The organism is Pseudomonas sp. R-28-1W-6 (genome assembly GCF_009799925.1).
In the GTDB taxonomy this organism is placed as follows: domain Bacteria; phylum Pseudomonadota; class Gammaproteobacteria; order Pseudomonadales; family Pseudomonadaceae; genus Aquipseudomonas.
Map to the genome: position 1 here is coordinate 675,302 of NZ_WELK01000001.1, position 221,101 is coordinate 896,402.

General features: G+C 66.3%; 215 protein-coding genes and 4 tRNA genes (2 of these 219 cut by a window edge). 112 read left to right on the plus strand and 107 right to left on the minus strand.

Annotated features, from left to right (window positions below; all coding sequences use genetic code 11):
• Window positions 1-328: the 3' portion of an orotate phosphoribosyltransferase gene (gene pyrE, locus F3I62_RS03040; protein WP_160488199.1), read on the plus strand. The gene continues 314 nt to the left of window position 1, outside the view; 328 of the gene's 642 nt are visible here — the last part of the coding sequence; its start codon lies beyond the left edge, outside the window; its stop codon occupies window positions 326-328.
• 33 nt (window positions 329-361) lie between these two features.
• Window positions 362-949 (plus strand): DUF4124 domain-containing protein, encoded by a 588-nt coding sequence (locus tag F3I62_RS03045; protein ID WP_160488200.1) that lies wholly within the window; start codon window positions 362-364, stop codon window positions 947-949.
• Window positions 950-996: 47 nt separating this feature from the next.
• On the opposite strand, the gene argB is transcribed toward F3I62_RS03045, so the two are convergent.
• From argB to coaBC, 4 genes are all read right to left on the minus strand, one after another.
• The gene (argB, locus tag F3I62_RS03050) at window positions 997-1,896 is read right to left on the minus strand and encodes an acetylglutamate kinase (protein ID WP_160488201.1); all 900 of its coding nucleotides are present in this window, start codon (window positions 1,894-1,896) and stop codon (window positions 997-999) included.
• A 23-nt stretch (window positions 1,897-1,919) separates the two neighbouring features.
• Complete coding sequence (gene algC, locus F3I62_RS20210; RefSeq protein WP_218572731.1) at window positions 1,920-3,317, minus strand: phosphomannomutase/phosphoglucomutase; 1,398 nt, start codon at window positions 3,315-3,317, stop codon at window positions 1,920-1,922.
• Window positions 3,318-4,533: 1,216 nt separating this feature from the next.
• On the minus strand, window positions 4,534-4,989 hold the full coding sequence (gene dut, locus F3I62_RS03060) for a dUTP diphosphatase (RefSeq protein ID WP_160488203.1): 456 nt from the start codon (window positions 4,987-4,989) through the stop codon (window positions 4,534-4,536).
• A 29-nt stretch (window positions 4,990-5,018) separates the two neighbouring features.
• Window positions 5,019-6,227, minus strand: coding sequence for a bifunctional phosphopantothenoylcysteine decarboxylase/phosphopantothenate--cysteine ligase CoaBC (coaBC, locus tag F3I62_RS03065; protein ID WP_160488204.1), 1,209 nt, complete (start codon window positions 6,225-6,227; stop codon window positions 5,019-5,021).
• A 205-nt stretch (window positions 6,228-6,432) separates the two neighbouring features.
• Here coaBC and radC point away from each other — a divergent pair, with 205 nt between their 5' ends.
• Window positions 6,433-7,107: a DNA repair protein RadC gene (gene radC, locus F3I62_RS03070; RefSeq protein ID WP_160077803.1), complete on the plus strand. Its 675-nt coding sequence runs from the start codon at window positions 6,433-6,435 to the stop codon at window positions 7,105-7,107.
• A gap of 3 nt (window positions 7,108-7,110) precedes the next feature.
• On the opposite strand, the gene F3I62_RS03075 is transcribed toward radC, so the two are convergent.
• Window positions 7,111-8,685, minus strand: coding sequence for an ABC transporter substrate-binding protein (locus tag F3I62_RS03075; RefSeq protein ID WP_160488205.1), 1,575 nt, complete (start codon window positions 8,683-8,685; stop codon window positions 7,111-7,113).
• A gap of 345 nt (window positions 8,686-9,030) precedes the next feature.
• Here F3I62_RS03075 and rpmB point away from each other — a divergent pair, with 345 nt between their 5' ends.
• A complete protein-coding gene (gene rpmB / locus F3I62_RS03080) occupies window positions 9,031-9,267 on the plus strand; it encodes a 50S ribosomal protein L28 (protein WP_039806568.1) in 237 nt (78 codons plus the stop codon).
• Between the two features lie 10 nt (window positions 9,268-9,277).
• Window positions 9,278-9,433: a 50S ribosomal protein L33 gene (gene rpmG / locus F3I62_RS03085; RefSeq protein WP_160077807.1), complete on the plus strand. Its 156-nt coding sequence runs from the start codon at window positions 9,278-9,280 to the stop codon at window positions 9,431-9,433.
• A gap of 88 nt (window positions 9,434-9,521) precedes the next feature.
• Here rpmG and F3I62_RS03090 read toward each other — a convergent pair whose 3' ends face one another.
• On the minus strand, window positions 9,522-10,046 hold the full coding sequence (locus F3I62_RS03090; RefSeq protein WP_160488206.1) for a DUF962 domain-containing protein: 525 nt from the start codon (window positions 10,044-10,046) through the stop codon (window positions 9,522-9,524).
• A 94-nt stretch (window positions 10,047-10,140) separates the two neighbouring features.
• On the opposite strand from F3I62_RS03090, the gene F3I62_RS03095 reads away from it, so the two are divergent.
• Entirely contained in the window at window positions 10,141-10,830 is a 690-nt protein-coding gene (locus F3I62_RS03095; RefSeq protein WP_160488207.1) for a Crp/Fnr family transcriptional regulator, read from the plus strand.
• 183 nt (window positions 10,831-11,013) lie between these two features.
• Here the strand turns inward: F3I62_RS03095 and F3I62_RS03100 are convergent, their stop codons facing one another.
• Together F3I62_RS03100 and F3I62_RS03105 are read right to left on the minus strand one after the other, a co-directional pair.
• Window positions 11,014-12,228 carry an HDOD domain-containing protein gene (locus F3I62_RS03100; RefSeq protein ID WP_160488208.1) on the minus strand — a complete coding sequence of 405 codons (1,215 nt, stop codon included), beginning with the start codon at window positions 12,226-12,228 and terminating at the stop codon, window positions 11,014-11,016.
• 76 nt (window positions 12,229-12,304) lie between these two features.
• Window positions 12,305-12,928 carry a TetR/AcrR family transcriptional regulator gene (locus F3I62_RS03105; RefSeq protein ID WP_160488209.1) on the minus strand — a complete coding sequence of 208 codons (624 nt, stop codon included), beginning with the start codon at window positions 12,926-12,928 and terminating at the stop codon, window positions 12,305-12,307.
• Between the two features lie 90 nt (window positions 12,929-13,018).
• Here F3I62_RS03105 and F3I62_RS03110 point away from each other — a divergent pair, with 90 nt between their 5' ends.
• Together F3I62_RS03110 and F3I62_RS03115 are read left to right on the plus strand one after the other, a co-directional pair.
• On the plus strand, window positions 13,019-13,759 hold the full coding sequence (locus F3I62_RS03110) for an SDR family oxidoreductase (protein WP_160488210.1): 741 nt from the start codon (window positions 13,019-13,021) through the stop codon (window positions 13,757-13,759).
• Window positions 13,760-13,924: 165 nt separating this feature from the next.
• Window positions 13,925-14,521, plus strand: a complete 597-nt coding sequence (locus F3I62_RS03115; protein ID WP_160488211.1) for a 2-hydroxychromene-2-carboxylate isomerase — start codon at window positions 13,925-13,927, stop codon at window positions 14,519-14,521.
• A 263-nt stretch (window positions 14,522-14,784) separates the two neighbouring features.
• Here the strand turns inward: F3I62_RS03115 and gabT are convergent, their stop codons facing one another.
• From gabT to speB (F3I62_RS03160), 9 genes are all read right to left on the minus strand, one after another.
• Complete coding sequence (gabT, locus tag F3I62_RS03120; protein WP_160488212.1) at window positions 14,785-16,065, minus strand: 4-aminobutyrate--2-oxoglutarate transaminase; 1,281 nt, start codon at window positions 16,063-16,065, stop codon at window positions 14,785-14,787.
• 201 nt (window positions 16,066-16,266) lie between these two features.
• The gene (gene gabD, locus F3I62_RS03125) at window positions 16,267-17,718 is read right to left on the minus strand and encodes an NADP-dependent succinate-semialdehyde dehydrogenase (RefSeq protein ID WP_160488213.1); all 1,452 of its coding nucleotides are present in this window, start codon (window positions 17,716-17,718) and stop codon (window positions 16,267-16,269) included.
• Window positions 17,719-18,178: 460 nt separating this feature from the next.
• A complete protein-coding gene (locus F3I62_RS03130; protein ID WP_160488214.1) occupies window positions 18,179-19,618 on the minus strand; it encodes an aldehyde dehydrogenase family protein in 1,440 nt (479 codons plus the stop codon).
• 47 nt (window positions 19,619-19,665) lie between these two features.
• Window positions 19,666-21,267: a 5-guanidino-2-oxopentanoate decarboxylase gene (locus F3I62_RS03135; RefSeq protein ID WP_160488215.1), complete on the minus strand. Its 1,602-nt coding sequence runs from the start codon at window positions 21,265-21,267 to the stop codon at window positions 19,666-19,668.
• 4 nt (window positions 21,268-21,271) lie between these two features.
• The gene (locus tag F3I62_RS03140; protein WP_218572688.1) at window positions 21,272-21,994 is read right to left on the minus strand and encodes a class II aldolase/adducin family protein; all 723 of its coding nucleotides are present in this window, start codon (window positions 21,992-21,994) and stop codon (window positions 21,272-21,274) included.
• On the minus strand, window positions 21,994-22,725 hold the full coding sequence (locus F3I62_RS03145; protein ID WP_218572689.1) for an amino acid ABC transporter ATP-binding protein: 732 nt from the start codon (window positions 22,723-22,725) through the stop codon (window positions 21,994-21,996). The genes F3I62_RS03140 and F3I62_RS03145 overlap by 1 nt, the downstream gene beginning before the upstream one ends.
• A 10-nt stretch (window positions 22,726-22,735) precedes the next feature.
• Window positions 22,736-23,476: an amino acid ABC transporter permease gene (locus F3I62_RS03150; protein WP_160488216.1), complete on the minus strand. Its 741-nt coding sequence runs from the start codon at window positions 23,474-23,476 to the stop codon at window positions 22,736-22,738.
• A gap of 161 nt (window positions 23,477-23,637) precedes the next feature.
• On the minus strand, window positions 23,638-24,453 hold the full coding sequence (locus F3I62_RS03155) for a transporter substrate-binding domain-containing protein (protein WP_160488217.1): 816 nt from the start codon (window positions 24,451-24,453) through the stop codon (window positions 23,638-23,640).
• 104 nt (window positions 24,454-24,557) lie between these two features.
• A complete protein-coding gene (speB, locus tag F3I62_RS03160; RefSeq protein WP_160488218.1) occupies window positions 24,558-25,517 on the minus strand; it encodes an agmatinase in 960 nt (319 codons plus the stop codon).
• 178 nt (window positions 25,518-25,695) lie between these two features.
• Here speB (F3I62_RS03160) and F3I62_RS03165 point away from each other — a divergent pair, with 178 nt between their 5' ends.
• Window positions 25,696-26,589 carry a LysR family transcriptional regulator gene (locus F3I62_RS03165; protein WP_160488219.1) on the plus strand — a complete coding sequence of 298 codons (894 nt, stop codon included), beginning with the start codon at window positions 25,696-25,698 and terminating at the stop codon, window positions 26,587-26,589.
• Window positions 26,590-26,597: 8 nt separating this feature from the next.
• Here the strand turns inward: F3I62_RS03165 and F3I62_RS03170 are convergent, their stop codons facing one another.
• On the minus strand, window positions 26,598-27,608 hold the full coding sequence (locus tag F3I62_RS03170; protein WP_160488220.1) for an AraC family transcriptional regulator: 1,011 nt from the start codon (window positions 27,606-27,608) through the stop codon (window positions 26,598-26,600).
• 170 nt (window positions 27,609-27,778) lie between these two features.
• On the opposite strand from F3I62_RS03170, the gene F3I62_RS03175 reads away from it, so the two are divergent.
• The 4 genes from F3I62_RS03175 (at window position 27,779) to F3I62_RS03190 (ending at window position 29,919) form a co-directional block, all read left to right on the plus strand.
• Entirely contained in the window at window positions 27,779-28,849 is a 1,071-nt protein-coding gene (locus F3I62_RS03175; RefSeq protein WP_160488221.1) for a fatty acid desaturase, read from the plus strand.
• Window positions 28,850-28,898: 49 nt separating this feature from the next.
• A complete protein-coding gene (locus tag F3I62_RS03180) occupies window positions 28,899-29,624 on the plus strand; it encodes an NAD(P)H-dependent oxidoreductase (protein ID WP_160488222.1) in 726 nt (241 codons plus the stop codon).
• Window positions 29,621-29,785, plus strand: coding sequence for a rubredoxin (locus F3I62_RS03185; protein ID WP_160488224.1), 165 nt, complete (start codon window positions 29,621-29,623; stop codon window positions 29,783-29,785). Before F3I62_RS03180 ends, F3I62_RS03185 begins: the two co-directional genes overlap by 4 nt.
• A 57-nt stretch (window positions 29,786-29,842) precedes the next feature.
• A tRNA-Arg gene (locus F3I62_RS03190) sits at window positions 29,843-29,919 on the plus strand.
• Window positions 29,920-30,252: 333 nt separating this feature from the next.
• Here F3I62_RS03190 and F3I62_RS03195 read toward each other — a convergent pair.
• The 3 genes from F3I62_RS03195 to F3I62_RS03205 form a co-directional block, all read right to left on the minus strand.
• Window positions 30,253-30,687, minus strand: coding sequence for a DUF4399 domain-containing protein (locus F3I62_RS03195; RefSeq protein WP_160488225.1), 435 nt, complete (start codon window positions 30,685-30,687; stop codon window positions 30,253-30,255).
• 62 nt (window positions 30,688-30,749) lie between these two features.
• A complete protein-coding gene (locus tag F3I62_RS03200; protein WP_160488226.1) occupies window positions 30,750-31,262 on the minus strand; it encodes a DUF523 domain-containing protein in 513 nt (170 codons plus the stop codon).
• A gap of 11 nt (window positions 31,263-31,273) precedes the next feature.
• On the minus strand, window positions 31,274-31,888 hold the full coding sequence (locus F3I62_RS03205) for a 2OG-Fe(II) oxygenase (RefSeq protein WP_160488228.1): 615 nt from the start codon (window positions 31,886-31,888) through the stop codon (window positions 31,274-31,276).
• An 85-nt stretch (window positions 31,889-31,973) separates the two neighbouring features.
• Between F3I62_RS03205 and F3I62_RS03210 the strand changes: the two genes are divergently transcribed.
• Complete coding sequence (locus F3I62_RS03210) at window positions 31,974-32,708, plus strand: DUF2059 domain-containing protein (protein WP_160488229.1); 735 nt, start codon at window positions 31,974-31,976, stop codon at window positions 32,706-32,708.
• Here the strand turns inward: F3I62_RS03210 and F3I62_RS03215 are convergent.
• The gene (locus F3I62_RS03215) at window positions 32,705-33,643 is read right to left on the minus strand and encodes an alpha/beta hydrolase (protein ID WP_160488431.1); all 939 of its coding nucleotides are present in this window, start codon (window positions 33,641-33,643) and stop codon (window positions 32,705-32,707) included. The genes F3I62_RS03210 and F3I62_RS03215 overlap by 4 nt on opposite strands.
• A gap of 84 nt (window positions 33,644-33,727) precedes the next feature.
• Here F3I62_RS03215 and F3I62_RS03220 point away from each other — a divergent pair, with 84 nt between their 5' ends.
• Both F3I62_RS03220 and F3I62_RS20475 read left to right on the plus strand, forming a co-directional pair.
• Window positions 33,728-34,327 carry a DUF6436 domain-containing protein gene (locus tag F3I62_RS03220; RefSeq protein ID WP_160488230.1) on the plus strand — a complete coding sequence of 200 codons (600 nt, stop codon included), beginning with the start codon at window positions 33,728-33,730 and terminating at the stop codon, window positions 34,325-34,327.
• Between the two features lie 917 nt (window positions 34,328-35,244).
• Complete coding sequence (locus tag F3I62_RS20475; protein ID WP_160488432.1) at window positions 35,245-36,027, plus strand: methyl-accepting chemotaxis protein; 783 nt, start codon at window positions 35,245-35,247, stop codon at window positions 36,025-36,027.
• Here F3I62_RS20475 and F3I62_RS03230 read toward each other — a convergent pair.
• Entirely contained in the window at window positions 36,024-36,779 is a 756-nt protein-coding gene (locus tag F3I62_RS03230) for an NRDE family protein (RefSeq protein ID WP_160488232.1), read from the minus strand. The two genes, F3I62_RS20475 and F3I62_RS03230, sit on opposite strands and share 4 nt — an antisense overlap.
• Window positions 36,780-36,947: 168 nt before the next feature.
• Here F3I62_RS03230 and F3I62_RS03235 point away from each other — a divergent pair, with 168 nt between their 5' ends.
• Genes F3I62_RS03235 through F3I62_RS03245 form a run of 3 tightly spaced genes read left to right on the plus strand, consistent with a single transcriptional unit; the run spans window position 36,948 to window position 39,335 of the window.
• Window positions 36,948-37,730, plus strand: a complete 783-nt coding sequence (locus F3I62_RS03235; protein WP_160488233.1) for a sulfite exporter TauE/SafE family protein — start codon at window positions 36,948-36,950, stop codon at window positions 37,728-37,730.
• A 10-nt stretch (window positions 37,731-37,740) separates the two neighbouring features.
• Entirely contained in the window at window positions 37,741-38,541 is an 801-nt protein-coding gene (gene lgt / locus F3I62_RS03240; RefSeq protein WP_160488235.1) for a prolipoprotein diacylglyceryl transferase, read from the plus strand.
• Complete coding sequence (locus F3I62_RS03245) at window positions 38,541-39,335, plus strand: thymidylate synthase (protein ID WP_160488236.1); 795 nt, start codon at window positions 38,541-38,543, stop codon at window positions 39,333-39,335. The genes lgt and F3I62_RS03245 overlap by 1 nt, the downstream gene beginning before the upstream one ends.
• A gap of 86 nt (window positions 39,336-39,421) precedes the next feature.
• On the opposite strand, the gene F3I62_RS03250 is transcribed toward F3I62_RS03245, so the two are convergent.
• Window positions 39,422-40,342, minus strand: coding sequence for a LysR family transcriptional regulator (locus tag F3I62_RS03250; protein ID WP_160488237.1), 921 nt, complete (start codon window positions 40,340-40,342; stop codon window positions 39,422-39,424).
• An 89-nt stretch (window positions 40,343-40,431) separates the two neighbouring features.
• On the opposite strand from F3I62_RS03250, the gene F3I62_RS03255 reads away from it, so the two are divergent.
• Window positions 40,432-41,316 (plus strand): DMT family transporter, encoded by an 885-nt coding sequence (locus tag F3I62_RS03255; protein WP_160488238.1) that lies wholly within the window; start codon window positions 40,432-40,434, stop codon window positions 41,314-41,316.
• A 26-nt stretch (window positions 41,317-41,342) separates the two neighbouring features.
• On the opposite strand, the gene F3I62_RS03260 is transcribed toward F3I62_RS03255, so the two are convergent.
• A complete protein-coding gene (locus F3I62_RS03260) occupies window positions 41,343-42,716 on the minus strand; it encodes a DUF3482 domain-containing protein (RefSeq protein ID WP_160488239.1) in 1,374 nt (457 codons plus the stop codon).
• The gene (locus tag F3I62_RS03265; RefSeq protein WP_160488433.1) at window positions 42,709-44,097 is read right to left on the minus strand and encodes a DUF2868 domain-containing protein; all 1,389 of its coding nucleotides are present in this window, start codon (window positions 44,095-44,097) and stop codon (window positions 42,709-42,711) included. The genes F3I62_RS03260 and F3I62_RS03265 overlap by 8 nt, the downstream gene beginning before the upstream one ends.
• Window positions 44,098-44,239: 142 nt before the next feature.
• Between F3I62_RS03265 and F3I62_RS03270 the strand changes: the two genes are divergently transcribed.
• The gene (locus F3I62_RS03270; protein ID WP_160488240.1) at window positions 44,240-44,752 is read left to right on the plus strand and encodes a dihydrofolate reductase; all 513 of its coding nucleotides are present in this window, start codon (window positions 44,240-44,242) and stop codon (window positions 44,750-44,752) included.
• 148 nt (window positions 44,753-44,900) lie between these two features.
• Window positions 44,901-45,548, plus strand: a complete 648-nt coding sequence (locus F3I62_RS03275) for a YitT family protein (protein WP_160488241.1) — start codon at window positions 44,901-44,903, stop codon at window positions 45,546-45,548.
• Window positions 45,549-45,650: 102 nt separating this feature from the next.
• On the opposite strand, the gene ilvD is transcribed toward F3I62_RS03275, so the two are convergent.
• Complete coding sequence (gene ilvD / locus F3I62_RS03280) at window positions 45,651-47,489, minus strand: dihydroxy-acid dehydratase (protein ID WP_160488242.1); 1,839 nt, start codon at window positions 47,487-47,489, stop codon at window positions 45,651-45,653.
• A gap of 236 nt (window positions 47,490-47,725) precedes the next feature.
• Window positions 47,726-48,922 carry a class I SAM-dependent rRNA methyltransferase gene (locus F3I62_RS03285; protein ID WP_160488243.1) on the minus strand — a complete coding sequence of 399 codons (1,197 nt, stop codon included), beginning with the start codon at window positions 48,920-48,922 and terminating at the stop codon, window positions 47,726-47,728.
• A gap of 328 nt (window positions 48,923-49,250) precedes the next feature.
• On the opposite strand from F3I62_RS03285, the gene F3I62_RS03290 reads away from it, so the two are divergent.
• The 4 genes from F3I62_RS03290 (at window position 49,251) to F3I62_RS03305 (ending at window position 52,009) form a co-directional block, all read left to right on the plus strand.
• Window positions 49,251-50,063: an HDOD domain-containing protein gene (locus F3I62_RS03290; protein ID WP_160488434.1), complete on the plus strand. Its 813-nt coding sequence runs from the start codon at window positions 49,251-49,253 to the stop codon at window positions 50,061-50,063.
• Window positions 50,064-50,131: 68 nt separating this feature from the next.
• A complete protein-coding gene (gene mutM, locus F3I62_RS03295; protein WP_160488244.1) occupies window positions 50,132-50,944 on the plus strand; it encodes a bifunctional DNA-formamidopyrimidine glycosylase/DNA-(apurinic or apyrimidinic site) lyase in 813 nt (270 codons plus the stop codon).
• A 64-nt stretch (window positions 50,945-51,008) separates the two neighbouring features.
• Complete coding sequence (locus F3I62_RS03300; protein WP_160488245.1) at window positions 51,009-51,587, plus strand: lysophospholipid acyltransferase family protein; 579 nt, start codon at window positions 51,009-51,011, stop codon at window positions 51,585-51,587.
• An 83-nt stretch (window positions 51,588-51,670) separates the two neighbouring features.
• On the plus strand, window positions 51,671-52,009 hold the full coding sequence (locus F3I62_RS03305; RefSeq protein WP_160488246.1) for a multidrug transporter: 339 nt from the start codon (window positions 51,671-51,673) through the stop codon (window positions 52,007-52,009).
• A gap of 58 nt (window positions 52,010-52,067) precedes the next feature.
• Here the strand turns inward: F3I62_RS03305 and ggt are convergent, their stop codons facing one another.
• The 6 genes from ggt to F3I62_RS03335 all read right to left on the minus strand — a co-directional run bounded on the left by ggt (window position 52,068) and on the right by F3I62_RS03335 (window position 58,485).
• Window positions 52,068-53,738, minus strand: a complete 1,671-nt coding sequence (gene ggt / locus F3I62_RS03310; protein ID WP_160488247.1) for a gamma-glutamyltransferase — start codon at window positions 53,736-53,738, stop codon at window positions 52,068-52,070.
• Between the two features lie 71 nt (window positions 53,739-53,809).
• On the minus strand, window positions 53,810-54,061 hold the full coding sequence (locus F3I62_RS03315; RefSeq protein ID WP_160488248.1) for a YfhL family 4Fe-4S dicluster ferredoxin: 252 nt from the start codon (window positions 54,059-54,061) through the stop codon (window positions 53,810-53,812).
• A gap of 117 nt (window positions 54,062-54,178) precedes the next feature.
• Window positions 54,179-54,655, minus strand: a complete 477-nt coding sequence (gene coaD / locus F3I62_RS03320; protein ID WP_160488249.1) for a pantetheine-phosphate adenylyltransferase — start codon at window positions 54,653-54,655, stop codon at window positions 54,179-54,181.
• A 198-nt stretch (window positions 54,656-54,853) separates the two neighbouring features.
• Complete coding sequence (locus F3I62_RS03325) at window positions 54,854-56,446, minus strand: GMC family oxidoreductase (protein WP_160488250.1); 1,593 nt, start codon at window positions 56,444-56,446, stop codon at window positions 54,854-54,856.
• A 32-nt stretch (window positions 56,447-56,478) separates the two neighbouring features.
• Window positions 56,479-57,030, minus strand: a complete 552-nt coding sequence (locus F3I62_RS03330) for a twin-arginine translocation pathway signal protein (RefSeq protein ID WP_160488251.1) — start codon at window positions 57,028-57,030, stop codon at window positions 56,479-56,481.
• Window positions 57,031-57,054: 24 nt separating this feature from the next.
• On the minus strand, window positions 57,055-58,485 hold the full coding sequence (locus F3I62_RS03335; RefSeq protein WP_160488252.1) for a coniferyl aldehyde dehydrogenase: 1,431 nt from the start codon (window positions 58,483-58,485) through the stop codon (window positions 57,055-57,057).
• A gap of 146 nt (window positions 58,486-58,631) precedes the next feature.
• Between F3I62_RS03335 and F3I62_RS03340 the strand changes: the two genes are divergently transcribed.
• The 5 genes from F3I62_RS03340 (at window position 58,632) to F3I62_RS03360 (ending at window position 65,213) form a co-directional block, all read left to right on the plus strand.
• A complete protein-coding gene (locus F3I62_RS03340) occupies window positions 58,632-59,306 on the plus strand; it encodes a TetR/AcrR family transcriptional regulator (protein WP_160488253.1) in 675 nt (224 codons plus the stop codon).
• Between the two features lie 81 nt (window positions 59,307-59,387).
• Window positions 59,388-60,782 (plus strand): diguanylate cyclase domain-containing protein, encoded by a 1,395-nt coding sequence (locus tag F3I62_RS03345; protein WP_160488254.1) that lies wholly within the window; start codon window positions 59,388-59,390, stop codon window positions 60,780-60,782.
• Window positions 60,783-60,785: 3 nt separating this feature from the next.
• The gene (locus tag F3I62_RS03350; RefSeq protein WP_160488255.1) at window positions 60,786-62,114 is read left to right on the plus strand and encodes a glycosyltransferase family 2 protein; all 1,329 of its coding nucleotides are present in this window, start codon (window positions 60,786-60,788) and stop codon (window positions 62,112-62,114) included.
• Window position 62,115: 1 nt separating this feature from the next.
• Complete coding sequence (locus F3I62_RS03355) at window positions 62,116-64,182, plus strand: TolC family protein (protein WP_160488256.1); 2,067 nt, start codon at window positions 62,116-62,118, stop codon at window positions 64,180-64,182.
• Entirely contained in the window at window positions 64,179-65,213 is a 1,035-nt protein-coding gene (locus tag F3I62_RS03360) for an HlyD family secretion protein (protein ID WP_160488257.1), read from the plus strand. The genes F3I62_RS03355 and F3I62_RS03360 overlap by 4 nt, the downstream gene beginning before the upstream one ends.
• On the opposite strand, the gene F3I62_RS03365 is transcribed toward F3I62_RS03360, so the two are convergent.
• Window positions 65,150-66,187: a hydrolase gene (locus F3I62_RS03365; RefSeq protein WP_160488258.1), complete on the minus strand. Its 1,038-nt coding sequence runs from the start codon at window positions 66,185-66,187 to the stop codon at window positions 65,150-65,152. The two genes, F3I62_RS03360 and F3I62_RS03365, sit on opposite strands and share 64 nt — an antisense overlap.
• Before the next feature lie 205 nt (window positions 66,188-66,392).
• Between F3I62_RS03365 and F3I62_RS03370 the strand changes: the two genes are divergently transcribed.
• The gene (locus tag F3I62_RS03370) at window positions 66,393-66,797 is read left to right on the plus strand and encodes a ribonucleotide reductase subunit alpha (protein ID WP_160488259.1); all 405 of its coding nucleotides are present in this window, start codon (window positions 66,393-66,395) and stop codon (window positions 66,795-66,797) included.
• A 43-nt stretch (window positions 66,798-66,840) separates the two neighbouring features.
• On the opposite strand, the gene rsmD is transcribed toward F3I62_RS03370, so the two are convergent.
• The 3 genes from rsmD to F3I62_RS03385 are packed head-to-tail and all read right to left on the minus strand — an operon-like array spanning window position 66,841 to window position 70,279.
• Window positions 66,841-67,443, minus strand: coding sequence for a 16S rRNA (guanine(966)-N(2))-methyltransferase RsmD (rsmD, locus tag F3I62_RS03375; RefSeq protein WP_160488260.1), 603 nt, complete (start codon window positions 67,441-67,443; stop codon window positions 66,841-66,843).
• Window positions 67,443-68,918, minus strand: a complete 1,476-nt coding sequence (locus tag F3I62_RS03380) for a pitrilysin family protein (protein WP_160488261.1) — start codon at window positions 68,916-68,918, stop codon at window positions 67,443-67,445. Before F3I62_RS03380 ends, rsmD begins: the two co-directional genes overlap by 1 nt.
• On the minus strand, window positions 68,915-70,279 hold the full coding sequence (locus tag F3I62_RS03385) for a pitrilysin family protein (RefSeq protein ID WP_160488262.1): 1,365 nt from the start codon (window positions 70,277-70,279) through the stop codon (window positions 68,915-68,917). Before F3I62_RS03385 ends, F3I62_RS03380 begins: the two co-directional genes overlap by 4 nt.
• Window positions 70,280-70,417: 138 nt before the next feature.
• Between F3I62_RS03385 and ftsY the strand changes: the two genes are divergently transcribed.
• The 4 genes from ftsY to rpoH all read left to right on the plus strand — a co-directional run bounded on the left by ftsY (window position 70,418) and on the right by rpoH (window position 74,605).
• Window positions 70,418-71,962, plus strand: a complete 1,545-nt coding sequence (ftsY, locus tag F3I62_RS03390; RefSeq protein ID WP_160488263.1) for a signal recognition particle-docking protein FtsY — start codon at window positions 70,418-70,420, stop codon at window positions 71,960-71,962.
• Window positions 71,959-72,627, plus strand: a complete 669-nt coding sequence (gene ftsE / locus F3I62_RS03395) for a cell division ATP-binding protein FtsE (RefSeq protein WP_160488264.1) — start codon at window positions 71,959-71,961, stop codon at window positions 72,625-72,627. Before ftsY ends, ftsE begins: the two co-directional genes overlap by 4 nt.
• Window positions 72,627-73,637, plus strand: coding sequence for a permease-like cell division protein FtsX (gene ftsX / locus F3I62_RS03400; RefSeq protein ID WP_160488265.1), 1,011 nt, complete (start codon window positions 72,627-72,629; stop codon window positions 73,635-73,637). The genes ftsE and ftsX overlap by 1 nt, the downstream gene beginning before the upstream one ends.
• 113 nt (window positions 73,638-73,750) lie before the next feature.
• The gene (gene rpoH, locus F3I62_RS03405; RefSeq protein WP_160488266.1) at window positions 73,751-74,605 is read left to right on the plus strand and encodes an RNA polymerase sigma factor RpoH; all 855 of its coding nucleotides are present in this window, start codon (window positions 73,751-73,753) and stop codon (window positions 74,603-74,605) included.
• Window positions 74,606-74,839: 234 nt separating this feature from the next.
• On the opposite strand, the gene mtgA is transcribed toward rpoH, so the two are convergent.
• A complete protein-coding gene (gene mtgA, locus F3I62_RS03410; RefSeq protein ID WP_160488267.1) occupies window positions 74,840-75,577 on the minus strand; it encodes a monofunctional biosynthetic peptidoglycan transglycosylase in 738 nt (245 codons plus the stop codon).
• A 70-nt stretch (window positions 75,578-75,647) separates the two neighbouring features.
• On the opposite strand from mtgA, the gene F3I62_RS03415 reads away from it, so the two are divergent.
• The 5 genes from F3I62_RS03415 to F3I62_RS03435 all read left to right on the plus strand — a co-directional run bounded on the left by F3I62_RS03415 (window position 75,648) and on the right by F3I62_RS03435 (window position 79,378).
• The gene (locus F3I62_RS03415; protein ID WP_160488268.1) at window positions 75,648-76,019 is read left to right on the plus strand and encodes a DUF423 domain-containing protein; all 372 of its coding nucleotides are present in this window, start codon (window positions 75,648-75,650) and stop codon (window positions 76,017-76,019) included.
• A gap of 122 nt (window positions 76,020-76,141) precedes the next feature.
• On the plus strand, window positions 76,142-76,342 hold the full coding sequence (gene thiS, locus F3I62_RS03420; protein WP_160488269.1) for a sulfur carrier protein ThiS: 201 nt from the start codon (window positions 76,142-76,144) through the stop codon (window positions 76,340-76,342).
• Window positions 76,343-76,362: 20 nt separating this feature from the next.
• The gene (locus tag F3I62_RS03425) at window positions 76,363-77,154 is read left to right on the plus strand and encodes a thiazole synthase (RefSeq protein ID WP_160488270.1); all 792 of its coding nucleotides are present in this window, start codon (window positions 76,363-76,365) and stop codon (window positions 77,152-77,154) included.
• 9 nt (window positions 77,155-77,163) lie between these two features.
• Window positions 77,164-77,883 carry a tRNA (guanosine(46)-N7)-methyltransferase TrmB gene (trmB, locus tag F3I62_RS03430; protein ID WP_160488271.1) on the plus strand — a complete coding sequence of 240 codons (720 nt, stop codon included), beginning with the start codon at window positions 77,164-77,166 and terminating at the stop codon, window positions 77,881-77,883.
• Between the two features lie 151 nt (window positions 77,884-78,034).
• Window positions 78,035-79,378: a DUF1329 domain-containing protein gene (locus F3I62_RS03435; RefSeq protein ID WP_160488272.1), complete on the plus strand. Its 1,344-nt coding sequence runs from the start codon at window positions 78,035-78,037 to the stop codon at window positions 79,376-79,378.
• Between the two features lie 66 nt (window positions 79,379-79,444).
• Here F3I62_RS03435 and F3I62_RS03440 read toward each other — a convergent pair whose 3' ends face one another.
• Both F3I62_RS03440 and yrfG read right to left on the minus strand, forming a co-directional pair.
• Window positions 79,445-79,921, minus strand: coding sequence for a hypothetical protein (locus F3I62_RS03440; protein ID WP_160488273.1), 477 nt, complete (start codon window positions 79,919-79,921; stop codon window positions 79,445-79,447).
• Window positions 79,922-80,236: 315 nt separating this feature from the next.
• The gene (yrfG, locus tag F3I62_RS03445; protein WP_160488274.1) at window positions 80,237-80,899 is read right to left on the minus strand and encodes a GMP/IMP nucleotidase; all 663 of its coding nucleotides are present in this window, start codon (window positions 80,897-80,899) and stop codon (window positions 80,237-80,239) included.
• Between the two features lie 107 nt (window positions 80,900-81,006).
• Here yrfG and nudE point away from each other — a divergent pair, with 107 nt between their 5' ends.
• From nudE to F3I62_RS03460, 3 genes are all read left to right on the plus strand, one after another.
• Entirely contained in the window at window positions 81,007-81,573 is a 567-nt protein-coding gene (gene nudE / locus F3I62_RS03450; RefSeq protein WP_160488275.1) for an ADP compounds hydrolase NudE, read from the plus strand.
• Window positions 81,570-82,391 (plus strand): 3'(2'),5'-bisphosphate nucleotidase CysQ, encoded by an 822-nt coding sequence (cysQ, locus tag F3I62_RS03455; protein ID WP_160488276.1) that lies wholly within the window; start codon window positions 81,570-81,572, stop codon window positions 82,389-82,391. The genes nudE and cysQ overlap by 4 nt, the downstream gene beginning before the upstream one ends.
• Window positions 82,392-82,463: 72 nt before the next feature.
• On the plus strand, window positions 82,464-82,913 hold the full coding sequence (locus F3I62_RS03460; RefSeq protein ID WP_160488277.1) for a thioesterase domain-containing protein: 450 nt from the start codon (window positions 82,464-82,466) through the stop codon (window positions 82,911-82,913).
• A gap of 52 nt (window positions 82,914-82,965) precedes the next feature.
• Here F3I62_RS03460 and F3I62_RS03465 read toward each other — a convergent pair whose 3' ends face one another.
• The 3 genes from F3I62_RS03465 to F3I62_RS03475 all read right to left on the minus strand — a co-directional run bounded on the left by F3I62_RS03465 (window position 82,966) and on the right by F3I62_RS03475 (window position 88,204).
• Entirely contained in the window at window positions 82,966-84,849 is a 1,884-nt protein-coding gene (locus tag F3I62_RS03465) for a beta-ketoacyl synthase (protein WP_160488278.1), read from the minus strand.
• Between the two features lie 176 nt (window positions 84,850-85,025).
• Complete coding sequence (locus tag F3I62_RS03470) at window positions 85,026-86,399, minus strand: sigma-54 dependent transcriptional regulator (RefSeq protein ID WP_160488279.1); 1,374 nt, start codon at window positions 86,397-86,399, stop codon at window positions 85,026-85,028.
• On the minus strand, window positions 86,396-88,204 hold the full coding sequence (locus F3I62_RS03475) for an ATP-binding protein (RefSeq protein ID WP_160488280.1): 1,809 nt from the start codon (window positions 88,202-88,204) through the stop codon (window positions 86,396-86,398). Before F3I62_RS03475 ends, F3I62_RS03470 begins: the two co-directional genes overlap by 4 nt.
• Before the next feature lie 499 nt (window positions 88,205-88,703).
• Between F3I62_RS03475 and F3I62_RS03480 the strand changes: the two genes are divergently transcribed.
• The 3 genes from F3I62_RS03480 to F3I62_RS03490 are packed head-to-tail and all read left to right on the plus strand — an operon-like array spanning window position 88,704 to window position 91,794.
• Window positions 88,704-89,906: an integrase arm-type DNA-binding domain-containing protein gene (locus tag F3I62_RS03480; RefSeq protein WP_160488281.1), complete on the plus strand. Its 1,203-nt coding sequence runs from the start codon at window positions 88,704-88,706 to the stop codon at window positions 89,904-89,906.
• 57 nt (window positions 89,907-89,963) lie between these two features.
• On the plus strand, window positions 89,964-90,596 hold the full coding sequence (locus F3I62_RS03485; protein ID WP_160488282.1) for an ApaLI family restriction endonuclease: 633 nt from the start codon (window positions 89,964-89,966) through the stop codon (window positions 90,594-90,596).
• Entirely contained in the window at window positions 90,586-91,794 is a 1,209-nt protein-coding gene (locus F3I62_RS03490) for a site-specific DNA-methyltransferase (RefSeq protein WP_160488283.1), read from the plus strand. The genes F3I62_RS03485 and F3I62_RS03490 overlap by 11 nt, the downstream gene beginning before the upstream one ends.
• Window positions 91,795-92,013: 219 nt before the next feature.
• Here F3I62_RS03490 and F3I62_RS03495 read toward each other — a convergent pair whose 3' ends face one another.
• From F3I62_RS03495 to F3I62_RS03505, 3 genes are all read right to left on the minus strand, one after another.
• Window positions 92,014-92,376, minus strand: a complete 363-nt coding sequence (locus F3I62_RS03495; protein ID WP_160488284.1) for a hypothetical protein — start codon at window positions 92,374-92,376, stop codon at window positions 92,014-92,016.
• 607 nt (window positions 92,377-92,983) lie between these two features.
• Window positions 92,984-93,667: a hypothetical protein gene (locus F3I62_RS03500; protein ID WP_160488285.1), complete on the minus strand. Its 684-nt coding sequence runs from the start codon at window positions 93,665-93,667 to the stop codon at window positions 92,984-92,986.
• 5 nt (window positions 93,668-93,672) lie between these two features.
• Window positions 93,673-94,305, minus strand: coding sequence for a DUF5681 domain-containing protein (locus tag F3I62_RS03505; RefSeq protein WP_160488286.1), 633 nt, complete (start codon window positions 94,303-94,305; stop codon window positions 93,673-93,675).
• Window positions 94,306-95,484: 1,179 nt separating this feature from the next.
• On the opposite strand from F3I62_RS03505, the gene F3I62_RS03510 reads away from it, so the two are divergent.
• The 12 genes from F3I62_RS03510 (at window position 95,485) to F3I62_RS03565 (ending at window position 106,578) form a co-directional block, all read left to right on the plus strand.
• Window positions 95,485-95,676 (plus strand): AlpA family transcriptional regulator, encoded by a 192-nt coding sequence (locus tag F3I62_RS03510; RefSeq protein WP_160488287.1) that lies wholly within the window; start codon window positions 95,485-95,487, stop codon window positions 95,674-95,676.
• 17 nt (window positions 95,677-95,693) lie between these two features.
• Window positions 95,694-97,949, plus strand: coding sequence for a DUF3987 domain-containing protein (locus F3I62_RS03515; RefSeq protein WP_160488288.1), 2,256 nt, complete (start codon window positions 95,694-95,696; stop codon window positions 97,947-97,949).
• Between the two features lie 16 nt (window positions 97,950-97,965).
• Window positions 97,966-98,997: a hypothetical protein gene (locus tag F3I62_RS03520; protein WP_160488289.1), complete on the plus strand. Its 1,032-nt coding sequence runs from the start codon at window positions 97,966-97,968 to the stop codon at window positions 98,995-98,997.
• A 309-nt stretch (window positions 98,998-99,306) separates the two neighbouring features.
• Window positions 99,307-100,749 carry an integrase family protein gene (locus tag F3I62_RS03525; protein ID WP_160488290.1) on the plus strand — a complete coding sequence of 481 codons (1,443 nt, stop codon included), beginning with the start codon at window positions 99,307-99,309 and terminating at the stop codon, window positions 100,747-100,749.
• A 3-nt stretch (window positions 100,750-100,752) separates the two neighbouring features.
• Entirely contained in the window at window positions 100,753-101,070 is a 318-nt protein-coding gene (locus tag F3I62_RS03530; RefSeq protein WP_160488291.1) for a hypothetical protein, read from the plus strand.
• Window positions 101,071-101,163: 93 nt separating this feature from the next.
• Window positions 101,164-101,352, plus strand: coding sequence for a helix-turn-helix domain-containing protein (locus tag F3I62_RS03535; protein WP_160488292.1), 189 nt, complete (start codon window positions 101,164-101,166; stop codon window positions 101,350-101,352).
• Window positions 101,353-101,357: 5 nt separating this feature from the next.
• Window positions 101,358-103,358 (plus strand): bifunctional DNA primase/polymerase, encoded by a 2,001-nt coding sequence (locus tag F3I62_RS03540; RefSeq protein WP_160488293.1) that lies wholly within the window; start codon window positions 101,358-101,360, stop codon window positions 103,356-103,358.
• A 219-nt stretch (window positions 103,359-103,577) separates the two neighbouring features.
• A complete protein-coding gene (locus F3I62_RS03545; protein ID WP_160488294.1) occupies window positions 103,578-103,865 on the plus strand; it encodes a hypothetical protein in 288 nt (95 codons plus the stop codon).
• Window positions 103,866-104,262: 397 nt separating this feature from the next.
• A complete protein-coding gene (locus F3I62_RS03550) occupies window positions 104,263-104,640 on the plus strand; it encodes a hypothetical protein (protein WP_160488295.1) in 378 nt (125 codons plus the stop codon).
• A 96-nt stretch (window positions 104,641-104,736) separates the two neighbouring features.
• The gene (locus tag F3I62_RS03555; protein ID WP_160488296.1) at window positions 104,737-105,204 is read left to right on the plus strand and encodes a hypothetical protein; all 468 of its coding nucleotides are present in this window, start codon (window positions 104,737-104,739) and stop codon (window positions 105,202-105,204) included.
• Window positions 105,201-105,662: a hypothetical protein gene (locus tag F3I62_RS03560; protein WP_160488297.1), complete on the plus strand. Its 462-nt coding sequence runs from the start codon at window positions 105,201-105,203 to the stop codon at window positions 105,660-105,662. The genes F3I62_RS03555 and F3I62_RS03560 overlap by 4 nt, the downstream gene beginning before the upstream one ends.
• Window positions 105,652-106,578 carry a hypothetical protein gene (locus tag F3I62_RS03565; RefSeq protein WP_160488298.1) on the plus strand — a complete coding sequence of 309 codons (927 nt, stop codon included), beginning with the start codon at window positions 105,652-105,654 and terminating at the stop codon, window positions 106,576-106,578. Before F3I62_RS03560 ends, F3I62_RS03565 begins: the two co-directional genes overlap by 11 nt.
• Window positions 106,579-106,705: 127 nt before the next feature.
• On the opposite strand, the gene F3I62_RS03570 is transcribed toward F3I62_RS03565, so the two are convergent.
• Window positions 106,706-107,029: a hypothetical protein gene (locus F3I62_RS03570; RefSeq protein ID WP_160488299.1), complete on the minus strand. Its 324-nt coding sequence runs from the start codon at window positions 107,027-107,029 to the stop codon at window positions 106,706-106,708.
• A 251-nt stretch (window positions 107,030-107,280) separates the two neighbouring features.
• Between F3I62_RS03570 and F3I62_RS03575 the strand changes: the two genes are divergently transcribed.
• From F3I62_RS03575 to F3I62_RS03590, 4 genes are read left to right on the plus strand one after another with little or no spacing between them, the layout of a single operon-like run.
• Complete coding sequence (locus F3I62_RS03575; protein WP_160488300.1) at window positions 107,281-107,700, plus strand: hypothetical protein; 420 nt, start codon at window positions 107,281-107,283, stop codon at window positions 107,698-107,700.
• Complete coding sequence (locus F3I62_RS03580) at window positions 107,697-107,936, plus strand: hypothetical protein (protein WP_160488301.1); 240 nt, start codon at window positions 107,697-107,699, stop codon at window positions 107,934-107,936. The genes F3I62_RS03575 and F3I62_RS03580 overlap by 4 nt, the downstream gene beginning before the upstream one ends.
• Window positions 107,936-108,313: a hypothetical protein gene (locus F3I62_RS03585; RefSeq protein ID WP_160488302.1), complete on the plus strand. Its 378-nt coding sequence runs from the start codon at window positions 107,936-107,938 to the stop codon at window positions 108,311-108,313. The genes F3I62_RS03580 and F3I62_RS03585 overlap by 1 nt, the downstream gene beginning before the upstream one ends.
• Window positions 108,306-108,533 carry a hypothetical protein gene (locus F3I62_RS03590; RefSeq protein ID WP_160488303.1) on the plus strand — a complete coding sequence of 76 codons (228 nt, stop codon included), beginning with the start codon at window positions 108,306-108,308 and terminating at the stop codon, window positions 108,531-108,533. The genes F3I62_RS03585 and F3I62_RS03590 overlap by 8 nt, the downstream gene beginning before the upstream one ends.
• Before the next feature lie 40 nt (window positions 108,534-108,573).
• Here the strand turns inward: F3I62_RS03590 and F3I62_RS03595 are convergent, their stop codons facing one another.
• From F3I62_RS03595 to F3I62_RS03665, 15 genes are all read right to left on the minus strand, one after another.
• Window positions 108,574-108,756 (minus strand): hypothetical protein, encoded by a 183-nt coding sequence (locus F3I62_RS03595; RefSeq protein WP_160488304.1) that lies wholly within the window; start codon window positions 108,754-108,756, stop codon window positions 108,574-108,576.
• Window positions 108,757-108,962: 206 nt separating this feature from the next.
• Window positions 108,963-109,484, minus strand: a complete 522-nt coding sequence (locus F3I62_RS03600; protein WP_160488305.1) for a hypothetical protein — start codon at window positions 109,482-109,484, stop codon at window positions 108,963-108,965.
• A 51-nt stretch (window positions 109,485-109,535) separates the two neighbouring features.
• Window positions 109,536-110,039 (minus strand): hypothetical protein, encoded by a 504-nt coding sequence (locus F3I62_RS03605; protein WP_160488306.1) that lies wholly within the window; start codon window positions 110,037-110,039, stop codon window positions 109,536-109,538.
• A gap of 8 nt (window positions 110,040-110,047) precedes the next feature.
• On the minus strand, window positions 110,048-110,899 hold the full coding sequence (locus F3I62_RS03610; RefSeq protein WP_160488307.1) for a TIGR04255 family protein: 852 nt from the start codon (window positions 110,897-110,899) through the stop codon (window positions 110,048-110,050).
• 452 nt (window positions 110,900-111,351) lie between these two features.
• Window positions 111,352-111,427, minus strand: a tRNA-Thr gene (locus tag F3I62_RS03615).
• A gap of 289 nt (window positions 111,428-111,716) precedes the next feature.
• On the minus strand, window positions 111,717-112,922 hold the full coding sequence (locus F3I62_RS03620; protein ID WP_160488308.1) for a methyltransferase: 1,206 nt from the start codon (window positions 112,920-112,922) through the stop codon (window positions 111,717-111,719).
• A gap of 58 nt (window positions 112,923-112,980) precedes the next feature.
• A complete protein-coding gene (locus F3I62_RS03625) occupies window positions 112,981-113,670 on the minus strand; it encodes an ABC transporter permease (protein WP_160488309.1) in 690 nt (229 codons plus the stop codon).
• Window positions 113,667-114,362 carry an ABC transporter permease gene (locus tag F3I62_RS03630; RefSeq protein ID WP_160488310.1) on the minus strand — a complete coding sequence of 232 codons (696 nt, stop codon included), beginning with the start codon at window positions 114,360-114,362 and terminating at the stop codon, window positions 113,667-113,669. The genes F3I62_RS03625 and F3I62_RS03630 overlap by 4 nt, the downstream gene beginning before the upstream one ends.
• A gap of 58 nt (window positions 114,363-114,420) precedes the next feature.
• Entirely contained in the window at window positions 114,421-115,173 is a 753-nt protein-coding gene (locus tag F3I62_RS03635) for an ABC transporter substrate-binding protein (protein WP_160488311.1), read from the minus strand.
• A 13-nt stretch (window positions 115,174-115,186) separates the two neighbouring features.
• Window positions 115,187-115,960, minus strand: coding sequence for an ABC transporter ATP-binding protein (locus tag F3I62_RS03640; protein WP_160488312.1), 774 nt, complete (start codon window positions 115,958-115,960; stop codon window positions 115,187-115,189).
• Window positions 115,961-116,340: 380 nt separating this feature from the next.
• A tRNA-Phe gene (locus tag F3I62_RS03645) sits at window positions 116,341-116,416 on the minus strand.
• Between the two features lie 127 nt (window positions 116,417-116,543).
• The gene (locus F3I62_RS03650; RefSeq protein ID WP_160080139.1) at window positions 116,544-116,816 is read right to left on the minus strand and encodes an oxidative damage protection protein; all 273 of its coding nucleotides are present in this window, start codon (window positions 116,814-116,816) and stop codon (window positions 116,544-116,546) included.
• Entirely contained in the window at window positions 116,813-117,880 is a 1,068-nt protein-coding gene (gene mutY, locus F3I62_RS03655; RefSeq protein WP_160488313.1) for an A/G-specific adenine glycosylase, read from the minus strand. Before mutY ends, F3I62_RS03650 begins: the two co-directional genes overlap by 4 nt.
• Window positions 117,877-120,102, minus strand: a complete 2,226-nt coding sequence (locus tag F3I62_RS03660) for an AsmA family protein (protein WP_160488314.1) — start codon at window positions 120,100-120,102, stop codon at window positions 117,877-117,879. Before F3I62_RS03660 ends, mutY begins: the two co-directional genes overlap by 4 nt.
• Before the next feature lie 51 nt (window positions 120,103-120,153).
• On the minus strand, window positions 120,154-121,254 hold the full coding sequence (locus tag F3I62_RS03665) for an NAD(P)/FAD-dependent oxidoreductase (protein ID WP_160488315.1): 1,101 nt from the start codon (window positions 121,252-121,254) through the stop codon (window positions 120,154-120,156).
• Window positions 121,255-121,355: 101 nt separating this feature from the next.
• Between F3I62_RS03665 and F3I62_RS03670 the strand changes: the two genes are divergently transcribed.
• Window positions 121,356-122,564 carry a sterol desaturase family protein gene (locus F3I62_RS03670; RefSeq protein ID WP_160488316.1) on the plus strand — a complete coding sequence of 403 codons (1,209 nt, stop codon included), beginning with the start codon at window positions 121,356-121,358 and terminating at the stop codon, window positions 122,562-122,564.
• A gap of 63 nt (window positions 122,565-122,627) precedes the next feature.
• Here F3I62_RS03670 and F3I62_RS03675 read toward each other — a convergent pair whose 3' ends face one another.
• On the minus strand, window positions 122,628-123,026 hold the full coding sequence (locus tag F3I62_RS03675; RefSeq protein WP_160488317.1) for an acetyl-CoA sensor PanZ family protein: 399 nt from the start codon (window positions 123,024-123,026) through the stop codon (window positions 122,628-122,630).
• Between the two features lie 145 nt (window positions 123,027-123,171).
• Here F3I62_RS03675 and hisB point away from each other — a divergent pair, with 145 nt between their 5' ends.
• The 7 genes from hisB (at window position 123,172) to F3I62_RS03710 (ending at window position 128,252) form a co-directional block, all read left to right on the plus strand.
• Window positions 123,172-123,765 carry an imidazoleglycerol-phosphate dehydratase HisB gene (hisB, locus tag F3I62_RS03680; RefSeq protein WP_160080151.1) on the plus strand — a complete coding sequence of 198 codons (594 nt, stop codon included), beginning with the start codon at window positions 123,172-123,174 and terminating at the stop codon, window positions 123,763-123,765.
• Complete coding sequence (gene hisH, locus F3I62_RS03685; RefSeq protein ID WP_160488318.1) at window positions 123,766-124,404, plus strand: imidazole glycerol phosphate synthase subunit HisH; 639 nt, start codon at window positions 123,766-123,768, stop codon at window positions 124,402-124,404. It begins immediately after the preceding gene.
• Window positions 124,404-124,661 (plus strand): DUF2164 domain-containing protein, encoded by a 258-nt coding sequence (locus tag F3I62_RS03690; RefSeq protein ID WP_160488319.1) that lies wholly within the window; start codon window positions 124,404-124,406, stop codon window positions 124,659-124,661. The genes hisH and F3I62_RS03690 overlap by 1 nt, the downstream gene beginning before the upstream one ends.
• 38 nt (window positions 124,662-124,699) lie before the next feature.
• A complete protein-coding gene (gene hisA / locus F3I62_RS03695; protein WP_160488320.1) occupies window positions 124,700-125,437 on the plus strand; it encodes a 1-(5-phosphoribosyl)-5-[(5-phosphoribosylamino)methylideneamino]imidazole-4-carboxamide isomerase in 738 nt (245 codons plus the stop codon).
• Window positions 125,438-125,522: 85 nt separating this feature from the next.
• Window positions 125,523-126,293 carry an imidazole glycerol phosphate synthase subunit HisF gene (gene hisF, locus F3I62_RS03700; protein WP_160488321.1) on the plus strand — a complete coding sequence of 257 codons (771 nt, stop codon included), beginning with the start codon at window positions 125,523-125,525 and terminating at the stop codon, window positions 126,291-126,293.
• 287 nt (window positions 126,294-126,580) lie between these two features.
• Complete coding sequence (locus F3I62_RS03705; RefSeq protein ID WP_160488322.1) at window positions 126,581-127,336, plus strand: ABC transporter substrate-binding protein; 756 nt, start codon at window positions 126,581-126,583, stop codon at window positions 127,334-127,336.
• A gap of 157 nt (window positions 127,337-127,493) precedes the next feature.
• The gene (locus F3I62_RS03710) at window positions 127,494-128,252 is read left to right on the plus strand and encodes an ABC transporter substrate-binding protein (protein ID WP_160488435.1); all 759 of its coding nucleotides are present in this window, start codon (window positions 127,494-127,496) and stop codon (window positions 128,250-128,252) included.
• Window positions 128,253-128,447: 195 nt separating this feature from the next.
• Here the strand turns inward: F3I62_RS03710 and F3I62_RS03715 are convergent, their stop codons facing one another.
• The 3 genes from F3I62_RS03715 to gpmI form a co-directional block, all read right to left on the minus strand.
• Entirely contained in the window at window positions 128,448-129,755 is a 1,308-nt protein-coding gene (locus F3I62_RS03715) for a S41 family peptidase (protein ID WP_160080161.1), read from the minus strand.
• A gap of 38 nt (window positions 129,756-129,793) precedes the next feature.
• Window positions 129,794-131,035 carry a murein hydrolase activator EnvC gene (locus F3I62_RS03720; RefSeq protein ID WP_160488323.1) on the minus strand — a complete coding sequence of 414 codons (1,242 nt, stop codon included), beginning with the start codon at window positions 131,033-131,035 and terminating at the stop codon, window positions 129,794-129,796.
• A gap of 108 nt (window positions 131,036-131,143) precedes the next feature.
• On the minus strand, window positions 131,144-132,679 hold the full coding sequence (gene gpmI, locus F3I62_RS03725; protein WP_160488324.1) for a 2,3-bisphosphoglycerate-independent phosphoglycerate mutase: 1,536 nt from the start codon (window positions 132,677-132,679) through the stop codon (window positions 131,144-131,146).
• Window positions 132,680-132,821: 142 nt separating this feature from the next.
• On the opposite strand from gpmI, the gene F3I62_RS03730 reads away from it, so the two are divergent.
• The 3 genes from F3I62_RS03730 to secB are packed head-to-tail and all read left to right on the plus strand — an operon-like array spanning window position 132,822 to window position 134,012.
• On the plus strand, window positions 132,822-133,235 hold the full coding sequence (locus F3I62_RS03730; RefSeq protein WP_160488325.1) for a rhodanese-like domain-containing protein: 414 nt from the start codon (window positions 132,822-132,824) through the stop codon (window positions 133,233-133,235).
• 1 nt (window position 133,236) lies between these two features.
• The gene (gene grxC, locus F3I62_RS03735; protein WP_160488326.1) at window positions 133,237-133,491 is read left to right on the plus strand and encodes a glutaredoxin 3; all 255 of its coding nucleotides are present in this window, start codon (window positions 133,237-133,239) and stop codon (window positions 133,489-133,491) included.
• A gap of 35 nt (window positions 133,492-133,526) precedes the next feature.
• The gene (gene secB / locus F3I62_RS03740) at window positions 133,527-134,012 is read left to right on the plus strand and encodes a protein-export chaperone SecB (RefSeq protein WP_160488327.1); all 486 of its coding nucleotides are present in this window, start codon (window positions 133,527-133,529) and stop codon (window positions 134,010-134,012) included.
• A 132-nt stretch (window positions 134,013-134,144) separates the two neighbouring features.
• On the opposite strand, the gene trmL is transcribed toward secB, so the two are convergent.
• Window positions 134,145-134,606 carry a tRNA (uridine(34)/cytosine(34)/5-carboxymethylaminomethyluridine(34)-2'-O)-methyltransferase TrmL gene (gene trmL / locus F3I62_RS03745; RefSeq protein WP_160488328.1) on the minus strand — a complete coding sequence of 154 codons (462 nt, stop codon included), beginning with the start codon at window positions 134,604-134,606 and terminating at the stop codon, window positions 134,145-134,147.
• Window positions 134,607-134,719: 113 nt separating this feature from the next.
• On the opposite strand from trmL, the gene F3I62_RS03750 reads away from it, so the two are divergent.
• A complete protein-coding gene (locus tag F3I62_RS03750) occupies window positions 134,720-135,310 on the plus strand; it encodes a hypothetical protein (RefSeq protein WP_160488329.1) in 591 nt (196 codons plus the stop codon).
• 412 nt (window positions 135,311-135,722) lie between these two features.
• Here the strand turns inward: F3I62_RS03750 and ntrC are convergent, their stop codons facing one another.
• From ntrC to F3I62_RS03780, 6 genes are all read right to left on the minus strand, one after another.
• Window positions 135,723-137,156: a nitrogen regulation protein NR(I) gene (gene ntrC / locus F3I62_RS03755; RefSeq protein WP_160488330.1), complete on the minus strand. Its 1,434-nt coding sequence runs from the start codon at window positions 137,154-137,156 to the stop codon at window positions 135,723-135,725.
• A 2-nt stretch (window positions 137,157-137,158) separates the two neighbouring features.
• Window positions 137,159-138,238 (minus strand): nitrogen regulation protein NR(II), encoded by a 1,080-nt coding sequence (gene glnL, locus F3I62_RS03760; RefSeq protein ID WP_160488331.1) that lies wholly within the window; start codon window positions 138,236-138,238, stop codon window positions 137,159-137,161.
• A 193-nt stretch (window positions 138,239-138,431) separates the two neighbouring features.
• Window positions 138,432-139,055, minus strand: coding sequence for a DUF4124 domain-containing protein (locus F3I62_RS03765; RefSeq protein ID WP_160488332.1), 624 nt, complete (start codon window positions 139,053-139,055; stop codon window positions 138,432-138,434).
• Window positions 139,056-139,088: 33 nt separating this feature from the next.
• Complete coding sequence (locus tag F3I62_RS03770) at window positions 139,089-139,646, minus strand: DUF4124 domain-containing protein (RefSeq protein ID WP_160488333.1); 558 nt, start codon at window positions 139,644-139,646, stop codon at window positions 139,089-139,091.
• Window positions 139,647-139,778: 132 nt separating this feature from the next.
• Entirely contained in the window at window positions 139,779-141,185 is a 1,407-nt protein-coding gene (glnA, locus tag F3I62_RS03775; RefSeq protein ID WP_160488334.1) for a type I glutamate--ammonia ligase, read from the minus strand.
• Between the two features lie 103 nt (window positions 141,186-141,288).
• Window positions 141,289-141,519, minus strand: a complete 231-nt coding sequence (locus F3I62_RS03780) for a hypothetical protein (RefSeq protein ID WP_160488335.1) — start codon at window positions 141,517-141,519, stop codon at window positions 141,289-141,291.
• On the opposite strand from F3I62_RS03780, the gene thiI reads away from it, so the two are divergent.
• From thiI to cptA, 5 genes are all read left to right on the plus strand, one after another.
• Window positions 141,518-142,975 (plus strand): tRNA uracil 4-sulfurtransferase ThiI, encoded by a 1,458-nt coding sequence (thiI, locus tag F3I62_RS03785; RefSeq protein WP_160488336.1) that lies wholly within the window; start codon window positions 141,518-141,520, stop codon window positions 142,973-142,975. The genes F3I62_RS03780 and thiI overlap by 2 nt on opposite strands.
• Before the next feature lie 129 nt (window positions 142,976-143,104).
• A complete protein-coding gene (gene typA, locus F3I62_RS03790; protein ID WP_160488337.1) occupies window positions 143,105-144,916 on the plus strand; it encodes a translational GTPase TypA in 1,812 nt (603 codons plus the stop codon).
• 180 nt (window positions 144,917-145,096) lie between these two features.
• Window positions 145,097-145,744, plus strand: coding sequence for a DUF1326 domain-containing protein (locus F3I62_RS03795; RefSeq protein ID WP_160488338.1), 648 nt, complete (start codon window positions 145,097-145,099; stop codon window positions 145,742-145,744).
• Window positions 145,741-146,520 (plus strand): DUF2182 domain-containing protein, encoded by a 780-nt coding sequence (locus F3I62_RS03800; RefSeq protein WP_160488339.1) that lies wholly within the window; start codon window positions 145,741-145,743, stop codon window positions 146,518-146,520. Before F3I62_RS03795 ends, F3I62_RS03800 begins: the two co-directional genes overlap by 4 nt.
• Window positions 146,521-146,633: 113 nt before the next feature.
• Window positions 146,634-148,400, plus strand: coding sequence for a phosphoethanolamine transferase CptA (cptA, locus tag F3I62_RS03805; protein WP_160488340.1), 1,767 nt, complete (start codon window positions 146,634-146,636; stop codon window positions 148,398-148,400).
• Here cptA and F3I62_RS03810 read toward each other — a convergent pair whose 3' ends face one another.
• From F3I62_RS03810 to F3I62_RS03820, 3 genes are all read right to left on the minus strand, one after another.
• Window positions 148,401-148,802 (minus strand): YkgJ family cysteine cluster protein, encoded by a 402-nt coding sequence (locus F3I62_RS03810; protein ID WP_160488341.1) that lies wholly within the window; start codon window positions 148,800-148,802, stop codon window positions 148,401-148,403. It lies immediately after the preceding gene.
• A 351-nt stretch (window positions 148,803-149,153) separates the two neighbouring features.
• Window positions 149,154-150,194: an AraC family transcriptional regulator ligand-binding domain-containing protein gene (locus F3I62_RS03815; protein ID WP_160488342.1), complete on the minus strand. Its 1,041-nt coding sequence runs from the start codon at window positions 150,192-150,194 to the stop codon at window positions 149,154-149,156.
• Between the two features lie 10 nt (window positions 150,195-150,204).
• Window positions 150,205-151,122, minus strand: a complete 918-nt coding sequence (locus F3I62_RS03820) for a GGDEF domain-containing protein (RefSeq protein WP_160488343.1) — start codon at window positions 151,120-151,122, stop codon at window positions 150,205-150,207.
• Between the two features lie 357 nt (window positions 151,123-151,479).
• On the opposite strand from F3I62_RS03820, the gene F3I62_RS03825 reads away from it, so the two are divergent.
• From F3I62_RS03825 to F3I62_RS03855, 7 genes are all read left to right on the plus strand, one after another.
• Complete coding sequence (locus F3I62_RS03825; RefSeq protein ID WP_160488344.1) at window positions 151,480-154,005, plus strand: TonB-dependent receptor; 2,526 nt, start codon at window positions 151,480-151,482, stop codon at window positions 154,003-154,005.
• A 136-nt stretch (window positions 154,006-154,141) separates the two neighbouring features.
• A complete protein-coding gene (locus F3I62_RS03830) occupies window positions 154,142-156,079 on the plus strand; it encodes a phytase (protein ID WP_160488345.1) in 1,938 nt (645 codons plus the stop codon).
• 83 nt (window positions 156,080-156,162) lie between these two features.
• Entirely contained in the window at window positions 156,163-156,870 is a 708-nt protein-coding gene (gene tolQ / locus F3I62_RS03835; protein WP_160488346.1) for a protein TolQ, read from the plus strand.
• A gap of 10 nt (window positions 156,871-156,880) precedes the next feature.
• On the plus strand, window positions 156,881-157,324 hold the full coding sequence (gene tolR / locus F3I62_RS03840) for a protein TolR (protein WP_160488347.1): 444 nt from the start codon (window positions 156,881-156,883) through the stop codon (window positions 157,322-157,324).
• On the plus strand, window positions 157,321-158,121 hold the full coding sequence (locus F3I62_RS03845; protein ID WP_160488348.1) for an energy transducer TonB: 801 nt from the start codon (window positions 157,321-157,323) through the stop codon (window positions 158,119-158,121). The genes tolR and F3I62_RS03845 overlap by 4 nt, the downstream gene beginning before the upstream one ends.
• Before the next feature lie 44 nt (window positions 158,122-158,165).
• Entirely contained in the window at window positions 158,166-160,118 is a 1,953-nt protein-coding gene (locus F3I62_RS03850; protein ID WP_160488349.1) for a PhoX family phosphatase, read from the plus strand.
• A 199-nt stretch (window positions 160,119-160,317) separates the two neighbouring features.
• On the plus strand, window positions 160,318-160,707 hold the full coding sequence (locus F3I62_RS03855) for a hypothetical protein (protein WP_160488350.1): 390 nt from the start codon (window positions 160,318-160,320) through the stop codon (window positions 160,705-160,707).
• Between the two features lie 201 nt (window positions 160,708-160,908).
• Here the strand turns inward: F3I62_RS03855 and F3I62_RS03860 are convergent, their stop codons facing one another.
• Entirely contained in the window at window positions 160,909-161,469 is a 561-nt protein-coding gene (locus F3I62_RS03860) for an NADPH-dependent FMN reductase (RefSeq protein ID WP_160488351.1), read from the minus strand.
• A gap of 287 nt (window positions 161,470-161,756) precedes the next feature.
• Here F3I62_RS03860 and F3I62_RS03865 point away from each other — a divergent pair, with 287 nt between their 5' ends.
• The gene (locus F3I62_RS03865; protein WP_160488352.1) at window positions 161,757-161,948 is read left to right on the plus strand and encodes a hypothetical protein; all 192 of its coding nucleotides are present in this window, start codon (window positions 161,757-161,759) and stop codon (window positions 161,946-161,948) included.
• Window positions 161,949-162,107: 159 nt separating this feature from the next.
• Here the strand turns inward: F3I62_RS03865 and F3I62_RS03870 are convergent, their stop codons facing one another.
• From F3I62_RS03870 to F3I62_RS03885, 4 genes are all read right to left on the minus strand, one after another.
• Window positions 162,108-162,539 carry a PaaI family thioesterase gene (locus F3I62_RS03870; RefSeq protein ID WP_160080221.1) on the minus strand — a complete coding sequence of 144 codons (432 nt, stop codon included), beginning with the start codon at window positions 162,537-162,539 and terminating at the stop codon, window positions 162,108-162,110.
• 30 nt (window positions 162,540-162,569) lie between these two features.
• The gene (locus F3I62_RS03875) at window positions 162,570-163,457 is read right to left on the minus strand and encodes an alpha/beta fold hydrolase (protein ID WP_160488353.1); all 888 of its coding nucleotides are present in this window, start codon (window positions 163,455-163,457) and stop codon (window positions 162,570-162,572) included.
• A complete protein-coding gene (locus tag F3I62_RS03880; protein WP_218572693.1) occupies window positions 163,447-164,046 on the minus strand; it encodes a TetR/AcrR family transcriptional regulator in 600 nt (199 codons plus the stop codon). Before F3I62_RS03880 ends, F3I62_RS03875 begins: the two co-directional genes overlap by 11 nt.
• Window positions 164,047-164,242: 196 nt before the next feature.
• Window positions 164,243-165,136: a LysR family transcriptional regulator gene (locus F3I62_RS03885; RefSeq protein WP_160488354.1), complete on the minus strand. Its 894-nt coding sequence runs from the start codon at window positions 165,134-165,136 to the stop codon at window positions 164,243-164,245.
• A 144-nt stretch (window positions 165,137-165,280) separates the two neighbouring features.
• Here F3I62_RS03885 and F3I62_RS03890 point away from each other — a divergent pair, with 144 nt between their 5' ends.
• Together F3I62_RS03890 and speB (F3I62_RS03895) are read left to right on the plus strand one after the other, a co-directional pair.
• Window positions 165,281-166,354 carry a polyamine ABC transporter substrate-binding protein gene (locus F3I62_RS03890; RefSeq protein WP_160488355.1) on the plus strand — a complete coding sequence of 358 codons (1,074 nt, stop codon included), beginning with the start codon at window positions 165,281-165,283 and terminating at the stop codon, window positions 166,352-166,354.
• A 58-nt stretch (window positions 166,355-166,412) separates the two neighbouring features.
• Complete coding sequence (gene speB, locus F3I62_RS03895; RefSeq protein ID WP_160488356.1) at window positions 166,413-167,366, plus strand: agmatinase; 954 nt, start codon at window positions 166,413-166,415, stop codon at window positions 167,364-167,366.
• 76 nt (window positions 167,367-167,442) lie between these two features.
• Here the strand turns inward: speB (F3I62_RS03895) and F3I62_RS03900 are convergent, their stop codons facing one another.
• Window positions 167,443-168,372, minus strand: a complete 930-nt coding sequence (locus F3I62_RS03900) for a LysR family transcriptional regulator (RefSeq protein ID WP_160488357.1) — start codon at window positions 168,370-168,372, stop codon at window positions 167,443-167,445.
• A gap of 97 nt (window positions 168,373-168,469) precedes the next feature.
• Here F3I62_RS03900 and F3I62_RS03905 point away from each other — a divergent pair, with 97 nt between their 5' ends.
• Window positions 168,470-170,269, plus strand: coding sequence for an alkyl/aryl-sulfatase (locus F3I62_RS03905; RefSeq protein WP_160488358.1), 1,800 nt, complete (start codon window positions 168,470-168,472; stop codon window positions 170,267-170,269).
• Window positions 170,270-170,322: 53 nt separating this feature from the next.
• Here the strand turns inward: F3I62_RS03905 and F3I62_RS03910 are convergent, their stop codons facing one another.
• The 6 genes from F3I62_RS03910 to rpsU all read right to left on the minus strand — a co-directional run bounded on the left by F3I62_RS03910 (window position 170,323) and on the right by rpsU (window position 180,524).
• Window positions 170,323-172,089 (minus strand): diguanylate cyclase, encoded by a 1,767-nt coding sequence (locus F3I62_RS03910; protein WP_160488359.1) that lies wholly within the window; start codon window positions 172,087-172,089, stop codon window positions 170,323-170,325.
• Between the two features lie 255 nt (window positions 172,090-172,344).
• A tRNA-Ile gene (locus tag F3I62_RS03915) sits at window positions 172,345-172,421 on the minus strand.
• 16 nt (window positions 172,422-172,437) lie between these two features.
• A complete protein-coding gene (locus F3I62_RS03920) occupies window positions 172,438-176,169 on the minus strand; it encodes a bifunctional diguanylate cyclase/phosphodiesterase (RefSeq protein WP_160488360.1) in 3,732 nt (1,243 codons plus the stop codon).
• Window positions 176,170-176,266: 97 nt separating this feature from the next.
• Window positions 176,267-178,111, minus strand: coding sequence for an RNA polymerase sigma factor RpoD (rpoD, locus tag F3I62_RS03925; RefSeq protein ID WP_160488361.1), 1,845 nt, complete (start codon window positions 178,109-178,111; stop codon window positions 176,267-176,269).
• Window positions 178,112-178,178: 67 nt separating this feature from the next.
• A complete protein-coding gene (gene dnaG / locus F3I62_RS03930; RefSeq protein WP_160488362.1) occupies window positions 178,179-180,155 on the minus strand; it encodes a DNA primase in 1,977 nt (658 codons plus the stop codon).
• 153 nt (window positions 180,156-180,308) lie between these two features.
• The gene (rpsU, locus tag F3I62_RS03935; RefSeq protein WP_021702507.1) at window positions 180,309-180,524 is read right to left on the minus strand and encodes a 30S ribosomal protein S21; all 216 of its coding nucleotides are present in this window, start codon (window positions 180,522-180,524) and stop codon (window positions 180,309-180,311) included.
• Between the two features lie 202 nt (window positions 180,525-180,726).
• On the opposite strand from rpsU, the gene tsaD reads away from it, so the two are divergent.
• Window positions 180,727-181,752, plus strand: coding sequence for a tRNA (adenosine(37)-N6)-threonylcarbamoyltransferase complex transferase subunit TsaD (tsaD, locus tag F3I62_RS03940; protein WP_160488363.1), 1,026 nt, complete (start codon window positions 180,727-180,729; stop codon window positions 181,750-181,752).
• 19 nt (window positions 181,753-181,771) lie between these two features.
• Here the strand turns inward: tsaD and plsY are convergent, their stop codons facing one another.
• A complete protein-coding gene (plsY, locus tag F3I62_RS03945) occupies window positions 181,772-182,341 on the minus strand; it encodes a glycerol-3-phosphate 1-O-acyltransferase PlsY (RefSeq protein WP_160488364.1) in 570 nt (189 codons plus the stop codon).
• A 76-nt stretch (window positions 182,342-182,417) separates the two neighbouring features.
• Between plsY and folB the strand changes: the two genes are divergently transcribed.
• Both folB and folK read left to right on the plus strand, forming a co-directional pair.
• Window positions 182,418-182,771 (plus strand): dihydroneopterin aldolase, encoded by a 354-nt coding sequence (gene folB / locus F3I62_RS03950; protein WP_160488365.1) that lies wholly within the window; start codon window positions 182,418-182,420, stop codon window positions 182,769-182,771.
• Entirely contained in the window at window positions 182,768-183,301 is a 534-nt protein-coding gene (gene folK, locus F3I62_RS03955) for a 2-amino-4-hydroxy-6-hydroxymethyldihydropteridine diphosphokinase (protein WP_160488366.1), read from the plus strand. The genes folB and folK overlap by 4 nt, the downstream gene beginning before the upstream one ends.
• Window positions 183,302-183,365: 64 nt before the next feature.
• On the opposite strand, the gene F3I62_RS03960 is transcribed toward folK, so the two are convergent.
• The 11 genes from F3I62_RS03960 to F3I62_RS04010 form a co-directional block, all read right to left on the minus strand.
• Entirely contained in the window at window positions 183,366-184,598 is a 1,233-nt protein-coding gene (locus F3I62_RS03960) for a multifunctional CCA addition/repair protein (RefSeq protein WP_160488367.1), read from the minus strand.
• A 97-nt stretch (window positions 184,599-184,695) separates the two neighbouring features.
• Window positions 184,696-186,261: a SpoVR family protein gene (locus tag F3I62_RS03965; RefSeq protein WP_160488368.1), complete on the minus strand. Its 1,566-nt coding sequence runs from the start codon at window positions 186,259-186,261 to the stop codon at window positions 184,696-184,698.
• Between the two features lie 11 nt (window positions 186,262-186,272).
• Complete coding sequence (locus F3I62_RS03970) at window positions 186,273-187,541, minus strand: YeaH/YhbH family protein (protein ID WP_160488369.1); 1,269 nt, start codon at window positions 187,539-187,541, stop codon at window positions 186,273-186,275.
• Window positions 187,542-187,614: 73 nt separating this feature from the next.
• Window positions 187,615-189,537 carry a PrkA family serine protein kinase gene (locus F3I62_RS03975; RefSeq protein WP_160488370.1) on the minus strand — a complete coding sequence of 641 codons (1,923 nt, stop codon included), beginning with the start codon at window positions 189,535-189,537 and terminating at the stop codon, window positions 187,615-187,617.
• 276 nt (window positions 189,538-189,813) lie between these two features.
• On the minus strand, window positions 189,814-190,143 hold the full coding sequence (gene glpE, locus F3I62_RS03980; protein ID WP_160488371.1) for a thiosulfate sulfurtransferase GlpE: 330 nt from the start codon (window positions 190,141-190,143) through the stop codon (window positions 189,814-189,816).
• Window positions 190,140-190,964 carry a symmetrical bis(5'-nucleosyl)-tetraphosphatase gene (locus F3I62_RS03985; RefSeq protein WP_160488372.1) on the minus strand — a complete coding sequence of 275 codons (825 nt, stop codon included), beginning with the start codon at window positions 190,962-190,964 and terminating at the stop codon, window positions 190,140-190,142. The genes glpE and F3I62_RS03985 overlap by 4 nt, the downstream gene beginning before the upstream one ends.
• Complete coding sequence (gene apaG / locus F3I62_RS03990; RefSeq protein WP_160488373.1) at window positions 190,964-191,344, minus strand: Co2+/Mg2+ efflux protein ApaG; 381 nt, start codon at window positions 191,342-191,344, stop codon at window positions 190,964-190,966. The genes F3I62_RS03985 and apaG overlap by 1 nt, the downstream gene beginning before the upstream one ends.
• A gap of 31 nt (window positions 191,345-191,375) precedes the next feature.
• Entirely contained in the window at window positions 191,376-192,188 is an 813-nt protein-coding gene (rsmA, locus tag F3I62_RS03995) for a 16S rRNA (adenine(1518)-N(6)/adenine(1519)-N(6))-dimethyltransferase RsmA (protein WP_160488374.1), read from the minus strand.
• 98 nt (window positions 192,189-192,286) lie between these two features.
• Window positions 192,287-193,288 (minus strand): 4-hydroxythreonine-4-phosphate dehydrogenase PdxA, encoded by a 1,002-nt coding sequence (gene pdxA / locus F3I62_RS04000; protein WP_160488375.1) that lies wholly within the window; start codon window positions 193,286-193,288, stop codon window positions 192,287-192,289.
• Between the two features lie 122 nt (window positions 193,289-193,410).
• Window positions 193,411-194,709 (minus strand): peptidylprolyl isomerase, encoded by a 1,299-nt coding sequence (locus tag F3I62_RS04005; RefSeq protein WP_160488376.1) that lies wholly within the window; start codon window positions 194,707-194,709, stop codon window positions 193,411-193,413.
• Window positions 194,684-197,455 carry an LPS-assembly protein LptD gene (locus F3I62_RS04010; RefSeq protein WP_160488377.1) on the minus strand — a complete coding sequence of 924 codons (2,772 nt, stop codon included), beginning with the start codon at window positions 197,453-197,455 and terminating at the stop codon, window positions 194,684-194,686. Before F3I62_RS04010 ends, F3I62_RS04005 begins: the two co-directional genes overlap by 26 nt.
• Before the next feature lie 127 nt (window positions 197,456-197,582).
• Here F3I62_RS04010 and F3I62_RS04015 point away from each other — a divergent pair, with 127 nt between their 5' ends.
• The 3 genes from F3I62_RS04015 to F3I62_RS04025 are packed head-to-tail and all read left to right on the plus strand — an operon-like array spanning window position 197,583 to window position 200,042.
• Window positions 197,583-198,608: an aminoglycoside phosphotransferase family protein gene (locus F3I62_RS04015; protein ID WP_160488378.1), complete on the plus strand. Its 1,026-nt coding sequence runs from the start codon at window positions 197,583-197,585 to the stop codon at window positions 198,606-198,608.
• Window positions 198,605-199,276 carry an N-acetylmuramate alpha-1-phosphate uridylyltransferase MurU gene (gene murU / locus F3I62_RS04020; RefSeq protein ID WP_160488379.1) on the plus strand — a complete coding sequence of 224 codons (672 nt, stop codon included), beginning with the start codon at window positions 198,605-198,607 and terminating at the stop codon, window positions 199,274-199,276. The genes F3I62_RS04015 and murU overlap by 4 nt, the downstream gene beginning before the upstream one ends.
• A gap of 1 nt (window position 199,277) precedes the next feature.
• Entirely contained in the window at window positions 199,278-200,042 is a 765-nt protein-coding gene (locus F3I62_RS04025) for a TerB family tellurite resistance protein (RefSeq protein ID WP_160488380.1), read from the plus strand.
• Window positions 200,043-200,188: 146 nt separating this feature from the next.
• Here F3I62_RS04025 and F3I62_RS04030 read toward each other — a convergent pair whose 3' ends face one another.
• Window positions 200,189-201,199, minus strand: coding sequence for a DUF3530 family protein (locus F3I62_RS04030; RefSeq protein WP_160488381.1), 1,011 nt, complete (start codon window positions 201,197-201,199; stop codon window positions 200,189-200,191).
• Between the two features lie 136 nt (window positions 201,200-201,335).
• Between F3I62_RS04030 and F3I62_RS04035 the strand changes: the two genes are divergently transcribed.
• The 12 genes from F3I62_RS04035 to trpC all read left to right on the plus strand — a co-directional run bounded on the left by F3I62_RS04035 (window position 201,336) and on the right by trpC (window position 214,767).
• Window positions 201,336-203,735: a PAS domain S-box protein gene (locus F3I62_RS04035; RefSeq protein WP_160488382.1), complete on the plus strand. Its 2,400-nt coding sequence runs from the start codon at window positions 201,336-201,338 to the stop codon at window positions 203,733-203,735.
• Window positions 203,732-204,361 (plus strand): response regulator transcription factor, encoded by a 630-nt coding sequence (locus F3I62_RS04040; RefSeq protein ID WP_160488383.1) that lies wholly within the window; start codon window positions 203,732-203,734, stop codon window positions 204,359-204,361. The genes F3I62_RS04035 and F3I62_RS04040 overlap by 4 nt, the downstream gene beginning before the upstream one ends.
• Before the next feature lie 227 nt (window positions 204,362-204,588).
• Entirely contained in the window at window positions 204,589-205,698 is a 1,110-nt protein-coding gene (locus tag F3I62_RS04045) for an ABC transporter ATP-binding protein (RefSeq protein ID WP_160488384.1), read from the plus strand.
• 44 nt (window positions 205,699-205,742) lie between these two features.
• Window positions 205,743-206,783 (plus strand): ABC transporter substrate-binding protein, encoded by a 1,041-nt coding sequence (locus F3I62_RS04050; RefSeq protein WP_160488385.1) that lies wholly within the window; start codon window positions 205,743-205,745, stop codon window positions 206,781-206,783.
• Window positions 206,784-206,900: 117 nt separating this feature from the next.
• Window positions 206,901-208,148: an ABC transporter permease gene (locus F3I62_RS04055; protein WP_160488386.1), complete on the plus strand. Its 1,248-nt coding sequence runs from the start codon at window positions 206,901-206,903 to the stop codon at window positions 208,146-208,148.
• A gap of 16 nt (window positions 208,149-208,164) precedes the next feature.
• Window positions 208,165-208,992, plus strand: a complete 828-nt coding sequence (locus tag F3I62_RS04060) for an ABC transporter permease (protein ID WP_160488387.1) — start codon at window positions 208,165-208,167, stop codon at window positions 208,990-208,992.
• A 201-nt stretch (window positions 208,993-209,193) separates the two neighbouring features.
• The gene (rpe, locus tag F3I62_RS04065; RefSeq protein ID WP_160488388.1) at window positions 209,194-209,868 is read left to right on the plus strand and encodes a ribulose-phosphate 3-epimerase; all 675 of its coding nucleotides are present in this window, start codon (window positions 209,194-209,196) and stop codon (window positions 209,866-209,868) included.
• A gap of 44 nt (window positions 209,869-209,912) precedes the next feature.
• Complete coding sequence (locus F3I62_RS04070; RefSeq protein ID WP_178122491.1) at window positions 209,913-210,704, plus strand: phosphoglycolate phosphatase; 792 nt, start codon at window positions 209,913-209,915, stop codon at window positions 210,702-210,704.
• A 93-nt stretch (window positions 210,705-210,797) separates the two neighbouring features.
• On the plus strand, window positions 210,798-212,279 hold the full coding sequence (gene trpE, locus F3I62_RS04075; protein WP_160488390.1) for an anthranilate synthase component I: 1,482 nt from the start codon (window positions 210,798-210,800) through the stop codon (window positions 212,277-212,279).
• A gap of 13 nt (window positions 212,280-212,292) precedes the next feature.
• The gene (locus tag F3I62_RS04080) at window positions 212,293-212,886 is read left to right on the plus strand and encodes an aminodeoxychorismate/anthranilate synthase component II (protein ID WP_160488391.1); all 594 of its coding nucleotides are present in this window, start codon (window positions 212,293-212,295) and stop codon (window positions 212,884-212,886) included.
• A gap of 1 nt (window position 212,887) precedes the next feature.
• Window positions 212,888-213,934, plus strand: coding sequence for an anthranilate phosphoribosyltransferase (trpD, locus tag F3I62_RS04085; protein WP_160488392.1), 1,047 nt, complete (start codon window positions 212,888-212,890; stop codon window positions 213,932-213,934).
• Window positions 213,931-214,767, plus strand: a complete 837-nt coding sequence (trpC, locus tag F3I62_RS04090; protein ID WP_160488393.1) for an indole-3-glycerol phosphate synthase TrpC — start codon at window positions 213,931-213,933, stop codon at window positions 214,765-214,767. The genes trpD and trpC overlap by 4 nt, the downstream gene beginning before the upstream one ends.
• A gap of 88 nt (window positions 214,768-214,855) precedes the next feature.
• On the opposite strand, the gene crp is transcribed toward trpC, so the two are convergent.
• Window positions 214,856-215,500, minus strand: a complete 645-nt coding sequence (gene crp / locus F3I62_RS04095) for a cAMP-activated global transcriptional regulator CRP (protein ID WP_160083001.1) — start codon at window positions 215,498-215,500, stop codon at window positions 214,856-214,858.
• A 241-nt stretch (window positions 215,501-215,741) separates the two neighbouring features.
• Here crp and F3I62_RS04100 point away from each other — a divergent pair, with 241 nt between their 5' ends.
• Together F3I62_RS04100 and speD are read left to right on the plus strand one after the other, a co-directional pair.
• Complete coding sequence (locus F3I62_RS04100) at window positions 215,742-216,179, plus strand: OsmC family protein (RefSeq protein WP_160488394.1); 438 nt, start codon at window positions 215,742-215,744, stop codon at window positions 216,177-216,179.
• Window positions 216,180-216,396: 217 nt separating this feature from the next.
• On the plus strand, window positions 216,397-217,191 hold the full coding sequence (gene speD, locus F3I62_RS04105) for an adenosylmethionine decarboxylase (protein ID WP_160488395.1): 795 nt from the start codon (window positions 216,397-216,399) through the stop codon (window positions 217,189-217,191).
• Window positions 217,192-217,243: 52 nt separating this feature from the next.
• Here speD and coq7 read toward each other — a convergent pair whose 3' ends face one another.
• A complete protein-coding gene (gene coq7, locus F3I62_RS04110; RefSeq protein ID WP_160488396.1) occupies window positions 217,244-217,891 on the minus strand; it encodes a 2-polyprenyl-3-methyl-6-methoxy-1,4-benzoquinone monooxygenase in 648 nt (215 codons plus the stop codon).
• A gap of 232 nt (window positions 217,892-218,123) precedes the next feature.
• Window positions 218,124-218,462, minus strand: a complete 339-nt coding sequence (locus F3I62_RS04115) for a histidine triad nucleotide-binding protein (RefSeq protein WP_160488397.1) — start codon at window positions 218,460-218,462, stop codon at window positions 218,124-218,126.
• 88 nt (window positions 218,463-218,550) lie between these two features.
• Here F3I62_RS04115 and F3I62_RS04120 point away from each other — a divergent pair, with 88 nt between their 5' ends.
• The gene (locus F3I62_RS04120) at window positions 218,551-220,032 is read left to right on the plus strand and encodes an AAA family ATPase (protein ID WP_160488398.1); all 1,482 of its coding nucleotides are present in this window, start codon (window positions 218,551-218,553) and stop codon (window positions 220,030-220,032) included.
• A 129-nt stretch (window positions 220,033-220,161) separates the two neighbouring features.
• Here the strand turns inward: F3I62_RS04120 and F3I62_RS04125 are convergent, their stop codons facing one another.
• Both F3I62_RS04125 and F3I62_RS04130 read right to left on the minus strand, forming a co-directional pair.
• The gene (locus F3I62_RS04125; protein WP_160488399.1) at window positions 220,162-220,956 is read right to left on the minus strand and encodes an SDR family oxidoreductase; all 795 of its coding nucleotides are present in this window, start codon (window positions 220,954-220,956) and stop codon (window positions 220,162-220,164) included.
• 27 nt (window positions 220,957-220,983) lie between these two features.
• A protein-coding gene (locus F3I62_RS04130) for a DUF805 domain-containing protein (protein ID WP_160488400.1) crosses the window boundary here: on the minus strand, window positions 220,984-221,101 show its 3' portion. The gene runs 857 nt beyond the window's last position; the window shows 118 of its 975 coding nt (coding positions 858-975); its start codon lies beyond the right edge, outside the window; its stop codon occupies window positions 220,984-220,986.

Here is a 221,101-nt window from a genome sequence, read left to right on the forward strand (position 1 = left end):
CGGCGAGGGCGGCACCCTGGTCGGTGCGCCGCTCACCGGCCGGGTGATGATCGTCGATGACGTGATCACCGCCGGTACCGCGATCCGCGAAGTGATGCAGATCATCCAAGCCCAGGGCGCCCAGGCGGCCGGCGTGCTGATCGCGCTGAACCGCCAGGAGCGCGGCCAGGGCGAGCTGTCGGCGATCCAGGAGGTCGAGCGCGACTATGGCATGCCGGTGGTCAGTATTGTCTCGCTGGAGCAGGTGCTGGATTATCTGGCCGGCGATGCCGAGCTGAAGCAACACCTGCCGGCGGTCGAGGCGTACCGCGCGCAATACGGCATCTAGCATCCTCCATTACCTGCACAGGGTGTTCTGTTCATGCTCAAACCGGTTGCGCTGCGCTGTACGTTGTTCCTGGCCCTGGGGATGCCGATCCTGGCCGGGGCTGCGGAGATGTACCGCTATGTCGATGAGCGCGGCCTGACCGTGGTCAATCGCCTCGGCGTGCCGCCCGAGTCCGTGGCCAAGGGCTATGAGGTGCTCAACGAGCAGGGCCGGGTGGTCCGCGTGGTGCCGCCGGCGCCGAGTGCCGAGGAGCGCAAGCGCCTGGCCGAGGAGAAGGCCAAGGCCAAGTCTGATGCCCAGCTGCTGCGCATCTACTCCGAAGTCGGCGATGTCGACCGCGCGCGCGATCGCAAGCTGGCCGAGCTGGACGGGGTGATCGGTGTGGCGCAGGGCAACCTGCAGTCCCTGCGTACCCAGCAGGACAACCTGCAGGCCAAGGCCGCCGAGCACGAGCGGGCCGGGCGCGCGGTGCCCGAGCATCTGCTGGTGCAGATCGAGAACCTGAAGACCGAGCAGGCCGGGGTGGAGAAGGACATCCAGCGCTACCGCGAGGGGCGGGCCGCCGAAGAGGCGGCCTTTGCCGCGGATCGGGCGCGTCTGCTGGAGTTGCGCCAGCGCTGAGCGCCGGCACGGCAGGTGTGAACCAGCCGTGCCGGCAGTTCCGCCGCTTACTTGCTATTGCTGATCAGGGTGCCGACACCGCTGTCGGTGAAGATTTCCAGCAGCACCGCATTGGGCACCCGGCCGTCGATGATGTGCGCGCTGGTGACGCCGCCTTGCACGGCTTCCAGGGCGCAGCGGATCTTCGGCAGCATGCCGCCGTAGATGGTGCCGTCGGCGATCAGCGCATCGACCTGCTCGGTGGAGAGGCCGGTCAATACCTCGCCCTGCTTGTCCATCAGGCCGGCGATATTGGTCAGCAGCATCAGCTTCTCGGCCTTCAGCGCCTCGGCGACCTTGCCGGCGACCAGGTCGGCGTTGATGTTGTAGGACTCGCCATTGGCGCCCACGCCGATCGGCGCGATCACCGGAATGAAGTCGCCCTTGACCAGCATGTTGAGCAGGTCGGTGTTGACCCCGACCACCTCGCCGACATGGCCGATATCGATGATTTCCGGCTGGGTCATTTCTGGCGTCTGGCGGGTGACCTGCAGCTTCTTGGCGCGGATCAGCTCGGCATCCTTGCCGGTCAGGCCGATGGCGCTGCCGCCATGGCGGTTGATCAGGTTGACGATGTCCTTGTTGACCTGGCCGCCGAGCACCATCTCCACCACGTCCATGGTCTGCGCGTCGGTGACGCGCATGCCATCGATGAAGTGGCTCTCGATCGACAGGCGCTTGAGCAGATCGCCGATCTGCGGGCCGCCGCCGTGCACCACCACCGGGTTGATGCCGACCGCCTTCATCAGCACGATGTCGCGGGCGAAGCCTTCCTTGAGCTCCTCGCTTTCCATGGCGTTGCCGCCGTACTTGATCACCAGGGTCTTGCCGACGAAGCGACGGATATAGGGCAGCGCTTCGGACAGGACCTTGGCGACTTGGGTGGCGGCATCACGGTTGAGGGTCATTGCGCAATGGGCTCCAGATGGGATCAGAACGGCAGGTTGAGGTCGGGGGCGACGCTGTAGAGCTGGGCACGGAAGACTTCTTTGATCCGCTCCAGTTCCGCATCGGTTTCCGCTTCGAAGCGCAGCACCAGCACCGGCGTAGTGTTGGAGGCGCGCACCAGGCCCCAGCCCTTGGGGTAGTCGACGCGTACGCCGTCGAGGGTGGTCAGGTTGGCCTCGCCCCAGACACCGTCGCTTTGCAGCTGGTCGATGAGCTGGAACTTGTTCTCGTCGGTGACGGTGATGTTGATTTCCGGGGTCGAGATGTCCGCCGGGAAGGCGGCGAATACCTGCTCCGCGTTGCGCTTCTCCTGGCTGAGGATCTCCAGCAGGCGCGCGGCGCTGTAGATGCCGTCGTCGAAGCCGAACCAGCGCTCCTTGAAGAAGATGTGCCCGCTCATCTCGCCGGCCAGCAGGGCGCCGGTTTCCTTCATCTTCTTCTTGATCAGCGAGTGGCCGGTCTTCCACATCACCGGGCGGCCACCGTAGCCGCTGATCAGCGCGCCCAGGCGGCGGGTGCACTTGACGTCATAGATGATGTCGGCGCCGGGATTGCGCGACACCACGTCCTTGGCGAACAGCATCATCAGGCGGTCGGGGAAGACCATGTTGCCGGCGTTGGTCACCACGCCGACGCGGTCGCCGTCGCCGTCGAAGGCCAGGCCCAGGTCGGCACCCTCGGCCTTGACCCGGGCGATCAGGTCGACCAGGTTTTCCGGCTTGCCCGGGTCCGGGTGGTGGTTGGGGAAGTTGCCGTCGACCTCGCAGAACAGCGGGATCACCGTGCAGCCGAGGGCCTCGATCAGTTGCGGGGCGATCACCCCGGCTACGCCGTTGCCGCAGTCGACCACCACCTTGAGCGGTTTGGCGATGGCGATGTCGCCGACGATCTGCTTGAAGTAGGGCGCCAGGATGTCGACCTGCTCGACGCTGCCGACGCCGCTGGCCAGGTCGTTGCTGTCGATGCGGGCCTTCAGTGCCTGGATCTGCTCGTTGGCCTGGGTATCGCCGGCGATGACGATCTTGAAGCCGTTGTAGTCCGGCGGGTTGTGGCTGCCGGTGAGCATCACCCCGGACTTGCCCTTGAGCACGTGGGTGGCGAAGTACAGTGCGGGGGTCGGCACCATGCCGACGTCGCTGACCTGGCAGCCGCAATCGAGCAGGCCCTGGATCAGTTGCTGGACCAGTTGCGGGCCGGACAGGCGGCCGTCACGGCCGACGGCCACGCAGGGCTCGCCCTTGGCCAGGCTTTCCGAGCCGATGGCGCGGCCGATCCAGTAGGCCGCTTCGGTGGTCAGGGTATCGCCAACCACGCCGCGGATGTCGTAGGCGCGGAAGATGCTGGCGGGCAGCTTCGGTGGGGTTTGCTGGGCACTGTCCATTGATGTTTGCTCCAATCCCAGGAGGTCCTGGTCTTCGTCGAGAATGTCGATATCGAGGATATCGGTGTCTTGGAACGGCGATTCGGCCGGGCGGGCCGGCTTGTTCGCGAGTTCCGCCTTGGCAGTAGCGGGTGGACTGCCGGCCTCGTCGGGCGAGGCTTCTTGTTTGCGGCGCGGCAGGCGCGCCAGGGTCTGGGCCAGGCCGTCGAGAGCGGCCAGGCTCAGGCTGAAGGCTTTGACCGACTTGCCGTTGGACAGCTCCTGGAGCATCTGCCCGAGCTGGCGCACGTCGCTGCGCAGGCGGCTCTGCAGCTGGCTGTGCAGCAGGACCAGGCCGCACAGGGCGCCGGCGGCGGCAAGCAGGGCGGCCAGGCCCAGCAGGGCGGGCGACAGCGCCGGCGCCTGCAGGTTCGGCCCCGGGGCGAAGCTGAGTTGCCAGTTCGGGTTGCCGCTGGCGAACGACTGGGCGCTCTCGCCGGTCGGCTCGCCACGGACGCTGAGCAGCTGGGCGGCGGTGTCGCCGAACTGCTGGCTGAGCTGCATCTGGCCGATGCCGGCCGGCAGCGCGGGCAGGCTGTTGAGCAGGCGCTCGAGGTCGACCACCAGCAGCAGGGTGCCCTGCAGCTGGCTCTGGTCGGCGCTGCGCAGCGCCGCGGCGCTGTACACCAGCCAGCGCTCGCCGATCTTGTAGGCCTCGGCAGCCGGCACCTGGCCATTCTCCAGGCGACGCAGCAGGTCCAGGGCGGCAAAGTTCATCGGTCCGTTGCGGCCGATATCCAGGCTGGCCCTGCCCGGGGCATTGAGGTGCACGTCGACCACGCCCTGCCAGTGCTGCTGGCTGCGCTCGGCGGCGGCGATGAGGCTGCGGTCGCCGCTGCGCAGGGCTTCGAGCAGCGCCGGATTGCCGGCGACGGCCTGGGTGTCGGCCTGCAGCTGCTGCAGGGCGTGCTGCAGGGCGCTGGCCTGGCTGCTGCCCCAGGCCTGGACCAGTTGCTGTTGCTGCTGGCGGTCGCTGCCGCTCAGGCTGAGCCAGAGCAACAGGGCGGCAGCCAGCAGCCCGCCGAGGGCGACCAGCGCCCCCGGCAGCAGGGCCTGGCGGCTGGTGCCCGCGGCTGGCGCCGCGGGGCTGAGCGGGAACGGGCTGGCGTCATCCTTGGCTGTGCGCTTGAACAGTTTCACGCAGCGTCTCCTGAGCGGTTCGTCCGGGTGTGGCGGGTCAGTGGCTGCCGGAATGGCCGAAGCCGCCGGCGCCGCGCTGGCTTTCGTCGAACTGCTCGACCAGCTCGAAGTGCGCCTGCACCACCGGTACCAGCACCAGCTGGGCGATGCGCTCGCCAACGGCGATGGTGAATGGTGTCTGCCCGCGGTTCCAGCAGGACACCATCAGCTCGCCCTGGTAGTCCGAGTCGATCAGGCCGACCAGGTTCCCCAGCACTATGCCGTGCTTATGGCCCAGGCCCGAGCGCGGCAGGATCAGCGCGGCCAGGCCGGGGTCGCCGATGTAGATCGACAGGCCGCTGGGGATCAGCAGGGTCTGGCCGGGTTCCAGCACCGTGTCCTGCTGGAGCATGGCGCGCAGGTCGAGGCCGGCCGAGCCGGGGGTGGCGTACTGCGGCAGGGGGAAGTCGCTGCCCAGGCGCGGGTCGAGAATCTTGGCTTGCAAAGCGTGCATGGCGGGCCCTGTGAACGGTCGGAAGTGGGTCAGGCGCGGGTCAGGCGCTCGGCGATGAAGCTCACCAGCTGGCGGGCGATCTTGCCCTTGCTGGTCTGGGCAAAACTGGTCGCCTGCAGCTCGCGGTCGATGATGGTGATGGCGTTTTCTTCACTGTTGAAGCCGATGCTGGGGTTGGCCACGTCGTTGGCGACGATCAGGTCGAGGTTCTTGTCCTGCAGCTTGCGCGCCGCATAACCGAGCAGGTTCTCGGTTTCTGCCGCGAAGCCGACGCTGAACGGGCGGTCTTCCCGGCCGGCGAGCGTGGCGAGGATATCCGGGTTGCGCACCAGCTGCAGGAGCAGGCCGTCGCCGGTGCTGGGGTCTTTCTTCATTTTGTGCGCGGCGACCACTTCCGGGCGGTAGTCGGCCACCGCGGCGGAGGCGATCAGCAGGTCGCAGGGCATCGCGGCCTCGCAGGCGGCGAGCATGTCGCGGGCGCTGATCACGTCGATGCGGGTGACCCGGTCCGGGGTCGGCAGGTGCACCGGGCCGCTGATCAGGGTGACCTTGGCGCCGGCCTCGACCGCGGCCTCGGCCAGGGCGAAGCCCATCTTGCCGGAGCTGTGGTTGGTGATGTAGCGCACCGGGTCGATGTTTTCCTGGGTCGGCCCGGCGGTGATCAGCACGTGCTTGCCGCTCAGGCTGTGGCGCTGGAAGCAGTCGGCGGCGCGCTGGGCCAGTTCCTCGGCTTCGAGCATGCGCCCGGGGCCGACGTCGCCGCAGGCCTGGCTGCCGGCAGCCGGGCCGAACAGGCGCAGGCCGCGGCTTTCCAGCAGTTGCGCATTGGCCTGGGTGGCCGGGTCGCGCCACATGGCCTGGTTCATCGCCGGGGCCAGGGCCACGGTGGCATCGGTGGCCAGCACCAGGGTGGTCAGCAGGTCGTCGGCCACGCCCTGGGCCAGGCGCGCCATCAGGTCGGCGGTGGCCGGGGCGATCAGCACCAGGTCGGCCCACTTGGCCAGTTCGATATGGCCCATGGCGGCTTCGGCGGCCGGGTCGAGCAGGTCCAGGCTGACCGGGTGGCCGGACAGCGCCTGCAGGGTCAGCGGGGTGATGAATTCGCGCCCGCCGCGGGTCATCACCACGCGGACTTCGGCGCCCTGGTCGCGCAGGCGACGCACCAGTTCGGCGCTCTTGTAGGCGGCGATGCCGCCGCCGACGCCGAGGACAATGCGTTTCCGATAAAGCCGCTGCATAGGCCTGCCTTGATCAGTAGGGTTGTGTGGGGGTGCTGCGGCGTTGGCGTTCCCTCCCCAGGGCCAGGCGCCGGCCAGGGTGCGCCGCGGAGCTGCCGAGGTCGCTACTGCCCGCCGATTTGCCAGGCAAACGCCGCGAAAAAGCCGGGCTAAGATAGCACAGGGCCCGCGCCGGAACAGCGGGCCGGCTCGACAGGGAGATGTCATGAGTATTCGCGACTGGCCCGCGGCGGAACGCCCGCGGGAGAAACTGCTGGAGATGGGCGCGGCCGCCCTGACCGACGCCGAATTGCTGGCGATATTCCTGCGCACCGGGGTCACCGGGCAGAGCGCGGTGGATCTGGCCCGGCATCTGCTGCAGGACTTCGGCAGCCTGCGCGCACTGCTCGAGGCCGACCTGGCCTGCTTCAGCCGGCGCCTGGGCCTGGGCCCGGCCAAGTATGCGCAGCTGCAGGCGGTGCTGGAGATGGGCCGGCGCCACCTGGCCGAACGGCTCAAGCGCGAGTCGGCGCTGGAAAGCCCGCAGGCGGTGCGCGACTACCTCAAGGCGCGCCTGCGCCACGAGCCCCACGAGGTGTTCGGCTGCCTGTTTCTCGATGCCAAGCACCGGGTGATCGAGTTCGAGGCGCTGTTCCACGGCAGCATCGACGGCGCCAGCGTCTACCCGCGTCAGGTGGTCAAGCGGGCGCTGGCGCACAATGCGGCCGCGGCGATCCTGGTGCACAACCATCCGTCCGGAGTGGCCGAGCCCAGCCAGGCCGATCGCGTGCTCACCGGGCGCCTCAAGGAGGCGCTGGCGCTGATCGAGGTGCGCGTGCTTGATCACTTCATCGTCGGCGATGGCGAGCCGTTGTCCCTGGCCGAATACGGCTGGCTGTAGCGCTCAGTCGAGCCGCGCCCGGGCAAAATCCTGGCGGCCGAAGGGGTTCACCCGATAGCCCTGCACGTTGCTGCGCAGCAGGGCGAAGGCGGTCGGGTGGGCCAGCGGCAGCCACAGGGCCTGCTCCTGGATGATCGTCTGCGCCTGCTGGTACAGGCCGCTGCGCACCGTCTGCTCGGCGCTGAGCTTGCCGGCGGCGATCAGCTTGTCCAGTTGCGGGTCGCAGAAGCGCGCGAAGTTCAGCCCGGACTGCAGCGAGGCGCAGGAAAACTGCGGGGTGAGGAAGTTGTCCGGGTCGCCGTTGTCGCCAGCCCAGCCCATGAACAGCAGGTCATGCTCGCCGGCCTTGGCGCGCTTGATCAGCTCGCCCCACTCGATCACGCGGATCTCGGCGCGGATGCCGACCTTGGCCAGGTCGGCCTGCAGCAGTTGCGCGCCGAGGCTGGGGTTGGGGTTGAGCAGGCTGCCCGACGGGCGGGTCCAGAGTGTCGTGCTGAAACCCTCCGCCAGCCCCGCTTCGGCCAGCAGCGCCCTGGCCTTGGCCGGATCATGGGCGTAGCCGGGCAAGGCCTTGGCATAGCTCCAGGTGGTCGGCGGGTAGGGCCCACTGGCTGCGGTGGCGCTGCCCTCGAACACCGCCTGGAGGTAGCTGGCCTTGTCGAAGGCGAGGTTGATCGCCTGGCGCACCTGCGGTTTGTCCAGGGGCGGGTGCTGGGTGTTGAGGGCGACGAAGGCGGTCATGAAGGCCGGCGTCTCGCTGATCCGCAGGGCCGGGTCCTGGCGGGCCGCCTGCACATCCAGCGGCTTGGGCGACAGGGCGATCTGGCACTCGCCGCGGCGCAGCTTCTGCAGGCGCACGTTGGCGTCCGGGGTGATGGCGAAGATCAGGCCGTCCACCGCGGGCTTGCCGGCGAAGTAGTCCGGGTTGGCCGTGTAGCGCACCACGGCATCCTTCTGGAAGCGCTTGAGGATGAACGGGCCGGTGCCGACCGGCGCGCTGTTGAGCCGCTCCGGCGTGCCGGCCCGCAGCAGCTGCGCGGCATATTCGGCCGAGTAGATGGAGGCGAAGCCCATGCTCAGGGTGGCGAGAAAGGTGGCGTCCGGCTGGTTGAGGGTGAAGCGCACCTGCAGCGGGGTTGGCGACTCGATGTGCTTGATCAGCGCGGGCAGCTGCATCGACTGGGCGTGCGGGTAGCCGCCGGGCGCGCTCTTGTGCCAGGGATGGGCGGGGTCGAGCATGCGCCGGAAGCTGAACAGCACATCCTCGGCGTTCAGCTCGCGGCTCGGACTGAACCACTCGGTGCGCTGGAAGCGCACCCCGGGGCGCAGCTGGAAGTCCCAGACCAGGCCGTCGGCCGACACCGTCCAGGCGCTGGCCAGGCTCGGCTGCAGCTGGCCGCTGGCGGCGTCGAAGTCGACCAGGCGGTTCATCAGCACGTCGGCCGAGGCATTGGTGGTGGTCAGCGCGTTGTACTGCACCACGTCGAAACCATCCGGGCTGGCCTCGGTGCAGACGCTGAGCACGGCGGCCTGGCTCAGCAGCGGGGCGAACAGCAGGGGCAGGGCGGCAAGGCGCATGGGCGGGATCTCCGTGGGACAATGGGCGGCAAGGGTCTACCCTAGACCAAGGGGCGCAGCGGAACAATCAGCAGGCGGCGACGAGCGGTCAAGCCGGTGCGGCCCTTCAAGCCCGCCGCAGAGCGCGCCGTGCCAGGTCACTCTGCGGCTGGAAAGACATGCTCAACCTTGCGAGTGCCAGGGTGTTCTGGTATAAAGCAGCGCTCTTTTCTAGGGGCCCGCCTCCTGCGCAAGCAGACAAGCGCGGTAAGACCCCCGAGAAACGTGGCGCTGAGCGCCAAATGACTATTGAGTTCAAGCGGCCAACCCATGCCGGGTTGGGCATGTGGTTTAGAGGGCTGAGGCATGTCGAGAGTCTGTCAAGTTACCGGTAAGGGTCCGGTAACCGGGAACAATATTTCCCACGCAAACAACAAAACCCGTCGTCGTTTCCTGCCGAACCTGCAGCATCACCGCTTCTGGGTCGAGTCCGAGAAGCGTTTCGTGCGTCTGCGCGTTTCCGCCAAGGGCATGCGTATCATCGACAAGCGCGGCATTGACGTAGTGCTGTCCGAGCTGCGCGCTCGCGGCGAAAAGGTCTAAGGAGCAAATCATGCGTGAACTGATCCGTTTGGTGTCCAGCGCCGGTACCGGCCACTTCTACACCACCGACAAGAACAAGCGCACCACCCCGGACAAGATCGAGATCAAGAAATTTGATCCGACCATCCGCAAGCACGTGATCTACAAGGAAGCCAAGATCAAGTAATTGATCGGCGACCACGAAAAAACCCGCCTTCTGGCGGGTTTTTTCATGCCTGCGGAAAAGCGCCGGCGGGCGGCGCCCACTGCCGGGTTCAGACGATGGCGTTCTTCTGGCGGATGCGCGTCGGTCCGGCGCGGCGCTCCACCGCCTCGCGCAGTTCATGGCGCAGGCCGCAGAGAAAGGCCAGTTCGGCGACCACGAACAACGGCCCGACCACCAGGCCCATCAGGTCGTCGACGAAGGCCGGCTTGCGTCCTTCGTAGTAGTGGCCGATGAACTGGATCACCCAGCCGACCACGAACAGGCCCAGGCCGCCGCCCAGCCAGGCCGCCGTGCCGGCCTGCGCCAGGGCCATGCCGGCCCACAGGCACAGCGCCAGCAGGGCGCTCATCAGCAGGCCGAAGCGCAGGTCCAGGCGCAGGTAGAACAGGCCGGCGGCCAGGGCCGTGAGCAGGGCCGGCGACAGCCACAGCCCGGCGACTTCCAGGCCGGGGCGCGACAGCAGCACGGCGACCGCCACCACGATCATCGGGATGCCGATGAAATGGCTGAAGATGTTCCGCCGGTCGCGGTGGTATTCGGCGTACTGGCTCAGGTGATCAACGAGGGACTTCATCGGCTAACTCCGCAATAATTCAGGCAAGTTGTCCGATAATGGTCCGCCGCGCGTGCCGGCCTCTGTCGCCTAGCCGACAAACCCAGGAGATGCCATGTCCGCCCCCGCAAGCCTGCGCCAGCAACTGCTGGCCGGGCACTGGTTCAGCCACCTGCCCGCGGCGCTGCAGGAGGAGCTGCTCGGCCAGGCCGGCCTGCGCCAGCTGGCGGCCGGGCAGCGCCTGTTCAGCCGCGGTGATCGCCCGTGCGGGCTGTACGCGGTGCTGCAGGGGGCGATCCGCATCGGCGCGGTCGACCGAGAGGGCAAGGAGGCGCTGCTGACCCTGGTCGAGCCGCCTCACTGGTTTGGCGAGATATCCCTGTTCGACGGCCAGCCGCGCACCCACGACGCCTTTGCCGAGGGGCCGACCCAGCTGCTGCAGATCCCCCAGGGCGCGCTGCTGGAGCTGCTCGACCGGCAGCCGCGCTACTGGCGCGAGTTCGCCCTGCTGATGAGCCAGAAGCTGCGCCTGGCCTTCATCGCCCTGGAGGCGATGAGTCTGCTGCCGGCGGCGCCACGCCTGGCCCGGCGCCTGCTGCTGATCGCCGAGGGCTATGGCGAGACCGGCCCGCGGCGGGTGATCCAGCTGGCCCAGGATCAGCTGGCGCTGATGCTCGCCCTGTCGCGGCAGACCACCAATCAGATCCTCAAGGACCTGGAGGCGCGCGGCGCGCTGCGCCTGACCTACGGCGAGATCGAGATCCTCGACCTCGACCTCCTGCGCCAGATGGCGCGAATCGACTAGTCGGTTCAGGCAGGTTCCGCGTGGCCAGGTTGGCGCGTAGCCAATAGGCAAGATCGTTCAGCCGGCCTGCGTTTCCCAGGTTAGGGTGTCGTGCAGGCGGCTTGCCGTTCGCTGGTTGCAAGGGGGGGCTGGTGCGGCGGATCGAGCCGGCGGACTCGTCGGGAGAGGCGTGAGTGCTGCCGCTCAGTCGCGCCTGAGCAGGCTCGCCGGCACCTGCCCGAGCAGCGAGGCGGACAGCCGCAGCATGCTCGCCGCGCGGCACTCGGCGACCTGCTCCGGCCCCTGATCGGCCGGCAGGGCGAGCAGTTCGGCGCTGAGGTTGAGAACCAGCGCCTCGCGCGAGAACACCCCTTTGCCCAGGCCGTAGTACGCGGCGATCAGTTCGCGCAGGCCGAAGGGCAGGCGCCAGCGAATGCGCAGGGCCGAGCCGTAGCTGGCAGCGCGCTGGTGCAGGGCGCTGTCGATCTGTTCGCTGCTCAGCTCGCCGCCGGCATCCAGCCAGTCCTGCAGGCTGCGCAGCAGGGCCAGTTCGCCGATGTTGTGCAGCAGGCCGGCGGTGTAGCACAGCTCGGCATCCAGTCCCAGGCGCCCGGCCAGCCAGAAGGCCAGTTCGGCGCTGTGCTGGGCCTGCTGCCCGGTGTGCCCGGCCAGCTCGCTCAGGCGCGGGTCCTGCAGGCGGGCGTTGCGCTGGATGGCCAGGCCCAGCACCAGGTTCAGGCTGCGCGCCACGCCCAGCCGGTGCAGTGACTGGGCCAGGGTCTGGCTGGCGGCGCCGCGGTGTTCCGCCGCGCTGTTGGCGGCGGCGATCAGGCGCGCGGTGATCTGCGGGTCGCGGGCGAACTCCTGCTCCAGTTCGCCCAGGCTCGCCTCGCTGGCCTGCAGGCTGCGGGCCACCGCGTCGCGCAGGTCGCCGAGCAGCGGCGCGCCCTGGCCGGCTTCACGGACGTCATCCAGGTATTGGTTGAGGTCGCTGACCAGCAGCGCCGGCGGGTAGGCCGGGGCCGGCCCCGTGCCTTGCAGCAGGCCCTGCAGGCGCTGGCGCAGCAGCTCGGCATTGAACGGTTTGGCCAGGTAGGCGGTGGGCGCCAGCGGCAGGGCGGCGCGCACGCTGCGGGCATCGGTATGCCGGCTGATCAGGATGAACGGCAGCGCCGGGGTGCGCGGGTGGCGGCGCACCTGGCGCAGCAGCTCGACGCCGTCGAGGAGGGCCAGTTCGCCATCGGCGATCACCAGGTCCGGCAGCTTGCGCCGGCAGCGGGCCAGGGCCGCCTGGCCATCGGCCACCGTGGTGACCACGGCGTCGCGGCGCACATCCAGCACCAGCTGGGTCAGCAGATCGGCTGTCCAGGGGTTCGCTTCGGCAATCAGAATCTCCGGAGCGGCAACCGGGGCAGTCATGGAAACCTCAACGACAGTGGCGGAGTAGGGGGTGGGCGAGCGGGGCAATGCGCAGATAGTTGATTGCCGCGACAGGTTATCCCTGCGGCGTCTGGATGGCGATAGCCGCCGTCTGGGTTTCGTCGCTTTCCGGCCCTTGCGGGGCGCGACCGACTGTCGCAGCCAGCAGCGCCTTGCTGGCCTCCAGCACCTCGGCCTGGCGCTGCTCCGTGGCCAGCATGCGCGCTACCACCAGCGCGCCGACGCACTGGGCGAGGATGGCCCAGGCCAGCTCGCCACTGCCCAGCACCTCGCTCCAGGCCTGCTGCAGGCGCACCAGCCAGTGCTCGGCCTGCTCGCGCACCTTGAGGTCGGCGCGGGCGATCTCGGCACCCAGGGTGGGGATGGCGCAGCCGCTGTCCGGCTGCTGCACGTGGGCCATGCTCAGGTAACGCTCCAGGCAGCGCTGCAGCTTGGCGCGACTGGCATCGTCGCCCTCGCCAAGACGCTGCAGGCTGTGGCTCAGCTCGCGCTCGACGATGGCGCTGAACAGGTCGTTCTTCGACGCAAAGTGGCTGTAGAAGGCGCCGCCGGTCAGGCCGATGGCCTTCATCAGGCTGTCCACGCCGGCCGCGGAAAAGCCGCCCTGCTTGGCAATGGCGCCGCTGCTGTGCAACAGCTTCTCGCGGGTCTGGGCCTTGTGTTCGGCCGAATAGCGCATGGGAATCTCCGCTGCTAAACCTGCTTGACGATGCCGCAAGCGTAGCATAACGTTCGTTTAGCTAACGATCGTTTAGTAAAGGTGAAATCCATGAACCCGCAGAACAACGACAACAAGGTGGTACTGGTGATCGGTGCCGGCGACGCCACCGGCGGCGCGATCGCCAAGCGCTTCGCCCGCGAGGGTTACATCGCCTGCGTGACCCGGCGCAGCGCCGACAAGCTGCAGCCGCTGGTGGATGAAATCCGCGCCGGCGGAGGCCAGGCCCACGGCTTCGCCTCGGATGCGCGCAAGGAGGACGAGGTCGCCGCACTGGTCGAGCAGATCGAGAGCAGCATCGGCCCGATCGAGGCCTTCGTCTTCAATATCGGCGCCAACGTGCCGTGCAGCATCCTCGAAGAGACCGCGCGCAAGTACTTCAAGATCTGGGAAATGGCCTGCTTCTCCGCCTTCCTTACCGCCCAGGCGGTGGCGCGGCGCATGGTCACCCGCGGCCGCGGCACCATCCTGTTCACCGGTGCCACTGCCGGCCTGCGCGGCGCCGCGCACTTCGCCGCCTTCGCCGGCGCCAAGCACGGCGTGCGCGCCCTGGCGCAGAGCATGGCGCGCGAGCTGGGCCCGCTGAACATCCACGTCGGCCACGTGGTGGTGGATGGCGCCATCGACACCGCCTTTATCCGCGACAGCTTCCCCGAGCGCTACGCGCTGAAGGAGCAGGACGGTATCCTCAATCCCGAGCATATCGCCGATAACTACTGGTTCCTGCACGCCCAGCCACGCGATGCCTGGACCTTCGAACTCGATCTGCGCCCCTGGATGGAGAAGTGGTGACGTGAATCGACCCGCTGCGCGACGTTCAGGCTAGGCGGCGAAGCGGGGAGAAAGCGCAGTTGGCTGCTGCCAATGAGCATTTCGCACCGCTTCGCCAACAACGCCTGGGCGTCGCTCGCTGGGTCGCGAAATCTGGTTAAAACAAGCACAAGAGAGCATTCATCGATGAGTAAATCCGTCGAGTTCTACTTCGACTTCGGCAGCCCCACCACCTACCTGGCCTGGACCCAGTTGCCGGCGATCTGCGCCGCGGCGGATGCCGAGCTGGTGTACAAGCCGATGCTGCTCGGCGGCGTGTTCCAGGCGACGAAAAACGCCTCGCCGATCACCATCCCGAGCAAGGGCCGCTTCATGCTGCAGGACCTGCAGCGCTTCGCCCGGCGCTACCAGGTGCCGATGCAGTTCAACCCGCATTTTCCGATCAACACCCTGGGCCTGATGCGTGGTGCGGTGGGCGTGCAGTTGCACATGCCGGAGCGTTTCGACGCCTATGTGAGCGCAATCTTCAAAGCCATGTGGGTCGATGCCCTGAACCTCGGCGACCTGGCGGTACTGGGCAAGGTATTGAGCGAAGCGGGGTTCGATGCGCAAGCGCTGCTGGCGCTGACTGCCGAGCAGGAAGTGAAGGACCAACTCAAGGCCACCACCGAGGAAGCGGTCAAGCGCGGTGTATTTGGCGCACCGAGCATGTTCGTCGGCAACGAGCTGTTCTTCGGCCAGGATCGTCTGGACTTCGTGCAGGAAGCCCTGCAGGCCAACTGACAGGCAAAAAAAGACCCGCTTGCGCGGGTCTCGAAGAAACGCCCGGCCTGGTGAGCCTCAGGCGGATTCGGTGATGCAGTGTCTGCCGAAGAGCTTGCGAGCTAGAGGCAGACAAGGCGCAACGACCAACGGGAGTAACAGCCGTAGGCTGGCCCGCTGGGTAAGCGCCAGCGAATCAATCGGGCGAGGGCGCGGAGTTTACGAGCTGTAAATGAGCAGCCCGAGCCCGATTTCAACGCCGGATGACCGACGCGCAGCAGCTCTTACGCCAGTTCGTCGAAGCACTCGGCGACGATGGCAATGCCTTTTTCCAGCTGGGCGTCCGGGATGGTGACCGGCATCAGGAAGCGGATCACGTTGTAGTAGGTGCCGCACGACAGCAGGATCAGGCCCTTGTCGCGGGCGCGGGCGACGATCTTGCCGACCAGCTCGGCCGCCGGCTTGTCGTGATCGCCGTTCTCGAACAGTTCGATGGCGACCATCGAACCCAGGCCGCGCACGTCTCCGATGACCTTGTGCTTGGCGGCGATCTCGCGCAGGCCGGCCTTGAGCTTCTCGCCCACCGCTTGCGAACGCTCCAGCAGCTTCTCTTCGTCGAACACTTTCAGCACGGCCAGGGCCGCGGCGCAGGCTATCGGGCTGCCGGCATAGGTGCCGCCCAGGCCACCCGGAGCGATGGCGTCCATGATCTCGGCCTTGCCGCACACGCCGGAGATCGGGAAACCGCCGCCGACCGACTTGGCGAAGGTGGTCAGGTCCGGGACGATGCCCAGCTGTTCGGTGGCGAAGAAGGTGCCGGTACGCCCGGCGCCGGTCTGCACTTCGTCGGCGATCAGCAGGATGCCGTGCTGGTCGCACAGGGCGCGCAGGCGCTTCATGAAGGCCGGCGAGTTGACGTAGAAACCACCTTCGCCCTGGACCGGCTCGATGATGATGGCGGCCACGTCGCTCGGCTGTGCGTCGTTCTTGAAGATGCGCTCGATGCTGGCGATCGACTCGTCTTCGCTGATGCCGTGCAGTTCGCACGGTGCCAGGGCGCGGAATACGCCGCCCGGCATCAGGCCCATGCCGGCGGAGTAGGGCACGACCTTGCCGGTCAGGCTCAGGGTCATCATGGTGCGGCCGTGGTAGGCGCCGGTGAAGGCGATCACGCCGGCACGGCCGGTGGCGGCACGGGCGATCTTCACGGCGTTCTCGACCGCTTCGGAGCCGGAGGTGACCAGCAGGGTCTTCTTGGCGAAGTTGCCCGGCACGCGCTTGGCGATTTCTTCGCACAGCTCGATGTAGGGCTCGTAGGCCAGGACCTGGAAGCAGGTGTGCGACAGCTTGGTCAGCTGTTCCTGCACGGCGGCCACCACTTTCGGGTGCAGATGACCGGTGTTGAGCACGGCGATACCGCCGGCGAAGTCGATGAACTCGCGGCCCTCGACGTCCCACACGGTGGCGTTCTCGGCGCGTTCGGCGACGATCGGGTGGATTTGACCTACACCGCGCGGAACAGCGGCAGCACGGCGTTGCAGAATGGATTCGTTGGTCTTGCTCATGGTTTCCTCATCGGCCGCTGGGTTGGTGCGGCTTGGTCCAAGGATGATGACGATGGGGCGGGGCTTGGCAGCTAACGATGATCGAACTGCCAGGCTCCTGCCGATTCGTCTGCAGGGTTCGCCGGTGCCACCACCGGAAACGCCGACGCCGGGTGGCTACGACTCCTGCCTGCCACCCGACACCCACGGAAATCAGTTAAATCAGATGCCGCCCAGGCACAGGTATTTCAGCTCGAGATAGTCCTCGATGCCGTACTTGGAGCCTTCACGACCCAGGCCGGAGGCCTTCACGCCGCCGAACGGCGCCACCTCGGTGGAGATCACCCCGGTGTTGATGCCGACCATGCCGTACTCCAGCGCTTCCGCCACGCGGAACACGCGACCCAGGTCGCGGGCATAGAAGTAGGAGGCCAGGCCGAACTCGGTGTCGTTGGACATGGCGATCACTTCGGCCTCGTCCTTGAAGCGGAACAGCGGCGCCAGCGGGCCGAAGGTCTCTTCCTTGGCCACGGCCGCGTTGTTCGGCACGTCGATCAGGATGGTCGGCTCGAAGAAGCTGCCGCCCAGGCTGTGCGGCTTGCCACCGGCGACCAGCTTGGCGCCCTTGCTGAGGGCGTCCTCGATGTGTTCCTGGACCTTGGCCACGGCCTTGTTGTCGATCAGCGGGCCGGTGGTGGTGCCGTCTTCCAGGCCGTTGCCGATCTTCAGCTTGGCCACGGCGGCCTTCAGCTTGTCGACGAAGGCGTCGTACACGCCGTCCTGGATGTACAGGCGGTTGGCGCAGACGCAGGTCTGGCCGTTGTTGCGGTACTTGGAGATCAGCGCGCCTTCCACGGCGGCATCCAGGTCGGCGTCGTCGAAGACGATGAACGGCGCGTTGCCGCCCAGCTCCAGGGACACCTTCTTGATGTCCTGGGCGCATTCGGCCATCAGCTGGCGACCGATTTCGGTGGAGCCGGTGAAGGTCAGCTTGCGCACGATCGGGTTGCTGGTCAGCTCGCCGCCGACTTCGCCTGCGCTGCCGGTGACCACGCTGAACACGCCGGCCGGAATCCCGGCCTTCTCGGCCAGGGCGGCCAGGGCCAGGGCGGAGTAGGGGGTCTGCGAGGCGGGCTTGAGCACCATGGTGCAACCGGCGGCCAGGGCCGGGCCGGCCTTGCGGGTGATCATCGCCGAGGGGAAGTTCCACGGGGTGATGGCCGCGGTCACGCCGATCGGCTGCTTGAGCACGATGATGCGCTTGTCCGGCTGGTGGCCGGGAATGGTGTCGCCATAGATGCGCTTGGCTTCTTCGGCGAACCACTCGAGGAAGGAGGCGGCGTAGGCGATTTCGCCCTTGGCTTCGCTCAGCGGCTTGCCCTGCTCGATGGTCATCAGGCGGCCGAGGTCGTCCTGGTTTTCCATCATCAGCTCGAACCAGCGGCGCAGGCGGTTGGCGCGATCCTTGGCGGTCAGCGCGCTCCAGGCCGGCAGCGCGCGCTCGGCGGCTTCGATGGCGCGACGGGTCTCGGCGCGGCCCATTTTCGGCACATGGCCGATGATCTCGCCGGTCGCCGGGTTGTTCACCGCGATGGTCTGGCCGCTGTCGGCGTCCAGCCACTGGCCGTCGATGTAGGCTTGCTGGCGGAACAGCTGGGCGTCTTTCAGTTGCATCTTGTTCTCCTGGTACGGTCGCCGAGGGGGCAGGCAGCAAAGCAGGGTGTCGCGCCGACGAGGTGCCGGCGTTTGAAATGTCAAACGAATGCTAGGGCCGGCGTCGGCAAAGGGCAAGAGCTATGTTCGATAAAACCAACAAAATAACCAAAAAGTATGAGAGGCCACCGGTGCCCGGGGCTTCCCCTTGTTTTCCGTTGGCGCTCAGTCGCCTCCAGCCCTCCAGCGGCGCCGGCATGAGTCGCTGCAGCGACAGCCATGTTCGATATTAAGAACATTCCTGACGCGCCGGTATGTAGCGTTTTCCAGCCCGCGCTACAGTGCCTGGCGCGGCTGTCGGCAAGCCGAGCAGGCAGGCCACTTCGTTGATCGAGCAGCCGGCCTCGCGGCCAAGGCATGGCGGACAGTGCGCCAGGCGGCAGACATTGCTTCGGGACGAGCCTATGGCCCGTCAGGCGGGCTAGCAGTCCACACTGGGCACGGTAATGTGCTTGACCTGCTGAAACGCCGATAAGCCCCAGGGGCCGAGCTCGCGGCCGATGCCGCTGGCCTTGCCGCCGCCCCAGGAGGTGTGCGGGTAGATGACTTGCACCGAGTTGACCCACACATGCCCGGCCTCCAGGGCCGCGGCCACGCGCATGGCGCGGTTGCGGTCGGCGCTGACCACGGTGGCGGCCAGGGCGAAGTCGCAGTCGTTGGCCTGGTGCACGGCGTCGGCCTCATCGCTGAAACGCCGGCTGCAGAGTACCGGGCCGAAGATTTCCTCGCGCCACAGGCGGCTGTCCGCCGGCACATCGGCGTAGAGCGTGGGCGCCACGAACCAGCCCGGGCCCGGCAGTTGCCGTGCGCCGCCGAGGCAGTGCAAGCCTTCGCGCTCGGCTATGGCGAAATACTCCAGCACCTTGTGCAGCTGCGCCTGGCTGGTCATCGGCCCCATCTCGCAGCCTTCGCTCAGCGGGTCGCCGACCTTGAGCGCGGCCAGGGCGCCGGCCAGCTTGTCCAGCAGGGCGTCGGCGATGCTGTCCTCGACCAGTAGGCGCGAGGTGGCCGAGCACATCTGTCCGGCGTTCCAGCAGATGCCGGCGATGATCCATTGCACCGCCTGGTCCAGGTCGCTGTCGGCGAAGACCAGGATCGGCGACTTGCCGCCCAGTTCCAGGGCCACCGGCAGGGTGCGGGAGGCGGCGGCCTGCATGACCTTGCGCCCCACGGCATTGCTGCCGGTGAACGACAGCTTGGCGATCTGTGGGTGAGCGACCAGGGCCGCGCCGGTGGCGGCATCGCCGGGAAGCAGGTTGAACACCCCCGCCGGCAGGCCGATGGCGCTGGCGATCTCGCCCAGTTGCAGCTCGATCAGCGGGGTCAGTTCGGATGGCTTGAGCACCACGCAGCAACCCGCGGCCAGAGCCGGGGCGAGCTTCCAGGCGCTGGTCACCAGAGGGAAGTTCCACGGCACGATCAGCCCGACCACGCCGAGCGGCTCCAGGCGGGTGAAGGCCTGGTAGCTGCTGTCCGGCAGGGCCACGGCGGCGTTCTGCCGGGCGTCCAGGCCGTCGGCCAGTTCGGCGTAATAGGAGAAGGTGGCGATGGCGTCGGCGATATCCAATTCGGCCTCATGCCGTGGCTTGCCGCTGTTGCGCATCTGCAACTCGATCAGCGCCTGGCTGCGCGCCTCAATCTGCGCGGCGAAGGCGCGCAGGTACTCGGCGCGTTCACGGGCTGGGCGCTGGCTCCAGGCCGGCAAGGCGCGCCGCGCCGCCTGCACCGCCAGCTCGACATCCGCGGCCGAGGCGCAGGCAACGCTGGCGATCTGCTCGCCAGTGCTGGGGTTGAACACCGGCAGGCGGTTGGCGCTGCTGGCGCTGAGCCAGGTGCCATCGATAAACAGTTGTGCGGTCATGCATCACCTTGGACAGAGGGGCGGCCCTGGCGCGCCAGGGCAAACAATTAAGGATGGAAAGGCGCTTGTTCCAACACCTCGATGATCAACGGGCGGTCGCTCGGGGCGCTGCGCAGCAGTTCGGCCAGATGCGCGTGATCGCGGGCGCGTTCGGCAGTGCAGCCGAAGCCGCGGGCGATGGTCAGGAAATCCGGGGTGTAGATATCCACGCCGATCGGGGTGATGTCGCGGCGTTCCATGTAGCGCTTGATCTCGCCGTAGCCGCTGTTGTTCCACAGCAGCACGATGATGCCGATGCCGGCTTCCACCGCGCTGGCCAGCTCGGGCAGGGTGAACTGCAGGCCGCCGTCGCCCATCAGGCTGATCACCGGGCGACCCGGCTCGGCCAGCTTGGCACCGAGCGCCGCCGGCAGGCCATAGCCGAGGGTGCCGTAGCCGGTGGAGGCGTTGAACCAGCGCCGCGCGCCGTCCAGCTCGACCAGATGGTTGCCGCTGTACACGGTCTGCGTCGAGTCGCCGACAAAGCGCGCCTCCGGCAAAGCCTCCAGCACGGTGTCGAACAGCGCGCGGTAGTGCATCCAGCCACTGAAGCCTTCGGCCAGCTGCGCCTGTACGGCGGCGGTGCGCCGCGCGCCGGGGCTCTCGGCGCTTGGCTCGCGCGGTTGCAGCTCGGCCAGCAGCATGCGCATGGCCAGGCGCGCGTCGCCCTGGATGGCCAGGGTCGCCGGGAAGTTGCGATGCAGCTGCTGCGGGTCGATGTCGATGCGGATCAGCCGTCCGGGCAACTGGAAGTTGCCGTCGAACACCACGTCGTAGTCGGTCTCGCCCAGCTCGGTGCCGATGGCCAGCACCACGTCGGCCTCCAGCGCCAGCTGGCGCACCGGCACCAGCGCCTGGTTGCTGCCCAGCAGCAGCGGGTGGCCCGGTGGCAGCAGGCCCTTGGCATTGATGGTCAGCGCGGTCGGGGCGTCCAGCGCGGCAGCCAGGGCACGGGCTTCGGCCTGGGCCGCGACGCAGCCGCCACCGAGCAGCAGCAGCGGGCGCTGGGCACCCTTGAGCAGGCCGGCGGCCTCGCGCAGCAGGCTGCGATTGGGTGCCGGGCGGGCCTGGCGCGGCTTGGGCTGCACGCGCATATGGCTGGCGTCGGCGGTGATGATGTCCAGCGGCAGCTCGATATGCACCGGGCGCGGGCGTTCGCCCTCGAACACGGCGAAGGCGCGGGCCAGCACCGCCGGCAGTTCCTCGACGCTCATCAGGGTATGGCTGAAGGCGGACACGCCGGCGACCATCGCGCTCTGGTTGGGCAGCTCATGCAGGTAGCCGTTGCCGTGGCCGAGGCGGGCGCGTTCGTTGACGCTGGAGATCACCAGCATGGGGATCGAGTCGGCGTAGGCCTGGCCCATGGCGGTGAGGATATTGGTCATGCCCGGGCCGGTGATGATGAAGCACACGCCCGGCTTGCCGCTGACTCGCGCATAGCCGTCGGCCATGAAACCGGCGCCCTGCTCGTGGCGCGGGGTGATGTGACGGATCTGGCTGGCCGGCAGGCCGCGGTACAGCTCCACGGTGTGTACGCCGGGGATGCCGAATACGGTGTCGACGTCCCAGGCTTGCAGTTGTTTGACGAGAAACTCGCCGCAGGTGGTCATGGCATCAGTCCTTGTAACTGGGGTCGAGGCGGTCGAGTTTGCGCAGCCAGGCCTGCCACAGCAGCGGGCGTTGCCATTCGCAGCCCTGGAACTGGCCGCAGGCGTGCTGGCTGAGGGCTTCCGGCATTTCGCGCACGCCATCGAGCGCGGCGGCGGCCAGCTGGATCTCGCAGGCCTTGTTCAGGTAGTACATGACGTAGAAGGCATCGGCGACGCTGGCGCCGACGCTGAGCAGGCCGTGGTGGCGGAGGATCAGGGCGATGTTGTCGCCCAGCGAGGCAACCAGGCGTTCGCGCTCGCCGAGGTCGAGGGCGATGCCCTCGTAGCCGTGGTAGCCGACCCGGCGGTGGAACTCGGCGCTGATCTGGTTGAGCTGGGCCAGGCCGTTGTCCGCCGCGGCCACCGCCATGCCCGCCAGGGTGTGGGTGTGCAGCACGCAGTGGGCATCGCCCCGGGCCATGTGCATGGCGCTGTGGATGGTGAAGCCGGCGATGTTGTAGTCGGCTTCGCCTTCCAGCACGCGGCCTTCCATGTCGACCACGATCAGGTCGCTGGCGCGTATTTCCTCGAACAGCAGGCCGAAGGGGTTGATCAGAAAACGCGGGGCGACACCCGGCAGGCGCACCGAGAAGTGCGTGTAGATGGTGTCGTCCCAGCCGAACAGCGCGGCCAGGCGGTAGGCCGCCGCCAGGTCGCGGCGCAGGGTGGCTTCGCTGGGCATGTCCATCAGTGGCGGATCTGCGACAGGAAGGCGCGGCTGCGCGGGTGCTGCGGGTTGTCGAAGAACTCGGCCGGGCTGGCGGTCTCGACGATCTGGCCGGCGTCCATGAACACCACGCGGTCGGCGACCTTGCGGGCGAAGCCCATCTCGTGGGTCACGCAGAGCATGGTCATGCCGTCCAGGGCCAGCTCGGTCATCACCTCCAGCACTTCGCCGACCATTTCCGGGTCGAGCGCCGAAGTGGGCTCGTCGAACAGCATCACCTTGGGGTTCATGCACAGCGCGCGGGCGATGGCCACCCGCTGCTGCTGGCCGCCGGAGAGCTGGCCAGGCTTCTTGTGCGCCTGGCTGCCGATATGCACGCGGCTGAGGTACTTCATCGCCAGCTCCTCGGCCACCTTGCGCGACAGGCCGCGCACCTTCATTGGCGCCAGGGTGCAGTTGTCCAGCACGCTCAGGTGGGGGAACAGGTTGAAGTTCTGGAACACCATGCCCACTTCGCGGCGCACGTGGTCGCCGCCGGCCTTGGTCGAGACGTCCTGGCCTTCCACGGTAATGGTGCCGGTGTCGTGCGGGTTGAGGCGGTTGATGCAGCGGATCAGGGTCGACTTGCCCGAGCCGGAGGGCCCGCAGATGACGATCTTCTCGCCCTGTTCGACCGACAGGTCGATGCCCTGCAGCACTTGGAAGCTGTCGTAGCGCTTGCCGACGTTGTGCAGACGGATGATTTCGCTCATGACAGGCTCCTCAGATACGGCGCATGCGCGCCAGGGTACGTTGCACCAGGCCGGCCGGGGAGGCGGCGACGGCCACCGAGTCCCACGACAGGCGGCGCTCCAGGCCACCCTGCAGCCAGGTCAGGGTGTAAACCATGGCCAGGTAGTAGACCAGGGCGACGGCGTAGTACTCGGAGAACTGGAAGGTGGTGGAGACCGTCTGCGAGGTCACCGCCATCAGCTCCTGCAGGGAGATCACCGAGGCCAGGGAGGTGATCTTGAGCAGGGTGATGAATTCGTTGGAGGTCGGCGGAATGGCGATCCGCGCAGCCTGCGGCATGATCACGTAGCGGAAGATCTGCCAGCGCGACAGGCCGAGGGCGTGGCCGGCGGCGTACTGGCCGCGGTCCACGGATTTCAGCGCGGCGCGGTTGATCTCCACCTGGTAGGCCGCCTCGTTGATCGACAGGGCGATCCAGGCGGCGAAGAACGGGGTGAACCATTCCTCGCGAAAGATCGGGAAGAACTGCGGCAAGGCGTTCCACACGAACAGCAGCTGCAGCAGAGTCGGCGCGCCGCGGAACACGCTGAGCACGCCGCGCAGGGCGGAGCGCGCCGGGTTGTTCGGGCCGTCCAGGGCCAGGGCGGCGGGAATCGAGATAAGGATGCCCACCGAGTGCGCCAGCAGGGCCAGCAGCAGGGTGATACAGGCGCCCTTGAAGAAGTGATAGGACGTCAGGGCGTCCCAGAAGACGGCAACATCGAAGTTCATGTGCGTGTCCTGCATGAAGGGAAGCAGGCGCCCGCCGTGTCGGCCGGGTGCGGTCAGCGGGGCAGTTGTAGGGTGGATCGCGCCTCATCGATCCACCGCGCGGGGGCATGGTGGATGAAAACTGCGTCATCCACCCTACGTCTGCCGGGAGAGGGGAGTCGTTACTCCGCGGCGGTTTGCAGGTTGGCCGGGTCGAGCTTCCACTTCTCGGCGATGGCCTGCAGCGTACCGTCGGCCTTCAGCGCGTCGACGGCGGCCTGCACGGCGGCCTTGTCGGCGGCATCCGGACGCAGGTAGGCGCCGAAGATGTCCTTCTCCGGGAAGCTGTAGAGGGTCTTGAACTGGCCCGGGGTCTGCAGTTCGCGGTAGGCCAGCTCGGTGTCCTGGCTCAGCCCGGCGGCGGCGCGACCGACCAGTACCTGCTGGGCCACGTCGCTGCCCTTGGGGTAGGTCTGCAGGGTCGCCGGAGTCTTGCCGGCGGCCTTCAGCTGCTCGTTGAGCTTCTCCATGATGGCCACGTACTGGGTGCCCGACTGCACGGCGACCACCTTGCCGGAGAGCTCGTCCAGGGTGTTCAGTTTGAACTCGCTCTTGCCGCTGCCGAAGACGATGGTGGCGGTGGCCAGGTAGGGCACGGCATTCAGCTTCTGGGTGCGCTCCGGGGTTACCAGGGTGCCGCTGATCACCGCGTCGCAGCGCTTGGCATCCAGGCCAGGCAGCAGGCCGGTGAACTCGGTGACGATAAAGCGCGGCTGCACGCCCCAGTGCTTGGCCAGGGCGCGGATCAGGTCGGTGTCGAAGCCACTCGGCTCCTTGGCGCCGGCCTGCTCAAAGAACTCCATCGGCGGGTAGGTGGGGTCGGAGCAGACTTGGAAGCTGCCCGACGCGACGAAGGACGGCTTGTCGGCGGCCAGCAGGCCGGTACTCAGAGTGGTGGCCAGGACGGCGGCGGCCAGTTGCAGCGGACGGTTGATCATCGGTAACTCCTATTCAGGCTAGGTGCATCGTTTATTGGCAATACGTGGGGAAAGCCGTTTGTTGTTATGCAGCCTCAGGTACGCCCTGAGTGGCGATGGGGTACTCAGCGATGTTGCACGCCCGGCAGCACGCAGAGCATTTCGTAAAGCAGGTTGGCGCCCAGCAGCGAGGTGTTGCCGGTGGTGTCGTAGGGTGGCGAGACCTCGACCAGGTCGCAGCCGATGATGTCCAGGCCCTGGCAGCCGCGCACGATTTCCATGGCCTGGATGGTGGTCAGGCCACCGATTTCCGGGGTGCCGGTGCCGGGCGCCCAGGCCGGGTCGATGCCGTCGATGTCGAAGGACAGGTACACCGGGCCGCCGCCGACCTTGGCGCGCACCTCCTCCATCAGCGGAGCGAGGGATTTGTGCCAGCACTCTTCGGCCTGGACCACGCGAAAGCCCTGCTTGCGGCTCCAGTTGAAATCCTCGGCGGTGTAGCCCTGGGCGCGCAGGCCGATCTGCACCACGCGGTCGCAGTCGAGCAGGTCTTCCTCGACTGCGCGGCGGAAGGTGGTGCCATGGGCGATCTTCTCGCCAAACATATGGTCGTTCACATCGGCGTGGGCGTCGATATGCACCAGGCCGACCTTGCCGTGTTTCTTCTTGATCGCCCGCAGGATCGGCAGGGTTATGGTGTGGTCGCCGCCCAGGGTTAGCGGCAGGATGCCGTGGTCGAGGATCTTGTCGTAGGACTCCTCGATGATGCGCACTGCATCGAGCAGGTTGAAGGTGTTGATCGCCACGTCGCCGATATCGGCGACGTTCAGCGAGTCGAACGGTGCGGCGCCGGTGGCCATGTTGTACGGGCGGATCATCACCGACTCGGCGCGGATCTCGCGCGGGCCGAAGCGGGTGCCGGAACGCAGCGAGGTGCCGATGTCCAGCGGCACGCCGATGAAAGCAGCATCGAGTTTGTTGAGTTCTTCGTCGGTCTGAATATGCGGCAGGCGCAGCATGGTGGCGATGCCGCCGAAACGGGGCATTTCATTGCCGCCCAGGGGTTGGTGCAGGATCTTGTCCACGGGGTGGCCTCAGGGTGTTGTGGTTGTAATAGGGCCGCGGGGATCGAGCCCGGCGGCCAAGGCGTGGGGCTGATTCTTCTGCCGAATCGCCACGGGAAGAATCGCTGGCGGCAAATAATTAGTTCAGAAATTTCTGAACTAATGGCAGCCTGAGCCTGTATGCCATTCGGAAACTGCCATGAGCCTTGCCCTGCCCGATATCAAGCTGCTGCGCATCTTCGCCACCGTGGTGCGCTGTCAGGGATTCGCCGCCGCCCAACAGGAACTCAACCTGTCGACTTCGGCGATCAGCACCTATATGAGTCAGCTGGAAAGCCAGCTGGGCCTGAGCCTGTGCCATCGCGGTCGCGGCGGTTTCAGCCTGACCAGCAAGGGCGAACTGTTCCACCAGGAGGCCTTGCGCCTGCTGGCCGAACTGGAAGGTTTCGAGCGCTACTCGGCGGCACTTAAGGGCGAGCTGCGCGGCACCCTCAATGTCGGCGTACTGGACTCCACGGTGAGCGATCCGGCGCTGCCGCTGGCCGAGGTGATCGGCGCACACAGCCAGGAACACCCGGCCGTGCACCTGCACCTGGCGGTGATGAGCCCGGCCGAGCTGCAGCTGGCGGTGCTGGAAAACCGCCTGGACCTGGCCATCGGCGCCTTCTACACGCGGATGAACGGCCTGGTCTATCAGGCCCTGTACCGCGAGCAGCACTGGCTGTACTGCAGCGACCGGCATCCGCTGTTCGACCAGCGGCGTATCCCCGCCGAGGTGATCACCCAGCAGCGCATGGTCGGCCGCGGCTACTGGAGCCAGAGCGAGCTGGCCCGGCATGGCTTCAAGCACAGCGCGGCGACGGTGGAATCGATGGAGGCGCAGCTGATTCTGGTGCTTTCCGGCGCCTATATCGGCTACCTGCCTGAGCATTACGCGCATCCCTGGGTCGAGCAGGGCCGGCTCAAGGCGCTGCTGCCGACCACCTTCGGCTACCAGGCGCCATTCTCGCTGACCCTGCGTCGTGGCCGCTCGCGCGAGCCATTGATCCAGACCTTTCGCGACCTGCTCAAGACCCAGCTTAATCCGGCGTAAGCGCTAGTTCAGCCAGGCTTCAACCCGTCGCGGTACTGGCTCGGACTCTGCCCGCTCCAGCGCTTGAAGGCGCGGCTGAAGCTGCTGCTGTCGGCGAAACCGAGCAGGTAGGCGACCTCGCTGATCGAGCAGTCGGCTTCGCCCAGGTGCTGCAGGGCCAGGGCATGGCGGGTTTCGGCGAGCACCTGTTCGTAGCTGCTGCCTTCCTCGCTGAGGTGGCGCTGCAGGCTGCGCAGGCTCAGGTGCAGGCCGTGGGCCAGCACCTCGGCGGACGGCTCGCCATTCGGCAGGCATTGTTCCAGGGCACGGCGCAGGCGGCGGCCGACGGTATCCGGCTGCAGGGCTTCGAGGCGTTTGCGCAGCACCGCCTCGTTGTGCGCGGCCAGCTCCGGGTTGCCGTCGTCCAGCGGGCGGTCGAGGTCGGCACGGGCGAAGCACAGCACGTCCTCGCGCGCGGCGAAATGCACCGGCGCGCGGAACACCTCCAGCCAGGGCTGCGGATCGGCCGGCGGCGGCCGGCGCAGGTGCACGGCCAGCGGCGCGTAGCTGCGCCCCAGGCGATTGCGGCAGGTGCGCACGTAGATCGCGGCGAACGCATCGATGGCCTCGGCGGCTGGTGCCGAGCCGCCCGGCGGCAGGCGGAAATGCAGCTCGCAGCGGTCGCCAACATCGCGCAGCTCAAGGCTCAGGGCATCGCTGACCACCTGGTGGTAGCGCACGATGCGCTCGAAGATCTCGCGCAGGCTGCCGCTGGCCATCACCGCCATGCCGAGGGCATGGAAGGTGGTCGGCGCCACGTGCCGCGAAGTGTTGAGGCCCAGCGCCGGGTCGCCGCTGGCGGCCACCGCCAGCTGCCACAGGCGGGTGGTGGCCGACAGCGGATAGCGCGCATTGGCGTCGTCCAGCAACTGCGGGTCGAGGCCGGCCTCGCGGCACAGCGCGGCGCTGTCCAGGCCGAGGCCGTCGAGTTGGCGGCGCAGGGCGCGGGTCCAGCTGGCCAGGGTGGAGGCTTCAGTCATGCAGGTTGGCATTCTCGGTCAACAGGTTGGCGTTATGGGTCAGGCGAGGGCGGCGTCAGGCGCGCACAGTAGCCTGGACGATTTGCCACAGACGTTTTCCCACAACAGTCCGCATGCCGACCCGCTGCCCCGCATGGCAACGCTCGGCGAACAGAGAAGAGGATGCGTGCATGACCCCGACTCCTGCAAGCCATGGCCTGCACAATGACCAGCAGCGCTCCGCGCATATCCGCAGCCAGGTGCTGGCCCGTGGCGCAGAACTGCGCCAGCGCTACCCGATCCTGCAGCACCAGGACGCCCTCGGCGCCGGCATCCTGGCCTTCGCCCTGGCGGGGATGCTCGGCAGTGCCTGGCTCTACCTGGACGGCGCCATCGCCTGGTGGGCGTGCCTGCTGGCCAACGCCTTCTTCGCCTCGCTGACCCACGAGCTGGAGCATGACCTGATCCACTCCATGTACTTCCGCAAGCAGCGCGTGCCGCACAATTTGATGATGGCCCTCGTGTGGCTGGCCCGACCGAGCACGATCAACCCGTGGATCCGCCGCCACCTGCACCTCAACCATCACAAGGTGTCCGGCAGCGAGACCGATATCGAGGAACGCGCCATCACCAACGGCGAGCCCTGGGGCCTGGCCCGCCTGCTGATGGTCGGCGACAACCTGATGTCCTCGCTGATCCGCTTCCTGCGCGCCAAGACCTGGGCGCACAGGAAGATGATCGTCAGCCGCACGCTCAAGGGCTATGCGCCGCTGGGCCTGCTCAACTGGAGCACCTGGTACCTGTTCCTCGGCTTCCACCTGATCGATCTCGTTGCCAGTGCCGCGGGTGCGCCGATCGCCTGGTCCGCCACCACCCTGAGCCTGATGGACGGCGTGACCATCGCCGTGGTGGTGCTGGTCGGGCCCAACGTGCTGCGCACCTTCTGCCTGCACTTCATCAGCTCGAACATGCACTACTACGGCGACATCGAAGCGGGCAACGTGATCCAGCAGACCCAGGTGCTGAATGCCTGGTGGCTGTGGCCGCTGCAGGCCTTCTGCTTCAATTTCGGTAGCACCCACGGCATCCACCATTTCGTGGTCAAGGAGCCCTTCTATATCCGCCAGCTCACCGCGCCGCTGGCGCACCAACTGATGCGTGAAGCCGGCGTGCGCTTCAACGACTTCGGCACCTTCGCCCGCGCCAACCGCTGGCAGCCGCTGGCCAAGCCCGCCGCTGCGCCGGGCCGGCAGGCGGCCTGACCCCTCCCTCGGGGGCCGCAATGGCCCCTGCGATCTTCTGGAAGCCTCGATGAATATCCTGATCGTCCACGCCCATCCCGAGCCGCAGTCCTTCTGCAGCGCGATGAAGAACCTCGCCGTCACTACCCTGCAGCAGGCCGGTCACCGCGTGCAGGTGTCCGACTTGTACGCGATGAACTGGAACCCGGTGGCCAGCGCCACCGACTTCAGCCGGCGCAGCAACCCGGATTACCTGGTCTACGCCCTGGAACAGCGCGAGGCGGTCAAGGCCGGCAGCCTGGCGCCGGATATCGCCGCCGAGCTGGACAAGCTGCTCTGGGCCGATCTGCTGATCCTCAACTTCCCGCTGTTCTGGTGCTCGGTGCCGGCCATGCTCAAGGGCTGGATCGACCGCGTGCTGGTTTCCGGCGTGTGCTACGGCGGCCTGCGCTTCTACGACCGCGGCGGCCTGGCCGGCAAGCGCGCGCTGCTCAGCTTCAGCCTCGGCGGCCAGGCGCACATGTTCGCCGATGAGGACGCCGTGCATGGCGACTGGGAACCCATGCTGCGCCCCCTGCAGCGCGGCACCCTGGCCTACACCGGGTTCGGCGTGCTGCCGCCCTTCGCCGCCTGCCACGTGCCCTATATCGGCCAGCCGGCGCGCGCGGAGATCCTCGAACAGTACCGCGACTACCTGCGGCGCCTGGATACGGTCGAGCCACTGACGTTCCCATCGCTGGCCAACTTCGACCGTCAGCTGCAGCCGCTGGCCGACAAAGCACAGGTGCCGGCATGAAGACCTGGATCTGCATCATCTGCGGCCTGATTTACGACGAAGCCAGCGGCTGGCCCGACGACGGCATCCCCGCCGGCACACCCTGGGCCGAGGTGCCGGACGACTGGTTGTGCCCGGATTGCGGGGTGAGCAAGGCCGACTTCAGCATGCAGGAGCTCTGAGCCCGACCACACGCATGGACGCCTGCGCGGCGGATGCGTATGATTGCGCCCCGCAACGCACCAGTAGCTCAGCTGGATAGAGTACTGCCCTCCGAAGGCAGGGGTCGTGGGTTCGAATCCCGCCTGGTGCGCCACATAGCTGTTTCTGCCTGTCTCTAGCAGTCTACGAAACACCCTGGAAAGCCCGCCTAGAGCGGGCTTTCTTGTTTCTACATGTCCCCTCTTATTCCCATATAGCCTTCCCCTTCGTGTACGCCTGCTTGTATGTTGGCTGAAGACTCGAACCAGGGGCATACAAGTCATGAAGCGAAGCGAGATCAAGCGCCGGCCCCTGGCAGATACCACCCTGTCTGGCCTGGAGCCCTAGGCCGCCATCTATCGAAAGCAGGACGGACAGGGTGCTATATACGAAAAAGCCCCTGGTTTGCGCCAGGGGCTTTTTTCATGCCCGCACGATCCGCAGCGGGTTACTTGACGGTGATGCTGATCTTCTCGGAGATCACCGGCGGGTCGAGCGGCACGTGGTTCTTGTCGCCCACCAGCAACTGCAGGCTGTGCTGGCCCGGCGGCAGGGTTATTTCGGCCTCGGTCTGGCCCTTGCCGAAATGTCGCACCTGTTCGCTGGCCGGCAGCGGCAGGTTCATCGCCGGCGGTTCGGCGTTGTCCACCAGCAGGTGATGGTGGCCGGTGGCGGGCAGGTCGACCCCGGCCGGGGCGACGCCCATGCCCCTGAGGCCGAACTTGACGGTGAAGGTCTGGCCGACCGTGGCGCCGTCGGCCGGCTCGATGAAGTACACCTCGGCGCCGGCGGGCGCGGCGGTGCGCGGCAGGTCCGCCGCGGCGGCGAAGGCGCTGCTGCAGAGCAGGGCGGCGAGGCCCAGGGTGCGCAGGGGGAAGGTCATGCGGGTGCTCCTTTGACGAGTGTCCAGCACTGACCTTAGGCGATGGCACGGGTTCCGCCCGGTCAGCCGTCGAGTTGCTCCAGCTGTTGCAGTTCGGCGGCGGCCTCGGCCAGCTGGTTCTCGTTGAACACCTTGACCCCGGCACGGCGCAGCAGGGCGGCGGTGACGCCTTCGCCGGCGACCAGGGCGCCGCTGAAGCTGCCGTCGTAGGTCTGCAGGTTGCCGCAGGACGGGCTGCGCGCCTTGAGCACGGCCACCCGCAGGCCGTGCTGGCGGACCAGCTGCAGGGCGATCTCGGCGCCGACGACGAAGGCCGCGGTGACCTCCTCGCCGGTTTCGGTCAGCACCGGGCGCCGGCCATCCAGCACCTGCTCGCCCTGGCCACCGGGGATTTCCGCCGGCGGGCGCGGGGTCGGCAGGCCGCCGGCCACCTCGGGGCATAGTGGCACGATGCGGCCCTCGGCCTGCCAGCGCTGCAGCAGGCGGATGGCCGCCCCGTCGAAGGAGTCGTGGGCGCCGCCGTCGTAGCGCACCTTGTGGCCGAGCAGGCAGCGACTGACCAGGACTTTTTCCATGGGGTCTCCCGTTACAGGGCGCGGCGGCGGAACCAGCCGGTCAGCGACAGGCGCTCGCGGCTGGCCGGCAGCACTTCATGGGGCAGCTCGGCGGACATGAACAGCAGCAGCGTGCCGCTCTGCGGTAGCACGTCGAGCGCCTCGCCGCCTGGCGGGTAGAGGCGCAGGGCGCCGCCCTGGTCGGCCTGCCAGGCCTGGTTGAGGTAGAACACCGCCGATACGGTGCGCCGGTCGTCATCGCGGAAGCGATCGAGGTGCTTCTGGTAGAAACTGCCCGGCGGGTAAAGGGCAAAGTGGCTCTCGTAGTCGGCCAGGCCGAGGAAGAAGGCCTGGTTGAGGGCCGCGCGCAGTTCGTCCATGGCCGCCAGGTAGCGATCGCAGGCGGCGTGCTGGCCGGCTTCCAGCCACTGGATGCGGTCGCCGCGGATGCCTTCGCGCACCGCCAGCGCGTCGCCGCGACCGACTCCGGCGGGGGCCAGGGCGCCCTTTTCTGCGCGCTTGCGGCACTCGCGGGCCAATTCGCGGGTCAGACTGTCTGGCAGGAAATGCTCCTGCCGTGACCAGCCCTGGCGGGCGAGGTCGTCGATGATCGGTGGCAGCAGCTGCGGGTCGAGGTCGGTAAGCATGGCGGCGATTCTAGCAGTGCTGCGCGTGCGCCTCGACAAGCTTGGCGAGGCCCCGGAAAATGGCTGCGCCAGAAAGGAGCCCCCCATGCGTGCCGTGTTCGCCTTCGTATTGCTGTTGTGTAGCCTGACTTCCCTTGCCGACGAGCAGGCCCGCCTGTACCAGGCCGGCGGCTGGCCCGCGCAGCGGGAGAATTTCAGCGCTGCCCTGGCCGCGGCCCAGCTGCGCTACCGCGACAGCCTGCCGCCGGGGGTGTACCAGGCCCTGGTCGACAACAGCAACCGCCGCTTCGCCCCGCAGGCCATGGACCAGCGCGCCCAGGCCACCCTGCGTGCGCAGCTGGCCGACCCGCAGCCGGCGCTGCAGTTCTTCGAGTCGCCGCTGGGGCGCAAGATCATCGCCGCCGAGACCCTGGCGACCCGCCGCGACCAGCTGGCCGCCCATGCCAATGGCCTGCCGCGCAGCGAGGCCAGCGCCACCCGGCGCCTGCTGATTCGTCACCTGGCCCAGGCCCTGCCGGCCCAGGAGGCCGGCACCGAGGTGAGTATGGCCCTGGCCGGCGTGGCCGCCGACAGCCTCAGCCAGATGCTCCCCGGTCTGCTCGGCGGTGGGCAGACCGAGGCGCTGATGCAGGGCCAGCGCGAGCAGCTGATGACGCAGATCGGCAACAACCTGGACGACACCCTGCTGTACGTCTACCGCGAGCTGTCCGACCCGGAGCTGGAGGAGTTCGTCAGCTTCGCCCAGTCGCCGGCGGGCCAGGCCTACTACCAGGCGGCCCTGGCCGCCCTGCGCAGCGGCCTGGCGGTCAGCGGCCGCTAGCCCAGGCGTTCGCGCAGCGCGGCGAAATAGCGCTGGCGCAGCTCGTCGCTCTCGTTGGCCAGATGGTGGCGGGCGCCGGGCAGGCGGATGATCTCCGGCTGGGCGAACTTGTCCTGCAGCACCCCTAGGTTGTGCTGCCAGTCCACCGTCATGTCCTCTTCGCCCTGCACGATCAGCGGGCTCAGGGCGCTGCGCGGCGCCGCCTCGATCCGCGGGATCCACTTGGCCAGGGCGCCGACCCAGGCGGTCGGCAGGTGGCGTGGCTGCAGCGGGTCGCGGTTCTGCACGAAGTCGAGGAAGGTCGCGTCGTTGGAGTTGGCCGAGAAGCGCCGCGGAATCTGCGCGCGGAACGGGCTGAGCAGCTGGTAGCTGAGCTTCGACAGGCCCCAGGCGCGCGGGCGCACCAGCGGTGCCAGGAGGATGCTGGTGCCCGCCTCGGGACGCGCCTGGCCGGTGAGCAGGTGGTCGATCAGGATCGCCCCGCCCGTGCTCTGCCCGCACAGGTGCCAGGGTTGCGGCAGGTCGAGGGCGGCGGCCTCGGCGAACAGTCCCTGCAGGGTGTGCTGGTAGTGGGCGAAGTCATCGATGCTGGCCCGCGGCCCGGCGGACAGGCCATGGCCGGGCAGGTCGCAGGCCAGCACGGCGTAATTCATCTGCAGCGCCCAGTCGATCACATGGCGGTACAGGCCCATGTGGTCGTAGTAGCCGTGCAGCAGGATCAGCGTGGCCTGCGGCTCGGCCGGCAGCCAGAGCTGGGTGACGATGCGCAGGCCGTCCTGCTCGAAGCAGCCCAGCTGCCGCTGCACCGCGCCGCCGCCCGGTAGGTCCAGGCCGAAGTAGTGCTGGTAGGCCTGCGCCTCGGCGCTCATCGACTCGCGTGCGGCCAAGGGTCGCAGGCTGCGGCGCAGGCGCTCGGGCTGGAAGGGCTCTGGCATGGGGCTGGACATGGTCGGCTGGGGGCTCGTGCAGGGGGTGGTCTGGATCATGATATTCAGCTGTCGCGGTTGCCGTGGCAAGCTATGGACCCCGCCGCCGAAGTCTTCGCCATGCCCGCCTCGCGTTTGAAAGTCGTCCTCGCCAGCCTGCTCGCCATCGTCTGGCTGGGCGCGATGCTGTTCGCCTTCTGGTGGTTCGAGGCGCGCTATATCCGCCCGTTCGACGAGCGCACCGAGCTGTTCTCCGGCGCGGCCCTGCGCCTGCCGGCCGAGCTGGCCGGCCCGGGGGCGATTCGCGTGGTGCACTTCTGGGACCCGGCCTGCCCGTGCAATGTCGGCAACCAGCAGCACCTCGCCGAACTGCTGCACGCCTACGTGCCGCGCGGCGTGCAGTTCTACGCGCTGCAGAAGGCCGGCAGCCAGGGCCGGCTGCCGGACAGCCTCGGCGCATTGCAGCCATTGGCCGCCTTGCCCGGCAGCGAACAGCTGCCGGCCAGCCCGGCGGTGGCGATCTGGGACCAGCAGGGCCAGCTGGCCTATTTCGGCCCCTACAGCGAGGGCGCGCTGTGCACCTCGAGCAACAGCTTCATCGAGCCGATCCTCGAAGCCCTGAGCGCCGGGCGCCCGGTGCGGGCCGACAGCAACCTGGCGGTGGGCTGTTTCTGCGACTGGCAAGCCGACTGAGTCTGAGGTGTTCGGGGTGTCGCCTGTCTGCCGTGTCGCCAGTAGCCGTGAGCCATTTGTCGGGCTTCTGGCGTCCAGCGCCTGACGCTATCTTGTCACCCGGCATTCTGCCGGCTACTACTGAATGGCCACTGTTTTGCTATCAGTCAGCAGGGAGGCCGACCATGAGCCCCAGTTTCTTCCAGCGAGCCGACCGCTTGATGCTCGGTGTGTTGTCCGGCATGACCCTCTACGCCTTTGGCCTGGCGGCCTGGTTCGGCAACTGGCCGCTGGCTCTCAGCGTCGGCGGCGGCACCTTGCTGGCGTTGTCGCTGCTGTATTTCATGATCGGCGGTAGCCGCCTGTACCGCGCGCTGATGGGCGCCGCCTTCATGGTGCTGGCGGCGCTGCACATCCAGCAGAGCCATGGCATGGTCGAGATGCACTTCAGCGTCTTCGTCCTGCTAGCCTTCCTCCTCTATTACCGCGACTGGCTGCCGATCGTCTGCGCTGCCGCGCTGATCGCCGTGCATCACCTGGGTTTCTTTGCGCTGCAGGAGCAGGGCGAGGTGATCCAGTTGGTAGCTGCCGGCAGTGGTTGGCCGGTGGTGCTGTTGCATGCCTTCTATGTAGTGGCTGAGACCCTGGTGCTGCTGGTGCTGGCCCAGAGCGGCGCGCGCGAGGCGGCGGCCGGCGAGGACCTGCAGCGCACTTCCGAGCATCTGCTGCGCGACGAGAATGCCATCGACCTGGCCTACCGCAGTGCATCTGGCGGCACTCTGGCCGGGCGTTTCAATCACTTTCTCGGCCTACTCGACCGTCTGGTGGGGCGAGTGGTGGCGGCCAGTGACGAGCTGCGCGAAACCAGCCACAGCCTCAGCGAGTCCACCGCTCACCTCAGCTGCGGCGGCGAAACCCTGCTCGGTGTGTCGCAGCGGATGGACCAGGCAGTCGGCCACTTGCACCAGGCGGTCAGTTGCGTCTCGGCCGGAGCCGAACAGGCGGCGGCCACTGCGCTGACGGCCGATGCCGACGCCAGCGCCGGCGTGCAGGCCATTGCCGAGACCCAGCAGTGCATCCAGGCGCTGGCGCTGGACATGCAGGCGAGCAACGCAGTGATCCACGCCCTGGCTGCCAATACCCGGCAGATCGGGCATGTGCTGGAGGTGATCCATGCGGTGGCCGAGCAGACCAATTTGCTGGCGCTGAATGCCGCTATCGAGGCGGCGCGGGCCGGTGAGCAGGGGCGCGGCTTTGCCGTGGTGGCCGACGAAGTGCGTCAGCTGGCGCAGCGTACTCAGCGGGCCACGGGCGAAATCCAGTCCATGATCCAGGCTTTGCAGGGGGGCGCCGAGCACTCGGTGGTTGCCATGCAGCGCAGCCAGGAGCTGGTGCAGCGCTGCGTGGAATACACCGGCAACACGGTGCAGTTGCTGGATCGGGTGCACTGCTCGATCGAGGCGATCAAGAGCATTGGCGTGTCCACCCGCGAGCAGCTGACCGCCGCCGCGGAGGTGGAGCGCCTGATCGAACAGGCCCGCGGCATCGCTGCCGATACGGCCCGCGGCGCCGCCGAGGTGGCCGAAGACAGCCTGCGTCTGGAGCGCCTGGCCGGCAATCTGAGCGGCCTCTGCGCGGGTTTTCGCATCAGCGGCCCCGCGCCGTCGCGCCAGCAGGCCCTGTTGCAGGCGTCTGCCCCCGTTGCCCTGCTGCCGGCCTAGGTCGGCGGCAGGCGCAGGTCGATTTCGCCTTCGACATTGCCCTGGCTATCGAAGCGCCGTTCGACCAGCTGCAGGCTGCCGTCGCCATGCAGCAGCAGGGCGCTGCTGGCGCAGGTGCCGTAGCCGGGGCCGACGATGAAGATGCTCGACAGCAGCAGCTCCCAGTCCACACCGATGCCGGTGTCCGGCAGCAGTACCCGCGGCGGCTGGCTGCGGTCGCGCAGCAGGTCGAGCAGCGGCTGCGGCTGTGGGTCGACGAGGCAGCCGGCGAGATGGGCGGTGGCGCGCAGCACCTTCGGCCAGGGCGTATCCAGCTCGGCGTTGGACAGGCCGTAGAGACCCGGCCGCAGGCGGCGGATGCGGCTCTCCTCGGAGTTGAAGAAGAGCAGCTCGTGGCGGTTGCCCAGCAGCAGGTTGAAGCCGCTGTACTGCGCCCGGCGCTGCGCCACCTCGGCCAGGTAGCTCTCGGCGTCCAGCGTGCCGCGTAGGAAGTCCACCGGCAGTTCGCCGCGCGAGCGCGGGCCCTTGGCCTGGCCCGGGTCGCGGATGTTGGTCAGGGCGGCGAAGCGGCCGTCGGCGCTGACCCCCAGCCAGGTGCCGCCGGCCTGCAGGTCGCGTCCGGCGTACAGACCGGGCGCGTCCGCCCACTGGCCCAGCGGCAGGCTGGGCCGGTGGTAGAACTCATCGCGGTTGGCCGCCAGCAGCAGGGGCTGGGCATGGCCGGGGCGCCAGGCGAACACGATCAGGCACATGGGCTTCTCCTTGTCGTAGGCAGTTTAACAGGCACTGGCCAGCTGTCGCGGCAGCCTCGGCGCAGCGCCTTCGACATGCCGCCCGGCCGCGTCCGCCGGCGCTGGTCGCCCGCGGCTGGAGGGGCGGGGGCGCATCCGTTACCATGCCGCTTCGTTTACGGGGGTGTCATGGAATTCCTTCTCTACATGCTGCTGGGGGCGGCGGCGGGCGTGCTGGCCGGGCTGTTCGGCGTCGGCGGCGGGATCATCATCGTGCCGGTGCTGGTGTTCAGCTTCACCGCCCAGGGCTTCGAGCCGAGCGTGCTGACCCACCTGGCGGTGGGCACTTCGCTGGCTACCATCATCTTCACCTCGATCAACTCGGTGCTGGAGCACCAGCGCAAGGGCGCGGTGCTGTGGCCGGTGTTCACCTGGATGACCCTCGGCATCCTCCTCGGCGCCGGCTTCGGCAGCCTCACCGCGGCGGCCATCCAGGGCCCGTTGCTGCAGAAGATCATTGGCGTGTTCGCCATCGTCATCGCCGTGCAGATGGGCCTGGAGTTGAAACCCAAGGCCAGTCGCATGGTCCCAGGCAAGGCTGGGCTGACCGCTGCCGGCAGCGTGATCGGCTGGGCCTCGGCGATCTTCGGCATCGGCGGCGGCTCGCTGACCGTGCCGTTCCTCACCTGGCGCAGCGTGCCGATGCAGCAGGCGGTGGCCACCTCCTCGGCCTGCGGCCTGCCGATTGCCGCCGCCAGCGCCCTGAGCTTCATGCTGATCGGCTGGCACAACCCGGCGCTGCCGCAGTGGAGCCTGGGCTTCGTCTACCTGCCGGCGATGGTGGGTATTGCGCTGACCAGCATGTTTTTCGCCCGTTTCGGCGCGCGCCTGGCGCACAAGCTGTCGCCGCGCCTGCTCAAGCGTCTGTTTGCCCTGCTGCTGCTGGTAGTGGGCGTGAATTTCCTGATCTAAGGAGTTTTGAATGCTGCCTTACCCGCAGATCGACCCGGTGGCCCTGGCCCTGGGCCCGCTGAAAATCCACTGGTACGGCCTGATGTACCTGGTCGGCATCGGCGGCGCCTGGCTGCTGGCCTCGCGCCGGCTGGCCGGCTTCGACGCCACCTGGAGCAAGGAGAAACTCTCCGACCTGGTGTTCTGGGTGGCCATGGGGGTGATCCTCGGCGGGCGCCTGGGCTATGTGCTGTTCTACGACCTCTCGGCCTACATCGCCGAGCCGTTGAAGATCCTGCGCGTGTGGGAGGGCGGCATGTCCTTCCACGGCGGCCTGCTCGGAGTGATGCTGGCCACCTGGCTATTCGGCCGGCGCAACGACAAGAGCTTCTTCCAGCTGATGGACTTCATCGCCCCACTGGTGCCGATCGGCCTGGGCGCCGGGCGCATCGGCAACTTCATCAACGCCGAGCTGTGGGGCAAGGCCACCGACCTACCCTGGGCGATGGTCTTCCCCACCGACCCGCAGCAGCTGGCGCGGCACCCGTCGCAGCTGTACCAGTTCGCCCTGGAAGGCATCGCGCTGTTCGCCATCCTCTGGTTCTACTCGCGCAAGCCGCGTCCGAGCATGGCCGTGTCGGGCATGTTCGCCACCAGCTACGGGGTGTTCCGCTTCATCGTCGAGTTCGTCCGCGTGCCGGATGCCCAGCTCGGCTACCTGGCCGGTGGCTGGCTGACCATGGGCCAGATCCTCTGCCTGCCGATGATCCTCGGCGGTCTCGGCCTGATCGCCTACGCCTACAAACGCCAAGCCGCCCCGGGAGCCGCGTGATGAAACAGTACCTCGATCTGATGCGCCTGGTGCGCACCACCGGCACCTTCAAGAGCGACCGCACCGGCACCGGCACCTACTCGGTGTTCGGCCACCAGATGCGCTTCAACCTGGCCGATGGCTTCCCCCTGGTGACCACCAAGAAGTGCCACCTGAAATCCATCATCCACGAGCTGCTGTGGTTCCTCCAGGGCGACACCAACATCCGCTACCTGAAGGACAACGGCGTGCGCATCTGGGACGAGTGGGCCGACGAGAACGGCGACCTCGGCCCGGTCTACGGCTACCAGTGGCGCAGCTGGCCGGCGCCGGACGGCGGCTCGATCGACCAGATCGGCAAGCTGGTCGCGATGATCAAGAGCAACCCGGATTCGCGCCGGCTGATCGTCTCCGCCTGGAACCCGGCGCTGGTCGACCAGATGGCCCTGCCACCGTGCCACGCGCTGTTCCAGTTCTACGTGGCCGACGGCAAGCTGAGCTGCCAGCTGTACCAGCGCTCGGCCGACATCTTCCTCGGCGTGCCGTTCAACATCGCCAGCTACGCCCTGCTGACCCTGATGATCGCCCAGGTCTGCGACCTGCAGCCCGGCGACTTCATCTGGACCGGAGGCGACTGCCACCTGTACGCCAACCACATCGAGCAGACCGACCTGCAGCTCACGCGCGAGCCGCTGCCGCTGCCGGTGATGAAGCTCAACCCCGAGGTGAAGGACCTGTTCGCCTTCAGGTTCGAGGACTTCGAACTGGTCGGCTACCAGGCCCACCCGCATATCAGCGCACCCGTGGCGGTCTGACCGCCACTGGCCTCGCTGGTGCGCCCGGCGCACCCTGCGCTGGTCTGCGTTTGTAGGGTGCGCCGTGCGCACCAGGCAGTTCCGGCTCAGCCCGCCGCCTGGCCCAGCCCGGCCGCCAGGTGGTCGATCAGCACCCGCAGCTTCGGCGGCAGGTGGCGGTTGGGGGGGTAGAGAATCCACGCCGTGCCCTGGTAGGAGCCGGTGTAGCGCCAGTCGGCCAGCACCTGGACCAGGCGGTCCTCGGCCAGGGCCTGGGCGGCGGTGAAGTGCGGCAGGCAGGCGATGCCCAGGTCGTTCAGCGCGCCGTGCAGGCGCACCTCGCTGTGGTTGCTGGCGAAGCGCCCGCGCACCGCCACCACGCACTGCTGGTTGCCGTTGCTGAAATGCCAGCGGTGATCGTCCGCGCTTTCGTCCAGATACAGGCAGGCATGCCGCACCAGTTCCTGGGGGTGCTGCGGCGTGCCGTGCGCGGCCAGGTAGGCCGGGCTGGCGCACAGCAGCTGGCGCACGCTGCACAGCGGGCGCCCGGCCAGGCCCGGCGGCGGCTGGTCGGTGATGCACACCAGCAGGTCGAACTGCTCGGCGATCAAGTCCGGGCTGCGGTCGCTGAGATTGAGGCTGACGTCCACCTCCGGGTAGCGCGCCAGGAAGTCCGCCATCAGCGGCGCGACCAGGAACTTGCCGAAGGCCTTGGGCACGGACAGGCGCACCCGCCCGCGCGGGTGGCTCATCAGCCGCTCGCCCACGGCCAGGGCCGCCTGCGCCGCGCCGAGCATCTCGCGGCAGCGCTCGAACACCTCGGCGCCGGCCTCGGAGAGGCGCAGGCGGCGGGTGGTGCGCTCCAGCAGGCGCAGGCCGAGGGCCTGTTCCAGGGCGGCGATCTGCCGGCTCAGGGCCGAGGCCGTGCTGCCCTGCAGGCGCGCCGCCGCGGAAAAGCTGCCGCACTCCACCACGCGGACGAAGCTGGCCATCAGCGGGAGCAGGTGAGTGGGCGTATTTGTGCTCATGGGGAACAGGTCTTGTGTGATGTCGATGGATTATCCTTTTCAATGGCTCAATGGACAATCCCGGCCTGACCCTGCCGAGAGCCGCCGCCATGTCGACCCTGATCCGTCCCGTTCCCGTCCGCCTGCTCCAGCTCAGCGACGTTCTGTTGCTGCTCGTGGCGCTGGTCTGGGGCACCAGCTACGGGGTGGCCAAGCAGGCGCTGGCCTTCTATCCGGTGCTGGGCTTCCTCGCCGTGCGCTTCTGCCTGACCTTCCTCATCCTCCTGCCGCAGCTACGCGGCGCCGGCCGCTCGGCCTGGGCGCCCGGGCTGCCGCTGGGCGGGGTGATGCTGGCGATCTTCCTCTGCGAGACCTACGGCGTGCTGCTGACCAGCGCCAGCAACGCGGCCTTCCTGATCAGCCTGTGCGTGGTGATCACCCCCTTCGTCGAGTGGCTGCTGCTCGGCGAGCGCCCGGACGGGCGCCTGCTGCCGGCGGTGGGCCTGTCGCTGCTGGGCACCTGGCTGCTGAGTGGCGGCGTCGACCTGCAGTTCAACCTGGGCGACGGCCTGATGCTGCTGGCCGCGCTGCTGCGCGCCCTGCTGGTATGCCTGACCCGCCGCCTGACCGCCGACAGCCAGGTGCCGGCCCTGGCGCTGACCGCGGTGCAGACCGGGGTGATCGGCTTCGGCTGCCTGCTGCTCGGCAGCCTGCTGTTGCCCGGCGGCCTGCCGGCGCTGCCGACGGCCCCGGCGTTCTGGGCCGGCAGCCTGTACCTGGTGCTGTTCGCCACCCTGTTCGCCTTCTTCGTGCAGAACCACGCCCTGCGCCGCAGCAGCCCGACCCGGGTGGCGCTGCTGATGGGCAGCGAGCCGCTGTTCGGCGCGCTGTTCGCCGTGCTCTGGCTGAGCGAGCAACTGAGCCTGCAGGCCTGGCTCGGCGGCCTGCTGATAGTCGGCGCCACCCTGTGGACCAGCCTGGGGCGCAGGGGCTGAGCCCGCTTGCAGGGGCGGCGAACGGGCTAGGGCCGTAGCAGTTCCTGGGTCAGCCGCGCGACCTGAGCCTGGCGTTCGCCCTGCTCCAGGCGCGCGGCGGGATTCAGCGACGACCACTCGGGGTGGGCGCGGGCCTTGCGCAGGGCCTCGGGCAGCTTGCCCTCGCGCCAGTTCTGCTGCTGCGGCGGGTCCAGGTGGATCGCCGTGGTTGCCGCATGGCCGCGGCTCGCCAGGGCGGCCAGCAGCAGGCGCTGGCGCAGGGCGAGCAGGCGCAGCACGCCGTCGTCCACCGTCAGTTCGCGCTGGCCCTTGAGCTTGCCGAGCAGGCGCTTGCCGTAGTTGCGTGCGGTCTGCAGGCCGCCGCCGGCCAGCGCGCCGATGACCGCCGCGGCGCCTAGGCTGAGGCCGCCGACCAGCAGGTCGATGCCGGCCCCGGCCGCCGCGCCGGCGGCGATGCCGCCACCGATGTTCACCCCGAGCTGGCGTAGGGTCTCCGGGTTGAACAGGTCGTCGCCCCAGCGCCCGTCCAGCAGCGGCAGGTCGCCGGCGCGGGCATCCTCGGCGCGGAAGGCATACAGGCGCAGCAGCGCGTCGACGCAGGCCTGCTCACGCTGGCGGATGGCCTGGTGCAGGGCGCGGATCTCGCCCTGTTCGACGGTGCTCTGGCTGGCCACGCTGCGCCGGCAGGCGGCGCAGTCCAGCAGCAGCTCGGCGATCAGTTGCGCGCCGGCCTGGTGACGCGCTTCGGCCTGCTCCTGGTGGTCGTCGATCAGCCGCTGCAGCTGCGGACGCGCGCGTTCCAGCAGCAGGGCCAGGCTCTCGTACAGGCGCCGTTCGCCATCCAGCGGCGGCGCCACCGTGTCGAACGCCACCAGCGCATGCAGGCCGAGGCGGGCCAGCGCCTCGCGCCACTGCGGTTCGCGCTGCTGGGCGCTGGCGCTGAAGTTGAGCACCGGCAGCAGCGGCTTGCCGGCGCCGGCCAGCACCGCCAGCTCGTCCTTGTACTTGGCCAGCACCGGCTCGCGGGCGTCGATCACGTACAGCCCGGCATCGCTGGCCAGCAGTTGGCGCAGTACCTTGGCCTCCTGCTCGAAACGCTGGCGCGCCTCGGCCGTGTCGAGAAAGCGCGCCAGCCGTGCCGGGCCGTCCAGGCGCTCGCCCGGACGCTGCAGGCGTTCCAGGTAATCGAGCAGGGCGATGGCGTCTTCCAGGCCGGGGGTGTCGTACAGCTCCAGCAGCGCCGCGCCGGCCACCGACAGGCGCGCGCCCTCGACATGGCGGGTGGTGCTGGGGCGATGGGAGACCTCGCCGAAGCCGACGTCGCGGGTCAGGGTGCGCAGCAGCGAGGTCTTGCCGACATTGGTGTGGCCGACCACGGCCAGCTTGAGGGGCTTAGTCATGGCCGCTCTCCAGCCAGGCCAGCGGCGCGCTGTCGGCGAACGGCAGATCCAGGCGCTGCAGTGCGCCGTGCCAGTCGCCCAGGCGCTCGGCGTCCAGGGTTTCGCCCGGCGCCGGAGGCAGCAGCCAGATGCGCGTGGCGGCGGCCGTGCGCGCCAGCTCGCCGAGCAGCGCCAGGGTGCCGCGGTCCGGCGAGCGGCGCGGGTCGAGGGCGATGGCCAGGCGCGCCGGCGGGAAGCGACCGAGTTGGTCGAGCAGCTGCTGGCGCTGCTCGCGGCTGTCCAGTACGCCGGCATCGGCGACGGTCCTGGGCAGGGCCGGCGGCCAGGCGCGTTGCGGGTCCAGTTCGATGGCCACCAGCACGGCGCCGCTGCTGTCCAGGCGCGTGCTGCCGCCCTGGGCTTCGCTCAGGCTGGCCGGCGCTGCATCCAGCACGCCGAGGCGTTCGCTGGTCGGTTGCAGGCGTTCGCTCAGCAGGCGGTAGCCGGGCAGGTTGAGGTCAAGCGCGAGGCGCGCGCTGCCGTGTTGCCAGCGCCACAGGCACAGCAGCAGGAGCAGGGCGCGCGGCAGCAGGCCGAACACCAACAGCACGCCGAGCAGCCAGCCGGCCCAGGCATGCCGTGCGGCCTCTATGGTCAGGGCGCTGTCGCCACTGGCGCGGATGGTCTCGGCATCGGGGATGGGGAAGCCGAGCAGCGCCGGCAGGCTGCCGAACAGCTGGGTCAGGGCGACGAAGGTGTCGCCGCCGAGCAGGGTGGTTTCCCAGACGAAGCCGTAACGGCGGGTGCTGAGCAGGGCCAGCAGCATCAGCCCGGCGCTCAGCAGGGCCACCAGCCACAGGCCGTGCACCAGCAGGCCGAGCAGCCAGCGGTTGAGGCGCCGGCGTTGCAGCAGCAACACCAGCGCCGGGCCCAGTTGCGCGGCGCGGGCATCGCGCGCCAGCTGCTCGCTGAGCCACAGCCACAGGCGGCCGAGGGCGGCGTTGTGGTCGCCGGCCAGCAGCAGGCCGAGGGCCCAGCCCAGCAGCAGGAGCAGGTGCAGGCCGATCAGGCTGCCCAGGGCCCAGAACACATTGACCGGGCGGCTGCCGTCGCCCAGGGCGGCCAGGGCCAGGCCGGCGCCGCTGAGCAGGGCCAGCACCAGCAGCAGGCCGAGGGCCAGGCGCGCGCCCTGCAGCCAGTGCAGCTGGGCCTGCAGCTGGCCGTCGCGCTCGGCGAGGAACAGGGCGCGGGCCTCGATGCGGCCGGCCAGCTCGCTGCCTGCCTGGCGGGCCCGGCGGTTGGCTTCGCCATCCTCCAGCGGGCCGGCGTGCTCTTCGCGCAGGCGCAGGGTTTCGCACAGCCAGAGGCGTTGCAGGCGGGTGGGCGAGGGCTTGGCAGTCAGGGGCACGCGGCAGTCCGTTGGTGGTTGCAGGCATGAGCATAACCGCTGTGGCGGGGCCCGGGGCAAGCCGTGCGGGGCGAGCGCCCGGCCTTGTTGCGGGGGCGGGCTTCATTGATGGCGGCCGAGCCGTTATCCTGCGCCGATGAAAAAGACCCTGCCCCTCTGCCTGATCGCCGCCCTCGCCGACAACCGTGTGATCGGCCGCGATAACCAACTGCCCTGGCACCTGCCGGCGGACCTCAAGCACTTCAAGGCCCGGACTCTCGGCAAGCCGATCATCATGGGCCGCAAGACCTGGGACTCGCTCGGGCGCCCGCTGCCGGGCCGGCTCAACCTGGTGGTCAGTCGCCAGGCCGATCTGCAGCTGCAGGGCGCGGAAGTCTTCCCGTCGCTGGAGGCCGCCATCGTCCGTGCCGATCAATGGGCGCGCGAACAGGGCGTCGACGAGCTGATGCTGATCGGCGGCGCGCAGCTCTACGAACAGGGCCTGGCCCAGGCCGAGCGTCTGTACCTGACCCGCGTGGCGCTGGCGCCGGAGGGCGATGCCTGGTTCCCGGCCTTCGACGAAGCGGCCTGGGGCTGCGTCGCGCGTGAGCCGCAGGCGGCCGTCGAGTCGGCGCCGGCGCACTGCTTCGAGACCTGGCAGCGCCGCTGAGCGGTCTGTCGTGGGGGCGGATGCACGCCATTTGCGGTTGAGGCCGCTCCTACACGGCGGCCCCGGCCTTTTCCTTGATCCACGTTATCTCGCCCCGGCGGGCGTTGCCCTATGCTCGCGGCAATGCCCGGGCGATGAGATCCTGACCATGACTGACAAACCTGCCGCCAGCCTGCAAACCGAGGTGGTTGCCGAGCTATTCGTCCGCCATCCGCTCTGGGAGGATGCCCTGGCCCTGCTGTTCGGCACCGCCATGGTGGCCCTCGGCATCGCCTTCTACAGCCACGCCGGGCTGCTCACCGGCGGCACGGTGGGCCTGGCCTTCCTGCTCAAGTACCTGGCCGGCTGGCCGTTCGGCCTGGTGTTCTTCCTGCTCAACCTGCCGTTCTATGCCCTGGCGCTGTGGCGCATGGGCTGGCCGTTCACTCTGCGCACCGCCTGCGCCGTGGCGCTGGTGTCGCTGTTCGCCGAGCTGACGCCGCGCTGGGTGGTGTTCGCCGAGCTGAACCAGCTCTACGCCGCGGTATTCGGTGGCTTCGCCATGGGTCTCGGGCTGCTCATGCTGTTTCGCCACCGCGCCAGCCTGGGCGGGGTGAACATCCTCGCGCTGTACCTGCAGGAACGCTTCGGCCTGCGCGCCGGTGCCGTGCAGATGGGCGTCGATGCGGCCATCGTGCTGGCCTCGATCTTCGTCGTGGCGCCGGACAAGGTCGCCCTGTCGGTGCTGGGTGCAGTGGCGCTGAACATGGTGCTGGCGATCAATCACCGGGCCGGGCGCTACATGGGTTTGAGCTGAGCGATCGTCCGGCTGGGGACGTTGGCTGAAGCCGCTCCCACGCAGGCGCGCAGACGAAAAAGCCCGGCGCTGGGCCGGGCTTTCGGTGGGGCAAGGGCGGACTCAGCCGTCCAGCAGCGCCTTGTTGCGCACCGCGCCCTTGTCGGCGCTGGTGGCGAGCAGGGCGTAGGCCTTCAGTGCGGTGGTCACCTTGCGTGCGCGCGGCTGCGCCGGTTTCCAGCCCAGCTTGTCCTGCTCGGCGCGGCGCTTGGCCAGTTCGTCATCGGACACCAGCAGGTTGATCGAGCGCTGGTGGATGTCGATGAGGATCTTGTCTCCTTCGCGCACCAGGCCGATGGCGCCGCCGGCGGCCGCTTCCGGCGAGGCGTGGCCGATCGACAGGCCCGAGGTACCGCCGGAGAAGCGGCCGTCGGTGAGTAGGGCACAGGCCTTGCCCAGGCCCTTGGACTTCAGGTAGGAGGTCGGGTAGAGCATTTCCTGCATGCCCGGGCCGCCTTTCGGGCCTTCGTAGCGGATGATCACGATGTCGCCGGCCTTCACCTCGTCATTGAGGATGCCTTTGACCGCGCCGTCCTGGCTCTCGAAGATCTTTGCGGTGCCTTCGAACACATGGATGGACTCATCCACGCCGGCGGTCTTCACCACGCAGCCGTCGACGGCGATGTTGCCGTACAGCACGGCCAGGCCGCCTTCCTGGGAGTAGGCGTGCTCGACGGAGCGGATGCAGCCTTCGGCGCGGTCGTCGTCCAGGGTGTCCCAGCGGGTCGACTGGCTGAAGGCGGTCTGGGTCGGGATGCCCGCCGGGCCGGCCTTGAAGAAGGTGTGTACGGCCTCGTCGCTGGTCTGGGTGATGTCCCACTGGGCAATGGCGTCGGCCATGCTCGGGCTGTGGATGGTCGACACGTCGGTGTGCAGCAGGCCGCCACGGGCCAGCTCGCCGAGGATGGAGAAGATGCCGCCGGCGCGGTGCACGTCTTCCATGTGGTACTTCTGGATGTTCGGCGCCACCTTGCACAGCTGCGGCACCTTGCGCGACAGGCGATCGATGTCGCGCAGGTCGAACGGCACTTCGCCTTCCTGGGCCGCGGCCAGCAGGTGCAGGATGGTGTTGGTCGAGCCGCCCATGGCGATGTCCAGGCTCATGGCGTTCTCGAACGCCCTGAAGTTGGCGACGTTGCGCGGCAGCACCGACTCGTCGTTCTCGCCGTAGTAGCGCTGGCACAGCTCGACGGCCAGGCGCCCGGCGCGCAGGAACAGCTGCTCGCGATCGCTGTGGGTGGCCAGGGTCGAACCGTTGCCCGGCAGGGCCAGGCCCAGGGCTTCCATCAGGCAGTTCATCGAGTTGGCGGTGAACATGCCGGAGCAGCTGCCGCAGGTCGGGCAGGCGCTGCGCTCGTACTCGGCGACCTTCTCGTCGGAGCAGGAATCGTCGGCGGCCACCACCATGGCGTCGACCAGGTCCAGGCCGTGGCTGGCCAGCTTGGTCTTGCCGGCTTCCATCGGCCCGCCGGAGACGAACACCACCGGGATGTTCAGGCGCAGGGCGGCCATCAGCATGCCGGGGGTGATCTTGTCGCAGTTGGAGATGCAGACGATGGCGTCGGCGCAGTGGGCGTTGACCATGTATTCGACGGAATCGGCGATGATCTCGCGGCTCGGCAGCGAATAGAGCATGCCGTCGTGGCCCATGGCGATGCCGTCGTCGACCGCGATGGTGTTGAATTCCTTGGCCACGCCGCCGTGCTTCTCGATCTCGCGGGCGACCAGCTGGCCGAGGTCCTTCAGGTGCACGTGGCCGGGCACGAACTGGGTGAAGGAGTTGGCGATGGCGATGATCGGTTTCTTGAAGTCTTCGTCCTTCATCCCGGTGGCGCGCCACAGGGCGCGGGCGCCGGCCATGTTGCGGCCGTGGGTGGAGGTCTTCGAGCGGTAATCGGGCATGACGGTTCCTGGGGCTGGTCAGGTTTATCTTCGTAGGGTGAGCCTGTGCTGGACCGGATGCAAACGGCAGGTGGCCGTGCGTTCGGAGGGGCCGTTCGGCGAGGCGGGGTCACCGCTCGCACGGCCTGGGCTCACTGGCCCGCCGGGGATGGTTGGCGAGGAATGGCTCGATTCTACGCCGCCCGCGCCCGCCGGGGAAAGGCTGGCGGTCGGGCGGGCAGCGCTGGGCGCCGCGATCAGCTGTTGGGCAGCAGGCGGCAGGTCAGGCTCTTGATGTAGCGGGTTTCGTGGATGGCCGGGTGCACCGGATGGTCCGGGCCCTGGCTGCCGCGTTCGAGCAGCTGGATATTGCGGTCCAGATGGCGGGCGCTGGTCAGCAGGATGTTCTGCAGGTCGTCTTCGGGCAGGTGCATGGAGCAGCTGGCGCTGACCAGGATGCCGTCCTTGCCGAGCAGGCGCATGGCCTGTTCGTTGAGGCGCCGGTAGGCGGCCTCGCCGTTCTTCAGGTCCTTCTTGCGCTTGATGAAGGCGGGCGGGTCGCAGACCACCACGTCGAAGCGTTCCTCGGCGGCCTTGAGTTCCTTGAGCGCCTCGAACACGTCGCCTTCGACGCAGGTGAGCTTATCGGCCACGCCGTTCAGCGCGGCATTACGCTCGACGCCATCGAGGGCGAAGGCCGAGGCGTCCACGCAGAACACTTCGCTGGCGCCAAAGGCTGCCGCCTGTACGCCCCAGCCGCCGATGTAGCTGAACAGGTCGAGCACGCGCTTGCCCTTGACGTAGGGCGCCAGGCGCGCGCGGTTCATGCGGTGGTCGTAGAACCAGCCGGTCTTCTGCCCCTCGATCACCGGGGCCTCGAACTTCACGCCGTTCTCTTCCAGGGCGACCCACTCCGGCACCTGGCCGAACACGGCGTCGACATAGCGCGTCAGGCCTTCGGCATCGCGCGCCTTGGAGTCGTTCTTGAACAGGATGCCGCGCGGCTTGAGTACCTGGACCAGGGCTTCGATCAGGTGGTGCTTGTGGTGCTCCATGGTGGCGGAGGCCAGCTGCACCACCAGGTAGTCGCCGAAACGGTCGACCACCAGGCCCGGCAGCAGGTCGGAGTCGCCGTACACCAGGCGGTAGAAGGGCTGGTCGAACAGGCGATCGCGCAGCGACAGGCAGACGTTGAGGCGGTGTACCAGCAGCGACTTGTCGAGGATGTGCTTGACGTCGCGCGACAGCAGGCGCGCGCAGATCAGGTTGTTCGGGCTCATCGCGACGATGCCCAGGGGCTTGCCGCCGGCGGCCTCGAGGATGGCCTGGTCGCCGGCCTGGAAGCCGGTCAGCGGGGTGGCGGCGACGTCGATCTCGTTGCTGTAGACCCACAGATGGCCGGCGCGCAGGCGGCGGTCGGCATTGGCTTTGAGGCGCAGGCTGGGCAGGGACATCGGGGCGGCTCCGGGAAAAAGAGCGGAATTATAGCCGCAGAGCGGCCCCGGCCGCTGCTGCAGGGCGGTCGTGGCGGATAAAAAGCTTCGGCGCCCGCCCCCGCGCTGCCGGCCAACCCGCGAGCGGCCTGCGGCAACGCCGTCTGCCCCGGGCAATACGCGGTGGCGCCCGGCGATTTCCGCGCCGGCCGCACGCCGGATACAAAAGTTGGCTGCGGAGGCGGGAAGGCTTTGGCTAAACTGTGGCGAATTTCTCATTTCAGTTGCCGTGGTCATGGCCCAAGAACTTTCCGCCGAACAGATTCAGCAAGTGCTGCAGGGCATCAGCGTGCCGCCGCAGCCACAAATCATGGTCGACCTGCAGATGGAGCAGGTCATGCCCAACCCGGACCTGCGCAGCATCGCCAAGCTGATCAGCCAGGACCCGGGCCTGTCCGGCGCCCTGCTGAAGATCGTCAACTCGCCATTCTTCGGCCTGGCCAACCGCATCGCCTCGATCCAGCAGGCGGTCAACCTGCTCGGCTGCAACTCGGTGATCAACCTGATCAACGCCCAGTCAATCAAGGGCGAGATGAGCGACGAGACCATCGTCACCCTCAACCGCTTCTGGGACACCGCCCAGGACGTGGCCATGACCTGCCTGACCCTGGCCAAGCGCATCGGCTACCAGGCGCCGGACGAGGCCTATACTCTCGGCCTGTTCCACAACTGCGGCATCCCGCTGATGATCAAGCGCTTCCCCAACTACATGACGGTGCTGGAGGAGGCCTACTACAGCGCCAACAGCGAGCGGCGCATCGTCGATACCGAGAACCGCCTGCTCAACACCAACCACGCGGTGGTCGGCTACTTCACCGCCAAGTCGTGGAACCTGCCGCTGCACCTGTGCGAGGCGATCGCCAACCACCACAACGCCCTGTCGATCTTCGAAGAGGAGACCAGCCGCGACGCGCAGCTTAAGACCCTGATCGCCATCCTCAAGATGGCCGAGCACATCTGCGGCAGCTACCGGGTGCTGGGCAACCAGGACCAGGATCACGAGTGGCAGAGCATCCAGCAGCAGGTGCTGGAGTATGTCGGCCTGACCGAGTACGACTTCCAGACCCTCAAGGAAAGCATCCACGACCTGGGCGCCGGTTAACCCGTTGCGTCTGCCTGGCGGCTTCCTGCTAAGGTGGCCGCTTTCCCCTGGTGTATCCGTCGTTCGTCATGCCTGAACTCCCAGAAGTCGAAACCACCCGCCGCGGCATCGCGCCGTTCCTCGAGGGCCAGCGCGTCAGTCGCGTGGTCGTGCGCGAGCGCCGCCTGCGCTGGCCGATTCCCGAGGACCTCGATGTGCGCCTGTCCGGGCAGCGCATCGAATGCGTCGAACGCCGTGCCAAGTACCTGCTGATCCAGGCCGAGAGCGGCACCCTGATCGGGCACCTGGGCATGTCCGGCAGCCTGCGCCTGGTGCCGGTGGGCACCCCGGCGGCCAAGCACGAGCATGTCGATATCGAGCTGGAGTCCGGCCTGGCACTGCGCTACACCGACCCGCGGCGCTTCGGCGCGCTGCTGTGGAGCAGCGACCCGCTGAACCATGAGCTGCTGCGCAAGCTGGGGCCGGAGCCGCTGACCGGGCTGTTCGACGGTGAACGCCTGTACCAGCTTTCACGCGGCCGTTCGATGGCGGTCAAGCCGTTCATCATGGATAACGCGGTGGTGGTGGGCGTGGGCAACATCTACGCCACGGAGGCGCTGTTCGCCGCCGGCATCGACCCGCGCCGCGAGGCCGGCACGCTTTCCCGGGCGCGCTATGCGAGGCTGGCCGAGGCGATCAAGCGCATTCTCGCCCATGCCATCGAACGCGGCGGCACCACCCTGCGCGACTTCGTCGGCGGCGACGGCCAGCCCGGCTACTTTCAGCAGGAACTGTTCGTCTACGGCCGTGGCGGCGAGTTCTGCAAGCATTGCGGCAGCACCCTGCGCGAGGTCAAGCTGGGTCAGCGGGCCAGCGTGTACTGCCCGAAGTGCCAGCGCTAGATAGCGCCTGCGTCACCCGGTGACGGCGCCATAATCAGAACAAGAGCAAGCAGTGGGAACAACGATGTCGGGCAATTATCTACCGGCCAATCCATTCGCGCAGTGGCTGGGGCGTAGCGTGCTGAAACTGATGGGCTGGCGCATCGAGGGGCAGATGCCGGCGCTGGACAAGTTCGTGGTGATCGGCGCCCACCACACCTCGAACTGGGACTTCGTGATCTTCATCGCGGTGAAGTTCGTCCTGCGCCTGAATGCGCGCTGGTTCGGCAAGCACAGCATCTTCATCTGGCCCTTCGCCGGCCTGCTGAAGGCCTGGGGCGGCATCCCGATCCACCGCCATCTGCGCCTGAACGTGGTCGAGCAGGCGATCCAGGCGTTCCGCAGCCATGAGCAGTTCATCCTGGTGCTGTCGCCGGAAGGCACGCGCAAGAAGGTCGAGCGCTGGCGCATGGGCTTCTACCATATCGCTCTCGGCGCCGGCGTGCCCATAGTTCCCGGCGCCCTGGACTATGGCAACCGGCGCGTGGTGATCGGCCCGCCGTTCCAGCCCAGCGGCGATGCCGCCGCCGACATCAAGGCGCTGCTGGGGTTTTTCCGGCCCTACGAGCCGAAAAAGCCGGAGAATGCATTCCACGGCGATTGACGGCGTTCACGCTGACATTTGCCCAAGCGCTGTTATAGTTACCGGCATCGTTCGGCATAACTACATAATGAAGGACCGCAATCATGAATCTGTTTCGCACCTGCGCCGCGGTGTTGGCTCTGACCACTGGCCTGCTGGCTCTGCCGGTCCAGGCGGAAGTGACTCAGCAGAACAGCAGCGGGGATCCGACCTACACCATCGAAACGCCCAAGGGCTATGCCATGGCCGGTGACCTGATCATCGCCCGTCCGCTGCTGATCGCGGCCACGGTGATCGGTGCGGGCCTGTTCGTGATCAGCCTGCCGTTTACCGCGGCGGGTGGCAATATCGGCGAAGCCGGCCAGGCGCTGGTGGTCGAACCGGGCGCGGCGGCCTTCGTGCGCTGCCTGGGCTGCACCGAGGTCGGCTACAAGAAGGACTGAGTCCTGCGTGGCGACAAGCAAAGCCGGTCGAATGACCGGCTTTTTCGTGTACGGCGGATTATTTCCACAGCTGCGCCTGGCCGATGCCGCGCGGGTCGCTGGCGGCCTCGACCCGGCCGTCGGCCTTGTGCCACAGCAGCACCTGCTGGTTGCCGTAGCGGCGCTCCAGCTTCTGCAGGCGGTAGCCGCGCATTTCCAGGGTGTGTACCTGGCCGGCGCTGAAGGCGCCCGGCTCATGCTCGAGCACATCCGGCTGGAACTGGTGGTGATAGCGCGGGCTGGCCGGCCATTGCTGGATCGGCTTGCCATCGAGGTAGTCGAGAATGGCCAGCAGCACCATGCTGGGGATGCGGCTGCCACCCGGGGTGCCGAAGCTGGCCAGTTCCTCGGGGCTTTCGATAAAGGTCGGGCTCATGCTCGACAGCGGCCGCTTGCCGGCGGCGATGGCATTGGCCCGGCTGCCGCCGAGGCCGTAGGCGTTGTGGCCCTGCGGGTCGGCGGCGAAGTCATCCATCTCGTTGTTCAGCAGCACGCCGGTGTCTGGCACGGTGAAGGCCGCGCCAAACGGCAGGTTGATCGATAGGGTCGCCGCCACCGCATTGCCGGCGCGATCCAGTACGGTGAAGTGGCTGGTGTGGTCGCCCTCGCGCCAGCCTGGGGCGGGCGGCAGGCTGCTGCTGGCGGTGGCGTTCTGCAGGTGGATGCCCTTGGCCAGCTTCTCCAGGTAGTTCCGGGCGAGCAGTCTGGCCAGCGGGTTGCGCATCTGGTCCGGGTCGCCGAGCAGGCCGCGGTCGCGGTAGGCACGGCGCAGCACTTCCACCACATAGTGGCTGCGCTGCAGGGTGCCGGCCTTGCGCCAGGGCAGTTGCTGCAGCATGCCCAGGCTCTGCGCCAGGGCCACGCCGCCGGCCGACGGTGGCGGCGCGGTGATCAGCTCGCGGCCGTCGGCCAGCGCATAGCGCAGCGGCTGGCGCTCGACCACCTGGTAGCTGGCCAGGTCGCGGGGGCTCCAGATGCCGCCGGCCGCCTTCACCCCGGCGATCAGCTTGCGCGCGGTGTCGCCGGCGTAGAAGCCGGCGTGGCCGCCCTTGGCCAGGCGTTCCAGGGTGCGCGCCAGCTCCGGCTGGCGCAGCAGGCCGTACTCGGCGGGAATGCGCCCCTGTTCGAGGAAGATCCGCGCGCTTTCCTCATCGGCCAGCAGGGCCTGCAGGCGCCATTCGGCGCGTTCGCGATAGACCCGGTCGATGCCCACGCCATCGCGTGCCAGGCGAATGGCCGGGGCCAGCGAGTCGCTCAGCGGCAGCTGGCCGTAGCGTTCGGCCAGCGCCACCAGGGCCGCCGGCAGGCCGGGGATGGCGGCTGCCAGGGCGCCGTTCAGCGACAGCTCGCGCTGTACCTCGCCGTTGCGCCTGTACAGTTCGGCATGGGCGGCCAGCGGCGCGCGCTCGCGGGCATCGAGGAAGCGATAGTTCGGCTGCTCGCCGGCCTGGCGCAGGAGGAAGAAACCACCGCCGCCGAGGCCCGAACCGTAGGGCTCGACCACGGCCAGGGCGGCGCTGATTGCGACGGCCGCATCGAAGGCGTTGCCGCCATGGGCCAGGGTTTCCAGGCCGGCGACGGTGGCGGCGGGGTGGGCGGTGGCGACGGCGGCCTGTTCGGGGGCGGTGACGGCCTGGACGCCGAGCGCCCAGGCCAGAAGCAGGCAGGTGAGAAAGGCTTTCTTGAACATGCGAGTGATCGTCGAGCGGCCGCTGTGGACGACAAGCCTAGCGGAGTTGCGCCCGCTTGGGGCACAGGCGATCAGGCCTTGCCGGTGATGATCCGGTACTTGTGCATCAGTTCGTCCTTGCTCTCGACGTGGTTCTCGTCGAGGGGGATGCAATCCACCGGGCAAACCTGCTGGCACTGCGGCTCGTCATAGTGGCCGACGCATTCGGTGCACAGGTTGGGGTCGATCACGTAGATCTCCTCGCCCTGGGAAATGGCGCCGTTCGGGCACTCGGGTTCGCAGACATCGCAGTTGATGCAGTCGTCGGTGATTTTCAGGGACATGGAACAACTCCTGCCGGGCCGCGGGCCACGACATTTACAGACATCGAGAGAAGGAATTGTGCCGGATTGGCGAGGCGGGCGCCATGCGCGGCAGTGCCGCGCAGGGGCCATGGCTCATTACTTGAAACGTGCGGTCAGGGCCTCGGCCACTGCCGGGTGGACAAACTTGCTGATATCGCCGCCGAGTGCGGCGATTTCCCGGACCAGGGTCGAGGAAATGAAGGAGTATTTTTCCGACGGAGTGAGGAACAGGCTTTCCACGTCCGGGGCCAGCTGGCGGTTCATGTTGGCCAGCTGGAATTCGTATTCGAAGTCGGAGACCGCGCGCAGGCCGCGCAGGAACACGTTGGCGCCCTGTTCCTTGGCGAAGTGCGCGAGCAGGGTGGAGAAGCCGACGACCTCGACGTTGGGCAGGTGCTTGGTGACTTCGCGGGCCAGTTCGACGCGTTGCTCCAGGGGAAACAGCGGGTTCTTCTTCGGGCTGGCGGCCACGGCGATGATCACGCTGTCGAACAGGCGTGCGGCTCGCTCCACCAGGTCGCCATGGCCCTTGGTGATGGGGTCGAAGGTGCCTGGGTACAACACTCGATTCATCGCAACGTCCTATTCGGAGCGGTTAGGGTGCGCGGATGGTAGCGCAGCGGGGCGGTCAGGGCCAAGCCGGCCGGCTGCTGCCCCGTTCGCGCTATCCTGGTTGCCCGCTGCAAAACCCTGCATGCGCGTAGGGTGCGCTGCGCGCATCAGGGCAATGTGCGTGCTTTCTGGTGCGCATGGCGCACCCTGCGTTGCTGTTCAGGCCCTGAGACGCTCGGCCAGCAGGCTGGCCAGCTTGGCGGTGAGGCCGTAGATCGACAACTGCGGGTTGGCGCCGATGCTGGTGGGGAACAGCGAGCCGTCGTGGATCGACAGGTTCTCCAGCTGGTGGTGCCGGCCCAGGCTGTCGGTGACCGCCAGCCGCGGGTCTTCGCCCATGGCGCAGCCGCCCATCACGTGGGCGCTGCCCAGGCGGGTACGGAACAGGGCCAGGTCGAGGCGGTCGATCAGGGCCTTGGCTTCGCCCAGGCTCTTCACGTAGTCGGCATCGGCGTGCAGTGGCAGCACGGCCTTGGCGCCGGCGGCGAACTGGATTTCGGCCATGCTGTGGAAGGCCCGGCGGATGCCGTTCCAGGTGTAGTCGGTCATGCGGTAGTCGAGCACCGGCGTGCCGTCGCCGCGCAGTTCCACCGTGCCTTCGGCGCTATCCGGGTGGAAGCCGTCGCGCATCAGCGCCAGCATCACATTGGTGTGCGGCAGCTGCTCCATGCGCAGGGCGTTGTCGACGCCGAAGCGGCCGAGCATGGTGGCGGTAATCGCCGGTTGCAGCGGTGGCACTTCCAGCTTGTAGGACATCTGCCCGGTGGCGCCGTCCGTCCACTGGAAGTGGTCGGAGTACACCGATTGCGGGGCGCCGTAGAAGGGGTTGATGACCTGCTCGAACTGCGCCGCGGAGAAGTTCACCACGTGCAGGAAGGTGCGCTTGCCCGCGCGCTCATGCGGGTCCGGCGCCTGTGAGCGCAGCAGCAGGGCGGGGGTGTTGATGCCGCCGCCTGCCAGCACGTAATGGCGCGCCTTGACCATGATGCGCCGGCCATTGGGCGCCACGCTGCGCGCGTCCATGCCCAGGCACTCCAGGCCGGCGACGCGCTCGCCGTCCAGCAGCAGGCGTTCGGCGCGGGCCAGGTAAAGCAGGCTGCCGCCCTGGTCCAGGGCCGCCGGGATGGTGGTGACCAGCATCGACTGCTTGGCGTTGGTCGGGCAGCCCATGCCGCAATAGCCGAGGTTCCAGCAGCCGCGCACGTTGCGCGGAATCACGTGCCAGGCGTAGCCGAGCTTTTCGCAGCCGGCGCTGATCACCGCGTTGTTGGCGTTCGGTGGCATGGCCCAGGGCGCGACGCCCAGGCGCTGTTCCATCTGTTCGAACCAGGGCGCCATCTCTGCGGCGCCATGGCCCTTGACGTGGTGCGCCTCGGCCCAGTGCTGCAGGGTCGGCTCCGGGGTGCGGAAGCTGGAGGTCCAGTTGACCAGGGTGGTGCCTCCCACGGCACGGCCCTGCATGATGGTGATGGCGCCGTCCTTGCTCATGCGGCCGATGCCTTCCTGGTACAGCTGCGGGTAGGCGTCGGCCTCCTGCATCTTGAAGTCGCTGCTGGTCTTCAGCGGGCCTTCCTCGATCAGCAGCACCTTGAGCCCGGCGGCACTGAGGATTTCGGCGGTGGTGCCGCCGCCCGCGCCGCTGCCGACGATGGCCACGTCGGCTTCCAGCAGCAGGTCTTGGTCCAGGCGCGAGCCGTCGTGGGTGATCCAGCCTTTGGCCAGGCCTTCGCGGAAAATGTCGGGTACGGGCATGTCGATTCTCTTGTTATAGGGCGTGCGACGGCTTACAGGGCGTACGGCGGCGGGCCGGGATAGCCGCAATGGCCCCAGGACTCGGGGCGCGAGTACCAGGCCATCTGCACCAGTTGCAGCAGCGAGGCGTGGCCCATGCGCAGCAGGTCCAGCGAGCTGTTCTGCCAGCGCTCGAGGAAGTGGCGGATATCGGCGGCGCTGGCATTTTCCCAGCTGCCCCAGATCCCGGTCAGCGGGCCGCGGGTCACCGCCATGGCCTGCACGTCGAACAGCTGCACGGTCAGCTTGAGCAGTTCCGGCGACAGGTAGCCGAGGCTCAGGTCGATGCTGCGCAAGGTGCCTTCGATGGCGGCCGGCATGCCGTCGGCGGGCACCGCGCCCTCTAGCACCACCGGAATCAGGGCGCGCAGGAACGGCATGTCGCTCAGGCGCAGCACCTGGAAGCCGCCGGCCGGCACGCTGGCCGAGCAGCCGCTGAGGGTGGCGCCGACGCCGGCCGTGGCGAGGAAGGCCGTGCCGAACAGGCCGACCTTGAGCAGGCCGCGGCGCGACAGCTGCGGCGCGGTGAGAGAGGTGTTGGTCATTGTTGTTATGGCTCCCGCAGACTCTTAGCGCACGAACAGTTTGTGGATCAGCTTCTGGATGCCGGTGCCATACGGCGGGTAGATGAACTTGGCGGCGTTGAAGCGCTGCTTGATGAGCACGCCCTTGGCCTTGCTGAAGGTGAGGAAACCTTCGTGGCCGTGGTAGTGGCCCATGCCTGAGGGGCCGATGCCGCCGAACGGCATGTCGTCCTGGGCCACGTGCAGCAGGGTGTCGTTGAGGCACACGCCGCCGGAGTGGGTCTCGTGCAGCACTCGCTGCTGCTCGGCCTTGTCGTAGCCGAAGTAGTACAGCGCCAGCGGGCGCGGGCGCTGGTTGACGTAGGCGAAGGCGTCGTCGATGCGCTGGTACGGCACGATCGGCAGCAGCGGGCCGAAGATCTCGTCCTGCATCAGGGTCATGTCGTCGCTGACATCCAGCACCAGGCTGGGGCCCATGCGCCGGCCCTGGTCGTCGCCGAGCAGCGGGATGACCTGCGCCCCCTTGCTTTCGGCGTCGCTGACATAGCCCTGGAGGCGGCCCAGCTGGCGCTCGTTGATGATCGCGGTGTAGTCCGGGTTGTTCGCCAGCGTCGGGTAGAAGCGCTGCACCACGTTGCGGTAGGCGGCGACGAAGCCTTCCACGCGCGCCTGCGGTACCAGCACGTAGTCCGGCGCCACGCAGGTCTGCCCGGCGTTCATGGTCTTGCCGAAGGCGATGCGTTCTGCGGCGTCGGCCAGCGGCACGTCGGCACTGACGATGGCCGGCGACTTGCCGCCCAGCTCCAGGGTCACCGGCACCAGGTTGTCGGCGGCGGCGCGCATCACGTGCCTGCCGATGCTGGTCGAGCCGGTGAACAGCAGGTGGTCGAAGGGCAGGCGCGAGAACGCCTGGCCGACCTCGGCCTCGCCCAGCACCACGCTGACCATGTCCTCGGGGAAGACCTTGGCCAGCAGCTCCTTGACCAGCTGCGAGGTGGCCGGGGTCGACTCGCTCATCTTGATCATCACCCGGTTGCCGGCGGCCAGGGCGCCGATCAGCGGGCCGAAGGCCAGGTACAGCGGGTAGTTCCACGGCACTATCACGCCGACCACGCCCAGCGGCTGGTAGACCACCTTGGCGCTGGCCGGCTGGAAGGCCACGCCGACCTGGCGGCGCGAGGGCTTCATCCACTTGCCCAGGCGTTTGCTGGCGTAGTCGATGCCGTGCAGGCTGGGCATGATCTCGGCCAGCAGGGTTTCGTCGGCCGAACGGTTGCTGAAATCGCGGGACACCGCCTCGATCAGCGCCTGCTGCTCGTCGACGAGCATCGCGCGCAGGGCCTTGAGCCAGGCGCGGCGCTGCTCGGCGGCGGGCATCGGGTTGGCGCGGAAGGCCGCGCGCTGGGCGGCGAGCAGCGGCTCCAGCTGGTTGATCTGTTGCTGGCTCTGCTGAAGGTAGGCGATGTCGGCGACCATGGCGCGAAGTCCTCGGGATGCGGAATGAAACAACCAAGGTTATTTTTAGAGTAATTGCTCTAAACTGTCAAACCGTTAATCCGGCAGTCGTCAGCGCGGGTGCTTTGCCTGTACGTTTGCCACTTCGCCAACCTTCGAGCCGCAGCATGGCCCCGAAAAACAAAACCCGCGAGCGCATCGTCGAGACCAGCCTGGAGCTGTTCAACGCCCAGGGCGAGCGCAGCGTGACCACCAACCACCTGGCCGCGCACCTGGGGATGTCCCCCGGCAACCTGTACTACCACTTCCGCAACAAGCAGGCGATCATCGCCGAGCTGTTCGCCCAGTACGAAAGCCGCGTCGACAGCTTCCTGCGCCTGCCGCCGGGGCGGGTGCTGACGGTGGACGACAAGACCTTCTACCTCGAGGCCCTGCTGGCCTCGATGTGGCATTACCGCTTTCTCCACCGCGACCTCGAACACCTGCTGGAGGCCGACCCGCAGCTGGCCGAGCGCTACCGCGCCTTCGCCCAGCGCTGCATGGTCCAGGCCCAAGGCGTCTACCAGGGCTTCGTCGATGCCGGCATCCTGCAGATGACGCCGACCCAGGTCGAGGCGCTGACCCTCAACAGCTGGATCATCATGACCTCCTGGGTGCGCTTCCTCTGCACCACCTACGGCAGCCACGGCGACCTCAGCCAGGACCTGCTGCGCCGCGGCATCTACCAGGTGCTGGCGCTGGAGGGCGGCTATGCCAGCGCGCAGGCGCGGCCGGCGATCGAGGCCCTGCAGCAGCGGCTGTTCGTGCCGCTGGACGGCCATCTTGATGGCGCTGCCGGCTGATCCGGGTCATGCCTTGTCGTATCGAATAATGTGATACTGAGCACATTCCGGGGTTAGTCCTCGATCCGTCATGGGATGTGCATGTCCGATACCTTGCCCCGTGTTGCCGTCCTCCGCTGGGAGCCGCAGGCACAGTCAAACAGTGCCGTGGTGGTGTTTACCAGCGTCGAGGCCCTGCTGGCGCAGCCGCCGTTCGATGTGCTGCTGCTTGATCTGCCCAGCGCCGATGCCGGGCAGGCCTTGCGCCGACTGCGTCGTGCCGAGGCCTATCATTTCAGCCTGATCTACTGCACCCAGGAGCCCGATGCCTGGGGCCAGGCCCTCGGCGACGGCAAGGCGCCGGCCAACCTGGCGCTGCTGGAGCCGCTGTGGCGCCTGTGGCGCGAGCGGCTGGCGCTGTTCAACCGCGGGCGCCTGCCCGAGCGCCTGGAGAGCCGCGTGCTGGCCTGGCTGTGGCTGCGCCCCAAGGCGCAGTTGCGTGCCCTGGGCGATGCCGCCTGCGCCCAGCATTACCGCTATCCCCTGGTCGAGGCGCTGGCCGGCGAGGAAGGCTTCAATGCCCACGGCTGGCTGCAGCTGATGCAGCAGAAGGACTGGCTGGAGGCCACCGAGCTGCTGGACCGGGTGCGCCTGTGCGGCAGCTGCGGCTCCGGCCGCCTGAATTACGTGGACGTCTGCCCGGAGTGCCACGCCCTGGATATCGTCCGCCAGCCGTCCCTGCACTGCTTCACCTGCGGCCACGTCGGCGCCCAGGAGGAGTTTCTCAAGGACGGCGTGCTGATCTGCCCGAACTGCTACAGCCGCTTGCGGCATATCGGCAGCGACTATGACCGGCCGCTGGAGAACTATCGCTGCCGCGCCTGCCAGGCCTTCTTCGTCGATTCGGCGGTGGATGCGCGCTGTCTCGATTGCGGCGTGGTGCACAGCCCCGATCGCCTGCGGGTGCGCGAGGTGCGGCACTTCCAGCTCTCGGAAAGCGGGCGCCTGCGCTGTCACCAGGGCCTGGAAGGCAGCAGTGCGGCGGACGCCTATTTCCAGCGGCTGAACCTGACGGGCGAGGCGGGCTTCCATGAGTTGCTCGGCTGGCAGCTGGCGCTGATCAGGCGCTATGGCGAGCCCGGCTTCTCCCTGCTGGGCCTGCGCGTGGACAACCTCGACCAGGTGTTCGCCGAGCTGGGCGAGATGCGCGGCCATGCGCTGATCGATGCGCTGGTCGAGCGGGTCCAGCAAATCATCCGCGATACCGACCGCTGTGCCCGCAGCAGCGAGGATGTGCTGTGGATGCTCCTGCCGCGCACCCCGGCAGCCGGCCTGCAGCGCCTGCAGGAGCGTCTGCTGGAGGGCGCGCAGCGGGTACAGAACGACGCGCTGCAGCAGATCAACCTGCGCATGGTCGGCTTCACCGCCCCCGAGGACATGCAGGCCGAGGAGGATGCGCCGCTGCTGCTGGCGCGTCTGGCCACGGGGTTGAACTGAAGCATGGATTTCGTCGGGCAACTGGTCGATCTGATTACCGCACTGAGTGCGCCGGACGGACTGTCACGGCTGTTTCTCATGCTGTTTCCGTTCTTCCTGCTGTTCGAGCTGCCGCTCAATGTGCTGGTGATGCTCGGCGTGCTGCGCTGGTTCGCCCGCCAGCGCAGCCTGGTGCCGTACCAGTCGCTGTACCGGCCGCGGGTGTCGTGCATCATCACCTGCTACAGCGAAGGCATGGACGTGCAGAAGACCCTGCTCAGCCTGTGCGAGCAGACCTATCCGGGGCATATCGAGATCGTGCCGGTGGTCGATGGCGCCGCGGCCAACCAGGAAACCCTGGCGGCGGTGCGCGGCTTCAAGCTCGACCCGCGGCTCTACCCGCGTCGCCACCTGCGGCCGATCGCCAAGTGGCAGCGCGGCGGCCGGGTGTCTTCGCTGAATGCCGGGCTGGCGCTGTGCTCGGGCGAGATCATCCTGGTGCATGACGGCGATACCTCCTTCGACAACAACATGGTCAGCGCCATGGTGCGGCATTTTGAGGACCCCAATGTGCCGGCGGTGGCCGGCAGCCTGCGCGTGCGCAACGTCTGGGCCTCGCTGACCACGGCGATCCAGGCCCTGGAGTACCTGCTGTCGATCCACATGGCGAAGATCGGCCTCAGCGAATGGAACCTGGTCAACAACGTGTCCGGTGCGTTCGGCGCGTTCCGCCGCAGCTTCATCGAGCGCGCTGGCGGCTGGGACACCCACACCGCCGAAGACCTGGACATCACCCTGCGCATCAAGAGCTACTTCGGCCGCTACCGGAACCTGCGCATTCCCTTCGAGCCGGAAGCCATCGGCCATACCGATGCGCCGGTGACCTTTCGCCAGTTCCTCATGCAGCGCCTGCGCTGGGACGGCGACCTGCTGTTCCTCTATGTGCGCAAGCACCCGGCCAGCATCACGCCGCGCCTGATGGGCTGGAGCAATTTCATCATGACCCTGATCAGCGGCTTCTTCTTCCAGCTGGTGCTGCCGTTCATCATCCTCGGCTACAGCCTGTTCGCCCTGCTGGTGCTGCCCTGGGAGACCCTGGCCCTGCTCGGCACCCTGGTCTACCTGCTGTACCTGCTGATCACCCTGCTGCTCTACCTGTGCATGCTGGGGCTGATCTCCGAGCGGCCGCGGCAGGATCTGCGCCTGGCGGTGCTGGTGCCGGTCTTCCCGCTGTTCATGTTCGTCATGCGCTGCTGGAGTGCGGTGGCCATGCTCAATGAGCTGCTGCGTCGCGGTCACGAGGAAACCAGCATGGCGCCCTGGTGGGTCATCAAGAAGGCAACGAGGTTCTGAGATGCGGCGTGTCTGGCTGACGACTTTGCTCTGGCTGAGCCTGCCGCTGGCGGCGCAGCCCCTGCCCCTGGCGCAACTGCTGGAGCGCCTCGAGCAAGGCCCGGCGTTGCAGCAGGCCGCGCAGCAGTTGCAGGCGGCGCAGGCCGAGCAGGCGCTGCGCGAGGCCGAGCAGGGCTGGAGCCTGTTCGGCAGCGCCAGCACTGGCGACTACCGCGACCTCGACACCGTCGGCGGGGCGGAAACCTACGACGATTTCGTCGGCCAGGACTATCAGCTGGGCCTGCGCTACCCGCTGCTGGGCAGCCTCAAGCGCCAGGTCGAGGCGATCAACAGCAGCCGTTCGACGGTGCAGCAGCAACAGCTGCAGCTGGCCCTGCAACAGGCCGAGCAACGCCTGCTGCTGCGCGGCGCCTATGCCGACTGGTGGGCGGCGCAGGCCGTGCACCAGTGGTGCGGGCAGCTGCAGGCGGTGGCCGGCGCCGCGCAGGCCAGCCTGGATGCCCGCTGGCGTGCCGGCTGGCTGCGCACCTCGGCCGCGCAGGACAACCGCAATGCCTGGCGGGCCCTGCAGCGCCAGTGCAGCGACAGCGCCGCGCAGCAGGCCGAGGCCCAGGCCATGCTCGCACTGCTGGTGCCCGTGCCCACCGCGGCCAGCGCCCAGGCCGACGCACTGGCCAGCCAGCCGCAGGGGCTGGAGGCGTGGCGCGCGGCGCTGACCCGCCATCCGCGCCTGAGCCAGCGCGAGCAGGCCCTGCAGCTGGCCGAGGCGCAGCGCGATAGCCGCTGGTACGACAGCGTCGACTCCAGCTTCAGCCTGGCCCAGTCCCTGCAGGACCGTAACGACTACCGGCGCAATGGCGATGGCCTGGTGGCCAGCCTGGCCTTTGCCATGCCCTTCGACCTGCTCGGTGCCGACCAGGCCCGCCAGCGTATGGGCGAGGCCAATTACCGCGCGGCGCAGCAGGCCCTGGCCGCCGAGCGCCAGCAGTTGCAGTTCAGCGCACTCAAGGGGTTGCGCGCCTACCGGCAAAGCCTCGATGCGCTGCAGGCCAGCCTGGAGCGGGTGCCCCAGGCCGAGCAGCTGTGGCATGAGCGCCAGGCGCGGCGCGGTGTCGACGGCGAAGAGGGGCTGCTGGCGCTACTGCAAGCCGAACGGGGCTATCAGGCCGCGCTGCTCGGCCGGATCCAGGCCTGGCATGCCGCCTGGCTGCGCGAGGCCGAGCTGCGCCTGCTGCTGGACGATCAGGCCGAGCTCGGCCAGCTGCTGGGCGGTGCCCGTCTGCACTGGCCGCAGCAGGGCAGTGCGGCGGCGACCTGGAGCCAGGGCGTGTATATCTGGGACAGCCGCGCCCTGCTCGATCCGCAGCGGCGCGCGGGCGAACTGCAGCGCCTGCAACGCAGCGGCATGCGCCAGCTGTATGTCGGCCTGAGCGCGGCCCAGGTGCGCGCCGAGGGCGATACCGAGCCGGCGCTGGCGGCCTTGCTGCAGGCGGCCGAACCGCTGGGGCTGCGGGTCAGCCTGCTGCTCGGCGAGCCGAGCTGGATTACGCCGCAGGGCCGGCCCGAGCTGCTGCACCTGCTGCAGCGTTACCGCCAGCTGCCGTTTGCCGGCCTGCATCTGGACCTGGAGGTCGAGCAGCTGGGCTGGCCGGTGCCGCCCGAGCGCCTGCAGCAGTGGCTGGACACCCTGGCCGCGGTGGCCCGGCACAGCCCCTGGCCGCTGGCGATCTCCAGCCATCCGCGCTGGTTCGAGGCGCGGGCTGCCGATGCGCCCTGCGTTCCCTGTGGCCTGGAACAGGTCGAGCAGATCAGCCTGATGATCTACCAGCGTGATCCGCGGCGCAGTTCAGCCGCCGCCACGGCCATCGCCTCACGCTGGCCGCAGCTGCGTTTTCGCCTGGCGCAGAGCGTCGAACAGGAACTGCAAGGCAGCCTGAGCTGGAAAGGCGCCAGCGCCGCACAACTGCAAACACAGGTGGCGGCCTGGCAGCCCGAGCTGTCAGCCGCCGGGATTGCCGGCATCGACTGGCAAGACTGGCAGGACTATCCGCACCAGGAGTTTCCATGAAGATTCGCTTTACCGGTGACAAGGAACGCAACCCCACCCAGGAGGCCGGCCTCAAGGTGCTCTATGCGCCGGGCAAGCGCATGGCCTTCCGCCTGCGCTGGTACCTGATCCTGCTACTGATCAGCAGCCCGCTGCTGTGGTTCTTCGGCCGCCTGGGCGTCGGCTACCTGCGGGTCGAGGCGCCGGCGCAGATCCAGATGCCGGTGGTCGAGCTGCGCGCCCGCGAGGCCGGCACGGTGGCCGATCTACCGGTCAAGGCCGGCGATCACGTGCAGCGCGGCCAGCTGCTGCTGCGCCTGGACAACCCCGAGTGGCGCCTGCGCATCCAGCAGCTGCAGCCCGGCGAGGTGCCGGCTGCCGGCTCGCCGTCCACCCAGGCGCAGCAGTTGCAGCAGCGCGCCATCGAGCTGGCTCGCCAGCGGGTCGCCCAGGTCCAGGCGCTGCTGGCCCAGGGCGCGGCGACGCGCGGCGAGCTGTTCGCGGCCCAGGCTGAGCTGAATAGCCAGCAGCAGGCTCTGCTCGACCTGCAGGCGCGCCAGCGCGTCCAGCGCAGCCAGGCCGAGGGCGATCCGCTGCAGCTGCTGCGCGAGGAGCGCGAGCGGCAGTGGCTGCAGTCGCGGCTCGAGGGGCTGCAGTTCAGCGCCGGCGAGGACGGTCGGGTCGCCGAGGTGCTGGTCGGCAGCGGCGAGAATGTCGGCCCCGGCACCTTGCTGATGCGCCTGGAGCGCTCCGCCGAGCCGCTGCTGCTGATCTACCTGGAGCCGCGCTTCGCCGCGTATGCCGAACCGGGGCACGGCCTGGAGGTGCGCATGCCGGATGGCAGCTGGCAGACCGCACGCGTGCTGCAGGCGGCCGACAGCGCGCGGCGCCTGCCGGCGGGCATGCAGAAGCCGTTTACCGTCAGCCAGATGGGCCTGCTGGTGCCGGCCGAGTTCGACCGGCCGCTGCCGCCGCTGTGGCGGGTCGATCAGCTGCCGCTGAAGGTGCGCTTCCCCCACGACTGGTCGCGGTTCGTCGGGCTCGACGACTGAGCCACCAGCCACTGCGGAATGCGCCGCTCCAGGTAGTAGTCCGGTTGCGCAGGCGAGCCGCCGATAAATCCGACGTGGCCGCCGCGGGCGTGCAGTTCCAGGCGGGTGCTGGTCGACAGCTCGTGGGCCCGGGGCACGCTGTGGCGAAAGACGAAGGGGTCGTCGCCGGCCTGGATGATCAGGGTGGGGGTGCGGATCTCGTCCAGGTAGAAGCGGCTGGACGCCCGGCGGTAGTAGTCATCGGCGTCGGCATAGCCATGCAGCGGCGCGGTGAAACGGCCGTCGAAGTCCCAGAAGGTGCGCATGCCGTGCAGCGGGCCCAGGCTCTCCAGGGCGGCCAGGCGTTCGTGCTGGCCTTCCCGGCTGAAGCGCTGCTGCTTGTCGCGCACATAGGCGACCAGCGCGCGCATGAAGTGCGCTTGGTAGACCTTGGAAAAGCCCTGGTCGATGCGCTCGGCACAGTGGTCCAGGCGAAACGGCACCGAGACCGCCACCGCCGCCTGCAGGCCTGAATCCTCGCCGCTTTCACCTAGGTACTTGAGCAGCACATTGCCGCCCAGCGAATAACCCACCGCATGCAGCGGCGCCTGCGGGCGCCGGGCCTGCAGGTGGCGGACCACCCGCGCCAGGTCTTCGCTGACGCCCGAGTGATAGCCGCGCGGCAGCAGGTTGGGTTCGCCCGAGCAGCCGCGCCAGTTCAGCGCCACGCTGGCCCAGCCGCAGGCGGCGAGCTGCTGCTGCAGGCCGAGCACGTAGTGCGAACTGGACGAGCCGGTCAGCCCGTGCAGCACCAGCACCAGCGGGGCGCTGGCCGGGTGCGGGTCGTGCCAGTCGAGGTCGAGGAAGTCGCCGTCCTCCAGCCACAGGCGTTCGCGCGTGCGCTCGAGTTGCGGCGCGCTGCGGCACAGCGAGCCCCACAGGGTCTGCAGGTGCGGATTGCGCAGCCACCAGGCGGCGTGGAAGGAGTTGGGCATGACGGGCTCGATAACAAAGGGCTTATGGATTCAGGCTAGAACCTGGGCGCGGCAAAGAGAAGGACTATGCATGGATTGAATGCAGCGCCGTGGCACTCGCTCTGGTCCGGCGTCTATGTCTTAAGAGATATGGTCAAGTCGCCGGCAGTGGTTACAGTGCAGGTTGTGCTCTCGCTCAACTTTTTGCCCTCAGGAATGCCATGCGATGAATATCACCCAGTTTGCCGATTTGCTCAGTGCTGCCCGGGGGCAGGCGGAACCCCAGCGTCTGCTGTTCGTGTTCGTGGCCGCGCAATTGCCGGATGACGCCACGGAGGCGGAGCGCCAGCGTTTTCAGGAGGGGCAGGGCGGTTCGCTGCAGCCGGTGCTGTGCGTCGACAAGCTGCCGGAGGAAATCGACGACTTCGCCGCCCTGCTGGGCGAGTCCGGGCGGACCGGCATCGCCTGGGACCTGCTGTTTGCCGCTGGCCTGTCCGGGCGCGGCGGCATCGCGCCGAGCGCCGACGAGGCCGAGCAGCCGCTGAAGATGATGGTGGGGGCCATCGAGAGCGGCAGCATCGGCAACTTCCTGGCCTTCGACCGGGACGGCCAGGCGGTCGCCTTCTACTGAGGGTTGTGAACGGATCGCTGGCCTGCTGCGGCCTTCTATTTTTTCACAGCCCCTGAGTGGCGCCGCGCTGCCACAGCGCGTAGTACACCTGGCCGGCCTTCTGCTCGCGGTGCAGGCGCCAGTTGCCGGGCAGGGCCAGGGTCGAGGGCGCCGCCTCGCTTTCGGTGTAGATCCAGGCGTCCTTGGCCAGCCAGCCTTTGCCTTCGAGCAGGGCGCAGGCCGGCTCCAGCAGGTTCTGGCCGAACGGCGGGTCGAGGAAGACCAGGTCGTAGGGCGTGGCCGCCTGGTTCTCCAGATACTGCAGGGCGTTGGTCTGCAGCAGCTGGCCATTGCTGCATTTCAGCGTGGCCAGGGTCTGCCGCAGGCTGGCGATGGCGCTGTGGTTGCTGTCCAGGGCCAGGGCGCCGCTGGCGCCGCGCGACAGGGCTTCCAGGTACAGCGCGCCGCTGCCGGTGAAGCAGTCCAGCACCTGGGCGCCGGCGACATAGGGCGCCAGCCAGTTGAACAGCGTTTCGCGCACCCGGTTCGGCGTCGGGCGCAGGCCGTGGGCCATGGGGAAACTGAACTGGCGGCTGCGCCATTCGCCGCCGATGATGCGCAGTTGGCCGCTGCCGGCGGGTTCGGGTTTGTGGCTGGGCTTGCGCATCAGTGCTCCGGGATGCCGGCGGGTGGCGCGGCAGGTTTGTCGGTGGGCGGCGGCAGGTCTTTCTGCGCCACGCTCGGGCCGGCGGTGACGATCACCAGGGCCTGCGGGTCGAGGTGCTTGGCCATGGCGGTTTTCACCTGTTCCACGTTCAGCGCCTGGATTTCGGCCATGAAGTCTTCCAGGTAGGTCAGCGGCAGGTCGTAGAAGCCCATGGCGCCGAGCTGGCCGACGATATCGGCGTTGCTCGCGGTGGACAGCGGGAAGCTGCCGGCCATTTCGCGCTTGGCGTCGTCCAGTTCCTTCTGCGTCGGGCCGTTGGCCAGGTAGTCGGCGAGGAGGTCCTGCACCAGCTTGAGGGTGCCGGCGCTCAGTTCGGCGCGGGTCTGCAGGTTGATCATGAACGGCCCGCGCGCCTGCATGGCGCTGAAACCGGAATACACGCCGTAGGTCAGCCCGCGCTTCTCGCGCACTTCTTCCATCAGCCGGGTGCCGAAGCCGCCGCCACCGAGGATCTGGTTGCCCAGGGTCAGCGCGGCGTAGTCCGGGTTGCGGCGGTCGATGCCGAGCTGGGCGAGCAGCAGGTGGGTCTGCTGCGAGGGGAACTCGATATGGCTGAGGCCGGGCTTGGGTGCCTCGGGCTGGGCGATCTTGGCCAGCGCCGGGCCCTTCGGCAGGGCGGCGGATACTTCGGCGGCCATGGCCTCGGCTTCGCTGCGGGAGAGGTCGCCGACCAGGGCGATCACCACGTTGCCGGCGGCGTAGGCCTGCTGGTGGAAGGCGCGTAGCTGGGCGGTGCTAATGCTTGGGACGGACTGCTCGGTGCCTTCGCTCGGGTGGGCGTAGGGGTGGCTGCCGTACAGGCGCTCGAACAGCTGGATGCCGGCCAGCTTGCCCGGGTTCTGCTTCTGGTATTCGAAGCCGGCCAGCAGCTGGTTCTTGATCCGCGCCAGGGAGTCTTCGGGGAAGGTCGGCTGGCCGATCACCTGTTCGAACAGTTCGAGCGCCGGCTCGCGCTGTTCTTTGGCGCTCAGGCTGCGCAGGCTGGCGATGGCCATGTCGCGGAAGGCACCGTTGCCGAACTCGGCGCCCAGGCTCTCGAAGCCTTCGGCGATGGCGGTGACGTCCTTGCCCGGCACTCCCTCGTTGAGCATGCCGTTGGTCAGCGCGGCCAGGCCGGGGACGCCGTTGTCCTGGCTGCTGCCGGCGGCGAAGGTCAGACGCAGGTCGAACATCGGCAGCTGGCGCGCCTCGACGAATAGCACCTTGGCGCCTTCGGCGGTCTGCCAGGTCTGGATTTCCAGCTGGCGCCGGCTGAGGGCCTGGCCATCGAGGCTGGCGAGGGATTCCAGCTGGGTGCTTTCGGTTGCCGCTGCGGGCGCCTGGGCGCTGCGGTTGGCGATAAAGCTCAGCAGGCCGACCAGCAGCAGGGTGATGAGGCCGACGATGGCATAACGCATACCGTTGCGTTCACTCATGGCTGGGCTCCTTCACGGCTGGTTTCCTCGGGCAGTACGTGGGCCACGCTCAGGCGGCTGCGGGTGAAATAGGTTTGCGCGGCCTTCTGGATATCGGCGGCGGTCACCGCCTCCAGGGCGGCGAGGTCCTGGTCCATCAGGGTCCAGGACAGGCCGACGGTTTCCAGTTCGCCGATGGTGGTGGCCTGGCTGGTGATCGAGTCGCGCTCGTAGACCAGCCCGGCGATCACCTGGGCGCGTACCCGTTGCAGTTCCTCGGCGCTCGGCGGGTTGTGCTTGAGGTCGTCGAGCTGGCGCCACAGGCCGGCTTCGACCTGCTCCAGGGTCTTACCCTTCTGCACGTTGGGGGTGGCGGTGAGGATGAACAGGCTGTCGCCACGGGCGAAGGCGTCGTACCAGGACGAGGCGCCGGACACCAGTTCCTCGCCGCGCTCCAGGCGGGTCGGCAGGCGGCCGCTGTAGCCGCCGTCGAGCAGGGCGCTGATCAGGCGCAGGGCGTGCACCTCGCGCGCGTCCTTGGCGCTGGCCAGGCCGGGCACGTTGAAGGCGTAGAGCAGGCTCGGCAGCTGGGTCTTCACATGCAGCTTGATCCGCCGCTCGCCGGGTTCGGCCAGTTCGCGCGGGGCCTTGGCCGCCGGCACGGGACGCTGGGGGATGGCGCCGAAGTAGTGCTCGGCCAGCCGCTGCACCTCGTCCTTGCCGACATCGCCGACCACCACCAGGGTGGCGTTGTTCGGCACGTACCAGGTCTGGTACCAGGCGCGCAGTTCCTCGACGCTCATGCGCTCGAGGTCGGCCATCCAGCCGATGGTCGGCGTGTGGTAGCCGCTGGCGGGATAGGCCATGGCCTTGAAGCGCTCGTAGGCCAGGGCGCTCGGCTTGTCGTCGGTGCGCAGGCGGCGCTCTTCCTTGATCACCTCGATCTCGCGGGCGAACTCGTCGGCCGGCAGCTTGAGGCTGGCCAGGCGGTCGGCCTCCAGTTCGAAGGCCACGGCCAGGCGATCGCGCGACAGCACCTGGTAGTAGGCGGTGTAGTCGTCGCTGGTGAAGGCGTTCTCCTCGGCGCCGAGCTCGCGCAGGATGCGCGAGGCCTCGCCGGGGCCGAGCTTGCGGCTGCCCTTGAACATCATGTGCTCGAGGGCGTGGGACAGGCCGGTCTGGCCGGGTGTCTCGTAGCTGGAGCCGACCTTGTACCAGAGCTGGGAGACCACCACGGGGGCGCGGTGATCCTCGCGGACCACGACCTTGAGGCCGTTGGCCAGTTTGAACTCGTGGGTGGCCTGGGTTGCGGCGGCGTGCGCCAGCGGCGCACAGAGGACAGTAAGCAGCAGGCCGGCACAGCGGCGGGCTAGTCGATTCATCGATTCGGGACCTGTCGGACAGCCCGGGCGGTCGTACCGCCGGCGGGCGAAGAGGTGCTAGGATACCCCATCCTTTTCCGGGGCGGCGCGGTGGCTGTATCAGCCTGTTGCGCGGCTCATTTGAGATGCAAGCGACCCATGTTTGGTTCCAACGACGACAAGAAGTCGCCAGCCCCGGCTGGCAAGGCTCCGGCCGAGGCCGGAGAGAAGAAATCGCTGTTCGGCTGGCTGCGCAAGAAGCCGCAGGATGAGCCGGCTACTTCGGCACCCGTCGCGACTGCGCTGGATGCCACGGCGCCTGCTGCACCGGTCGAGCCCGTAGCCCCGTCTGTTCCGCTCGATACCCCGGCAGCGCCGGTTTCCGTCGCGCCTGCCGCGCCGCCGCTTGCGGCAGCGCTCGTCGAGCCTGCTGCTGTGCCGGTATCGGTGGAAGCGCCTGTCGAACCGCTGGCGGTCGAGCTCGTTGCCGCGCCTGCGCCGATCGAAGTCGTCCCCGCGCCGGTTGCCGAAGTACCGGCCAGCACTGCGCCTGAGCCGAGTGTCGTCGCCGTACCAGTCGCGCCAGCCCCTGCAGCGGTCGCCGCTGCAGCTCCCGCCGCAGGCGAGCCGGCCAAACCGGCCTTCTCGCGCTTCCGTATCAATGCCGGCGCCGAAGTCACCCATGCGGTGCACGAGCCGGTGGCCGAGGTCTTCGTGCCGGTCGAGCCCGAGCCGGCGCCGCAGCTGGAGCAGAACAAGCCCGGCGACAACCAGGGCGGCTGGTTTGCCCGCCTCAAGCAGGGCCTGTCGAAGACCAGCGCCAGCCTGGGCGAGGGCATGGCCAGCCTGTTCCTCGGCAAGAAGGCGATCGACGACGACTTGCTCGACGAACTGGAAACCCGCCTGCTGATGGCCGATGTCGGCGTCGAGGCCACCACCGCCATCGTGCAGAGCCTGACCAAGCGCGTGGCGCGCAAGGAGCTGGCCGACAGCGATGCGCTGTACAAGGCGCTGCAGGAAGAGCTGGCCGGCCTGCTGGCGCCGGTGGAGAAGCCGCTGCTGGTCGACAGCGGCAAGCAGCCCTATGTGATCCTGGTGGTTGGCGTGAATGGCGTGGGCAAGACCACCACCATCGGCAAGCTGGCCAAGAAGCTGCAGGGCGAGGGCAAGAAGGTCATGCTGGCCGCCGGCGACACCTTCCGTGCCGCCGCCGTCGAGCAGCTGCAGGTGTGGGGCGAGCGCAACAACATCGCGGTGATCGCCCAGCACACCGGCGCCGACTCCGCCTCGGTGATCTTCGACGCGGTGCAGGCGGCCAAGGCTCGTGGCATCGACGTGCTGATCGCCGACACGGCCGGGCGCCTGCACACCAAAGACAACCTGATGGAAGAGCTGAAGAAGGTCGGCCGGGTGATCGGCAAGCTGGACGAGACGGCGCCGCACGAAGTGCTGCTGGTGCTGGACGCCGGCACCGGACAGAACGCCATCAACCAGACCAAGCAGTTCCACCAGACCGTGGCTCTCACCGGCCTGGCCCTGACCAAGCTGGACGGCACCGCCAAGGGCGGGGTGATCTTCGCCCTGGCCAAGCAGTTCGGCCTGCCGATCCGCTATATCGGCGTCGGTGAGGGTATCGACGACCTGCGCACCTTCGTCGCGCAGGACTTCGTCCAGGCCCTGTTTGCGGAGAAGGAGCGCGCATGATTCGCTTTGAGCAGGTCGGCAAGCGGTATGCCAACGGCCATGTCGGGTTGCACGAACTGAGTTTCCGCGTGCGCCGCGGCGAGTTCCTCTTCGTCACCGGCCATTCCGGTGCCGGCAAGTCGACCCTGCTGCGCCTGCTGCTGGCGATGGAGCGGCCGACCACCGGCAAGCTGCTGCTGGCCGGGCAGGACCTGTCGACCATCACCAATGCGCAGATCCCCTTCCTGCGCCGGCAGATCGGCGTGGTGTTCCAGAATCACCAGCTGCTGTTCGACCGCAGCGTGTTCAACAACGTCGCCCTGCCGCTGCAGATCCTCGGCCTGTCCAAGGAAGAGATCAGCAAGCGCGTCGGCGCGGCCCTGGAACGCGTCAGCCTGAGCGACAAGGCCGAGCAGTCGCCGGCCGACCTGTCCACCGGCCAGCAGCAGCGTGTCGGCATCGCCCGTGCGGTGGTGCATCGTCCGGCCCTGCTGCTGGCGGACGAACCCACCGGCAACCTCGATCCGCGCCTGGCGGCGGAGATCATGGGTGTGTTCGAAGACATCAACCGCCTGGGCACCACGGTGCTGATCGCCAGCCACGACCTGTCGCTGATCGCCCGCATGCGTCACCGCATGCTGACCCTGCAACGCGGCCGCCTGATCGGCGACGGAGAGGCCAGCTGATGAGCGAGAGCCAACGCAACCCCAAGGCCGCCGAACGCGTCGGCGCGGTCAAGGCCAAGGCCGACAAGCCGGTCGACCACGGCCCGGACTTCACCACCCTGCTGCACGCCTGGCTGGAAAGCCACCGCACCAGCCTGCTCGACAGCCTGCGCCGTCTGGCCCGTCAGCCGATCGGCAGCTTCTTCACCTGCCTGGTGATGGCCATTGCCCTGTCCCTGCCGATGGGCCTGTCGCTGCTGCTGGACAACGTCGAGCGCCTCGGCGGCTCCTGGCAGCGCGCCGCGCAGATTTCCCTGTACCTGCAACTGGAAACCAGCGACGCCGCCGGCCAGCAGCTGCGCGACGAAATCGCCGGCATGGGCGATGTGGCCAGCGCCGAGTGGATCAGCCGCGAGCAGGCCCTGGCCGACTTCCAGCAGCAGTCCGGCCTCGGCGAGGCCCTGCGCGAGCTGCCGGACAATCCGCTGCCCGGCGTGGTGGTGGTGACGCCCAGGGAAGTCGACAAACCGACCCTGGAAGCGCTACGGCAGAACCTTTCGGAAATGCCCGGGGTGCAGCAGGCCCAGCTGGATTTGCTGTGGGTCGAGCGCCTGTCGGCGATCCTCAAGCTCGGCGAGCACTTCGTCTTCGGCCTGACCCTGCTGCTGGTGCTGGCCCTGCTGCTGGTGATCGGCAACACCATCCGCCTGCATATCGAGAACCGCCGCAGCGAGATCGAGGTGATCAAGCTGGTCGGCGGCACCGATGGCTACGTGCGTCGGCCCTTCCTCTATATGGGCGCGCTGTATGGCGTCGGCGCCGGCCTGCTGGCCTGGGCCGTGCTGGTGTTCGGTCTGGACTGGCTGAATGCCGCAGTGGTGCGCCTGGCTGGCTTGTATGGCAGCGACTTCGCCCTGGCCGGGGTGCCGGCCGACGATGCCCTGTCGCTGCTGCTCGGCGCGGTGCTGCTGGGCTATATTGGCGCCTGGCTGGCGGTGGCCCGACATTTGAGCGAGCTTGCGCCTAGATAGTTAAGCTATTGTTTTTATTGATATTTATAGACTGTAAAGGAACTTTTCCAAGCCCTTGCAGTCATAGGCCGCAGTGCTACACTGCTGGCCGATTTGAAAGTTGGAGGTTTTTCATGACCACAGCCCTGCAACCTGTCCATGCCCTGGTCCCCGGTGCGAACCTGGAGGCCTACGTGCACGCGGTGAACAGCATTCCCTTGCTGACCCCCGAGCAGGAGCGCGAGCTGGCCGGTAGCCTCTTCTATCACCAGGATCTCGAGGCCGCCCGGCAGATGGTGCTGGCGCACCTGCGTTTCGTCGTGCATATCGCCCGCAGCTACTCCGGTTATGGCCTGCCCCAGGCCGACCTGATCCAGGAAGGCAACGTCGGCCTGATGAAGGCGGTCAAGCGCTTCAACCCGGAAATGGGCGTGCGTCTGGTGTCCTTCGCGGTGCACTGGATCAAGGCCGAGATCCACGAGTTCATCCTGCGCAACTGGCGCATCGTCAAGGTCGCCACCACCAAGGCGCAGCGCAAGCTGTTCTTCAACCTGCGCAGCCAGAAGAAGCGCCTGGCCTGGCTGAGCAACGATGAAGTGCACGCCGTGGCCGAGAGCCTGGGCGTCGAGGCGCGTGAAGTGCGCGAGATGGAAAGCCGCCTGTCGGGCCACGACATGGCTTTCGATCCGGCCGCCGATGACGATGACGACAGTGCCTTCCACTCGCCAGCCCATTACCTGGAAGACCATCGCTACGACCCAGCCCGCCAGCTGGAAGAGGCAGACTGGAGCGACAGTTCCACTGCCGGCCTGCACGAAGCCCTGGAAGGCCTCGACGAGCGCAGCCGCGACATCCTCTACCAGCGCTGGCTGGCCGAGGAGAAGGCCACCCTGCATGACCTGGCCGCCAAGTACAACGTCTCCGCCGAGCGCATCCGCCAGCTGGAGAAGAACGCCATGAACAAGCTGAAAGGCTCGATCCAGGCGTAAGCGCCATGCTTCGAAGAAGCCGCACCCAGGTGCGGCTTTTTTATGTCCGTTGATTTTCTGTTGAGGGTTGCGGGCCGTGCTTTGCTTTCGGGGTGCTCGATGCCTGCATCTGGGCAGGTTCCGTAGGGTGCGCCGTGCGCACCAAGGGCCTGCGCGTGGCTGGTGGTGCGCCCGTTGCACCCTGCGCAGAGCAGGGCCACGGCGCCTTGCCGATCAGCCTGTGGCATCTGCGCCTCAGGGGCGCGGCAGCCACTGCGGCCACCAGTCCGGCAGCGGCCGGGCGATCTGGTTGAGGTAGTGGCTGCCGCCCAGCTGGTAGCTCTGCTGGCGAATCCAGTTGGCCCGGCGGCTCACGTGCGGGCCCGGACGGCGCGGGTTCCAGGCGCGCGGATTGGGCAGCACGGCGGCCAGCAGGCAGGCCTGCTGGCGCGACAGGTAGGGCGCGCCGGTGCCGAAGTGGTGGCGCGCGGCAGCTTCCGCGCCGAACACGCCGTCGCCCCACTCGACGCTGTTGAGGTACACCTCGAGAATCCGCTGCTTCGGCCAGAGCAGCTCGATCAGCCCGGTGAGCCAGGCCTCCAGGGCCTTGCGCGGCCAGCTGCGGCCGGACCAGAGGAACAGGTTCTTCGCCACCTGCTGGCTGATGGTGCTGGCGCCGCGCAGGGTGCCGCCGTTGCCGTTGTGCGCGAAGGCCTGCTGGATGGCGGCCAGGTCGAAGCCCCAGTGCTCGGCGAACTTCTGGTCCTCGGCGGCGATCACCGCGATCTTCAGGTCGTCCGGCAGCTCCTGCCAGGGGCGCCAGCTGCGTTGCAGGTCGATTGGCTGGCCGTCGACCCAGGACTCGATCTTGCGCTCGACCATCAGCGCCGTGCCCGGCGGATCGATCCAGCGCAGGGCGAGCACCAGCAGCGCCGAACCGACGGCGAACCAGAGCAACAGTTTGGACAGGCGGCGAAACAGGCGACGGAGCATGGGCTGGCTTGGCCGAAGGGAGTGGGCGGGCCATTATAGCGGCCGCATTGGGCTTGTCCGGGAGTGAATCATGTTACGAGTCTTTCTGTTGTTGGCGGCCTTCGCCGGTTTTACCGGGGTGGCGCTGGGCGCCTTTGCCGCCCACGGCCTCAAGGCGCGCCTGAGTGCCGAGTACCTGGCGGTGTTCCAGACCGGCGTGCATTACCAGCTGATCCACGCGCTGGCCCTGTTCGGCGTGGCGCTGCTGCTGCAACGCCTGCCGAGCGGCCTGCTGCAGGCCGCCGGCAGCCTGTTCGCCCTGGGCATTCTGCTGTTCTCCGGCAGCCTCTACCTGCTGACCCTCAGTGGCATCGGCAAGCTCGGCATGATCACCCCGCTGGGTGGCCTGGCCTTTCTCGCCGGCTGGCTGTGCCTGGGCCTGGCGGCCTGGCGTGCGGCCTGACCTGCGGCCGATGGCAGGGTGGTTGGCGGCGCTATCATGCGGATGAATGGCGTCCTTTTACCTTGGTCACTGTCGGTGATCGGGCTAGAATGCCGACCCTTTCATGTTTTGACTGCCCAGCCATGTTTATCCAGTTGAACGGCGAACCTTTCGAACTGCCCGCTGGCGCAACCGTCGCCGAGCTGCTGGTGCGCATGCAACTGACCGGCAAGCGGGTGGCAGTCGAACTCAACCTGGACATCGTGCCGCGCAGCCAGCATGCCGCCACGGTCCTGCACGACGGCGACCAGCTGGAAGTCGTCCACGCCATCGGCGGCGGCTAGTCCGCCCGCGAGGAGTTGCCATGAGCGCCATCATCGACAAGCCATTCACCCTGGCCGGCCGTACCTACGAGTCGCGCCTGCTGGTGGGCACCGGCAAGTACAAGGACCTCGAGGAAACCCGCCTGGCCATCGAGGCCTCGGGGGCCGAGATCGTCACCGTGGCCGTGCGCCGGACCAATATCGGGCAGAACCCGGGCGAGCCCAACCTGCTCGATGTGATCGACCCGCAGCGTTACACCATCCTGCCCAATACCGCCGGCTGCTATGACGCCGCCGAAGCCGTGCGCACCTGCCGCCTGGCCCGCGAGCTGCTCGACGGCCACAAGCTGGTCAAGCTGGAAGTACTGGCCGACCAGAAGACCCTGTTCCCCAACGTGATCGAGACCCTCAAGGCCGCCGAAGTGCTGGTCAAGGACGGTTTCGACGTGATGGTGTACACCAGCGACGACCCGATCATCGCCCGCCAGCTGGCCGAGATGGGCTGCATCGCGGTGATGCCGCTGGCCGGCCTGATCGGCACCGGCCTGGGCATCTGCAACCCGTACAACCTGCGCATCATCCTCGAAGAGGCCAAGGTGCCGGTGCTGGTGGATGCCGGCGTGGGTACCGCCTCCGACGCCACCATCGCCATGGAGCTGGGCTGCGAGGCGGTGCTGATGAACAGCGCCATCGCCCATGCGCAGAACCCGGTGCTGATGGGCGCGGCGATGAAGCACGCGATCATCGCCGGGCGCATGGCCTACCTGGCCGGACGCATGCCGAAGAAACTCTATGCCAGCGCCTCGTCGCCGCTGGATGGCCTGATCAAGTAAGAGAACCCGATGAGTGAACTAGTCGAGCCGGCAGAAGACGGCGCAGTCGAGCGTCCGCACCGCGGCATCAAGAGTTTCGTCATGCGCTCCGGGCGGATGACCGAAGGCCAGCAGCGCGGCCTCGATCTGGGCTGGCCGCAGTTCGGCCTGCAACTGGAAGACGGTCTGCGCGATTTCGACCAGGTGTTCGGCCGCAGCGCGCCGCGCACCTTCGAGATCGGCTTCGGCATGGGCCATGCCACCCTGGAGATGGCCGCCGCCGCCCCGGAGCAGGATTTCATCGGCGTTGAAGTGCACAAGCCCGGCGTCGGCGCGCTGCTCAACGGCATGCTCACGCAGAACCTGAGCAATATCCGCGTGTACAGCTGCGATGCCCTGGAAGTGCTGCGCGACTGCGTGGCCGATGCCAGTCTCGATCGCCTGCTGCTGTTCTTCCCGGACCCCTGGCACAAGTCGCGTCATCACAAGCGTCGCATCGTCCAGCCGACCTTTGCCGAGCTGGTGCGGCAGAAGCTGAAGATCGGCGGCGTGCTGCACATGGCCACCGACTGGGAGCAGTATGCCGAGCACATGCTGGAAGTGATGAACGTGGCCCCCGGCTACCGCAACCTGGCGGCCGACGGGCGCTGGGTGGAGCGCCCGAGCGAGCGCCCGGTGACCAAGTTCGAACGCCGCGGCGAGCGCCTCGGCCACGGTGTCTGGGATCTCAAGTTCCAGCGCATCGACTGATTCAACACCCCTGTGGAACAGGGCAAAACTGACCGGGACCACCCGGCGCCAGGACGGCGTTTCACCTCACCCGATAGCTATCTGCAAGTGCGGCCTACACTGGCTTAGAAAAAGAACAGCGGCACGCATGACGTGTCGCGAGGAGATCGCTGTGTTGAGAACCATTGCAATTCTGCTGTTGGCAGCCGCCGCGCTGCCCGCCCAGGCGCGGGTCGATGCCGCCCAGGCCGCCCGTCTCGGGCAGGATCTGACGCCGCTTGGCGGCGAGCGCGCGGCCAATGCCGCCGGCACCATCCCCGCCTGGGACGGCGGCCTGGCCACCCCGCCGGCCAACTACCAGCCGGGCATGCACCACCCCGACCCCTATGCCGGCGACGCCCAGCTGTACCGCGTCGATGCCAGCAACCAGGCGCAATACAAGGCCCTGCTGGCGCCGGGTTTCCAGAAGCTGCTGGAGGATCATCCCGGCTACTTCCTGCGGGTGTTCCCGACCCACCGCAGTGCCGCCTCGCCGCAGCGCATCTATGACGCGACCCGTTACAACGCCAGCAATGCCAGTCTGATCTCCGGTGGCAACGGTGTCGAAGGGGCGGTGGCCGGTATTCCGTTCCCCTTCCCGCAGAACGGCACCGAGGCGATCTGGAACCACATCATGCGTTACCGTGGCGACCAGGCGCGCATGGTCACCAATCAGGCTGCGGTGCTCAACAGCGGCAGCTACATCCTGCTCAAGCGCGAGCGCGACCTGCTCTCGGTCTATGGCCGTGAGGGCATGACCCCGGGCGAGCTGGACAACACCCTGTTCTTCTACAAGTACGTGGTCACCGCGCCGAGCAAGCTGGCCGGCTCCTCCCTGGTGGTACAGGAGACCCTCGACCAGGTCCTGGCCATCCGCAAGGCCTGGCGCTTCAGCCGCGGCGAGCGCCGCGTACGCCGCCTGCCGATGCTCGCCTACGACTCCCTGCAGCCGGACACCAACGGCATGGCCACCGCCGACGTGGTCGACGCCTACAACGGCGCGCCGGACCGCTACGAGTGGGAGCTCAAGGGCAAGCAGGAAATGCTCATGCCGTACAACAGCTACGCCGTGCACCAGAAGGGCATCCCCTACGAGAACATCCTCCAGGAGAAGAGCGTCAACCCCGAGCTGCTGCGCTACGAGCTGCACCGCGTGTGGGTGGTCGAGGCCACTCTGCGCAAGGGCCACAGCCATCCCTATGCCAAGCGCCGCTTCTACCTGGACGAGGACAGCTGGCAGATCCTCGCCGTCGACCTGTACGACAAGAGCGGTACGCTGATCGGCCTGCAGGAAGCCCATCCGATCAGCTACTACGACGTGCCGGCGTTCATCAGCACCCTGGAGACCATCTACGACTTCAAGGGCGACCGCTACTTCGTCGACGGCCTGGACAACAACGAGCCGATGTACGACTTCAACGTCAAGCTGAGCAAGGGCGACTTCACCGCCGCCGCGCTGCGCCGCGAAGGGATCTGACCCGCCCGCGGCAGTCAGTACCCTAAAGAACAAGGCCCGCATTCTGCGGGCCTTGTCGTTTCTGCATCAGCGGTGCTTCTTGTGCCACCTGTCCTTCTTGTGGCCGAGGGCGCGGCCCGGGTGTTCGTCGTGATCGTGGTAGTAGTAGCCGCCATCGCGGTAGCGGCGGCCGTCGTGATCGTGGTCATCGCCATCGCCATAGGCGTTGCCCAGTGCGCCGCCGGCGCCACCGCCGACCGCCGCACCGATCACCCCGCCGGTGCTGCCGCCGATCTGGCTGCCGATCACCTGGCCGCCGGCAGCGCCCAGGCCGCCGCCGATGGCCGCCTCGGTGCGGCTGCCCTTGTCGGCGCCGACCGCACTGCCGGCCGCGCCGCCTACGCCGGCCCCTATGGTGGCGCCGGTACTGCCGCCGATCTGCTCGCCGACCACGGTGCCCAGGGCGCCGCCCAGGGCGCCGCCGACGCCGGCCTCGGTGTTGCTGGCGAACGCGCCGGTGCTGGTCAGGCTCAAGGCCAGGAGGAGCAGAGAGGAATACTTCATGGATACCAAAACCTCTGAGGAATGACGCGCGCATCCTGCCAGCGTTGTGCTGTCGGACAAGTACCGCTGGTCCGGTCTGCGCGGCGCCTCACGATCGTGCAAAAAAACACTGCCGCCGGCGAACTCCAAGGGCCGCTGCCGGTCAGCAGAAGCTGGCCCGGCGCGGCACACCTAGCAGGCAGTTGAAAAACGTTGGCGAGGCAGTCGGCGCAAGGCAAAAACAGGCGAAAAAGCGCAGTTTACGAGCTGTAAATGAGCATTTTGAGCCTGTTTTTAACGCCGCGATGGCAACGCAGGTAGTTTTTCAGCAGCCTGCTAGAGCCCGGCGCAGAGCTGGCGATAATCCTCGACCGCGGCGAACTCTTCGGTGTCCTTGGCCGCCTTGCGGCTGTCCGGCTGGCGGATCGCCAGCAGGTGGCCGACACCGAACTGGCGGGCGCTGCGCAGGATCGGCAGGCTGTCGTCGATGAACAGGCTGCGCGCCGGCTCGAAGGGGAAGTCCTGCTGCAGGGCGTACCAGAACTGCTGGTCTTCCTTGGGGAAGCCATAGTCGTGGGAGCTGATCAGGCGGTCGAAGTAGGGCGCCAGCTCGACCCGCTCCAGCTTCAGCGACAGCGAGTCGCGGTGCGCGTTGGTGATCAGCACCACCCGCTTGCCCGCGGCGCGCAGGGCCGCGAGGAAGGTATCGGCATCCGGGCGCAGGGCGATCAGGTGGGCCACCTCGCGCTTCAGCTCGCGCACCGACAGGTTCAGCTCGCGGCTCCAGAAGTCGGTGCAGTACCAGCTCAGCTTGCCGGCGTGTTCCTGGAACAGCGGCAGCAGCTCGGCTTCGGCGGCGGCCCGGTCGATGCCGTGCAGCTCGGCATAGCGCTGCGGCAGGTGCTCCAGCCAGAAGTGGTTGTCGAAGTGCAGGTCGAGCAGGGTGCCGTCCATGTCCAGCAGAACGCTGTCGATGTCGGTCCAGGGCAGCAGGGGCATGGCGAATTCTGGCGTGAAGGGTGAACGGGCGTGCGTGGATGCAATATCCACCACGGACAATCGTGATGGCCGGGGTATGATACTCGTTCGTTTCAAGGAGTGATCCCATGCGTGAGAAACCCGTCGTGCTGGCCCGCGAGATCGTTGCGAGCAGCCGCCTGTTCCGCGTCGAGGAGCTGCAGCTGCGCTTCGCCAACGGCGCCCTGCGCACCTACGAGCGGCTGGTCGGCAAGGGCGCCGGTTACGGCGCGGTGATGGTGGTGGCGATGCTCGATGGCGAGCATGCGGTGCTGGTCGAGGAATACTGCGGCGGCACCGACGACTACCAGCTGTCGCTGCCCAAGGGGCTGATCGAACCGGGCGAAGACGTGCTCGAAGCGGCCAACCGCGAACTCAAGGAAGAGGCCGGCTTCGGTGCCCGCCAGCTGGAGTGGGTGGCCGAGCTGAGCCTGTCGCCGGGCTACATGAGCCAGAAGATCCAGGTTGTGCTGGCCCGTGACCTCTACGAAGAAAGCCTGCCGGGCGACGAGCCTGAGCCGCTGCGGGTCGACCAGATCGGCCTGCGCGAGCTGAGCAGCCTGGTGCAGCACCCGCAATTCACCGAGGGGCGTGCCCTGGCCGCCCTGTACCTGGTCCGTGACCTGTTGAGCCAACGTGGAGAGTTTCGCCTGTGAGCCATCCCTATCTGCCGGCGGTGATCGCCCTGGTGCAACGCGCGGGTCAGGCGATCCTGCCGCATTGGCGCAATGACGTGGCGGTGACCGAGAAGGCCGACGCCTCGCCGGTCACGGCCGCCGACCTGGCCGCCCACCATATCCTCGCCGACGGCCTGCTGGCGCTGGCGCCGCAGGTGCCGGTGCTGTCCGAGGAAGACAGCGATATCGCCTTCGCCGAGCGCGCCACCTGGCAGCGCTGGTGGCTGGTCGACCCGCTGGACGGCACCAAGGAGTTCATTTCCGGCAGCGAGGAGTTCACCGTCAACGTGGCGCTGATCGAGCGCGGCCGGGTGGTGTTCGGCGTGGTCGGCATCCCCGCCACCGGCCGCTGCTACTACGGCGGCGCCGGCCTGGGGGCGTGGCGCGCGGAGGCGAGTGGCGAACCGCAGGCGATCAGCGTGCGCGTGGCCCCGGCCGAGGCCTTTACCGTGGTCGCCAGCAAGCGCCACTCCAGCCCGGCCCAGGAACGCCTGCTGGAAGGCCTGAGCGAGCGTTTCGGCGACCTGCAGCTGGCCAGCGTCGGCAGCTCGCTGAAGTTCTGCCTGCTCGCCGAAGGCAGCGCCGACTGCTACCCGCGCCTGGCGCCGACCTCGCAGTGGGATACCGCGGCGGCCCAGGGCGTGCTGGAAGGCGCCGGCGGCGAGGTGCTCGATCTCAAGGGCGCGGCGCTGACCTACGAGGCGCGCGAAACCTATCTCAACCCGTCCTTCCTCAGCCTGCCGCAGGCCGCCGCCTGGCGCGCCGAACTGGTGCAGCTGGCCCGCGCCCTCGACTGAGGCGCGCTGCCGCCGCGCGGCGGCCCGGCTGACGGCAGGCTCTGGTTCACCGAACCCCGAGCGGAGCTGAAGATGAACGACGACCGTGCCTACCTGGAGCAACTGCTGCACCAGGACATCCCGCTGACCCAGGCCCTCGGCCTGGGCGTGTCCAGCTGGGATGGCAGCGAGCTGCGCCTGAGCCTGCCGCTGGCGGCCAACCTCAACCACAAGAGCAGCATGTTCGGCGGCAGCCTGTATTGCGGGGCCGTGCTGGCCGGCTGGGGCTGGCTGCATCTGCGCCTGCGCGAGGCCGGGGTGACGGATGGCCACATCGTCATCCAGCAGGGGCAGATCGACTATCGCGAGCCGGTGCTGGGCGACGCCCTGGCGGTGTGCGCCGCGCCGCCCGCTGCGCAGTGGGACAAGTTCCTCGCCCTCTACCAGCGCCGCGGCCTGGCGCGGCTCAGCCTGCATAGCCGCATTCTGGTCGACGGGGCCGAGGCGGTGCGTTTCAGCGGCCAGTACGTGCTGCACCGCTAGTTCGCACCCCTACACCCGGCGGGTCTATGGGGGCGCCCTCCGCCGACGGCGCTCAGAGCATGTCGCTGTAGCGTTCGTCCTTGCGGTACGGCAGCGGCTGGGCAAAGCCCGGCACGCGGATGCCCTCGGCGCTGAACTGCAGCTGCTGGTCGTCGATCAGGTCATGGCCGAAGTTGTAGAGGATGTCGAACTGGCCGAGCAGGGCCTGCCGGTCGTAGGCGGCGGCCGCGGCGCGGGTGTGTTCGCGCTTGGCCTGCCAGGCGCTGAACGCGGCCTCGCCATGCCGCTTGCGCAGCATGCGCTCGGCCACCTGCGGGCCCAGCAGGACGCCGGTGGCGTTGTTGCCGCCGAAGCCCTTGGAGTTGATGAAGCACACTTCCGGGTTGTCCAGCTGGCGGTCCTGGGTGTCCAGGCTGAGGTGCTGGCGGTGCACGTCGTCGGCCACCCGGTCGATGGTCTTCAGGCCGGGCAGGATGCCGTAGCGGAAGGTGCCGAGGGCGGCGATCAGCTGGTCGGCGCTAGCGCTGGCCAGGGAATGGCCGACGAAGGCCTTGGCCGCGGTGACTGGCCATTGCTCAATGGCGAAGGCGCCAGCCACGCGGTCGAGCAGTTCCGATTCGCTGACCCGGTTGGCCGGGGTGCTGGAGCCGTGGGCGTGGACGAAGCTGCGCAGGCGCACGCCGTCGCTGCCGACCAGCTGCGCGGCGCTGGCCACGGCCTTGGCCAGGGTCAGGTAGTTGCCGGGGCCGGGGGCGGAGATCGACTTCTTGAAACCGTCGGCATTGATGAACACGTCCGGCACTGCGCCGTGGATGTCGGCGCCCAGTTGCAGGGCCAGCGCGTCGTCCATCAACACGACGAACTGCGCCGACTCGGACAGGGTGAAGCCGCAGTTTTCGCCGAACGGGCGGCTGGCGCGGCGGAAGTCCACCTGCTCCTGGCCGCCGACCTTGCGCAGGCCCTCTTCGGTGGCCAGCGCGCCCATGGCGCCGTAGCCGTCGATGCATTCCTGGGTGATCGGCGCCTCGCTGTTGCCGACCAGAGCCACCCGCGCCTTGCCGCTGGCGATCTGCTCGATGGCCTTCTGCAGGTTGTAGAGGAAGGTGGCGCAGGCGCCGGTGACGCTGCCGGTGGTGCCGACGCTGCCCAGCACATAGGCGTTGATGAAGTCCGCCGGCATGCTGTTGAGGCCCAGCGGGCACTGCTTGGCGGTGACCCGGCCGCCCTTCAGGCGCGATTGCAGCATGCCGCCGAAGCCGTTGTCGTCGAGCTGGCTCATCAGGCTGCCGGCGAACACGGCGATCTCGTCGGGGCTGACCTGGTCGACGATCTGCTGCCAGGGCAGGCCGATCGAGCGCAGCGCATCGGTGGCGCCGGTCACCGCCAGTTGCAGGCCGCGCGGATGGAAGTGCGAGTGGTACAGCTCGCCCGGCTCGAAACCGCTGGGCAGCTGGCCGGCGGACTTCACCGCCAGGGCGCGGTAGCTGTCGACCTTGAAGTCGCAGCTGTCATGCAGGGTCACCCGCACCTGCTGCTCGTCCAGTTCCTCGATGCTCCAGTTGGCCGGCAGCGGTTCGGGCAGCTGCTTGCGTAGGGTGGTGAACTGGGCCTGGCTGACGTGCAGGTTCTTCTGCCAGTGGGCCGCGTCGACATCCAGGTGGCGCTTCTCGATGCGCCGCACCAGGGTGCCGGCGAGGATCGCCTCGGCGTGCTGCGCCTCGATCTCGGCCAGGCTCAGCGGGGCGCCGGCCAGGCTGTGGTACTGGCCGTCGATGACCTGCACCAGTTTCATCATCACGGCCAGGCCGGCCAGGGTCTGCTGGCGTGCGGCGGCGTCCAGGGTTTCCAGTACGGTGCGGCGGAAACCGTGGTGGAAGGAACTTCTGCCCGCGGCGTTGTAACCGCCGAAACCCACAATGACGGGTAGTCGAGACATCACTCGGAACTCCTGCAATCGACCTGTCGCACGGGCGGCCGGTGGGCGCGGAGTTGCCGATGGTTATGCGACGGCAACAGGCTCCACGGGCCATACGGCAATGCCGGGTGGCGACTCAAATGAATCGGGATACCTGAATGACGCAGGCGGTGACTGCCGAGTCACGCCGGGGGGCTTCAGTCAGTGTCTTCGGCAGCGCTGCCGGCGAAGTCCAGGCCGTGCTTGCGCAGCTTGTCGTGCAGGGTCTTGCGGGCGATGCCGAGGGCTTCGGCGAGGCTGCGCAGGGAGTTGTGCGGCTTGTGCATTTCCGCGCTGATCAGGGCGCGCTCGTAGGCTTCCACCTGCTCGCCGAGGCTCTGCCCGCTGCTGCCCGGCGTGCTGCCGCCCGGCTGCTCCAGGCCCAGCTCCAGGCCGATGGCGAAACGCTCGGCGGCATTCTGCAGTTCGCGCACGTTGCCCGGCCAGTTGTGCCCCAGCAGCAGGGCGCGCTGCCCGGCCTGCAGGCTGCGGGTGGGCAGGCCGTGGCGGCTGCTGGCGCCGTCGGCGTAGTGCTGGAACAGCAGCAGGATGTCCTCGCCGCGTTCGCGCAGCGGTGGGATGCGCAGCGGTGCGACGTTCAGCCGGTAGTAAAGGTCGGCGCGGAAGCGGCCCTGGTCGGCGGCCTGGCGCAGGTCTTCCTTGGTCGCGGCGATGACCCGGATATCCAGCGGGATCAGCTGGTTGCCGCCGAGGCGCTCGACCACCCGCTCCTGCAGCAGGCGCAGCAGCTTGACCTGCACGTCCGGGCTCATGCTCTCGATCTCGTCGAGGAACAGGGTGCCGCCGTTGGCGAACTCGAACTTGCCGATGCGGCGTTTCTGCGCGCCGGTGAAGGCGCCGGGCTCGTGGCCGAACAGCTCGCTCTCGACCACCGACTCGGCCAGGGCGCCGGCGTTGATGGCGACGAACGGCCCCTTCTTGCGCGCGGACAGGTCGTGCAGCGCGCGCGCCACCACTTCCTTGCCGGCGCCGGTCTCGCCGAGGATCAGTACATCGCTGTTGATCGCGGCCAGGGCGCCGACCTGCTCGCGCAGGCGCAGCATGGCCGGCGACTGGCCGAGCAGGCGCGCGCCGAGCTGGCTGCGGTCGGCCAGGGCCAGGCGCAGGCTGCGGTTGTCCAGCACCAGGCGGCGCACATCGAGGGCGCGGCGCACGCTGTCGAGCAGCGCCTCGCTGGCGAAGGGTTTTTCCAGGAAGTCGTAGGCCCCGGCGCGCATGGCCTGTACCGCCAGGGGCACGTCGCCGTGGCCGGTGATCAGCAGCACCGGCAGTTCGCCGTCCTGTGCATGCAGCTGCTGCAGCAACTGCAGGCCGTCGATACCGGGCATGCGGATATCGCTGACCACCACGCCGGGCCAGTCGGCCGGGATGCGCTGCGCCACGCCCTGGGCGTCGGCCAGGGTTTCCACGCGAAAGCCCGCCAGGTCGAGGGTCTGGCTGAGGGCCTGGCGCAGGTGGGCATCGTCGTCGATCAGCAGGACCTGGATGCGGCTGTCGATGGCTCGGCTCATGAAAACTCCTCGGGTGACTCAGGGTTGGCGCCGGGGGTGGCATGGCGCAGCTGCAGGGTGATCAGCGCGCCACCGTCGGGGTGGTTGGCCAGCAGCAGCTCGCCGCCCAGGGCGCGCATCAGCGTCTCGCAGATGGCCAGGCCGAGGCCGAGGCCCTGGGTGCTGGTCTTGGTGGTGAAGAAGGGTTCGCGGGCATGCTCCAGGGCCTGGGCGGAAAACCCCGGGCCGTTGTCGCGCAGGACCAGGTTGACGCCAGCCGGCGTGCTTGCGGCACTCAGCCACAGGCGCCGTGGCGGGGCCTTCTCGCTGAGCGCGTCGAAGGCGTTGGCCAGCAGGTTGCCGAGCACCTGGCGCAGGCGGGTTTCGCCGGCCTGCACCCACAGGGTGGCTTCCGGCAGGTCGCGGATCAGCTCCACCTCCAGCGCCCGCCGGCGCTTGGCCAGCAGGGCCAGGGCGTCGTCCAGGGCCGGCTGCAGGGCCACGCTTTCCGGGGCGTGGCGGTCGCGCCGGGCGAAGGCACGCAAATGCGCGATGATCGAGGCCATGCGCCCGGTCAGCTCGCTGATCTGCCGCAAGTTGCCGCGGGCGTCGTCGAGGCGCTGGTGGTCGAGCAGTACGCCGGCGTTGTCGGCATAGCTGCGGATCGCCGCCAGCGGCTGGTTGAGCTCGTGGCTGATGCTCGCGCTCATGGTCCCCAGCGCCGTCAGCTTGCCGGCCTGGACCAGTTCGTCCTGGGTGCGCAGCAGCTCCTGCTGGGCCTGCTCGCGCTCCAGCACTTCGTCCTTGAGGCGGTTGTTGAGGGTTTCCAGCTCACGGGTGCGCTCCAGCACACGGATCTCCAGCTCGCGCTTGGCGCGGGCGTCCAGGGCGATGCGCTCGATGTAATGGCGGCGGCGCTGCAGCAACAGGCCGAGCAGGGCCAGCAGGGCCAGCAGGCTGGCGCCGCCGATGGCCAGCACGGTTCGCACCGGGCGCTCGACCTGGCCGCGCGGGGCGAGGATGCTCACCGTCCAGCCGGTTTCGGCCAGCTCGCGGCTCTGCATCAGCCAGGCCTTCGGGTCCAGCTGCAGCGGTTGTGGCTGCTGGGTCGGGTAGGGTTGTTCGGCGGCGATGCGTGCCAGTTCCTGGGCGCTCAGCGGGCGGCTGGCGCGGAAGCGCCAGGCCGGATTGGAGGTGAGGATGACCACGCCGTTGCTGTCGGTCACCAGCAGCTGCTCGGGGGTCCGGCCCCACAGGCGCTCGGTGTAGTCGAGGTCGACCTTGAGCACCAGCACGCCGAGGCGTCTTTCGCCCTCGCGCACCCCGGCGGCGAAGTAGTAGCCGCGCTTGCCCGAGGTGGTGCCGAGGCCGAAGAAACGCCCCAGGCGCCCCTCGCTGGCGGCGCGGTAATAGGGGCGGAAGGTGAAGTCGCGGCCGATGAAGCTGTCGGCCTGGTCGTGGTTGGAGGCGGCGCGGGTCACCCCCCGGGCGTCCAGCAGGTAGATCACGTCGGCACCGGTCTGCTCGCGCACGCGCTTGAGCAGCAGGTTGGCCTTGTCCAGCGCGGCGCTGTCGTCTGGCTCCAGCAGCACACCGCGCAGGTCCGGCAGGTCGCCGAGCACCGGCGGCAGCACCTCGAAGCGGCGCAGGGTGCCGAGCAGGTTGGCCACGTACAGGTCGAGGGTCTGGCGATTCTGCTCGATCAGCTCGTCGCGGTAGTAGCGTTCGGCCAGCTGCTGCAGCGGCCAGAGCAGAGGCGCCAGGAGCAAGGCCAGCAGGGCCAGGCTGCGCCAACGCGGGCGGCGGGGTGTCGGGGTCGGAGTCATGCTGCTCTGCGCCTTGGGTTCGCCGCCATTATGCCCCCAGGGCGGCCGGCTTGGTCATGGGCGCAATCTGGATGAGCCCAAACAGAGCGGGCGTATCAGGGGGGGGGGGCGTAAATGACGAGTGTGGCGTCGGTTGGCTATTCGGGCATGTGGGAAAGGTTATTTCCACCCGATCCCAACGGGGAGCAACGCTGCCAAGCCCCTTCTCAACGGGGCGCAGAACGGGGCGCAGATTCGCCAAAAACGACAAAGGCCCGCATCGCTGCGAGCCTTTGTCATTGATCTATATGGTGCCGGCACCAGGAGTCGAACCCGGGACCTACTGATTACAAGTTCCGGACAGTTATTTCTCAAACGCTCTCAATAACTATATAGACCATACATAACTAATTGATTTCACGAGACATTTTAACCCACCAATACTATCTTGGGGTTTCACTGGGACTCGTTAAATAACACCCCAGATTTCACCCCCAAATACACCCCAAGGAAGTATTAAATGCCCAGCATTAGATTGACCGCTATTGCGGTCGAGCGGCTAACCGCACCCGAAAAAGGCCGCAAAGACATATATGACGCAGAAGTTCCAGGACTGGTACTTCGCATATCTTCAACCGGAGTTAAAAGCTGGAGCTTCACTTATCGCGTAAAGGGTCAACCCCGCCGCCTAACCCTGGGAGCGCACCCTGGCGTGTCCTTGAAGCTGGCCCGCGACCGTGCACGAGAGGCCCGTGCAGCCATCCAGCGTGGTGAAGACCCCGTGGAGGACCGGAAAGAAGCCGAGCGTGAGCGGCAACTAAATGGCTTCACATCCTGCGCCCGTGAGTTTGTGGAGAGGTATGCCAAACCCCGCCAACGCACGTGGAAGGAGACACAGCGAATTCTAGAGAAGCTGGCGATCCCGGTATGGGGTGATAAGCCGGTGAAGGAGATACGGCGGCGGGATGTAGTCGAGCTGCTGGACAACGTAGCCGTGAAAACCCCACACCAGGCAAACCGCCTTCGTGCCTACCTGTCGCGCCTGTTCAAATGGCTAATTGAACGCGAGGTAGTGGAAGTCAGCCCCATCATCGGCGTAGCTCCTCGCATCAAACCTGTTGCCCGAAGCCGCATCCTATCTGATGCCGAACTGGTCGCCCTGTGGAAAGCTACGGGCAGGCTGGGCGGGGTTTTTGGTGCAGCCACCCGATTCCTGATGACCACAGGGGTTCGCCGGAACGAGGCATCCTTCCTGCGTTGGGATGAGCTGGACGGCACCTGGGCCGCTATGCCGGCATCGCGCATGAAGGGTGGCCGGGACTTCCGTGCTGCCCTGTCACCGGCCGCACTTGCCATCCTCGACGGAATGCCCCGCTTTGCAGGTTGCCCCTACGTCTTCACCACGAACGGGCGCACTCCGATTTCCGGCTGGGGCAAAGCGAAGGTGAGGCTGGACGAGTACATGAGTACAGAGCTGGGCGAGTCGGTTGGCGACTGGCGTTTACACGACCTACGCCGCACCCTCGCCAGTGGCCTAGCAGGGCTGGGTACTCGGTCGGAAGTCATCAAGCGGGTGCTGGGCCATGCGGCCAGCTCCAGCGACGTGACGGCTGTGCACTACGTATGGCACGGCTACGACGCCGAGGCCCTGGCTGCTGTGCAGGCATGGGGAGATCACATCAATGAGCTGGTAAGTGGCGCGGGCGCTAGAGCAAAACTCTAGACAGCAAAATAGCTGATGACTATGCTCCCAGGCTTTACCAAGAACCTGGGGGAAAGCATGAGCATTGAAAAAAAAATTCGAGATCTGGCGGCGAAGTACGCAGGCGGCCTTGACGAGGTGGTTAAGGCGCGAGTCGAGGAAATGAAGGAAGACGATACTTCACATTATCTTCTTTATGCTGCCCTTGGCGTATCTCATGAAGAAGGCGAGCTGATTGATGTTTATCAGAACAAGGGGCGGTTTCTCTACAAATATGCAGGCTCATTCCTTGAGGACGCCGCGAAGATTTGTATCGCCAGCAGGTATCCTAATGCTCGCACCACTCGAATCCCCAACACCCTGGGTGACAGGCCGAAAACATTTGAAATCGACATGCTTGTCGAAGGTGTCGCTGCTATTGAGGTTAAATGGCGTGACGCAACGACAGATGGCGACCACATTAACAAAGAACACACGCGATTAAAGTGCATCGCCGGTGCAGGGCATAAACCCGTCCGAGTTATGTTCTACGAGCCAAATAGACTTCAAGCCAAGAAAATACAACTTAAGCTGGCGACTACTTACTTGGCAGAAGGCGGTGAGTATCATGCGGGTGAAAATGCCTGGCAATGGGTCAGAGACTTCACTGGTATCGACCTGTACGGAATTCTTCAAAAGATGGATCAAGAGGTAGAAGAGGGTGCAAAATAATTTAGTCCATCTCGGTGATTGCCTAGAGGTGCTCGATCACATAGAGGATGCGAGCATCGACCTAATATATCTTGATCCGCCATTTTTCACACAGAAAATACAGCGACTCTCAGATAGAAGCGGCTCCTATAGTTTTAGCTTTGGCGACATTTGGTCGGGAAAGGAAGAATACGCCTCTTACATGTTTGATCGAATAGTCAAGCTAAAAAAGAAGCTAAAACCGACCGGCTCGATCTTCTTTCATTGCGACAAATCGGCATCGCACTTGGTTAGACTGATGCTTGATTACGTTTTTGGGGAAAGCTGCTTTCGATCAGAGATAATCTGGTTCTTTCGGCGCTGGTCAAATTCAAAGAATGGCCTACTGCCAAGTCATCAAAATATCTTTTGGTATTCGGCAGGCGAAAACTACAAGTTCAACAAAATTTTTGGCGACTACTCATCTTCAACCAATGTAGATCAACTGATGCAACGACGCGTCAGGGATGAACGTGGCAAGGCCGTTTATGACAGAGATGAAGAGGGGGCAGTTATATCGAATGGCGCGAAGCAAGGTGTTCCCTTGTCTGATGTTTGGGAGATTCCATACCTAAATCCAAAGGCCAAAGAGCGAACAGGATACCCCACACAAAAACCGGTTTTGCTTTTAGAGCGCATTATCGAAATTTGCACATCAAAGGGAGATGTTGTTTTAGACCCTTTCTGCGGCAGCGGTACAACCCTGGTCGCCGCAAAACTTCTTGGCAGAGCATATATTGGAATTGATCAGTCCGAAGATGCAATCGCTTTGACCAAGAAGCGGCTTGACAGTCCAGTCAAAACAGAGTCAAGGCTGCTTGAGGCAGGTAGAAATAGCTATGAAAAACACGATCAATATGCCGCAACGATTCTTAAGGGATTGGACTATATCCCCGTACAAAGAAACAAAGGTATTGATGGCGTCTTGAAGGCAACCTCAGACGGCTTGCCCGTTTTTGTTCGAGTCCAACGTGCTAACGAGACGGTAATTGATGCTGTAGCGGCCATACGGCGTGCAGCAAAGAACAAAGGGGGATGCAAGTTGATCGTCGCTTGTACTCATCCGGATATTTTCTTCAAACAGCGATTCGTCGATGGGGTTGCTTTGCTGCCAACACTAGGCGAGGCAGTGAATTCGTTATTGGCAGAGCAAACGGAAGACTGGGGTACGGCAAAATAACTTGGGGCACTGAGCCAACACCCCGCCTCAGCCCTCTGTAACCGCACTATACCAGGCGAAAGGGCCCTGGCCGTTTTACCCTATAGTCCCGGCCCTTGGCCCCCTAAAATCGCGGTTACGAAGGCCAAGGCCACCCCCAGCCGTACCCCGCCAGAACGAAAGAACGCCCACCCCCTTGCCGGGACTGGGCGTTTGCGTTGTTGACTCGATGATTAGGAATCAGGCGTCCTGCTTTTGCCCCAGCTCTTTACGGCTCTTGTGCCACTTCTGGTACTGGGTGCGGGCAGTGTAGAAGGCGATGCCCTGGCGTTCACACTCGGCGATGACGTCCTTACGGCGGGCTTCCGGCATCGAATCAGCGATTCCCCATACACGCTTCACAGGGCTTTCGACGGTGCTGGAGGCGTTGCGGGGTTTGGCCACAGGGGCGGGGGCTTCCTCGGCGGCCGCACCTGCGCCGGTGGCCTCGACTGCTACGGGCGCAAACCCGTACTGCCCATCCTGCTCGATGACTTCGTACTGCTCCAAGCCTGCTTGCTTGGCGGCACGATTGGCGTTGGCTTTGGTGGCGTATAGCTTCATGGTGATCCCCTTCTGGTTGGCATCAGGGGCTACCCCCTGCTCGATGAGTCCAATATCAAGCAAGGGGGAGGCTATGGCTCCGACTAAGTAGCTACCAGCGGGGCAAGAACACAACAGCGGTCAGCCCCAGATCGAGGCCAGGTTCTTCGCGGTCCAACGCCGCTTGCAGCGTTTCCGCTGGGTCAGTCAGGTTGATTAGCCGGATGCCTGGGAAGCGACCATCCTCCACCATCCAGACGATGTGCCCCAGCCGAAAGGGCATGTGGTCCTGGCTGGCCGGTGCCTCCGTGTCGATGGCTGGAAGGCTGGCCGGTGCCTGGGACTCCAATATCCACAGGGGTAGGGCTCCGGTTGCAAAGGCCGGTGCGGGCGCTTGGTCGAGGGCCTGCGGGACGAGGACTGCATACGGGCCGACTTCGGCATCCCCTCCGAGCGGGGTTTTACGGGGAGCACTGCTGGCCCTGATCCAGTCTGCCAGGGCGGTAAGGGCCTGCTGTGGGGGCATCATCTTGGGCCTCCGAATCTTTAATCAGTTGGCGAACGGGCAAATAGCCAGGGATTTCAAAGCCTGCCGGTTTGCCCGCCCGCCTGGGGGTGTCTGGAGGGGTTAGATTTCGACCCGTTTGCTGGCCTGGGCTGCCATCTCGGGGTTGTAGAAGCTGACAGACACCTTGCGGATAGCTTTGGCGTACTTGTCCGCTAGCTTGGCAAGGCCGACGCTATTGCTCAGATCGGCGTAAAGGTCCGGCCTCCGAGACTGAAGGGCATCGATCCGCAGCGACTCGTGAACACTCGGGACCAGCCCGACGAGGAACGAAGGCGAGTGCCACAGGACGGCGGCAACGTCATCGTTATCCTGCATCGCCTGCCGTATGGCCTCCATCCCCTTGGTGGATTTGGCCTGCTCACGAACCCAGCCACGGATCTCACTTTGCAGACCGTGACGCTCGCTACGCGGGCCAAGGTGAAAGTCGGCCTGAGACAGTGCCACGCTTTTCAGCTTCTCCGACTGGGTTTCCAGTGCGGCCTTCGACCTCTCCAGATGGTTCATCACCTTGTCGGCAAGCTGCTTGGCAGCAGCGTGCTTCTGCACATCGGTTCGGGTCGGGTCCTTTACCAGGGCAGCAACCTTCTTGGCTGCATCCTTCAAAACCATGCGAGACGACTGCACATCAGGGCCGACATGGGCATCAATTGCACTGGGATCACCCAGCATGGCGGACAGCCCAGAATCCAGGTGTGCCAGATCAAGGAATTGGATGGCTTCGGGCGAACTAACGAGGTATTCCATGATGCTTACTCCTTAACAGTGGTCTTGAGGTTGTTCTGTGCGCCAATGGCGGCGTTTTCCCAGTCGTCGAGGGAACCACCGAGGGGGACGATCATTACGCCGCCAGGTATTGCACCGGAGTCGGTGGCCTTCTTGATGGCTTGCATCTGTTGCTGACGCATGTCGGAGAGGATTTGTGTAGCGGCCACACGGGCGGCACTTTCGACCATGCTCACCACATCCCGCCCCTCCTCCGGCGTCACGTGCCCATCTAGGACGGCGCGAAGCAGGGTTTCGACGGGGTTCTCGCCCTCCTTGCGTTCCAGCTTGGGAAGGGGGCGGCCTTTGCGTGTGGGGATGATCCGGTCGATGCAAATTTTGAGAGCAGTGGTATCACCAGACATGGCTAGGTCAATGGCCTTACGGGTCAGCTTCTCGCCTTCACCTTCCAGCAGTTCCTCGCAGGCAATCGTGACTTTGTTACGACTACCTTTCGGTCGACCACCGCCACCGGCATTGCCAGGAAGAAACCTGCCGCTCTTCGGGTCTTGAATCTTTCCGCTGGGGCTCCGTATTGGCTCACTCGGCATGGCCACAGGTTCAGCCTGTTTTTCCTGGGTCAACTTCTCCGGTTTCAACTTACAAGGGGGCATTTTCATATTTGCGCTACCGTTTAAAACTATAGGGTTGCGCCAATTGTCCCCAGTTAAAAATTGAAGGGCTCCCACTTTTTTGAAGCTGTACAGGCAAAATAAAGGGCCTCACAAGACGAATCTAAATGAGGCCCTTCATGGGTTGCACTATTCACCGGCTTCTCAGAGGGGACGGCTCTTTGATAGCAGGCAGAACGATATTATGGCGGAGCGTACTTGCTGGCTCGAAGAATTTAGAAGCAGTTAGCGCACAAGCAAGGGCATACAACCGGGCCGGGGCCATACTGGCCGAGGCGGGCCTTACCCTGGCCCTGTAACCACCGCCGTTCCGCGCTGTAGGGGGTTGCCTTGCGCGTTTTGGTGGTAGGGGTGGGGGTTGGTACGGGTTGGGGTTGTATCCCCTTTAAAACGCTTGCCGCAAGTGGGGGTATTTACCCCTCCAGATACCCCGAAAACCAGACCATAAAGACAAGTCATTGATTTTACTGAGTAATCTATGACAAACCATCGAACTCTATATTCAACGACCCTTTATCTTGTGATGTCCACAGGAGCATTCCTTAACCGCTGCCGGTTCCCCTGGGGCAATTGTCCGGCGTTGGTGGCACTGCTGAACGCCCTCCTCCCCATCGGCTTGCCGGCTTGGTCCTGTAAATAGTCCGATTCTAGCTGGAGAGCTTCTCAAGAGAGCAGTTTTTAACCTCCCCCCCTTACCCCCCCTAATCACCCCCCTACTCCAAACAACCTGAAACCCAGTAAATACAAGGGTTCCATACATATAAGGGGGGCAGGGGGTTAAGGGGTGTAAGTATTGGGTATTGTTTTTTAATCTAATCTTTTTCTGTGTGTCCCTGTTTTTACCCCCCTTGCCCCCCTGCCTCCCAAACCACCCTGAAGGCCCCGTGTTTACTGGGTTTCAAGGTGGGTGGCACCCCGCCCCCTGGGTACCACCCCCTTTGGTTTGGCTCGCCCCGGCATGATGGAGCAGCCTCCTCCTGTGGACATATCCAAGACGAAGAAAGGTCTGCCCCCACCCCAGGTGCGCAAAAAACAACCAAAGAGGATCAAAAAATCACTTTGGTTCTCCCCCGCTCTCATGGGATAGTTTTGGGGTGCGCATGTACATCAGTAGGGCGGTGCCCGGAAACCTTAGCGCACACATCCAACCGTTTCCGGAGAGCTGCCATGCAGAACACGATCCTGCGCGCCAATGATATTGTCGCCATCCTCAACATAGCCAAGCCCACCTTCTACCGCTGGGTCAAAGAAGGCATCTGCCCCGCTGGCTTCAAGTACGGCCCGAACACTACCGGCTGGCCTCGTGAGGTCGTCGAGCAGTGGCTGGCTGAAAAAGCCGCCAAGTCCTCCGCACAGTAACCGGCTGGGGACGGCTCATGAGAAACAACATTCCGCTGGAGCTGCAACAGCTCCCGCAGTGGGTTTGCGCGGGCGCAGACAAGCAACCACTGAACCCGAAGACCGGCAAACCGGCTTCTGTCTCCGACATATCCACATGGGCAACCTATGAGGAGGCCTGCGCGGCAGGCTTCCCGCATGTGGGCTTCGTGCTTACCGAAGCTGACCCGTACACGATCATCGACCTTGACAACAAGCCGGAGAAGCCCTGCACTCCGGAGCAGTGGGCACGCCACCAGAAAATCCTCGAGGCGTTTGACAGCTACACCGAACGCAGCACCAGTGGCACGGGCTACCACATTGTTGTGAAGGGCACCATCCCTGCCGGCGTACACCGGGACAACGTGGAGGTCTACTCCCAGTCTCGGTATATGATCTGCACCGGAGACGTGGTGCGTAATAGCCCCATCAACGACCACCAGCCGCTACTGGATGTCATCTACGGCGAGATGAAGCCGGATGAGATGGCTGAACTGGTGGAAGTGGAAAGCGTTCTCGACGATGATGAAGTCCTCGCGATGGCTATGCGGGCCGCCAACGCCGAGAAGTTCAATGCCCTGTGTGCCTGCACCAGTTCCAGCGGCAACGGGGAAAGGAAGGTTCACGGCACCTACACCGAACTCGGCTATGAAAGCCAGTCCGAGGCAGACTTTGCCCTGCTGTCCATCCTGGCCTACTACACCACCGACAATGAACAGGTGCGCCGGCTGTTCCGGATGTCGGGGCTGGGCAAGCGGGACAAGGCGGTCAACGATAACAAGTACCTGAACCGGGCGCTGTCCAAGATTCGGGCAAAGCAGCCCCCACTTGTGGATCAGCTGGAAGTTGAAGCGCTGGTGGCTAAGGCGGTAGCCACCCACCACAAAACCAACCCCGTTCCCGTACCTGGCAACGCCGAGGCGAGCCCTATCGTACCGGGCGTGTCCCTACCCCCTGGCCTAGTTGGGGATATTGCCCAGTACATTTTTCAAAGTGCGATCCGCCCTGTGCCAGAGGTGGCACTCGTTGCCGCACTAGGTCTGGTCGCAGGTATCAGCTCGCGTAGCTACAACGTGAGCCAGACGGGGCTGAACCTGTATCTGATCCTTCTGGGGAAGACCGGCGTTGGCAAGGAAGGTGGGAAGCAGGGCATTAACCGCCTGATCGCCGCGGTGCGCCCGCAAGTGCCAATGGTGGACCAGTATGTCGGCCCAAGTGCGTTCGCATCCGGGCAAGCCTTGGTGAAGCACTTCAACGAACAACCATGCTTCTACTCGGTACTGGATGAGTTCGGACACACCCTCAAGCGCATCACCGCGCCAAAGGCCTCCGGGGCAGAGTTGGCTCTTCACAAGGAGCTGCTGGCCCTCTACTCGCATAGCGGCCCGGAAGACTTTATTGGTGTGCAAGCGCACAGCGACAAGGAGAAGAACACCGCCGTCGTTCGCTCCCCTGGCCTAACGATCATCGGAGAGTCGACACCGGATGTTTTCTTCGACTGCCTAGACAGCGCCTTGATTCAGGATGGGCTGGTCCCCCGCCTGCTGGTTGTCGAGTACGCCGGGGGCCGCCCACCACGCAACCGCCAGGCTGGCGGCAAACCCGCGGCGACGCTGGTTAAGCGACTCGTTGACCTTGTCACTGTAGCCATCCAGACCGGGCAAAACGGCCGCTCCGCGACTGTGGAGCTATCTGCGGACGCTGAGGACATGCTGGATGCCTTCGACAGCGAGTGTGATGACCACATCAACAGAGGGGGCTCCACCGAAGTCCAGTTGTGGAACCGAGCGCATCTCAACGCCTTGAGGGTAGCGGCGGTTCTGGCTGTTGGCAGCAGTCCGCATACCCCTGTGGTTAACACCGAGCATGCCCGCTGGGCCATCGACTTCGTACGCCGCAGCCTGAGCACAGTGCAATCACGGTTTGATCGAGGTGAGGCTGGTGGCAGCGATATGAGCAAGGCAGAAGCTGTACTCCACAAGGCCGTCCAAGCCTTCCTCACCATGACACCCGAGGAGCGGGCGAAGAAGCACCTGGGCATTCCGGCAAAGATGCGTGAGGGGTTAGCGATCCCCCATGACTTTTTGCGCCGTAGAGCGCGGGACGTGCAGCCCTTCAAAGGCAATCCGCGCCTGCTGGGGGAAATCCTGGTCGATATGGTCAAGGCCGAGGTTCTAACCAAGGTCCCCCCGCAACAGGCGCTTGAGCAGTACGGCAGCAAGGGCGACTGCTATGTCGTCGGTCCGAACTTCTAATCCAGGAGAAGCACCCATGACAAGCAAACACACCCTCGGCATGGTTCCCGAGATAGCTGACTTCATCCACCACAGCAGCCCGATCGCTAGTAGCGATCTGGCACTGGGTGCCGCCATCGCCGTTATGTCCTCTTTCGCCGCTGGGCGGTATTGCATCCAGCCAAAGGGGGTGCCCGAAGCCAGCGTAGTCACGCAAGGCGTCATGCTGCTGGGGGAATGCGGCACCGGCAAGGGGGCAGCTATGGAAGGAGCCGAGCGGCTGTTTCAGGTAGTAGGCGACCCGGCGATAGCCACAGGTTTCTCGACACCGGAGGTACTGTGGAACTCTGCCACCCAGACCCCTGGCCTGCTTTTGCTTCTGGCGAATGAAGACCATCACAGCCTAGCGGCAAGAGACCCAGGCTTCGGGCAAGAACGCCCCCAACCAGCGCAATCGGACGTGCTCTTCAGCCTACAGTCGCACACGACCGGCATGGATGCCGTCTTTTACCCTCGTCCGAGTCGCAGTGCTGACTTCAAGCGGCGGCACCGACAAGCACCTGTCACCATCCTGGCGGAAACTACCCCCCAGGCCATGCGTGAACGGTTGCCGTTGTGGATGGACAGCAGCCCGTTCTATGGGGAGCTGCTGTTCGTTGGTGCGGTTCGATTGCAAAAGGTCCGCAACCCCGCCCCTTGTAGGGTGGTTCCCCCAACGCTGCTTGCCAGGCTGAGGGAGTTGACGGCGCTGCGTCCCAGTGTGGAGCTGGTCATGGTGCAGATGGACCAAGAGGCGGAAGCGGACTACCGCACCCTTGTGGACTACTGCCGTTCTGCCGTTCCACCCCACGAGCCGGATGCTATGGCCTTGCTGGCACAGAGGGTGCTGAACGTCGCGACACTGTATGCCATCGGGATTGACCACAGGCAACCCGTCGTGACCCGCCAGCTCATCAAGGAGGCGGCAAACCTGGCTGTCTGGAGTAGGGAGCTAGCCCGTGCAGGGCTACAAGGCGTGCCCAGGGACTTCACTGAACTGGTTGCTGACCAGTTCCCTGTCGTCCACTAGCACGTGGGCCGGGTGTACCCCTGGGAGGGGTGTTTAACCCCCGGCTACACCCCCGGAAAATAAAAAAGGGTTACGTTTTCACGTAACCCTTTGTTTTATATGGTGCCGGCACCAGGAATCGAACCCGGGACCTACTGATTACAAGGCCCGCATTATACCTTCCAGCTGGACACAGGTGTGCTTTTAAGGACGGAAAATTCCTTTGTGAATCAAAGGCTCAGGCACATCATTAGTCCGTGTCTGTTCGCTTGTGTGTGTGAGTGACCAGGCTCTATACAGACACAATATAGACACGGGAGGTACGGCATCATGGCCACCACCATCGAAGGGGGCGAGAAAAAGAAAACCGGGATCATCCTCAACAACCTGCTAATCAAAGCCGCGTGCGCTGAGGCCAAGAAGTCTAAAAAGGAGGTGTGGCTGACAGAAGCAGGCGGCCGGGGCGAAGGCCGCATGCGTCTGCGCGCGTTCCCTAACGGCGAGCACGTCTTCTATTACAGGTATTCCCTGGACGGGGTGCAAAAGCAGCTGCGCATCGATAAGGAAGACCTGGCCGAAGCCAGGGACAAAGCCAGCCGTCTGGCAGACCTGTATCGAGCTGGCCACCGCGATCTGCACGGCTACCTGGCTCAGACCCGCGCCATCGAGGATGCTGCCCGCGAGGCCGCCGCCCGCGAGCTGGAAGCCAAAGCGCGGCAGGGCACCCTGGCACAGCTGCTCGCCGACTACATCGCCGACCTTGATCGGCGTGGCAAGAGCAGCGCGAAGGACGTGCGTGGCGCCTTCCGGCTGGACGTGCTGACAGCTTTCCCTTCCATGGCAGCCAAGCCGGCCAAGGAGATAACCAGCGGTGACATTACCCGCATGCTGCGGCACTGCCTCACCCGTCCCGTGGCGAGCAAGGGCCGAGGCAAGAGACTCACACCGGCTAGCGCCAGCAATAACAAGTTGCGCCAGGCGGCCAAGTTGCGCGCCTACCTGCAAGCTGCATTCGGCTTCGGTCTGACTGCCGACAACGACGCGCTGCGCGCTGACGGAGAAGTGTTGTTTGGCCTGAGCTTCAACCCGGTAGCCAATACCAAAACCATAGAAGGCGCCGACCGGGCAGAGACTTGGGCGCTGACCAAGGATGAGCTGCGCCAAGTGTTGATGGCCATCGAGGGTCTGCCCGAGCGGCGCCGCTCGATTGCCAAGAGTATGTTGTACCTGGCCGGCCAGCGGGTGCAGATGCTCTGCCGTGTTACCTGGGCCGACCTGTACGACGACGGTGAGCATGGACCAGTACTTCAGATGATGGACCTGAAGGGTGGCAAGGGTACGCCGCCACGTGCGCACCTGATCCCCATGACCGAGCGCTTGGGCGAGGTCATGGCGCCGCTGCTGGCACTGTGCGGTACTGACGCGCCCGGTCCCTTCACCCTACGCGGCAAAGCCCCCGCCACAAGCGGTACGCTACAGAAGATATTCGCCGAGCTGGGCGACCAGCTAGCTGCGGTAGGTAAGACCCGCCGCTTCACCTGGCTGAATATGCGCTGCACCGTCGAAACGCATCTGGCAGCCCTGGGCGTGAATCAGGAGCGCCGCGCCTGGCTCCTGTCGCATGGCCGCACTGGCGTGCAGGCGAAGCATTATGACCGCTATTCGTACCTGCCGGAGAAACGCCAGGACTTGGACAAGTGGACGCGCTACCTGGACCAACTCGCCAGCGGCGAGGCACGGACGAACGTCGTGCAGCTACATGCGGAGGCGTGAACCATGGCAACCCTGGCCGCTCGACTCAAGGCACTGAACAAGCGTGTTGCCGCGCTGGAGCAAGACAGCGACCCCGCTGTGCAGGCGGTCTTGCTGCGGCTAGAAGCTTGCCTCGACGAAATCGACAAGGTGCTACCGCCAACGCGCCGTGGTCGACCAAAACAGCCTGATCTGTTGATACTGCCCTGGTTTGTCGATTCGGCTAAGAAGCTGGGGATGAAGACCGATAAGGCGGTGCTACAACGTCTTCTCCGCGGCGACAGGGGTAGCCTCAAGACCTGGCAGAACCAGCTCGCCAAGGCACGCAAGCTGCTGCACTAGCCACTCGTCGTCCCGAAAAATTCTGGGAATTTTTTCGGGATGCGCTTCAGCGCAATGTCTCCCCCATGGCCACCGAGTCATTCGGAGACAAACATGGAACAGCACCTTTTCAGCCCCAACAGTGCCGCACGGGCGCTCGACGTGAGCCGCAGCAAGGTTTACGACCTGATGAAACGCGGCCTTCTTCACTACGTTGTGATCGAGTCTGACCGCAGGATTCCGGCGAGCGAAATCGCTCGCATCGCGGCCGAAGGCATCCCTGCGAAGTCCGAGCAGGCGTGATCGGCATGGCCGACCTCGGCACTCCGCTGGACTTTGCGCTGCGCTATGCCGCGCATGGCATGCCTGTCCTGCCCCTGCATTCGGTGCGCGATGGCCGGTGCTCCTGCGGCAAACCAGGTTGCGCAAGTGTGGGCAAGCATCCGCGCACGGAACATGGGGCACACGACGCCTCAACCGACGCGGAAACGATCCGGGCCTGGTGGAAGCAATGGCCCGACGCGAATGTCGGCCTGGCCCTGGATGGCCTCGTGGTGATCGATATTGACCCGCGCAATGGCGGCAATTTGCAGGCGATACCACAGCAATTGCCCGAGACTTGCCATGCCCGCACGGGCGGTGGCGGTTCGCATCACATCTTTCGGGCCCAAAACGGCACAAAGTACGCGGGCCGGCTCGGTCAGGGCATTGACCTCAAGAGCGGCGATGGCAGCTACATCGTCGTTGCGCCAAGTGTCCATGCAAGCGGCGCTGCCTACGAATGGGATGCCGCACCTTGGGAGCAAGAACCGGCCCCGGCGCCGGACTGGCTGCCAGTGAAAAGCGACAGCGCAGCCGCACAGACAGAGCTGACCCTGGACCTTGCTACGGTTGATCAGGTAGCCCTGTCTGTGCGGCTGGCTGCGGTACAGGCCGACTCCGATCTGCGGCAGCTACTGGACGGCAGGCCACCGCTGTGGGGGACTGACACATCAGGCAGTGGCCTGGATTTCGCCCTGGCGCTGGTATTGAAGCGACTGCATTTCAGCCCGGCTGAAATATTCGTCTGCATGGCCAACTACCCGTACGGTAAAAAAGATGGGCGCACAGCGGAGTACCTGAACAGGACCATCGCGAAGGTCTGTGCGCCGCCCGCTGCGCCGGCTGCGAGCGTTCCCGAAGCTGACGACTTCGCACCGTATTTATCCGAGTTTTGGGATGACTCCCTGGAAATCGACTGGCTGATCCGCGACTTTCTGGAGGATAACGTAACAGCCGAGATATGGGGGCCGGCTGGTAGCTATAAAACGTTTCTCGCGCTCGACATAGCCGTGTCGGTCGGTGGCGGCATCGACTGGCACGGCAACGAAGTAGAGCGATCCGGCCCTGTTCTCTACGTCTGCGGCGAAGGGCGCACCGGTATCAACCGGCGGATCAAGGCGCTGTGCCAGAAACGCGGCCTGGGGCGTGACGTGCCTATCCGGGTGTCCAAGATGCCGTTACTGCTGAGTAAGAGCGAGCAGGCCAAGTTCCTGCAGGAAAAAATCGCCAGGTTCGACAGGCCACCCGTGTTGATCATCGTCGACACGCTGGCGCGTAACTTCGGCGGCAATGAGAACTCGGCCGAGGACATGGGCGCTTTCCTCGACAACGTGGAAACGATCCGCCGTCTGTGCAATGCCACTGTGTTGATCATTCACCACTGCGGGCATGACGGGTCGCATGCGCGCGGGTCGTATGCGCTGCATGCCGGGGTAGACGCCGAATACCAGGCCAAGCCGGACAAAGCGCGCAAGGAACTGGTGCTGCAAAACAGCAAGATGAAAAACGCCGCCGACGGCGGATCGATTTTCTTACAAGCGGAAGTGACCAGCCTGATGAATGCCGACGGCAGCGTAGCCTTGGATAAAAAAGGTCAGCCTATCACCACCATCGTTATGCAAACGGGCAGTTCGCGGCAGGCCGACGCCGTTGCGGCGTTCTTCATGGCACATCCGGGGCTGGAAGGGGCGGGCCGGAGCAAATACAAGGAGCGCCTGCCGATTGTGCTGCAAAAGCTGTACGACACTCCGGGCGCAACCAAAATCGACTTGTGCAAGGCGTGCGGCGTGAAAGCCGGTGCGGCGCTCGATGTCCTGCTTCAACAGATGCGCTGCGAAGGCCTGCTGGATATGACCGCCATGCGGTTGACCGTGGAAGGCAAAAGGGCAGCTGAAACCTTTGGCAAACGGGCTGATATGCGGTTTGCCGACCAGATAACCGAGAAAGCCGAACGGGAGGCTCTAGCACAAGGGTTTCAGGGTGCTTAGAGGGGTTTCACTTCTAAATGAAACTCTAACCTTTCAGATAGAACTGAAACCGGCTGAAAACGGTACCGGTTGGAAGTTGAGTGGGAGGCTCTAGCACAAGGGCTAGAGGGGTTTCATTTAGAAGTGAAACCTAACTGAAATCCATAGTTTCAGCTAATCCCCCCCCTAGGGGGTTAGCTAAATGAAACCCTGAGGTAAATGAACGAAGGAGACACCCCTGTGAAACCCAAATACCTGGCGCATCCGAGCCAAGCCCGGTGCATCGACTCCCCTGTGGAGCAAGAACGCCTGCTTGCGATGGGCTGGCTGCTGACCAAGCCAGCGCCACGGACCAAGGATGCCAAACGCATGCGCATGCTGCGAACTCGCCGCAGGGCTGAGGGCTGGGTGGGCCTGACGCTATGGCTGCCACCGGATCAAGCCGCTGCCGTAACGGCCGTCAAGCGTAAGAACGAGAGCTACGCCGAGCTACTGACCCGCCTGGTGCGTGAACAGGGTTCGTCGTGACAGACCTGGCAGATGGGCACACAGAATTAGAGAACTGGAACGAAGTCCCGATATGGCAGCAAACGGCAGGAAATGGTCCCTGAAAAGTTAATCAAGGGATTTCTAGTCCCATGTTTAGTACGTCTAAACCAGGCGTTTCAGCTGGTTTGAAGCTGAAAGCGTGGTTTTCGTACCTGTTGTGTGCCTGTTGAGTGCCACAGCAGTGCTTAGGGAGGTGCCCCATGGCTACCTATAGCCAAACATCAGAAAACCTCACCAGCGAGCGCGTTGGCACTCTCCCGAGGCTAAAACGCACCCTGTTGACCTGGGTCTTCGAGGCTAGTCGTGATGTGCCATTCCGGCCGCGCGGTACGCGGTGCCATAACGGATTCAGGCGGCAGGTGAAGGGGTTCCGCGTATGAACGTCACAACATCATCGACTGCTACCCCTGAGCAGATACGCGCCGCGCTGTCACCTGGCCAGGCCGAACTGGTGATCGACGCCTGTAACGCTTACCAGGCCCAGGCAGCCGCAGAGTGCGAGCATGCCGCAGCTAAGCGGGCCAGGTCGGATCATGCCCGCAAAACTAGGACCGAGCGCCTACATGCCGCGATTGACGCCCTGATCGAGGGCCACCGCCCTCAACTCAAGGCGTGGAAGAAAAGCCGGCGCAGCCGCGCAGAGTGGGCGAAGAAGCAGATCATCACGGATGCCGAGAAAGGAAACACGAAAGCAAACCCGCTGGTGCCCAGCTGGCGTTATATCGACGATTATTTAAAGACCCTGCATCTCTAATAATAGAACAGCAGACTCCCTGCCAAATCACTGTTAACAAGTAGCCCGTCCAGCGTTATATCTCCAATTACGAACAACGTATTGGAGCGCCTCCAAGTGAGCAAAGAAGTCAGCGAAGAAAAACATCAGCCTGTTGTTTCCCTGACCATGCGCGACGTTCGCCTGCGCGAAGCGGCGGGTAACGTATTCCGCATCATTGCCCCACTGGGAACAACGCCAGAGCGCTTGGAAGAGTCAAGTTTCTACAGTGTTATTTCTCACCAGTTCCACCCCTTCGACGAGCTGATCGTTATCGCTGCGGACCGCACGTTTTATGCGCGCTACTTGGTTTTGCAGGCCGGGATGGGTTACGTGGAGGTGTTTCAGCTCAGCTTTATAAAATTGCCCGCGATGTTGGCCTCCATTGGTGAAACGCTGCCCGACAATCATCGACTGGTGTATGCAGGCCCGGAAATCGGATGGCAGGCTATCCGCAGCAGCGATGGGGTTGTCGTCATTGACCGCGCCACTTCGCAGACCGATTGCCTCCAGCAGCTCCTTAACCACGGCAGCCTCCGCAAATGAACATCGCAGCCCACGTTCAGGCAGTGGCCATACAGTTCATTTCATATCGCGGCGACATTACCGCGCTCGCCAAATTCGTTGCTGCGAGCATGGTGACAGGCGCCCCTAGTATCGCCGACCTGGTGCATTACTTGCGCAAAGAGTCCACGGCCAAGGAACTTCAGGAATATGAAGTGGGCTTGTGGCGCAATACGGCTGGAGATTGGTCGCTTGTCTCCTTAGCTACGCCGCCGACCATCGAGGCGATGAAGTACCGCCTGGATAACTTCCCTGTATCGAATACCCAATGTCGCTGGTGCCTTCAGGACGCGAAGCGCCTGGCTGATCTCGAACTGATCAGCGAGATTGATTTGCATGGTCTGCCAGTGCACCGCAGCCGACTGCATCCACAGTGCATGCGGCCCTGGTTGTCGATGCGCACCCAAGTTGCCCGTGCTGGAGTTGTCCATGAGCAATGACCTCGAACGGTACGGCCCCGGTGAAGTAGCCCCATACAGCCCATCGCAGCCGCTCGCGCCGGTCGCAGACGACTGGGGCGAAGTTCCTGACTACGCCATCGCCGACCGCCAGCAGCACAGCAGCGGCGCCCAGATGTTCGGCACGCCCCTGCCGCCTGGCACGACGCAAGCGCATATAGAACGCGCCTTGGGCGAAATAAGCGGGGTGTTTCTCGCCGATATGTCCCGTTTAAATCATCCGGTCAAGTTCTCGACCGCCGCTGTGGCTTGGCTTGAGCGGGCCGCCTTGCAGCCGCCGCGCCGCGAGAAGAAGCGCCACTCGTATGACCTGCACGACCAGGCCGGCGATCCGGTTGCCGAGTCCTTCGCCAATGCAATGGCGGCCGTAAATGCGCCGCAGGAATTCGTTAGCAATGCGATCTGGTGGATCGAAGAACTGGAACGGCAGCAGAGTCAACAAACTCATGTAAGCCATGAGTCGGCACAGGGACGTGCACCCTCTTCCGGCGATCCGCTCGATAGCCTGGATGACGGGCAATACGCCCAGGTGATCGCCATAAATGACCGCGCAAAAGCTGAAACGCTGGGCTACCTACGAGACTTATGGGGCCAAAGCTACCAAACCAACTTGCGTATGGTGCAGGTGTATTTTCAAAACTTGCCGCAACGTGAACAAGATTATCTTGGACAAATGACAAGCGGATGGGTCTCGGGTTTAAACACCAAGGAAATACTGCTGGGCCTTTTCAACCAAGCCATCGGTGCCGGCAGTATTCCAAGAAGCGGTGCGGCCCTACAGGATGAAATCGAAGAGTGCCACCGCTGCATGCGGGAGCAGCCCAGAAAGTGGCGAGAGGACGAGAGGCTTCAGGCCAGGTATAGAGCCCTCGTAGATATTCGAGATAAGGGGCGGTAATACCGCGCCTTAATTTGGAGTAAATAAACATGGCGTATTCATCAACTAACCCGGCCCGGCGTATAACCGACCTCGGTCTTCCTTCAACGGGTGGCGGCTCTATTTATGCCTACGAGTCCACGCACACTCATGCCGCCGTGGAGGCTGCCAACTTCTTTAGTGGTTGCGGATTCGGTTCGCCGTCTCCGGACAAGGCCATTGGCATGCGAATAGGCGACCTACTGGTCAATATCAACCAGAGCACAGCAGGCACTTCGGCGATAACCTGGCACCGGGTTACCTCACTCTCCACTTCAACCGGATGGAACTCACCGATCCATGCTTCCGTGTCAGTAGCGAGTTCCTGAGCAATGAAGATGTCAGAAATAAAGGCGCAGTCTGCCGCCTGGAATAAGCCGTCGAAGATCACGCCCGAGCTATGGGAGGAAATCCGCCCGCTGGTGAAGTTCATCCTGCGGCAAAGACCTATTTCCGATTCGCGAATGTTCAATGCGTGTTGGGTTGCGTCTTTACTCTGCAAAAGGGGATACAAATTATGAGAAGTCAAAACGATCTAAAACATGACGGTAGGGTATTGCGCGACAAGCTCGTCTTATCGGGTGCAGATCCTGAATTATTGCGCAAGTTAAATAACTTGGTAGATAGCCCATTTCTGCAAGCCGGTGATTTGGAAAAGTTGCGCCGTTTGCTGGGAGAAACTTCATGATGTCCCCACGACTCGCGCAAATCGCTAGGAAGCTGGACCGGGCTAAACCACCGCCAGCAGAGAAAGCTGAACCAGCCTCTGGTGATCTGGGCGCAGCCATCGAACAGCTTATCGCCGAGCAGGTCGAGGCCCGCGTCGGCCTGGAACTGGACCGCCAGCAAGACCTGCAACATAACCCGCGTCTGCGCCACCTGTTGCGCTCCAGCCAGCCGACGATGGCCACGGACTTCAAGGACGTTCCACCGCCGCCTAGAACGCCACTGCCGACCGTGCAGGGCGCCACCATCCAGCGGGGCGAAGACGGGCGCGCAACCGTGGTCAACATCGGCAGCATGCAGTACCGCGTGGTGCGTGATCACCTCGGCCGGGCTTCGGCCTTGATGCCCGCCGACGCTGCTGAGGGAGAATCCCGGTGATCGTATACACGCCGCGCAAGGGCGAATACGGCAGCCACGGACAGGCGCTGCGCGAGGCTGAAGCGCTTGTGGAGGCCTTGCGTGACCCCGTGCGCTTCAGTGAATTCGCAGCCAAATTTCCGGGAGGGCTGGTGAGTAAACACGTCTTCGATTACACCCTCATAACCTGCGATGAAGAAGACGGCCATCTAGTCATAGCGGTGTGCGAGTGCCCCGAGCCGCCGGAGAGACTGTGATGGGCCGGCCGGTAGGTTCTGTGAAGACTGGTGGCAGGCGGCCGGGCAGCCTAGATCGGCAGCAGCGGCAACTGATAACCGAGCAGATGGCTTTCGATGTGCTCGCGGTTTATCGGGGGCTCGGTGGAGCGATGTGGCTGATGGAGTTCGCCAAGGCCAATCCGGGCCAGTTCGTGCAGCAGTGCTTGAGCCGACTCCTACCAGCAGCACCGAAGGAAGACGCCGACGTGCAGGTAAACATGCTCAGCGTCGGCAATATCAGCGACTTCGAGATTGCCCGGCGCCTCGCGTTCGTCCTGGCCGCTGGTGCGAATGCGCAGCAGGATCTACAGGAACAGCAGCCCCCTGTGACCGTGCAGGAGACTCCCGGTGACTGATGACGAAATCCGCATGGCGGTGAAGGTGCTGCGCCTGGCCATCGACCTCGACAACGGCGATACCCTCACGCCCGAGCAGCTCGCCGCGTGGAGCCTGATCAGGGATACCTACGTCCATGACTGGTTATCGCACCCTGGCTCAGCCGCCGAGCAGGTGACGGGCGTAGCGGATCGGCCGGTGGTGGTGGTCAAGCGCACGGTGGCCAGGTGGCGCCAGTAATACCAGCACTACGAGCGACGGTAGTCTTGAAACCGGCCGATCAGGGCCTATCTCGTTCTTCGCCTGTGGAGCCGCGCCCTCGCTCCAGGCGTAGCGAGCTGTTGTGAAATAGATCCAGCTGCTCCGGCGCCGGCTCCAACTCGATGAGTTGCCCGGTGGTGAGGTCGATAGCGGGATGGGTGAAGCCGCGTAGGGCTTCGCCAGGGACGATGGCGATAAGCATGGTGGCGTCTCCTGTTTAGCGGCATTTATTGAGCGCCCGCAAGTGGGGTAAATCGGCGCGATTTTTATTATAGACCGCGTGCACGTAGGCGGCCGATCCATGCGTGATTGAGCTGATAGGCAGGAGCCGGTCATAGGCGGACAAGCATCTCGCGCAGCAGTGCGGAAGGAGAAGACTATGTCGCCACGATCATCGTGGCTGAGACGTCACGCCGTTATTGGCTCGTCTGTAAACGCCTCAGTCAGCATCAGCCTTGCGAGTTTTTGCTGCGACTTCGAAAGCGACTTGAAGGCGGAGGGTAGCTCGATGACATCAACATGGGCTGTGTTCTCACGCAAGGCCGTGTCATAGACACCGTATGCACGTTCATCCGCAACCTTTAGAGCTCTCACGGCACCAACCGACGCCACCACCGCACCAACATAGGTACGCTCTCCCTGCGTCGGCTTTCGGTTGGCGTTGAACGATTCGACTTGAGCTATTCCGCGCGCGTGGAGTTCACCACGTGGTGCGCTAGAGCCACTGCGCTCACAAGAGAGTCCTTTGTCTTTTGCGTCAGAAAAGAGTGCTGTGACAACCTTTCCGTCGTGAAGATGTAACGGGGAATATACGTAGCGATGAATAAATTCGCCGTCCGTTACTACTCCGTCTGAGTAGGCGCTTACGCTTTCAGCTTCGCACTCAGCATTGGGGTGCGCATCATCAATCAGGCTTGCCCTAGCAGACACGGCACCTCTAGTCGCCAATGATTCGAAGAAAACTCGACAACTCATTCAGCGCTAGATCCGAGCAAGGTAGCCGATAAATTGCGAGTCGAGCTGATACGTATCAAAGCTCAAGTCGGGGCTGGCAAACACCTCATTACTATCCTTGTAAATAAAGTGATAGCTGTTATCACCGGGGAAGGAGATTTCCAGATAACTACCGTTTCGTTTCCAGAAAAGCGAGATTTCCCCATCGCCAGCGAGCATGGAAGCAGGCAGCTCAAAGCGCTTAGTTAGCTTCTGAACAAACTCCATCGCATTTGAGAACGAGCCGTAGGTCGCGGGTTGACCACCGTAACCATCCCAGTCCTCATCAAGGCCACGATACATGAAGAGCTTTTCTGTCAAGCGAGCCATCGCATACTCCCAGCTCTTCGCATGAGTGGGTGGAAGCATCCGCATGCGCCCAGGCGCAATGGTCACTTGAGCGTGCGTAGAAGGCCATTGTGCTTGGTTGGACTCCACCAGAAACGCTTTCGGTTGCTCTATCGTGCTGCTTCGTTCCGCTACGGCGCCCATGTGATCCCTCAATCCGACTTTTTAGGGTCGAAGTGGATTAATTCCTTCGCGGCATTGGTGATGACGTCGCCGAATACCGCCTTGCTCTCATCATGTAGATATTTAAAGGCAGGTGCGAGGCTCTCGCTCACATTCCCCGTTTCATCGATCAATGAAAGAGGGGTGAACAACTGATATTTGTGCAGCGTCAAGACGGTAACGTCAAAGCTAGAGGAAACCCTATTAACGTTGACATCAATATTAGTCAAAATTTTACCATTCAGCTCGAATTTAGGCGCCGAGAAAAAGCCGTGATGGGAGTGGAATGCGTCGTCAAGTTTATCGATGCCAGATGGTAAATACCGACTATCTATATTAAACAGGTCGGTAAGTGGCTTTGCTTTTCCATCAGCAAAGCTGACCTTGAAGGTATCGGTGTACTGAAGGGATAGGCATGCCGCTGCTACATTAGCGAGCCACGGTTTCAGAATTCCGAGGTAATGATTAACCTCATCAGCGACTTTTGCCCAGCGCTCATACTCACCACAAACGACAGATAGGGCATTAGCGTCGATGTTAACAGCAATGGCAGGCTGGCCGTCTTCTCGCATCCGAGCAAATGATATGCCACCAATCATTCCGGGCATAGGAACAGGCGGGGAAACCATTTGATGCTCTGCACCAAAGGCAAAATTGAGCGTCATTTGCTGCTTTTCAATCACCCTAGGAAGGCGCTCCTTCAGCTGTTCGTGAAGGCGTCCTCCTACCATCAAGTCGGCAAAGGCATGTGGCGCTAGCGGAGTAGCGAACTCGAAGACGAACAGCACGTTGCTGATTGCATGCCCATGCTTGGCGTCAAACGGCTTGATTAAGGCTGTCATGAATTCTCAGTTTTTCCACTCGGTTAGACAGCTGCTTGGGCAGCCGCATCCTGCCCTGCCTTAGCCGCCTCGGGGAGCGCGATATTACCATAGCCTCCCCTACCGCGTACCTACAATAAAGCACAGAACCCGCAATGCTGCAGTTACCAAGTGACGCCTTCGCACGGACAAGAGTGGCGCTATAAGCCATAAACAGGCACCCCTCCTAGCAACCTCAAGTTCGAAGCGGTCACGATAGAGCGTTCGGGTATCCCACGACGGGCCGTTTCGGGTTGTTAGTTGCCTGTCAGTGACTATCCATACATGCTCGGACAGCGGCGCCATGCGCATACCGCTGGGGGCGTAGTCAATTCTCGCATTATGCCTCGCGTCTTACAGACACCAAACAGACACGGGAAACCCCAAAAACGAAAAAGGCCCACCTTGCGGCGAGCCTAAGTCGTTGTTTCGTATGGTGCCGGCACCAGGAATCGAACCCGGGACCTACTGATTACAAGTCAGTTGCTCTACCAGCTGAGCTATACCGGCAAGGGGCGCCATTATAGCCATTGGCGACGCGGAGTAAACCGTTGCGATGCAGTTGATACCTGGGCCGGCTATCAGCCGCGCTGCGCTTATGCACAATCGAGAGGCGTAATGAAGACGAATGCGCGGCTTTTGTGCGCCAGCTCTCAGTCAAGCATAACTTGCTGTTTTTAATGGTTTTTTGTTTGTGATCAAAAAATCTACAGCGCCGTGCAGGGCAGGAGCGGCCGGCGTTTCAGCAACTTCTGCAGAAACTACGCACAGAGTTATCCACAGCTTCTGTGGATGCTTGTCAGGGCCGCTCGGCGAGCAGTAGCAGGTTGCGCGGGCTCAAGGCATGGCTGCAGAAGCTGCCCAGTTGCACGCGGTAGCCCTGTTCTTCCAGGTACAGCGCGCGGTCCAGCACCAGCCACAGTTCCAGGGGGCGGCGGAACAGGTTGCGCAGCAGTTCCAGATTGCGCACCTGGGCCAGGCGCTGCCAGCCCCGGGCTTCGAGGTCCGACCAGTCACACTCCGGCGGTCTGGGCAGTTCCTTCAGGGCGGCCAGGTCGCGGCAGTAGTCGGCGAAGTCCTTGGTCAGCCAGGCGACCGGCAGGGAGGGGGTCGGCAGGTAGTGGTCGCTGCCGCGCAGTTGCCGTTGCAGCAGGTCGAAGGCCAGGCGGCGGGCCATGGAGCGGTCGCGTTGCTGGCGCACGCGCTGGCCGGCGGTGACGGTTTCGCTGAGCGGCAGGCCCAGGTCGTCGCGCGATAGCTGCAGGCTGGAGCCCCGCGCCGGACTGGATAGTGCGTGGTAGTGCGCGCCCTGAATGCGGTTGTAGCAGCAGGGAGCCACCGCCAGTTGCCGGCAGCCCTTGGCGCTGGCCAGTTGCAGCAGGCGTATATGCAGTTCGCCACAGGCGTGCAGGGCTACCGGGCTGTGCTCGGCGTGCAGCTGTTCGGCGGCATCGGCGGCCAGCACATCCTGTTGCCGGTGTTGCGCGGCGAGGTGCAGGCGCTCGCTCAGCCGTTGCCCGGCGCTGACCAGCTGCGGGTCGTGTTCGAGGCAGGTCAGCTGGCCGCCGTCGTGGGCCAGCAGGCGGCCGAGGTGGCCCTTGCCGGCGCACCAGTCGAGCCAGTGGCCGGGTTGCCGGTGGAATATCAGGCGGCTGGCGAAGGCCTCGATCTGCTGCCATTTGCGCCCCGGAACATCGACCGCGTAGTGCGCGGGCAGCGTTGGCGTCGCCCTGGCCGGCAGTTCGCCGAGCCGGCTCAGGGCCTGGGCGTGGGCGGCCAGGTGCGGGAAGGGCGCGGGTGCGGCGAGCAGATGCGGCTGGTTATGGCTGGCCTCGGCCTGCTCCAGGCTGCGCTGGCGCAGCCAGTGGGCCAGCTCGGCATGTTCATGTTCCCAGTCCAGCCGCAGGCTGGTGAACGGCTTGGGGCGCCACAGCTGCTGGTGGGCCAGGAGGAAACTGTCCAGCGCCTGGAAGCGTTCGAGCAGGGCGGGGCCGGTGAGGATCATGGCGGGTCTGGGCGAGTGAGGGGTGGCGTTCTCTCGGGGGAGAACGCCATTGGCGGGGTCAGCGACCCTGGCAGGCGTCCACGCGCAGCCAGCGTTCCAGCAGCTTGAAGGCACGCACCATGATGTAGGCGATGGCCAGGTAGAGCACGCCGGCGGCGAAGAAGAACTCGATGTCGACGTAGGTGCGGGCGTTGAGCGTGCGCGCCATGCCGGTCAGTTCGAGCAGGGTCACAGTGCTGGCCAGGGCGCTGGCCTTGAGCATCAGGATCACTTCGTTGCTGTAGGCCGGCAGGCCGATGCGCGCGGCGCGCGGCAGGATGATGTAGAACATGGTCTGCGCCCGCGACATGCCCAGGGCACGCGCCGCCTCGACCTCGCCCGGCGGTACGGACTGGATAGCGCCACGCAGGATCTCGGCGATATAGGCGGCGGTGTGCATGGTCATGGTGATGATCGCGCACCAGTACGGGTCGCGCAGGATCGGCCAGAGCGGCCCATAGCGCACGATGTCGAACTGGGCCAGGCCGTAGTAGATCAGGAACAGCTGTACCAGCAGCGGCGTGCCGCGGAAGAAGAAGATGTAGCCGTAGGGCAGGGCGCGCACGTACCAGTGGCGCGAAGCACGGGCGATGCCCATGGGCAGGGCGAGGATCAGCCCGGCGACCACCGCGATGGCCACCAGCTCGATGGTCAGGGCGGCGCCTTCGAGCAGCTTGGGCAGGTACTTGAAGATGATTTCCCAGTTCATGATGCGCTCCGCACAAAGCCCCGGCTGGCGCGCTTCTCGAGGAAGTGCATGCCGATCATGGCGAGGATGGTCAGGCCCAGGTAGATGAAGGCGGCGACCAGGAAGAAGGTGAAGGGCTCCTTGCTGGCGGTCACGGCGATCTGCGAGCGGCGCATGATTTCTTCCAGGCCGATCACCGAGACCAGCGCGGTGTCCTTCATCAGGATCATGAACAGATTGCCCAGGCCCGGCAGGGCGATGCGCCACATCTGAGGCAGGATCACCCGCCAGAGGATGCGCGAGCGCGACAGGCCGAGGGCCTGGCCGGCTTCGCGGTGGCCCTTGGGGATGGCCAGGATGGCGCCGCGGAACACCTCGGTGGCATAGGCGCCGAAGCACAGGCCGAGGGCGATGGTGCCGGCGGCGAAGGCGTTGAGTGCCAGCTCGGGGTTGCCCAGGGCCTCGCCGATACTGCGCATCAGGTTGACCGTGCCGAAATAGATCAGCAGCACCCAGAGCAGTTCGGGGACGCCGCGTACTATGGTCGAGTAGCTGCCGCCAAGCCATTGCAGCGACTTGTACGGCGAAGTCTTGGCCAGGGCGCCGAGCAGGCCGAGCACGAGGCCCAGGGCCAGCGCGCAGAGCGCCAACTGGATGGTCATCAGCGCGCCGGCAAACAGGGCCGGGCCGAATCCGTGGAGGTCGAGAGTCATCTGAGGGCTACTGCAAGGGACGGCCGCCGCCCGGCTGGGCGGCGACGGTCAGGCGGCATCAATAGATGCTGAAAGGGAAGTACTTGTCGTTGATCTGCTTGTAGGTACCGTCTTCGACGATGGCCTTCAGCGCAGCATTCAGCTTCTCGCGCAGCGGGTCGCCCTTGCGTACGGCGATGCCGATCTTGTCGTTGTCGAATACCGGCTCGCCCTTGAAGTCGAAGTCCTTGCCGGCATCGCTCTTCAGCCATTCCCAGTTGACGAACTTGTCGGCCAGCACGCCATCGAGGCGGCCCGAGGACAGGTCGAGGTAGGCGTTTTCCTGGGTGTCGTACAGCTTGATCTCGACCACGCCGTCCAGGTTGTCTTCCAGCCAGGTGCCGGCGATGGTGGCGCGCTGGGCACCGATCACCTTGCCTTTCAGGCTGGCCTTGTCGGTCTTGAAGTCGGCGCTCTTCGGTGCGATGAACTGCAGCTTGTTGGTGTAGTAAGCGTCGGTGAAGTCGACCGCCTGCTTGCGCTCTTCGGTAATCGACATGGACGCGGCGAGGAAGTCGAACTTCTTCGCGTTGAGGGCCGGGATGATGCCGTCCCAGTCGGAGGTGACCACTTCGCACTCGACGGCCATCTTGGCGCACAGGGCCTGGGCGATTTCCACGTCGAAGCCGCCGACCTTGCCGCTGGCGTCGATCAGGTTGAAGGGCGGGTAGGCGCCTTCGGTACCGATTTTCAGTTTGTCCGCTGCGATTGCGCTGCTGCCGAACGCCAGAGTGGCGACTGCGGCAAACAGGATCTTCTTATAGTTCTGCATGCGTATTGCTCCGTTAGCGATTGCTGGACATGAATTGTTTACAGCGTGCCGACTGCGGGTTGTCAAATACTTGGTCGGGCGAACCCTGTTCCTCTACCAGGCCCTGGTGGAGGAACACCACTTCACTGGATACCTGGCGAGCGAAGTTCATCTCGTGGGTAACCAGCAGCATCGTGCGTCCCTCGTCGGCAAGCGCGCGGATCACATTAAGCACTTCCTGTACCATTTCCGGGTCGAGGGCCGAAGTCGGCTCGTCGAACAGTATCACTTTCGGCTGCATGGCCAGGGTGCGCGCAATGGCGGCGCGCTGCTGCTGGCCACCGGAGAGCTGGTTGGGATAGGCGTGGCGCTTGTCGGCGATGCCGACCTTGGCCAGCAGCGCTTCGGCGATTTCGGTGGCCTCCGCCCTGCTCTTGCCGAGCACGCGGCGCGGTGCCTCGATGATGTTGTCGAGCACGCTCATGTGCGGCCACAGGTTGAAATTCTGGAAGACGAAGCCGATCTCGCTGCGCAGGCGATTGATCTGGCTGTTGTCGGCGGCGACCAGGTCGCCGTTCTTCGCGGCCTTCAGCTTGAGCTCTTCGCCGGCGACCAGGATCTGCCCCTGGTGCGGGTTTTCCAGCAGGTTGATGCAGCGCAGGAAGGTCGACTTGCCGGAACCGGATGAGCCAAGGATGGAGATCACATCACCGTCGCGCGCGGTCAGGGAGATGCCCTTGAGCACTTCGAGATCGCCGTAGCGTTTGTGCAGGTTACGTATTTCCAGCGCTGGCGTGGCTTCGGCCATGGGATGTCCTCTTGGTTGCGGATGCACTCCGGCTGCAGGCCGCCATCCTAGCGTGGGGCTGAACCTAGCATAGCGCCAACGGCAGCGCCAAGCCGCCAGCCGGCGCTATTGGCCGTGCCAGTGGCATGTTGTCGCATCGTTACAGTTGTGTGTCGCGCCCAAACAAAAAGCCCGACGCGTGGATCGGGCTTTGGCTGTTGCGGCCGGCTTTTTGGCCTGCCTGCAGTGTGCTGCGCAGTCTAATTGAGGCGGCAGCCGGGGTGAAGGCCGGGCGCGGCAGGCGGGATGCCCTGGGGCAAATCGCAGGCAATAAAAAACCGGCTCAAGGGCCGGTTCTTTAAGGTTTTCGGGTGATGTAGGCACCACCTGAAAACGAAAGGTGGTGCCCAGGGACGGAATCGAACCGCCGACACGGGGATTTTCAATCCCCTGCTCTACCGACTGAGCTACCTGGGCAACGGGGCGCAATTAAACGGATTTGCGACTGCGGTGTCAAGCGAGGAAAGAAAAAAATTTCAGCAAAGACGGGCGCTTACGATTGTCGGGCAGGTACGGGAGGGATTTCCCGCACCTGTCCACGGGCTTATGCGCTCGGCGGCACGTAGCCTTCGGCCTGGGCGTATTCCTCGCCGGAGAGGAACTTGTCCATCTCGGTCTGGAGGAATTTGCGGTCCTCGGCATTCATCATGTTCAGGCGCCGTTCATTGATCAGCATGGTCTGGTGTTTCTGCCATTCGTCCCAGGCCTGCTTGGACACGTTGTTGAAGATGTCCTCGCCTTTCGGGCCCGGGTAGGGCGGGCGCTCGAGGCCCGGGAGGTCTTGCTTGTGCTTGCGGCAGTGGACGGTGCGACTCATGACTCTTCTCCTGCATTCAGTTCTTGCGCGGCTCGCTTGAGGAGCTTCTTCACCGGGGCGGCCAGGCCCAGGCGCGGCGGGGTGGCGAGGTTATACCAGAGCCAGTCGCCCTCGGCCACGCCGGGGCTGGCGGCCTCGACCCGGACCAGCCAGGGTTCGATGGCCAGCTGGAAGTGGCTGAAAGTATGGGTCAGCCCGGCCAGTTCGCGACGCTTGCCCAGTTGCAGGGCGTGCTGGCTGGCCAGCGCTTCGAGGTCGGCCAGGTCGTCCAGCTCGGGCAGGCTCCACAGGCCGCCCCACAGGCCGCTCGACGGGCGGCGATAGAGCAGGATGGCGCCGTCGCGGTTGGCCAGCAGCGGCATCAGGGTGCGCTTGCGCGGCAGCTCCTTGCGCGGCTTGGCCACCGGGTAGCGGATTTCCAGGCCCAGCAGGTGTGCCTGGCAGCCGCTCTGCAGCGGGCAGATCAGGCAGCTCGGCTTGCTCCGGGTGCAGAGCGTGGCGCCCAGGTCCATCATCGCCTGGGTGTAGTGGTTGACCCGCTCCTCGGGGAGAAAGCGCTCGGCCACCTCCCACAACTGCCTGGCCACCTTCGGCTCGCCCGGATAGCCCTCCTGGGCCACGTAGCGGGCCAGCACGCGCTTGACGTTGCCGTCGAGAATCGGCGCGCGCAGGCCCATGCTCAGGCTGGCGATGGCGCCGGCGGTGGAGCGGCCGATGCCGGGCAGGGCGGTGAGCGCCTCGACGTCGCGGGGGAATTCGCCGCCGTGCTCGGCCATGACTATCTGCGCGGTCTTCTGCAGGTTGCGCGCGCGGCTGTAGTAGCCCAGGCCGGTCCACAGGTGCAGCACTTCGTCTTCCGCCGCCTCGGCCAGGTCCTGCACCGTGGGCAGGGCGTGCATGAAGCGGTCGAAGTAGTCGAGCACGGTGCTGACCTGGGTCTGCTGCAGCATGATTTCCGAGACCCACACCCGGTAGGGGTTGATGGCCTGCTGCCAGGGCAGGTCCTTGCGCCCGTGCTGGTCATACCAGGCCAGCACGGCGCCGTTGAACTGCGCGGGAGTCATCGGTTGAACAGGCCCTTGAGCGCGTCCTTGAGTTCCGGGCTGACCTTGTCACCGAGCTTCTCTTCGATCTTCTCCTCGAGCTTGGCCCCGGCCAGCTTGGCGGCGACCTTGCCGAGGCCGTCCTGATCCAGGCGGCAGGCCTTGGCGCCCAGCTCCAGCGGGCCGCGGCAGCGCAACGGCCACTCGATGCCGGCATAGCGTTCGTTGACCTGGCAGGCCGGGTCGGGCATGGCGCCCTTGTCGCCTTCGATGACGATGCCGACGCGGTAGTCCAGGCCCAGCACGCGCAGGTCGACATCGCCCTTGCCGTTGACCGTCAGGCCGGGGATGCGCGCCTTGAGGTCGGGGTTGCTGGCCACGCCGTTGTGGAAAGTCAGGTTGCCGTCGAGTTCCTCGAAGGGGGTGTCCTTGCCGCGCGGCTCACTGCTCAGCGACTTGCGGTTGAGGGTGGCGATGCCCTGGCACAGCTGCTGTTCCAGGTTGGCCTCGACCAGCACGCCCTGGCTCAGGCTGAAGCTGGCCTTGCCGTTGAGGGCGTCGATCCAGGCCTTCTGGCTGTTGCCCTGGGTGCGGATGTCGGCGTTCAGGTCGAGCAGGCCCTTGAGCGGGGCCTTTTCACCCTGGCTCTCGATGAGTTTTTCCACCGGGATATGGTTCAGCTGTTTCTGCACGGTGAGCAGCGGCACGTCCGGGCGCACGTCGAGCTGGGCCTGGGCGCTGAAGTTGCCGCCATGGAGGTCGCCGCGCAGCGCCTGCAGGGCCAGCACGCCGGCCTGGGCGCTGGCCTTGAGCTGGGCATCCTCGATCGGCAGCTGGTTCAGGGTCAGCAGGCCGAGGCCGAGCTCGGCCTGTACATCGAGCTTGCGCAGCGGCTCCAGCGGCAGCATCGGTGTGGTGCTCCAGGCCTGCTGGGTCGGTGCGCTCGGCAGCGGCGTGCTGCCGTTCTTGCCGGCGGCGGCCACCGCCTCCTTGACCTCGTTCTTGCGTGCGGCCCCGGCGCTGGCGTCCTTGTCCTTGGGCGGCAGGTAGCGGTCGAGGTCGAGCTTGTCGCCCTTGAGCTGCAGGCGCACGGCCTGCTTGGCGAAGTCGCTGACGGCCAGGTTGCCGCTGAAGCTGCTGTCGTCCAGCTGCAGGCTGAGTTCGTTGAGGGTCAGGCTGTTCGGCGTGCCGGCCAGGCGGGTGGACAGTTCGAACTGCTGCAGGCTGTTGCCGTCGCGCATGGCCGGCAGCTCGACGCCGAGGCCGCCGAGGAATTCGCGCAGGTTGAACTTGGCGATGGACAGGCCGCCCTGCAGTTGCGCGGTCTTGTCCAGGTCGCGCAGTTTCAGTTCGCCGATGGCGCGCAGCTGGTTGGCGCTGAGCTTGAGGCTGTTCCACTCGGCGACCTGGGCGGCCTGGTCGAGCAGCAGCTGGCCCTGGGTGGCGAAGGTCAGGGTCTTGCCCTGGAGCGGCTCGCCGGAGACTTCGCCGGCCAGCTTGAAGTCTTCCAGCTGGTAGCGCTTGAGTGCGCGGTCGAAGCGCAGCTGGGTCTGCAGCTCGGTCTTGGCGCGCAGCAGCGGCTGGTTGCTGGCGAGGAAGGCGCTCAGTTTGAGCGGGATGCTGGCGCCCTCGCGGATCGCCCCGCTGCTCAGTTCGATGCCTTCGGCGCTGAACTGGCGGCCGCTGCGCTGGTCGCGGTAGTCGATGCGCGAGTTGCTCACCGTCAGGCTGTCGATGTCCAGCTTGAGCGGGCGCGCGCTGGTCGCGGGGGGCGCGTCGGTGCTGGCCGGTGTCGCCGGCGTGGCCGCGGTCGGTGGGTTCGCGGTGCTGGTGGCCTGGGCCGGCTTGCCGATGTCCTCCCAGTTGCCGCGGCCCTTGGCATCGCGCTGCAGGGTCAGGTTGAGGCCGTCGACGCGGATGTCGCTCATCTGCACTTCCTTGCGCAGCAGCGGCAGCACGCGCACGGACAGGCCGAGCAGGCGCACGTCGGCGAAGGGTTGGTCCGGGGTGGCGGCGCTGGCCAGGGTGGCGTCGGTCAGCTCGAGGCCGAGCCAGGGGAACAGGCTCCAGCCGATATCGCCGTCCAGGGTCAGTTCCAGGTTGGCCTTGTCGCGGGCCAGCTGGCGGATCTCGTCCTTGTAGTCGTTGGGGTCGAACAGGTGGGTCAGGGCGAAGCCGAGGCCGACGACGATCAGCAGCAGTCCGAGGAAGACCAGACCCAGGATTTTGCCGATAGATTTCATGGACGCGTCCTTGTTTGGATGACATTTCTGGGCGCCGAGTATAGCGCCGGCTCAGAGGGCCGCGGCCACCTTCTCGGCGATCGCCAGGCTGGCGGTGAGGCCCGGCGACTCGATGCCGAACAGGTTGACCAGGCCGGGCAGGCCGTGGCCGGCAGGGGTTTGGATGACGAAGTCGGCGGGCGGTTCCCCGGCGCCGCTGAGCTTGGGCCGCACGCCGCTGTAGCCGGGCTGCAGGCGGGTGGGGTCGAGGCCGGGGAAATAGCGGCGGATCGCCATGGCGAAAGGGGCGCGCAGCTGCTCGTCGACGCGGTAGTCCAGGGTGTCCAGGTAGTGCACGTCCGGACCGAAGCGCAGCTGGCCGCCGAGGTCGAGGGTGGCGTGTATGCCGAGGCCGGCGGTGTTGGCTTCCGGCATCGGGTAGATCAGGTGCTGGAACGGGCTGCGCCCGCGGTAGCCGAAGTAGCGGCCCTGGCACAGGTGCAGCGGCGGCACCTGGTGCAGGCCGGCGGTCTGCGCAGCCAGCTCCTGGGCGAACAGGCCGCCGGCGTTGACCACCCGTTGGGCGCGCAGCTGGAACGGCTCGCCGGCGCTGACGCCTTCGGCCAGCCAGCCGCCGGCGCCGGGCAGCAGGCGTTCGATACGGGTGCGCAGTACCAGTTGCGCGCCGCGGGCCTCGGCGGCGGCCAGCAGGGACTGCAGGTAGGCGTGGCTGTCGATGATCCCGGTGCTCGGCGACAGCAGGCCGGCGACCGCGCGGACCGCCGGTTCCAGGCGTTGCAGCGCGGCGCGGTCGAGGGGCTGCAGGTCACCGACGCCGCAGGCCGCGGCATTGGCCTGGAGTTTTTCCAGTTGGGCGATCTCCGCCGCGTCCACCGCCACCAGCAACTTGCCGATCCGCCGGTTAGCCACGCCCTGGGCGGCGCACCAGGCATACAGGCGCTCGCGGCCTTCCCGGCACAGCTCGGCCTTGAGCGAGCCGGGCGGGTAGTACAGGCCGGCGTGGATCACCTCGGAATTGCGGCTGGAGCCGTGGCTGCCGATCAGGGTCTCTGCCTCGACGATCAGCAGGCTCTGCCCGGGGTTGGCCAGGCGGGCGGCGCAGGCCAGGCCGAGGACGCCGGCGCCGATGATCAGGGTGTCGATGCTATGCATGCTGGCTGGCGTGAACGGTGGCTGGAATTGGCAGCTCGGGCGGTGTTGCCGCGCGGCATACGGCGTTAGGCTGGGAGCATAACAAGAACCGGGAGGCGCCCATGAATGTCGCCGTGATGGCCGTGCCGCTGTACATCCTGCTGATCCTGCTGGAGCTGGCTTACGAGCACCATAGCGGGCGCCACACCTATCGCCTGGCGGATGCCGCCACCAGCATCAACACCGCGGTGCTGCGCGTGTTGCTGGAAGGGCCGCTGCGCCTGCTGCTGGTGATCCCCTATGCCTGGCTGTACGAACATGCGCGGCTACTGGAACTGGACGCCGCTTCGCCCTGGACCTGGCTGCTCGGCTTCGTCGCCGTGGACTTCTGCTTCTACTGGGCGCACCGCAGCCTGCATCGCTACAACCTGCTGTGGGGCGCGCACCAGCCGCACCACTCCAGCGAGGACTTCAACCTGTCCACCGCGCTGCGCAAGGGCGCCTTCCAGACCGCCTTCGACTGGCCGTTCTACCTGCCGCTGGCGCTGCTCGGCCTGCCGCTGCCGTTGTTCCTGCTGTTGCTCGGCGCGCAGCTGGTCTACCAGTTCTGGATCCACAGCCAGCATATCGGCCGCCTGGGATTCCTCGAGTGGTTCATGGTCACGCCGAGCAATCATCGCGTGCACCACGGGCAGAACGACTGTTACATCGACAAGAACCACGGCGGCGTGTTCATCCTCTGGGATCGCCTGTTCGGTACCTTCGCCGACGAGCGCGAGCCGGTGCGCTTCGGGGTGACCACGCCGGTGCGTACCTTCGACCCGATCCGCCTGCAGTTCTCCTGGTGGCGGCTGCTGTGGGCCGATGCCCTTGCGACTCGCTCCTGGCGGGACAAGCTGCGCCTGTGGTGGATGCCCACCGGCTGGCGCCCGGCGGATGTGCAGGCGCGGCCCTGGCCGAAGATGGGCGACGAGCTGTTCCAGGCGCGCTATCCGGCCAGCCTGCGCTGGTATGCCTTCCTGCAGTTCGTGGCGATCAATGCCATGGCCCTGTGCTTCCTGGCCAGCGTCAAACGCGCCGCCGTGTGGGAGCCCTGGCTGCTGGTGCTGGCGATCCTCAGCGGCTGCGTCAGCCTCGGCCTGCTGTTCGAGGGCAAACGCCGGTTGTGGTCGCTGGAGGTGCTGCGCCTGCTGGCGCTGGCCGGTCTGGCGTTGGGCTGGGGGCTGTGGCTGGTGCCGGCGCAGTGGTTGCTCGGCCTGCTGCTGGCCGGGCTGTGTGCGGTCAGCCTGCTATGGCTGTGGTGGCTGGCGGCACCCGCTAGGTTGGGTTGAGTGCAGCGAAGCCCAACGGACGAATGGTCAGGCGGCTCCACAGTCTTCGCGCCTCAAGCCAGCCTACAGGCTGTCCAGTGGCAGGCCGCTGCGGGCGGCCAGGGCCTGGCTTTCCAGATGATCCTTCGGCGCGGCCAGGTGCAGCGGCTGGCCGGCCTCGCGGGCCATGCGCTGGGCTTCGTCGAGGAGGCGCCGGGCCACGCCGCGCTTGCGCGTGACCTTGCGCACGCACAGGTGCGACAGGCGCCAACAGTCTGCATCGCGGCTCAGCAGGGCGGCGCCGAGCAGGCGATCGTTGAAGCGCCCGGCGATCAGCCGGCCCTCGCCGATGCCGCCGGCGATCAGCGCATCAGCACTGGCGTAGGGCGCCAGCAGCCAGTCCGGGGCGTCGGCGTAGACCTTGGTCAGGTCGATGTGATCCTGGGCCGATGGACGGGTGACGATCTCGACAAACACGGGCATCGCGGCTTCCTCGCTGGCAGGTGGCGCAGTGTAAAGTCAGCTCAATCGGATCGATAGCCCCTCCGCAGCCGCCTTTGGGTAGCCGCCCAAGCCCCGCGCCGCCTATAATGGCCGCCTTTTCCGCAAGCATTTTCGGGAGCTGGTGATGGCCGAACGTACGGCATCCGTCGAGCGCAACACCCTGGAGACCCAGATCAAGGTCTCGATCAATCTGGATGGCACCGGCAAGGCCAAGTTCGATATTGGCGTGCCGTTCCTCGAGCACATGCTCGACCAGATCGCCCGCCACGGGCTGATCGACCTGGATATCCAGTGCAAGGGCGATCTGCACATCGACGACCACCACACCGTGGAAGACGTCGGCATCACCCTCGGCCAGGCCTTCGCCAAGGCCCTCGGCGACAAGAAGGGCATGACCCGCTACGGCCATTCCTACGTGCCGCTGGACGAGGCGCTGTCGCGTGTGGTGATCGACTTCTCCGGGCGTCCGGGCCTGCAGATGCACGTGCCGTTCACCCGCGCGGTGGTCGGCGGCTTCGATGTCGACCTGTTCCAGGAATTCTTCCAGGGCTTCGTCAATCACGCCCTGGTCAGCCTGCACATCGACAACCTGCGCGGGACCAACACCCACCACCAGATCGAGACGGTGTTCAAGGCCTTCGGCCGCGCCCTGCGCATGGCGGTGGAGCTGGACCCGCGGATGGCCGGGCAGATGCCGTCGACCAAAGGGTGCCTGTAAGTGCAGACGGTAGCTGTGATCGATTACGGCATGGGCAACCTGCACTCGGTGGCCAAGGCCCTCGAGCACGTCGGCGCCGGCCGAGTGCTGGTGACCAGCGACGCCCAGGTGATCCGCGAGGCCGATCGGGTGGTGTTCCCCGGTGTCGGCGCGATCCGCGACTGCATGGCCGAGATCAAGCGCCTGGGCTTCGACGAGCTGGTGCGCGAGGTCAGCGCCGACCGTCCGTTCCTCGGCATCTGCGTCGGCATGCAGGCCCTGCTGGAGCGCAGCGAGGAGAACGGCGGGGTCGACTGCATCGGCCTGTTCCCCGGCCAGGTACGCTTCTTCGGCAAGGACCTGGTTGAGGACGGCGAGCACCTGAAGGTGCCGCACATGGGCTGGAACCAGGTGGCGCAGGTGGTCGAGCACCCGCTGTGGCACGAGATCCCCGACCACGGTCGTTTCTATTTCGTGCACAGCTACTACATCGAGGCCGGCAACCCGGCCCAGGTGGTCGGCCGTGGTCACTACGGCAAGGACTTCGCCGCCGCGCTGGCCGAAGGCTCGAAGTTCGCCGTGCAGTTCCACCCGGAGAAGAGCCACACCCACGGCCTGCAGCTGCTGCAGAACTTCGTCGGCTGGGATGGCCGCTGGTAATGAGCCGGGGCAAGAAGGCGCCGGTCCTGAGTCTGGACGCCGCCCAGGAACAGGCCGCGCTGCACAGCCTCAAGCGCTTCCTCGAGGAGCGCTTCGAGCTGCGGCTGGGCTCCTTCGAGGTGCAGGAAGTGCTGGATCTGTTCAGCCGCGACATTGCCCCGCACTACTACAACAAGGCGATTGCCGATGTGCAGGTGGTGCTGTCCGACCGCTTCGCCAGTATCGAAAGCGACTTGTGGGCGCTCGAGAAGAGCTGACCTTTCACCGATTCTAAAGACTTGAGCAGGTTCAACCGATGCTGATTATCCCCGCTATCGATCTCAAGGACGGCGCCTGCGTGCGTCTGCGCCAGGGCCGCATGGAAGACTCCACGGTGTTTTCCGATGACCCGGTGAGCATGGCCGCCAAGTGGGTCGAGGGCGGTTGCCGCCGCCTGCATCTGGTCGACCTCAACGGCGCCTTCGAAGGCCAGCCGGTCAACGGCGAAGTGGTCACCGCCATCGCCAAGCGCTACCCGCACCTGCCGATCCAGATCGGCGGCGGCATCCGCTCGCTGGAAACCATCGAGCACTACGTCAAGGCTGGGGTCAGCTACGTGATCATCGGCACCAAGGCGGTCAAGCAGCCGGAGTTCGTCGCCGAGGCGTGCAAGGCCTTCCCGGGCAAGGTGATCGTCGGCCTGGACGCCAAGGACGGCTTCGTCGCCACCGACGGCTGGGCCGAGGTATCGACCGTGCAGGCCACCGATCTGGCCAGGCGCTTCGAGGCCGACGGGGTGTCCGCCATCGTCTACACCGACATCGCCAAAGACGGCATGATGCAGGGCTGCAACGTCGAGGCCACCGCGGCCCTGGCCGCGGCCAGCAAGATCCCGGTGATCGCCTCCGGCGGCATCCACAACCTCGGCGATATCGAGAAGCTGCTGCTGGCCCGCTCACCGGGCATCATCGGCGCCATCACCGGCCGGGCGATCTACGAAGGCACCCTGGACGTCGCCGAGGCCCAGGCCTTCTGCGACAGCTTCAAGGGTTAAGGGGAGGGCGCGCGGGGCCGCATAGGCCGCGCATGCCGCTGACAGGTTACTGGTGCGCACGGCGCACCCTACGAGAGAAGTCGCCATGGCGCTGGCTAAACGCATCATCCCTTGCTTGGACGTCGACAACGGCCGCGTGGTCAAGGGCGTGCAGTTCGAGAACATCCGCGACGCCGGCGACCCGGTGGAGATCGCCCGCCGCTACGACGAGCAGGGCGCCGACGAGATCACCTTCCTCGACATCACCGCCAGCGTCGACGGCCGCGACACCACCCTGCACACGGTGGAACGCATGGCCAGCCAGGTGTTCATCCCGCTGACGGTGGGCGGCGGCGTGCGCACCGTGCAGGACATCCGCAACCTGCTCAATGCCGGTGCAGACAAGGTGTCGATCAACACCGCCGCGGTGTTCAACCCCGAGTTCGTCGGCGAGGCCGCGCAGCGCTTCGGTTCGCAGTGCATCGTGGTGGCCATCGACGCCAAGAAGGTCTCGCTGCCGGGCGAAACCCCGCGCTGGGAAATCTTCACCCATGGCGGGCGCAAGCCGACCGGCCTGGATGCCGTGCTGTGGGCGAAGAAGATGGAAGACCTCGGCGCCGGCGAAATCCTCCTGACCAGCATGGACCAGGACGGCGTGAAGAGCGGCTACGACCTCGGCGTGACCCGCGCCATCAGCGAAACCGTGGGCATCCCGGTGATCGCCTCCGGCGGCGTTGGCAACCTCGAACACCTGGCCGCCGGCATCCTCGAAGGCAAGGCCGACGCGGTGCTGGCGGCGAGCATCTTCCACTTCGGCGAGTACAGCGTGCCGGAGGCCAAGGCCTACCTGGCCAGCCGCGGCATCGTGGTGCGCTGAGCTGCCTGCCGCGCTCGACCCGACGCCCGCTGCCCGCGGGCGTTTTTCATGGCGAGCGGAGTGGCTTGGCTGGTTCGCTTCTTGCCTGCCTCTGCGCCGCACGCGGCCGCCCGGCGGGCTATCGACCGACGTGATGCAGTTCCATGCAGGGCCCGTGCTGCGTGGCACTATCACGTTGTGTCGGGGTGAGTGAAAACTCACGGGTCACAAGGTGACGAGAACCGCGCGCCGGCTGTCCACTGTCAGGATGCCGCCAATCCTCCTCCCTAACTCTGGAGCTGTACTGCATGCTGAAATCTCTGCAAAAAGCCCTGCTGCTCGTCGGTCTGCTGCTGGCCGGTGCTGCACACGCCGAGCTGGACCCGGACTACAAGGTCATCCTGCTGACCGAGAACTTCCCGCCGTTCAACATGGCGGTGGACGAGAAGAACTTCGCCCGCGACGACAATATCGACGGCATCAGCGCCGACCTGGCGCGCGAAGTGTTCAAGCGCGCCGGGATCAACTACAGCCTGAGCCTGCGCTTCCCCTGGGACCGCATCTACCGCCTGACCCTGGACAAGGCCAACTACGGCCTGTTCTCCACCACCTATACCGAGGAGCGCAAGTCGCTGTTCAAGTGGGTCGGGCCGCTGGCCAAGAGCGAGTGGGTGCTGCTGGCGCCGCCGGGCAGCGACATCAAGGTGGCCAGCCTGAAGGAGGCGGCCCGCTACAAGATCGGCGCCTACAAGAACGATGCGGTCAGCCAGCACCTGGAAAGCCAGAAGCTCAAGCCGGTCAACTCGCTGCGCGACCAGGAGAACGTGGCCAAGCTGATGGGCGGGCAGATCGACCTGTGGGCGACCACCGACCCGGTCGGCCGCTACCTGGCGCGCCAGGAAGGGGTGAGCGGCCTGCAGGTGGTGCTGCGCTTCAACAGCGCCGAGCTGTACCTGGCGCTGAACAAGGAGACCCCGGACGAGGTGGTCGAGCGCCTGCAGAAGGCTCTCGACGAGCTGCGCAGCGAAGGCGTGGTCGAGCAGATCACCAGCAGCTACCTCTGAGCCGTCGCGCCGCCGGCGTGACCATCCGCACTGGCGTGGGGTGAGCTTCATGCTAACCTGCGCCGCCCCGGCGGCTGCCTGAGCTCACGCCTGCCGAGGCGCGGCCGGATAGCTCGCGCGCCGCCCGTCTCTTTTGACTGTCAAGGAAATGGATATGTTGTTGAAGCGTCTGACTATGGCGGTGCTGGGCCTGGGCCTGCTGTTTTCCGCCCTGGCCCGTGCCGAACTGCCAGCCGACTACAGGGTCGTGCTGCTGACCGAGAACTTCCCGCCCTACAACATGGCGACCAACGGCAAGAACTACGCCCGCGAGGAAAACCTCGACGGCATCGCCGTGAAGGTGGTCGGCGAGATGTTCAAGAAGGCCGGCATCCAGTACCACATGACCCTGCGCTTCCCCTGGGCGCGCATCTACAAGATGGCCCTGGAACTGCCCGACCATGGCGTGTTCGTGACGGCCAAGCTGCCGGAGCGGGAAAAGCTGTTCAAGTGGGTCGGCCCGATCGGTCCGGACGACTGGGTGATGCTGGCCAAGGCCGACAGCCCGATTACCCTGCTCAGCCTGGAGCAGGCCAAGCAGTACCGCATCGGCGCCTACAAGGGCGACGCCATCTCGGAGTATCTGCTCAAGCAGGGCCTGGAGCCGCTCAGCTCGCTGCGCGACCAGGAGAACGTGGCCAAGCTGATGGGCGGGCAGATCGACCTGTGGGCCACCGGCGACCCCGCCGGCCGCTACCTGGCCAAGCTGGAGGGCGTCAGCGGGCTGAAGACCGTGCTGCGCTTCGACAGCGCCGAGCTGTATCTGGCCCTCAACCCGGAAACCCCGGACGAGGTGGTCGAGCGCCTGCAGAAGGCCCTCGACCAGATGCGCGCCGATGGCACGGTGGACAAGATCTTCCAGAGCTACGTGGAGTAATTCCGGCGGACATGAAAAACCCGGGCTTGCCCGGGTTTTTTGTGACTGCGGCGCAGAGCCTGTTTAGGGTCTTTTGAGCTAGAGCCAGGCAAGGCGAAATTGGGCGAGGACGCGGAGTTTACGAGGTGTAAATGAGCAGTCCGAGCCCAATTTCAACGCAGCATGGCCGACGATCAAGAGATCCAAGGCAGGTTCTCAGTCGCCGCGGGTCACGCTCAGGCCCTTCAGCAGGTTGAGCGCCTGGCTCAGCTGGTAGTCGTCGTCCTGCGGCCGTGCCGGCTTCTCGCTCTTCTTGCCGCTGGGCTTGTCGGCGCCGCCGTTGCCATTGCCCAGGTGGCCCTGCAGGTCGGCTTCCTTGATGCTCTCGCTGTCCTGCTCGCGGGTCAGCTTGGCGCGCGCCACCTCGATGTCCGGCACGATGCCCTGGGCCTGGATCGAACGGCCCTTGGGCGTGTAGTACAGGGCGGTGGTCAGCTTCAGGGCGCGGTCGTTGTTCAGCGGCAGCACGGTCTGCACCGAGCCCTTGCCGAAGCTGTCGGTGCCCATCAGCACGCCGCGCTTGTGGTCCTGCAGGGCGCCGGCGACGATTTCCGAGGCCGAGGCGCTGCCGCCGTTGATCAGCACCACCAGCGGCACGCCTTCGCTGGCGTCGGCCGGGTCGGCGTTGAAACGCAGCTCGGAGTTGGCGATCCGACCCTCGGTGTAGACGATCAGGCCCTTCTTGAGGAAGTGGTCGGTGACCTCCACCGCCGCCTGCAGCACGCCGCCGGGGTTGTTGCGCAGGTCGAGGACCAGGCCGCGCAGCTTGCCGCCATTGTCCTTGCGCAGCTTGGCTAGGGCCTTGCCGACTTCCTCGCCGGTATTGATCTGGAACTGGGTGATGCGCAGCAGGCCGTAGCCGTCCTCGAGCAGCTGGCTCTTCACGCTCTTGACCTTGATCACCGCGCGGGTCAGTTCCACATCGAACGGCTGGCCGCCTTCGCGCACCAGGGTCAGGACGATCTTGCTGCCGGCCTTGCCGCGCATCTTGTCCACCGCTTCCATCAGCGACAGGCCCTTGGTCGGCTGGCCGTCGATCTTGAAGATCAGGTCGCCGGGCTGGATGCCGGCGCGCGAGGCCGGGGTGTCGTCGATCGGCGTGACCACCTTGAGGAAGCTGTCCTCCACGCCGACTTCTATCCCTAGGCCGCCGAATTCGCCGCTGGTGCTTTCCTGCAGCTCGGCGAAGGCTTCCGGCTCCAGGTAGGCGGAGTGCGGATCGAGGTTGCTGAGCATGCCCTTGATGGCGTTTTCCAGCAGGGTCTTGTCGTCCACCGGCTCGACATAGGCCGACTTGATGCGGTCCATCACCTCGGCGAAGGTGCGCAGTTCATCCAGCGGCAAGGGCGCCTTGGCGTTTTCCACCGGGGCCGCCACCGGCTCGGGCGCGGCCTGCAGGGCGGGGCTGCCCGCCAGCAGGCCGAGGGCCAGGGCGAGGGGGGTGAGGCGGTGGAAATGCGACATGTGAACTCCCAGGAATAATTGCGGGCGGCCTCGGGCGGTCAGCCGCGGCACCACTGTGCGGGGTCGCTCGGGCGGCCCTGCTGGCGAATGGCGAAATACAGGGCGGGCGTGTCCTGCCCGCCACTGGTGCCGACGGTGGCGATCGATTCGCCGGCCCGGACTATGTCGCCGGCCTCTTTGAGCAGGCTTTGGTTGTGGCCGTACAGGCTCAGGTAGCCGTTGCCGTGATCGAGGATGACCAGAAGCCCGGCGCCGCGCAACCAGTCGGCGAACACCACCCGCCCGCCGTGCACCGCATGCACCTGGCTGCCGGCGCTGGCGCCGATCAGCACGCCGTCCCACTTGGTGCGCGCATCGCCGCCGCGCGGCGTGCCATAGCGCGCCACCACCCGGCCGTTGACCGGCCACGGCAGCTTGCCCTTGGCCTTGGCGAAGGGGCCGCCGTAGCTGGCGCCGCTGCTGGTCACGGCCGGGCCGAGGGCCAGCGGCTGGCTGTTCGGCTGGCGCGCCTGCTGCTGTTCGAGCAGGGCCAGGCGCCGTGCTTCCTCGGCTTCACGCGCCTGGCGGGCGAGGGTTGCCTCGATGGTCTTGAGCACGCGGGTCAGTTCGGCCTGTTCCTGCTGGCGCGCCTTGAGCTTGTGGTCGCCGGCGCTGTACTGCTTGTTCAGCTTGGCCAGGGCCTGCTGGCGCTCCTTGCGCGCTTCGGCGAGCTGCTCGCGGCGGCTGTCCAGGGCGCTTTTCTGTTCGCCCAGCTGGGCCTGCTGGGTGGCGATGTCGGTTTCGATATTGGCCAGCTGGCGCAGGGTTTCGTTGAACGCGGCCAGCTGCTCCAGGCGCGCCTGGCCGAGGTAGTCGTAATAGGTGAGGGTGCGCGAGAACTTTTCCGGCTGCTGCTGGTTGAGCAGCAGGCGCAGCGGCTCCTGCTGGCCGCCCTGGTAGGCGGCGCGGGCCTGGATGCCGATCAGGCGCTGCTGTTCAAGGCGCGATTGCTGGAGTTTTTTTTTCTCCTGGTCGAGGCGCTGCAGTTCCTCCTCGCTCTTGTTCATCTCCTGCTGCAGGCCCTTGACCTGCTTCTCCAGCTGGCCCATCTCGCTTTCGGTGCGCTTGAGGTCCTTCTGCACCCCGGATTTTTCTTTCTGCAGCTGTTCGAGCAGCTTCTTCAGCTCGGCGACATCGGCGCGCGCGGCCTCCAGCTGTTGCTGGGCGGCGGCTTTCTCGTCGGCGAAGGCGGCCGGGGCGAGCAGGCTGGTCAGGACTATCAGGGCGAGTGCGCGAAACATGGGCTGTGCAGCACCTGGAGCGGGGAGTCGGCCTAGTATGCCCGTCGCGCCGCGCAAAAAAAACGCCCGCCGGTGCTGACCGGCAGGCGTTTCGCGACGCGGGGCGCTTTATTTCAGATCGATGATGCTGGTGCCGGTCATTTCCGCCGGAATCGGCATCCCCATCAGGGTCAGCAGGGTCGGCGCCACGTCGGCCAGCACGCCACCTGCGCGGATGGTCGCCGGGCGCTTGCCGACATAGATGAACGGCACCGGCTCGCAGGTGTGCGCGGTGTGCGCCTGGCCGGTGCACTCGTCTTCCATCTGCTCGACGTTGCCGTGGTCGGCGGTGATCAGCGCTTCGCCGCCGACCTTGTCCAGCGCCGCGACGATGCGCCCGACGCAGGTATCCAGGCATTCCACCGCGGCCACCGCTGCGGAGAACACGCCGGTGTGGCCGACCATGTCGCCGTTGGCGTAGTTGACGATGATCACGTCATAACGCTGCTGCTCGATGGCCTCGACTATCTTGTCGGTCACTTCCGGCGCGCTCATCTGCGGCTGCAGGTCGTAGGTGGCGACGTTCGGCGAGGGGATGAGGATGCGCTCCTCGCCGGCGAACGGCTCTTCGCGGCCGCCGGAGAAGAAGAAGGTGACGTGGGCGTATTTCTCGGTCTCGGCGATGCGCAGCTGGGTCTTGCCGTTGTTGGCCAGGTACTCGCCGAGCACATTGGTCAGCGGTTCCGGTTTGTAGGCGCTGGGCGCCGGGATGCTCGCCGCGTACTGGGTGAGCATGACGAAGCCGGCCAGTTGCGGCACGCGCCGGCGCTCGAACTCGTTGAACTCGGGCTCGACGAAGGCGCGGGTCAGCTCGCGGGCACGGTCGGCGCGGAAGTTCATGAACACCACGGCGTCGCCGTCTTCGACTTTCACCGGTTCGCCGATGGTGGTGGCCTTGACGAATTCGTCGCTCTCGCCGCGCTCGTAGGCGGCGGCCAGGCCTTCCACGGCGCTGGCGGCGTTGAACTGGCCGGCGCCGTCGACGATCAGGTGGTAGGCCTGCTCGACGCGGTCCCAGCGGTTGTCGCGGTCCATGGCGAAGTAGCGTCCGGTGAGGCTGGCGATGCGGCCCTTGCCGAGCTTGGCGAAGGTGGCGTCGAGCAGCTCGATGGACGGCTGGGCGCTCTTCGGCGGGGTGTCGCGGCCGTCGAGGAAGGCGTGCAGGTAGATCTTCTCGGCGCCGCGGCGGGCGGCCAGTTCGGCCATCGCCACCAGGTGGTCCTGGTGGCTGTGCACGCCACCATCGGAGAGCAGGCCGAGGATGTGCACGGCCTTGCCGGCGCTCACGGCTTTATCCACGGCGCCGGTGATCACGGCATTGTCGAAGAACTCGCCATCGCGGATCGCCTTGGTCACCCGGGTGAAGTCCTGATACACCACGCGGCCGGCGCCGAGGTTCATGTGGCCGACCTCGGAGTTGCCCATCTGCCCGTCCGGCAGGCCGACATCCATGCCGCTGCCCGAGATCAGGCCATGCGGCTGGGTGGCGCGCAGACGGTCATAGACCGGCGTGTGGGCCGCGTGAATGGCGTTGTACTCGGGGTTGTCGCTGTGACCGAAGCCGTCGAGGATGATCAGGACCAGGGGTTTGGGCGTGGCGCTCATGGGGGCTGGCTCGCTGTGCATGGTGAGCAAAAAGGTCGCGCATTTTACGGCCATAAGCCCGCCGCGTCACCGCCCGGCGGGGCTTGGCCGATAGGGCATGCTGTGTATACTGGCCGGCATTTTAACGCCCTGGAACTCCGCGATGTTGGCCCACCTGATTGAATTTGCCACTAACCACTATGTACTGACCGCATGCTTCGCCTTCCTGCTGGTGCTGCTGATCGTCACCGAGCTGCGCAAGGGCGGCAAAAGCCTGTCCAGCCGTGAGCTGACCACCCTGGTCAACGGCGAGCAGGGCCTGGTTCTGGACGTGCGCAACAACAAGGATTTCGCCAGCGGCCACATCGTCGGCGCCCTGAACATCCCCTTCGACAAGCTCGCCGGGCGCATGGCCGAACTGGACAAGCACAAGGCCAAGACCATCATCGTGGTCGATGCCATGGGCCAGCACGCCGGCAGCGTTGCCCGCGACCTGCAGAAGGCCGGTTTCACCGCGGCCAAGCTGGGCGGCGGCATCGCCACCTGGCGTGGCGACAACTTGCCCGTGGTCAAGTGATATGCCCGAGATTGTGGTTTACTCCAGCGCCTGGTGCCCCTACTGCGTCCGCGCCAAGCAACTGCTGAGCAGCAAGGGTGTGGCCTTCCACGACATCAGCGTCGATGGCAAGCCCGAAGCGCGCGCCGAAATGACGCGCAAGGCCGGGCGCACCTCGGTACCGCAGATCTGGATCGGCAGCATCCATGTCGGGGGCTGCGACGATCTCTATGCCCTGGAGCGCGCCGGCAAGCTGGATGCGCTGCTGCAGGCCTGAACCCTTTCAGAAACCCGTAATAAGAAGACTTCGTCATGACCGAACAAGCAAACAGCGGTGCCGCCCAAGCCGAGCAAGGGCCTCAGTTCTCCCTGCAGCGCATCTATGTGAAGGATCTGTCCTTCGAGGCGCCGAAGAGCCCGGAGATCTTCCGCCAGGAGTGGGCGCCGAGCGTCGCGCTGGACCTGAACACCCGGCAGAAGTCCCTGGACGGCGACTTCCACGAAGTGGTGCTGACCCTCTCGGTGACCGTGAAGACCGGCGAAGAGACCGCCTTCATCGCCGAAGTGCAGCAGGCCGGGATCTTCCTGATCAAGGGCCTGGACGCCGCGTCCATGAGCCACACCCTCGGCGCCTTCTGCCCGAACCTGCTGTTCCCCTACGCCCGTGAAACCCTGGACAGCCTGGTGGTGCGTGGCTCCTTCCCGGCGCTGATGCTGGCTCCGGTGAACTTCGACGCCCTGTACGCCCAGGAGCTGCAGCGCATGCAGTCCGCCGGCGAGGCGACCGCCCAGGCCTGAGGCCGGCGGTGATGAAAAAAGCGCCCCGCGGGGCGCTTTTTTTTCTGCCTGCTATCTGTACTCAAAACGTGTTCAACGTCTCGCGAGCTCAACGCAGCATGGCGCGATGCGCAGCAGGCTTTGAGCACGTTTTCAGGCCATGGCGAAGTCGTTCTGTCGCCAGGCCTCGTAGACCACCACGGCCACCGCATTGGACAGGTTGAGGCTGCGGCATTCCGGGCGCATCGGCATGCGCAGGCGTTGCTGGTCGGGGATCTGCTCGAGGATCTCGCTGGGCAGGCCGCGGCTTTCCGGGCCGAACAGCAGCAGATCGCCGCGGCGGAACTGCATTTGCGCGTAGCTGTGGCTGGCTTTTGTGGTGAATGCCAATACCCTGTCGCACTGGGTCTCCGCGATGCAGTCGCCCAAGGATTTGTGGCGTTTCAAGGTCGCGTATTCGTGATAATCCAGGCCGGCACGACGCAGGCGCTTGTCGTCCAGTTCAAAACCCAGGGGCTCGATCAGGTGCAGCTGGCAGCCGGTGTTGGCGCACAGGCGGATGATGTTGCCGGTGTTCGGCGGGATCTCGGGCTGGAACAGAACGACATGGAACATGGGGCGGGCTCGGGGCAGGGCGAAGGCTGACATTCTACAGTGTGCCGCCGCGTGCCGTTGGCTTCGGGGCGGTGCCGGGACGGCAGGTTCACAAGGGGCAGTGGGTGGAATCTATGCGAGAGAAGGCCGCGGCGGACGAGCTGTCCGCCGAACAGCGCCAGCAACTGCAGGCCCAGGCGGCGGACGAGGCCGCGGCGGCGCGCCAGGAACGTACCGAGCGCCTGCGCCGCGGTTCGCTCTGGCTGGCCGCGGTGATCCTCATGGGCCTGCTGGTGGGGCTGATGATCGGCCGGGTGGTCAAGGGCGTGCCCAACCTGGCCAGCGTCAGGCCGCCGGTGCAGGCCGCAGTCGCTGCGCGGGTTATCGAGGTGCGGTCGCCGCATGACGGCAGCGGCCTGGAGCTGCAGGTTTTGCTGGATCGCCCGGTGGCCTACCGACGCAGCGAGGAAAGCGGCGCGGTGAGCCTGCGCCTGCCGGGCGCGCAGCTGGAGGGCGCGGCGCGGCGCGGCCGGGTTCAGGCTGGCGGGCGCAGCCTGTCCTGGCGGGTCGAGAGCCGTGGCGCGGATGTGCAGGTGTTGCTGGTCGGCCTGGGCCAGCGCGTCGAGGTGCGCGAGCGCCTGGAGGCGGCCGGCGAGCGCTGGCTGCTGCGGATCGAGGTGCCGCTGGCGCCGCCCGCCGCCGTTGCAGCGCCGTCGGCCAAGTGAGGCGGCTAGCGGGTCTGGATTCATGGCGCCAGAAAGCACAAAGGCCACCCGCGAAGGTGGCCTTTGTGTTGGGCTTGTAAAAGAGGGGAATCCCCGGCCTGCCTGTACCAAGGTCCCCGAAACTGGGATTGCTAGAGTCTATGCAGACTGTGTGCCAGTTTTATTACGACGCCTGCAGGCCTCGTGAATCCTGGGTTGCAGCGGTTTCTGACGGTCCGGCTCGGGCGCTGGCGGGACTGCGCTTGACTCGTGGCTGTGCACCGGGTCGAGGCGAGTGCATTGCTCTGGCGCATTTGTACTGGCCGGGTTGTTCGCGGCTTCAGTCGCGAAGCCCTGCCGGGTCGCCCTTGTGTGGCGCCCATGAAAAACGGGCCCGATCGGGCCCGTTTCAGGGTGGCGCCGGGCGTGCGGCTTATTCGTCGCCGTCGTCGTCATCGCCGCCGTCGACCTTCATGCCCAGTTCCTTGATCTTGCGGGTCAGGGTGTTGCGCCCCCAGCCCAGCAGCACGGCGGCATCGCGGCGGCGGCCGGCGGTGTGCTTGAGCGCGGTCTCGATCATGATCCGTTCGAAGGCCGGCACGGCGCTATCGAGCAGGCTGGACTGGCCGCGGGCCAGGGACTGGTCGGCCCACTGGCGCAGGGCCTGTTCCCAGTTGGTCGCCGGCGCGCTTTCCTGGGGCTGGGTGAGCAGCTCCGGCGGCAGGTCGTCGACGTGCACTTCGCGCCCGGAGGCCATCACGGTGATCCAGCGGCAGGTGTTCTCCAGCTGGCGCACGTTGCCCGGCCAGGGCAGGTGCTTGAGGTAGTCCTCGGTCTCGCTCTTCAGCAGCTTGGGCTCCACCGCCAGCTCCTGGGCGGCGCGGGCGAGGAAGTGGCGGGCCAGGGTGGGGATGTCCTCGCGGCGATCGGACAGGCGCGGGATGTGGATGCGGATCACGTTGAGGCGGTGGAACAGGTCTTCGCGGAACTTGCCGGCCTGCACCAGGGTTTCCAGGTTCTGGTGGGTGGCGGCGATGATGCGCACGTCGACCTTGACCGGGGTGTGGCCGCCGACCCGGTAGAACTCGCCGTCGGCCAGCACGCGCAGCAGGCGGGTCTGGGTGTCGGCCGGCATGTCGCCGATTTCGTCGAGGAACAGGGTGCCGCCGTCGGCCTGCTCGAAGCGCCCGCGGCGCTGGTTGGCCGCGCCGGTGAAGGCGCCCTTCTCGTGGCCGAACAGCTCGGACTCCATCAGGTCCTTGGGGATCGCCGCCATGTTCAGCGCGATGAACGGCGAGGCGGCGCGCGGGCTGTGGCGGTGCAGGGCGTGGGCGACCAGCTCCTTGCCGGTACCGGATTCGCCGTTGATCAGCACGGTGATGTTGGAGTGGCTGAGGCGGCCGATGGCGCGGAACACCTCCTGCATGGCCGGCGCTTCGCCGATGATTTCCGGGGTGGCGGCCTGCTCGACCGGAACGGCCAGGCCCTGCTGCTCCTGGGCGTGCTGGTTGGCGCGCTTGACCAGGGACACCGCCTCGTCGACGTCGAACGGCTTGGGCAGGTACTCGAAGGCACCGCCCTGGTAGGAGGCCACGGCGCTGTCCAGGTCGGAATGGGCGGTCATGATGATCACCGGCAGGCGCGGGTGCAGGTCGCGGATGCGCGCCAGCAACTCCAGGCCGCTGGCGCCCGGCATGCGGATGTCGGAGATGATCACGTCCGGCTGCTGGCGGGACAGGCGGCTGAGCACGCCGTCGGCGCTGTCGAAACTCTGGGTGGTCATGCCTTCCTGTTGCAGGGCCTTTTCCAGCACCCAGCGGATGGAACGGTCGTCATCGACGATCCAGACGGTTTCACTGCGGCTCATGACTAAGAGGCTCCTTGTTCCAGGGGCAGGAAGATCGAGAACACGGTATGGCCGGGGTGGCTCTCGCACTCGATCAGCCCCTGGTGCTGACTGATGATGTTCTGGGTAATGGCCAGGCCCAGCCCGGTACCGTCCGGGCGGCCGCTGACCATGGGGTAGAAGATGGTTTCCTGCAGCTCGGCGGGAATGCCCGGGCCGTTGTCGATGATTTCCACCTTGACCACCAGGCGGTGGCGGGTGTGGCCGATGGTGAACTGGCGCAGGGTGCGGGTGCGTAGGCTGATGCGGCCCAGGCGCAGGTCGCTCTGCCCGGCCAGCGCCTGCATGGCGTTGCGCACGATATTGAGCACCGCCTGGATCATCTGCTCGCGGTCGATCAGCACATCGGGGATGCTCGGGTCGTAGTCGCGCACCAGGGTGATGCTGCCCTGGCATTCGGCCTCGATCAGGCTGCTGACCCGCTCCAGCACCTCGTGGATATTGGTCATGGCGAGGCTCGGCAGCTTGTTCGAGCCGAGCATGCGGTCGACCAGGTTACGCAGGCGGTCGGCCTCCTCGATGATCACGTTGGTGTAATCCTTGAGGCTTTCTTCCGGCAGCTCGCGGGCCAGCAGCTGGGCGGCGCCGCGGATGCCGCCGAGCGGGTTCTTGATCTCGTGGGCCAGGCCGCGCACCAGCAGCTTGGTGGTTTCCTGCTTGGACAGCTGCGCCTCTTCCTTGGTGATGCGCAACAGGCGGTCGCGCGGGTGCACTTCCAGCAGCAGCAGGGTCTGGCCGCGGTTGAGGATCGGCGTGACGGCGTAGTCCACGGTGATGGTCTGGCCGCTCAGCGAGGTGAGCAGGGCTTCGCGCTTGGTGAAGGGGTGCGCGTGCTCGACGGCCTGGCGCAGGGAGCTGAGCGCTTCGGCCGATTCGGTGAACAGTTCGCTGATGAACTGGCCGTGGCTGCGCTGGCCGCTGACGGCCAGGAGCATCTCCGCCGCCGGGTTCATGTACTCAAGACGCAGGTCGTCGTTGAGCAGAATGGTGGCGGTGGTCAGGTTGTCCAGCAGCAGGCGCAGCAGTGTGTCGTTCAGGGTCATGGGCAGGCATCCGGCAATGGGCAGGAAAATGCAAGAAGCAAACCAAAGCCCTGAAAAGTTGCGTGGTTTCTGCGGGTGACGCGGTTTTGGCTGCTTTTCAGCGCAGGGCGTGGTGCGCGGGATGAACCAAAACAGGGAGAGTATAGAAATCGGTGCAGATCAATGCGTCAATTTGGTGCATTGATCTGCCGGGTCAGATGAAGGGAACCAGGGGGATGTCCTTGGGCTCTGCCGGTTTGTCCTTCAGCGGGCATTCCGGGCGCACGCCGTAGTCGGCTTTCTTGCATGGATTGGCCTGGCGCTTCTGCGCCAGGGAGATGCGCTTGATGTGCACCGGCTGGCTCGGCGTGCGTTCGACGATGCGCCCGCCGGCGTCGAGGATTTCCACCGACAGCTGGTGGGTGCCGCGATCGATGTTCTGCAGCGGGAAGACCGGGCTGCGGCCGGGCTGGCCGACGGGCTGGCCATCCATGATCAGGCGGAAGTTATGCTCCGGCAGCAGGCCGGGCTCGCTGGTGGCGGTGACGATCAGGTTGCCGGCCTGGTCGATGATGGTCGCGTCAGGCTCGGGGATGAGGATGCGCAGCAGCTGGTAGGCCGGCGGCTTGGGCTCCTCCAGGGTCAGCGATACCGGTGGGCGGCTCACCTCTACGCCGTTCATGCTGTTGGACGGCGCCATCTCGATGCGTTCGGCGCGCTCGGAGGGCGGCTGGTCGGTGAACACCCGATTGCCGTCGGCATCGATGTAGGTGTAGACGCCGGCCTGCGCGGGCAGACCGGTGAGGCAGAGAAGCAGGCAGAACAGCGGGCGATACATAAGCGTCGGGTTGCTCGCGGGGAAGTGGCGGGATTACGGGGCCGGCCTGGGGGTTGGCGTCGGCGTTGGCTTGGGGCGCGCCGGGCTGTTGATGCTGATGCGCTGCACGGTGAAGGTCTGGGTGGGGCTCTGCTGGATGACCTGGTCGCCGCTGAGTACCTCGACCGCCAGGCTGTGCTCGCCACGATCGGCGTTGCTCACCTGCAGGCGGGTGACATTGCTCGGTTGGCCATGGGGTTTGCCATCCAGCAGCAGGCGCAAGCGGTGCCCGGGGATCAGGCGCGGCTCGATCGCCACGCCCACGGTGAAGGTGCCATTGTTGGCCCGCAGTGCTTCCTCGGTGGGGATGCCGGTGAGCTGTAGCACCTGGTAGGCATCCTGCGCGGCGGCAGGCTCGGGCGTCTCGACGACGACGCTGGGCTTTTGCGCGGGCACCGAGTTGGTCGGCGGCAGCTCGACGGATTGCGCCGCCTGGCCTTCCGGCGGCTGGTTGGTGAACACCGTGTTGCCGTTGGCATCGGTGTATTTGTAGATCTGCGCGGCGGCCGGCAGGGCCAGGGCGCAGAGCAGGCAGGCGGTGAGCAGGCGCATCGGTGTACTCCCGGGTGAGCTGTGCCTAAGCCTTGCATCTGCAGGGCTGGCTGGCAAGCGCACGGCTTTCCCGGCGTGTTGTGGCGCAAAAAAAAGACCTCCCGAAGGAGGTCTTTTCATCACGCTACCGGCTTAGACGCTGTAGTACAGGTCGTATTCCAGCGGGTGTACGAAGGTGCGTACCTTGATTTCCTCTTCGCTCTTCAGCTCGGTGAAGGCTTCCAGGAAGTCCTTGCTGAATACGTTGCCCTTGAGCAGGAAGTCGTGGTCGGCCTCCAGGGCCTCCAGGGCTTCTTTCAGGCTGCCGCATACCTGCGGGATCAGCTTGGACTCTTCCGGCGGCAGGTCGTACAGGTTCTTGTCGGCCGCATCGCCAGGGTGGATCTTGTTCTGGATACCGTCGATACCGGCCATCAGCAGGGCGGCGAAGGCCAGGTACGGGTTGGCAGCCGGATCCGGGAAGCGCGCCTCGATGCGACGGCCTTTCGGGCTGGCGACGTACGGGATGCGGATCGAGGCGGAACGATTGCGGGCCGAGTAGGCCAGCATCACCGGCGCTTCGAAGCCCGGAACCAGACGCTTGTAGGAGTTGGTCGCCGGGTTGGTCAGGGCGTTCAGTGCCTTGCCGTGCTTGATGATGCCGCCGATGAAGTACAGGGCGGTATCGGACAGGCCGGCATAGCCTTCGCCGGCGAAGGTGTTCTTGCCATCCTTGGAGATGGACATGTGCACGTGCATGCCCGAGCCGTTGTCGCCGTACAGCGGCTTCGGCATGAAGGTGGCGGTCTTGCCGTAGGCGTCAGCCACGTTGTGCACGCAGTACTTCAGGGTCTGAACTTCGTCGGCCTTCTTCACCAGGGTGTTGAACTTGACGCCGATTTCGTTCTGGCCGGCAGTGGCCACTTCGTGGTGGTGCACTTCGACGACCTGGCCCATTTCTTCCAGGGCGTTGCACATCGCGGTGCGGATTTCGTGGTCGTAGTCGGACGGCGGGGTCGGCAGGTAGCCGCCCTTGACTGCTACGCGGTGGCCCTTGTTGCCGCCTTCGAAGTCGGCGTCGCTGCTCCAGGCCGCCTGTTCGGAGAAGATCTTGAACATCGAGCCGGACATGTCCGACTTGAACTTGACCTGGTCGAAGATGAAGAACTCCGGCTCCGGGCCAACGAATACGGTGTCACCGATACCGGTGCTTTTCAGGAACTCTTCGGCACGCTTGGCGATCGCGCGCGGGTCGCGGTCGTAGCCCTGCATGGTGGACGGCTCGATCACGTCGCAGACCAGGATCAGGGTCGGCTCTTCGGTGAACGGGTCGAGAACGGCGCTGTCGTCTTCCGGCAGCAGGATCATGTCGGAGGCTTCGATGCCTTTCCAGCCGGCCAGGGAGGAACCGTCGAACATCTTGCCGTGTTCGAAGAAGTCTTCGTCCAGGGCGTCGCGGGCCGGCATGGTGATGTGGTGCTGTTGGCCACGAATGTCAGTGAAGCGCAGGTCTACCCACTTCACATCGTGTTCTTTGATCAGTTGAATTGCCTTAGACATGCTGTCCTCCAGGTGGAAAGAGGCGGGTTATGGGGCCGCCCCCGAATATGGTTGAAGCCGGGCGGGATAATCCGCCTGAGCGACTTGCCTCACAAGGGAGCAATTAGTGTGCCAGTGCACGGGAATGGGCGCCATGCCTGAAAATCAGGCGTTGCGCGGCTTGCACCAGTTTTTCCACCCTGCGCAGTGCTTCTTTTTGGTGCCTATTTTTATCGCTGCGCACCATTTTAGGTCTTTTGCATTCTGCCGAGTTGTTTCTGGTTAAAGCTTGAACAATTTCCGCTATAATCCGCGCCCTTCTTTTTTCGGCTGCCTGGCGTACGCGCTGTCCCATGAAACTCATCGTCAAACCCTTCGCGGAAATCACCATCAAGAGCCGGCCGGTGCGCAAGCAGTTCATCCGCCAGCTGGCGAAGAACATCCGCACGGTGCTGCGTGATCTGGACCCCGAGCTGGAGGTGCAGGGCGAGTGGGACAACCTCGACCTGATCAGCCAGGTGCGCGAGCCGAAGATCCAGGCGCAGATGTTCGAGCGCCTGCGCAACACCCCGGGCATCGCCCATTTTCTCGAAGTGCACGAATATCCCTACCTCGATTTCGACGACACCTTCGAGAAATGCCGCGCGCATTTCGGCGCCCAGCTGCCTGGCAAGCGCTTCGCCGTGCGCTGCAAGCGCGCCGGCAATACCCATGATTTCACCTCGGTGGATCTGGCCGGCCACATCGGCAGCCGCCTGCGCCGCGAGTGCGGTGCCAGTGGCATCGACCTGAAGAACCCCGAGACCGAAGTGCGCCTCGAGGTGCGCTACGAGCGCCTGCTGATCATCCACGCCCAGCACCAGGGCCTGGGCGGCTATCCGCTGGGCTCGATCGAGCAGACCCTGGTGCTGATGTCCGGCGGTTTCGACTCCACCGTCGCCGCCTACCAGATGATGCGTCGCGGCCTGCTGACCCACTTCTGCTTCTTCAACCTTGGTGGCCGCGCCCACGAGCTGGGCGTGATGGAAGTGGCGCACTACCTGTGGCAGAAGTACGGCAGCTCGCACCGCGTACTCTTTATTAGCGTGCCGTTCGAGGAAGTGGTGGGCGAGATCCTCGGCAAGGTCGACAACAGCCAGATGGGCGTGGTGCTCAAGCGCATGATGCTGCGCGCCGCCAGCCGCATCGCCGAAGAACTGCGCATCGATGCCCTGGTTACCGGCGAGGCGATCAGCCAGGTGTCCAGCCAGACCCTGCCCAACCTCTCGGTGATCGATTCGGCCACCGACATGCTGGTGCTGCGCCCGCTGATCGCCAGCCACAAGCAGGACATCATCGACTGCGCCACGCAGATCGGCACCGCCGAGTTCGCCAAGCACATGCCCGAGTACTGCGGGGTGATCTCGGTGAACCCGACCACCCGGGCCAAGCCGGGGCGCATCGAACATGAAGAAACCCACTTCGACATGGCCATCCTCGAGCGTGCCCTGGAGCGCGCCACGCGGATCACCGTCGACCGGGTGATCGACCAGCTGGGCGAAGACCTGCAGGTCGAGATCGTTGCCGAGGCGCTGCCCGGGCAGATCGTCCTCGATATCCGCCATCCGGATGCCGCCGAAGACGAGCCGCTGGTGTTGCCGGGCATCGAGGTCCAGACTCTGCCGTTCTACGCCATCAACAACCGTTTCAAGGAACTGGATGCCAATCGTCAGTACCTGCTGTATTGCGATAAGGGTGTCATGAGCCGCCTGCATGCTCACCATCTGTTGAGCGAGGGGCATGCCAATGTGCGCGTTTATCGTCCGGCATAAACAGCCGGGTTGGCTCGGTGGCAGTATCCGCCACCGCCCTCCCGACCGGCTGTTGCGCTAAAGCCGTTGCCGAACCTTTTTATTGCCGCAACCCGTCGCGGCCGCTGAATCCCTAATCGAGACGACACTGTGATCGAAAATCTCCGCAATATCGCCATCATCGCCCACGTCGACCATGGCAAGACCACCCTGGTAGACAAACTGCTGCGCCTGTCCGGCACCCTCGACCGCAAAGAGCTGGAATCCGAGCGCGTGATGGACTCCAACGACCAGGAAAAAGAGCGTGGCATCACCATTCTGGCGAAGAACACCGCCCTGAAGTGGAACGGCTACGACATCAACATCGTCGACACCCCCGGCCACGCCGACTTCGGCGGTGAAGTCGAGCGCGTGATGTCGATGGTCGACTCCGTGCTGCTGGTGGTCGATGCCCAGGACGGCCCGATGCCGCAGACCCGTTTCGTGACCCAGAAGGCGTTCAAGGCCGGCCTGCGTCCGATCGTGGTGGTGAACAAGATCGACCGCCCGGGCGCGCGTCCGGACTGGGTCATCGACCAGATCTTCGACCTGTTCGACAACCTCGGCGCCACCGAAGAGCAGCTGGACTTCCCGATCGTCTACGCCAGCGCCCTGAACGGCATCGCCGGTCTGGACCACGAGAACATGGACGAGCACATGGATGCCCTGTTCCAGGCCATCGTTGACCACGTGCCGGCGCCGAAAGTCGACGTCGACGGTCCGTTCCAGATGCAGATCTCCCAGCTGGACTACAACAGCTTCCTCGGCGTCATCGGCATCGGCCGTATCGCCCGCGGCAGCGTCAAGACCAACACCCCGGTGATCGCCATCGGCGCCGACGGCAAGAAGCGTCAGGGCCGTATCCTGAAGATCATGGGTCACTCCGGCCTGCACCGCGTCGAAGTCGCCGAAGCCCAGGCCGGCGACATCGTCTGCGTCAGCGGCATGGACGAGCTGTACATCTCCGACACCCTGTGCGACATGAACAACGTCGAAGCCCTGCCGCCGCTGTCGGTGGACGAGCCGACCGTGTCCATGACCTTCCAGGTCAACGACTCGCCGTTCTGCGGCAAGGAAGGCAAGTTCGTCACCAGCCGCAACATCAAGGAGCGTCTGGAGAAGGAACTGCTGCACAACGTCGCCCTGCGCGTCGAAGAAGGCGACTCGGCCGACAAGTTCAAGGTCTCCGGCCGTGGCGAACTGCACCTCTCGGTACTGATCGAAACCATGCGCCGCGAAGGCTTCGAGATGGCCGTCGGCCGTCCGGAAGTGGTGATCAAGGAAGTCAACGGCGAGAAGCAGGAACCCTACGAGAACGTCATCGTCGACATCGAAGAGCAGCACCAGGGTGCGCTGATGGAGCAGATGGGTCTGCGCAAGGGCGATCTGACCAACATGGTCCCGGACGGCAAGGGTCGTATCCGCCTGGAATACACCATTCCGGCCCGCGGCCTGATCGGTTTCCGTAACGCCTTCCTGACCATGACCTCGGGTAGCGGCATCCTGACCTCGACCTTCAGCCACTACGGCCCGATCAAGGTCGGCGAAGTCGGCCACCGCCAGAACGGCGTGCTGGTCTCCATGGCCACCGGCAAGGCGCTGACCTACTCCCTGGAAACCCTGCAGGACCGCGGCAAGCTGTTCCTCGAGCCGGGCCAGGAAATCTACGAAGGCCAGCTGTGCGGCATCAACAGCCGTGACAACGACCTGGTGATCAACCCCACCAAGGGCAAGAAGCTCGACAACATGCGCGCTTCCGGCAAGGACGAGACCATCGCCCTGGTGCCGCCGATCAAGTTCACCCTTGAGCAGGCCCTGGAGTTCATCGATGACGACGAACTGGTCGAAGTCACGCCGAAGTCGATCCGTCTGCGCAAGAAGTTCCTCAGCGAGACCGACCGAAAGCGCCACAGCAAGAAGTAAGTTCTAGCTGCGCTGCACCCGACGCCCCCGCAGGCTCTGCCTGCGGGGGCGTTTTCATGGCGGGCGGGAAAGTTCCGGGAGCAGGCTGCCGCGCGGGACGAACGGCACTCCGGGGCGGTGCGGCGGGGCTAGGCTGAAAGAGGCGAACGGCCTGTGTGGGGCGGTTCGCGGGAGGTCGGCATGAAACCTGTTGAGTGGTATATCGACGGCGTGCAGTTCGGCAGCTGCAACTGCATCTACGCCTGCCCCTGTCAGTTCGAGGGCTTGCCCAGCCAGGGCCACTGCCGCGGCTTCGAGGTGTTGCGCATCGAGCGCGGACGCTTCGCCGAGGTCGAGCTGGCCGGCCTGCAGGCCGCCATCCTGTACGCCTGGCCGGGGCCGATCTTCGAGGGCCGCGGCGAGATGCAGCTGATCATCGACGAGCGCGCCGACGCCGCGCAGCGCGAGGCCCTGGGCCAGGTGCTGCAGGGCGGCGAGACCAATCCGGGCGCCACCCACTGGTGGGTGTTCCACGCCATGAGCGAAACGGTGCATGCGCCGCTGTTCCTGCCCATCGACTTCAGCGTGGATATCGCGGCGCGCAGCGCCCGGGTCAGCATTGCCGGGGTGCTGGAGTCCGTCGGCCGGCCGATCCTCAGCCCGGCCACCGGCGAGGAGCACCGGGTGCGCATCGACATTCCCGCCGGGATCGAGTTCGAGCTGGCCGAGATCGGCCGGGCCGACACCCGCGCCCGGGCGGCCATCGAGCTGGACCTGCAGGACAGCTACGGGCAGTTCAACCGGGTCTGGCACTCGCGCGACGGCGTGGTACACGCGCCGGCGCGATGAGCCTGGAAACCCTGCTCAGGCGGGACCGCTGGCTGGCGCTGGCGGCGCTGGGCCTGCTGTTGCTGGCGGCCTGGGGCTACGTGCTGAGCGGCGCCGGCATGGGCATGGATGCCTGGGACATGACCCGCATGCCCAGCGTCTTTGGCCTGGCGCCGCGACCGCAGGCCTGGTCCTGGGGCTATGCCCTGCTGATGCTGGCCATGTGGTGGAGCATGATGCTGGCGATGATGCTGCCCAGTGCCGCGCCGGTGCTGCTGCTGGTGGCGGCGCTGAATCGGCGCGCCCAGCCGGGACGCCAGCCGTTCGGCAGCTGCGCCGGCTTCGTCGCCGGCTACCTGCTGGCGTGGGGCGGCTTCAGCCTGCTGGCGGTGCTGCTGCAGTGGCTGCTGATGCGCCAGGGCCTGCTCACCGCCATGCTCGGCAACACGTCCCGGCCGCTGGCCGGGGTGATCCTGCTGGTGGCCGGGGCCTGGCAGTTCAGCCCGCTCAAGCATGCCTGCCTGCACCACTGCCAGGCGCCGGTGCAGTTCCTCGTGCAGGCCCGCCAGCGCGGCTGCGGCAGCCTCTGCTCGGGGGCACGGCATGGCCTGTACTGCCTCGGCTGCTGCTGGGCGCTGATGGCCCTGCTGTTTGCCGGCGGGGTGATGAACCTGTACTGGATCATCGGCCTGACCCTCTATGTCATGGCCGAGAAGCTGCTGCCGGGCGATCCCTGGCTGAGCCGCCTGGCCGGCGCCGGCCTGCTGCTCGGCGGCTTGTGGCTGCTGGCGGCCTAGTCCACAGGGCCTTGCGCTTGGCCGGCTATTTGACGAAGTTTTCACTTCCCGCGTGACAGGGTAGGCAGATATTGCTGGGACTCTTCTGTCCGGCACTGGCACGAGGCATGGGTATGGCGGCAGTTGAGCGCATGGCTGGGGGCAGCAAGGGCACCGATTGGGCAGGCCTGGGCTGGATGTTCCTGTTCTTCTGGTACTTCTCCGGGGTGACCCAGCTGCTGATCCAGCTGACCGGTACCGCCGGCTTTGCCGGTTTTCGCCAGGCGTTCCTGCTCAGCGCCCTGTGGCTGGTGCCGCTGCTGCTGTTCCCGGCGCGCGCCCGTCTGCTCGCGGCGCTACTGGGCGGCTTCCTGTGGCTGTGCTCGCTGGCCGGCTTCGGCTACTTCCTGATCTACGGCCAGGAGTTCTCGCAGAGCGTCATCTTCATCCTGTTCGAGTCCAACGTGAGCGAAGGCAGCGAGTACCTGGCGCAGTATTTCGCCTGGTGGATGGTGCCGGCATTCCTCGCCTACGGCCTGGGCGCCTGGCTGCTGTGGCGCCGTGTGCGCCCGGTCTACCTGACCCGCCCGGTGGCGCTGCTGGCCTCGCTGGCCATGCTGTTCGCCTCGGTCGGCTACCCGGCGATCCGCCAGTTCAGCAAGCATGACAATCCGCTGACCGCCCTGGAGAACTTCGAGGAGCGCATCGAGCCGGCCACGCCCTGGCAGCTGGTGGTGGGCTATCGCCAGTACCGTGCGCAGCTGGCCAACATGCAGGCCCTGCTGGAAGGCAGCAGGCAGATCGCGCCGCTGCGCAATCTGCAGGATGCCCATGCCGGCCAGCCGGCCACCCTGGTGCTGGTCATCGGCGAGTCGACCAACCGCCAGCGCATGAGCCTGTACGGCTATCCGCGGCAGACCACGCCCGAGCTGGACCAGCTGCGCGACCAGCTGCAGGTGTTCGACAACGTGGTCACTCCGCGCCCCTACACCATCGAGGCGCTGCAGCAGGTGCTGACCTTCGCCGACCAGGAAAACCCCGAGGCCTACCTGAGCACGCCGTCGCTGGTCAGCCTGATGAAGCAGGCCGGCTACAAGACCTACTGGATCACCAACCAGCAGACCATCACCAAGCGCAACACCATGCTCACCACCTTCTCCAAGCAGGCCGACGAGCAGTTCTACCTGAACAACAACCGCGAGCAGAACGCCCGCCAGTACGACGGCGACGTGTTCGAGCCGTTCGCCAAGGTGCTGGCCGATACGGCGCCGCGCAAGTTCGTCGTGGTCCACCTGCTCGGTGCCCACATGAGCTACCAGTACCGCTATCCGCCGGAGTTCGAGCACTTCACCGACCGCAGCGGCGCGCCGGACTCGGTGACCGACGACCAGTTGCCGACCTACAACAGCTACGACAATGCCGTGCGCTACAACGACCACGTGGTCGCCAGCCTGATCAAGCGCTTCGCCGCCACCGACCCGAACGGCCTGCTGCTGTACCTGGCCGACCACGGCGAGGCGGTGTTCGATGCACCGAAAGGCGGGGTGCTGGGGCGCAACGAGGCGGCGCCGACCAGCCCGATGTACACCATCCCCTTCATCGTCTGGCATTCGCCGCGCTGGCAGGCCGCGCAGCCGCGTGACTTCAGCCTGGCGCTGGGGCGGCCCTACAGCAGCTCGCACTTCATCCACACCTGGTCGGACCTGGTCGGGCTGCGTTATGCCGAGTTCGATGCCAGCAAGAGCCTGGTCAGCGCCGAGTTCAAGCCGCGTCCACTGCTGATCGGCAATCCCGCGCAGCCGCAGAGCCTGATCGACTTCAGCCTGATCAAACCGAAGGCGACGACCTCGAATCTGGCCCAGCAGGAGCCGCCGAGCAAGGAAGTGCCCAGGGCGCTGTAGTCAGCCCTGGGTTTTCGGCCGCCAGGCGCAATAGCCGGGGCGCGGGCCGATGCGCGGGTGGTTGCGGCAGGTGTCCGGGCGCTGCTCGTAGACGGTGCACAGGCGGGTCTTGCGATCCAGATACATGCAGTCGCCGTTGCTCATGCGGGTCAGGGTGAAGATCCCCGACTTGGCGTTGAAACGCTCGATCAGCCCTTCCTTTTGCAGGCGCTTGGCGATGTTCTTCGGCGGCTCGCCGCGCTCGAACTCGTCGACCACGCCGATGCGGATCAGGTCGACGATGCGCACTTCCACCGGCATGGTGCAGCAGGTCGACATGCAGCTGGTGCACATGTCCCTGGTGTACTTGCTCCAGGTTTCCAGGCGGTCGATTTCCGCGGCGGCGATCAGTTGAGGTTTCATCGGCAGGGTCACAGGCGCGCAGCGCACAAGGTTGGGCGCGCGATGATAACGGTAGCGGCGAATTTGTGAACCCTTTCCTGCCGGGCGGCCGTGTACGTCATGGCTTACACGGCGTGCCGGCGATGGCCGCTTCCGGCCATTCGAACAGCTGTTTAATCTGCCCACCAAGGACGACGCGCAGGAAGCGCAGCAAAACAACAGGGATTAGTAGGATTGCTTGCCAGGATGGCGAGTCGACCAGGGAAGTCAGGAACCAATCTGCAGAACCCCGCGCTAGCGGGGTTTTTCTTTTTCTGCGTCCCGGTTTTTGCCGTCCTGTCGTAGGGTGCGCCGCGCGCACCGATCATCCGCTCAGCCCAGACCATCCAGCAACTGGCGCAGGGCGCTCGGCGCCAGGCCGGTCCAGCGCTTGAACGAGCGGCGGAAGTTGGTGACGTCGTGGAACTGCAGGTAGCTGGCCACCTCCTCGTTGCTGTAGCCCTTGACCCGATACAGGTACAGCGCCATGTGCGTGCGCGCCAGGTCGAGCTGTTCCTGGAAGTGGCTGCCGTGCTTCTGCAGCTTGCGCTTGAGGGTCGAGGGGCTCATGCCGAAGGCCTGGGCCACGCCCTCCAGCTGCAGCGGCTCGCGGCTATGCGCGAGCAGGTGGCTGTACAGGCGGTCGAGCAGGCTGGCGCGAAAGCCCAGCGCCGTCAGCTGGCGTTCGCTGTCCTGCTGCGCCACCTGGCCGGCGATGGCCGAGGCGCCCGGCCAGGGGCGGTGCAGGTATTCGCGGGGAATGCTCAGCACATCCACCGGCGCGGCGAACTGCACGTGCTCGCCCAGGTGCACCCAGTACTGCTCGACGTAGCGCGGCTGCGCATGGCTGAAGCTGGCGCGCCAGGGCAGGCGCTCGCCGGCCAGCCAGCGGCTCATGCCGACCAGCGCGGTCATGCTCGCCTCCAGCAGGAAGCGCTGCTGGACGCCGGCGCCACAGCTGTCCAGCCAGTAGATGTGCGCATGCCGCTCATCCAGCAGCAGGCGCGGGCTGAGCAGCGGGCTGAGCAGGGCGCGCTGGCGCCCGAGGATCTCCAGCGCCTGCTGCAGGTTCGCCGCCTGCTGCAGGGCATGGCTGGCGGCGCCATAGTGGCCGGGCAGCAGGCGCTGGCCGAACAGGAAGCTGCTGTCGTCGGCATCCAGCAGGCGCCGGCTGTTGTCGATCAGACAGAGGAACTGCTGCGGGCTGAGGCGTGCCTGGCCGCTGAGGATGTCCTCGTGGAACAGGCCGCTGCCGCGCAGCAGGCGGTGGCTGTCGATACCGCGCGACAGGGCCAGGTCGAGCAGCACCGCCGGTTGCCAGTGGCCGGGGATGAAGCGGCTGTCGCGCTCGTACCAGTCGGTCTTCAGGGTCATGGCCGCGGTCTCAGGCGCTGCAGGCGTAGGGCGGCTGCTTGGCCTTGGCCAGCGCCAGGTTGAGGCGTTGCAGCAGGCTCTGCGCATCGTCCTGCAGGGCCATCACCGAGGCGGTCGTGGCGCGCAGCTGCAGGCGCTCGCCATGCTGGCCGGTCTTGTGCGCCAGGTGCGCCACCGCCGTTTGCAGCTCCTCGGCCAGCTGGCGGGCCTGGCGCTCGCCGGTATTGGGCAGGAGCACCACGAAGCGGTCGCCGGCCAGGCGGCAGAGCAGGTCCTGACGGCGCAGGTTGAGCAGCAGCAGCTGGGTCAGCGCCTGCAGCACGCGGTCGCCCTCTGCGTGGCCGTACAGGCGGTTGATCGCGCCGAAGTCATCCAGGTCGACTATCACCAGCGACAGCGCCTGCTGCTCTTCACGGGCCAGGGTCAGGCTCTGCTCCAGCTGCAGGCGCAGGTAGTCGGCGGCGCCCAGCGGGGTGAGCTTGTCGAACAGGCGGTGCTCGCGGAACAGCCGTTCGCGCTTCTCCATCTGCGCGCTGATGGCCAGCTGCTCGTGGTGCCAGTGGTACAAGCCGAGGGTCAGCAGGACCAGGCCGAGCGGCATCGGCGCCGACTCCAGCCAGTTGTCCCAGCCGATGGCATCGGGGAGCTGGATGAACTCGTCGAGCGCATCCACCCACCAGGAGAAGAACACCAGGCCCAGGCCGAGGGCGAGGAAGTTGGTCACCCGCCCGGCCGGCCGGCTCTTCAGCACCAGGCCGAGCCAGACCAGGCACAGCAGCGCCGAGCCGCCCTCGCCGAGGATATCCAGCCACACCCACTGCGCCGCTGGCTTGAGGTCGCCGGCGGCCAGGTGCAGGAGCAGGCCGAGGTTGGCCGCCAGCAGCAGGCCGGCGAGTTTCAGGCGGTGCAGTTTGAACAGGGAAGGCATGGCCGCGCAGGCTCCGCGAAACGGGGGTCGCGGCCAGCAGAACAGAGGCATGTGACGAAATGGTTGCAGCGGGGGAGGTCGGATCGGCTCAGGTGAGTTGCGGGCAAATCTGCTGTTGCTGCGAACGTAGGGTGCGCCGTGCGCACCAAGGCCTCGTGCGGGTGGGCGGTGCGCACGGCGCACCCTACGCGTGCTGGGTCATTTCAGCCCAGAGTCGTCGGCAAACCCCGGTAAACCCCCGTGATTCGGGCCCTGCGCCACGGTCCTGTCACGGAACCGTCATGCCCCGCTCCTAGCTTGCGCCCCAAGTCGCCGGGCAGCGGTTCCGGCTGCAACGGATTTCTTGGGGAGATCAGCATGCACAAGCGTCGTCTTACTGCCCGCCGGGCAGGGTTTCGCATCAGCGCCCTGGCGCTGGCCATCGCCACCACACCGCTGTGGGCGACCGATGAAGCAGCCGTGGAGCACGTCAATGTGGTCGGCCAGGCCGCCAGCATGGACCTGTCGTTGAAGGAGCAGCGCCGCTCCGACAGCGTGGAGAGCGTGGTGCACGCCGACGGCGTGGCCCAGCTGCCGGACGAGAACGCCGCCGAGGCGCTGCAGCGCCTGCCGGGCGTGTCGGTCGAGCGCGACCAGGGCGAAGGCCGCTTCGTCAGCGTGCGTGGCCTCGGCCCGGACCTCAACAGCGTGAGCATCAACGGCACCCTGGTGCCCTCGCCGGAGAGCGACCGCCGCGCCGTGGCCCTCGACGTGCTGCCGGCCGAGCTGGTGCAGTCGCTGACCGTGGTCAAGACCCTGACCCCGGACATGGATGCCAACTCCCTGGGCGGCAGCATCGAGGTGGAAAGCCTGTCGGCCTTCGACCACAAAGGGCTTTTCTACACCGGCAGCAGCGAAGCCAGCTACGACGACAACACCGGCGAGACCAGCCCGAAATTCTCCGGTGCGGTCAGCGACCGCTTCAGCCTCGGTGACGGCACCGACAACTTCGGCGTGGCCGCGGCCCTGAGCTGGCAGGAGCGCGACTTCGGCTCGGACAACGTGGAAACCGGCGGCGCCTGGGACTTCGAGGACGGCGCCCGGCTGGAGGAGCTGGAACAGCGCGACTACGAGATCACCCGCGAGCGCAGCGGCCTGGGCCTGAACTTCGACTACCAGGCCGACGACTATTCCAGCTATTACCTGCGCACCCTGTACAGCCGCTTCAAGGACAGCGAGACGCGCAACGCCGCCGGCGTCGAGTTCGCCGATGCGCAACTGGCCGGCGAAACCGGCGACGCCGAGGGCTGGCGCGAGCTGAAGGACCGCGAGGAGACCCAGGAGATCCAGTCCTACGTGCTCGGCGGCGAGCGCCTGATGGGCCAGTGGACCCTCAATGCCCAGGCCGGCTACAGCCAGTCCAGCGAGGACACCCCCGGGCATATCGCCGGCGCCACCTTCGAGGGCAACGACGACTTCAGCGATGTCGGTTTTGCCGACAGCAAGAAATCGCACCTGAACATCGGCAGCGAATTCTCCGACCCGGCCAACTTCAGCCTCGACGAGGTGGAGTGGGCCGAAGAGAACACCACCGACACCGAGCAGAACATCAAGCTCGACCTGGCCCGCGACTACGAGCTGGCCGGCCATGCCGCCCAGGCCAAGTTCGGCGGCAAGCTCAGCCGCCGCGACAAGGACAACGACACGGACGTCTGGACCTACGAGGACTTCGACGATTTCGGCCTGAGCGACGAGCAGTTGAGCATGGCCAACTTCACCAAGGGCGAGGTCGACTACGGCCTCGGCCACTTCGGCCCGGGCCTGTCCGCCGGTGCCATCGAGGGCCTGCTCGGCGGCCTGGAGCGCAACGCGTTCTTCAACGAGGAGGAGTCGCGGGTCAACGACTTCGACATGAGCGAAGACATCGACGCCGCCTACCTGATGAACACCGTCGACATCGACGACCTGCGCATCATCGCCGGCCTGCGCTACGAGGGCACCGAGTTCGAGGCCAAGGGCACCGGCATCCGCGATGGCGACTACCAGAGCATCGAGGCCGAGAGCGACTACCACCACTGGCTGCCCGGCCTGCACGCGCGCTACCAGCTGGACCAGGACACCCAGCTGCGCGCCGCCTGGACCAACAGCGTGGTGCGGCCGACCTTCGGCCAGCTGGCGCCGGGCTTCGTCATCGACGGCGACGAGGCCAGCTTCGGCAACCCGACCCTCGACCCGCTGGAGTCGAGCAACTTCGACCTCGGCATCGAGCACTACCTGGGCCATGCCGGCGTGGTCTCGGCCTTCGTGTTCTACAAGGACATCGAAAACTTCGTCTACAACGCCGACCTGGCCGGCACCGGCGAGTGGCTCGACTTCGACGAGGCCAACACCTTCGCCAATGGCGACAACGCCGACCTGTACGGCCTGGAGCTGGCCTACTCGCAGAAGTTCGACTGGCTGCCGGCACCGTGGAACGGCCTGCTGCTGGGCGCCAACGCCACCTTCAGCCGCTCCGACGCCAGCATCAGCGGCTTCGACGCCGACAGCGGCAGCTTCCGCGAGCGTGACATCGACCTGCCCAACCAGTCCGAGACGGTCGGCAACCTGATGCTCGGCTGGGAAGACGACAAGCTCAGCCTGCGCCTGTCGGCCAACTACAAGTCGGAATACCTCTACGAAGTGGCGAGCATCACCGACCAGGCCCACGACCTCTATGTGGACGACCAGACCTTCGTCGACTTCAGCGCCGGCTACTTCCTGACCAAGGGCCTGCAGCTCAAGTTCGAGGCGCAGAACCTCACCGACGAGAGCTACTACGTCTACACCGGCAGCCGCGGCTACAACGCCCAGTACGAGGAATACGGCCCCACCTACAAGCTCGGCCTGACCTACACCAACCTGTGACCGCTTTCGCTCCGAAGTAGGGTGCGCCGTGCACACCGATAGCGCCGCAAATGTCTGCGCTGCGCACGGCGCACCCTACGGCAGGAGCGGCCACTCGGCTTTGCGGCCGAGCGTTTTCGACAAGGAATACCTCGCAATGAATCTTTCGTTTCCCCGCAGCCTGCTGCTCGCCAGCCTGGCCCTGGCCGGCTGTGACCAGCTGCCGCCGCTGGCCTCCGCCGCCAGCCCGAGCCTGGCCCTCAGCCCCTGGGGCGCCTCGGCCAAGGTCAAGGCCGAAGACCTGCGCTTCGTCCCCGCCGAGCTGAGTGGCGGCGCCGACCTGCGCATCGCCGCCAGCGAGCGAAACGGCCTGCTCCTGCTCGATGGCGAGGGCGCCGAGCTGGCGCGCCTGCCCGGTTCCTACTCCGGCCTGGACAGCCGCAGCGCCGGCCAGCAGCTGATCGTCGCCAGCCTGGACAACGCGACCCAGCAGGCCGCCCTGGTCAGCCTGGATACCGCCGGCAAGCAGTGGAGCCGCCCGCAGCTGCTGCCGGTGCGCGACTACGCCATCAGCGGCCTGTGCCTGTACCGCGACGACGCGGCCAACCTCTACCTGTTCCTGATCGGCGAAGACGGCCAGGGCGAGCAGTGGCTGGTCGGCGCCGGTAACCAGCTGAACGCCGAGGCGCACCGTGTGCGCGGCCTGCCACTGCCGCCGCAGGCCGAATACTGCCAGGCCGACGACGCCGGCAACCGGCTGTTCGTCAACGAGGAGAACGTCGGCCTGTGGGCCTACCCGGCCCATCCGGAAGCCGACGCCAGCCGCGTGCCGGTGGATATTCGCGCGCCGTTCGGCACGCTCAAGCACAGCGCCGGGGCCATGGTCAGCGTGCCCGGCGGCCTGCTGGGCCTGGACTCCGGCGCCGCCGAAATGCACCTCTACCAGCAGCAGGGCGAAGCCTGGCAGCACGTCTCCAGCCTGCCGCTGAATGGCCTGGAAGAGCCGGAGCGCCTGGCCGTGCGCAGCACCGACCAGGGCCTGGAGCTGCTGGTGCAGGACGACGGCGCTGGGCGCATCTACCAGGGCCAGCTGAACTGGCAGCCGGCTGCCATCGAACAACCGCGTGTCCTGGCGAATATCGCCGCCCTGCGCCAGAGCGAGCCGGTCGGCCGCCACGGCGACGCCGCCGACGACCCGGCGATCTGGGTGCACCCGCAGCAGCCGGCGCTCTCCAGGGTGCTCGGCACCAACAAGAAGCAGGGCCTGCTGGCCTACGACCTGGACGGCAAACTGCTGCAGGAACTGCCGGTCGGCCGCCTGAACAACGTCGACGTGCGTGCCGGCTTCGACCTCGGCGGCACCCAGGTGGACCTGGCCGTGGCCAGCAACCGCGACCACGACAGCATCCACCTGTTTGCCATCGACCGGCTCAGCGGCGCGCTGCGCGAGGCCGGCGAGATCCGCACGCCGATCAAGGAGATCTACGGCATCTGCCTGTTCCAGCCGGCGCCCGGCGAGCTGTATGCCTTCGCCAACGGCAAGGACGGCAGCTTCCTGCAGTACCGCCTGGATGGCGCCAGCGGTGAGATCAAGGGCGAGCTGGTGCGCCGCTTCGCGGTGAACAGCCAGCCCGAGGGCTGCGTCGCCGACGACCAGCGCCAGCGCCTGTTCCTCGGTGAGGAAGATGCCGGCGTGTGGGCCGTGGATGCCCGCGCCGACGGCCCGACCGAGCTGACCTCGGTGATGAGCGTGGGTGATGTGCTCAAGGCCGACGTCGAAGGTCTCGGCCTGTACCAGGCCGGCGCCCAGGACTATCTGGTGATCTCCAGCCAGGGCAACGACAGCTACGTGGTACTGGATGCCGAGCCGCCCTATGCGCTCAAGGGCGCCTTCCGCGTCGGCCTCAACGGCGCCCTGGGCATCGACGGCGCCTCCGAGACCGACGGCCTGGAAGTCAGCGCGGCCAATCTCGGCGGGCCCTGGGCCGACGGCCTGCTGGTGGTGCAGGACGGCCGCAAGCGCATGCCCGAGCAGACGCAGAACTTCAAGCTGGTGCCCTGGAGCGAGGTCAGCCGGGCGCTCGGTCTGGACTGACCGTCATCAGCCGGTAACCACGACGTAATCGAATAGCACCAGGCCGCCGTGCGGCGGCCATGAGACACCAAGGAGTCACCGCCATGCACCCCTCCCTCGAACAGATGACCGTCTGGAGCCTGATCGGCGACGCCAGCCTGCTGGTCAAGCTGGTCATGCTCATCCTGCTTGGCGCCTCGCTGGCCAGCTGGTACCTGATCATCCAGCGCAGCCTGCTGCTGGGCCGCAGCGAACGGTTGCTGAAGGATTTCCAGAAGCGCTTCCGCCAGCAGGGCGACCTCGCCGCGCTGTACCGCGAAGGCGGCGAAAAGGCCGACGGCGATGCCGCCCTGGAGCAGATCTTCCGCGCCGGCTACCACGAGTTCGCCCACCTCAAGCGCGAGCCCGGCATCAGCGCCGAGGCGGTCAGCGACGGCGTCGAGCGCAGCCTGCTGGTGGCCATCGCCGAGCAGGAAGAACGCCTGGAGAAGGGCCTGCCGTTCCTCGCCACGGTCGGCTCGGTCAGCCCCTATATCGGCCTGTTCGGCACCGTGTGGGGGATCATGAATTCCTTCATCGGCCTGTCCCAGGTGCAGCAGGCGACCCTCAGCACCGTCGCCCCGGGCATCGCTGAGGCGCTGATCGCCACCGCCATCGGCCTGTTCGCGGCGATCCCCGCGGTGATCGCCTACAACCGCTTCGCCGCCCGCGTGGCCACCCTCAGCACGCGCTTCTACGCCTTCGGCAACGAACTGCAGGCACGCCTGCACCGCAAGCTGCAGGCCGCGCCGGGCATCGCCCAGGCCGCCTGAGGAGAGCCCCATGCGCAAGCCGCAGAACAAGCACGGCCCAAAGGCCGAGATGAACGTGGTGCCCTACATCGACGTGATGCTGGTGCTGCTGGTGATCTTCATGGTCACCGCACCCATGCTCACCCAGGGGGTCAAGGTCGAGCTGCCCAAGGTCGCCGCCGAAGCGCTGCCGACCGATAGCCAGCAGCGGGTGCTGACCCTCTCGGTCAAGGTCGACGGCAGCTACTACTGGAACCTCGGCAGCGAGCTGGACACCCAGAGCCAGACCGACAGCGCGGTGAACCTGGAGGAGATGCGCAGCAAGGTCGGCGCGCTGATCGCCGCCCACGGCGACACCCAGGTGTATATCCGCGCCGATGGCGGCGCCGACTACGCCACGGTGGTGGCCGGTATGGCCGCGCTGCAGCAGGGCGGGGTGAGCAACCTCGGCCTGATCACCGAGGCGCCGCAATGAGCAGCGCGCTGATGCCCGCGCCCGGCCTGGTCCTGCCGGCGTTGCCCGGCCGCGCCTGGCTGCGCAATGCCGGTGCGGCCGCAGTGGCCGTTGGCCTGCATGCACTGGTGCTGGGCCTGCTGCTCAGTCAGTGGCCAAGCGACACGCCCGAGCCACCGCAGGTGCGCACCCTGACCACCCGCCTGATCAGCCTGGCGCCGCCGGCCCCACCCGTGCCGCCGCAGCCTGAAGTGGTTGCTGCGCCACCGGTGCCACCGGTGCCACCGGTGCCGCTGGAGCTGGTCAAGCCGGTCAAGCCGGTTGAGGCGCCCAAGCCCGATCCGCGCCTGCAGCAGCAGAAGCTGGAGCAGGCCGCCCTGGCGCGCAAACGGGTCCAGGAGCAGAAGCGCGAGGAGCAGCGCCAGGAGCAGCAGCGCCTCGACCAGCAACGCCGCGAAGCCGATGCGCAAGCCCAGCAGCAACGCCTGGCCGAGCAGCAGGCCCAGGCCGCCGAACGCGCCCGTCAGGCCGAAGCCGCCGCAGCCGCCAGCCGCCAGTACCTGCCGATCACCAAGGACGCCCCGGACTACCCCGAGCGGGCCCTCGACAAGGGCATCCAGGGCGACTGCACGGTGAGCTACCGGGTCAACCCCCAGGGCCGGGTGGAGAACCCCCAGGTGGTCGGCGACTGCCACCCGCTGTTCGTCCGCCCATCGCTGGTGGCGGCCAGGACCTTCCGCTACCAGCCGCGTGTGGTCGATGGCCAGGCGGTGGCCGTGGAAGGGGTGAAGAACACCTTCCACTACCGCATCGAATAACCCTGGGCCGGTCAGCCGGCCCTCGAACTCTCAGCGAGACCCCGATGAACCAACACAGCCACTTCCACCAAAGCCTGGAAGCCCACGACGATATCGCCATCAACCCCAGTAGCAACCCGGCCCTGGAGACCCTGGTCAACCCGGCCCGGCGTAATGTGCTCAAGGGCGGCCTGACTCTCGCCGCCCTAGGCTTCTTCGCCGGCGGCATCGCTGCCTGCAGCAAGGCCTCCGCCAGCCCGCTGCTCGGCTTCAAGGGCGTACCGGTGCAGCTCGACCCGCAGTTCGACCGCGTGCTGGTGGCCGAGGGTTACCGCGCCGTGCCGTTCTTCTCCTGGGGCGACCCGGTGGAGGCCGGCGCCCCGGCCTGGAGCCCGGATGCCAGCGACGACTGGCAGGCCCAGCTCAAGCAGGCCGGCGACAACCACGACGGCATGAACTTCTTCCCCTTCGAGGGCGATACCGAGCGCGGCCTGCTGGTGATGAACCACGAGTACGTCAACCCGCCGTTGCACCCGTCCGGCCGGATCGACCAGTCCAAGCCGCGCCTGCTGGCCGAAGTGCGCAAGGAGCAGGCCGCCCACGGCGTGTCGGTGATCGAGGTGAAGCAGGGCGCCGATGGCCAGTGGCAGCGGGTGATGGATTCGCCCTACAACCGGCGCATCAGCATGCTCACGCCGATGCGCATCGCCGGTCCCCTGGCCGGGCTCGATGCGATGAAGACCGCCAGCGATCCCACCGGCCTCACTGTGCTCGGCACCCTCAACAACTGCGCCACCGGCGTCACCCCCTGGGGCACCTTCCTCACCTGCGAGGAGAACTGGCCCAACTACTTCATCAACCGCGACCAGGCCGACTACGACAGCCGCGTGTCGCACAAGCGCTACGGCCTGGCCAAGGAAGGCACCAGCAAGAACTACGCCTGGGAAACCGCCGACCCGCGCTTCGACGCCACGCCCTATGCCGACCAGGCCCACGGCGGCCACGTCAACGAACCGCACCGCTTCGGCTGGGTGGTGGAGATCGACCCGTTCGAGCCCCAGGCGCAGCCGATCAAGCGCACCGCCTTCGGCCGCTTCAGCCGCGAGTGCGCGGCGCTCAGCCTGGGCAAGGACGGGCGCATGGCCTTCTACTCCGGCGACGACGCCAAGGGCGAGTACGTCTACAAGTTCGTCCCCGCCGGGCGTTTCGACGCGGCCCAGCCCAGGGCCAATCGCGACCTGCTGGATCAGGGCACCCTGTACGTTGCGCGCTTCGACGCCGACGGCAGCGGCCAGTGGCTGGCCCTGGTGCACGGGCAGAACGGCCTGACGGCGGACAACGGCTTCACCGACCAGGCCGAGGTGCTGCTCAACGCCCGCGCCGCCGCCGACCGTGCCGGCGCCACGCCGATGGACCGCCCCGAGTGGGCGGCCGTGCACCCGCTTACCGGCGAGGTCTACGTGACCCTGACCAACAACGACGGGCGTGGCGCCAAGCAGCCCACCGACAAGGCCAACCCGCGCCCGCATAACCTGCACGGGCAGATCCTGCGCTTCAACGAGCAGGGCGCCGACCCGACCGCCACCGCCTTCACCTGGGAGCTGTTCCTGCTGGCCGGCGAAGCGCGGGGGGCCAAGGGCCAGGACGGCAAGGCCGTGCCGGCCAACCTCACCGGCACCATCCACGGCGACCTGTTCTCCTCGCCGGACGGTCTGGCCTTCGACGCCGCGGGGCGCTTGTGGATCCAGACTGACTACGACGACATCGAACCGGCCATGCACAACATGGGCTGCAACCAGCTGCTGTGCGCCGACCCGGCCACCCGCGAAGTACGCCGCTTCCTGGTCGGCCCGCGTGGCTGCGAGATCACCGGCCTGGCCTGGAGCCCGGACGGCAAGGCGCTGTGGGCCAATATCCAGCACCCGGGCATCAGCTTCCCGGCCAGCGACGGCAAGACCCGCCCGCGCTCGACCACCGTGCTGATCACCAGGCTCGATGGCGGGGTGATCGGCAGCTGAGCGGCTGTCGTAGGCGCGCCGGGCCGCTTCGCTTGCAGGTAGCGCGGTGTACCCCGAGATTTCTCCGCTGGAGTCGGGGGCGTCGCGCTCCGCCACGTATGGCGTGGCACCAGCCGACCGTTGGTTGATGCAGATCAAACGCTCGGCGTGCGAGGAGCCTAGAGTTAGGGTTCCACCTTGCTTTGCAGAGGATGTGCAGATGAACAGATCGACACTACTGGGCGGCCTGCTGGTGCTGCTCGCCGCCGGCAGCAGCTGGGCCGCGACGGATGCGGCGAAAGAGGCCACGACGGAGCAGCAGTGGCAGCAGCACATGAGTGAAATGCAGCAGATGCACCAGAACTGGATGGCCGGCAAGACCCCGGAGGAACGGCAGAAACTGATGCAGGAGCACCAGAAGGCCATGGGCAGCGGCATGCAGATGATGGGTGGCTGCCCGATGCACGGCAACATGCCCGGCATGGGAATGGGGCAGGGCATGGGCATGATGCAGTTGGACACGGTGGAGCAGGTGGATCAGCGCATCAAGCACATGGAGCAGATGATCGAGCAACTGCGCGCGCATCGCGCGATGCTGGAAAAGTCCTGATCCGCTGAACGCCTGTTGTGACGGTCGCGGCGCTGCGACCGCCGCCGCGTGCAGGCCATAGTCCTGCGCTGAAAGCCGCGCTCCGGCGTGGCGGTGATGTGCTGCGGGTCTGCGGCGCCCCCGCCAGGCCGGCGCCTCGTGCGGGGCGCCGCCTGTGGGCCGCGCGGGTTCCCCCGCCACTTGGCTGCGCGGGCGCTGGCATCAGCCCTGCAGGTGTTTTTCCACCCACAGCGCATAGGCGTCGATGAACTTCTGCAGGAAGCCGCGCACGCCGTCATTCAGCTTGCCCTGCTCGTCGAAGAAGCTGCCGGCGCCGCCCAGGTAGGCTTCCGGCTGCTGCATCATGTAGACATCGAGGAAGACCATGGATTGGCGCAGATGGTGGTTGGCGCCGAAGCCGCCGACCGCGCCCGGCGAGGCGCTGAGCACCGCCCCCGGCTTGCCGCCGAACACGCTCTGGCCGTAGGGCCGCGAGCCGACATCGATGGCATTCTTCATCGGCGCCGGCACCGAGCGGTTGTATTCCGGGGTGACGAACAGCAGGGCGTCGGCGCTTTTTACCTGCTGGCGAAAGTGGCTGTAGGGCAGCGGCGCCGGGCTGACGTCGATGTCCTCGTTGTACAGCGGCAAGTCGCCGATCTCGACGATGTTCAGTTGCAATGATGGCGGGGCCAGTTCGGCCAGGACCATGGCCAGTTTGCGGTTGATCGAGGCCTTGCGCAGGCTGCCGACGAGTACGGCGACGCTGTGGACTTTGCTCATGCGAACTCCCGGATAGGTCAAGGAAGGGCTGAGCTGGAACTATAGTGCGGCTGCCCGGTTCTGCCTGCGCCCGCTCTGTTTCGAGCCCGTGCGCGGTGACGAGCGGCGGCTTGACCTGCGCGGCAGTTGCGCAGAAATTGACCGAAAGTCGGCGCAAGGTCGACCGGTCAAACAACAGTCATCCCCGGGCCCCATGCTGGCTGGGGACACAGCGAATCCCTTAGTTGCCTGTTGCTGCACAGCGTGCCGGCGGCCTGTCGCTGCCGGCGAACCCTGAGGACACCGCAATGGCCAGGTTCAACCCGTTTGACGCGCGTTATCAACTGGAAGCCGAAGAGCCGCTGGATGAGCTGGGGCTGGAGGATGAGCCCGGCCGGCTGCCGATCCACCAGGAAATACAGCTGACCCTGCTGGCCATCGAGCGTCTGGCCGGGCAGCTGCGCCAGCGAACGCCGACGGGGCGTCAGCCCGGGTTCTGAGGGCGGGCGCTCTACACCGGTAGAAGCCTGTTTTACGATGGCCCGTAGGGTGCGCTGCGCGCACCAGAAACCCCTGCAGGGACGGCGGTGCGCGCGGCGCACCCTACGGCAGGGCGCCCCTGTTCCTCGCGTGCGCTGGACAAGATCGGCAACAGGCGTTTAGCGCAGGATCATGCAGGTGGCGGTGCCGTAGGCGTAGAGGGTGCCGTCTGCATCGCGGATGCTGCCTTCGGAGATGACCAGGCGCGAGCTGACATTGATCACCTTGCCTTCGGCACGCAGCGTGCGATTGAAGGGGATGGCCTTGCTCATCTTCACGTTCAGCTCGATGGTGCCGTAGCTCTCGCCGGCGCCCAGGGCGGTGTGGGTGGCGCAGCCGGTCACCGAGTCCAGCACGGTGGCGGCGAAGCCGCCGTGCACGCCGCCCAGCGGGTTGGTGTGGCGCTCGTCGGCGGTGACGGCGAAGACCACGCGGTTGGCCTCCACCGTCTCGACTTCCATGGGCATGGTCTTGGCGATGCCGGGCTTGGGGAAGTGCCCGGCGGCGAAGGCTTGCATGATTTCCAGGCCGGTCATCTGTTGCGGGTTCATCGGTGTTGTCCTCTGTGAATGGTTTTCTGTTCAGGCGGCGCGGCGACTGGCGTGCAGCTGTTCGAACCAGTTCAGCGCCTCGTCCCACAGCGGCGTGGCGCTGCTGCGGAAGTAGCCCATATGGCCGACGGCACCGAGGCCCTCGGCCCGGGAATCGATGGTGCGGGCCTGGTAGGGCGCGGCGCTGTAGGCGGCCATGAAGGCGTCGCGCGAGGCGGGGGATGCCCACAGGTCGTCGAGGGTGTTGGCGGCGACGATCGGCGTGCGCACGCTGGCGAACTGGGCGGCCAGGTGGCCCTGCTCGGGGTCATCGAAGAAGTAGCGCGGGTAGCGGCACCAGCGTTTCCACTGCTGATACACGCCCAGTGGCAGGTCTTCGCCCATGCCCAGCTTGCTCCAGGCCAGGTAGCCCTTGCGCCTGACGATCAGCGGGCCGACCAGGTTCCACATCAGCTGCACGCGCACGCGTTCGGCACGCGGCATCCAGCCGTGCCAGCCGGCACCGGTGCCGAAGGTGTAGAAACCGGCGATCCGTTCGTGCCCCGGCAGCAGGCCGAAGGCATGGCCGCCAAAGGAGTGGCCGACCATGTAGGTGGGCAGGTCGTCGCCGTGCAGGTGGTCGAGGGCGGCGGCCAGGTCATGGGTGGCCCAGTCCAGGTAGTTCATCTCGAAGCCGCGCAGGCGCGTCGGTTTGGACTGGCCGATGCCGCGGTAGTCCAGGCTCAGGGTGCTGTAGCCGCGCTGCGCGGCGTACTCGGCGAAGCGTCGGTAGAAACCCTGCGGCACGCCGGTGGCGCCGCCGATCAGCAGGCGCGCGCGGGGCTGCGGCGCGTGGTACAGGGTGGCGCGCAGCGGATAGCCGTCGTGGGCGCTGAGCTGCAGTTCTTCGCGGCGGATAGTGGGGGTTTCACTGGTCATGGCGGGTCTCCCGCGGGTAGTCACGCAGTAGCTGGAAAAGCGCCGCGCTGGCGCGTTGCAAGGGTTCGCTGCTGCCGGCCACGCGGGCCTGCAGCAAGCCGCCCTCATAGAGCGAGATGAACAGGTTGGCGAAGCTGTCGGCACTGTCCGCGCTGAAGCCCACGCCCTGCAGCTGGGTCGCCAGGGCCTGGCGCAGGCGGGTGAAGCAGCCGGCCAGGGCGGCGCGGATCTCGACATCCTCCGGGCCGCTTTCCAGGGCCACGGTGGCCAGCGGGCAGCCGCGCTCGAAGCGGCTGCCTTCGAGCTGCTGCAGGGTGCTGTCGAGCCAGCGCTGCATGGCGCGCAACGGGTCCGGATGGTCGCGGAACAGCTGGGCGAAGAAACCATCGATGCGCTGGCCGATGTGCTCGATGGCCGCCACTGCCAGTTCGTTCTTGCCGCCGGGGAAGTGGTGGTAGAGGCTGCCCTTGGGCGCCTGGGCCTGGGCCAGCAGTTCGTTGAGGCCGGCGCCATGCAGCCCCTTGCGTTGCAGGGTATCGGCCATGGCGGCGACCAGTTTGTCGCGGGTACTGAGGTTGTGTGCGTTCATGGTGCTATATGTAGACCAGTCGGTCTAGCGATGAAAAGCGTCAGATGCGCCGATTCAGCGGGTGAATCGGTCGCGATCAGCGCGGCATGTGGGGGCTTAGGTCGCGTAGGGTGCGCTGTGCGCACCGGCAGGCCCGTAGTGTTACCCGGTGCGCACGGCGCACCCTACAGGGAGTCCTCCGAAGGGCAGATGAATCTCAGGCAAACACCGCCAGCAGGTCCTCGACCAGCGCCTGCTGCGCTTCGCTGGGCTGGCGGCCGCGGTGCCGGGCCAGGCGGAACTCGACGCTGAACCCCTGCTGCTCGGGCTGCACGGCTTGCAGCCGGCCGCGCGCGACCCAGGGCGCGGCGATGTGCGCGGGCAGGTAGCCGATATGCGCGCCGGACAGGATAAAGGCCAGCGTGCCTTCCACCTGTTCGCTACGCGCGCTGCTGTTGCCGGCCTGCCAGGGCTCGTCGGCGGCGATGAAGCGATAGGGGTGCAGCACGCCGTCGCAGTGCGCCAGGTCGGCGGCCTCGACCTGCCCTCGGGCGAACAGCGGATGGCCCAGGCCGCAGTACAGGTGCTGCTGCTCGACGAACAGCCGCTGGTAGTCCAGGGCCGTCTGTACCCCGGAGAAATAGCCGATGGCCAGCTGCAGCTGGCCTTGCAGCAGGCGCCGCTCCAGCTCGGCCGGCACGGCGCTGAGCAGTTCGATCTGCACCGCCTGGTTGCGTCGGCGAAAACGGCCGATGGCTGCCGCGACCTGCTCCAGCACCTCGTCGGCCAGCGCCTCGGACAGGCCGATATGCAGCTCGCCGAGCAGCTTGTCGGCCATGCCCTGGGCCTCGCCCTTGAAGGTCTCGATGGCGCCGAACAGCTTGCGCGTGGCGGCCAGCACCTGCTCGCCCTTGGGCGTCAGGCGAAAGCCGGCCTTGCCGCGTTCGCACAGGCGAAAGCCCAGGCGCGTCTCCAGCTTGGCCATCTGCGTGCTGATGGTCGACTGGCCGATCCCCAGTTCGCCCTGGGCGGCGCTGAAGCCGCCGTTCTCCACCACGCAGACGAACAGGCGCAGCAGTTGCAGGTCGAGGTCGCGCAGTTGGCTGAGCATGGCGGTCACAAACATTGATCAATGACGATGCCAGAGTAGATCACTTCGTATTTATCGGAAGCAATGCTGGGCGCAGGATGGCTGCATCGTCCAGGTCGCCGCAGAGCGGCCGGGCCACCCGCGAACTGCCCGAGGAAACCCGCCATGCGTCTTGCCGCAAGTCTGTTGCTGACCGCTCTCACCCTGCCGCTACAGGCAGCGGAGCAGACCCTCAACCTGTACAACTGGGCCGACTACGTGGCGCCCGAGGCGCTCAAGCGCTTCCAGGGCGAGACCGGCATCCGGGTCAAGTACGACACCTTCGACAGCGCCGAGGTGCTGGACGCCAAGCTGCTCACCGGCGGCAGCGGCTACGACGTCGTGTTTCCCGCCTCCAGCGGCCTGGGCCGGGCGATCCAGGCCAAGGCCGTGCAACCGGTCGGCAAGCTGGGCAACGCCGCCAACCTCGACCCGGAGATGCTGGCCAAGCTGGCCTTCATCGACCCCGGCAATCGCTTCGGCGTGCCCTACACCTGGGGCACCGTCGGCCTGGGCATCAACCGCCAGGCGGTGGAGCAGCGCCTGCCCGGCGTGGCGCTGGACAGCCTCGACCTGCTGTTCAAGCCGGAGTACGCCAGCAAGCTCAAGGACTGCGGCATCGCCGTGCTCGATTCGCCGCAGGAGGTGGTGGCCATCGCCCTCAACTATCTGGGCAAGAAACCCTACGGCGGCAACCCGGATGACCTGCAGGCGGTCAAGGCGCTGCTCGCCGAACTGCAGCCCAACCTGCGCTACGTCGCCACCGCGCGGCATATCGACGACCTGGCCAAGGGCGAGATCTGCCTGGCGCTGACCTACACCGGCGACGCCGGCATGGCCGCCGCCCGCGCCGCCGAGGCCGGGCAGCCGTTCGAGGTGCTCTACCGCATCCCCCGCGAAGGCACGCTGATCTGGTTCGACACCATGGCCATCCCGGTGGATGCGCCGCACCCCGAGGCGGCGCGGGCCTTCATCGACTACATGCTCAAGCCCGAGGCCATCGCCGAGCTGACCAACGCGCTGTACTTCGCCAACGCCAACCGCGCGGCCACCCCGCTGCTGGACGCGGCGGTGAGCGGCGACCCGCACATCTACCCGCCACGGGCGGTGCGCGACAAGCTGTTCGCCGAGCAGATCCTGCCGCTGCGCGCCCAGCGCGAGCGCACCCGGCTATGGGCCAGTTTCCGCACCCAATATTGAGTAGCCGTATGGCCGCTCCGGCACTGAGCGGCCCGTTTGTCCCCATCGAGTACCCACCATGGATCAAGCCTTCGACAACGACCAGGCCATCACCCGCGACAGCCTGTACGGCACCAGCGCCGAACCGACCTACGCCGGCATCACCAGCTTCATGCGCCGCCGCTATACCCGCGACCTGCGTGGCGTGGACCTGGTGGTCAGCGGCGTGCCGTTCGACACCGCCACCACCAACCGTCCCGGCAGCCGCTTCGGCCCGCGCGCCATTCGCGCCGCCTCGGTCCAGTCGGCCTGGGCCCGCCACTATCCCTGGGAATTCGATCCCTTCGATGTGCTGGCCTGCATCGACTACGGCGACTGCCACTTCGACCACGGCACCCCGCAGGACACCCCGGCATTGATCGAGGCCCATGCCGACAGAATCCTCGCCGCCGGCTGCGCCATGCTCACCCTGGGCGGCGACCATTTCATCAGCTACCCGCTGCTCAAGGCCCACGCCAGGAAACACGGGCGGCTGGCGCTGATCCACTTCGACGCGCACAGCGACACCTGGCCGGACGCGGAGGGCGCGCGCATCGACCACGGCACCATGTTCTACCACGCGGCCCGCGAGGGCCTGGTCGACCCGGCGCGCTCGGTGCAGATCGGCCTGCGCACCACCAACGACGACGTGATGGGCTTCCAGGTGCTGGATGCGCGCCAGGTCAACCGCAGCACCCCGGAGCAGATCGCCGAGCTGATCCGCGCCCGCGTCGGTGACCACCCGGTGTACCTGACCTTCGACATCGACTGCCTCGACCCGGCCTTCGCCCCCGGCACTGGCACCCCGGTGTGCGGCGGCCTGTCCAGCCACCAGGCGCTGGAAATCCTGCGCGGCCTGCGCGGCATCAACCTGGTCGGCATGGACGTGGTGGAAGTGGCGCCGCCCTACGACCACGCCGAAGTCACCGCCCTGGCTGGCGCCACCCTGGCCATGGAGATGGTCTGCCTGTACGCCGCGCGGCATAAGCGGTAACGCTGGCTGAGCCGCTTTTGTGGGAGCGAATTCATTCGCGATCAGAGCGGCTTCACTGCTGCCTGCTTATCGCGGATCAATCCGCTCCCACAGGGGAGGGGTGTAGGTTCAGGCTGTGCCGATCCTGCTGGCCAATGATCTGCTGCAGCCGCTCGGCCGCTGGCGACAGGCTGTGCCCGGCGCGGCTGACGATGCCGTAGGCCGAGCGGGCCAGGGCGGGGTCGCCGGCCAGACGCAGGGTGACCAGGCGCCCGGCCTGCACATCGGCGGCCACCACATCCCAGGGCGCCAGGCTCAGCACATCGCTGGTCGACACCAGCTCCTTGAGCACCATGAAGTTGTCGCACTGGATGCTCAGCGGGTTTTCGCCATCGCCCAGGCGCTGCAACAGGCGCTCGACCTCCAGCGGCATCTGCGTGCCGGCCAGCGGGAATTCGGTCAGATCGGCTGGCGTCAGCGGCTGGCGCTGGCACAGCGGGTGCTGCGGACGGCAGAACAACACGCCGTGGTGGCTTTGCAGCGGCGTGACCTGCAGCCGGGGATCGTCGAGGAGCTCGCGGGTATCGGCGACGAACAGCTCGATCTCGTCGTCCAGCAGGCGCGTGCGCAGCTGCTGCCAGTTGTCGATCAGCAGCTGCACGCGCACCCGCGGAAAGCGCTCGGCGAACTGGCCGATGGCCTGCGGCACCAGGCGCGCGGCGGGGTAGGGGCCGGCGCCCAGGCGCAGCTCGCCGCTGCCCAGGTTGCCCAGCTGACTCACCGCATTGCTCAGCGCGCGGCTGCCGGCGAGCAGGCGGCGGGCGTGTTCCAGCACCAGCTGGCCGTGGGCGGTGAGGCTGATGCCGCGGTTGTGGCGGTCGACCAGGTTGCAGCCGAGGCTGCTCTCCAGCGCCTGGATGCTGCGGCTCAGCGCCGGCTGGCTGAGGTGCACGGCCTCGGCGGCGCGGGCGAAGTGGCCATGCTCGGCAAGGGCGACGAAGTGGCGGAGCTGGCGAAGATCGTTCATGCGCACTTTGCATCGTTTGGTGAATTGGAATGCATTGGAATTATTGGCCTTCATTGGCCAATCTGCCAGCACTGCCCACCACAATGAGCCTCTGCGCATGTTTTCACGCAACCGAACTGCCGCCGTGCTGCTGAGCCTGGCCATGCCCCTGGCCATGCCCCTGGCCAGCCATGCAGCGCTGCCCGAAGAACAGATTGCCGCCTCGATCCACCCGGAGCTGGCCGAGCACAGCAAGCACTTCGCGCAGCAGGTCTACCGGGTGGCCGGCAACGTCTATTCGGCGGTGGGCTGGCAGCTCGGCAACGTGGCGATGATCGAGGCGCCGGAAGGCCTGATCATCATCGACACCGGCGAGTCGGTCAGCGAGTCGCGCAAGATCATGGCCGAGTTCCGCAAGATCAGCGACAAGCCGGTCAAGGCGGTGGTCTACACCCACTTCCACCCGGACCATATCAACGGCGTGAAGGCCTTCGTCACCCAAGAGCAGGTGCGCAGCGGCGAGGTGCAGATCATCGCCCACGACACCCTGCTGGCCAATGTGGTGGCCCAGGGTGCGCTGGTCGGGCCGATTCTCTCGGTGCGCTCCGGCTACAGTTTCGGTGCCGCGCTGCCGGCCAGTGACCACGAGCAGATGAATGCCGGCATCGGCCCGCTGGCCAAGGCCGAGGCTTCGACCTTTATCGCCCCGACCCTGACCTTCAAGGACCGGCTCGACACCCGCATCGCCGGCCTGGACCTGCAGTTCCTGCATGTGCCCAGCGAGGCGCCGGACGAGATCATCGTCTACCTGCCGGCCAACCGCGTGCTGATCAGCGCCGAGGTGGAGCAGGGGCCGACCCTGCCGAATATCCACACCCTGCGCGGCACCAAGTTCCGCGACCCGGTGGTGTGGGTCGAGAGCCTGGACAAGCTGCGCGCCTACCAGGCCGAGCACATGGTGCCGCTGCACGGCCGCCCGGTCAGCGGCCAGCAGCAGGTCGAGGAAGTGCTGCGCATGACCCGCGACGGCATCGCCTACATCCACGACCAGACCGTGCGCTGGATGAACAAGGGCCTGACGCCGGACGAGCTGGTCGAGAAGGTCAAACTGCCGCCGCACCTGGCCGGTTACACCCCCTACCTGCGCGAGTACTACGGCACGGTGAAGCACAGCGTGCGGCAGATCTACAACGGCTACCTGGGCTGGTTCCAGGGCGACCCGGTGGCGCTCGACCCGCTGCCGCCCAAGCAGAAGGCCGAACGCCTGATCGCCCTGATGGGCGGGCATGACAAGGTGCTGCTGGCCGCCGGCGAGGCCTATCTCCAGGGCGAGCACCAGTGGGCGGCGGAGCTGGCCAGCTACCTCATCAGCCTGGACAACGACGATCGCCTGGCCCGCGACATCAAGGCGCGCAGCTTGCGCAAGCTCGGCTATGCCAGCATGAACATCAACTGGCGCAACTGGTACCTGATGAGCGCCATGGAGCTGGAAGGCCAGTTCGACGGTGACCAGGTGCGGCAGATGGCCCAGGACATGCGCGGTGCGTTCCTCTCCCCGGACATGCTGCAGAACTTCCCGGCGCGGGTCTTCCTGCAGAACTGGATTACCCGCGTCGACCCGGACCAGGCCAATGATGTGCAGCTGACCCTGGGCTTCAGTTTCCCGGATATCGGCGAGCAGTGGGCGCTGGAAGTACGCCGCGGCGTGGTGCAGTTGCACCCGGGCATCCCCGCGGGCACCAGGCTCAAGCTGACCCTCGACAAGAGCTACCTGGACACCGTGATGAGCGGCGAGAACGGCCTGCTCAAGGGCGCGTTGCTGGGTGATGTAAAGGTCGATGGCGATCTGCTGGAGATCAAGACCTTCCTCGGCTGCTTCGACTTCGAGGATGCGCCGATCGCCCTGACGCTGCGTTGAGCATTTTCCCGTGCCGGTCGGGCAGGGTCTGCCTTAGTTTCGTGCGGCCCCGCTCACTGGCATTCGATGCGGTTACGGCCGCCGCGCTTGGCGTCATACAGCGCGATGTCACTGCGCGACAGGGCGGCGTCGGCGCTGCTGTCGCTGGCGCCGAGGGTGGTGATGCCGATGCTGACGGCCAGGGCGATCTGCTTGTCGCCGTGCGTCAGCGGCGCTGCGGCGAGTTCGTCCTGGATGCGCCGGGCAAAGGTCATGGCCTGGTCGAGGTCGGCATCGCTCAACACCACGGCAAACTCTTCGCCCCCCATGCGCCCGGCGGCGTCGGTCTTGCGCAGCTGGGCGCTGAGGATGGTGGCGAAGTGCTGCAGCGCCTGGTCGCCCACCGAGTGGCCCCAGCGGTCATTGATGGCCTTGAAGTGGTCCAGGTCGAACATCAGGATGGCCGCGTGGTGGCCCGCGCTGCGCTGCACCCGGGCCAGCTCGGCTTCGAGTTGCTGCATGAAATGGCGCCGGTTGGCCAGCTGGGTCAGGAAGTCGGTGGTGGCGAACACCTGCAGTTCGGCCTCGATCTGCTTGCGCTCGGTGATGTCGGTGATGAAGCCGTGCCAGAGCACGCTGCCATCCTCCAGTTGCCTGGGCCGCGCATCGCCCTGGCGCCAGGAGATTTCCCGGCCCGGCAGCTGCACCCGGTACTCCAGGTGCCAGGGCGCCAGCTGGCGGGCGGACTCCGCGAAGGACGCCAGATAGAGCGGCAGATCGTCCGGGTGGATGATCGCCAGCAGCGCCTGCGGATTGGCCGCCAGCTGCTGCGCGGTGAGCCCGTAGATATCCAGAACGCCGGCGCTGGCATAGGTAAGGAACGAGCTGCCGTCCGCCTGGCGCCGGTACTGGAAGACCATGCCGGGGATCTCGTTGGTCAGGTCGGTCATCAGCGCAGCGGTCTGCTGCACCTGTTCGGACAGGGCGCGCATGGCGGTGATGTCGGTGGTGGTGCCGATCATGCGCAAGGGCTTGCCGGCGGCATCGCGCTCGACCACCTTGCCGCGGCTGCACACCCACTTGTAGCTGCCATCCCGGCAACGCAGGCGATGCTCGACCTCATAGGTGTCGGTGCGTTGTTCGAAATGGGCCTGAATGCTCGCCTGCACATAATCCAGGTCCGCCGGGTGGACGCGCGCGTAGCTTTCCTCGATGCGCTGGCCGACCTCATGCTCGGCGTAGCCCAGCAGCGCCCTCCAGCCGCTGGAGTAGTGGATCTCGCCGCTGGCCACGTTGCGGTCCCAGATGCCGGTAGCGCTGCCGGCGATGGCCAGGGCCATGCGTTTCTCACTTGCGCGCAGCGCAGCGATTTCCCGCTGCAGTCGGGCGTCCTCAGCCTCGCGCGCGAGCAGGTCGGCCGTCAGCTGGGCAATCTCATGCAGCACGTGCTGTTGCGCGGCGTCCAGCTCGCGGGGCTGATCGTGCAGCAGGTAGAGCATGCCGAACACGCCGCCATCCGCGGCCAGCAGCGGGCAGGCGGCCAGAAAGCGCACATGGGGCGCCGCTGTGAGCAGGTGGTGATCGCGGAAACGCGCGTCGCGATGAACATCGGGCACCACGAGAAGCGTGCCGGCGTCATTCCAGGGCTGCTCAAAGCGCTCGACCCAGAAGGCATTGCCGAGGGGTGGGCCATCACAGGCCCTGACCTGCTGGCGATCCTCGGCAGCCGTGGTCACCAGCGCGGCGAGGACGTCGAAGTGGCGCCTGGCCAGACGGGCCAGGCCATGGAGTCGCTCATCGTTGGCGCTATCCGGCGCCTTGATAGAAGGTAACGGCTGCATGTGGACTCTGCTTCGCCAGGACTGTGGACGCCGCCTGGTGCTGATCGGCCATGAAGAATTGCAGTCTACCCATAATGGAACCCGGCGTTACAGCCCGGTATAGATGTATCGGGCATGCCTGGTGGCGGGGCTGGTTGAGTGCCGAGGGGCGCAGGCGTGAAACCAAGAGCTGGCCAGTACGGTGAACGAAAAATAATTTCCGGCGCAGAAAAGAAGAAGGCCAGCTCAAAAGCTGGTCTAACTCTTTAATTTTGATGGTGGGCCCACACGGACTCGAACCGTGGACCAAAGGATTATGAGTCCTCTGCTCTAACCAACTGAGCTATAGGCCCCCAGAAGGCGGGCGGATTATACCGGCGCCCTTTCGCTGCTGCCAATCGATAAGGGGCCGAGGAAATTGCTGGCGAAGGACTCTGCCGAGAGCGGCCGGCTGACCACGTAGCCCTGGATCTGCTCGCAGCCTTCGCTGCTGAGGAAGATTTCCTGGGCCTTGGTCTCCACTCCTTCGGCGATCACGGTCATCTGCAGGCTGCGGCCGAGGGCGATGATGGCGCGGGTGATGGCGGCATCGTCGGGGTCGCCGGGCAGGCCGCGGACGAAGGATTTGTCGATCTTCAGGATGTCCAGCGGCAGGCGCTTGAGGTAGCTGAGCGAGGAGTAGCCGGTGCCGAAGTCGTCGATCGCCAGCTGCAGGCCGAGGGCCTTGAGTTCGTGGAGGATGCCCAGGGCCTCTTCGGCCTGGGTCATGATGAAACCTTCGGTGATTTCCAGTTGCAGGCGGCTGGCGTGCAGGCCGTAGTCGCGCAGGGTGTCGGCGATGCGCGCGGCCAGTTGCGGTTGGCGCAGTTGGCTGCCGGAGAGGTTGACCGACAGCGGGCCGAAGGGTGCGTGGCTGTCCTGCCAGGCGCGCATCTGCCGGCAGGCTTCCTGCAGGACCCAGTCGCCGAGCTGGAGGATCATGCCGTTTTCTTCGGCCAGGGGGATGAAGCGGTCCGGCGGGATTTCGCCGAACACCGGGTGGCTCCAGCGGATCAGCGCCTCGGCGCCGATCAGGCGGCCGCTGCTCAGGCACATCTTGGGCTGGTAGTGCAGGCTCAGCTCGTCGCGTTCGATGGCGCGGCGCAGTTCGTGCTCCAGGGTCATGCGCTCGGTGGCCTGGAAGGTCAGGCTGCGGGTGTAGAACTCGATGCGGTTGCGCCCCTTGGCCTTGGAGCTGTACATGGCCGCGTCGGCATTCTTCACCAGGGTGGCGACGTCGTTGCCGTCCTCCGGGAACAGGCTGATGCCGATGCTGGCGCTGATGAAGAACTCGTGGCTGTCGACCTGGAACGGCGCGTTGAAGCAGGTCAGCAGCTTGGTTGCGACGCGTTCGGCATCCCGTTGCTGGTGCAGGCCGGGGAGCAGGACGATGAACTCGTCGCCGCCGAGGCGGGCCACGGTGTCGACGTCGCGCAGCTGCTCGCGCAGGCGCTGGGCAATGCTCTTCAGCAGGGCGTCGCCGACCGGGTGGCCGAGGCTGTCGTTGATGTGCTTGAAGCGGTCGAGGTCGAGGAAGACCACGGCTCCCTGCTGGTTGTCCGAGCGCGCATCGTTGAGCGCGGCATTCAGCCTGCTCTCGAACAGCAGGCGGTTGGGCAGGCCGGTCAGTGGGTCATGGTGGGCCTGGTGGTCGAGGCGCGCCTGGGCATGCTTGAGGGTGCTGATGTCGGCGAACACGGCGACGAAATGGGTGATGGCACCGCCGGCATTGCGCACTGCGCTGATGGTCAGCCATTCCGGGAACAGCTCGCCATTCTTGCGCTTGTTCCAGATTTCCCCCTGCCAGTGGCCGACGGCGGAGAGCTGGTGCCACATGGCGGCATAGAAGGCGCTGTCGTGCTGGCCGGAGGAGAGCAGGCGCGGCGACTGGCCGAGGGCTTCCGCCTCGCTGTAGCCGGTGATTTCGCTGAAGGCGCGGTTGACTGCGGTGATGCGCTGGTCGGTGTCGGTGATCATCACCCCTTCGGCGGTGTTTTCGAACACGGTGGCGGCCTGGTGCAGGCGCTCCTGCATCTGCTGGCGTTCGGTGATGTCGCGGGCGATGGTGAGGATGCATTGTTCCTCGTCGACCATGATCAGCTGCGCCGACAGTTCGGTGAGGCGCAGTTGCCCGCCCCGGGTGCGGATCCAGGCGTTCAGGTTGCGGGCCTGGCCATGCTGGCGGAGCTGCTCGATCATCTGCAGGCGATCCTGCGGGTCGGCCCACAGCTCGAGCTGCAGGGTCGACTGGCCGATCACTTCCTGGCTCTCGTAGCCGGTGATACGGCTGAAACCCTCGTTGGCTTCCAGCATGCAGCCATCCTGCAGGCGGGTGATCAGCAGGCCGTCCGGCGAGCCGTGGAAGGCCTTGGCGAACTTCTCCTCGGAAATCTTCAGCTGCTGCTGGGTGCGCTTCAGTTCGGTGATGTTGCGTACTGCGACGATCAGCGCCTGGTTGCCGTCGACGAATACCGGCTGGGCCGAAATCAGGCCGCTGAACAGTTCGCCGTTGCCGCGCCGGAACGGCATCTCGAGGTTGCTCAGCGCCTCGCCCTGCAGGCGGGCGAGCAGCTGCGGGCCGATGCCGGGCAGGCCCCAGATATCCAGCTCGGTGGCGGTCTTGCCGACGGCCTGGGCGGCGGTGATGCCGAACTCCTGTTCGAAGGTCTGGTTGACCTCCAGCAGCACGCCGTCGCTGCGCCGGGTGATCACCAGGATGTCCGGGCAGTTGTGGAAGACCGAGGTGAACTTCTGTTCGGACAGCTGGCGCGCCTGTTCGGCCTGCTTGGTGTCGCTGATGTCGATCATCAGGCCGCGCAGGATCTGTTTGCCGTCCTGCTGGATCGGCGTGACGATGTCGCGAATCCACACCACCCGGCCGTCGGCTGCCAGCATGCGGTAGTCGAGACTGTGGGCGCGGCCGGCCAGGCTCTCGCTGACGCAGTAGTTGAGGGCGGATTCGGCATCGTCCGGGTGCAGGGTGCGCTGCCAGAAGCCCGGCTCCAGCCAGTCGTTCAGCGGGTAGCCGAGCAGGCGTTCGGCGTGCGGGGAGACGTAGGTGAAACAGTAGTCGTCCAGGCGCATTTCCCAGGCGATCGCGTTGAGGCTTTCGACCAGGCCGCGGTAGTGCTGGGCGCTGTTGCGCAGCTGCAGTTCGAGTGCGTGGCGCCCGCGTATCTCCTGGCTCAGGCGGCGGTTGATGCGCAGCAGGGCGGTGAGGATCAGGGCCGCCGCCAGCAGCGCCGGCAGGCCATAGAGCAGGGCCTGCTGCCAGAACTGCCGGCGATCCAGTACGCCGCCGACCCAGGGTTCCTGCAGTTTTTCGATTTCCTTGGCGCTGAGATCGGCGAACAGCTTGTCGAGAATGCCGATCAGCACCGCCTGGCTGTGTGGCGCGGCCATCGCCAGCTGGTAGCGGTAGGGCGTCTCGCCGCTGACATAGAGGCCTTCGAGCTTGAGCTGGCGCATGCTCCAGACACTGGAGGCGAGGTCGCCGACCAAGGCGTCGGCCTGGCCGGTGGCGACCGCTTGCAGGGCGGCGCTGACGCTGGCCAGCGGCAGCAGGTTGAGGTCCGGATGGCGACTGCGCAGCAGCTCGTGGGGGGCGTAGTCCTTGACCACCGCGACTTTCAGGCCGTACAGCTGCTGCAGCGTGTGCGGTTGTGCGCCGTTGGTGTGGGCGATGATGACGATCGGAAAGTCGAGGTAGGGGCGGGTGAAGGCCAGGTCCCGCTGGCGCTCCGGGGTGGCCATCACGCCCGGCAGCAGGTCGAGCTGGCCGCTTTTGGCGCTGCTCAGCAGTTCGCTCCAGCTGCGTGGCTCGACCGGCACCAGGTCGATCTCCAGGCGCTCTTCGATCAGCCCCACATAGCTGGCGCTGAGCCCCTGGTAGCGCCCCTGCTCGTCGCGGAACTCGAAGGGCGGCCAGGAGGCATCGACGCCGAGGCGCAGTTGCGGGTGTGCGGCCAGCCAGGCTTGTTCGCTCGCACTGAGGGTGAGCGCTTGCGCCGGGGCTGCCCAGTACGCCAGACACAACAGGAGAATGGCCAGCCAACGCGACATGCAGGCGGTTTCCGCAGCAAGGGATATTCGTGCAGTGTAGTCGGGCGTGACGTCGGGCATAAAGCAAAACCCCCGGTTTGCGCCGGGGGTTCTGGTTTTACTCGTCGAGGAAGGAGCGCAGATGCTCGCTTCGCGTCGGGTGGCGCAGTTTGCGCAACGCCTTGGCTTCGATCTGGCGGATCCGCTCGCGGGTGACATCGAACTGCTTGCCGACTTCCTCGAGGGTGTGGTCGGTATTCATGTCGATGCCGAAGCGCATGCGCAGGACCTTGGCTTCACGGGCGGTGAGGCCGGCCAGCACTTCGCGGGTGGCTTCCTTGAGGCTTTCCACCGTGGCCACGTCGATCGGGGACTGCATGGTGCTGTCCTCGATGAAGTCGCCCAGGTGCGAGTCCTCGTCGTCGCCGATCGGGGTTTCCATGGAGATCGGCTCTTTGGCGATCTTCAGTACCTTGCGGATCTTGTCCTCGGGCATTTCCATGCGCTCGCCCAGCTCTTCCGGGGTCGGTTCGCGACCCATCTCCTGCAGCATCTGGCGGGAAATGCGGTTGAGCTTGTTGATCGTCTCGATCATGTGCACCGGAATCCGGATGGTGCGCGCCTGGTCGGCGATCGAACGGGTGATCGCCTGGCGAATCCACCAGGTGGCGTAGGTCGAGAACTTGTAGCCGCGGCGGTATTCGAACTTGTCCACCGCCTTCATCAGGCCGATGTTGCCTTCCTGGATCAGGTCGAGGAACTGCAGGCCGCGGTTGGTGTACTTCTTGGCGATGGAGATAACCAGGCGCAGGTTGGCCTCGACCATCTCTTTCTTCGCCCGGCGGGCCTTGGCCTCGCCGATGGACATGCGGCGGTTGATGTCCTTGATTTCGGCGATGGTCAGGCTGGTGTCGTTCTGCAGGGCGATCAGCTTCTGCTGGCAGCGCAGAATGTCGGCCTGCAGGTTGCCGATGGCCTCGGCGTACTTGGCCTTGCCCTTGGCCAGGCCGGCGGCCCAGGTTTCGTCGACTTCGTGGCCGGGGAACAGCTTGAGGAAGTCGGCGCGCGGCATGCGTGCATCACGTACGCACAGCTGCATGATGGCGCGTTCCTGGGCACGCAGCTGCTCCAGCGAGCCGCGGACGCGCTCGACCAGGGCATCGAACTGCTTGGGCACCAGCTTGATCGGCATGAACAACTCGGCCAGGGCGAGCAGTTCGGCGATCGCCTGCTTGCTGCTGCGGCCATGCTTCTTCAGGGCCTTGCGGGCTTTTTCCAGCTGCTCGGAGACGGCGGTGAAACGGCGCAGGGCTTCTTCCGGGTCCGGACCGCCATCGCCTTCTTCTTCGTCGTCGCTGTCGCTTTCTTCTTCCTCGTCATCGGCGGCTTCGGCAGCCGGCGCGGCGGTTTTCAGATCGACCGGGACTTCTTCGGCGGGCAGGCTGCCGTCGTCCGGGTCGATATAGCCGCTGAGGATGTCGGACAGGCGGCCACCTTCGCTGGTGACGCGCTGGTAGTCGGCGAGGATGCTGTCGACGGTACCCGGGAAGTGAGCGATGGCGCTCATGACTTCGCGGATGCCTTCTTCGATGCGCTTGGCGATTTCGATTTCGCCTTCGCGGGTCAGCAGCTCCACGGTACCCATTTCACGCATGTACATGCGCACCGGGTCGGTGGTGCGGCCGATATCGGTCTCCACGGCCGCCAGGGCAGCTGCGGCTTCCTCGACGGCAGCCTCATCGGTGTCGGCCTCGGCCAACAACAGGGCATCCGCATCCGGGGCAGTCTCGAATACGTTGATCCCCATGTCGTTGATCATGCGGATGATGTCTTCCACCTGTTCCGGGTCGGAAATATCCTCCGGCAGGTGGTCGTTGACCTCCGCGTAAGTCAGGTAACCCTGCTCACGACCGCGGGCGATCAACTCTTTCAAACGAGATTGCTGTTGCGCTTTTCCGGACATAACACCCTATCCATTGAAGGTCTTGGCGGGCAAAAAACAAGCCGAGGATTATACCCGATTCGAGGCCTCAAGCGCCAGTTGAGGTCGGGGAAGCGGGCGAATGGTTGCGATTGAGCAGGTTTCGCAGCTGCTCCTTTTCCTCGGTATTCAATTCACTTTGACGGGCTTTGCGCAGCAGTTGTTCCAGGCTGCGCTCGCGTTGGCGGGCTACCAAGCTAGTTATAGTGTCGAAAAACTGTTGTTCAAGGTTGTCGACGGAAATCAGCCATTCCTTTTCCGCCAGGGCACGCAGCAGGCGGCCCTGTTCGGTGCCGTGCCAGCGCGCGATCAGTTGCAGCGAGCGCAGGTTCGGGCTCTTCTGCAGGGCGCCGAGCAGGGCGACCAGCAGTTGGGCGTAGGTGTCGTCTTCGGCGGCGAAATGGCTGACATCCTCGACTTTCTGCGCCAGGTTGGGATGGTGCAGCAGGGTGCGCAGGGCGGTCAGGGTCGGCGATTCGACGCTGACGGCCTTGCGCGGTATGCGCGGCTGGTCGTCGCGCCCGCCTTTTTTCCAGTTGCCGTCCTTCTTCCATGGCTTGCCTTCGCCTTTCTTCCAGTTCTTCTTCGGTTCGAAGGCCTCCTGGGGCGGCTCGATATGGTCGGCGTAGTCGGCGACATCGCCGTATTCCGGCTGCGCATCGTAATAGTGATCGGCGGCGGGGGCGTAATCCTGCGGGCTGCTGGGTGTGGGCGGCGGCGTGCTGCGGCTCAGTTGTGCCAGGGCGTCGGCGGTGAGGCCGGTGATTTCGCCCAGGCGCATGCGCATCAGGGCGCGCAGGTTGTTGCCGGGAATCTGCTCGATCAGCGGGCTGGCCAGGGTCGCCAGGTGCGCCTTGCCTTCCAGGGAGCGCGGGTCGGCCTCTTCGCACAGCTGCTGGAAGAAATAGTCGGCCAGCGGCTGGGCGTGCTGGTTGATGCGGGCGCGGAAGGCGTCGGTGCCTTCGGCGCGGACCAGGCTGTCCGGGTCCTCGCCTTCGGGGAGGAACAGGAAGCGCGCGCGGCGCCCGTCCTGCAGGCTCGGCAGGGTCGATTCGAGGGCGCGCCAGGCGGCCTTGCGCCCGGCGGCGTCGCCGTCGAAGCAGAACAGCACGCTGGGCACGATGCGGAACAGGCGCTTGAGGTGTTCCTCGCTGGTGGCGGTGCCGAGGGTGGCCACGGCGTTGCGCAGGCCTTGCTGGGCCAGGGCGATGACGTCCATGTAGCCCTCGACCACCATGATCTCGTCGAGGTCGCGGTTGTTCTTGCGCGCCTCGTACAGGCCGTAGAGTTCCTGGCCCTTGTGGAACACCGGGGTTTCCGGGGAGTTCAGGTACTTGGGCTTGTCATCGCCGAGCACCCGGCCGCCGAAGGCGATGATCCGCCCGCGGCTGTCGCGGATGGGGAACATCACGCGGTCGCGGAAGCGGTCGTAGCGCTTGCCGGTTTCGGCGTTTTCGATCAGCAGGCCGGCGTCGATCATTGCCTTCTGCTGCGGGGTGTCGCCGCCCAGGTGCTTGAGCAGGTTGTCCCAGCCCGGCGGGGCGAAGCCGAGGCCGAAGTCGCGGGCGATCTCGCCGGACAGGCCGCGGCCCTTGAGGTAGTCCACCGCCGCCTTGCGCGTCGGGTGGCTCTTCAGGGCCTGGCGGTAGTAGTCACTGGCGGCGGTCAGCAGCGGGTAGAGCGGCGAGTCGGTGGGCTGGCGCGGCTTGCTGTGGCGTCCGCCTTCCTCGCGGGGGATTTCCATGCCGGCGCGCTTGGCCAGTTCCTCGATGGCCTGGGGAAAATCCAGGTTGTCGTGGTCCATGATGAAGCCGAGCGCGTTGCCGCCGGCACCGCAGCCGAAGCAGTAGTAGAACTGCTTGTCCGGGCTGACGCTGAAGGAAGGGGTCTTTTCCTTGTGGAACGGGCAGCAGGCCGTGTAGTTCTTGCCGGCCTTCTTGATCTGGATGCGCGAACTCACCACCTCGACTATGTCGGTGCGGTTGAGCAGGTCATCGATGAAGGATTGCGGGATCAGGCCGGCCATGGAGTCGTCAGTGTGCTGGTGCCAGAGGCGGGAGCATAAACGAAAAAACTCCGATCATTCGCCGGCTGGCGAAGCGGAGTGCGGTGGAGCCTGAAAATGCAAAGCCCGGCGTGAGCCGGGCCATGCGGAAACCTTTGCGGCGTGACTGATGACTCAGTACAGGCGCTCGCGGCGGCGCTGTTCGCGCTGCACTTTCTTCGCGTGACGCTTAACAGCAGCAGCTGCCTTGCGCTTGCGCTCGGTGGTTGGCTTCTCGTAGAACTCGCGGCTGCGCACTTCGGCCAATACACCGGCCTTTTCGCAGGAGCGCTTGAAGCGACGCAGAGCTACGTCGAAGGGTTCGTTCTCTTTAACTTTGACGGCTGGCATCCAGGTCGTACCTTCACTGTTTTACCGAATGGACGACGCGATCCGGCTAGGGCACGGGAATACGTCGGTTTTCAAGGGCTGCGGATATTAACGCCAAGCGCCACAGAATGCAAAGCCTCTGATCGAAAAGCGCTGGTCGGCCCGCAGGGCGGCGATTATTATGCGCGCCTTCGAATTTCCCCGTTATTAAAGGCGCAAACCCATGCTGGTGCTGGGCTTGGAAACTTCCTGCGATGAAACCGGCGTCGCTCTGTACGACAGCGAACGCGGCCTGCTGGCCGACGCCCTATTCAGCCAGATCGAGCAACACCGCGTGTTTGGCGGGGTGGTGCCGGAGCTGGCCTCGCGCGATCACGTCAAGCGCATGCTGCCGCTGATCCGCGAGGTGCTGGCCGAGGCGCAGGTCGCGCCGGCGCAGATCGACGGCATCGCCTACACCGCGGGCCCCGGCCTGGTCGGTGCGCTGCTGGTCGGCGCCTCCTGCGCCCAGGCGCTGGCCTTTGCCTGGGGCATTCCGGCCCTCGGCGTGCACCACATGGAAGGCCACCTGCTGGCGCCCATGCTGGAAGAACAGCCGCCGGCCTTTCCGTTCGTCGCCTTGCTGGTTTCCGGCGGGCATACCCAGCTGGTTCGCGTCGACGGCATCGGCCGCTACCAGTTGCTCGGCGAATCGCTGGACGACGCCGCCGGCGAGGCCTTCGACAAGACCGCCAAGCTGATGGGCCTGCCCTATCCGGGTGGTCCGGAGATCGCCCGCCTGGCCGAAACCGGTACGCCGGGGCGCTTCACCTTCCCGCGGCCGATGACCGATCGCCCTGGCCTGGACTTCAGCTTCAGCGGGCTGAAGACCTTCACCCTGAATACCTGGCTGCAGTGTCGCGACGCCGGCGATGCCAGCGAACAGACCCGCGCCGACGTGGCCCTGGCCTTCCAGCAGGCGGTGGTGGATACCCTGACCATCAAGTGCCGGCGCGCGCTCAAGCAGTGCGGCCTGAACAGCCTGGTGATCGCCGGCGGGGTCAGTGCCAACCAGGCGCTGCGCCGTTCCCTGGAGAAGATGCTCGGCGAGCTCAAGGGCCGGGTGTTCTACGCGCGGCCGCGTTTTTGCACCGACAACGGCGCGATGATCGCCTATGCCGGCTGCCAGCGCCTGCAGGCCGGCCAGCAGGGCGGTCCAGCGATCGGCGTGCAGGCGCGTTGGCCGATGGAGCAGTTGCCGGCCCTGTAAGGCCGGCGCGCCGGGGCATTCAGAAGTGGCGTTCGCGTCCGGCGAACAGGTCGCGTAAATTGCGCCGATGACGCCAGACGATCAGCCCGGTGAGGGCGCACATCGGCAACAGCGCCGCCGGCTGCTGCCAGGCCAGGAGCGGCAGGGTCAGCGGTGTGGCGATCAGCGAGGCGAGTGAGCTGGTGCGGGTGAGGATGAACGTCAGCGCCCAGGCGGCGAGCGCCAGCAGGGCCGCCGGCGGATACAGGCCGAGCAGCATGCCGGCGGCAGTGGCCACGCCCTTGCCACCCTTGAAGCGGAAATACAGCGGGTACAGATGGCCGATCACGGCGGCGAGGCCGATCCAGGCCTGTTGCTGGATGGCAAAGCCGAGCTGGCCGGCGATCAGGATCGGCAGCAGGCCCTTGAACAGGTCGCCGAGCAGGGTGAGGATGGCCAGCTTCTTGCCCGCCACCCGCAGCATGTTGGTGGCGCCGGGGTTGCCGGAGCCATTGGTGCGCGGGTCCGGCCCACCGCTCAGGCGGCTGAGCAGGATGGCGAAGGACAGCGAGCCGAGCAGGTAGGCGAGCAGTACCAACAGCCAGAACATGGTATCCATTCCGGGGCGAGTGAGCCCCGATTCTAGCGGCGGGACACACTCCTTGTCGTGCTGTGGAGTTAAGTGCTTGGACAAAGTCTTTATCGAGGGCCTGGAAGTCGACACGCTGATCGGCGCGTACGACTGGGAGCGCGGCATTCGCCAATGCCTGCGCCTGGACCTGACCTTCGCCTGGGATATCCGCCCGGCCGCCTCCACCGACGACCTGACCCTGGCGCTGGATTACGCCGCGGTGAACCAGCATGTGCAGGCGTTTGCCGGCGCCGCGCAGTTCCAGCTGGTGGAGACCTTTGCCGAGCGCCTGGCCGCCAGCCTGCTGGAGCGCTTCGGCATGCCCTGGCTGCGCCTCAAGGTGACCAAGCCCGGTGCCAATCCGGCGGCCCGTGCGGTCGGGGTGGCAATCGAGCGCAGCCGACCATGACCCATATCCTGCTCGGCCTGGGCAGCAATTTCGAGCGTGAGCGTCACCTGCAGGCCGGGCTGGATGCTCTGGCCGGCTTTCTCCATGACCTGCGCTGTTCGCCGGTATTCGAGAGCGCGCCGGTGGGGATCAAGAGCGGGCCGTTCTTCAACCTGGTGGTGAGCGCGCGCACCGAGCTGCCGCTGACCGAGCTGGACCGCCGGCTGAAGTTCATCGAGGCCGACAACGGCCGCTATGCGCCGAACCGCAAGGGCTTGCCGCTGGATATCGACGTGCTGCTGTACGACGAGCTGGTCGGCAACTTCGATGGGCTGATCCTGCCGCGCGCGGAAATCCTCAGCAATGCCTTCGTGCTCTGGCCGCTGGCGCTGCTGGTGCCAGAGCTGTTGCACCCGGGAACCGGCAAGCCCTTCGCCCAGCTCTGGGCGCAGGCGCAGATCGACCAGCAGCTGTGGCCGGTCGCCTTCGACTGGCGTGGCGTGGCGCTGACTCCACCGGCGCTGATCCAGGCCTTTCCCGCACCGCGCTAAGCGCCCGTCGACGCAGCGCCGGGCGGGTGTCGGTGCGCATGGCGCACCCTGCGAAGCACCCTGATCATTCGGCCGACGCGCCGGCCTTGTAGGCCTTGAGGGCCTGCAGGCGTTCGCGCTTGAGTGCTTCGCCCAGTTCGGCGCCCTGCAGGCCCTGGGCCAGCAGGGGCTGCACCGCCACCGCGCGGGCGGCCTGCATGGCGCCGTGCAGGTAGGCGGCCTGGGGGTAGGCGCGCTCTTCGAAGCCGAGGCGGCCGCGGGCATCCATCTCGCAGGCGGCGAGGAATTCCTCGAAGCGTTGCGGCCGGCGGTAGACATCGAAGCTCTGCAACAGGCCGAGCAGGGTGTCCGCGCGCAACTCCAGGGCACGGTGGCCATGGGTGTGGTACTCGCCGACCAGCAGGGCCAGTTCGGCGCAATCCTTGGGCACCTTGCAGCGCGCGTTCACCGCCTTGATCAGCTTCAGACCGCGTGTTTCGTGGGCGATATGCCGCGGCCACTCGGCCGGCGGCGTGGTGCCCTTGCCCAGATCGTGCAGCAGGCAGGCCCAGCGTACGCTCAGCGGCTGCTGGTGGCGGGCGCATTGCTGCAAGACCATCAGGTTGTGCAGGCCGGTGTCGATTTCCGGGTGATGGACGGCGGTTTGCGGTACGCCGAACAGCGCGTCGACTTCCGGCAGCAGCTCGGCCAGGGCGCCGCAGTCGCGCAGTACCTGGATGAACACCTCGGGGCAGGGTTCCAGTAGGGCGCGGGAAATTTCCTTCCAGCTGCGTTCCGCGGTCAGCACCTTGAGCTCGCCGGATTCGGCCAGCTGGCGCATCAGGGCCAGGGTCTCCGGCGCAACGATAAAGCCCAGCGGCGCATAGCGCGCGGCGAAGCGGGCCACCCGCAGCACGCGTAACGGGTCTTCGGCGAAGGCCGGGGAGACATGGCGCAGCACCCGCGCTGCGAGGTCGCGCTGGCCGCCATAGGGGTCGATGACCCGGCCTTGGTCGTCCTCGGCCATGGCGTTGACGGTCAGGTCGCGGCGGATCAGGTCTTCCTCCAGGGTCACGTCCGGGCTGGCGTAGAAGGTGAAGCCGCCGTAACCCTGGCCGGATTTGCGCTCGGTGCGGGCCAGCGCATATTCCTCGCCGCTCCGGGGGTGGAGGAATACCGGGAAGTCGTCACCCACCGGCCGATAGCCCTGGTCGAGCATGCTCTGCGCATCGGCGCCGACCACCACCCAGTCGATATCGCTGACCGGCCGCCCGAGCAGGCGGTCGCGCACGGCGCCGCCGACCTTGTAGATCTGCATGAGTTGATTCCTCCGTAGCGGCGGAGGATAAGCGAAAACGCCGCCGGGCGGGCGGCGCAGGTGGCTCGTCGCGGCGGCGAGCTAAACGGGGCGGGCCCTAGGGTGGCGGGAGCATCAGGTCCAGGCGCGGGTAGTCGCCCTCGGCTGCCGTGTCGCCGCGCGGCGGCACATGCTGCACGCCGATGGTCTGCTCGCCCTGGCGCACCTCCAGGTGGATGTCGAAGCCCCACAGGCGGTGCAGGTGCTTGAGTACTTCGTTGGTGGAGTCGCCCAGCGGCTTGCGGTCGTGCTGCTGGTGGCGCAGGGTCAGCGAACGGTCGCCGCGGCGGTCGACACTCCAGATCTGCACGTTGGGTTCGCGGTTGCCCAGGTTGTACTGGGCGGCCAGGGTCTCGCGGATGATGCGGTAGCCCGGCTCGTCGTGGATCGCCGGCACCAGCATGTCGTCCTGCTGGTCGTCGTCCATCACGCTGAACAGCTTGAGGTCGCGGATCACCTTGGGCGAGAGGAACTGCAGGATGAAGCTCTCGTCCTTGAAGTTGGCCATGGCGAACTTGAGGGTGGACAGCCAGTCGCTGCCGGCGATGTCGGGGAACCAGCGGCGGTCTTCCTCGGTGGGGTGTTCGCAGATGCGGCGGATGTCGCTGTAGATGGCGAAGCCCAGGGTGTAGGGGTTTATGCCGCTGTAGTAGGGGCTGTCGAAGCCCGGCTGGTAGATCACGCTGGTGTGCGACTGGAGGAACTCCATCATGAAGCCGTCGGTGACCAGACCCTCGTCGTACAGGTCGTTCATCAGGGTGTAGTGCCAGAAGGTCGCCCAGCCCTCGTTCATCACCTGGGTCTGGCGTTGCGGGTAGAAGTACTGGGCGATCTTGCGCACGATGCGGATCACCTCGCGCTGCCAGGGCTCCAGCAGCGGCGCGTGCTTCTCCAAGAAGTACAGGATGTTTTCCTGCGGTTCGGCCGGCCAGCGCTTGCTGTCCTGGTCGTGGCCCTTGCTGGTGCTCTTGGGGATGGTGCGCCAGAGGTCGTTGATCTGCTTCTGCAGGTGTTCCTCGCGGTCCTTCTGGCGGCGCCGTTCCTCCTCGGCGGAGATCGGGTAGGGCCGCTTGTAGCGGTCGACTCCATAGTTCATCAGTGCGTGGCAGGAGTCGAGCAGGTCTTCCACCGCGTCGATGCCGTGGCGCTCCTCGCACTGCATGATGTACTGCTTGGCGAACACCAGGTAGTCGATGATCGAGCTGGCGTCGGTCCAGGTGCGGAACAGGTAGTTGCCCTTGAAGAAGCTGTTGTGGCCGTAGCAGGCGTGGGCGATCACCAGGGCCTGCATGCACATGGTGTTCTCTTCCATCAGGTAGGCGATGCACGGATCGGAGTTGATCACGATCTCGTAGGCCAGGCCCATCTGCCCGCGGGTGTAGCCCTTCTCGGTGGCGAGGAAATGCTTGCCGTAGGACCAGTGGTGGTAGCCCAGCGGCATGCCGACCGAGGCGTAGGCGTCCATCATCTGTTCGGCGGTGATCACCTCGATCTGGTTGGGGTAGGTGTCGAGCGCATAGCGTTCGGCGAGGCGCGCGATTTCGCGGTCGTAGGCGCGCACCAGTTCGAAGGTCCATTCCGAGCCGGTGGAAATCGGCTGGCGTTTTTTCTCGGTGGCGGTCATCGCGGCTCCCCTCAGGTCACCAGGCGGCGCTGGAACAGTTCACGGAATACCGGGTAGATGTCCGCGGCCGAGACCAGCTGCTGCTGGGCGAAGGTGTCGGCGTAGCTTTCGCCGACCTGTTCGTACTCGAACCACAGGGCCTGGTGTTCGCGCGGGGTGATCTCGACGTAGGTGAAGTACTGCACGAACGGCATGATCTGGTTGATCAGGATATCGCGGCAGACCGGCGAATCGTCATTCCAGTTGTCGCCGTCCGACGCCTGGGCGCCGTAGATGTTCCATTCGTTGACCGGGTAACGCGCGGCCATGATCTCCTGCATCATCTTCAGCGCGCTGGAGACGATGGTGCCGCCGGTTTCCCGCGAGTAGAAGAACTCTTCCTCGTCGACCTCCTTGGCGCTGGTGTGGTGGCGGATGAACACCACTTCGATCTTGTCGTAGTTCCGCTTCAGAAAGAGATAGAGAAGGATAAAGAAGCGCTTGGCGATGTCCTTGGTGGCCTGGGTCATCGAGCCGGACACGTCCATCAGGCAGAACATCACCGCCTTGGAGCTGGGGTTGGGCTGCTTGGTCAGCAGGTTGTACTTGAGGTCGAAGGTGTCGAGGAACGGCACACGGTTGATGCGCGCGCGCAGCTTGCCGATTTCCGCCTCGATTTCCTGGATATCGCCGAAGTTGTCCGGTTCTTCGGTCTTCAGCCGCTCCAGTTCGGCCAGGGCCAGCTTGAGCTTGGCGCGGCTGCTGCCGGACAGGGCGATGCGCCGCGCATGGGCCGAGCGTAGGGTGCGCACGATGTTGATCCGCGACGGGTTGCCTTCGTTGCTGATGCCGGCGCGCACGGTCTTGAAGGTGTCGCTGCCGGTCAGGTGGCGCTTGACCAGGTTGGGCAGCTCCAGGTCCTCGAACATGAAGTCGAGGAACTCTTCCTGGGTGATCTGGAACACGAACTCGTCCATGCCCTCGCCGGAGTTGCTCGCCTTGCCGGCGCCGCGACCGCCACCGCCCTGGGGCCGGGGGATATGGTCGCCGCCGCTGAACTGCTTGTTGCCCGGGTGCACGGTGGTTTGTTTGCCGCCGCGACCGTGGTGCAGCACCGGCTCGTCGATGTCGCGGCCGGGAATGCTGATCTGCTCGCCGTGCTCCATGTCGGTGATGGAACGCCGGCTGACGGCCTCCTCCACGGCCTTCTTGATGTGGTCACGGTAACGCCGCAGGAAGCGCTGGCGGTTCACCGTGCTCTTGTTCTTGCCATTCAGGCGTCGGTCGATGACATAGCTCATGACGTCTCCTTAGCACGCAGGCCCGTACAGGCCTGCGGCAGCCGGCGCGGCCGCAGGGGGCGCCGGCAGCGGGTTACTGCGACTTGCGAACCCGCAGATACCATTCGGACAGCAGGCGCACCTGCTTCTCGGTGTAGCCACGCTCGACCATACGGGTGACGAAGTCGTTGTGCTTCTGTTGGTCCTCCTTGCTCGCCTTGGCGTTGAAGCTGATGACCGGCAGCAGATCCTCGGTGTTGGAGAACATCTTCTTCTCGATCACCACGCGCAGCTTCTCGTAGCTGAGCCAGGTCGGGTTCTTGCCGTTGTTGTTGGCGCGGGCGCGCAGCACGAAGTTGACGATCTCGTTGCGGAAATCCTTCGGGTTGCTGATGCCGGCCGGCTTCTCGATCTTCTCCAGCTCCTCGTTGAGGGCCACGCGGTTGAGGATTTCGCCGGTTTCCGGGTCGCGGTATTCCTGGTCCTGGATCCAGAAGTCGGCGTACAGCACGTAGCGGTCGAAGATGTTCTGCCCGTACTCGCTGTAGGACTCCAGGTAGGCGGTCTGGATCTCCTTGCCGATGAACTCGATGTAGCGCGGCGCCAGGTATTCCTTGATGAAGCGCAGGTAGCGCTCGCGCACCTCGGCGGGGAACTGTTCCTGCTCGATCTGCTGCTCCAGCACATACAGCAGGTGCACCGGGTTGGCGGCGATCTCGTGGGGGTCGAAGTTGAACACCTTGGACAGGATCTTGAAGGCAAAGCGGGTCGACAGGCCGGTCATGCCTTCGTCCACCCCGGCGGTGTCGCGGTACTCCTGGATCGACTTGGCCTTGGGGTCGGTGTCCTTGAGGTTCTCGCCGTCGTAGACCCGCATCTTCGAGTAGATGTTGGAGTTCTCCGGCTCCTTCAGCCGGCTCAGCACGGAGAACTGGGCGAGCATCTTCAGGGTGTCCGGCGCGCAGTGGGCGTTGGCCAGCGAGCTGTTGAACAGCAGCTTGTCGTAGATCTTCACCTCGTCGGTGACGCGCAGGCAGTAGGGCACCTTGACGATGTAGATGCGGTCGATGAACGCCTCGTTGTTCTTGTTGTTGCGGAAGCTGTGCCACTCGGACTCGTTGGAGTGGGCCAGCAGGATACCGCTGTAGGGGATCGCGCCGAGGCCTTCGGTGCTGTTGTAGTTGCCCTCCTGGGTGGCGGTCAGCAGGGGGTGCAGCACCTTGATCGGCGCCTTGAACATCTCGACGAATTCCATCAGGCCCTGGTTGGCCCGGCACAGCGCGCCCGAGTAGCTGTAGGCGTCGGCGTCGTTCTGCGGGAATTCTTCCAGCTTGCGGATATCCACCTTGCCGACCAGAGCGGAGATGTCCTGGTTGTTCTCGTCGCCCGGCTCGGTCTTGGCCACGGCGATCTGGTTGAGGATCGAGGGGTACAGCTTGACCACGCGGAACTGGCTGATGTCGCCGCCGAATTCGGTCAGGCGCTTGGTCGCCCAGGGCGAGATGATGCTGTTCAGATAGCGCCGCGGGATGCCGTAGTCCTCTTCGAGGATGGCGCCGTCCTCATCGGCGTTGAACAGCCCCAGCGGCGATTCGAACACCGGCGAACCCTTGATCGCGTAGAAGGGCACCTTTTCCATCAGCTGCTTGAGCTTTTCCGCCAGCGACGACTTGCCGCCGCCGACCGGGCCGAGCAGGTAGAGGATCTGCTTCTTCTCTTCCAGGCCCTGAGCGGCGTGGCGGAAGTAGGAGACGATCTGGTCGATGCACTCTTCCATGCCGTGGAAGTCGGCGAAGGCCGGATAGCGACGGATCACCTTGTTGGAGAAGATCCGCGACAGGCGCGAGTTGCTCGACGTATCGATCAGCTCCGGCTCGCCGATGGCCATCAGCAGGCGTTCGGCTGCCGTGGCATAGGCGCTGCGATCCGTCTTGCACAGCTCCAGATATTCCTGAAGGGAATATTCCTCCTGGCGGGTCGCTTCAAAGCGTTGCTGGAAGTGGCTGAATATGCTCATGACTGCACCTCGCTCGCTGCATGGAGCCGGCACGGGGTAATCGGGCGGGTGCAGGGCTGGCCGCCGCAGCGGCCGTCGGAAATCCCCCAGAACACCTCAAAAACGCAACCGATGGCCCGGAACCGGTGTGCCGGCTCTTCCTTTTGGATGGCCTCGACTTAAGAGTAGTTCGGATTCGGCAGGCGCAAGGATGGCGTAAGGGTGACAGGATATTGCCGCTTGTCGGCAAAGCGCTGAAGGGCAGGTGCGGCGCGGGCTCGCGCCGGCAGATTTTTTTTACTCGGCGCCGCCCTGGGCCACTTCGCCCGGGTACTGGCTGCGCCACAGCTCGAAGCCGCCATCCAGGCTGTAGACCTCGGCGAAGCCCTGGTGCGCCAGGTAGGCGGCGGCGTTCTGGCTGGAGTTGCCGTGGTAGCAGGTGACGATCAGCGGCTGGTCGAAGTCGGCCTTGGCGATGAAATCGGCCAGGGAGTGATTGTCCAGGTGCTTTGATCCGCTGATATGGCCATTGGCGAAGCTCTGCGGGTCGCGGATGTCGACCACCACGGCGCCTTGTTCGCGCAGGGCCTGGGCCTGCTGCGGGGGGATGCGTTTGAATTCGCTCATGGGGTGTTCTCCGTGCAGTCGCAGCGGAATTTCTCGCCGCTGTCGATATTCATCAGGGTCAGGGCGCCGCCCCACACGCAGCCGCTGTCCAGGGCGCTGAGGCCGGGCTCGTCGCACTGGCCTTCCAGCGCCGCCCAGTGGCCGAAGATGATCTTGCGCCCGCGGCTCTTGCGCTGCGGGTAGCTGAACCAGGGGGCATAGCCGGGCGGGGCCGTGCCGACGCCTTCCTTGCTCTTCAGGTCGAGGGTGCCATCGGCCTTGCAGAAGCGCATGCGGGTTAGGTAGTTGGTGATCACCCGCAGGCGGGGGATGCCGTGCAGGTCCTTGTCCCATTTGGCCGGCTCGTTGCCGTACATGCCGTCGAGGAACAGCGGCAGGCGTGCGTCGTCGTGCAGCGCTTCCTCGACTTCGGCGGCGCGCTTGAGGGCTTTTTCCACGGTCCACTGCGGCGGGATGCCGGCATGCACCAGGGTGATGTCGCGCTCGGCATCGTGGTGCATCAGCTTCTGCTGGCGCAGCCAGTCGAGCAGGTCCTGGCGATCCGGGGCGTCGAGGATTTCCTGCAGGGTGTCGTTCTTCTTCAGGCGCTCGATGTTGTGCGCCACGGCCAGCAGGTGCAGGTCATGGTTGCCCAGCACGCAGACCAGCGCATCGCGCATGGCGAACAGGAAACGCAGGGTCTCCAAGGACTGCGGGCCGCGGTTGACCAGGTCGCCGACCAGCCACAGGCGATCCTTGGCCGGGTCGAAGGCGACGCGTTCGAGCAGGCACTTGAGCGGTTGCAGGCAGCCCTGCAGGTCGCCCACGGCATAGGTGGCCATCAGTGCAGGGCCCCCGGCATGGCCAGGCGGAACGGGGCGATCACGGCATCGAAGCGTTTGCCGTCGTCGGCCAGCATCTGGTAGCTGCCCTGCATGTTGCCGACCTTGGTCGCCATCACCGTGCCACTGCTGTAGACGTGGCTCTCGCCCGGCTGCAGGTGCGGTTGCTGGCCGACCACGCCGGCACCGCGGACTTCCTGCACGCGGCCATCGCCGTCGGTGATGACCCAGTGGCGGCTGAGCAGCTTGGCGGCCACCTCGCCGTTGTTGTGGATGGTCACGGTGTAGGCGAAGGCGAAGCGGTTCTGCTCCGGGCTGGATTGCTCCGGCAGGTAGCGGGTGGCGACGCTGACGTCGACCTGGTAGCGCGGATCGGACATGGGAGGGAACTCGGCAAGCTGGAAAAGCAGTTTAGTCCTGCGGCTGGACCTTGGGTTGCGCGGCGAGTTGATCGGCCAGGCGCACGAAGGCGGCGAGGTCGAGCTGCTCCGGGCGCCGGCTGCCATCGACGCCGGCGGCTTCGATCTCGGCGCTGCTGAGCAGGCCCTTGAGCGTGTTGCGCAGGGTCTTGCGCCGCTGGTTGAAGGCCTCGCGCACTACCCGCTCGAGCAGGCGATGATCCTTGGCCGGGAACGGCAGCACTTCGTGCGGCACCAGGCGGACGATGGCCGAGTCGACCTTGGGCGCCGGGTTGAACGCGCCCGGGCCGACATTGAACAGGTGCTCCACGCGGCAGTGGTACTGCACCATGATCGACAGCCGGCCCCAGTCGCCGCCACCCGGTTCGGCGGCCAGGCGCTCGACCACTTCCTTCTGCAGCATGAAGTGCATGTCGCGGATCAGCTCGGCGTTATCCAGCAGGTGGAAGATCAGCGGGGTGGAGATGTTGTAGGGCAGGTTGCCGACCACGCGCAGGCTGTGCGGCGCGGCGTCCAGGCGGGCGAAGTCGAACTTCAGCGCGTCGCCCTGGTTCAGGCGGAAGTTGGCCAGGTGGCCGAACTTGCCCTGCAGGATCGGGATCAGGTCGAGGTCCAGCTCGATCACGTCGAGCTGTGCGCCGCTGCCGAGCAGGCCTTCGGTGAGGGCGCCCTGGCCCGGGCCGATCTCCAGCAGGCGCTCGCCTTCGCGGGCGTGGATGGCGCGCAGGATACGGTGGATCACCCCGGCGTCGTGCAGGAAGTTCTGGCCAAAGCGCTTGCGCGCGCGGTGTTGGTATTCGGACATCGGGACAGCTCCAGGCTTCAGGCCGCACGCTCAAAGCGAATGCAAAGAGCGGCAGTTTAACAGCATTGCCGGGGCGGGCCGTAGGCAAGCCGGGCTGCCTACTCGGCTCGGCCCCTGCTCGTGGCCATCAGGTAGGCGGTTTCCAGGGCGACCTGCAGGCTACCTGTGTCGATCCGGCCGCTGCCGGCCAGGTCCAGAGCGGTGCCGTGGTCGACCGAGGTGCGGATGATCGGCAGTCCCAGGGTGACGTTGACCGCCGCGCCGAAGCCCTTGTATTTGAGCACCGGCAGGCCCTGGTCGTGGTACATCGCCAGCACCGCGTCACAGTGTTCGAGGTGCTTGGGGGTGAACAGGGTGTCGGCCGGCAGCGGGCCGACCAGGTTCAGGCCTTCGCCGCGCAGCAACTCCAGCGTCGGCTCGATCACCTCGATTTCCTCGCGCCCCAGGTGGCCGCCTTCGCCGGCGTGCGGGTTGAGGCCGCAGACCAGGATGCGCGGGTTGGCGATGGCGAATTTCTGTACCAGGTCGGCGTGCAGGATGCGCGCGACCCGCGCCAGGCGTTCCGCGGTGATGGCGGCGGCCACATCCTTGAGCGGCAGGTGGGTGGTGACCAGGGCCACGCGCAGGCCGTGGGTGGCGAGCAGCATCACCACCTGCTCGGTGTGGGTCAGTTCGGCGAGGAATTCGGTGTGCCCGGAGAAGGCGATGCCGGCCTCGTTGATCACGCCCTTGTGCACCGGAGCGGTGATCATGCCGCTGAAGTGGCCATCGATGCAGCCCTGGCCGGCGCGGGTCAGGGTTTGCAGGACATAGGCGGCATTGGCCTTGTCCAGCTGGCCGGCCACGACGGGCGCCTGCAACGGGGTATCCCAGACGTAGAGGCTGCCGGCCGGCGCCGGTGCGCTCGGCCAGCGGCCCGGCTCGGCCGGCAGCAGGGCGATCTGCAGGCCGAGCTGCGCGGCGCGCGCGGCGAGCAGTTCGCGGCTGGCGATGGCGACCAGCGGGTAGGGCTGGGCGGCGCGGGCCAGCAGCAGGCACAGGTCCGGGCCGATGCCGGCGGGCTCGCCGGGTGTCAGGGCGAAAAGGTGGGCGGCGGTCATCGCGGGCTCTCTTCTGGATAACGGTCGGGCGCCAAGTACGGCAGGAGCCAACACTCTACGCCGAAATGCACTAGCGAAAAAAAGCCCGGCTGAGCCGGGCTTGGGTATGGCGGCAAGCCCCGTTAGAGCTTGATCTCGACGTAGGCCTCGTCGCGGATCTGGCGCAGCCAGGCCTGCAGTTCCTCGTCGTACTTGCGGTTGCGCAGCACATTCATCGCCTGCTGTTCGCGCACCTGTTCGCTGCTGTCGGTGGCGCGGCGGCCGATGACTTCCAGCACGTGCCAGCCGTAGGGGCTCTTGAACGGCCTGGACAGTTCGCCGCTCGGGGTCTTGGCCATCACTTCGCGGAATTCGGGCACCAGGCTGTTGGGGTCGATCCAGTTGAGGTCGCCGCCATTGAGGGCCGAGCCCGGGTCTTCGGAGTAGCTCTTCGCCAGTTCGGCGAAGTCTTCGCCGGCGACGATGCGCTCGTACAGGCGTTCGGCCAGGCGCTGGGTCTCGTCTTCGCTGCGGATCTCGCTGGGCTTGATCAGGATGTGGCGCACGTGCACCTCGTCGCGCACGATGCTGTCGCCGCCGCGTTTTTCCAGCAGCTTGATGATCATGAAGCCGTTGGGGGTGCGGATCGGCTCGGTGATCTCGCCGGGGGACAGGGCGCCAATCACGCCATCCAGCGGAGGCGGCAGCTGGGCGGCCTTGCGCCAGCCGATCTCGCCGCCTTCCAGGGCGTTCTCGCTGGCCGAGTTGGCGATGGCCAGCTGGGCGAAATCGCCGCCGCTGCGCAGCTGGTCATACAGGCTGCTGACCTTGCGCGCGGCGGCCTGGATGGCTTCCGGGGAAGCGCCTTCGGGCAGCGGGACCAGGATATTGGCCAGGCGGAACTCTTCGGAGAGCTGCATCTTGCCCATGTCGGAGGCGAGGAAGTTCTGCACTTCCTGGTCGGTGACCTGGATGCGCTCGGCCACGCGACGCTGGCGCACGCGGCTGATGACCATCTCGCGGCGAATCTGCTCGCGGGCATCCTTGAGGCTCAGGCCGTCACGCGCCAGGGCGGCACCGAACTGTTCCAGGGTCAGGCGATTGCGCTGGGCAATGCTGGTCATCGCTTGGTTCAGCTCTTCGTCGGTGATGCGGATGCCGGAACGCTCGCCGATCTGCAGCTGCAGGTTCTCGACGATCAGGCGTTCGAGCACTTGCTGGCTGAGCGCGTCGGCCGGCGGCACCTGGGCGCCGCGCTTGGCGATGGTCTGCTGGACCTCGCGGGTGCGGGCATCCAGCTGGCTCTGCATGATCACATCGTTATCGACAATGGCGATCACGCGGTTGAGGGACTGAACTTCGGCCTGCGCTGCAGTGCCGAGGAAAACTGCGCCCAGCAGCAGCGGGCGCAGGCAATCAGAAAGCTTGGTCTTCACGTTCACGGTAACCTTGGATGCCTTGGTCGAGGAAACTTTCCGCCTTGTTACCCACCACGCCACCGAGCCCTTTCAGGACGATCTGCAGGAAGATGCCGCGGTCGGCCTGGTCGTTCTGGTCCGGGTTCAGGCTGTATTCGTCGTAGTCGACCCAGTAACGGTTGATCAGGCGCAGTTTCCAGCAGCAACTGTCGTACTCGAAGCCGCCGAAGGCCTCGAGGGTGCGGGTCTGGTTGTAGTCGTACTGCCAGCGGGCGATGGCGCTCCACTGCGGCACGATCGGCCAGATCACCGAGAAGTCATGCTGCTCGATCTTGTAGTAGTCCTTGATGTAGCCCGGCTGGCCAGGCGTACCGAAGTCGCCGCCGCCCACTACCCAGTCACCGGTGGACTGGTCGTAGCGCACGGTGTCGTTGCGGTAGCGATAGCCGACGTTGACCACCTTGTTCGGGTTCTCTTCCGGCTGGTAGTGGAACATCGCGCTGCCGGAACGGGTGCTGCTGCTGTCCGGATCCCAGTTGAAATCGGACGACAGGCGCCAGTCGCGGTTGAAGCGGTACAGGTATTCCAGCGCATAGGGCGAGACATTGGCCTGGGCATCGTCGCGGGTGCGGTAGTCGATGCCGGGCAGCTGCACTTCACGGTCGGCGAAGTAGAGGGCCTGGCCGATGCTGAAACGCTGACGCTCGAAGCCATTAGACTCGATCCAGCGGTTGGTCACGCCCAGCGACAGCTTGTTCTCGTCGCCGATGCGGTCCTTGCCGGAGAAGCGGTTCTCGCGGAACAGCGAGGCGTAGTTGAAGGTGTTCTCGCCGGTGTCGAACACCGGGATGTCGGTCTGGTCTTCTTCCGGCACGTACAGGTAGTACAGGCGCGGCTCGAGGGTCTGCCGATAGTTCTTGCCGAACAGCGAGGTGTTGCGGTCGAAGTACAGGCCGCTGTCCAGATTGAACAGGCCTACGCCGCGGTTCTGGCTGCTGCTGTATTCCTGTTCGGCGAGCAGGCTGTTCTTGCCCTCCTGGTCCAGGTCCAGGTCGTAGTCGGTCTGCAGGTACTTGATGGTCGGCTTGACATAGCCCCAGGTCCAGTTCAACGGCAGGCTGACGCCCGGCTCCAGGTGGATACGGTCGCCATTGGCGCGGGCCAGGCCCTTGATCCGTGTGTCGTACCAGGGTTCCAGGTTGCCGTTTTCATCGCTGAAGTTGCCGCTGCGCAGGTCGCGGTCGAAGCGCACGAACTCGGTCTGGTAGGCGAAGTTCAGCCCGCCCGGCTGGAACGGCAGGGCACCGTCGAAGGTGATCTGCGGCAGACGGTCGTAGGGGGTGATGTCGGTGACCGTGGCCAGCTCGTAGGCGTGGGCGTTCAGGCCGGCGGTGAAGTTGTCGCCGCGGTAGGTGAGCGCGCCGCGCTGGTTGACGAAGGTGGTGCTGCTGACTTCCAGGTCGCTGTTCAGGTCCTGGAAGTAGTAGGGGTCGCTGATGTCGGTGTAGTCGACTTCGGCCAGCAGGCGCGAGTCGAGGCCGCCCTTGTGCTGCCAGTTGTACATCCAGCGCTGGTCTTCGTATTCGGACTGCAGCTTGCGCTCGTCTTCCGCGTCGTCCAGCCAGGCACCGCCGACTTGGCCTTCGCTGCCCTTGGTCAGGTAGCGGAACTCGCCTTCCATCAGCAGGCCGCGGTTGCTCATGTAGGTGGGGTACAAGGTGGCGTCGTAGTTCGGCGCCAGGTTGAAGTAGTACGGGGTGGCCAGGAGGAAGCCGGTATCGCTTGACGAGCCGATGCTCGGGGCGAGGAAGCCGGACTGGCGGCGATCGTCGATCGGGAAATAGATGTACGGGGTATAGAACACCGGAATGTCTTTTACCCGCAGGGTCACGTTGGTCGCGGTGCCGAAGCCGGTGGCCGGGTTCAGCTTGATGTTGTTGCCCTTGAGGTTCCAGGCGTTGCTGCCCGGTTCGCAGCGGGTGTAGGTGCCATCCTTGAGGCGGATGATCGCGCTTTCTTCGCGCTTGGCATACAGCGCGCTGCCGCGCACATGGCCCTTGTGCAGGACGTATTCGGCGTTCTCGACCTTGGCCTCGCCGTTGTCCAGCTGGATCTCGGCGCGGTCGCCCACCACCAGGGTGCCCTGGTCGCGCAGCTTGACGTTGCCGATCAGTTCGCCGCGGTTCTCAAGCTGGTGAAGCTTGGCTTCGTCGGCTTCGATCTGCATGCCGGACTGGCGCAGCACGACGTCACCGGCGAGGGTGGCGGTCTGGGTTTCCTGAGCGTAGCGCGAGGCCTTGGCCGAGACGAACATCGGCGCCTCGTCCATCGGCGTGTCGTCGCTCATGCCCGGGCGCAGCGGCTCGACATAGGAACCGGCGCAGTACGGGCCGACTTCGGCCAGCTGGGCGGCGGAGAGCTTGTCGCGCGGCACCCAGTCGAGGTGGCTGTAGTCGGCGCTGCGGCTGCTCAGGCCTTTGCCCTGGCTTTCGGTCACCAGTACGGCTGTGCTGGCGGCCTGGCCGTCGGCCGGCTGGGCGGCGTCAGTGCCGGCGACCGTACTGACCGCCGTCGCGCTATGCTGCGGGCGCGGCAGCTGGGCGGCGTTCGCGGTTTTCGGGGAACAGGCCCAGCCTCCGGTGGTGGAGGCCTGGCAGTCGAACTGCTCGGCGGCGACAGCAAAAGGCGTGGCTACGGGCTGAAGAGCCAGTAGGCTGCCGGTGACCAGCAATGGGAATTTTTTACGGAACACGGGGAGTTTTACTGCCATCTTGTTAGTCCGGGCTTCCTGCGCGCCTTCGACCCGCGGGGGCCGCACGCCTCTCGATGGGCGAAAAAAGATGCTGGATAATAAAGCATGACCCGCACAACGGCTAGCGCCGTCGGAGACCCTTGTAATGCCTGATCAAGATGTACGCCTGCAGCTTCTGCAGGGCTGGCTGGAGCAGTGTTTGCCCGCGTTGTTCGCCGCCGAAGGTTGGGGGCCGGTGCCCGCTGCCGAGCTCACTGCGGCCAGCAGCGATGCCAGTTTTCGCCGCTATTTTCGCTGGCAGGGGGCCGGGCGCACGCTGATCGTGATGGATGCGCCGCCGCCCCAGGAAGACTGCCGGCCCTTCGTCAAGGTGGCCGGCATGCTGGCCGCTGCCGGCGTGCATGTGCCGCGGATTCTCGCCGCCGATATCGAGCGCGGCTTTCTCCTGCTCGACGACCTGGGCCGGCAGACCTGGCTGGACGTGCTGAATGCGGACAATGCCGATGCCCTGTTCGAGCAGGCCCTGCAGGCGCTGGTGACATTCCAGAAACTGCCGCTCGACGACCTGTTGCCGGCCTATGACGACGCCCTGCTGCGCCGCGAGCTGCAGCTGTTTCCCGACTGGTACCTGCAGCGCCATCTGGGCGTCGAGCTGGATGCCGGGCAGCAGGCGCTGTGGCGGCAGGTCTGCGACCTGCTGGTCGACAGTGCCCTGGCCCAGCCGCGGGTGCTGGTGCATCGCGACTACATGCCGCGCAACCTGATGCTCAGCGAACCGAATCCCGGGGTGCTGGACTTCCAGGATGCGGTCCAGGGCCCGGTCAGCTACGACGTTACCAGCCTGTTCAAGGACGCCTTCCTCAGCTGGCCGGAAGACCGGGTGCTGGGCTGGTTGCAGCGCTACTGGCAGCTGGCGAGTGCAGCCGGGATCGCCCTGCCGGCCGACTTCGCGGCGTTCCACCGGGCCAGCGACCTGATGGGGGTGCAGCGTCACCTCAAGGTGATCGGCATCTTCGCGCGCATCTGCCACCGCGACGGCAAGCCCAAGTACCTGGCCGACGTGCCGCGCTTCTTCGCCTACCTAGAGGCCGTGCTGGCGCGCCGGCCGGAACTGGCGGCGCTCGGCGAGCTGCTCGCCAGCCTGCCGCAGCAGGAACTGCAACCGGCATGAAGGCGATGATTCTGGCGGCGGGCAAGGGCGAGCGCCTGCGCCCGCTGACCCTGCATACCCCCAAGCCCCTGGTGCGTGCCGGCGGCGTGCCGCTGATCGAGTTTCACGTGCGCGCCCTGGCCGCGGCCGGTTTCCGCGAACTGGTGATCAACCATGCCTGGCTCGGCCAGCAGATCGAGGACTACCTGGGCGATGGCGCGCGCTTCGGTGTGCGCATCGACTACTCCGCCGAAGGTGAGCCGCTGGAGACCGGCGGCGGCATCTTCCGCGCCCTGCCGCTGCTGGGCGAGCAGCCGTTCCTGGTGGTCAACGGCGATATCTGGACCGACTGCGATTTCGCCGGCCTGCGCCGGCCGCTGGCGGGGCTGGCGCATCTGCTGCTGGTGGACAATCCGGCCCATCACCCGCACGGCGACTTCTGCCTGCACGGCGGGCGGGTCGGCGAACTCCAGCCCGGCCGGGCCAGCCTGACCTACAGCGGCGTGGCCGTGCTGCATCCGCAGCTGTTTGCCGGCTGCCAGGACGGCGCGTTCAAGCTGGCGCCGCTGCTGCGCCGGGCCATGGCCGACGGGCTGGTAACGGGCGAGCACTTCCGCGGGCGCTGGGTGGATGTCGGCACCCACGAACGCCTGGCCGAGGTCGAGCAGTTGCTGGCGGCGAGGTGCTGACGTGTTCTGGCCGATAACCGTACTCGGTGCCCTGGCCGGCTGGGCGCTGGCGAGCATTCCCGGGGCGCTGCTCGGCGGCGTGCTCGGCCAGGTGGTCGACCGCCGCCTCCAGCTGACTTCCTGGGCCGCGCTGCGCGCCCTGTTCGGCGGGGCGGCTATGGATGACGACGAGTTGCTGTTCATGCTCCTCGGTCGCCTGGCCAAGAGCGGCGGGCGCGTGTTGCAGCTGCATATCCAGCAGGCCCGCCAGGAGATGCAGCGCCTGGGCCTGAACGAGGCGGCGCGGCGCCGGGCGATGGAGGCCTTCAACCGCGGCAAGCTGGCCGGCGACGATTTTGCGCGGCCGTTGCAGGGCCTGCGCGGTCGTCCGGAGCGGGCCGACCTGGTGCTGCGCGGGTGCTGGCGCATGGCCTGGGCCGATGGTCGGGTCAGCGAGCGCGAGTACGAGCTGATCCAGCAGTGGGGCCGTTGCCTGGGCTGGGCGCTGGAAGAGCTGAATGCCCTGGCCGACGAATACGAACCCGCCCGGCGCAAGGCCGAAGTGCCATCCGCCGATTACCAGGCGGCCCTGCGCCTGCTCGGGGTGCGCGGCGACAGCGAAGCGGCGGTGGTCAAGCGCGCCTACCGCAAGCTGCTCAGTCGGCACCACCCGGACAAGCTGGCCGGAGCCGGGGCGACGCCGGCGCAGATCCGCGCCGCCACCGAGCGCACCGGCGAGCTGCACCAGGCCTATGAGCTGATCCGCGCGCGCCGCGGGTTTCGCTAGGAAGCTGTGTGCGCGCTCGTAGGGTGCGCCGCGCGCACCACAAGCCACGTACAGGGGCTCTGGTGCGCATGGCGCACCCTACGCCAGCGGGCATTCTCGCCGGTAGCGAGTGAGAAGTTCCAACCCCCCGCGCCGTCGGTGCGGGCCTATTTCTGCGCCGGCAGGCTCTTGTCCAGCCAGCCGCGAATGCGCCGGTACAGCTGCTCCTGCTCGGCATTCGGGTTGCCCGGCAGGGCCTTGAGGGCGATCTGGCTGTAGGCCTCGTGCTTGAGACGCTTGCTGGCATGCAGGCGGCGCGTGGCAGCGCTGCGGTCGCCGGCCTGGTCCTTGTAGTAGAAATCGCCGGTCGGCAGCAGCAGGCCGGGCAGCAGTTCGTCCAGCGCCGGGCTCAGGCCGCTCGGCTGCACGGCGGCCGCGCTGAGCAGGTGCTTGACCTGGGGCGGCTTCTGCTCGGCGAGGAAGCGGGCGGCCCAGTAGGCGCCATCGCCGTGGCCGAGCAGGACGATGGCCGGCGCCTGTTGCTGTTCGGCGAAGGCGATGGCGGCCTGGATGCGGGCGAAGATCCGTACGGACGGCTCGACGGCCGGCGCGGTCGTGGCCGCCGGGTTTTCGCCTGCAGCGCCATCGGCGGCGGGCGCATCGGCTGCGGCGCCGGTCGGCTCGGCCGGGGCATCCGCTGCGCCGGCGTCCGGCGCTGCCGCAGCGGTCACGGCCACGACGGCCATGGGCGCCGGCAGTTGCGGCAGATCCGGCAGGGTCAGGCTCAGGCTGCTCCAGCCGGCATCCGGCAGCTTGTTGCGCAGCGGGCCGATGGCCTGCGGCCAGTCCGCGCTTTCGCCGCTGGCCGGGACCAGGATCACCACGCCGCTCGCCTCGGCCACGTTGGCCGGTTTCCACAGGGCCAGGAAGGTCTCGTCGGCCGCTTGCAGCTGCTGCTGTTCGGCGGCGGGCAACTGGCGTTGCAGGGCGCTTTGTGCTTCGACGCTGCGTTCGGCCAGGGGTGGGCGTTCGCCTGCGGCGCTATCCGCTGCAGCGTCGTTGGCCGCGCTGCTGGCGGCGGTTGCTGGCGGGCTTTCCTCGGCAGTCGCGGCCTGGGCCAGCGTCAGGCTCAGGCCAAGGGTTACGGCGATAAGTGTCGGGCGCAGGGCGTTGGGCATCTCAGGGTTCTGAATGGCGGAGGGTTCCCGCAGCCTAAGCGTTGCCCCGCGATTTGTCAGGTGCCGCTTGCCTGGCGGTGGCTCGGCAGGAGTAAGGTATGGCGAACGATGATTCGAGGCGGGCGGTGATGGGCGCATGAGGCGAGTGCTTGGCGGTTTGTGGCTGTTGCTGTTGCCGACCCTGCTGTGGGCCATTCCGGTGAATACTCCGTTGCTGCTGGACGACAGTCAGCGGGCCTGGCTGGCCGAGCACCCGCGCCTGCACGTCGGCGTGGTGCTGCAGGCGCCCTATGCCGAGTTCCAGCGGCGCCAGCAGCAGTTGGTCGGGCTCAATGTCGAGCTGATCGAGGCCCTGGGCAAGAGCCTGCCGGTGGAGTTCAGCTGGCGCAGCTACCCCGATCAGCAGGCCCTCGACGACGCCTTGCGCGCCGGCAAGATCGACCTCGCTCCCGGCCTCAGCCAGACCCCCGCCGGGTTGCGCCAGTGGCTGTATTCCGATCCCTACCTGCGCATTCCGCACCTGCTGGTGGGCGAGCGCCTGGGCACCGTGGCAGTCGAGCTGGAGCAGCTCGGCACCAGCGATGTGATCGCCGCGCGCACCCCCAGCGCGGTGGTCGACTACCTGCGCAGCAACTACTTCAACCTCAACCTGCTGGCCCGCCCGTCCGACCGCCAGGCCCTGCAGGCGGTGCTGGAGCAGCAGGCGCGCTTCGCCGTGATCGATCAGGCGCAGCTCAGCCGCCTGAGCCAGGAAAGCGAGTTCGCCCCCCTGCTGGTGGTCGGCGATGTCGGCCTGCCGCAGTTGCTGCGCATCGGCACCCGGCGCGACTGGCCGCAGCTGGCGGCGATCATCGATGAGGCCCTGCGCGCCCTGCCGGCGCAGACCCTGGAGCAACTGCAGGGGCGCTGGCTGACCGCGCAGAAGCCCGGCCTCGGCGATTCGCCGCGCTTCTGGCGCAACCTCAGCCTGCTGTGCGCCACCCTGCTGCTGATCAGCCTGGCCTTGCTGGCAGTGGTGCGCCGCCAGCGCTCGCGCCTGGAGCAGCATCTGCTTGAGGCGCGCCAGGTGCTGGCCCGGCGCGAGGCGGCAGAGGAGGCGCTGCGCCTGACCCAGTTCTCCAGCGACCACAGCACCGTGGGCATCCTCTGGGTCAACTGGGACAGCCACGTGCGCTACGCCAACCGGGCGGCGGCGCAGATGCTCGGCTACCGCAGCGAGGAGCTGGTCGAGCGGCCGCTGGAATTGATCGAGCCGAACCTGAGCATGGATCGCTGGCTGCATCTGTGGCGTCGGGTGCGCTCGCGTGACGAGGGTGCACTGAGCTTCGAGAGCAACTGCGTGCGCGCCGATGGCAGCCTGATGCCGGCGGACGTGTCGCTGAGCTTCCTGCGTTTTCGCGAGGCCGAGTATCTGGTGGTGTACCTCACCGACGTCACCGAGCGCCGCCGCGCCCGGGCCGCCCTGGAGGAGAGCGAGGCGCGCCTGAAGGGCATCGCCAGCAACGTGCCGGGTCTGGTGTTCCGCCTGGAGCGCCCGCTGCCCGGAGCACCGGTGGATTTTGCCTACATCAGCGAGGGCAGCGAGCAGCTGGTCGGCTATCCGCCGGCGCAGATCATGGCGGCCGATTTTGGCATTCGCAGCCTGGTCCACCCGGACGACCGCGCGCGCTATCACGCCACCCAGGATGCGGCCATCGCGGCGGCCAGCGACTGGCAGTGGCAGGGGCGCATCCTCACCCGCGACGGCCGTGTGCGCTGGGCCGACATCAAGGCCCGCGCCCGCCGCCTGGAAGGCGAGCATGTGGTGTGGGACGGCATGGTCTGGGACATCAGCGAGAACAAGCAGATCGAGCTGCAGCTGGCCGAGTCGCGCGCTCAGCTGCGCGACCTGTCGGCGCACCTGGAAAGCGTGCGCGAAGAAGAAAAGGCGCGCATCGCCCGCGAGGTGCACGACGAACTGGGCCAGGTGCTCACCGTGCTCAAGCTGGAAACCTCGATGTGCGAGCTGGCCTACGGCGAGCTGGACGCCGGCCTGCGCGAGCGCCTGGACAGCATGAAGAAGCTGATTGCCAACCTGTTCCAGCTGGTGCGCGACGTGGCCACCGCCCTACGCCCGCCGATCCTGGATGCCGGCATCGCCTCGGCCATCGAATGGCAGGCGCGCCGTTTCGAGGCGCGCAGCCAGATCCCCTGCCTGGTCGAGGTGCCGGAACAGCAGTTGCCGGCGCTCTCCGATGCCAAGGCCATCGGCCTGTTCCGCGTGCTGCAGGAGGCGCTGACCAACGTGCTGCGCCACGCCCAGGCGCATACTGTGGCGGTGCGCCTGAGCGTGGAGGGCGGCCAGCTGTGCCTGAGCGTCAGCGACGATGGCCAGGGCTTCGACCCGCAGGCGCCGCGCACCCAGTCGTTCGGCCTGGTCGGCATGCGCGAGCGGGTGCTGATGCTCGGCGGCACGCTGCATATCGACAGCCAGCCGGGCGAGGGCACCACCCTCAGCGTGCGGGTGGCACTGGATGATCAAGAGGAAGTCGCGTGATTCGAGTACTGGTAGCCGAAGACCACACCATCGTCCGCGAGGGCATCAAGCAGCTGATCGGCCTGGCCAAGGATCTGCAGGTGGTGGGCGAGGCCTGCAACGGCGAGCAGCTGCTGGAGACCCTGCGCCATACGCCCTGCGAAGTGGTGCTGCTGGATATCTCCATGCCCGGGGTCAACGGCCTGGAGGCCATCCCGCGGATTCGCGCGCTGAACAATCCGCCGGCGGTGCTGGTGCTGTCCATGCACGACGAGGCGCAGATGGCCGCCCGCGCGCTGAAGATCGGCGCGGCCGGCTACGCCACCAAGGACAGCGACCCGGCGCTGCTGCTCACCGCCATCCGCAAGGTCGCCGCCGGCGGGCGCTACATCGACCCGGACCTGGCCGACCGCATGGTCTTCGAGGTCGGCCTGACCGATTCGCGGCCGCCCCATGCGCAGCTCTCCGAACGCGAGTTCTCGGTGTTCGAGCGCCTGGTGCAGGGCGAGGGGGTCAACGAGATCGCCCTGCACCTGTCGATCAGCAGCAAGACCGTCAGCACCCACAAGGCGCGCCTGATGCAGAAGCTCGGCAGCCATTCGGTGGCCGATCTGGTGAGGTATGCGATGGAGCACAAGCTGGTTTGAGCTGAGCTGAGCTGAGCGGTGTGGGAGCGAATTCATTCGCGATCTGGGCTGCTCGGTGTGGCCCGCCTATCGCGGATGAATTCGCTCCCACAAAAGCCTTTCCTGTAGGGCGATCCCTACAGCACGCTTTCCTCTAGCCTTATAGCAATCAGTCATACCGCCCGATTTGCGTGGCGCCCCCGCCTCTCTAGTCTTTAGCCATGGCAGACAAGAACACAGGTGTGGTGATGGCCGAGAATGCTTCCAACGATGTACTGGTCAGTTTTCGTGGCGTGCAGAAGAGCTACGACGGCGAGAACCTGATCGTCAAAGACCTCAACCTGGATATTCGCAAAGGCGAATTCCTCACCCTGCTCGGGCCGTCCGGCTCGGGCAAGACCACCAGCCTGATGATGCTGGCCGGCTTCGAGACGCCCACCGCCGGCGAGATCCTGCTCGGTGGCCGGGCGATCAACAACGTGCCGCCGCACAAGCGCGACATCGGCATGGTGTTCCAGAACTACGCGCTGTTCCCGCACATGACGGTGGCCGAGAACCTGGCCTTCCCGCTCAGCGTGCGCGGCATGAACAAGACCGACTGCAGCGAGCGGGTCAAGCGCGCGCTGTCCATGGTGCAGCTCGACAAGTTCCGCAACCGCTACCCGGCGCAGCTCTCCGGCGGCCAGCAGCAGCGTGTGGCCCTGGCCCGCGCGCTGGTGTTCGAGCCGCAGCTGGTGCTGATGGACGAGCCGCTCGGCGCGCTGGACAAGCAGCTGCGCGAGCACATGCAGATGGAGATCAAGCACATCCACCAGCGCCTGGGCGTGACCGTGGTCTACGTGACCCACGACCAGGGCGAGGCGCTGACCATGTCCGACCGCGTGGCGGTGTTCCACCAGGGCGAGATCCAGCAGATCGCCCCGCCGCGCGACCTCTACGAGGCGCCGAAGAACACCTTCGTGGCCAACTTCATCGGCGAGAACAACCGCATCAGCGGCCAGCTGCTCAGCCGCGACGGCGAGCGCTGCGTGGTCGGCCTGACCCGCGGCGAGAAGGTCGAGGCGCTGGCGGTCAACGTCGGTGCCCCCGGCGAGCCGGTGACCCTGTCGATCCGCCCCGAGCGCGTGCGCCTCAATGGCGCCAGCGAGCAGTGCGCCAACCGCTTCTCCGGGCGGGTGGTGGAGTTCATCTACCTGGGCGACCACGTGCGCATCCGCATGGAGGTGTGTGGCAAGCCCGATTTCTTCGTCAAGCAGCCGATCGCCGAGCTCGATCCCGCCATGGGCGTGGGCGATGTGGTGCCGCTTGGCTGGCATGTGGAACACGTCCGCGCGCTCGACCCGCTGATCGCGGAGTGAGTGCTTCAGCGCAATACCAACCCTGCACCGTGGAGAGAACAACAATGAGCAAACTGCACAGCAACCTTCGCCTCGGCGCCCTGGCCCTCGGCCTGGCCTGCGCCGGCCAGGCGGCCGCCGCCGACCTGACGGTGATTTCCTTCGGTGGCGCCAACAAGGAGGCGCAGACCAAGGCCTTCTACCAGCCGTGGGAAGCGGCCGGCAAAGGCAAGGTGATCGCCGGCGAATATAACGGCGAGATGGCCAAGGTCAAAGCCATGGTCGACACCAACAGCGTGTCGTGGAACCTGGTGGAAGTGGAGTCGCCGGAACTGGCCCGCGGCTGTGACGAAGGTCTGTTCGAGGAAATCGACCCGGCCCTGTTCGGCGATGCCTCCAACTTCATCGACGGCGCCGTGCAGCCATGCGGCGTGGGCTTCTTCGTGTGGTCCACGGTGCTCGCCTACAACGCCGACAAACTGGCCAGTGCCCCGGCCGGCTGGGCCGATTTCTGGGACGTGAAGAAATTCCCCGGCAAGCGCGGCCTGCGCAAGGGCGCCAAGTACACCCTGGAATTCGCCCTGATGGCCGACGGCGTGGCGGCGAAAGACGTCTACACCGTGCTCGCCACCCAGGAAGGCCAGGACCGTGCATTCAAGAAACTCGACGAGATCAAGCCGCACATCCAGTGGTGGGAAGCCGGCGCCCAGCCGCCGCAGTTCCTCGCCTCCGGCGACGTGGTCATGAGCTCCGCCTACAACGGCCGCATCGCCGCCGTGCAGAAGGAAAGCAACCTGAAGGTGGTGTGGAACGGCGGCGTCTACGACTTCGACTCCTGGGCCATCCCGAAAGGTGCCAAGGACCTCGACGCGGCCAAGGCCTTCGCCGCCTTCACCGTGCAGCCTGAGCAGCAGAAGGTCTATTCGTCGAACATCGCCTACGGCCCGGCCAACAAGAACGCCGTGGCGCTGCTCGACAAGGGCCTGCTGGCGGACATGCCGACCACCCCGGAAAACATCGCCGGCCAGGTCGCCATGAACGTGGCCTTCTGGGCCGACTTCGGCGAGCAGCTGGAACAGCGCTTCAACGCCTGGGCCGCCAAGTAAGTTGGTAACACCCCCTCTCCTGCGGGAGAGGGTCTGGGGATGAGGGCTGGCGCCTGGGGCGCACCCTCATCTCTTTTTTCCTGCCGCCTCGCGCGGCCAGATTTAGCGGAGCTAGCAATGGCTGAAACCGTCTCCCTCACCGAATTCGCCGGGCTCACCCTGAAGCAGAAGCTGGCGCGTGCCGAGCGGATCAACCGCCTCAAGGCGCAGGGCCTGATCCTGCCACTGCTGGTGTTCCTCGTGGTGGTGTTCCTCCTGCCGATCGGCATCCTGCTCTACAAGAGCGTGGAAAACCCCGAAGTGGTGCGCAGCCTGCCGCGTACCGTGGAGGCGATCGCCGCCTGGGATGGCCGTGGCCTGCCGGAAGAGGCGGCCTACAAGGCCCTCAGCCTCGACCTGGGCGAGGCGCGCAAGAACCAGACCATCGGTGACCTGTCCAAGCGCCTGAACATGGAGCTGGCCGGCTACCGCAGCCTGATGGCCAAGACCGGTCGCGCGCTGCCGTTCAAGCAGGAGCCGGCCTCCTACAAGGATGCCCTGGAAACCATCGACGAGCGCTGGGGCGACCCGGCCTACTGGCAGGTGATCCGCCGCAACGACAGCGCCTTTACCGCCTACTACCTGCTGGCGGCCCTCGATCACCGCATCGACGACCTCGGCGAGCTGGCTCCGGCCACCCCGGACCAGGCCATCTACCTGGACATCTTCGCCCGCACCTTCTGGATGAGCCTGGTGATCACCGCCATCTGCCTGGTGCTGGCCTATCCGCTGGCCTACCTGCTGGCCAACCTGCCGACCCGTACCAGCAACCTGCTGATGATCCTGGTGCTGCTGCCGTTCTGGACCTCGATCCTGGTGCGGGTGGCGGCGTGGATCGTGCTGCTGCAGTCGGGCGGGTTGATCAACGGCGCGCTGATGGCCATGGGCATCATCGACGAGCCATTGCAGCTGGTGTTCAACCGCACCGGGGTCTACGTGGCGATGGTGCACATCATGCTGCCGTTCATGATCCTGCCGATCTACAGCGTGATGAAGGGCATCTCGCCGAGCTACATGCGTGCCGCCATCTCGCTGGGCTGCCACCCCTTCGCCAGCTTCTGGCGGGTGTACTTCCCGCAGACCCTGGCCGGCGTCGGCGCCGGTAGCCTGCTGGTGTTCATCCTGTCGATCGGCTACTACATCACCCCGGCCCTGCTGGGCAGCCCGAGCGACCAGATGATCAGCTACTTCGTTGCCTTCTACACCAACACCACCATCAACTGGGGCATGGCCACGGCCCTCGGCGGCCTGCTGTTGCTGGCCACCATGCTGCTCTATGTGGTGTACAGCTGGCTGGTGGGCGCTAGCCGCCTGCGTCTGGGTTGATCAGGAGAACATCGAGATGCTGAGTCCCTACAAATCGCCGATCGAACGCGCCTGGTTCTGGGCCCACCGCAGCCTGTGCGCGCTGGTGCTGCTGTTCCTGATCCTGCCGGTGCTGGTGATCATTCCGCTGTCGTTCAACTCCGGCAGCTTCCTGGTCTACCCGCTGCAGGGCTTCTCCCTGCGCTGGTACGCCGACTTCTTCGGCTCGGCCGAGTGGATGCGCTCGCTGACCAACAGCATGATCGTCGCCCCGGCGGCCACCGTGCTGGCCATGGTCTTCGGCACCCTGGCGTCGATCGGCCTGACCCGTGGCGAGTTCCGCGGCAAGGCCCTGGTGATGAGCCTGGTGATTTCGCCGATGGTGGCGCCGGTGGTCATAGTCGGGGTGGCCAGCTATCTGTTCTTCGCCCCGATGGGCTTCGGCAACAGCTACCTGGGGCTGATCCTGGTGCACGCGGTGCTCGGTGTGCCGTTCGTCATCATCACCGTGTCGGCCACCCTGCAGGGCTTCAACTACAACCTGGTGCGCGCCGCGGCCAGCCTGGGCGCCTCGCCGCTGACGACGTTCCGCCGGGTGACCCTGCCGCTGATCGCCCCTGGGGTGATTTCCGGCGCGCTGTTCGCCTTCGCCACCTCGTTCGACGAAGTGGTGGTGACCCTGTTCCTCGCCGGCCCGGAGCAGGCCACCCTGCCGCGGCAGATGTTCAGCGGCATCCGCGAGAACCTGTCGCCGACCATCGCCGCCGCGGCCACCCTGCTGATCGGCTTCTCCATCGTCATGCTGCTGACCCTGGAATGGCTGCGCGGGCGCAGCGAGAAGATGCGTACCGCCAACCCGGGCTGAGTGACGTAGGTTGGGCTGAGGCGCGTAGTGCCCGCAGCCCAGCGGCGGAGTTGCCTGCTGGCTCGCCTGCTGGGCTTCGCTGCGCTCAACCCGACCTACGCGCTGCGACCAAGGTCGCAGCCACGGCCTGACATACGACAACTGCCTCGGCCGGCGACTCAGGCTACAATCGCGCCACCGTGATTCCGCCCTGAGGCCGCCATGCAATCCTTCGCCATCGCCCCGTCGATTCTCTCCGCCGATTTCGCCCGCCTGGGCGAGGAAGTCGACAAGGTCCTCGCCGCCGGCGCCGACATCGTCCACTTCGACGTGATGGACAACCACTACGTGCCCAACCTGACCATCGGCCCGATGGTCTGTGCGGCGCTGCGCAAGTACGGCATCACCGCGCCGATCGACGCGCACCTGATGGTCAAGCCGGTCGACCGCATCATCGGCGACTTCATCGAGGCCGGCGCCAGCTACATCACCTTCCACCCGGAAGCCAGCGAACACATCGACCGCTCGCTGCAGCTGATCAAGGACGGCGGCTGCAAGGCCGGCCTGGTGTTCAACCCGGCCACTCCGCTGGACGTGCTCAAGTACGTGATGGACAAGGTCGACATGATCCTGCTGATGAGCGTCAACCCCGGCTTCGGCGGGCAGAAGTTCATTCCCGGCACCCTGGACAAGCTGAAAGAAGCGCGTGCGCTGATCGACGCCAGCGGCCGTGAAATCCGCCTGGAGATCGATGGCGGGGTCAACGTGCAGAACATTGGCGCCATCGCCGCGGCGGGTGCCGACACCTTCGTCGCCGGCTCGGCGATCTTCAACCAGCCGGACTACAAGACCGTGATCGACGCCATGCGTGCCGAACTGGCCCAGGTGCGTGGGTGACTCTCCTCCACGGGCTGTTCGGCGGCCAGCTGCCGCGCCTGGTGATGTTCGACCTGGACGGCACCCTGGTCGACTCGGTGCCGGACCTGGCCGCCGCCGTCGATCGCATGCTGGTGCAGCTCGGGCGCCCGGCCGCGGGCATCGAGCGGGTGCGCGACTGGGTCGGTAATGGCGCGCGGGTGCTGGTGCGCCGCGCCCTGGCCGGCGATATCGAGCATGCCGGCGTCGGCGAGGCCGAGACCGAGCAGGCGCTGGAACTGTTCAACCAGGCCTATGCCGACTGCCACAGCCTGAGCCGGGTCTACCCGGGCGTCACCGCCAGCCTCAAGTGGCTGAAGAAACAGGGCGTGGAACTGGCGCTGATCACCAACAAGCCGGAGCGCTTCGTCGCCCCGCTGCTGGACGAGATGAAACTGGGCCGCTACTTCCGCTGGATCATCGGAGGCGACACCCTGCCGCAGCAGAAGCCGGACCCGGCGGCGCTGCTGCATGTGCTGCGCCTGGCCGGCATCGGTGCGCACGAGGCGCTGTTTATCGGCGACTCGCGCAACGACGTGCTGGCGGCCCAGGCTGCCGGCGTGCCCTGCGTGGCGCTGAGCTATGGCTACAACCACGGCCGGCCGATTGCCGAGGAAGGCCCGGCGGCGGTGCTCGACGATCTGCGCCAGCTGCTGCCCGACGGTTGCTTCGCGGCGGACGCTAAGCTAATGTCGGCTAATCCTTCCGCACACCCGCAGCCAAGAGATCGCACCGTGGTGGCTCCCCGCAAACACTGGCTCAGCCGAGCCAACATGAAGATCCTCAAGGCCCTGGCCCGTTGGCGCTGGCGCGCCTGATCGAGTGTGGCCGGCTTGCCGGCGCGTGTTGCGTACCCCTACTGTTTGATTCCCGGAGGCCATCGGGCTTCCGGCCACAAGGCTGACTCCATCATGACCCGCGACGAATTCCTGCGTTTGGCCGCCGACGGCTACAACCGCATCCCGCTTGCCTTCGAAACCCTGGCCGACTTCGACACCCCGCTGTCGATCTACCTGAAGCTGGCCGACGCGGCCAACACCTACCTGCTGGAATCCGTGCAGGGCGGCGAGAAGTGGGGGCGCTTCTCCATCATCGGCCTGCAGGCGCGTACCGTGCTGCGCGCCCACGGCCACCGGGTCAGCGTCAGCGTCGATGGCGTCGAGGTGGAGCGGCATGACGACTGCGCCGACCCGCTGGACTTCGTCGAGCAGTTCAAGGCGCGCTACAAGGTGCCGACCCTGGCCGGCCTGCCGCGTTTCAACGGCGGCCTGGTCGGCTACTTCGGCTACGACAGCGTGCGCTACGTCGAGACCAAGCTCGGCGCCAGCCTCAATCCGGACCCGCTGGGCACCCCGGATATCCTGCTGATGGTCTCCGACGCGGTGGTGGTATTCGACAACCTGGCCGGCAAGATGCACGCCATCGTCCTCGCCGACCCCAGCCAGGCCGATGCCTACGAACAAGGCCAGGCGCGCCTGGCGCAGTTGCTGGACAAGCTGCGCCAGCCGATCGCCCCGCGCCTGGGCGTCGACCTGGCCGCGCCGGCCGGCGCCGAGCCGGACTTCGTCTCCAGCTTCAAGCGCGACGACTACGAAGCCGCGGTGCTGGCGATCAAGGAATACATCCTGGCCGGCGACTGCATGCAGGTGGTGATTTCCCAGCGCATGTCGATCCCGTTCCGGGCCGCGCCGATCGACCTGTACCGCGCGCTGCGCTGCATCAACCCGACGCCCTACATGTACTTCTTCAACTTCGGCGACTTCCATGTGGTCGGCAGCTCGCCGGAAGTGCTGGTGCGGGTCGAGGACAACCTGGTCACGGTGCGACCGATCGCTGGCACCCGCCCGCGTGGCGCCAGCGAAGAGGCCGATCTGGAGCTGGAGAAGGACCTGCTGTCCGACGCCAAGGAGCTCGCCGAGCACCTGATGCTGATCGACCTGGGGCGCAACGATGTCGGCCGCGTCGCCAGCACCGGTTCGGTGAAGGTCACCGAGCAGATGGTGATCGAGCGCTATTCCAACGTCATGCACATCGTCTCCAACGTCACCGGCCAGCTCAAGGAAGGCCTGTCGGCCATGGACGCCCTGCGCGCCATCCTGCCGGCCGGCACCCTCAGCGGTGCGCCGAAGGTGCGTGCCATGGAGATCATCGACGAGCTGGAGCCGGTCAAGCGCGGGGTCTACGGCGGTGCCGTGGGCTACCTGGCATGGAACGGCAACATGGACACCGCGATTGCCATTCGTACCGCGGTGATCAAGGACGGCGAACTGCACGTGCAGGCCGGTGCCGGCATCGTCGCCGACTCGCAGCCGGCCCTGGAGTGGGAAGAAACCCTGAACAAGCGTCGCGCCATGTTCCGCGCGGTCAGCCTCGCCGAACAGTCCGTAAAGTAAGGGAGCCTCCAACATGCTGCTGATGATCGACAACTACGACTCCTTTACCTACAACGTGGTGCAGTACCTGGGCGAACTGGGTGCCGATGTCCATGTGATCCGCAACGACGAGCTCTCCATCGCCGAGATCGAGGCGCTGCAGCCCGAGCGCATCGTGGTCTCGCCCGGCCCGTGCACGCCGACCGAGGCCGGGGTGTCCATCGCGGCCATCCTGCACTTCGCCGGCAAGCTGCCGATCCTCGGCGTGTGCCTGGGCCACCAGAGCATCGGCCAGGCCTTCGGCGGCGATGTGGTGCGCGCGCGCCAGGTGATGCATGGCAAGACCAGCCCGGTGTTCCACGAGGACAAGGGCGTGTTCGCCGGCCTCAACCAGCCGCTGACCGTGACCCGCTATCATTCCCTGGTGGTCAAGCGCGAAACCCTGCCGGAGTGCCTGGAAGTCACCGCCTGGACCCAGCGCGAAGACGGCTCGGTGGACGAGATCATGGGCCTGCGCCACAAGACCCTGAACATCGAGGGCGTGCAGTTCCACCCGGAATCCATCCTCACCGAACAGGGCCACGAACTGTTCGCCAATTTCCTCAAGCAGAGCGGCGGGGTGCGCTGACATGGACATCAAGGAAGCCCTCAACCGGGTGGTCAACCAGCTCGACCTGAACACGGCCGAGATGCAGGACGTGATGCGCGAGATCATGACCGGCCAGTGCACCGACGCGCAGATCGGCGCGTTCCTCATGGGCATGCGCATGAAGAGCGAGACCATCGACGAAATAGTCGGTGCCGCCACCGTCATGCGCGAGCTGGCCGCGCCGGTGCGGATCAACGCCGAACGCCTGGTCGACACCTGCGGCACCGGCGGCGACGGCATGAACATCTTCAACGTCTCCACCGCCGCCGCCTTCGTGGTCGCCGCGGCAGGCGGGCGGGTAGCCAAGCACGGCAACCGTGCGGTATCCGGCAAGAGCGGCAGCGCCGACCTGCTGGAGGCGGCCGGGGTCTACCTCAACCTCACGCCCGAGCAGGTGGCGCGCTGCGTCGAGTCCGTGGGGGTGGGCTTCATGTTCGCCCCGGCCCATCACGGCGCGATGAAGCATGCCATCGGCCCGCGTCGTGAGCTGGGCCTGCGCACCCTCTTCAACATGCTGGGGCCCATGACCAACCCGGCGGGGGTCAAGCACCAGGTGCTCGGCGTGTTCAGCCAGGCCCTGTGCCGGCCGCTGGCCGAAGTGCTGCAGCGTCTGGGCAGCGAGCATGTGCTGGTGGTGCATGCCCAGGACGGCCTGGATGAGGTCAGCCTGGCCGCGCCGACCCATGTCGCCGAACTGAAGGACGGCGTGATCAGCGAGTACCGCGTGCAGCCGGAAGACTTCGGCATCCGCAGCCAGAGCCTGATCGGCCTGACCGTGAACGGCGCGCAGGACTCCCTGGCGCTGATCCGCGACGCACTGGGCAAGCGCAAGACCGACAACGGCCTGAAGGCCGCCGACATGATCGTGCTCAACGCCGGCGCCGCGCTGTATGCCGCCGACCATGCGACCAGCTTCCGCGAAGGCGTGCAGCTGGCGCAGGACGCCTTGCACACCGGCCTGGCCTGGGAAAAACTCGACGAGCTGGTGTCCTTCACCGCCGTGTTCAAGCAGGAGAACGAAGCGTGAGCATCCCCACCGTGCTGGAGAAGATCCTCGCCCGCAAGGCCGAGGAAGTGGCGGAGCGTCGTGCGCGCGTCGGTTTTGCCGAGGTCGAGGCGGCGGCGCGGGTTGCCGATGCGCCGCGCGGCTTCGCCCGTGCGCTGCTGGAGCAGGCGGCGCGTAAGGAAGCGGCGGTGATCGCCGAGGTGAAGAAGGCCTCGCCGAGCAAGGGCGTGCTGCGCGAGAACTTCGACCCGGCGCAGATCGCCCGCAGCTATGAGGCCGGCGGCGCGACCTGCCTGTCGGTACTCACCGATATCGACTTCTTCCAGGGCGCCGACGAATACCTGCAGCAGGCGCGCGCCGCCTGCAGCCTGCCGGTGATCCGCAAGGACTTCATGATCGATCCCTACCAGATCGTCGAAGCCCGCGCCCTCGGCGCCGACTGCGTGCTGCTGATCGTTTCCGCCCTGGACGACGCGCGCATGGCCGAACTGGCCAGCGTGGCCAAGGATGTCGGCCTCGACGTGCTGGTCGAGGTGCACGACGGCGATGAGCTGGAGCGCGCGCTGAACACTCTGGACACGCCGCTGGTGGGCATCAACAACCGCAGCCTGCACAGCTTCGAAGTGAACCTGGAAACCACCCTCGACCTGCTGCCGCGCGTGCCGCGCGATCGCCTGGTGATCACCGAGAGCGGCATCCTCAATCGCGCCGATGTCGAGCTGATGGAAATCAACGAGGTGTATGCCTTCCTGGTCGGCGAAGCCTTCATGCGTGCCGAGGAGCCGGGCAGCGAGCTGCGCCGCCTGTTCTTCCCGGAGAAGGGCCGGCTGGTGCTGGGCGCCGACCCGGACTGATCGCCCGCCCTACACAGTCCACAAAAAAGCCCGCCGATTGGCGGGCTTTTTCATTTGTCGGGACTTGGCCGACGCGCAGCCGTCCCGATCAGCGGGTGCCGAAGACCACCATGGTCTTGCCTTTCACATGCACCAGGCCCTGTTCTTCCAGGGACTTGAGCACGCGGCCGACCATCTCGCGGGAGCAGCCGACGATGCGGCCGATTTCCTGGCGGGTGATCTTGATTTGCATGCCATCCGGGTGGGTCATGGCGTCCGGCTGCTTGCACAGGTCGAGCAGGGTGCGGGCCACGCGGCCGGTGACGTCGAGGAAGGCCAGGTCGCCGACCTTGCGCGTGGTGTTGCGCAGGCGGTCGGCCATCTGGCTGCCGAGGGTGTAGAGGATTTCCGGGTCCTGCTGGGTCAGCTCGCGGAACTTGGCGTAGCTCAGCTCCGCCACTTCGCATTCGGTCTTGGCGCGCACCCAGGCGCTGCGCTCCTTCTCGCTGCCGTCCTTCTCGAACAGGCCCATTTCGCCGAAGAAGTCGCCGGAGTTGAGATAGGCGATGATCATTTCCCGGCCATCGTCGTCTTCGATCAGGATGGTGACCGAACCCTTGACGATGAAGAACAGGGTTTCGCAGCGATCACCTGCATAGATGATGGTGCTTTTGGCGGTGTAGCGGCGGCGATGGCAATGTGCGAGGAGTTTGTCGAGGTTCTTGATTTTAGGTGTAAGGGTAATAGCTACCATGCCCGAGTCCCGAAGAAAAAAAGAGTAAGCCTTTGTCCAACAGGCGATTTTTTTATTAGTTATCTGAACAAGTGTGCCAGTTATCCGCCGCCAGCTTAACAGACCGGATAGGTGCAGCAAGCCGATTTGCGACGTAGCTAACACTGCCTGCCGCTAAACTGCCTCGCCCCGCCTGGAGCTGGCGCGGTAGAGCGCTGTGATAAGCTGGGCGCCTTTTTTCGGGCAGTGGAGAATCCAGGCGATGAAAGCGCGCATTCAATGGGCCGGCGAGGCGATGTTCCTCGGCGAATCGGGCAGCGGTCACGTGGTGGTGATGGACGGCCCGCCGGAGGCTGGCGGTCGCAACCTCGGCGTGCGGCCCATGGAGATGGTGCTGCTCGGCCTGGGTGGCTGCAGCAACTTCGACGTGGTCAGCATCCTCAAGAAGTCGCGCCAGCCGGTGGAGAGCTGCGAGGCCTTCCTCGAGGCCGAGCGCGCCGACGAGGATCCCAAGGTGTTCACCAAGATTCACCTGCACTTCGTGGTCAAGGGCCGTGGCCTGAAAGAGGCTCAGGTCAAGCGCGCGGTGGAGCTGTCGGCGGAGAAGTACTGCTCGGCCTCGATCATGCTCGGCCGCGCCGGCGTCGAGATCAGCCATGACTACGAAATCGTCGAACTGGGCGCAACCGTTTCGGCCTGACACCCGCGCATCACAAAGGCGGCCTAGACTCTGGCAGTCGGGGCCGCCGCTCTGCATAATGCGCGCCTTTTTCGGGGCCGCCCCGGCGCCCCGCAGCACATACCCACAATCGCCATCGCGAAGAGGTGTTAACCGTCCTACGCAGCTGCGTCGTTCGCAGTTGACGGGCATGCTCGATCACGCGGCAGAGCCGCATCCACACAGAGAGTTTTCAACGGTGAAAAGCAAACTCAAGCTCCACGGGTTCAACAACCTGACGAAGACCTTGAGCTTCAACATCTATGACATCTGCTACGCGGAAACGCCGGAAGACCAGCAGGCCTACGTCCAGTACATCAACACCGAGTACGACGCCGAGCGCCTGACGCAGATCCTCACCGATGTTGTCGACATCATCGGCGCCAATATCCTGAACATCGCCCGTCAGGACTACGACCCGCAAGGCGCCAGCGTGACCATCCTGATCTCCGAGCAGCCGGTCACCCCGACCGACAGCCAGATCGAGGAGTCGCCCGGGCCGCTGCCGGAGACCATCCTGGCGCACCTGGACAAGAGCCACATCACCGTACACACCTACCCGGAAATCCATCCGGTCGAGGGCATCGCGACGTTCCGCGTGGATATCGACGTGTCCACCTGCGGGGTGATCTCGCCGCTGAAGGCGCTCAACTACCTGATCCACCAGTTCGACTCGGACATCGTCACCGTCGACTACCGGGTGCGCGGCTTCACCCGCGACGTGGAAGGCAAGAAGCACTTCATCGACCACGAGATCAACTCGATCCAGAACTACCTCTCCGAGGACACCCGGGACGCCTACCAGATGACGGACGTCAACGTGTACCAGGAGAACCTGTTCCACACCAAGATGCTGCTCAAGGACTTCGAGCTGGACAACTACCTGTTCGGCGATGCGGCCAGCAACCTGACCGCCGAGCAGCGCCAGCAGATCGAGGCGCGCGTGCGCCATGAAATGCTGGAGATCTTCTACGCGCGCAACATGCCGCGCTGATTGTCCCGCAACGAAAAAGGGCGCCCAGCGGCGCCCTTTTTCATGTCCGCGATTAAATGCGGTAGGTGCTCTTGGTCATCACCTTGGACAGCAGGCTCATGCCCAGCTTGACCGGCGCCGGGAAGCGCAGGCCGCCGGCCTCGAGGGCGCTGGTGGCGTGGTGTTCCTCGTCCTCGCGCATCTGTTCGAGGATGGCGCGGGTCTTGGCGTCGTCGTGGGGAATCTGCTCCAGGTGTTCGTCCAGGTGCTTGACCACCTGATCCTCGGTGGCGGCGACGAAGCCCAGGCTGACCCGGTCGCTGATCAGCCCGGCAACCGCGCCGACGCCGAAGGACAGGCCATAGAACAGCGGGTTGAGCACGCTCGGGTGGCTGCCCAGTTCGCGGATGCGCTGCTCGCACCAGGCCAGGTGATCGATTTCCTCGTCGGCGGCATGCTCCATGGCCTTGCGCACCTGCGGCAGCTTGGCGGTCAGCGCCTGACCCTGGTACAGCGCCTGGGCGCAGACCTCGCCGGTGTGGTTGATGCGCATCAGTCCGGCCACATGGCGGGCATCGTCAGCGCTCAGCGCCGCCTCGTTCTGCACGATGGCCGGCGACGGGCGCGCCGGCGCGCCGCTGAACGGCAGCAGGGTGCGCATGGCGGCATCGGCCTGCATCAGCAGGCGGTCGACGGGGGAAAACTGGCGTTCGCTGGTCATGGTCGTCTCCACGGAAAGCATACCGGGCAGTTTACCTGAACCCCCGGGCAGAAAAATGACCGGCGACAAGAGGCCGCAGGACGGGCAGCGAGGGTGTATATGAGCTTTTCCAGCCAGGATCAGCTTTCACTGCCAGGGCTGGCGGTTCTGCCTAGGGGCGCCGCGCGCACCCGAGGCCCACGCGTGGTTTGCGGTGCGCACGGCGCCCCTACAGGAGATCGTGAGCAGGCGCTCAGCCGGGCGGCCAGTGCATCTGGCGCTGGCCGAGCACGTGCATGTGGATGTGGTAGACGGTCTGCCCGCCCTGTTCGTTGCAGTTCATCGCCACGCGGAAACCCTCGGCGCAGCCGAGCTCCCGGGCCAGGCGCTGGGCGGTGTAGACGACATGCCCGAGCAGGGGGCGGTCGTCTTCGCTGAGGTCGCCCAGGGTGGCGATGTGGCGCTTGGGGATCACCAGGAAATGCACCGGCGCCTGCGGGCCGATGTCGTGGAAGGCGAACACCTGGTCGTCTTCGTAAATCTTGCGCGCGGGAATTTCCCCGGCGACGATCTTGCAGAACAGACAGTCCACGGGTATTCCTCCAGGCGCTTTCGGTATCCTGTGAGTGTAATGGCGCGTATCGGCCCCGGCCAGCCGGCGGGGCGCACAAGGAGTGGCGGTGAAGAACGATATTCATGATCTGGGCCTGGTGCTCGACTCCAGGGTCAAGCTGGTGGTGATCGAGTCCTGGGACGAGAAGCGCGTGCTGGAGACCCTGACCGGTCTGGCGGTCAAGCGCGGCCTCGGCCTGTTCACCTGGTCGGTGACCGAGGGCCTGCAGCGCCTGGGTTTCGGTGGCGAGCCGGCCGGCGTCGGCGAGAGCTTCGAGGCCGAGGCGGCGCTCAGCCTGATCAAGCACGACCCGCAGCCCAACCTGTACGTGCTGTGCGACCTGCATCCGTTCCTCGCCGACAACCCCAAACTGGTGCGCCTGCTCAAGGAAATCGCGATGAACGAGGCCGGGCACAAGCCGACCCTGGTGCTGGTTTCGCATGCCCTCAAGCTGCCCGCGGAAGTGCAGCGCTATGCCGCACGCTTCAGCCTGGCGCTGCCCAGCGAGGAGGAGCTGCTGGCCATCGTCCGCGACGAGGCGACGCGTTGGAGCGAACTCAACCGCGGCGCGCGGGTACGCACCGACAACCGTACCCTGCAGCAGGTGGTGAAGAACCTGCGCGGCATGAGCCACGCCGAAGCGCGGGCACTGGCGCGCAACGTGATCTGCGACGATGGCGCGATCACCCAGGAAGACCTGCCGGAGCTGAACAAGACCAAGTTCCAGCTGCTCGACCTGGAGGGCGTGCTCAGCTTCGAATACGACACCGCGCAGTTCGCCGAAGTCGGCGGCCTGGGCAATCTCAAGCGCTGGCTGGGCGAGCGCCAGGACAGCTTCCTCGCCGGCAAGGCCGCGGACATGCCCAAGGGCCTGCTGCTGGTCGGCGTGCAGGGCGGCGGCAAGAGCCTGGCGGCCAAGGCGGTGGCCGGCCTGTGGGGCCTGCCGCTGCTGCGTCTGGACTTCGCCAGCCTGTACAACAAGTTCTTCGGCGAGACCGAGCGCAACCTGCGCGAGGCGCTCAAGCTGGCCGAGCAGATGGCGCCCTGCGTGCTGTGGATGGATGAGCTGGAGAAGGGCCTGTCCGCCGGCGACCATGACGAAGGCGTCGGCCAGCGCGTGCTCGGCACCCTGCTGACCTGGATGGCCGAGCGCAAGGCGCCGGTGTTCATGGTCGCCACCGCCAACGCCATTCACCGCCTGCCGCCGGAGCTGGTGCGCAAGGGCCGGTTCGACGAGCTGTTCTTCGTCGACCTGCCGGATGCGCTGGTGCGCGCGGACATCTTCGCCATCCACCTGCGCCGCCGCGAGCTGGACCCGCAGCAGTTCGACCTGGCCGAACTGGCGGCGACCTGCGCCGGCTTTTCCGGCGCGGAGATCGAGCAGGTGGTGGTCAGTGCCCTGTACGCGGCGCAGGCCCGCCAGCAAGCGGTGGACCAGGCCCTGCTGCTGCACACTATCCAGGCCACGGCGCCGCTGTCGGTGGTGATGGCCGAGGATCTGGCCGCCCTGCGCGCCTGGGCCGCCGGGCGTACGGTCAGTGCCGGCTAATTCAGCTCCTCGCGTAGGGTGCGCCGCGCGCACCGCCAGCACCGCTTGGCCTCAGGTGCGCACGGCGCACCCTACGTAAGAGCTGACCAGCGCAGACGTCCGAGGCTGGGAACGCGCGTGAACGCGCTGTCAGGCCTGGCGCGGCAGCAGCGGGCGGATGCTGCGGGCCGTGAGGTAGCGCGCCAGGGCGCGTGGCGCCAGGCGCAGCAGTAGTGGGATCAGGCGGTTGCGCCAGCCAGGGATGATGATGGCGCGGTTCTTCTCCAGGCCGCGGATCGCCAGCAGCGCCACTTCCTCCGGGTCGGCCAGCAGCTTGTGCCTGGCCAGTGGTTCGCTGCGCAGCAGGCTGTTGCGAAAGAACGGCGTGGCCACCGGCCCCGGGCACAGCACCGAGACTTTCACCCCATGGGGTGCCAGCTCGCTGCGCAGGCCTTCGGAAAAATGCAGCACATAGGCCTTGCTGGCGAAGTAGTTGCTCATCAGCGGCCCGGGCTGGAATGCCGCCAGCGAGGCGACGTTGAGAATCTGCCCGCCGCCCTGCTGCACCATGTGCTGGCCGATGGCATGGCACAGCCGGCACAGGGCCAGGATGTTCAGCTCGATCAGTTCCTGCTCGCGGCCCCAGTCCTGCTCGACGAACAGCCCGGCGGTGCCGATGCCGGCGTTGTTCACCAGCAGGTCGATGCGCCGCTCGCCCTGCTCCAGCTCCTGAATCAGGCCGGTCAGGCGCAGCGGTTCGCTCAGGTCGCAGACCCGCAGCAGCGCCTCGATGCCGAAGCGCTGGCTCAGCTCGCAGGCGACGCTCTCCAACGCCTCGCGCTGGCGTGCCACCAGGATCAGGTTGCGCCCCTTGCGCGCCAGGGCCTCGGCCAAAGCCAGGCCGAGGCCGCTGGAGGCCCCGGTAATCAGTGCATAGCTGGGCATGGGCCGTCCTGGTCGCTGGCTAACCGCTTATTCCTGATACTCGGGCGCGCTCTGTTCAAGTTGCGCCTCTTGCGCTCGATCGAGGTAGCCCTGATAGGACGGAACGGCGATCGCGGCGAGAATACCCAGGAGGAAAACCGCGAGC

Bases quoted from the DNA above. Each gene is read 5' to 3' on its own strand.
- F3I62_RS03565 (WP_160488298.1), top strand. From the start codon at position 105,652: ATGAGCAATGACCTCGAACGGTACGGCCCCGGTGAAGTAGCCCCATAC.
- nudE (WP_160488275.1), top strand. From the start codon at position 81,007: ATGCGTGAGAAACCCGTCGTGCTGGCCCGCGAGATCGTTGCGAGCAGC.
- rpe (WP_160488388.1), top strand. From the start codon at position 209,194: ATGCAATCCTTCGCCATCGCCCCGTCGATTCTCTCCGCCGATTTCGCC.
- F3I62_RS03460 (WP_160488277.1), top strand. From the start codon at position 82,464: ATGAACGACGACCGTGCCTACCTGGAGCAACTGCTGCACCAGGACATC.
- F3I62_RS03865 (WP_160488352.1), top strand. From the start codon at position 161,757: ATGGCCAGGTTCAACCCGTTTGACGCGCGTTATCAACTGGAAGCCGAA.
- F3I62_RS03465 (WP_160488278.1), bottom strand. From the start codon at position 84,849: ATGTCTCGACTACCCGTCATTGTGGGTTTCGGCGGTTACAACGCCGCG.
- argB (WP_160488201.1), bottom strand. From the start codon at position 1,896: ATGACCCTCAACCGTGATGCCGCCACCCAAGTCGCCAAGGTCCTGTCC.
- F3I62_RS03215 (WP_160488431.1), bottom strand. From the start codon at position 33,643: ATGCCAGAGCCCTTCCAGCCCGAGCGCCTGCGCCGCAGCCTGCGACCC.
- F3I62_RS03765 (WP_160488332.1), bottom strand. From the start codon at position 139,055: ATGTATCGCCCGCTGTTCTGCCTGCTTCTCTGCCTCACCGGTCTGCCC.
- F3I62_RS03170 (WP_160488220.1), bottom strand. From the start codon at position 27,608: ATGACTGAAGCCTCCACCCTGGCCAGCTGGACCCGCGCCCTGCGCCGC.
- F3I62_RS03515 (WP_160488288.1), top strand. From the start codon at position 95,694: ATGAGAAACAACATTCCGCTGGAGCTGCAACAGCTCCCGCAGTGGGTT.
- dnaG (WP_160488362.1), bottom strand. From the start codon at position 180,155: ATGGCCGGCCTGATCCCGCAATCCTTCATCGATGACCTGCTCAACCGC.
- secB (WP_160488327.1), top strand. From the start codon at position 133,527: ATGACCGAACAAGCAAACAGCGGTGCCGCCCAAGCCGAGCAAGGGCCT.
- lgt (WP_160488235.1), top strand. From the start codon at position 37,741: ATGCTGCCTTACCCGCAGATCGACCCGGTGGCCCTGGCCCTGGGCCCG.
- F3I62_RS03045 (WP_160488200.1), top strand. From the start codon at position 362: ATGCTCAAACCGGTTGCGCTGCGCTGTACGTTGTTCCTGGCCCTGGGG.
- algC (WP_218572731.1), bottom strand. From the start codon at position 3,317: ATGGACAGTGCCCAGCAAACCCCACCGAAGCTGCCCGCCAGCATCTTC.
- F3I62_RS03380 (WP_160488261.1), bottom strand. From the start codon at position 68,918: ATGAGTGAACGCAACGGTATGCGTTATGCCATCGTCGGCCTCATCACC.
- F3I62_RS03875 (WP_160488353.1), bottom strand. From the start codon at position 163,457: ATGACCAGTGAAACCCCCACTATCCGCCGCGAAGAACTGCAGCTCAGC.
- coaBC (WP_160488204.1), bottom strand. From the start codon at position 6,227: ATGCAGCGGCTTTATCGGAAACGCATTGTCCTCGGCGTCGGCGGCGGC.
- F3I62_RS03985 (WP_160488372.1), bottom strand. From the start codon at position 190,964: ATGGCCACCTATGCCGTGGGCGACCTGCAGGGCTGCCTGCAACCGCTC.
- F3I62_RS03495 (WP_160488284.1), bottom strand. From the start codon at position 92,376: ATGAAGCTATACGCCACCAAAGCCAACGCCAATCGTGCCGCCAAGCAA.
- F3I62_RS03525 (WP_160488290.1), top strand. From the start codon at position 99,307: ATGGCCACCACCATCGAAGGGGGCGAGAAAAAGAAAACCGGGATCATC.
- F3I62_RS03720 (WP_160488323.1), bottom strand. From the start codon at position 131,035: ATGTTTCGCGCACTCGCCCTGATAGTCCTGACCAGCCTGCTCGCCCCG.
- F3I62_RS03135 (WP_160488215.1), bottom strand. From the start codon at position 21,267: ATGACCACCTGCGGCGAGTTTCTCGTCAAACAACTGCAAGCCTGGGAC.
- F3I62_RS03245 (WP_160488236.1), top strand. From the start codon at position 38,541: ATGAAACAGTACCTCGATCTGATGCGCCTGGTGCGCACCACCGGCACC.
- F3I62_RS03370 (WP_160488259.1), top strand. From the start codon at position 66,393: ATGAATATCACCCAGTTTGCCGATTTGCTCAGTGCTGCCCGGGGGCAG.
- hisF (WP_160488321.1), top strand. From the start codon at position 125,523: ATGGCGCTGGCTAAACGCATCATCCCTTGCTTGGACGTCGACAACGGC.
- gabT (WP_160488212.1), bottom strand. From the start codon at position 16,065: ATGAGCAAGACCAACGAATCCATTCTGCAACGCCGTGCTGCCGCTGTT.
- glnA (WP_160488334.1), bottom strand. From the start codon at position 141,185: ATGTCTAAGGCAATTCAACTGATCAAAGAACACGATGTGAAGTGGGTA.
- F3I62_RS03115 (WP_160488211.1), top strand. From the start codon at position 13,925: ATGAGTAAATCCGTCGAGTTCTACTTCGACTTCGGCAGCCCCACCACC.
- pdxA (WP_160488375.1), bottom strand. From the start codon at position 193,288: ATGACCGCCGCCCACCTTTTCGCCCTGACACCCGGCGAGCCCGCCGGC.
- F3I62_RS03165 (WP_160488219.1), top strand. From the start codon at position 25,696: ATGAGCCTTGCCCTGCCCGATATCAAGCTGCTGCGCATCTTCGCCACC.
- F3I62_RS03630 (WP_160488310.1), bottom strand. From the start codon at position 114,362: ATGACTCTCGACCTCCACGGATTCGGCCCGGCCCTGTTTGCCGGCGCG.
- F3I62_RS03150 (WP_160488216.1), bottom strand. From the start codon at position 23,476: ATGAACTTCGATGTTGCCGTCTTCTGGGACGCCCTGACGTCCTATCAC.
- F3I62_RS03715 (WP_160080161.1), bottom strand. From the start codon at position 129,755: ATGTCGCATTTCCACCGCCTCACCCCCCTCGCCCTGGCCCTCGGCCTG.
- F3I62_RS03885 (WP_160488354.1), bottom strand. From the start codon at position 165,136: ATGCTCAGCCAACTGCGCGACCTCGACCTGCAACTGCTGCGCCTGTTC.
- F3I62_RS03340 (WP_160488253.1), top strand. From the start codon at position 58,632: ATGGCCCCGAAAAACAAAACCCGCGAGCGCATCGTCGAGACCAGCCTG.
- plsY (WP_160488364.1), bottom strand. From the start codon at position 182,341: ATGTTCTGGCTGTTGGTACTGCTCGCCTACCTGCTCGGCTCGCTGTCC.
- F3I62_RS03180 (WP_160488222.1), top strand. From the start codon at position 28,899: ATGAATATCCTGATCGTCCACGCCCATCCCGAGCCGCAGTCCTTCTGC.
- F3I62_RS03485 (WP_160488282.1), top strand. From the start codon at position 89,964: ATGAGCATTGAAAAAAAAATTCGAGATCTGGCGGCGAAGTACGCAGGC.
- F3I62_RS03860 (WP_160488351.1), bottom strand. From the start codon at position 161,469: ATGAGCAAAGTCCACAGCGTCGCCGTACTCGTCGGCAGCCTGCGCAAG.
- trmB (WP_160488271.1), top strand. From the start codon at position 77,164: ATGAGTGAACTAGTCGAGCCGGCAGAAGACGGCGCAGTCGAGCGTCCG.
- trmL (WP_160488328.1), bottom strand. From the start codon at position 134,606: ATGTTCCATGTCGTTCTGTTCCAGCCCGAGATCCCGCCGAACACCGGC.
- F3I62_RS03750 (WP_160488329.1), top strand. From the start codon at position 134,720: ATGCGAGAGAAGGCCGCGGCGGACGAGCTGTCCGCCGAACAGCGCCAG.
- F3I62_RS03845 (WP_160488348.1), top strand. From the start codon at position 157,321: ATGAGCAGCGCGCTGATGCCCGCGCCCGGCCTGGTCCTGCCGGCGTTG.
- F3I62_RS03970 (WP_160488369.1), bottom strand. From the start codon at position 187,541: ATGAGCTATGTCATCGACCGACGCCTGAATGGCAAGAACAAGAGCACG.
- F3I62_RS04015 (WP_160488378.1), top strand. From the start codon at position 197,583: ATGCCTGATCAAGATGTACGCCTGCAGCTTCTGCAGGGCTGGCTGGAG.
- F3I62_RS03210 (WP_160488229.1), top strand. From the start codon at position 31,974: ATGCGTGCCGTGTTCGCCTTCGTATTGCTGTTGTGTAGCCTGACTTCC.
- F3I62_RS03195 (WP_160488225.1), bottom strand. From the start codon at position 30,687: ATGACCTTCCCCCTGCGCACCCTGGGCCTCGCCGCCCTGCTCTGCAGC.
- F3I62_RS04080 (WP_160488391.1), top strand. From the start codon at position 212,293: ATGCTGCTGATGATCGACAACTACGACTCCTTTACCTACAACGTGGTG.
- F3I62_RS03095 (WP_160488207.1), top strand. From the start codon at position 10,141: ATGTCCGCCCCCGCAAGCCTGCGCCAGCAACTGCTGGCCGGGCACTGG.
- F3I62_RS03130 (WP_160488214.1), bottom strand. From the start codon at position 19,618: ATGACCGCACAACTGTTTATCGATGGCACCTGGCTCAGCGCCAGCAGC.
- gpmI (WP_160488324.1), bottom strand. From the start codon at position 132,679: ATGAGCGCCACGCCCAAACCCCTGGTCCTGATCATCCTCGACGGCTTC.
- F3I62_RS03665 (WP_160488315.1), bottom strand. From the start codon at position 121,254: ATGCATAGCATCGACACCCTGATCATCGGCGCCGGCGTCCTCGGCCTG.
- F3I62_RS03425 (WP_160488270.1), top strand. From the start codon at position 76,363: ATGAGCGCCATCATCGACAAGCCATTCACCCTGGCCGGCCGTACCTAC.
- F3I62_RS03730 (WP_160488325.1), top strand. From the start codon at position 132,822: ATGTTGGCCCACCTGATTGAATTTGCCACTAACCACTATGTACTGACC.
- glpE (WP_160488371.1), bottom strand. From the start codon at position 190,143: ATGAGCGAATTCAAACGCATCCCCCCGCAGCAGGCCCAGGCCCTGCGC.
- thiI (WP_160488336.1), top strand. From the start codon at position 141,518: ATGAAACTCATCGTCAAACCCTTCGCGGAAATCACCATCAAGAGCCGG.
- radC (WP_160077803.1), top strand. From the start codon at position 6,433: ATGAGTATTCGCGACTGGCCCGCGGCGGAACGCCCGCGGGAGAAACTG.
- F3I62_RS03185 (WP_160488224.1), top strand. From the start codon at position 29,621: ATGAAGACCTGGATCTGCATCATCTGCGGCCTGATTTACGACGAAGCC.
- hisA (WP_160488320.1), top strand. From the start codon at position 124,700: ATGCTGATTATCCCCGCTATCGATCTCAAGGACGGCGCCTGCGTGCGT.
- rpsU (WP_021702507.1), bottom strand. From the start codon at position 180,524: ATGCCAGCCGTCAAAGTTAAAGAGAACGAACCCTTCGACGTAGCTCTG.
- F3I62_RS03910 (WP_160488359.1), bottom strand. From the start codon at position 172,089: ATGCAGCCGTTACCTTCTATCAAGGCGCCGGATAGCGCCAACGATGAG.
- F3I62_RS03305 (WP_160488246.1), top strand. From the start codon at position 51,671: ATGAATCTGTTTCGCACCTGCGCCGCGGTGTTGGCTCTGACCACTGGC.
- crp (WP_160083001.1), bottom strand. From the start codon at position 215,500: ATGGTAGCTATTACCCTTACACCTAAAATCAAGAACCTCGACAAACTC.
- F3I62_RS03585 (WP_160488302.1), top strand. From the start codon at position 107,936: ATGGGCCGGCCGGTAGGTTCTGTGAAGACTGGTGGCAGGCGGCCGGGC.
- F3I62_RS03675 (WP_160488317.1), bottom strand. From the start codon at position 123,026: ATGCCCGTGTTTGTCGAGATCGTCACCCGTCCATCGGCCCAGGATCAC.
- F3I62_RS03510 (WP_160488287.1), top strand. From the start codon at position 95,485: ATGCAGAACACGATCCTGCGCGCCAATGATATTGTCGCCATCCTCAAC.
- F3I62_RS03365 (WP_160488258.1), bottom strand. From the start codon at position 66,187: ATGCCCAACTCCTTCCACGCCGCCTGGTGGCTGCGCAATCCGCACCTG.
- F3I62_RS03965 (WP_160488368.1), bottom strand. From the start codon at position 186,261: ATGACCGCCACCGAGAAAAAACGCCAGCCGATTTCCACCGGCTCGGAA.
- F3I62_RS03440 (WP_160488273.1), bottom strand. From the start codon at position 79,921: ATGAAGTATTCCTCTCTGCTCCTCCTGGCCTTGAGCCTGACCAGCACC.
- F3I62_RS03100 (WP_160488208.1), bottom strand. From the start codon at position 12,228: ATGACTGCCCCGGTTGCCGCTCCGGAGATTCTGATTGCCGAAGCGAAC.
- coaD (WP_160488249.1), bottom strand. From the start codon at position 54,655: ATGAATCGAGTGTTGTACCCAGGCACCTTCGACCCCATCACCAAGGGC.
- F3I62_RS04010 (WP_160488377.1), bottom strand. From the start codon at position 197,455: ATGGCAGTAAAACTCCCCGTGTTCCGTAAAAAATTCCCATTGCTGGTC.
- F3I62_RS03620 (WP_160488308.1), bottom strand. From the start codon at position 112,922: ATGATCCTCACCGGCCCCGCCCTGCTCGAACGCTTCCAGGCGCTGGAC.
- gabD (WP_160488213.1), bottom strand. From the start codon at position 17,718: ATGCAACTGAAAGACGCCCAGCTGTTCCGCCAGCAAGCCTACATCGAC.
- mutY (WP_160488313.1), bottom strand. From the start codon at position 117,880: ATGACTCCCGCGCAGTTCAACGGCGCCGTGCTGGCCTGGTATGACCAG.
- F3I62_RS03350 (WP_160488255.1), top strand. From the start codon at position 60,786: ATGGATTTCGTCGGGCAACTGGTCGATCTGATTACCGCACTGAGTGCG.
- F3I62_RS03520 (WP_160488289.1), top strand. From the start codon at position 97,966: ATGACAAGCAAACACACCCTCGGCATGGTTCCCGAGATAGCTGACTTC.
- F3I62_RS03575 (WP_160488300.1), top strand. From the start codon at position 107,281: ATGATGTCCCCACGACTCGCGCAAATCGCTAGGAAGCTGGACCGGGCT.
- F3I62_RS03905 (WP_160488358.1), top strand. From the start codon at position 168,470: ATGTTTTCACGCAACCGAACTGCCGCCGTGCTGCTGAGCCTGGCCATG.
- F3I62_RS03470 (WP_160488279.1), bottom strand. From the start codon at position 86,399: ATGAGCCGAGCCATCGACAGCCGCATCCAGGTCCTGCTGATCGACGAC.
- trpD (WP_160488392.1), top strand. From the start codon at position 212,888: ATGGACATCAAGGAAGCCCTCAACCGGGTGGTCAACCAGCTCGACCTG.
- F3I62_RS03850 (WP_160488349.1), top strand. From the start codon at position 158,166: ATGAACCAACACAGCCACTTCCACCAAAGCCTGGAAGCCCACGACGAT.
- F3I62_RS03360 (WP_160488257.1), top strand. From the start codon at position 64,179: ATGAAGATTCGCTTTACCGGTGACAAGGAACGCAACCCCACCCAGGAG.
- rsmA (WP_160488374.1), bottom strand. From the start codon at position 192,188: ATGTCCGAATACCAACACCGCGCGCGCAAGCGCTTTGGCCAGAACTTC.
- F3I62_RS03660 (WP_160488314.1), bottom strand. From the start codon at position 120,102: ATGAAATCTATCGGCAAAATCCTGGGTCTGGTCTTCCTCGGACTGCTG.
- F3I62_RS03175 (WP_160488221.1), top strand. From the start codon at position 27,779: ATGACCCCGACTCCTGCAAGCCATGGCCTGCACAATGACCAGCAGCGC.
- F3I62_RS03625 (WP_160488309.1), bottom strand. From the start codon at position 113,670: ATGAACTGGGAAATCATCTTCAAGTACCTGCCCAAGCTGCTCGAAGGC.
- F3I62_RS20475 (WP_160488432.1), top strand. From the start codon at position 35,245: ATGGACCAGGCAGTCGGCCACTTGCACCAGGCGGTCAGTTGCGTCTCG.
- F3I62_RS03890 (WP_160488355.1), top strand. From the start codon at position 165,281: ATGCGTCTTGCCGCAAGTCTGTTGCTGACCGCTCTCACCCTGCCGCTA.
- F3I62_RS03560 (WP_160488297.1), top strand. From the start codon at position 105,201: ATGAACATCGCAGCCCACGTTCAGGCAGTGGCCATACAGTTCATTTCA.
- ftsX (WP_160488265.1), top strand. From the start codon at position 72,627: ATGAGCGAGAGCCAACGCAACCCCAAGGCCGCCGAACGCGTCGGCGCG.
- F3I62_RS03355 (WP_160488256.1), top strand. From the start codon at position 62,116: ATGCGGCGTGTCTGGCTGACGACTTTGCTCTGGCTGAGCCTGCCGCTG.
- F3I62_RS03705 (WP_160488322.1), top strand. From the start codon at position 126,581: ATGCTGAAATCTCTGCAAAAAGCCCTGCTGCTCGTCGGTCTGCTGCTG.
- F3I62_RS03220 (WP_160488230.1), top strand. From the start codon at position 33,728: ATGGACCCCGCCGCCGAAGTCTTCGCCATGCCCGCCTCGCGTTTGAAA.
- F3I62_RS03415 (WP_160488268.1), top strand. From the start codon at position 75,648: ATGTTACGAGTCTTTCTGTTGTTGGCGGCCTTCGCCGGTTTTACCGGG.
- F3I62_RS03920 (WP_160488360.1), bottom strand. From the start codon at position 176,169: ATGTCGCGTTGGCTGGCCATTCTCCTGTTGTGTCTGGCGTACTGGGCA.
- F3I62_RS03610 (WP_160488307.1), bottom strand. From the start codon at position 110,899: ATGACAGCCTTAATCAAGCCGTTTGACGCCAAGCATGGGCATGCAATC.
- F3I62_RS03140 (WP_218572688.1), bottom strand. From the start codon at position 21,994: ATGGACATGCCCAGCGAAGCCACCCTGCGCCGCGACCTGGCGGCGGCC.
- F3I62_RS03250 (WP_160488237.1), bottom strand. From the start codon at position 40,342: ATGAGCACAAATACGCCCACTCACCTGCTCCCGCTGATGGCCAGCTTC.
- F3I62_RS03795 (WP_160488338.1), top strand. From the start codon at position 145,097: ATGAAACCTGTTGAGTGGTATATCGACGGCGTGCAGTTCGGCAGCTGC.
- ntrC (WP_160488330.1), bottom strand. From the start codon at position 137,156: ATGAGCCGCAGTGAAACCGTCTGGATCGTCGATGACGACCGTTCCATC.
- F3I62_RS03230 (WP_160488232.1), bottom strand. From the start codon at position 36,779: ATGTGCCTGATCGTGTTCGCCTGGCGCCCCGGCCATGCCCAGCCCCTG.
- F3I62_RS03595 (WP_160488304.1), bottom strand. From the start codon at position 108,756: ATGCTTATCGCCATCGTCCCTGGCGAAGCCCTACGCGGCTTCACCCAT.
- grxC (WP_160488326.1), top strand. From the start codon at position 133,237: ATGCCCGAGATTGTGGTTTACTCCAGCGCCTGGTGCCCCTACTGCGTC.
- F3I62_RS03145 (WP_218572689.1), bottom strand. From the start codon at position 22,725: ATGAGCGAAATCATCCGTCTGCACAACGTCGGCAAGCGCTACGACAGC.
- F3I62_RS03635 (WP_160488311.1), bottom strand. From the start codon at position 115,173: ATGCAGAACTATAAGAAGATCCTGTTTGCCGCAGTCGCCACTCTGGCG.
- F3I62_RS04045 (WP_160488384.1), top strand. From the start codon at position 204,589: ATGGCCGAGAATGCTTCCAACGATGTACTGGTCAGTTTTCGTGGCGTG.
- F3I62_RS03690 (WP_160488319.1), top strand. From the start codon at position 124,404: ATGAGCCGGGGCAAGAAGGCGCCGGTCCTGAGTCTGGACGCCGCCCAG.
- rpoH (WP_160488266.1), top strand. From the start codon at position 73,751: ATGACCACAGCCCTGCAACCTGTCCATGCCCTGGTCCCCGGTGCGAAC.
- F3I62_RS03810 (WP_160488341.1), bottom strand. From the start codon at position 148,802: ATGAAACCTCAACTGATCGCCGCCGCGGAAATCGACCGCCTGGAAACC.
- F3I62_RS03780 (WP_160488335.1), bottom strand. From the start codon at position 141,519: ATGGGACAGCGCGTACGCCAGGCAGCCGAAAAAAGAAGGGCGCGGATT.
- F3I62_RS04060 (WP_160488387.1), top strand. From the start codon at position 208,165: ATGCTGAGTCCCTACAAATCGCCGATCGAACGCGCCTGGTTCTGGGCC.
- folK (WP_160488366.1), top strand. From the start codon at position 182,768: ATGACCCATATCCTGCTCGGCCTGGGCAGCAATTTCGAGCGTGAGCGT.
- F3I62_RS03605 (WP_160488306.1), bottom strand. From the start codon at position 110,039: ATGGGCGCCGTAGCGGAACGAAGCAGCACGATAGAGCAACCGAAAGCG.
- F3I62_RS03075 (WP_160488205.1), bottom strand. From the start codon at position 8,685: ATGCGCCTTGCCGCCCTGCCCCTGCTGTTCGCCCCGCTGCTGAGCCAG.
- F3I62_RS04055 (WP_160488386.1), top strand. From the start codon at position 206,901: ATGGCTGAAACCGTCTCCCTCACCGAATTCGCCGGGCTCACCCTGAAG.
- F3I62_RS03205 (WP_160488228.1), bottom strand. From the start codon at position 31,888: ATGCTTACCGACCTCGACCCGCAGCTGCTGCCACCGATCATCGACGAC.
- F3I62_RS03285 (WP_160488243.1), bottom strand. From the start codon at position 48,922: ATGTCCCTGCCCAGCCTGCGCCTCAAAGCCAATGCCGACCGCCGCCTG.
- F3I62_RS03090 (WP_160488206.1), bottom strand. From the start codon at position 10,046: ATGAAGTCCCTCGTTGATCACCTGAGCCAGTACGCCGAATACCACCGC.
- F3I62_RS03505 (WP_160488286.1), bottom strand. From the start codon at position 94,305: ATGAAAATGCCCCCTTGTAAGTTGAAACCGGAGAAGTTGACCCAGGAA.
- F3I62_RS03500 (WP_160488285.1), bottom strand. From the start codon at position 93,667: ATGGAATACCTCGTTAGTTCGCCCGAAGCCATCCAATTCCTTGATCTG.
- thiS (WP_160488269.1), top strand. From the start codon at position 76,142: ATGTTTATCCAGTTGAACGGCGAACCTTTCGAACTGCCCGCTGGCGCA.
- ilvD (WP_160488242.1), bottom strand. From the start codon at position 47,489: ATGCCCGATTACCGCTCGAAGACCTCCACCCACGGCCGCAACATGGCC.
- ggt (WP_160488247.1), bottom strand. From the start codon at position 53,738: ATGTTCAAGAAAGCCTTTCTCACCTGCCTGCTTCTGGCCTGGGCGCTC.
- F3I62_RS03855 (WP_160488350.1), top strand. From the start codon at position 160,318: ATGAACAGATCGACACTACTGGGCGGCCTGCTGGTGCTGCTCGCCGCC.
- rpmB (WP_039806568.1), top strand. From the start codon at position 9,031: ATGTCGAGAGTCTGTCAAGTTACCGGTAAGGGTCCGGTAACCGGGAAC.
- rsmD (WP_160488260.1), bottom strand. From the start codon at position 67,443: ATGCGCAAGCCCAGCCACAAACCCGAACCCGCCGGCAGCGGCCAACTG.
- yrfG (WP_160488274.1), bottom strand. From the start codon at position 80,899: ATGCCCCTGCTGCCCTGGACCGACATCGACAGCGTTCTGCTGGACATG.
- F3I62_RS03200 (WP_160488226.1), bottom strand. From the start codon at position 31,262: ATGGAAAAAGTCCTGGTCAGTCGCTGCCTGCTCGGCCACAAGGTGCGC.
- dut (WP_160488203.1), bottom strand. From the start codon at position 4,989: ATGCACGCTTTGCAAGCCAAGATTCTCGACCCGCGCCTGGGCAGCGAC.
- F3I62_RS03570 (WP_160488299.1), bottom strand. From the start codon at position 107,029: ATGAACTTCACCAGCGGGCGGATTTCCTCCCATAGCTCGGGCGTGATC.
- hisB (WP_160080151.1), top strand. From the start codon at position 123,172: ATGGCCGAACGTACGGCATCCGTCGAGCGCAACACCCTGGAGACCCAG.
- F3I62_RS03540 (WP_160488293.1), top strand. From the start codon at position 101,358: ATGGCCGACCTCGGCACTCCGCTGGACTTTGCGCTGCGCTATGCCGCG.
- F3I62_RS03105 (WP_160488209.1), bottom strand. From the start codon at position 12,928: ATGCGCTATTCGGCCGAACACAAGGCCCAGACCCGCGAGAAGCTGTTG.
- mutM (WP_160488244.1), top strand. From the start codon at position 50,132: ATGCCTGAACTCCCAGAAGTCGAAACCACCCGCCGCGGCATCGCGCCG.
- F3I62_RS03670 (WP_160488316.1), top strand. From the start codon at position 121,356: ATGAATGTCGCCGTGATGGCCGTGCCGCTGTACATCCTGCTGATCCTG.
- F3I62_RS03825 (WP_160488344.1), top strand. From the start codon at position 151,480: ATGCACAAGCGTCGTCTTACTGCCCGCCGGGCAGGGTTTCGCATCAGC.
- F3I62_RS03155 (WP_160488217.1), bottom strand. From the start codon at position 24,453: ATGATCAACCGTCCGCTGCAACTGGCCGCCGCCGTCCTGGCCACCACT.
- F3I62_RS03110 (WP_160488210.1), top strand. From the start codon at position 13,019: ATGAACCCGCAGAACAACGACAACAAGGTGGTACTGGTGATCGGTGCC.
- F3I62_RS03330 (WP_160488251.1), bottom strand. From the start codon at position 57,030: ATGACCAACACCTCTCTCACCGCGCCGCAGCTGTCGCGCCGCGGCCTG.
- F3I62_RS03300 (WP_160488245.1), top strand. From the start codon at position 51,009: ATGTCGGGCAATTATCTACCGGCCAATCCATTCGCGCAGTGGCTGGGG.
- F3I62_RS04100 (WP_160488394.1), top strand. From the start codon at position 215,742: ATGAAAGCGCGCATTCAATGGGCCGGCGAGGCGATGTTCCTCGGCGAA.
- F3I62_RS03345 (WP_160488254.1), top strand. From the start codon at position 59,388: ATGTCCGATACCTTGCCCCGTGTTGCCGTCCTCCGCTGGGAGCCGCAG.
- F3I62_RS03820 (WP_160488343.1), bottom strand. From the start codon at position 151,122: ATGCCTTCCCTGTTCAAACTGCACCGCCTGAAACTCGCCGGCCTGCTG.
- F3I62_RS03260 (WP_160488239.1), bottom strand. From the start codon at position 42,716: ATGACTAAGCCCCTCAAGCTGGCCGTGGTCGGCCACACCAATGTCGGC.
- murU (WP_160488379.1), top strand. From the start codon at position 198,605: ATGAAGGCGATGATTCTGGCGGCGGGCAAGGGCGAGCGCCTGCGCCCG.
- tolQ (WP_160488346.1), top strand. From the start codon at position 156,163: ATGCACCCCTCCCTCGAACAGATGACCGTCTGGAGCCTGATCGGCGAC.
- cptA (WP_160488340.1), top strand. From the start codon at position 146,634: ATGGCGGCAGTTGAGCGCATGGCTGGGGGCAGCAAGGGCACCGATTGG.
- F3I62_RS03800 (WP_160488339.1), top strand. From the start codon at position 145,741: ATGAGCCTGGAAACCCTGCTCAGGCGGGACCGCTGGCTGGCGCTGGCG.
- F3I62_RS03315 (WP_160488248.1), bottom strand. From the start codon at position 54,061: ATGTCCCTGAAAATCACCGACGACTGCATCAACTGCGATGTCTGCGAA.
- F3I62_RS04125 (WP_160488399.1), bottom strand. From the start codon at position 220,956: ATGCCCAGCTATGCACTGATTACCGGGGCCTCCAGCGGCCTCGGCCTG.
- speB (WP_160488356.1), top strand. From the start codon at position 166,413: ATGGATCAAGCCTTCGACAACGACCAGGCCATCACCCGCGACAGCCTG.
- F3I62_RS03530 (WP_160488291.1), top strand. From the start codon at position 100,753: ATGGCAACCCTGGCCGCTCGACTCAAGGCACTGAACAAGCGTGTTGCC.
- F3I62_RS03640 (WP_160488312.1), bottom strand. From the start codon at position 115,960: ATGGCCGAAGCCACGCCAGCGCTGGAAATACGTAACCTGCACAAACGC.
- F3I62_RS03550 (WP_160488295.1), top strand. From the start codon at position 104,263: ATGAACGTCACAACATCATCGACTGCTACCCCTGAGCAGATACGCGCC.
- glnL (WP_160488331.1), bottom strand. From the start codon at position 138,238: ATGACCCTGAACGACACACTGCTGCGCCTGCTGCTGGACAACCTGACC.
- F3I62_RS03475 (WP_160488280.1), bottom strand. From the start codon at position 88,204: ATGACTCCGACCCCGACACCCCGCCGCCCGCGTTGGCGCAGCCTGGCC.
- coq7 (WP_160488396.1), bottom strand. From the start codon at position 217,891: ATGACCAGCGAACGCCAGTTTTCCCCCGTCGACCGCCTGCTGATGCAG.
- F3I62_RS03335 (WP_160488252.1), bottom strand. From the start codon at position 58,485: ATGGTCGCCGACATCGCCTACCTTCAGCAGAGCCAGCAACAGATCAAC.
- ftsY (WP_160488263.1), top strand. From the start codon at position 70,418: ATGTTTGGTTCCAACGACGACAAGAAGTCGCCAGCCCCGGCTGGCAAG.
- F3I62_RS03870 (WP_160080221.1), bottom strand. From the start codon at position 162,539: ATGAACCCGCAACAGATGACCGGCCTGGAAATCATGCAAGCCTTCGCC.
- F3I62_RS04030 (WP_160488381.1), bottom strand. From the start codon at position 201,199: ATGCCCAACGCCCTGCGCCCGACACTTATCGCCGTAACCCTTGGCCTG.
- F3I62_RS03650 (WP_160080139.1), bottom strand. From the start codon at position 116,816: ATGAGTCGCACCGTCCACTGCCGCAAGCACAAGCAAGACCTCCCGGGC.
- mtgA (WP_160488267.1), bottom strand. From the start codon at position 75,577: ATGCTCCGTCGCCTGTTTCGCCGCCTGTCCAAACTGTTGCTCTGGTTC.
- F3I62_RS04050 (WP_160488385.1), top strand. From the start codon at position 205,743: ATGAGCAAACTGCACAGCAACCTTCGCCTCGGCGCCCTGGCCCTCGGC.
- F3I62_RS03270 (WP_160488240.1), top strand. From the start codon at position 44,240: ATGAAAAAGACCCTGCCCCTCTGCCTGATCGCCGCCCTCGCCGACAAC.
- F3I62_RS03385 (WP_160488262.1), bottom strand. From the start codon at position 70,279: ATGAATCGACTAGCCCGCCGCTGTGCCGGCCTGCTGCTTACTGTCCTC.
- F3I62_RS03255 (WP_160488238.1), top strand. From the start codon at position 40,432: ATGTCGACCCTGATCCGTCCCGTTCCCGTCCGCCTGCTCCAGCTCAGC.
- F3I62_RS03275 (WP_160488241.1), top strand. From the start codon at position 44,901: ATGACTGACAAACCTGCCGCCAGCCTGCAAACCGAGGTGGTTGCCGAG.
- tolR (WP_160488347.1), top strand. From the start codon at position 156,881: ATGCGCAAGCCGCAGAACAAGCACGGCCCAAAGGCCGAGATGAACGTG.
- F3I62_RS03480 (WP_160488281.1), top strand. From the start codon at position 88,704: ATGCCCAGCATTAGATTGACCGCTATTGCGGTCGAGCGGCTAACCGCA.
- apaG (WP_160488373.1), bottom strand. From the start codon at position 191,344: ATGTCCGATCCGCGCTACCAGGTCGACGTCAGCGTCGCCACCCGCTAC.
- F3I62_RS03235 (WP_160488233.1), top strand. From the start codon at position 36,948: ATGGAATTCCTTCTCTACATGCTGCTGGGGGCGGCGGCGGGCGTGCTG.
- F3I62_RS03830 (WP_160488345.1), top strand. From the start codon at position 154,142: ATGAATCTTTCGTTTCCCCGCAGCCTGCTGCTCGCCAGCCTGGCCCTG.
- F3I62_RS03325 (WP_160488250.1), bottom strand. From the start codon at position 56,446: ATGCCCGTACCCGACATTTTCCGCGAAGGCCTGGCCAAAGGCTGGATC.
- F3I62_RS03900 (WP_160488357.1), bottom strand. From the start codon at position 168,372: ATGAACGATCTTCGCCAGCTCCGCCACTTCGTCGCCCTTGCCGAGCAT.
- F3I62_RS03880 (WP_218572693.1), bottom strand. From the start codon at position 164,046: ATGAACGCACACAACCTCAGTACCCGCGACAAACTGGTCGCCGCCATG.
- F3I62_RS04035 (WP_160488382.1), top strand. From the start codon at position 201,336: ATGAGGCGAGTGCTTGGCGGTTTGTGGCTGTTGCTGTTGCCGACCCTG.
- rpmG (WP_160077807.1), top strand. From the start codon at position 9,278: ATGCGTGAACTGATCCGTTTGGTGTCCAGCGCCGGTACCGGCCACTTC.
- F3I62_RS03770 (WP_160488333.1), bottom strand. From the start codon at position 139,646: ATGCGCCTGCTCACCGCCTGCCTGCTCTGCGCCCTGGCCCTGCCGGCC.
- F3I62_RS03975 (WP_160488370.1), bottom strand. From the start codon at position 189,537: ATGAGCATATTCAGCCACTTCCAGCAACGCTTTGAAGCGACCCGCCAG.
- rpoD (WP_160488361.1), bottom strand. From the start codon at position 178,111: ATGTCCGGAAAAGCGCAACAGCAATCTCGTTTGAAAGAGTTGATCGCC.
- ftsE (WP_160488264.1), top strand. From the start codon at position 71,959: ATGATTCGCTTTGAGCAGGTCGGCAAGCGGTATGCCAACGGCCATGTC.
- F3I62_RS03960 (WP_160488367.1), bottom strand. From the start codon at position 184,598: ATGCAGATCTACAAGGTCGGCGGCGCCGTGCGCGACCGCCTGCTCGGG.
- F3I62_RS03535 (WP_160488292.1), top strand. From the start codon at position 101,164: ATGGAACAGCACCTTTTCAGCCCCAACAGTGCCGCACGGGCGCTCGAC.
- F3I62_RS04070 (WP_178122491.1), top strand. From the start codon at position 209,913: ATGTTCGACCTGGACGGCACCCTGGTCGACTCGGTGCCGGACCTGGCC.
- trpE (WP_160488390.1), top strand. From the start codon at position 210,798: ATGACCCGCGACGAATTCCTGCGTTTGGCCGCCGACGGCTACAACCGC.
- tsaD (WP_160488363.1), top strand. From the start codon at position 180,727: ATGCTGGTGCTGGGCTTGGAAACTTCCTGCGATGAAACCGGCGTCGCT.
- F3I62_RS03815 (WP_160488342.1), bottom strand. From the start codon at position 150,194: ATGACCCTGAAGACCGACTGGTACGAGCGCGACAGCCGCTTCATCCCC.